Raw genomic sequence first — 230686 nt, forward strand, 5'->3', positions numbered from 1 at the left:
ACCTTGTGCTGCCAGCGATATTCGCCGCCCAGACCCTCGATCAACGCACGCATCTGCTCGACCATGTGGACGAGACGGAAGGTGCCGATGTGCGGATGGGCTTCAGTCAAGATCTCCTCGGGCGCGCCGGCCGCGACGAACTCCTCCAGCACCTTGCGGCCCAGGAAGCGCGGGTCCTTGATCTGGCTGTAGAGCTTGCCGTCCGAGAAGGTCCCAGCCCCGCCCTCGCCGAACTGGACGTTGGACTCCGGATTGAGCTCGCTCTTGCGCCACAGGCCCCAGGTGTCCTTGGTCCGCTCGCGCACGACCTTGCCGCGGTCGACGATGATCGGCTTGAGGCCCATCTGGGCCAGAATCAGGCCGGCGAACAGGCCGCAGGGGCCGGCGCCGATGACCACCGGACGCGGACCGTCGAAGCCCTCCGGCGCCTTGGCCACGAACTTGTAGTCGGTGTCGGGCGTGATGCGGACATGGTGGTCGCCCTGGAAGCGCGCCAGCACGGCGGCCTCGTCGCGCAGGACCACGTCGACCGAATAGATCATCAGGATCGCCGCCTTGCGCCGGGCGTCGTGGGCGCGGCGCGCGACCGCGAAGCTCACCAGATCATCGGCCGGGATCCCCAGGCGCTCGACGATGGCGGGCTTCATCGCTTCCGGCGCGTGGCCGAGCGGCAGCTTCAGTTCCGAAATACGCAGCATGGCGGGCGTCTTAGCCAAAAGCGCGCCCGCGCGCCATCGCGATGCGCATCGTCAGCGCGCCGAGAAAAATCGTCCGCTCAAGGACATTGAGCCCTAACCGTCGCAAACACTTCACATAATTACCTGTCCCCGAAGAGCCCCCTCGCCGCCTCTCCCCGCCTGACGACCGACGGGGAAGCCTCTCCGTCCCGTCATCGCTCAAGCGGAAACCGCAAGGGATCGGGGCCATGCAAACCAAGTTCAAACTTCTGACCACGACGGCTCTGACCGTCGCAGCGCTTCTAGGCGCCGCCCAGGCGCACGCCGCCGAAACGCCGGCCGCCGATGCGGCCGCGCCCGCGGCTTCTGGCGACGCTTCGGAAGTCGACGCCATCGTCGTCACCGGCTTCCGCGACAGCCTGATGCACGCCCGCGACCTGAAGCGTAAGGCCGTCGGCGCCGTCGACGTCATCGTCTCGGAAGATATCGCCGCGTTCCCCGACCTGAACCTGGCGGAATCGCTGCAGCGCATCCCGGGCGTCACCATCGGCCGTGACAGCGGCGAAGGCCGTCAGATCACCCTGCGTGGCCTGGGTCCGGACTTCACCCGCACCCAGCTGAACGGCATGGAAGTGCTGGGCAACACCGCCTCGGGCATGGACAACCGTGGTGGCGTCAGCCGCTCGCGCGCCTTCGACTTCAGCCTGTTCGCCTCGGAACTGTTCAACCGCGTGACCGTGCAGAAGTCGTACGCGGCCGAGCAGGACGAAGGCGGCATCGGCGGCACCGTGCAGCTGCAGACCGCCAAGCCGTTCGACTATGCCGGCTTCAAGGCCGTGCTGTCGGCCAAGGCCCAGCGCAACAGCAACGCCGACGACAAGGTCACCCCGCGCGTGGTCGGCCTGATCTCGAACCGCTGGGGCAATTTCGGCGCCCTGGCCTCGATCGCCTACGGTGAGAACGACTCCAACGAGTTCGGCTATCGCAGCTTCAACTGGGGCGCCATCCGCGCCAATCCGGCCAACATCGGTTCGGGCGTCAGCGCCGCCGACGCCGCCAAACTGACGGCCGCCACCCCGACCATCTTCGCCCCGCAGGCGAACACCTATTCGACCTGGTTCGACCACCGTAAGCGCCTGGGCGCGACGGTCTCCCTGCAGTACAAGGGCGACAAGCTCGATCTGGACTTCGACGGCCTCTACAGCCAGCTGGAAAACAGCCGCCAGAACTTCTCGCTGGCCACCTCGGGCATCAACAGCCTGACGGGCAACATCACCGGCACCCAGGTGATGCAGAGCGCCGTGATCCAGGGCAACACCTTGATCGCCTCCAGCTACACCGGCGTCGACATCCGCAGCGAGTTCAACCGCGAGGAAGACAAGACCAAGTTCACGCAAGTGGGCCTGAGCGGTACGTATCGCGCGACCGACAAGCTGACGCTGAGCGGCCTGGTCGGCTACTCGAAGTCGGACTACCACCTGCCGGTGTTCGACAAGGTGTTCCTGGAATCCAAGAACCACGCCTTCAGCTACGACGACCGTCCGGACATGCCCGTCAACACCTATGACGCCGGTCTGACCGACCCAGCCAAGTGGGACCTGATGCGGATGGACACCCAGGAGAACCGCATCTCCTCGAAGTACACCAACGCCAAGTTCGACGGCGAGTACGCCCTGAACGAGACCTCCAGCTTCAAGGGCGGCGTCTCGTACAAGAAGTTCGAGAACTTCGGCGCGCAGTGGGGCGACAAGCAGTTCAAGAACGTCCCGGCCAACACCGTCATCGCCAACGACCTGAAGATGACCGTGCCGTACAAGACGCTCGGCCAGTACATCGTCGGCGACGTCGACCGCGTCTACGCCCTGATCGGCCAACAGCGTAACCTGGAAGCCCAGGGCGCCAAGTTCGCCACTCCGGGCACCAACTACACGGTGACCGAGGAAACCAAGGCCGCCTACCTGCAGTACAACCTGAACACCGAGATCCTGGGCAAGGGCGTCCGCGCCAATGCCGGCGTGCGCTACTACTCGACCGAACTGACCTCGGACGGCACGCTGAACACCGGCACCAGCCTCCAGCCGGTGTCGATCCAGCACAAGTACAACGGCTGGCTGCCGGCCTTCAACGTGGCCGTCGACGTCAACGAAGGCCTGGTCGCCCGCTTCAGCGCCAACCGCGACATCAGCCGCCCGGCCCTGGGCGACCTGGCCGCCGCCGGCTCGCTGACGACCGCCCCCTTCGGCGGCACGATCAGCACGGGTAACCCGAACCTGACGCCGTTCACCTCGGACTCGATCGAAGGCTCGCTGGAGTTCTACGACGGCAAGGTCGGCTCGTTCACGATCGGCCTGTTCTACAAGAACCTGAAGTCGTTCATCACGTCGCAGACCAGCATCATGCCCTACTCGCAAACGGGCTTCCCGCTGTCGTTCCTGCTGCCGGGCCAGGACGGTACGATCATGTACAACGTCAGCCGTCCGGTGAACGGCCCGGGCGCCGACATCCAGGGCGTCGAGATCGCGTTCCAGCGTGACTTCACGTTCCTGCCGGCCCCATTCGACCACCTGGGCGTCGTGGCCAACGGCACCTATGCCGACGGCTCGACCCCGGTGATCATCAGCGGCCAGTCGATCACCCTGCCGCTGTCGCAGCTGTCGAAGTACTCGGCCAACGCCACGATCTACTACGAGACCGACACCTGGGGCATGCGCCTGTCGACCGCCTATCGGGACAAGTTCCTGGATGGCGCCGGCGGCAACGGCAACATCGGCAGCGGCTACAAGGCGACGAACAACATCGACTTCGCCGCCCACTACAACGTGCTGCCGGGCCTGAAGCTGACCCTGGAAGGCATCAACCTCTCCAACCAGCACAGCGTCCAGTTCACTGACATCGCCGCCCAGCGGACCACGGTGAACGTCAGCAGCGGCCGCACCTTCCTGGTCGGCGCGACCTACGAGTTCTAAGAGCCCCTTGAACTTGGGCCGCCGTCCTCTCCCGGACGGCGGCCACCTTTTCCGAGTTTTCCGCGATGCGCCTCGACCGCCGATCCTTGCTGGCCGCCGGGGCCGCCGCCATTGCATTCCCCTTTGGCGCCCTGCCCGCTTCCGCCAAGCCTCGCGTCCCGCGCCTCGGCCTGATCGCCGACTGCCAGTACGCCGACGAGGACGACAACGGCCAGCGGATGTACCGCCTCTCGCCCGGCAAGCTGAAAGCGGCCGTGGACGACTTCAACGCCCGCAATGTCGACGCCATCGTCCAGCTGGGCGACTTCATCGACAAGGACTGGAAGAGCTTCGAGCGTCTCCAGCCGATGATCGACGCCGCCCACGCGCCCTGGCGCTTCGTGCTGGGCAATCACGACTTCTCCGTCGACGACGCGCTGAAGGCCAAGGTGGCCCCGCGCCTGAAGATGCCCGCCCGCTACTACGCCTTCGACCTGGGCGATTGGACGTTCCTGGTCCTCGACGGCAACGACCTCTCCGAATACGGCTGGCCGGAAGGCAGCCCTGAGCTGGCCCAGGCTCGCAAGGCGCACCGCGAGCTCTATGCCGGCAAACCCGACTGGGACGGCGGCGTCGGCCCCGCCCAGATGGCCTGGATCGACCAGCACCTGACCGCCGCCGACCGCGCGGGTCGTAAAGTCACGCTCTTCTGCCACTTCTCGGTCTGGCCGGTGAACCCGCACAACCTGTGGAACGCGCCCGAGATGATCGCTCTCTTGGAGCGCCATCCTTGCGTGAAGGCCTGGATCAACGGCCACAACCACGACGGCGACCAGGGCTTCAAGGCCGGGATCCACTATCTGAACCTCAAGGCCATGCTGGATACGCCGCAGACCTCGTACGCGGTCGCCGACTTCCATCCCGACCGCATCGAGATCCAGGGCGTCGGCAAGCAGGCCAGCCAGACGTTGCGCCTGGGCCACGCTCCGGCAACGGAATAAATCCGTCCACAGCGCCTTCAAATTACTGACATGCGCCGTTTGTAGGGGTTCGCCCAGGCGCCGGAAGCTTTGCCGGTCGCCGCTGTGAGGACCCTGATGGCGGTACGGCGCGCCTGGCTGTCGCGATCTGGCTCCATGCTGAGCCTGGTCGCCGGCCTCTCGGCGACAGCAGCCATCGCTCCGGCGCGGGCCGAGGCGCCGCGACGCTTCGAGATCCAGGGCGGCGACCTCTCCCAAGTCCTCAACATCTTCTCGCACCAGGCCGACGTGCCGGTCATGACCCTGGCCGACATCCGCCATCGCACCAGCCGGGGCGTGCGCGGCCTGCTGACGCCGCACGAGGCGCTGAACCGGCTGATCGATGGCCAGAACCTGCGGGTGGTGGCGGCCGGCGGCGGCTATGTCCTGCGCGAGGCCGCGGCCGCCCCGCCCCCGCCGCCCGTGGCGACGCCCCATGTCGCGCCTCCGCCCGACGTCCCGACCGAGGTTGATCAGGTCGTGGTCACCGGCTTTCGCGAGACCATGCTGCACGCCCGCGACCTGAAGCGTCACGTCGCCGGGAGCCAGGAGGTCATCCTGGCCGAGGACATCGCCGCCTTCCCCGATCTCAATCTGGCCGAGTCCCTGCAGCGGGTGCCCGGCATGACCATCTCACGCGACACCGGCGAAGGCCGGCAGATCGCCCTGCGGGGCCTCGGTCCCGACTTCACCCGCGCCCAGCTTAACGGCATGGAGGTCTCGGCCTCGACCGCCTCGGGCATGGACAATCGCGGCTCGGTCAGCCGCACCCGGGCCTTCGACTATTCGATCTTCGCCAGCGAGCTCTTCAACAAGGTCACGGTCTGGAAGTCCTACGCCGTCGACCAGGACGAGGGCGGCATCGGCGGCACGGTCGAGCTGCGCACGGCCAAGCCGTTCGACTATGGCGACGACAAGCTGGCCTTCTCGGCCAAGGCCCTGACCAACAGCGCCACGGGCGCGGTCAGCCCGCGCTTCGCCGCCCTGGCCTCGCATCGCAAGGGCGACTTCGGGGCCCTGGTCTCGGTGGCCTATAGCGAGAACGACGCCAACGAGTACGGCTATCGCAACTGGGGCTGGACGCCGGTCAATTTCGGCGTCGCCAATGTTGGGCCGGGCGTCGATCCCAAGCTGGCCGACCGGCTGATCAACGCCACGGGCGCCAACCGCGTCGTCGCACCGATCGCCGAGAGCTATTCGACCTGGTTCGATCACCGCACGCGGCTGGGCGTCACCCTGGCCCTGCAATACGAGCCCGGAACCCGCCTGAAGCTAGGCGCCGACCTGCTCTATGGTCGCCTGTCCAACGATCGCGACGAGTTCTCGCTGGCGTCGGCCGGCGACAACCCGCTGACCGGCGACGTCAAGGGAACCCAGCGACTGCGGGCCGCCGAGGTGCGGGGCAGCACCCTCGTCTATGCCGACTATTCCGGCGGGGTCGACCTGCGCAGCGAGCACAAGCGTTCGGAAGACACCACGGTCTTCCTGCAGGGCGCGGTCAATGCCGAGTGGCAGGCCTCCGACCGCCTGCGCCTGCGGGCCATGACCGGCTATTCGAAATCCGACTTCGAGGGGCCTGTCTTCGACAAGATCTTCCTGCAGGCCAGCAACAAGGCCTTCAGCTACGACCTGCGGGACGGCGACGCGGCGGCCGGCAACACCTACGGATTCGATCCAGCCGATCCTACCCAATGGAACCTGATGCGGGCAGACACCCGCGAGGATCAGGTCGTCAACGAGTTCACCACCGGCCGGCTCGACTTCGACTACCAGGCCGCCCCGGCGCTGATCATAGAGGGCGGCGCCCAGTACAAGGCGTTCCGCAACAACGGCTATTCGCGGCGCGGCCGCACCGATTATCCGACCGGCGGCTCCAACCCGGTGGCGGTCAAGCAGCTGATCTTCGAGACCTCGCTGCGGCCTTATGTGGTCGGCGACATCGACGCCACCTTCGCCCGCCTGGGTGTGCCGCGCGACCTCAGCGCCGCCGACGACCAGCCCGGCACCGACTACTCGATCACCGAGAAGACCTGGGCCGCCTATCTGATGGCGCGGGCCAACGGGCTGGTCGGCGAGCGGACCTGGCGCGGGGACCTGGGCCTGCGCTGGTACGCCACCGACCTGACCTCGGCGGGCATGGTCAATACCGGGACCAAGCTGGAGCCGGCCACGATCCACAGCACCTATGACGGCGTGCTGCCCGCCGCGAACCTGGCGGTCGACCTGTCGCCCAAGGTGGTGGCGCGCGTCTCGGCCAACCGCAACATCAGCCGGCCCAGCCTTTCGGATCTGCGCGCGGCCGGCAACGTCAACTCCGCGCCGTTCGGCGGCACCATCTCGGCCGGCAATCCGAACCTGCGCCCGTTCCTGGCCGACGCCGTCGAGGGCGCGCTGGAGGTCTATCAGGGCCGCACCGGCTATTTCGCGCTCAGCCTGTTCTACAAGCGGATGGACTCGTTCATCACCACGGCGACCAATTCGGTGACCTACGGCTCGACGGGCTATCCGCTGGAGTTCCTGTCGCCGGGCAACGGCCCCAATACGATCTACAGCTTCGTGCGGCCAGTGAACGGAAACGGCGCCTCGATCCGCGGGGTCGAGCTGGCCATGCAGCGGGACTTCGACTTCCTGCCCGCCCCGTTCGACAAGCTGGGCTTCGTCGGCAACGTCACCCGCGCCTCGGGCCGCTCCAACGTACTGATCGACGACACTTCGGTCATGCTGGACCTCTTCCAACTGTCGAAATGGACCTCGAACGCCACGCTCTATTACGAGACCTCCCGCTGGGGCGCGCGGGTCTCGTCGGCCTATCGCGCCGGCTATCTAGACGGTCCCGGCGGCCAGGGCTCCGTCGGCTCGGGCTACAAGCCCAGCAACAACATCGACTTCGCCGCCCACTACAACACGGCCTGGGGTCTTCGGGTCGTCGTGGAAGGCGTCAACCTGACCAACGCCGCGATCACCCAGTACAACGACATCACCGAGAAGCGCCTGACCGCCCGCACCGTCAGCGGGCGCACCTTCACCCTCGGCGTCACCTACGAGTTCTGACGCACGATGGCCAAAAACATAGATTTCCTGTCCCCGTTCGCGCGGTTCGCGCCTCTACCCACCATGGACGCGTGCACGACCATGCCGACTGGAAGCGCCATGAAGGACGTCCTCGCGGAGCTGCGGCCCCACGAGCGCAAGCTCGCGGCCTATATCGTGCGCCGATCCAAGGACCCCGCGCGGGCCGAGGACATCCTGCAGGAGACCTTGCTGACGGTGCTGCGCCAGGCGCGGAAACAGGAGATCACCCAGCCGCTGGCCTATGCCTACCGGGTGGCGGACTCGCTGATCTTCGCCCAGGCCCGCCGCGACCGGCGCGAGGAGCCGATCGGCGACGAGGACTTCGGCTGCGACATGCCCTTGCCCGACGCGGTCCTGGAGCACAAACAACGGGCCGCGGTGTTCGAGAAGGCGCTGAAGCGTCTCTCGCCCCTGCGCCGCGACATCTTCATCCGCCGTCATATCGACGGCCAGTCCAGACAAGCCATCGCCGACGATCTTCGGATCAATGTGGAGGCCGTCAAGAAACACCTCGTGCGGGCCATGACCGAATTGGCCGGCGCGATGCAGGACGCGGCGGTCAACGCCGCGCGAGAAGGAAATGGCCGCCATGCGCGCTAACGACAACTGGCGCCTGCCGTCCGACGAGGACCTGGAGATCGCCGCCGACTGGGCCGATCGCGTTGCCGAGCTGACCGCCGACGAGCGTGCGGACCTGGAAGCCTGGCTGGCCGGCGCCCCCGGTCGCGCCGCCGCCTTCGCCCTGATGCGCGACACCCAGCGCGACGTCGCCTTGCTGGAAGCCGCCGAGCACGTCCGCGCCATCCCGGCCGGCAAGCGCCAGCTGCGCGTGGGCCTGATCGCCGCTGGCGTCGCCATGGTCGCGGGCTTGTCCGCCGCCGTGTTGGTGCGTCCGTACCTGGCCGAGAAGCCGTTCGACCTGGCGACGCCCGTGGGCGCGCGCGCCGAGCACCAGCTCAGCGACAAGTCCGTCATCACCCTGGCCGCCGACACCGGCGTCTCGGTGCGCTACAGCCGCGGCGCCCGCGACGTGGCCCTGAACAAGGGCGATGCGATGTTCGAGGTGGCCAAGGACAAGGCCCGCCCCTTCCGCGTGCAAGCCGGCGACACCCAGGTCACCGCCGTCGGCACCACCTTCGAGGTCGAGCGGGTCAGCGACGCCGTCCAGGTCCGCGTCTTCGACGGCGTGGTCCGCGTCAACCGCGACGGGGCCGAGCGCCGCCTGGGCAAGGGCGAGTGGCTGATGCTGGTCGCCGACCGCGCGCCGGTCCAGGGCCGCCTGGGCGCCGACAGCTACCAGGCCTGGCGCTCGGACTGGCTGGACGCCGACGCCCTACCGCTGAAATACGTGATCGCCCGCCTGAACCGCTACACGGCCCAGAGCGTGGCCCTGCACGATCCGTCGCTGGGCGAGCTGAAGGTTAGCGGCCGCTTCAAGCTGGACCGCCCCGCCGAATCCCTGGCCATGATCGCCGCCTTGCTGGACATGCGGACCGATCCGGACGGCCGGAAGGTCTATCTCTCGCCCCGCCAGCAGGCGCGCCGACCCGCGGCCTAAGATAAAGCGCATCCGATGCAATTGACGTGCACGGCCTGACGGCTATATGACTCGGTACCGATTTAATCGATACCGATTACAAAGCGAGCCACGCCATGAACCTCATCGACAAGATCTTCGCCACGCCCGTCAACACGACGCCAGGTCCGCTGCGCTTCCACGCCATGACCCTGGTCGTGGCCATCGTCGCCGGCGTCTCGACCTTCGGCACCCTCGCGGTGATGCTGCCGGCCTCGGCCATGTTCCTGGGGTGGGTCGGCTACAGCCTGGGCTCGGGGACGCCGCGCGAGGGCCTGGCCAACATCACGGCCTTCGTGCTGGGCGTGGTGTTCGGCATCGGCACGGCCCTGGCCATCAACGCCCTGACGCCACTGGTCGGCGCTGCCGCCACCCCGCTGGCGGTGTCGGGCGTGGTGATCCTCGTCCTCAGCCTGCGGACCCTGGCGCCGGTCAACAACGCCCTGGCCTACTTCCTGGGCATCACCAGCTTCTTCTATTCGGGTCTGATGCCGACGGCCGGGACCTTCGCGATCCTGGCGACGGCCGGCGTCATCGGCGCCATCTCGGCGGCTATCGCCGGGACGCTTCAGGCGGCCGTCCAAGGCCAGAGCGCCTAGGAACACCTCGCACCGGACGGCGGAATGGCTATGCTTCCGCCGTCGTTCTCTTGAACCCCGGAAGGATCATGGACCGCATCGACGCCATGAAGGTGTTCGTGACGGCGCTGGACGAGGGCAGCCTCGTCGGCGCGGCCCGAAAGCTTGGGCGCTCGCCGGCGGCGGTCAGCCGCGCCATCGTCTTGCTGGAGAACCATGTCGGCGCGCCGCTGCTGCACCGCACGACCCGGGTCATCAAGCTGTCCGAGGCTGGCGAGCGCTACGCCGCCGCCTGCCGCCGGGCCCTGGTCGACCTGGAGGAAGCCGACCTGATCGTCGCCGACGAGAAGTCGGCCCCGCGTGGTGTGCTGTCGGTCACCGCCCCGGTGTTCGGCGGCGAAGTCTATCTGCGGCCAGTCATCGAGGCGTTCATGGACGCCTATCCGGAGGTCAGCGTCCGCCTCTACCTGTTCGACCGGCCGGTGAACCTGATCGAGGAAGGCCACGACGTCGCCCTGCGCTTCGCCCACGTTCAGGATGCGACCCTGACGGCGGAGAAGGTCGGCGAGGTCCACCGCGTCGTGGTCGCCGCGCCCGCCTATCTGGATCGCAGCCCGGCCATCGCCGAGCCTGCCGACCTGACCGGCCACAGCATCGTCGCCATGACCCGCTTCGGCATCGACTCCTGGAGCTTCCCCGGGACCCCACTGCCTCGCACGGTGGCGATCCAGCCACGCCTGGTGGTCAACAGCGCCCAAGCCGCCGTGGCCTCGGCGCTCGAAGGACGCGGGATCACGCGGCTGTCCTCGCACCATGTCGCGGCGCAGCTGAAGGCCGGGACCTTGCGGCGCATCCTGGAAAAGGACCAGCCGCCACCCCTGCCCGTCAACCTGGTGACTCCGCACGGCCGCCAGGCGGTCCCGAAGGTTCGCGCGTTCGTGGAATTCGCCGCGCCACGCCTGCGAGCCGTGTTCGAGGACCTGAACTAGGCCAGTAGCACGGCGGCCTGGGCAGCGATCCTCCGGACCAGATCGCCCGCCGGCGGCAGGTCATGGATCAGCCCCACGGACTCGCCCGCGCCGATATTGGCGATGTCGAAGTCGGCCTCGGCGACGGCGCCCTTGTAGACGGGCTGTAGCGCGGCCTTCTCCGCCTTCAGCCCCAATGGATCACCCTCCCAGCGATCGAGGAAGTCGTTGCGCAGGAACCGCGCCCGGTAGCCTGCAGGCCAATCGCGCTCGCGCAGGACGTCGTAGACGCTGGTGCGGGCGGTCTCGTCGCCACCCGCCGCGATCAGCCGCACCTTGGCGGCGGGATGGGTCAGGGCCTCCTGGCTGGCGGAGAACCGCGTGCCCATCATCGCTCCGTCCGCGCCCAGCATCAGGGCGGCCACCAGGCCCCGGCCGTCGGCTATCCCGCCAGCCGCCAGCAACAGGGCGTCGTAGCTGCCGCGCGAGATCAGGTCGGCGACCTGAGGCGTGAAGGCCATCGTTCCCTGCCCCGCGCCGCTGTGGCCACCAGCTTCGGTCCCCTGCGCCACCACGATGTCGACGCCGAGGTCGAGCACATGCCTCGCCTGGTCCAGCGTGTTGACCTGGGCGACCAGCATCGCGCCCGCCGCATGAATCTGGTCCACGAACGGGGCCGGGTCGCCGAATGACAGCATCACCGCCTTGGGCTTGTGGGCCAAAGCGAGGTCCAGCAGCTCCGGCTGCTTCGCCAGGCTCCAGGTGATGAAGCCGACGCCGATCGGTGCGTTACCCGCCTTGGGGAATTCCGCCTCCAGCCATTCGCGGTCGCCATAACCGCCACCGAGCACGCCGAAGCCGCCGGCCTCGCTGACCACCCTGGCCAAGGCTCCGCCGCCGATCTGGTCGAGCGGAGCCAGCACGATCGGATGCTCGATCCCGAGACGCCGGGTCAGTCTGTTCGCGAGGACCATGTGCGGCTCCTTATCCATAGCCCGGACAAATAGATCCGGCCTCGAGATCGCCTAGGGACGCGGCGCGGCGGACACTGTTGCGCAAGACGTGGGAATGCCGGGCAAATGGACCTGGCGACTATTGCGCCGGACGCAATCCGCTCTGCCGGCGGACGGGCGTTCGGTCGGGACGCGATCGGCGCTATGACTGGCGCGGTCAGCTAACAGGACAGTGCGCTATGAGTACCATCGTGCAGCGGATCGGCGTGCAACTTCCGGTTATCCAGGCCCCCATGGCGGGTACGTCCACGCCCGCTCTGGCGGCGGCCGTCACCAATGCGGGGGCGCTGGGCTCGATCAGTGTCGGCGCGGTCGACGCGGCCAAGGCCGGCGAGATGATCGCCGCGCTGAAGGCGCTGACCGACGGCCCGTTCAACGTCAACGTCTTCACCCACCAGCCGGCCCAAGCCGATCCGGCGCGCGAGCGCGGCTGGACAGAGGCTTTGCGCCCGGTATTCGCCACCTATGACGCCAAACCGCCGGCGGCGCTGAGCGAGATCTACACCAGCTTCAATGTCGATGAAGCGATGCTGGAGACCTTGTTGGCGGCCAAGCCCGCCGTGGTCAGCTTCCACTTCGGCCTGCCGCCCGAACGGTTCATCCAGCGGCTGAAGGCCGAGGGGATCATCCTGCTGGCCAGCGCCACCAATCTGGGCGAAGGCCGTGCGGTCGAAGCCGCCGGCATCGACGCCGTCGTCGCCCAGGGCTGGGAAGCCGGGGGCCATCGCGGCGTGTTCGATCCGGCCGCGCCCGATCCGCAGCTGGGCACGATGGCCCTGACGCGGCTGCTGGTCCGCGAGCTCTCGATACCGGTCATCGCCGCTGGCGGGATCATGGACGGCGCCGGCATCGCGGCCGCGCTCGATCTCGGCGCTCAAGCCGCCCAGATGGGCACGGCCTTCATCGCCTCGCCAGAGTCCAGCGCCGATGCCTGGCACCGCGCCGCCCTGCTGGGCCCCGGCGCGGCGGCTACCGAGATGACGGCGCTACTCTCCGGCCGGTTGGCCCGGTCGCTGCCCAACCGCTTCACGGCCTTGAAGGACGCGGAACTGAAGGGCGTCGCCCTGCCCGACTACCCGATCGCCTACGACGCCGGCAAAGCCCTGGCGGCCGCCGCCCGGGCCAAGGGCGAAGGCGGCTTCGGCGCCCAGTGGGCCGGGCAAGGCGCGCCGCTGGCCCGCGCCCTGCCCGTCGGCGAACTGATCGCCACCTTGGCGGCCGAGCTCGAAGCGGCGCATAGAGGTCGCTGACACTTCGCCAAGGAACGCGCTTGGATCGCCTCGACGCCATGAAGGTCTTCGTGGTCGCGCTGGACGAGGGCAGCCTCGCCGGCGCGAGCCGCGTCCTGGGTCGCTCCCCGGCCGCCGTCAGCCGCGCGATCGCCTTCCTGGAGGAGCACGTCGGCGGCCAGTTGCTGTACCGCACCACGCGCGGCATGAAGCTCAGCCCCGCCGGCGAACGCTACGCCGCCGCCTGCCGCCGCATCCTGTCCGACCTGGAGGAAGCCGAGTTGCACGCGGCCGGCGAACGCGCCACGCCGCGCGGCGTCCTCACCCTTTCGGGCCCGCCGATCGCCGGCGAGATAGTGCTGCGGCCGATCGTCGACGCCTTCCTGAAGGCCCACCCGACCGTGTCGGTGCGGCTGCAGTTGGTCGACCGCCATGTCAGCCTGATCGACGAGGGCGTCGACATCGCCCTGCGGGTCGCCGACCTGCCGGACTCCTCGCTGATCGCCGTGAAGGTCGGGGCCGACGTGCGGCGCATCGTGGTCGCCTCGCCGCGCTATCTGGCCGAGAACCCGACCATCCGCGAGCCTGGCGACCTCTCTCGGCACCAGATCGTGGCCATGGGCAATTTCGGACTCGACAGCTGGACCTTCCCGCCGGCCCGCGTCGTGAGTTTTACACCGAGGATCGTGGTCAACACCGTCCGCGCCGCGGCCGCCTCGGCGGTCGAGGGCCTGGGCGTCACCCGGCTCTATTCGTACCACGTGGCCGAGGAGGTCCGGGATGGCCGGTTGCAGGTGGTGCTGGCCGACCACGAGCCGCGTCCACAGCCGGTGCACATGGTGGTCCAGCCCTTCCGCATCACCGTGCCGAAGGTCCGCGCCTTCCTCGACTTCGCCGCCCCGCGCCTGAAGACGGCCTTCAACGAGCTGGCCTGCGAGGCGCGGGACATGACAAAGGGCGAGCCGTAGAACGGCCCGCCCTGGTTTTCCTAGAACCCTCCACCTTCAAGGGTCTTGCGGTATTCGAGGGCCGGCAGGCCGCCCCAGCCCCAGTTGTCCGTCTCGACCTCATGGATCGCGACGAAGGTGGCGCTCTTGGGCTTGCCCAGCGTGTCGAGCAGCAGGTCGCTGACACCCGCGATCAGCTTGGCTTTTTCCTCAGCCGTGGCCGCCGTGCGGCCCTCGCCCGTGCCTTCGCGGGTGATGTAGATGTGCACCATCGGCATGGCGGGTCTCCTTACCAGTGGCCGGCGGCCTGGCCGCCGTCGACGTACAGGGTCGAGCCGGTCACGAACGGGGCCTTTTCCAGGTAGAGGACGGCGTCGACGACATCCTGGATCTCGCCCATCCGGCCGACCGGATGCAGGGCGGCCAGGAACTCGTGGGTCTCAGGGCCGTGCATCGGCGTCTTGATCACGCCCGGCGCCACGGCGTTCACGCGGATGCCGCGACCGGCATATTCGATCGCCAGACCCTTGGTGGCCGCCTTCAGCCCGCCCTTGGTGATCGAGGCCAGGACGGCCGGCACGCCGTTGATCGGCTGGTCGACCAGGCTGGTGGTGATCTGCACCACGTGACCCGAACCCTGCGCCTCCATGTGGCGGATGGCGTGCTGAGTGACGAAGAAGAAGCCGGCCAGGTTGGTGTTGATATTGGCCGTCCAGTCCTCGACCGAGAACTCGGTGAAGGGCTTGGCGGTGAAGATGCCGGCGTTGTTGATCAGGGTGTCGACGCGGCCGAACACCTTGATCGTTTCCGCCACGATCCGCTCGGCCACGGCCGGGTCGGAGACGTCGCCGGCGATGTTCAGGACGTCCGGGTCCGTGCTGGCCTTGATCGACCGCGAATTGGCGACGACGCGGTAGTCGGCGTCGCGATAGGCCTTGACCAGGGCGGCGCCGATGCCTTGCGAGGCGCCGGTGATGATGACGACTTTCTTGTGCGTGCTCATGGGACCTTCTCTCCAGTTGGCGGCGACCTCGCCGTCGATGGAGAGAAGGTGGCCCAGGCCGCCGCGCGATCGAATACCCGCCATCCGGCGGGCAGCCTTGCGCGCGGTGGCACAATCGAGCCCTAGAGCTTCACGACGTCCAGGATCGCCTGGGCGAAGGCCTTGGGCGCTTCCTGCGGCAGGTTGTGGCCGATGCCGCCGGTCAGGGTGCGGTGGGCGTACCTGCCGGTGAACTTCTTGGCGTAGTTGGCCGGGTCCGGGTGCGGCGCGCCGTTGGCGTCGCCTTCCATCGTGATGGTCGGAACGGTGATCACCGGCGCGGTGGCCAGCTTGGCCTCCAGCGCGTCGAAGCGCGGCTCGCCCTGCGCCAGACCCAGGCGCCAACGGTAGTTGTGGACCGTGATCGCCACGTGGTCGGGGTTCTGCAGCGACGCCGCTGCGCGGGCGAAGGTCGCGTCGTCGAAGTTCCACTTCGGCGAGGCCAGCTTCCAGATCAGCTTGGCGAAGGCGTCGCGGTTCTGCTCGTAGCCCAGCCGGCCGCGCTCGGTGGAGAAGTAGAACTGATACCACCATTGCAGCTCGGCCTCGGGCGGCAGCGGCTTGGCGCCGGCGGCCTGGCTGCCGATCAGGTAGCCGCTGACGGCGACCAGCGCCCTCACCCGCTCGGGCCAGACCGCCGCGACGATGTCGGCGGTCCGCGCGCCCCAATCGAAGCCGCCCAGGATCGCGGTCTTGATGCTGAGCGCGTCCATCAGATCGACGACGTCGGTGGCCAGGGCCGCCGGCTGGCCGTTGCGGACCGCGTCGGGCTTGAGGAAGCGGGTCTCGCCGTAGCCGCGCAGGTGCGGGGTGATCACGCGATAGCCGGCGGCGGCCAGGATCGGCACGACATCCTCGAAGGCGTGCACATCATAGGGCCAGCCGTGCAGCAGGATCACCACCTCACCCTTTGCCGGGCCGGCCTCGAAATAGGCGACGTCGAGATCGCCGGCGGCGACGTGGCGCGGCTGGCCAAGGCCGCGCGCCTGAGCCTGTGCGGGCGCGCTCAGGGCGGTGGCGCTGGTGACGGCCAGACCGGCGGCCAGCAGGCCCCGGCGGGAGGGGTTCGACAAAGGGGACATGATCGACCTTACGAAATACGGAAACGATTTAATCGGACCCGATATACATAGCGACCAATTCATCAGCAAGCACTTTCCGATTTAATCGGACGCGCTATATATAACCCACGATCAACGCTCCGATGAAGGTCAGCCATGCCGTCCGACACCCCCGACGTCTTGAACCAACCGCGCCTGGCTGACTTCTTGTGCTTTGCCGTCTATTCGGCGAACCTGGCCTATGGCCGCGCCTATCGCCCGATCCTGGACGAGCTGGGCCTGACCTACACCCAGTGGATCATCATCGTGGCCCTGTGGGAGCAGGACAACCAGACCGTCGGCGGCCTGGGAGAGAAATTGTTCCTGGAATCCAACACCCTGACGCCGATCCTCAAAAAGCTGGAGGAGCACGGCTATCTGACCCGCCGCCGCGATCCCAAGGACGAGCGCCAAGTGCTGGTCGGCCTGACCGACGCCGGCCGCGCCCTGCGCGAAAAGGGCGGTCAGAAGAACCTGGTCGCGGCCTCGGGCCTGACGCCGGAGGAGTTCGCGGCGGTGCAGAAGGCCGTCTCGAAGCTGCGCGACAACCTAGTCAGCCACGTCAAGGACGGCCCCGCGGCCTAGGCCTCATCGCCCGCTGAGCGACGGCTCGGCGGGTATTCAACTTTTCCTTGCCCAATTGTGGCGCCTTCTTGGCGATCGCGCGTTGTCTAGTGTCGACGAAAACGTCGCCACAGGGTGGCAATGCGCAGGTTCCGCTTCGAGGTGATAGCGCCCGAGCACTTCCCCGATCCGGAAGGCGTCCTGCTGCGCAATCTCGACGAAGCCAGGCGCGAGGCCGCGCGGCTGGGCTCGGCCCTGATCCGCGACTATCCCGAAGCCTTCGAAAAGCCCGGTCCGTGGCTGATGGTGATCCTCGACGAAGCCGGCGCCGTGCTGGCCGAAATCGAGCTAGGGTCGCAAGCGCGCCCGGGTATTCGCCTCTCGGGCCCGCTTCCCGCTCCGCTCAAGTCGGGGAAGCGCCTGGGGCCTTGGACCTTCAGCGGCGGCCAGCTTTACCTGCGCCAGCGAGCGCGCAAGAAGGACGGACAATAGGTCCATGTCCTGACGCGAGAAGCCGGCGAAGGCGGCCGCGTGGGTCGGCGCCAGGTCAGCGATGATCGCCTCGGCCAGCGCGCGTCCGGCCTCCGTCAGGTCCACCACCACCAGCCGGCGATCCTCGGCCGGGGTGCGGCGCTCGACATGGCCCGCGACCACCAGACCGTCGATCGTACGCGTGAGAGTCGTGCGGTCGGCGCCGATGATCCCCGCCAGGGCGGTCATCGACGACAGGCCCTCCTTGTAGAGGGCGTCCAGCACAAGCCATTGGCCGAAGATGATCCCATGGCGCGCCAGGCGGTCGCTAACGAGCAGTCTTCGGGCCTGTTCGGTCTGGAAAAGCAGTCGGTTGAGATCGTCTATGTCGAGCGGCAAAGGCGAAGTCCGGCGTCCCTAGTGAACCTTCAACGCGGTAACCACAATTTCAGATGACGTCGTTCGATCAGTTTGTCGACCGTGTTGCAGATATGCCCAAGCTGTCAGCGGCCCAGCGCGGCCGTCTTGAACGCTTTCGCGAACCTCTTGCCAGACTCCGCGGCATCGCCGACAAAAGCCCATCGCCTTCGTAGAGTTTCGTGCATGGCTCGACCGCAAACGCCTGTCATCGCGGTCATCGGTGCGGGATTCAGCGGCGTGATGACGGCGCTGAACCTGCTGCGCCAATCCCCCGACGTGAAGGTTATCCTGTTCGAGCGGCGCGTGCCCGTCGGCCTGGGCGCGGCCTATGCGACACACAATCCGCACCATCGGCTGAACGTCCGCGCCGGCAATATGAGCGCCTGGCCCGATCGCCCCGGTCACTTCGTCGATTGGCTGGCCAGCGAGGGGCTAGGCCTGGGCGCCGCCGACTTCGCCACCCGCGCCGACTATGGCCGCTACCTGCAGGGCCAGGTGGCCGAGATCGCCGAGGGCCAGGCCGGGGCCGGCCGCCTGGTCGTCAATCCGGACGCCGTGGTCGGCCTGGAGCCCGGCGGCGACGGCTGGCGACTGCGCTGCGCCATGGGCCGCACCGTCGATGTCCACGCCGTCGCCCTGGCCCTCGGCAATCCGCCGCCGGCTCGGCCGCCGGGCATCGACGAGGCCTTCGCCACCACCGGAGCCTATATCGCCGATCCCTGGCGCTGGAACGCCGCCGAGCTGCCGCCCGGTCCCATGCTGTTGATCGGCACGGGCCTGACCATGGTCGACGTCGCCCTGTCGCTGAACGACGCCCAGCGCGGCCGGCCGATCCTGGCGCTATCTCGGCGCGGCCTGGCGCCGCTGGAGCACGACGGCGCGCCGCCGACCCAGCCCCTGCCCCCGCCGCCCGAGGACCTGTCGCCGCTGGCCGCCTTCGCGTGGCTCAAGGACATGGCCGCCGAGCATGGCTGGCGCACGGCCATCGACGCCGTCCGCGCCTCGACCCAGCCGCTGTGGCGGAACTGGTCGGTCGCCGAGAAGCAGGCCTTCCTGCGCCACGCTCGGCCGTTCTGGGAGATCCACCGCCACCGCCTGGCCCCGCAGGTCGCTCGTCGTATCGCGGCCCTGCGCGCCACCGGCCAGCTGACCATCGCCGCCGGCAAGATCCGTGAGCTGGCCCTGAAGCCCGACGGCCTGGCGCTGTGCAAATGGCGCGCCCGGGGCGAGCGCGGGACCTACGTGGCCCGCGCCGTCGCGGTCATCAACTGCACCGGCCCGACCAGCGACGTCCTGGCCTCGAGCGATCCGCTGATCCAGGACCTGACGCGGCGCGGGCTGGCGCGGCCCGACGCCCTGCGGCTGGGTTTCGATATCGACGAGGCCAACCGCCTGCGCGACGTCTCGGGCGCGCCCTCGCCGACCCTGTTCGCGGTCGGTCCCGCCACGCGCGGCGCCCACTGGGAGATCACCGCCGTGCCCGACATCCGCGGCCAGGCGGCCGCCGTCGCCCGGGCTATCGTCGCGTCGCTGGGCTAGCCCTCGACCGGCTCACCGATATTGAGGAAGCCATGCGCCTCGCTGCGGGTCGCCTCGCCGGTCGTGATCCGCATCAGCGGGTTGGGCCGAGGCTCGGCGACCTTGGCCAGGAAGTTGCGGTCGACGTGGCGAAACGGCGCCGTGCGGCCGCGCACCTGCAGCATGGTCGTGGAGGTGTAGGACCAACCGCCGTCGGCCTCGAACCGGACATCCAGTTCATAGGAGTCGGTGCGGAACGCCCACTCCAGGAAGTCGGTCGAGCAGATGCCGTAGCTGGAGCTGCCGCGCTCGGCGCGGACCACCAGGCCCAAGCCGTCCTCGGTCGCCTTGCCCGCCGCCAGGGCTGTCTGGCCGCGCGGGATGGCCAAGGTCTGCAGGATCAAGCCCGTAGCGGGCTCATACAGCCAGTAGCCGACTTGGTCGTGGAAGGTGGTCTCCTCGTCCGAGGCGACAATGTGGACGTGGTAGCGCAGGCCGTAGAACAGCTGCGGGCCGTTGGCCTGCGGATCGATCGGCTGCATCTCGATGCGCTCGAGGAAGTCGCGCCGCTCGGGGCCCTCGGCCTTGGGGTTCAGGTCGACACCCTTGAGACCTTCCCACACGCCGGCCAGTCGGCGCAGCGGACCCAGATTGGCCAGGGTGTCGGGATCGACGTCGGAGGGCTCGGTGAAGATGTCGTCGGGAAAATTGATCATGCCGGCCTCCGGTCGCGCTTGACCCCGGCTCTAGCGGGCCGAGCGCGCCGGTCAAGCTCGACCTTGGCTCTAGAGGGTTCGCCGCCGGGCCAGCAAGGCGGTGCAGACCAGCGAGATCAGGCAGGTGACGGCCAGATAGATCGCGATCGCCAAGCTGCCATGGAACTTGGCGAACAGCGCGGTGGCGATGATCGGCGCGAAACCGCCGCCGAACACCGTGCCGATCTGATAGCCCAGCGAGGCGCCGGAATAGCGGATCTCGACCGGGAACAGTTCGGCGAACAGCGCCGCCTGCGGGCCGTACATCAGGCTGATCAGGACCAGGGCCACGCCGATCGCCAGGATGATCGGCAGGACCGCGCCGGTGTCGATCAGCGGGAACATCGCGAAACCCCAGACCCCGCACAGCACCGCGCCCAGCATGAACAGGCCGCGCCGGCCCAGGCGGTCCGAGGCCGCGCCGCAGGCGATCAGGGCCGGGATCATGGCCAGGCTGGCGATCGTCACCGCCTCCAGCATGGTCTCCTTGCCGGTCCCAGTCGCGCCATAGGCCACCGCATAGGTGATGGCGATGTAGAAGCAGGTGTTGTTGGCGATGAACGCGCCGCCGGCCAGCAGGACGTCGGCCTTGTGCTCACGCAGGATGCGGCTCAGCGGCGAGGTCTTGGTCTGCTGTTCGCTCTTGGCGGCCTCGAACACCTCTGGCTCCTCCAGCGCCCAGTGGACGTAGACGCCGATCAGCACCAGCACCACGCTGAGCAGGAACGGGATCCGCCAGCCCCAGTCCTGGAACAGCTCCGGCGAGACGACCCGGCCCACCACCAGGAACACCAGGTTGGCCAGCACCACGCCCAGCGGCACGCCGATCTGCACGAAGCTGCCGTAGAAGCCTTGCTTGCCCGCCGGCGCGCTCTCGATGGCCAGCAGGGCCGCCCCGCCCCACTGCCCGCCGACGGCCAGGCCTTGGATGAAGCGCAGCGCCACCAGCAGCAGCGGCGCGAACACCCCGATCTCGCCATAGGTCGGCAGCAAGCCTACACAGGTCGTCGCCGCGCCCATGACCAGCAGCGCCACGGCCAACACCTTCTTGCGTCCGTAGAGATCGCCGAAGTGTCCGAACAGCAGGCCGCCGATCGGCCGGGCGATGAAGCCCACCGCAAAGGTGCTGAAGGCGGCGATCTGGGCGACCAGCGGCGGCAGGTCGGCGGGGAAGAACAGCTTGGGAAAAACCAGCGCCGCCGCCGTGCCGTAGATGAAGAAGTCGTACCACTCGATCGCCGCCCCGGCCGAGGCGGTGACGGCGGTCTTGATGATGGACGCGCCTGAAGACCGCGCACGGGCCATGGTTCCCCCTTTGCGCTCTCGCGCCGTGGACTTGAAATCGGTGGTGGTGAAGCCGGACTAGAAGGTGGCGTCGATCGCCGTCCGGAACGCCTTGGCGACCGGCTGGACCAGATCGCCCGACACGCAGCGCATGTCGTCGCCGGGCGTGTGGAAGTAGCGGTGGCCGCCATAAAGCCCGATGGCCGAGGCGTAACCGGCCTCGATCACATTGACCAACTCGCCGCCGGCGTTGGCCTTGTTGGCTTCATAGGTGGCCTCCAGACCGCTGATGCCGTGGAAGGCCTTGCGGGTCCGCTCCAGCAAGTCCGGCGTCGCCGTCAGCACCCGCTGGGCGTCGGCGCTGGGCAGTGGCCGCAGGGTGGCCAGCTCGTGCCAGTCCCGCGCGGCGGCGCTGGCGCCGATGTGGATCCAGGCGTGGGTGTCGGCGGGCTTGGGCGCGTGGTGCTCGAGATACTGCTCGCCGCCCAGATAGATGTACTCGTGGCCGCTGGTGGCGATGAATTCCAGGTTGGCCGGATGCTTGGCCGCCGCCAGGCCGTGGGCCAGCGAGAGCCAGACGGCCACGCCCGCCCCGCGCTCGGCCGCGCAGGCGAACCAGCCCGAGCGGGGCGTGGTGACGATCAGGGTCTTGGCCGCGCCGCGATCCAGGCGGCCGATCAGGTTGTAGGCCGGCCGGCGGCCGACTTCGGCGTCGACGGTCAGGGTCACGGTCGCGCCCGCCTTGGCGGCGGCGACGAACGGCGCGGCGTCCTTGGGGGCCAGCAGGACGACCGGCTTCTGGAAACCGGGCTCCGACGGGCTGACGTTCAGGCCGATGACCTCGCCCGTCGGTCCGGTGGTCACGACCACGGCCGCCGCCGCGCCGCGATCGAAGGCGTCCTTCAAGGCCACGCCGATCGCCGGCTGGGCAATGCTGACCCAGCGGCCGAACGGCAGCACCACCAGCGCGATGGCCCCGTCGAGACCGCCCGACATGGCGGTCGGTTTCAGCGGTGCGGTCAGACCGCCCGCCCCGGTCGTCTTGACGATCGCCTGCGGGAAGACGGTTGCGCGTTGGTCGCCAGCGACCAGGGTCGCTTGGCGGACGGCGGCGTACGGGACGTCGAAGGCCTGCCGCTCGCAGCGATAGCCGAGCGCGGTCAGGTCCTTCTCCAGCCATTCGCCGCTGGCCGTGTCGCCCGCGCCGCCCGAGGCCTTGACCCCGAAGCCGGCGAAGCGCTCCAGCACGGCCTGCAGCCAGGCGGCGTCGGGTTCACCGACCGCCGCTTGAGCACCAGGCGCCGCGGCCAGGGCTCCGACGCCGAGGGCGCCCACCAGAAGATCCCGACGCGACGCGCCCATGCCGTCCTCCGTTCCTACCAGCGGTAGATGATGTTGGCCCCGATCGTCCGGGGCTGGTTGTAGCGATTGGCCAGGGGCGCATTGTTGCTGGTGAACTGCAGCAGCGCGATCTCCTTGTTCATCAGGTTCTGGACGAACACGGCGAACTGGATCCGCTTCACGTCGATGCCGGCCCGCAGGCTCATCTGGTCGACGGGCTTCAGATAGATCGCCGGCGTGGCCAAGGTCACCGTGTCCTGCACGCCGCCGTCCTGGCCTTGATAGGAGATGTTGCCAAAGCCGCTGACGTTCTCGGTGATCCGGTGACGGTAGTCGAGCGTGGCCGAGGCCGTCCATTTCGGGATCTGCGCGACCGACGAGCCGACGACCGGCAGGCCGGCATAGTTGGCCGGTGTCTCGACATAGCGGGCGCGCTGGCGGGCGCCGTTGACGCTGACCGACAGCAGGCCGCCGCCGACCTGGAAGCGACCGTCCAGCGCCGCCGACACGCCGCGTGCGTGGACCGTGCCGCCGTTGATGTTGAAGATCGTCCCGGCCTTCAGGCAAGCGTTCAGCACGGTGCAGCCGTCGGTGATCGAGGTGATCGCGTCGTCGGTCTTGGACCGATAGGCGCTGAGCCGCAGATAGATGTTGCGCGCCAGATTGCCCTTGAAGCCGGCCTCGTAGCTGGTGGTGTCCTCGTTGTCGTAGGTGGAGCGGAACGGGTTCGGCGCGGCCGGCGACGAGGTGCGGGCGTTGACGCCGCCGGCGCGATAGCCGGTGCCGATCTTGGCGTAGACCAGCGACTGCATCGGGCCGGGGATCTTGTAACTGGCCGTGACCGTGTAGTTCAGCCGGTCGGCGCCGAACACATAGGCCGCGCGTGGCGAGGCTGGGGTGCTGGTGTAGAGCAGCACCGTCTCCTGGGCGGCCTTCTTCTTGTCGTCCGAGTAGCGCAGCTCGCCGGCCAGGGTGAAGCCGCCGGTGTGGTAGCGGACCAGGCCGTAGACCGACTTCGACTCGTTGCGCAGCGGCGCGCGGGCCGAGGTGCCGAACGCGGCCGGGAATGTCGCCGGACAGGCCGTCGAGGTCGGCAGCGGCAGGTAGCACAGCGGCGCGCTGGGCGTGCCGGCGCAGATGCCCGCGCCCAGGCGGAAGGTGCACGGCGTGGTCGCCGAGTCCGTGCCGTTCAGGTCGTGCTGGATCAGGTAGTCGGCGCCGGCCAGCCAGTCGAGATCGCCGTTCAGCGCCGCCCCGGCCAGGTGAAAGTCCTGATAGAAGGTGCGGTCCTTGGCCACCGTCGAGGTCTGGCCGAACGGATAGAGGCCCAGCTGGCCCTGCTTCTGCAACGCCGCCTCGGTGGCGAAGTCGACGCCGGCCGCGTAGTCCTGGCGCGAGATCCAGTGGCTGGCCATGGTCGTCGAGGTCAACTTGCCCCAGCCTAGGTCGTAGTCGGCCAGGATCATGGCCCGCTGGGCCTGCTGGTGGACGCCGTCCTTGCCGTCGTGCGGGACGACGAAGCGGTCCTGGGTGAAGCCCAGCGGCAGCGCCGCATTGGCGCCCGGCGGGGCGACATAGGTGTTGAGGAAGGTCGGCAGATTCAGGTCCTGCGCGTCGACCAGGAAATCGACGTCCAGCGGGCCCTTGCTGTAGCGGAGCTGGGCGCGGCCGATCCAGCCGTCGGTGTGGTCGTAGTACTTGTTGCTGTTCGGGTTGAAGTAGAAGCCCTTGCCCTGCCCGATCGCCTGGACGCCCAGGCGCATGGCCACCGTGTCGCTGAGCGCCTGGTTCACCACGGCCGAGACCTTGGTCTGGGACAGCTTGTCGGTATAGGTCGCGTTGACGTAGCCGCTGTCGTTGAACTTCGGCTTGGCCGAGACGATGTTGACGACGCCGTATTCGGAGTTGCGCCCGTACAGCGCGCCTTGCGGCCCTTCCAGCACCTCGACCCGCTCCAGGTCGAAGAAGTCCATGTGGCGGAAGTTGCGGCCGCCCAGGGTGCTGGAGCCGACATAGGCGCCGTTGACGAACAGGCCCACGCCCGAGTCCGCGCCGGTGGCGCGCTGGGTGCCCGAGCCGCGGATCGAGATTTCGCTGAGGTTGTTGCTCTGCAGATCATTGAACCGCACGCCGGGCATGGTGCGCAGCAGGTCGCCGACGCCCGCCACCGGACCCATGGCCTCCAGCTGGGCGGCTGTGACCGCCGAGATCGTCGCCGGCACGTCGCGGAGGGTCTCCTCCTTGCGCTGCGCGGTGACGACCACTTCCTCGATGGCCTGGACGCCGTCGGTCTTGGCTTGTGACTGAGCCAGCGCCGGCGTGGCGGACACGGCAAGTGCGACCGCCGCAGCGGACATGAACAGGTGTCGCATGATCCCTCCCTCGGCGCTGTCTGTGCGCGCCGTTGACGATGAGGACACACGCGCCGTTCGACCGTGTCAATCGGATTGTTCAACAATTCATTCTTGATTATCGGGCAAGATAGGTTTCATCTCGCCACAATCGAACGCGGTTTCCGCTTCCTCGATGTCGATTCCAACGCCAAGATGGCCATGCAGGACACACAACCTCTGAGGCTCACCCTCGTCATGCCGGATATCATCGCGTCGCCGTCGAGCACGGACCCGCTCGTGCAGGCGCTGCGCCGCCAGATCCAGGACGGCCTGCTGTCGCCCGGCGAATGGCTGCGCGAGGCGCGGCTGTGCAACGAGTTCGGCGTCGGCCGCACGATCGCCCGCAAGGCGCTGCGCACCCTGGCCGACGACGGCCTGGTGGTGATCGAGGAGAACCGCGGGGCCTATGTCGCCGCCACCACGGTGCAGGAGGTGTTCGACCTCTACGAGACGCGCGCCGCGCTCTATGGCCTGGCCGCCCGCTTCGCCTGCATCCGCGCCACGCCCAAGCACATGGCCGAGACGCTGAAGCTGATCGACGCCCTGCTGGCCGCCGCCGACAGCGGCGCGGCGGCCGAGGACCTGATCCACCAGTCCGAGACGATCTTCAGCCGCCTCTCCAGCACGGCCAGCGCCGACGCCCAGAAGATGATCGAGTCCGTGCGCCGCAAGACGCGCTGGCATTATTCGTATGTCAGCCTGACCGAGAGCCCCGGCGGTCCGTTCGACCACTGGCGCGTGGTCCGCGAAGGCCTGGCCGCGCGCAACGCCGCCGTGGCGTCCGAGGGCGCGCGTAACATCCTCTACTACATGCAGAACGAAGCCATGCGCCTGATGATCTCGCGCGGCTACGGGCTGGTGCCGACCGATGAGGTCAAGCCCGCGCGCTCGCGCAAGGCTTCGGCCTGACGACCCAATAAGGCTCTGAAGAGCCGCATAATCAGAGGGAGGCGGCGGATGCCGTTCGAGATTTCACGCCGGACCGTGTTGGCCGGCGCAGGGTTCCTTGCGGCCTCGCCGGCCCTCGCGACCACGTCCAAGGATCTGCAACCGGTCCTCGACTACGTCGGCAACCAGAACACCACCGGCTTCCTCGTGGTCCAGGACGGCAAGACCCTGGTCGAGAAGAACTGGCCGCTGCCGGCCGACGCCGCCCAGTTCCAGGCCAGCTTCACCTACGGCACGACGGCGGACGGCGCCCTGCTGGAAGACGTCGCCTCGCAGCAGAAGAGCTTCGTCTCGATGCTGATCGCGATCGCCATCGACAAGGGCCTGATCGATGTCGACAAGCCCGTGGCCGACTATATCGGCGCGGGCTGGTCCAAGGCCTCGCCTGAACAGGAAGCCGCGATCCGCGTCATCCACCTGCTGAATATGGCCTCGGGCCTGGACGAGCGGTTCGCCTTCGTCGCCCCGGCGGGGACGCAGTTCTTCTACAACACGCCGGTCTATGCGGTGACCAAGCGGATCGTGGCCACCGCCGCCAAGCTGCCCCTGGAGACCATCACCCACGACTGGCTGACCACGCCGGCCGGCATGAGCAACACCGCCTGGCGCCAGCGCCCGGCCGCCTTCGCCAGCGTCGGCAACGCCACGGGCCTGGTCACCTGCCCGCGCGACGTCGCCAGGTTCGGCCAGATCGTGCTGGACGGCGGCAAGGCGGCCGATGGCAAGCGGATCGTCTCGGAAGCCAGTTTGCACGCCATGTTCGCCCGCTCGGCGACCAATCCCGCCTATGGCCGGCTGTGGTGGCTGAACGGCGGCTCTGAGACCATCCGCGCGGCCGGCCGCGCCACGCCGGGTCCGCTGATCCCCGCCGCGCCAGACGATACGGTCGCTGCGCTCGGCGCGATGGATCGCCGGCTCTATGTCGAGCCAAGCCGCAAGCTGGTCGTGGTCCGCATGGGCCAGGCCGTGGCCGACAAGGACTTCGACCAGCAGCTGTGGCTGCGCCTGTCGAAGGCGCTGGCCTAGGCCGCCTTGGCCTCCTGCGCCGCCTTCGCGGCCAGGAACGCCGGCCTCGCTTCGAGCCGGTCCCAATAGGCCGCGACCTCCGGGCTAAACTTGTGGTCCAGGCCCAGGGTGCGGGCCAGCAGCAGGGCGTAGCCGACGCTGATGTCCGCCGTCGTGAACCGCCCGGCGCAAAGCCATTCGCGGTCGGCCAGGGCGCGGGTCACATGGCGCAGGCGCGACAGGAACCACTGGGCGTAGTCGTCGGCCGCCTGCTTCACCCGGCGCTCCTCGGGTTCCAGCTGGGTGTAGCGCAGCACGATCGTCTGCGGGAACGTCAGGGTCGCCTCGCCCCGGTGCATCCAGTCCAGCCACAGGCCGTAGTCGGGCTCCTCGACACCGACCGCCAAGGGCGTCGGGCCATGGCGCGTGGCCAGGTACTGCGGGATCGCCGCCGACTCAGTCATCCGCGTCTCGCCATCGACCAGCAGCGGGATGGTGCCCAGCGGGTTCTCCGCCAGGTACTCGGGCGCCAGGAAGCGCGGCGGGAACGGCAGCAGGTGGAGCCGATAGGCCAGCCCCATCTCCTCCAGCGTCCACAGGGCCCGGAACGATCGTGCGTCGTGGCAGTGATAGAGTTCGATCATCCCGGTCCCCTCGCCTTTTCGCCCAGATCAGCCGTCCGAAGCGGTGTGAGCAATCTAGTTCTGAAAATTGTACAACAATAATTGAAATCTTGGACGACAAATGTCTTGTGAGCCATCCCAGCCGCCCATAGGATCATGAACAAGAGCCGCCCGGCGAGGCTGGCCCAGGACCAGGGAGGGGCGACAGTGAGATCACCCGAAAAGCACGGCTTCGACAGCGCGCGGCTGAACCGCATCGATGCGTTCGTCAAGGAACAGTACCTCGACACCGGCAAGCTGCCCCACGCCCAGCTCCTGATCAGCCGGGACGGCGAGATCGTCCACTTCAGCAGCCAGGGCGCGGCCCGCGCCGGCTCGGACACGCCGATCGACGAAGGCTCCCTCTTCCGCATCGCCAGCATGACCAAGCCGGTCACCTCGGTGGCCTTCATGATGCTGGTCGAGCAAGGCAAGGTCGCGGTCGACACGCCCGTCAGCCACGTCCTGCCGGAGTTCAAGGACCTCGGCGTCCATGCCGGCGGCGGCGGCGACGCGCCGTTCATGACCAAGCCGACCGCCGAGCCGATGCGCATGCTGGACCTGCTGCGTCACACCTCGGGCCTGACTTACGGCTTCCAGAACCGCACCAATGTCGATGCCGCCTATCGCAAGGGCAAGATCGAGGACTGGCACGACAATCTCGACCTGGACGGCTTCGTCGCCGCCCTAGGCAAGCTGCCGCTGGAGTTCTCGCCGGGCGAGGCCTGGAACTATTCGGTGTCGACCGACGTGCTGGGCGCGGTGATCCAGCGGGTCTCGGGCATGCCCCTGGACCGCTTCTTCGCCGAGAACATCTTCGGCCCACTGAAGATGCACGACACCGGCTTCGTCGTGCCGGCCGACAAGGCCGACCGCCTGACCGACTGCTTCGCCTGGGGCGGTCCGGGCAAGCCGCGCACCATCCTGGACGGAGCCGAGAGCAGCGCCTGGCTGAAGCAACCCAAGCTGCTGTCGGGCGGCGGCGGGCTGGTCTCGACCGCGCTGGACTATCACCGCTTCTGCCAGATGTGCGCCAACGGCGGCGAACTGGACGGCGTGCGCCTGCTGGGTCGCAAGACCCTTGAGCAGATGACCTTGAACCACCTGCCCGGCAAGACGGATCTTTCGTCGATCTCGCGCTCGCTGTTCAGCGAGACCCAGAACGGCGGGGCGGGTTTCGGTCTAGGCTTCGCGGTCACCCAGGACGTTACCCGGGCGATGATCCCCGGCTCGGTCGGCGAATATTATTGGGGCGGGATGTTCTCGACCTCGTTCTTCATCGACCCGGTCGAGCGGCTGCACGTGGTGTTCATGACCCAGCTCAGCCCGTCATGGATCTACCCGATCCGTCGCGAGCTGAAGACCCAGGTCTACGCCGCCCTCACCTGACCCTTTCGGGTTTTCTCGAACACCACAACGGCGGCGCGGCGTGAGCCGGTCACCGCCCGAGGGCGCGCGCCCTCGCCTCTCCAGACTGGATCCCCGCCGATGATCGATGGCGTCATGCAAGACTTCCCGCTGACCCTGGACCGCATCCTCGACCACGCCGCCAAGTGGGCCCGCGACGTCGAGGTCGTCACCGCGCGTGAGCACGGGCCTTCGCAGCGGATCGGCTATGGCGCCCTGCGCGAACGGTCGGTGAAGGTGTCGAGCGTGCTGGCCAGCTCGGGCGTCACGCTCGGTGAGCGCGTGGCGACCCTGGCCTGGAACAGCCAGGCCCATGTCGAGGCCTGGTACGCGATCATGGGCATGGGCGCGGTCTGCCACACGCTCAATCCGCGCCTGACCGCGACCCAGCTGGCCTGGATGATCGGCCAGTCCGGCGCGCGGATCCTCATCGTCAGCGCCGACCTGATGCCGCTGGCGACGCAGATGGCCGCTGAAGCGCCAGGCCTGGAGCGCGTGCTGGTCATCGACGGCGCGGTCGAGGCCAGCGCTCGGATCGAAGCCCTCGATCCTCTGATCGACCAGGCCGACGCGACGGCCCGCTGGGGCGACTTCCCCGAGACCGCGCCGAGCGGCCTGTGCTTCACCTCCGGCTCGACCGGCGCGCCTAAGGGCGTGACCTACACCCATCGCTCCAGCTTCCTGCACACCCTGCGCCTGCTGCAGGCCGATGCCTTGGCGCTGAGCGGCTCAGATGTCGTGCTGCCGGTGGTGCCGATGTTCCACGCCAGCGCCTGGGGCCTGCCGTTCGCCGCTCCCGCCACCGGCGCCAAGCTGGTCCTGCCCGGCCGCCACACCGACGGCGCCAGCCTGGCGCGGCTGATCGAAGCCGAGGGTGTCACGGTCGCGGTCGGCGTGCCGACGCTGTGGCTGGGTCTGTGTGATCACCTGGAAGCCACCGGCCAGACACTGCCGTCGCTGAAGCGGATCACCGTCGGCGGCGCGGCCATGCCGCCGGCCCTGATGGAGCGCCTTGAGCAGCGCCTGGGCGTCGTCGTCCAGACCAGCTGGGGCATGACCGAACTCTCGCCCGTCGGCACCACCGGAGTGCTGAGCGATCCGGTGCGCAACGCCGGCCTCTCCGGCCGCCCGCAGTTGGGTGTCGACCTGATGGTCGCCGACGAGGACGGCAGGCCCTTGCCCGAGCAGCGCGAGACCGAAGGCCGCCTGCACGTGCGCGGCGCGGCGGTGATCGAGCGCTATTTCGGCCAGGAGACCTCGGCCAACGACGCCGACGGCTGGTTCGACACCGGCGACCTCGCTCTGATCGATCGTCAGGGCAATCTGAAGATCACCGCCCGGGCCAAGGACCTGATCAAGTCCGGCGGCGAGTGGATCAATCCCGCCGAGATCGAGGCCCTCGTCTGCGCCCTGCCGCAGGTCGCCCTGGCGGCGGTGATCGGGCGGGTCGATCCCAAATGGGGCGAGCGGCCGCTGCTGATCGTTCAGCTCTGCGAGGAGATCGCCGACGAGACGCTGCTGGGCTGCTTACGTGGCCAAGTGGCCTCATGGTGGATTCCCGACGCCGTGGTCCGCGCCCCGGCCATCCCGCTGGCCGCGACCGGCAAGATCGACAAGATCCGACTGCGCGCGACCTATAGCGGCGCCTAGAGGCCGGGCTTCTTGCGCGGATAGCTGCGGGTCGACAGCGCCGGGACCTTGTAGTCGACCTGGAAGTGGCAGGCCTCGCCATAGGTCTTCACCGCCTCGGCGCAGCCGGCGGCCAGGGTCGCGGGACTGGGCTTGGTCCCCTGCTCGATCCAGGCCGTCATGGCGCGCAGGAGGGCCGCGTATTCGGGCGTGGCGAGCTTGGAGTGCTCGTGCTCGTCGGTGAACGACTGGACCAGCAGATCGCTCTTGCCGGCCTTGGCGACGGTGTCGTGCAGCACCTGCTCCAGCTCGACGAAGGCCGTCGGGTCGTCGATGGCGTGCATGGTCAGGGTCGGGACCAGGAGCTGGCCGGTCAGGTCGCTGTCGTCGGCCAGCTTGCGCACGCCCTCCGGATCGGCGGCGAACCGAACCACTTCCTTGTTCAGCGCCTTGTCGTCGTCCGAGCCCGTATAGACCACGCCGACGTTGGTGAAGGGGTTCTTCCCGTCCAGCCGCTTGTTGACCATGTCGGCGAAGGTGAAGGTCGCCCAGCCCAGGTGGCTGCCCAGGGTGCGCTCGGGAATCCTGGTCACCGCCAGGATGTTGGCCAGGTTGCGCTTCTGCTGGGCGGTGCGCTGGCCTGCCGGCAGGTCGACGCCGGTGCAGGCGTTGACGCGCTCATCGAGTTCCTTGTTGGTCAGCTTCGAGCCGACCGGCTGGCCCTGCCACAGCGGATACTGAGTCTCGCCCGCCGCCGGGTGGTTGCCGCAATAGTACTGGTAGACGGCCCGCAGGTCGGCGCGGAAGTCGTAGGCGCGCGTGCCGCCCGAGACCACGCCGCTGGTCAGGATGACGCCGTCATAGATCGGCTTGCCGTCGGCGTCCTTGCCGTAGAGCTCGGCGGTCTTGGCCGCGACATTGCCGCCATAGGACTGGCCGTGGAGGATGGTGCGCTTGGGACGACCGAATTGATCCCAGAAGAGCTTGCGCAGATTGTCGCTGTCCTCGGCGGCGCTGCGCGTGCCGTAGCCTTCGCGACGATAGTTCGAACCGGCCCAGGCATAGCCCTCGGCGACGGTGACGGCGAAGCGCTGCAGGTCCTCGATCGCGTCGTCGGGCTTGGGCTTCTTCAGCCGCGGCCCGCCGTGGGTGTGCAGGACGAGGGTCCCGTTCCAAGCCTTTGGAATGGCGATCCAATAGTAGGCGCCGTTCGAGTCTTGGCCGGCCAGGCACTTGGTCTCGGCCGGCAGGCCCTCGGGACAGGTCTTCGCGGCGGGCGCCTCCGCATGAGCGGCCGTGGCGGCCAGGGTCAGGCCGAAAGCCATAACGGCGGAGGACAGCTTCATCACCGGCGGAAACCTCGTCACGCGAACAGAAAAGGAAGCCGGCCGCTCCAAGGCAAGCCTGGAGCGGCCGGGGAGTTCAGCCTTAGAACGACTTGCTGACGCTCATGTACCAGTAGCGAGCATAGGGGTTGTAGAGCGAACCGATGAAGCCGGCCGACGACAGCGGCGGATCCTTGTCGAACAGGTTCCGGGCGCCGACGCGGATGCGGGTGTCATTGGCCCAGCCCTTCTGCGCGAAGCGATACTGACCATAGAGGTTGACCGTGGTCAGCGGCTCGACACGCCAGGGCTCGCCCGTGGTCGACAGCAGGTCGGTGTCCAGCACCGCGCCGGTGTAGATCACCGAGGCGCCGATCTGGACCGGGCCGCCGCGCCACGTGGCCGTGCTGCTCCACTTCCACTTCGGCTTGCCGTTGCGCTTCAGCAGGTCGCCCGGATCGGTCAGCGGCGTGGCCGGGTTGATCGTGCCCTTGGCGCGGGCGGCGAACAGGTCGGCGATCGGCGGGGCCAGTTCCTGCGAGAACTTGTCCATGTAGGTGCCGTCGATATTGGCGCTGAAGCGACCGAGGTTGTCGGTGCGCAGGGTCCAATTCAGGCCGAAGTCGATGCCGCTGACGGTCTGGGGCTGCAAGTTCTTGAACTGGTCGCGGATCTCCGTGATCTGGCCGACCGGCGTCAGGCCAGTGCCGTTGAAGAAGGCGATGTCGTCCACCGTCGGAGCGGCGCGGATGACGTTGGCGTTGGTCGTGCCCGTCAGACGGAACAGGTAGTCCTGAATGGCCGCGTTGGTCGAACCCAGGGTGCCGACGATGCCTTGCTGCTTGATCTGCCAGCGATCGACCGTGACCGTGAAGCGGCCGAATTGCTCGGGGATGAAGGTCGGTTGCAGAACGACGCCCACCGAGTAGCTCTCGCTCGTCTCGGCCTTCAGGTCCGGGTTGCCGGCGGTCGTGAAGCGGATGCCCACGCCGCGCGTACAGGCCGAGAAGGTCGAGATGCGGCCGGCGCGGAGGTCGGCCTCACAGCGGTAGTAGTCAGTGACGGTGTTGGTCCGCGAATAGGCGAACGGGTTGGTCGTCTCCAGGTTCGGGGCGCGGAAGCCCTTCTGCCAGGAGCCGCGGAAGCGGACGCCGTCGACCACGTCCCAGGCAAAGGCGATCTTCGGCTTCGCGACCGAGCCGAAGTCGCTGTAGTGCTCGTAGCGGCCGGCCAGTTGCAGATCGATGCGGCGCACCAGCGGGATGTTCATCTCCGGCGAGATCAGCGGCACGGCCAGTTCGGCGAAGGCCGAGCCGACGTTGCGCGAGCCCTTGGTGCTGGGCGTGTCATTGACGCCCGTGACGTTGCTGTTCGACGTCGCGCCGGTCACCGGGTCGGTGAAGGGCGTGCGGCCGTCCAGTTGCGGGTCGCGGCGGTCCTGCTGGGTCTCGTGGCGGAACTCGACGCCAGCGGCGACGCCGACATCGCCCGACCAGATGGTCAGCAGGTCCGGCTTGGAGACCTTGAAGTCGGCCAGGGTCAGGGTGGTGGTCGAGTGGCGCTTCAGGCGGAAGCGGATCGAGTCCAGCGCGGCCTTGGAGCTGGGCGTGCAGTCACGACCGCCCGTGCCGTCAAGGCAGCCGCCGTTGAACGGGTTGTAGGCGTCGGGGGTCGACAGGGCCAGCGAGGCGGCCAGCTTCTTGCTGTCGATGCCGTCGCTTTCGTCCTTGGCGTCAGCCTTGGAGTACAGCAGCGCGGAGTCGAAGTTCCAGCCCCACTTCTCGCCCTTCACGCCGCCCAGGAAGCGGGTCTGGTAGTTCTCGACCTCGACCTTGCTCGGGCCCAGATCGTTGAAGCGGTAGTTGGTGAAGGTCACCGGCAGGCCGGCGGCCGGCACGTTGGTCAGGCCAGGCAGACGGTTCGGGTTGGCCTGGCCGTTGGCGAAGGTCACCGGACCGAAGGGGTTCCAGTAGTTGCTGGCCGGCACGCCGATCGCTACCAGGCTGGTGCCCTGGGTGGTCAGGCCTTCCGACGTGGCGTGGTAGAAGCCCAGTTCGCCATAGGCCGTCAGATTGTCGCTGATGTCGTAGTGGCCGTTCAGGAAGATGTTCTGGCGCTCGATCTCCGGCTGGACCGTCGTCGCGTCGTTCTGCACGGCGTTGTAGCGATAGGCGTTGGCGGTGCTGCCGGTCGCGAGGTTGCCGGTGCCCAGGCACAGGCCGTTGCCGATCTGGGTGGCGCAGCCGGTGATGGTGTTGGGCTGCACGTGGGTCGCGCCGGCCGCCGTGGTCAGGGCCGTCGTGCCCTGGCGGATGATCCCCGGGCCGCCGAACACCGTGAAGTTGGCGAACGAGTTCTGGTTGCCGCGGTTATCCGGCGTGGCGCTGGCGGCGTACTCCGGATAGCCGGCGAACAGCGAGCGCAGGTCCTGGGTCGCGGTATAGGGCCGGTCGCTGGGACGCTGGGCCGTGCGCCAGGTGAAGTTGCCGTTCAGCGAGATGTTGCCCCGGCCTTCGGCGAAGTTGCGGCCGGCGAAGATGTTGCTGGTGTATTCCTTGCGGTGCGTGCCCTCGGCCCAGCCGTACTGGGCGTCGACGGTCAGGCCGTCGAAGTCGCTCTGCAGCACGGTGTTGACCACGCCGGCCACCGCGTCCGCGCCGTAGATGGCGGCGGCGCCGTCGCGCAGCACTTCCAGGCGCTCCAGGTTCGAGGTCGGGATGGCGTTGGCGTTGTAGCCCAGGAGCGGCACGGTGCCCGACGACTGGCTGGTCGGGTGCGACACCAGGCGGCGGCCGTTCAGCAGCACCAGGGTGTTGCCGACGCCCAGGCTGCGCAGGTTGATCGAGTTGACGTCGCCGCGCGTCGAGTTGCTGGTCTGGGCCGCGTTGCTGGGGTTGATGAAGACATCGCCCATGGCCGGGATCGAGCGGAACAGGTCATCGCCCGAGACCGCGCCGGTGGCGGCGATCTGGTTGTTGTCCAGCACGGTGACCGGCAGGGCGGCCGTGGTCTTGGCGCCCTTGATCTGGCTGCCGACCACGACGATCTCTTCGACCTTGGTGTCGGCGGCCGCTTCCTGGGCGGCGGCGCCGGTGGCGATCAGCAGGCTGGCCAGGGCTGCGCCTTGGACGAGGCGGCGGCGATAGCCGCGGAGGGTTTGGTGCGTCACGTTTAGCTCCCCAAGTTTCTTGTTCTAGGCAGGCTTTGGTTAAGTCCGGCGCCCCTTACGGACGCGCGGGGTCCGGGATGGGACGGCCAGCGGCCGGCGGGTGTTTCTTCGGATTGAGCGCCGACTTGAAGGCGGCGACGTCCAGGCCCTTCTCCCAGCGCGAGACGACGATCGCCGCCACCGCGTTGCCGGTGAAGTTGGTCAGGGCCCGGCACTCGGACATGAAGCGGTCGACGCCCAGGATCAGGGCCATGCCGGCCACCGGGACCGAGGGCACGACTGACAGGGTGGCGGCCAGGGTGATGAAGCCCGCGCCGGTCACGCCCGCCGCGCCCTTGGAGCTCAGCATGGCCACGCCCAGCAGCAGCGCCTGCTGCTCCCACGACAGGTGCACGCCGGTGGCCTGGGCGATGAACAGCGCCGCCAGGGTCATGTAGATGTTGGTGCCGTCCAGATTGAACGAGTAGCCCAGCGGGACCACCAGGCCGACGACCGACTTCGGGCAACCGGCCTTTTCCAGCTTCTCGATCAGGCTGGGCAGGGCCGCCTCAGACGAACTGGTGCCGAGGACGAGCAGCAACTCGGCCTTCAGGTAGCGGATCAGGCTGAAGATCGAGAAGCCGTTGGCGATGCCGACCGCGCCCAGCACCACGATCACGAACAGCGCCGAGGTCAGGTAGAACGTGCCGACCAGCAGGGCCAGGTTCGCCACCGAGTGGATGCCGTACTTGCCGATCGTGAAGGCGAAGGCCCCGAAGGCGCCGATCGGGGCGGCCTTCATCACGATGTGCACGAACTTGAAGAAGGCCTGGGCAACCAGTTCCAGGAAATCGACCACCGGCTTGGCCGGCTCGCCGACCAAGGTCAGCGACAGGCCAAACAGGATCGAGATCAGCAGCACCTGCAGGATCTCGCCGTCAGCGAAAGCGCCGACCACGGTGTCCGGGATGATGTGCATCAGGAAGCCGATGATGCTCTGGTCGTGCGCCTTGGCGGCGTATTCGGCGACCTTGTCGGTCTTCAGGGTGGCGGGATCGATGTTCATGCCCGCGCCCGGCTGGACGACGTTGGCGACGATCAGGCCGACGATCAGGGCCAGGGTCGAGAAGACCAGGAAGTAGAGCAGCGCTTTGATCGCCACGCGGCCGACCTTCTCCAGGTCGCGCATGCCGGCGATGCCGGTCACCACGGTCAGGAAGATCACCGGGGCGATGACCATCTTCACAAGCTTGATGAAGGCGTCGCCCAGCGGCTTCAGCGACTGGCCGATCTCCGGATAGTAGTGGCCGATGGCTCCGCCCAGCGCGATGGCGAGCAGAACCTGGAAATAGAGGTGCTGGAAAAACGGCTTAGGGCGTTCAGCAGGCTGCGCGGGCGCGGCCGATGGGATCGTCTTCACTGTCGCCTCTCGGACTGGCCTGTCGGCCACGTTTCCACCCCGCGCCCCTTTGCCAGGACGCCTGGATAGACGATCCTTTCAGGGGGAAGTTCGCGCAAGCAACCTGAAGAAAAGCCACAACACCTTGGTTCGATTGAATTTTTCATTTTCGCGAGCGGTACCACCCGCCACGCTGCTTGCGAAAATCCCCACACCAAATCCGGCATTTGTGCGAAAATCCGCACAAACTCTGGAAATCCGCCCATGACGACCCTGCGGCCGCCGAATCTCGCCGACCCGATCGTCCGCCGCTGGGCGGCCTATATCGTGGTGAGCGCGATCATCCTGGCTGCGGTCGTGGGCTTCGCCGGCGCGGTGGCCGAACGTCGCGCCGAAGCCGACCTGTCGCGCCAGGCTCAGACCTCGGCTGCGCTGCACGCGGCGGTGTTGCGCAGCGAACTGGCCAAGCACCGCTCCCTGCCCTTCGTGCTGGCCCAGGACCCGGACGTGGCCGAGACCCTGCGCTCGGCCAATCCGGCCGGCATCGACGCCCTGAACCGCAAGCTGGAGACCCTGAGCGGCGGCACCCGCGCGGCGGTGATCTATGTGCTGAACGCCAAGGGCATGACCATCGCCGCCAGCAATTGGCGCGAGCCGACCAGCTTCGTGGGCTCCGACTACAGCTTCCGGCCGTATTTCAAGGAGGCCAGCGCCAACGGCGTCGCCGAACTCTTCGCGCTGGGCACGGTCAGCCGCCGCCCCGGCCTCTTCATGTCCCGCCGCGTCGAAGGGCGCGAGGGCATGCTGGGCGTGGTGGTGGTGAAGGTCGAGTTCGAGTCGCTGGAGGCCGAGTGGTCCGAGGCCGAACCCGCCTTCGTCGCCGATCCGCGCGGCGTTATCCTGGTGACATCGATCCCGGCCTGGCGGTTCTCGACCCTGGGCCGCCTGCCCCGCGCCGAGCAGGACCAGCTGCGCACCGAGCACCGCTTCGGCGACGCGCCGTTCTCGGTGCTGAAAGCCAATCCCACCCCGGTCCATGGCCGCCCGCCGATCCTGACCAGCGCCACGACGCCGGACGGCCCCGCGCGTTTCATGGCCGCCAGCGCCGACCTGGGCGTGGCCGGCTGGACGATCTTCACCTTCACGCCCGTGGGCGAAACCCTGCGGGCCGCCGTCGCCGGGGCCCGCGCCATCGCCCTGCTGGTCGGTCTGATCGTCTGCGGTATCACCTTCACCCTGCTGCGCTGGCGCGGCCAAGCCAGCATCCGCGCCGCCCGCCAGGAGGCTGCAAGGCTAGAACTGGAGACCCGCGTCGCCGAGCGCACGACCGAGCTGCGCGAGACCAACCAGCGCCTGGTCGTCGAGATCGAGGAGCGCCGCCGCGCCGAGGCCCACGTCCACCTGATGCAGGACGAGCTGGTGCAGTCGAACAAGCTGGCCACCCTGGGCCAGATCGCCGCCGGCGTGGCCCACGAGATCAACCAGCCCGTGGCCGCCATCCGCGCCTATGCCGACAACGCCGCCGCCTTCCTGGACCGCGCCGACGAGAAGACCGCCAAGGCCAATCTGGGCCTGATCGCCGGCCTGACCGAGCGCATCGGCCTGATCACCGACGAGCTGCGCGCCTTCGCCCGCAAGTCCAGCGCCCCGGCCGCCCCCGTGGTCGTGCGCGAGGCCATCGACGGCGCCCTGCTGCTGGTCGGCCCGCGCGTGCGCCAGCAGCATGTCCGCATCGTCCGCGGCGAGGCCGACGAGGAGGCCGCCAAGGTGATGGCCGAGCGCTTCCGGCTGGAGCAGGTGCTGGTCAACCTGTTGCAGAACGCCCTGGAAGCCCTTGAAGACACGGCCGATCCGGAAATCCGCGTCCAGGTCGTCGTCAAGCGCTCGCAGGTGCGGATCGTGGTCGCCGACAACGGTCCCGGCGTCGCGCCCGAGGCGGCCAAGAGCCTGTTCACGCCGTTCGCCACCACCAAGCCGCGCGGCCTGGGCCTAGGCCTGGTGATCAGCCGCGACATCGTCGCCGAGTTCCGCGGCGAGCTTTCCCTGGAGCCCGCCCCTGGCGGCGCCCGCTTTGTCATGTCCCTCCCCAAGGCGCGTACCTGATGCTTGCTTCCGTCAACCAAGTGGCCTTCATCGACGACGACGACGTGCTGCGCGACGCCAACGTCCAGACCCTGCAACTGGCCGGGTTCGAGGTCATGGCTTTCGCCGCAGCCGAGGAGGCGCTGGCCGCCCTGCCCGCCGGCTTCCCGGGCGTGGTGGTCAGCGACATCCGCATGCCAGGCTTGGACGGCCGCCAGCTGTTCCGCCGCCTCAAGGCCCAGGACGAGGACCTGCCCGTCATCCTGATCACCGGCCACGCCGACGTCACCGAGGCGGTCGAGGCCATGCACGACGGCGTCTACGACTTCGTGGCCAAGCCCTACGCCCCCGACCGCCTGGTCAGCAGCGTCCGCCGGGCGATGGAGAAGCGCCGGCTAGTGCTGGAGAACCGGTCCTTGCGCACCCTGGCCGTCGAGGCCCAGAGCGACTGGCCGCTGATCGGCCAGACGGCGGTGATGGAGCGCCTGCGCGCCACCTTGCGCCAACTGGCTTCGGCTGATGTCGACGTTTTGCTGGAGGGCGAGACCGGGGTCGGCAAGGAGCTGGCCGCGCGAGCCCTGCACGCCTGGGGCCGCCGCCGCGACCGCGAGTTCGTCGCCGTCGACTGCGCCGCCCTGCCCGCCGGCGCCCTGGACAGCGAGCTGTTCGGTCACGAACTGGGCGCGTTCAGCGGCGCGGTGCGCCAGCGCGCCGGCCGCATCCAGCAGGCCGATCGCGGCACGCTGTTCCTCGACGAGATCGAGACCCTGGCCCCCGAGGCGCAAGGCAAGTTCCTGCGGGTGCTGGAGGAGCGCGAGGTCACACCGATGGGCTCCAACCGCCCACAGACCCTGGACCTGCGCGTGGTGGCCGCCGCCAAGTCGGACCTGTCGGACGCCGTCGCCGCCGGGACCTTCCGCGAGGACCTGTTCCATCGCCTGGACGTCGTGCGCATCCGCATCCCGCCGCTGCGCGAACGCCGCGAGGACGTGCCGCTGTTATTCGCCCACTTCCTGGCCCGCGCCTGCGAGCGGCTGGAGGGCGAGCCGCCCAAGATCGACGACAAGATCCGCTGGCGGCTCTACAACCACAACTGGCCCGGCAATGTCCGCGAGCTGAGCCACTACGCCCAGCGGGTGGCGCTAGGCCTGACCGACCAGCGCGCCGACGTCCAAGTCGAACTCCCGCCGCTGCCCGCGCGGGTGGCGACGTACGAGGCTCACCTGATCGAGGAGGCCCTTACCGCCGGCGAAGGCGACGTCCGCCGGGCGCTGGAGGTCCTGCGCATCCCGCGCAAGACCTTCTACGACAAGATCGAGCGCCACGGCATCGACCTCGCGCGGCACCGCCAGAGGTCGCGCTAGCAGCCTTTGCCGTACACCAGCGGCCGGCAGATGCCGTCGATGTCGGTCGGCGGCTTGATGCCCGTGACGGCGGCGATGGTCGGCGCGATATCGACCGTGTCGAGCGGCAACACCCGCTCGTGCGGCGTCGCGCCCTTCCACCAGAACAGGATCGGCACGCGGCGGTCGTAGTCCCACGGGCTGCCGTGGGTCGAGACATAGGTCGGCCCCGGCGTCGAAGGCACGCGGTGGGGCTTGAACGCCACGAGGATGTCGCCGACCCGGCCCGGATAGGCGCTGCGCCGCACGCGCTCGGCCACCGACAGCTCCTCGATGGCGGCGTCGGCCGGCGCCGGGGCCATGGTCAGGATGGCGTTGGAGTCGAAGGCCTCGGCCACTGCCGGGTCACGGTTGATCAGCACCAATGCCGCGGCGGTGATGCGGGCGCGATCCGTGATCGAAGGCGTCTTGCGCTCGGCGTTGACGACGTAGATCTGGTCGATGCCGCCGTCGGCGACCAGCGGATCCCAATCGAGGTTCAGGTCCTTGCGCAGCTGGGCGTTCAGGCCGGCGATCCACGGCCTGCCGATCACACGCTCGCTGTCATAGCCCTCGTCATGCAGGCGCTCGGCGAAGTCGGCCCCGCCATGGTCGGCGGCCAGCACCACAAGGACGCCGCCCTTGACCTTGTCCAGGCTCTTGAGGAACGCGCCCAGGCGGTCGTCGAGACGGGCGATCTGGTCGCACATCTCCGGACCGCGCGTGCCCCAGCGGTGGCCGATGAAGTCGGTGGCCGACAGGCTGACGGTCAGCACGTCGACCTGCGGGCCATCGCCCAGCGCATAGGTCTCACGCAGGGTCTGGGCCAGTTCCAGGGTCACCTGGTCGGTATAGGGGCTGGCATAGAGGTCGCGCTGCTTGTCCGCCTCGCTGGTCGCCGCCGCGATCGGCAGGGCAGCGCGCCACTTGCGGCCGCCGGTCTCGTAGTCAGCCTCCAGGGCGCGGCAGCGCTTCTCCGAGCCGCCGATCAGCGACTTGTCGTAGTCCCAGACGTAGGGGTGCTTCTTCAGGTCGGCCGCCATCTTGGCGTTGAAGGCCGCGACGGGCTTCAGCCGCTCTTCCGCTGTCTGGCCCTGGCCGACCCAGGTCGTGAAGCCAAAGCCCGGCTGGTACCAGAACTGGCCGTCGGCCTGGTGGCCTGACATGGTGATCGCCCCGCGATCCTTGCCCGAGACGCCGAACACCCGGCTCTTGGGCGAGACGGCCTTCAGCCAGTCGCCATAGGTGGTGGCGATCAGGTTAGCCGGCGACACGGCCCGCCCCTTGGGATCGTCGGCCGGCGTCGCGCTGGGATCGGCCAGGCAATAGACCGTCTTGCCGGTCGAGAGGTCGTACCAGTCGTTGGCGCTGATGCCGGTCTTGTTGGGATGCTTGCCCGTCAGCAGGGTCGAGTGGCCCGGGCACGTCTCGGTGAAAGCGTGCGACTGGTAGCCGTTCGGATAGACGATGCCGCTGCTCAGCGTCTTCAGCCCGCCGGTGAACTCCGATCGGTGCTGAGCGTAGAGATTGGCGCTGAACTGGTCGATCGAGATGACCACGACCAGCTTCGGATCCGGCTTGGCGGAGATCGTGGAGGCCTGGGTGGCAAAGCCCATCGACACGGCGGCGGTCGCGAGAGCGCAGGCAAGCATCTTGTTCATGGGCAGCGATCTCGCGCGAACGCGCCGCGCGCGCAAGGAAGGAAAACGCGTCGGCAGCCCACTTTTTTACACTTTGTCCGCTGGCGGATCATTCCCCGCTAGAGATTGGGTTTGACCTCTGAAACCGTTCATGGTTCCGGTGCGCCGAAACTCGCTCCGCTTACGGACAATGCGGGTATTTCTTCGCGCAAGGACGAGAACACGATGCTGGGCCTGTTCAAGGCGGTCATGCCCAAGGAAGACGCCTTCTTTGAGCTCTTCTCGGCCCATGCGCGCACCCTGACGGCCGGCGCCGAGGCGCTGCACGACCTGACCCAGGGCGGCGACGCGATCGAGGACGCCAGCGCCCGCGTCAACCGCTACGAGGAAGAGGCCGACGAGATCACCCGCCAGGTGATGGTGGCCGTGCGCCGCAGCTTCATCACGCCGTTCGACCGCAGCGACATCCAGAGCCTGACGGCCTCGCTGGACGACGCCATCGACCAGATGCGCAAGACCGCCAAGGTGGTCAGCCTGTTCGAGGTCAAGACCTTCGAGCCGCAGATGCGCGAGATGACCCAGGTCATCGTCCAGGCCGCCAAGCTGACCGAGGAAGCGGTGGCCCTGCTGCCGAAGATGCGCCTCAACGCCCACAAGCTGAGCGAGATCGCGGTCAAGATCACCGAGATCGAGGAGCAGTCCGACCAGATGTACGACCAGGGCCGCAAGGACCTGTTCCTGGCTCACAGGACGGGTGATCCGATGGCCTTCATCGTCGGCATCGACATCTACAGCCACCTCGAGAAGGTCATGGACCGCTTCGAGGACGTGGCCAATCGCATCAGCGGCATCGTCGTCGAGCAGGTCTGAGCCCCGTGGATCCCACGCTCCTGATCCTGGTCTTCCTGGTCGCCGTCGCCCTGGCGTTCGACTTCCTGAACGGCCTGCACGACGCCGCCAACTCGATCGCCACGATTGTCTCCACCCGCGTGCTGTCGGCCCGCTGGGCGGTGATCTGGGCGGCGTTCTTCAACTTCATCGCCTTCCTGTTCTTCGGCACCAGCGTGGCCAAGATGGTCGGCTCGGGGATCGTCGATCCGCATATCATCAGCGACCGCCTGATCTTCGCGGCCCTGATGGGGGCGATCAGTTGGAACCTGCTGACCTGGTGGGCGGGCATCCCGTCGTCCAGCTCGCACGCCCTGATCGGCGGTCTGGTCGGCGCTTCGATCGCCAAGGTCGGCGGCATCGGCGCCATCCAGTGGGCGGGCCTGGGCAAGACCGCCGCCGGCATCATCGTCTCGCCGACCATGGGCTTCCTGCTGGCCCTGGTTCTGGTGCTGATCGTCTCGTGGACCTTCGTGAAGAGCTCGCCGTTCTTCGCCGACCGGGTGTTCCGCAAGCTGCAGTTCGTCTCGGCCGCGCTCTACAGCCTGGGCCACGGCGGCAACGACGCCCAGAAGACCATGGGCATCATCGCCGCCCTGCTGTTCGCCCACGGGGCCACGCATCAGCCAGGCCACATCCCGTTCTGGGTGGTGCTGGCCTGCCAGACGGCCATGGGCCTGGGCACCCTGTTCGGCGGCTGGCGCATCGTCCACACCATGGGCAGCAAGATCACCCGCCTGACCCCGATGCAGGGCTTCTGCGCCGAAACCGGCGGGGCCATCACCCTGTTCCTGGCCACCCACATCGGCGTACCGGTCTCCACGACCCACACCATCACCGGCGCGATCGTCGGCGTCGGCGCCTCGCGCCGCGTCTCGGCCGTGCGTTGGGGCGTGGCCAAGGACATCGTCACCGCCTGGGTCGTCACCCTGCCGGCCGCGGCCCTGACGGCGGCGTTGTTCTACTTCGTCGGTTTCTGGATGAAGTGAGGTCTCAGCCGGCGGCCCGGCGCGCGACGTCCAGCGTCGAGGCGATCGAGGCCGCCGCCGCGACCTCGCCGACCACGATCAGCAGCGGGCCATCGCCAGCGTCCGCGATGCATTCAGCCAGGGTGGCCAGGGTCGCCGGATAGAGCCGCGCATCGGCGCCGCCCGCCTTCTCGACGGCCACGGCCGGGGTATCGGCCGGGCGTCCGGCGGCGATCATCCGCTGAGCCAGCTCTCCCGCCACCTCACCGCCCATATAGATCGCCAGTGTCGCCTCGGGATCGGCCGCGGCGCTCCAGTCGCCCGACAGCTGCCCGGCCTCCAGCCTCGCGGTGGTGAAGACCACCCGGCGGGCCTCGCCGCGATGGGTCAGCGGGAACCCGAACTGGGCGGCGGCGGCACAGGCGGCGGTGACGCCGGGCACGACCTCGGTCTCGACGCCAAAGCCGTTCAGGAAAGCGGCTTCCTCACCCACGCGACCGAAAATCGAAGGATCACCACCCTTTAGCCGGACAACCTTCAGCCCCTTACGGGCCAGGCGCAGCATCAGGCGGTTGATCTCGTCCTGCTTCATGCTGGGCTTGCCAGCCCGCTTGCCGGTCTGGATGCGCACGCAGCCCGGCGGTGCGAGAGCGATGGCCTCTTCGGAGCACAGGGCGTCGTAGAGCAGCGCCTGGGCGCCCTCGACAGCGCGGACCGCGCGGACGGTCATCAGGTCCACGGGACCCGGGCCCGCGCCGACCAGCAGAACCTTGCCGAACTTAAGCGACATGAGCGGGCTCCTTAGGAATTATGGCCAAGCTTTTGATCATTCGAACGATCTCGGGACGGCATGAACCACAGTTGGTTCCCGCGCCGGTCACCCCGCCGACCGCGTCAGGCGTACGAGCGCCAGCGACGATGGCGGCCTCGACGGCCTTGGCCCCGACCTTCAGGCAGGCGCAAACCATCGGCCCCTTGTCGCCCTGAGCCCCCGGCGGGCGCCCGAACAACAGCGCCGTGCGGGCCTCGACGGTCAGGGGACCGGCGAACTGCTCGGCTAGCCAGTCGCGCGGCGGCAGGCGACCTTCGACGGTGGTGAACAGCACGGCGACTAGCCGCCCGTCCTTGATCCAGGCCTGCCGTCGCGCGCCGGTCGCGGCGTCCTCGTAGCTGACGAGCTCGCCGACAAGACCCTTGGTCAGGGCCTTGCGGAGCGCCTCACGCTCGGCGTCGTCGCCCCGACCGGCGAACTCGTGCTGCTGGCAGGCATCCTGGGGGATGCGTCGCCAGATGAGATCCAGGCCGGCGGGCGCGGCCAGACCGCACCGGGCGAGGAAAAAGCCTTTCCACGTCTCGCGATACGCGCGGATTCTCGCGGGCGTGTGCTTGAACTCCGGCTGGCCGGAGGTGGGGTCCAGGTTCGGCGCGACCAGGGCGTTGGCGCGGCCCGACGGCGCGAAGGCGTCCGTCCAGTGCATGGGCATGAACAGCCCGCCGCGCCGCTGGCGATCGGTGAGCTTGGCCACCGCCACCGCTTCGCCGCGCACGGTGATCACCCGCGCCAGGGCGCCCTCCCTCAGCCCATAGGCCTGGGCATCGGCCGGATGGATCTCGACGAAGGGCTCGGGTGCGTGGCGGCAGAGGTCCGGGGCCAGGCCCGTGCGGGTCATGGTGTGCCATTGATCGCGGATGCGGCCGGTGTTCAGCGACATCGGGAAGGCCGCATCGACGGCGTCGACCGGGCCGCGCGGCTTGACCGGGACCATGCGGGCGCGACCATCCGGGGTCTGGAAGCAGCCGTCGACGAACAGGCGCGGCGTGCCCTGCCCGCCCGCCTTCACCGGCCATTGAATCGGCAGAAGTTCGCCGTAAGCTTCTGGCGTTAAAGCCAAAAGGCCGGACAGATTCAGAAGACGGCTTTCATTCTCATAGGCCGTCAGGCGCGCCCACTCGCGGAAGACGCCGGCATTGCTGGCCCAACCGAAGCCGTCGAAGCCCATGGCCGTGGCGACGTCGGCCATGATCTTCCAGTCGGCGCGAGCATTGCCGGGCGCCGGGAACAGCGCCCGCTGACGCGAGATGCGGCGCTCGGAATTGGTGACCGTGCCGTCCTTCTCGCCCCAGCCCAGGGCCGGCAGCTTGACGTTGGCGAAGGCCGTGGTGTCGGTCTCGACACAGTCGGAGACCACCACGAACGGGCACCTGGCCAGGGCCTCGCGCACCGCGCCGCTGTCGGGCAGGCTGACGGCCGGGTTGGTGGCCATCACCCAGATCGCCTTGACCCGCCCGTCGCGGACCGCCTCGAACATGTCGACAGCCTTCAGGCCCGGCGCGCGGGCGGTGTCGGGCGCCCCCCAGAAGCGGGCGACGCGGTCGCGATCCTCGGGCGCGAAGTCCATGTGGCCGGCCAAGGTGTTAGCCATGCCGCCGGTCTCGCGGCCACCCATGGCGTTGGGCTGGCCGGTGATCGAGAACGGGCAAGCGCCCGGCTTGCCGATCCGGCCGGTGGCGAGGTGGGCGTTGATGATCGACAGGCCCTTGGCCACGCCCTGAGCCGACTGGTTGGCGCCCATCGAGAACAGGCTGACCGTCCGCTCATGGGCGGCGAACAGATCGTAGAAGGTCTGGAGGTCCTCGATCGTCACGCCACAGTCGGCGGCGACGGCGCTCAAGGATTGGTCCATTTCCAGAAGTGCGGCAATGGCTTGCTCGAAGCCGTTCACGTGCTCGGCGATGTAGTCGCGATCGATCGCGCCGCGCCGGATCAGGTCAGCCAGCAGGCCATTCCACAGCCGCACGTCGCTCTGCGGGGCGATGGCCAGATGCAGGTCAGCGCCCTCGGCGGTGTCGGTGCGGCGCGGGTCGATGACCACGTGCTTCTGGCCGCGCGCCTTGGCCGCCTCCATGCGGCGAAACAACACCGGGTGCGTCCAGGCGGCGTTGTGGCCGCTGAACACCACCAGGTCGGCGACATCGAGGTCCTCGTAGCAGCCCGGTACCAGATCGGCGCCGAACGCCTGCTTATGGGCGGCCACGGCCGAGGCCATGCAGAGCCGGCTGTTGGTGTCGATATTGCCCGAGCCGATGAAGCCCTTCATCAGCTTGTTGGCGACGTAGTAGTCCTCGGTCAGCAACTGGCCTGAGACGTAGAAGGCGACGCTGTCACGGCCATGGCGGGCGACGGTGTCCTTGAAGCGCTTGGCGACCAGGGCGGTCGCCTCGGTCCAGGACGCGACCTTACCGTTGATCGTCGGCTCCAGCAGACGGCCTTCCAGTCCGACCGTCGCGCCCAGCGCCGAGCCCTTCGAGCACAGGCGGCCGAAGTTGGCGGGATGGACCGTGTCGCCGACGACCGAGACCGAGCGCCCTTCGCCCACCATGCCCGCGACGCCGCAACCGACGCCGCAATAGGCACAGGTGGTCTTGATCGTCGGGAGCGTGGCGGAGCCGTCAGCCATCAGTCCGCCATCGCCGGCTGGGCCAGCAGAACGCGGCCATCCTTGACCAGCACCGGCACGACGGGCGTACAGCCCTTGCCGGCGTCGGCGCCCGTGGGCTGGCCGGTCGCCAGGTCGATGACCCAGCTGTGCAGCGGACAGGTCACGCCGTGGCCGTGGACGATGCCCTGGCTCAAGGGACCGTGCTTGTGCGGGCAGCGGTCGACCAGGGCGAAGACCTGGCCGTCGCCGGTGCGGAACACGGCGACATCGCCCTGGGCCGTGGCCACCCGCCGCGCGCCACGCTCGGGGATGTCGGTCACGGCGCCGACGTCGCGCCAGTCGGGGTCGATATGGGCTTGAAGGGTCATTCGGCCGCCATCTCCAGAGGAAGGGTCGCCATGGGCTTGAACTCGCCGGCCGCCACGCGGCCCGAGGCGCGCTCGGCCCACGGGTCGATCTGGGCGGTCTCCTGCGAGACCACGAAGCGGGCGAACAGCGCCGCGCGGTTGTCGAGATCGTCCACGGTCGCGGCGCGGATTGTGTCGAGGCCGATGCGGGCCATCCATTTGTAGATCCGCTCCAGGTACCAGCCGCCCTCGCGGTACATCTGCATGACCGCCGAGATCAGCTGGATCGCCTCGTCCTCGCTGGCGACCTTGGTCAGCAGCTGCGTGCCCTGGATGTGCAGGCCGGCGGCGCCGCCGACATGGATCTCGTAGCCGCTGTCGACGCAGATCACGCCGATGTCCTTGCAGGTCGATTCCGCGCAGTTGCGGGGGCAACCCGACACGGCCAGCTTGACCTTGGCCGGGGCCCACGAGCCCCACATGAACTTCTCGAGCTTGATGCCCAGGCCCGTGGAGTCCTGGGTGCCGAACCGGCACCAGTCGCTGCCGACGCAGGTCTTCACCGTGCGCAAGCCCTTGGCGTAGGCGTGGCCGCTGACCATGCCGGCCGCGTTGAGGTCGGCCCACACCGCCGGCAGGTCATCCTTCTGGACGCCCAGCAGGTCGATGCGTTGGCCGCCCGTCACCTTGACCGCCGGGATGTCGTACTTGTCGGCGACGTCGGCGATGGCCCGCAGTTCGTCGGGCGTCGTCATGCCGCCCCACATGCGCGGCACGACCGAATAGGTGCCGTCCTTCTGGATGTTGGCGTGGACGCGCTCGTTGATGTAGCGCGACTGGCTGTCGTCCGCGTACTCGCCCGGCCAGACGCACAGCAGGTAGTAGTTCAGGGCCGGACGGCACGAGGCGCAGCCGTCGGGCGTGGTCCACTCCATGGTCTGGAAGACGGCGTGCATGGACTTCAGCTCCAGCTCGACGATCGCCTTGCGGACATCGCCGTGCGGGTGGTGCGTGCACTTGCACATCGGCTTGGGGCCGGTCTGGGCCTTGAAGCCGTCGCCGAGGGTCAGGCGGATCACCTGCTCCACCAGCGGCGTGCACGAGCCGCACGAGGCCGAGGCCTTGGTCACCGCGCGGACGTCGTCCAGCGTGGTCAGGCCCTGGGCCGTGATCGCGCCGGTGATCGCACCCTTGCAGACGCCGTTGCAGCCGCAGATCTCCTGCGTGTCGGGCATGGCCGCAACGGCCGCGCTAGGGTCCAGGCCCGAAAGGCCCTCCGTGATCGCTTGCCCGAAGATCAGGGTCTCGCGGATATCGGCGACATCGGTCCCCGCCCGCATCAGGTCGAAGTACCAGCCGCCGTCGGCCGCGTCGCCGAACAGCACCGCGCCGGCGACCTTGCCGTCTTCGATGACCACGCGCTTGTAGACACCGCGCGCGGCGTCTCGGAACACGATGTCCTCGCAGCCGTCGCCGCCGGCGAACTTGCCGGCCGAGAACACGTCGACGCCCGAGACCTTTAGGCGGGTCGACAGGACCGAGCCCTGGTAGCCGCCCTCGCCGTCCGTCAGCTCGTCAGCGAGCGCCCGGCACATGTCCCAGATGGGCGCGACTAGACCGTAGCAATTGCCACGGTGCTCGACGCACTCACCGACAGCGAACACCGCCGGGTCTGAAGTGCGCATGACGTCATCGACGACGATGCCGCGATTGACCTGCAGGCCGGAGGCCTTGGCCAAGGTCGCGTTCGGGCGGATGCCGACCGCCATGACCAGCAGGTCGCAAGGCAGGACGCGGCCATCCTTCAGCTTCAGGCCAGCGACCTTGCCGTCCGCACCGACGATCTCCTCGGAGTGCGCGCCCAGCACCGTCTCGACACCGCGTTCGGCCAGAGCCTCGCGCAGCAGGTAGCCAGCGCTTTCGTCCAGTTGGCGCTCCATCAGGACGTCCATCAGGTGGACGACCGTGGCGCCCATACCGCGACGCGCCAGGCCATAGGCGGCTTCCAGGCCCAGCAGGCCGCCGCCGATGACCACGGCGCGGGCCCCGGGCTTGCCGGAGGCCTCGACCATGGCCTCGACGTCGTCCAGGTCGCGGAAGGTGACCACGCCCTTCAGGTCCGAGCCCGGCAGCGGCAGGCGGAACGGGTCCGAGCCGGTGGCCAGGATCAGCTTGTCGTAGGCGACTTCCAGCCCGCCCTCGGCGACCACCTTACGGCCCTCCAGGTCCACCGCCGTGACGGCGCGGCCGGCGTGCAGGGTGATGGCGTTGTCGCGGTACCAGGCCTCGTCGTTGATGACGATGTCGGCGAAGGTCTTCTCGCCCGCCAGCACCGGCGACAGCATGATGCGGTTGTAGTTCACCCGCGGCTCGGCGCCGAAGATGGTGACGTCGTAGCGGGCGGGGTCGCGCTTGAGCACTTCCTCGACCGCCCGGCAGCCGGCCATGCCGTTGCCGATGACGACCAGACGTTCTCTAGTCATGGCTATCTCGTTCTTCGAGGAAAGAAATCAGACGCGGACGGCGGCGTCGCCGTGCAGGGTCGGCCAGATCGCGCGCCAGCGGGCCTTGAGGCTGAACAGCGCCACCAGGGCGAACAGCGCCAGGAGCGCGAAACCCAGGAAGCCGGACTGGTAGGAACCGGTCATCTTCTTGGCCAGGCCCAGGGTCGAGGCCAGGTAGAAGCCGCCCAGGCCGCCCGTCATGCCGATCAGGCCGGTCATGACGCCGATTTCCTTGCGGAACCGCTGCGGCGCCAGCTGGAACACCGCGCCGTTGCCCGCGCCCAGGGCCAGCATCGAGAACATCAGCACCGCCAGGGCCGTCCAGGCGCTGGGCAGCTGGAAGCTGGCCGTGGCCAGCCCCGCCGCCGCCAGGGCGTAGACGAAGCTCAAGGTCCGCACCCCGCCGAACTTGTCGGCCAGCGCTCCTCCCACCGGACGGATGAACGAGCCGGCGAACACGCAAGCGGCGGTGAAGAAGCCGGCGACGACCGGGTCCAGGCCGTACTCGCTGTTGAAGTACATGGTCAGCGACGAGGCCAGACCGACGAAGCCGCCGAAGGTCACACCGTACAGCAGCATCAGCCACCAGGCGTCCGGCACCTTCAGGACGTCCAGATATTCGGAGAGCTTCTTCGGGGCGGGCTGCTCGGGCGCGTCCTTGGCTAGCAGCATGTAGACGACGAACGCGACGGCCAGCGGGATGGCGGCCAGGCCGATCACCGTCTGCCAGCCGAACGCCTTGGCCAAGGCCGGGGCGAACAGGGCCGCCAGGGCCGTGCCCGAGTTGCCGGCGCCGGCGATGCCCAGGGCCAGGCCCTGATACTCCTGCGGATACCAGCGCGACGCCAGCGGCAAGGCCACGGCGAACGAGGCGCCGGCCACGCCCAGGATCACGCCCAGGGCCAGCACCTGATGGTAGTTGTGGATGCCGATGGCCCAGGCCAGGACCAGGCCCGTCAGCACGATCATCTGGCCGACCATGCCGGTCTTCTTCGGGCCGATCCGGTCGACCAGCACGCCGTTGACCAGGCGCAGCACCGCGCCGGCCAGGACCGGGATGGCGACCATCAAGCCCTTCTGGGCGGGATCGAGGTGGAAATCCTTGGCGATGGCCACACCCAGCGGGCCCAGGATCACCCAGACCATGAAGCTGAGATCGAAATACAGGAACGCTGCGAACAGGGTCGGCGCATGGCCGGCTTTCAGGAAGTCGCGGGAGAGCATGACGGCCTCGGATGTTTGCGTGTCTGCGAGAGCGGGACGTCATCGCCCCGGACGGTTGACCGCATCCGAGCGGTCCTCTGGCAGCCGCGAACGTCGTTGTCCGGTGGCCTTGAGACTATGGGAGACGCAGCTTCACGCGGCTGTCACGTCGATGCCGCGCCGCGATGGCCAGGTTTGTTGCAGCGCACGCTTGCTGAGCGGCTGGGCATCGTCGGCGCCCAGGAAGCGTACAGATCAGGCCGGATAGAGGTCGGGCCGGTAGACTCCGGCCACCAGGGCGTCGAGATCGGCGTTGGCGTCGAGCTGTCCGCAGCGGACCATCTGGGCGGCGATCCACAGGCCATCCTCGCGACGCGGAAGACTCGTACCGTCGCGATGGAAGACAATCTCGCTCACCAGGGCGCGGGCGATGGCGGCCGGCGCGGCGTCGACGCGGTCAGGATGCGCCAGGATGGCGATCAGATCGTCCCGGTTCTCAGGATCGTCGGCCCACGCCGCGCCACGGATCACCGCCCGCAAGCAAGCGCGCAGGTCGTCCGGCCGTTGCTCGGCCAACGTCACTGGGACGCCCAGCACCTTGTCCGGTCCGCCGGGCAGCAGTTGCGAGGCCGTGACCAGGATGCGGCCCAGCCCCTCGGCCTCGGCCACAGCGTTCCAGGGCGCGCCGACGCAGAAGCCGTCGATCTCACCGGCCCGCATCCGCTCGACCATGCGCGGCGGCGGGATCACCACGATGCGGACGTCTTGGTCAGGATCGACGCCCTGCCCCGCAAGCCAGCCGCGCAGCAGATAGTTGTGCATCGACTCCGGGAAGACCACGGCGAAGGTCAGCGCCCCCTGCCCGTTGGCCTTCCGCGCCGCGACAACCTCGGCGAGGTTTGCACCAACCAGCGCCGTCGAGACAGTGATGGCGCTGCCGTTCCGGTTCAGGGCCATCGGCACGACTATCGCCCCGTTCGCCGCCAACGCCATCGGGGCCAGCATGTGCGCGCCGTCGAGGGCGCCGACCGCCACCTTGTCGCGGATCGTCGCCCACGAGGCCTCGCGGACCAGCTCGACGGCCAGCCCCTCGTCCTCGAAGAAGCCGAGATCGTGGGCCGCCACCAGCGGCGCGCAGTCGGTCAGCGGAATGAACCCCAGCCGCAGTTCGGACAGCCCGCTCACGAGGCGTCGCCCCGTAGCACGCCCGCGAAGGCCAGCAGATCGGCCGCCACGACACCGATCGGCTTGCCTCGATCCATGGCCAGCTTGCGCAGCAGGCGATAGGCGCCGTCCTCGTCCAGGCCGCGCTCCTTCATCAACAGGCCCTTGGCCCGATCGACGACCTTGCGAGACTCCAAATCCGCCTTGGCCTTGGCCAGATCGCCGCGCAGTTGCTGGGTCAAAGCGAAGCGGCTCATGGCCACGTCGAGGATCGAACGCACCCGGCCAGGGGCCAGGCCGTCGACGACATAGGCCGCCACACCCGCCCTCACGGCTTGCTCGGCCAGGCCCGGCTCGGAGCGGTCGACGAACATCACCACCGGACGCGGCGCGCCCTCGGTCGCCTCGCGCAGGCTCTCCAACGTGTCGCGATCAGGGCTCTCGGCCGCGATCACCACCACATCCGGCGCGAAGGCCAGGACCTCGGCCTCGTCATAGGAGGTCGCGTGGCGCACCTCCGACGGATCGACGCCCTGGAGCCCGGCGGCCACGAGAGCCGCCCGGGCATGATCGGGGTCGATGACGAGAACGCGCATGCAGACGGCCTAGGCGCATACCGAAGGCTTGAGGAGCCTTGTCGACGCGTCTGACCGTCTTGCGAGCAAACTGCCTAAATCGCAGGCGCCCTCCCCACGCGCCGCCGGGCGAGCCAGACATAGAAGCTGGGCAGCACCAGCAGGGTCAGCACGGTCGAGGTCAGCAGGCCGCCGACCACCACCGTGGCCAGGGGCTTCTGGACCTCGGCCCCGGGACCGATGGCCAGCGCCATCGGGATGAATCCCAGGATCGCCACCAGCGCGGTGGTCAGCACCGCCCGCAAGCGACCGACCGTGCCGTCGATGACGGCGGCGGCGATGTCGCTCGCTCCCTCCATCCGCTGCTTGATGCTCTGCATCAGCACCAGGCCGTTCAGGGTCGCGACGCCCGAGACGGCGATGAAGCCGACCGCCGCCGAGATCGAGAACGGCATTCCCCGCAGCAGCAGCGCCAGCGCTCCGCCGACCAAGGCCAGGGGCACGCAGGCGAAGACCAGCGCAACCTCGCTCGCCGAGCCCAAGGCGAAGAACAGCAGCACGGCGATGACCAGGAACACCACCGGCACGATGATCGCCAGCCGCGCGCTGGCCCGCTCCAGGTTCTGGAACTGCCCGCCCCAGTCGAGCCAGGAGCCCGGCGGCGGCTTGACGTCCCGCGCCACGGCGGCCTGGGCGTCGGCGACGAAGCCGCCAAGGTCGCGGCCCCGGACATTGGCCTGGACCACGATCCGCCGCTTGCCGTTCTCGCGGCTGACCTGGTTGGGACCCTCGGCGGTGTCGAAGCGGGCGATGCTGGACAGCGGGATGGCGCTGCCGCCCTCGCCGCTCTCCGAGACCACGGGCAGTTGCCCCATGGCCGCCGGGTCGGCGCGCGAGGCGTCGTCCAGGCGCACGACCACGTCGAAGCGGCGATCGCCTTCCAGGATGTGGCCGGCCTCGCGTCCGCCCAGGCCGATCTCCAGCGCGTCGGCCGCGTCGCTGGCGTGGACGCCCAGGGCGGCGGCGGCCGTGCGATCGACGCTGGCGGTGATGGTCGGCTGGCCGGAGATCTGCTCGACCTTGACGTCCGCCGCGCCTGGGACCTTGCGCAAGGTCGCAGCGACCTGATCGGCTGTCCTGCTCATGGCGGCGAAGTCGTCGCCATAGACCTTCACCGCCACATCCGAACGCACCCCGGCAATCAGCTCGTTGAAGCGCATCTGGATCGGCTGGGTGAACTCGTAGGCGTTGCCGATTAGCTTGGAGAGGTCGCCTTCCATCCGCTCGACCAGCTCGGCTTTCGAGAGGGTGGGGTTAGGCCAGTCCTTGCGAGGCTTCAGGATCACGAAGGTGTCCGAGGCGCTGGGCGGCATCGGGTCCGAAGCGATTTCGGCGGTGCCGGTGCGGGTGAAGACCAGAGCGACCTCGGGCTGGGCCGAGAGCACCTTCTCGACCTCGAACTGCATGGCCTGGCTCTCCTCCAGCGAGATCGAGGGCACACGGCTGGCCTGGACCAGCAGGTCGCCCTCGTCCAGCGTCGGGGCGAACTCGCGGCCCAGGGCGAAGAAGGCGACGACGCCGAGCGCCAAGGCCAAGACCGCGCCGCCGGCCACCGCCTTCGGACGGGCGACGGCGGCGCGCAGCACCGGCTCGAAGCGCGTGCGGACGGCCCTCATGCCCTTGGTCTCGCCGTGGCCCTTGGGCTCGCGCACCGCCAGGGCGGTCAGGGCCGGGACCAGGGTCAGGGACAGGACGAACGCCCCGGCCAGGGCGAACATCACCGTGGCGGCCATGGGCGTGAACATCTTGCCTTCGACGCCCTCGAAGGTCAGCAGCGGAGCATAGACCAAGAGGATGATCGCCTGGCCGAAGGCGGCGGGGCGGGCCATCTCCTTGGCCGCGTCGATGGCGATCGACAGCCGTTCGCCGGCGGTCAGGGGCCGCCCCTCGGCGTCCCGGCGCTGGGCCAAGCGTCCAAGCGTGTTCTCGATCACCACCACGGCGCCATCGACGATCAGGCCGAAGTCCAGCGCCCCCAGACTCATCAGATTGCCGCTGATCCCGAACCGCCGCATGGCGATGGCGGCGATCAGGAACGACAGCGGGATGACCAGCGCCGTGATCAGGGCGGCGCGGAAGTTGCCCAGCGCGAAGAACAGCACCGCGATGACCAGCAGCGCCCCGACCGTCAGGTTGTGTTCGACCGTGCGGATGTTGGCGTCGACTAGCCGGGTGCGGTCCAGCACCGGCTTGACCACCACGTCGGGCGGCAGGCTGGCGGCGATAGCCTTCAGGCGCTCATCGACCCGAGCCGCGACGGTGCGGCTGTTCTCGCCGACCAGCATCAGGGCCGTGCCGATCACCACCTCGCGACCGTTCTCGCTGGCCGAGCCCAGGCGTGGGGCATGGCCGATGGCGACCGTGGCGACGTCCGAAACCTTGACGACGGCGCCGTTTCGCCGGCCGATCGGGGTGTCGGCTAGTTCGGCCAGGCTTTTGACCCGCGCATCCGTCCGGACGATATACGCCTCGCCGCCGCGCTGGACGTAGCCGGCCCCGGCGATGCGGTTGGAGTGCTCCAGCGCCTCGACCAACTGCGACAGGCTGATGCCGCGCGCCGCCAGCTTGGCCGGGTCGGGATGGACGGCATACTCCTTGACGTAGCCGCCCAACACGTCGACACCGGCCACGCCGTTCAGCGTCTTCAGCTGCGGCGCGACGATCCAGTCCTGGACCGTGCGTAGATAGGTGGCCTTCTCGATGTCGGTCCGCAGGGTCTCGCCCTCGGGCGTGACATAGGGGACACCCGCGCGGGCCGCAGCGCCCTTGAACTCGACGATCCAGATATAGACCTCGCCCAGGCCCGTGACCGGCGGACCCATGCTGGGCTCCAGACCGTCGGGTAAGTTCGCGCGCGCCGCTTGCAGACGCTCGTTGATCAGGGTGCGAGCGAAATAGAGGTCGGTTTTGTCGGTGAAGACGGCGGTGATCTGCGAGAAGCCGTGTCGCGACAGCGAGCGGGTCTCCACCAACCCCGGCGTCCCGGCCAGGGCCGTTTCCAGCGGGAAGGTCACCTGCCGCTCGACCTCCTCAGGGCCCAGGGCGGGCGCGATCGTGTTGATCTGCACCTGGCGGTTGGTGATGTCGGGCACGGCGTCGATCGGCAGGCGCGACAGCTGCTGCAGGCCGAACGCCAGCAGCGCCACGGCCAGCAACACGACGATCCACCGGAAGCGGACCGAAAGGTCGATGAGGCGATTGAGCATGATCAGTCCTCGTGCCCCGCTTCGCTCTTGCCCAGTTCCGCCTTCAGGCGGAAGGCGCCCTTGCCGGCGAGGGTCTCGCTGCCCGTCAGACCCTTGAGGATCTCGACAGAGCCGGCGGCGGTGCGGCCGGTAACGACCGGCGTGGCGCGGAAGCCCTTGGGCTCGGCGACGAACACCACCGAGCGGCCTTCCAGGGTCTGGACGGCCTCGGCCGGGACGGTCAGCCCGCCCTGCCCCTTGGCCAGGATCACCCTGGCCGAGACGATGGAGCCGATCTGCGGCGCGGGCGCGGTCGGCTTGGCGCGCACGACCGCCGCGCCGGCCCCGAGCGCGCTGGGCGCGACGGCGACGATACGAGCGCCGGCTTCGCCGCCATCCGGCCGCTGGACCATGACAATGTCGCCAACGTGGATGGCGTCAGCAGAAGCCGGCGGGGCGTCGAAGACGTATTCCACCTGATCCTGGTCGGCGATCTCGGCGACGAGACCGCCCTGCGTGAGAAAGCCGCCGACCCGCGCGTCAATGCGGGTGACGACCCCGGCGATCGGGGCGCGCAAGGTCGCAAGGCCGCCGGCGCTCGGAGCGCCTTGAGCGGCGACCTGGGCGCGGGCGGCGCGCAGTTCGGCCTGGGCCTTGTCGGCGACGGCCTGGCTGGCTTCCCAGTCGTGACGCGCGACGACGCCCGCGTCGAACAGGCGGCGATCCCGCGCGGCGGCGGCCTGGGCGGCGCGCGCGCCGGCAGCTGCGGCGTCGACGGAGGCCCGGGCGCCCGCGCCCTCGGCGCTGCGCAGAGTGGCGATGGCCGCGCCGGCGGCCACGCGGTCGCCAGCAGCGACGTGGACGCGCTCGACCGTTCCCGACACCGGCGCGCCCAGGGCCGCCGAGGCGTTGACGGCCAGGGCGACACGGCCGGGCAGGACCAGCTCTGAGCCGCCACCGCGTCCGACCGAGGTGGTCAGCACCCCGGCCTTGACGGCGTCGGCGGCGGACAGCGCTACAAAGCCCTCTTCGTGCGGGGCTTCCGCCTCGGCGTGCTCTTCAGCGGCGGCCGGCGCCTTGTCGCTCAGACGGCCGAGGCCAAAGCCCAGACCGGCGGTGACGACCAGCGCGCTCGCGGCGCCGGCGAGGATCCATTTGCGCTCGGTCATCGGGCGTCTCCGAAAGCGATCTGTCCGTTGGCCTGGGCGAGATCGGCCAGGGCCTTGGCGCGCGCCAGGCGCGCCTCGATGTTGCGTTGGCGGGCGGCGACGAGGTCGCGGCGCGCCGAGAGCAGCTCGATCAGCGGCAGCTTGCCGGCCTCGTAGCCCAGGCGGGCCAAGCGGTAGGCTTCGCGCGCGGCGGCCTCGCCTTCTCGGGCGGCGGCGGTGGAGCGTTCGGCCGCCCTCGCCTCGCCCTCGGCGCTGCGGCGGTCGGCGACCGCGTCGGCCTGGGCGATCAGCAGGCGAGCGAGGGCCGCATCCGCCTCGGCCTGCGCCGACTTCACCGCGCCGCGGTTGCGATCGAACAGCGGCAGGGGCAGCGAGAAGCCAGCCACGGCGGCGGTGGCGTCATCGCCGGCCAAACGGCGGACACCGAAATTGACGGTGAGATCGGGCGTGGCGCGACGACGCTCCAGGTCGAGCTTGCGGGTCGCGACCCGCTGCTCGGCCTCGGCGACGGCGACCGCCGGCGCTTGCGTGGAAGACGTCACCGACCAGGCGCGGTCCAGCGCCCCAGGCGTGACAGCCGTGAAGGTCCGCTCGCCGCCAGCCAAGGCCGACAGCCGCGCCAGGGCCGCGCCGGACTCAGCCTCGGCGCGCGAGACCTCGGCCTGGGCCGCCGAGACCGCCGCGCGGGCTTGCAGGGCGCGCAACTCGGCTTCCTTGCCGTTGTCGACCAGCAGCCGCGCCGCGCGGGCGTCGGCCTCGGCCAGCTCGTTGGCGTCCCGGGCGACGCTCAGTCGCTCACCCGCGGCCTCTGCGGACGCGTAGGCGACGACGAGATCGCGGGCATAGGCGACACGGCTGAGACCAGCGCGCGATCGAGCGGTGTCCAGCTCGGCCTGGGCCGTGGCGATGCGTGCGCCGCGTTTGCCGCCCAGCTCCAGGGCCTGGCCGATCGACAAGGTCGTCTCGGCGCTCTGGAAGTCGCGATAAGGCCCATTACCGCCAGTGTTTTCGACCTGAAGCTCCACCATTGGATTAGGTCGAGCCCTGGCCTGCAGGGCGCGACCTTCGGCGGCGCGGGTCTCGGCTTCGCCGACGGCCAAGCGCGGCGCGGCGGCTTCCTTCAGAAGGGTTTCAAGGGGCGGCGCCGTCTGGGCCGCGGCGACTCCGTAGAGCGCGCCGCACAGGGTTGACGCCAAGGCCGCGCGCAGCGGCCATCGGTTCGATGACATGAGGATTCCTCGCTAAGACATGACGACAGCGCGCAAAAGGCGCGCGGATCGTCAGGCGCGAGGGGGGCGATCGAGAGCGGAGGCCGTCAGCGACGGCAGCACATGGCCGAGCGCGATCGCGTGCCGAGCCGCTACCGGGGACAGCGTGACGCCGGTCGAGATCAGCGCGCCCAGCGCGGGGCCGGCGTGATGGCAGTGACCGCCCAGGCAGCAGGCGGCCTTGCACGGCGCGCTGTCCTGCTGGTGGTCGGCCTGGATCGCCTGGCTGGCGGCCGGCGGGTCGTCGACGCAGAGGCAGGCGGCCGAGCTGACCGCCGGCGCCGCGACGAGCAGGGTCAGGACGCAGGCGACCAGAAGGCCTCCCAGGTTCCGCCACCATGTCGTCTTGCGTCGCATGCCGTTCTCATAGCGCCGAGGCGCGAACTTGAGAACGCGTTACATAATCACACGGCTTTGGCGTGCCGCTCGGTCGTCTTGGGCAAGCGGGCGTCGAAGGCGGCGGCGACCACGCGCATCAGGCGCCGCGCCGTCTCGGGGATCGAGATCACCGCGCCGTCCCGATGGCACAGGCCCGCTAGCGCCAGGGCGTCGATGGTCTCGAAACTCCCGGCCAGCAGGTCGCTGGACATCCCTTGCCCTTGGCACACCGCCTCGACATCGACGGCCATGTCGCACATCAGCCGCTCGATCACGAGGGCGCGCAGGCGGTCCTCGTCGCCGATCGCCAACGCCCGGTTCAGCGGCAGCTCGCCCTGGGCAATCCGCGCCGCCCATTGATCGGACGGCACGTGGTTCTGGACGAAGCCTTCTCGGAACTGGCCGATCGACGAGGGCCCGATCGGCACCAGCACAGCAGCCGCGTCATCGGTATAGCCCTGGAAGTTGCGCCGCAGCCGACCCTCCGCCGCCGCATGGCTCAAGGCGTCGTCGGGCAAGGCGTAGTGGTCGAGGCCGATCCGCACATAGCCGGCCTCGACCAGGGCGGCGTCGGCCGCCTCGGCCTGCAGCCAGCGCCCGTCGAGATCGGCGAGGTCGGCCTCGCGGATCATCGTCTGGTGCTTCTTCATCCACGGTACGTGGGCGTAACCGAACACCGCGATGCGGTCGGGCCGCAGGGCGACGGCCGCCCGCGCCGAAGCGTGGACGTTGTCGGGCGTCTGGCCCGGCAGGCCGTACATCAGGTCGAAGTTCAGCCGGCCGACGCCGGCGCCGCGCAGGCCCTCAACCGCCCGCGCCACCTGGTCGTAGGGCTGGACGCGATTGACCAGGGATTGGACTGTTGGATCAAAGGTTTGGACGCCCAAGCTGACGCGGGTCACGCCGGCTTCGCCGGCCGCCTCGATGAAGGCCGACGACAGCATTCCCGGATCCAGTTCAGCGGCGATCTCCGCGCCCGGTAGCAGGTTGAAGGCGTGCACCAGCTGGCGGGTCAGGCCGATGAAGTCGGCGGGCCGCAAGGCGTTTGGGCTGCCGCCACCGAAATGCAGGTGCGCCAGGCCGTTGTGCTCGCCCAGGCGTGCGGCGACGAGGTCGATCTCGCGCCGGAGCACGTCGAGATAGCTCCCGACCCGGTCGTAGGTCGGCGCGATCGAGGTGTGGCAACCGCAGTACCAGCACAGCCGCCGGCAGAACGGCACGTGGACATAGGCCGACAGCGTGTCGTCAGGCCGGGTCGCGCCATACCAGGCCTGCGCCTCGTCGGCGTGGGCGGTGTCGAAGGCCAGGGCCGTCGGATAGCTGGTGTAGCGCGGCAGGTTGCGCTCGGCGTGGACGCGCTGGGCGGGGATCATGGGCGGACGTCCTCGAAGGCTTGGAGGCGGCGACGCTCGCGGTCGGCCTGGCCGGGATGGGTGGCGTCGAAGGCGGCGTGGTTGTCGATGGCGGCGTCGGGGCCAGCTAGCTGCATCAGGGCGCTCGGCCGCTTCAAGGTGACGGTCGGGCCGTCGACCTCGACGCCCAGCGGCGCCAGGCTGGCGAAGCCGCGCGACAGGTTCTCGGGCGTCATGCCCAGCAGCGAGGCCAGCACCCGCTTGCGACTGGGCAAGCGCAGGCTGGTCGCGCCGTCCTGGCGGCGGTGGTGGGTCAGCAGGTAGTTGGCGAGGCGCTCCAGCGTCCCGCGCAGCCGCTGGTTCTTCAGGGCCCGCACCACACCGCTGTAGCAGCCGGACAGCTCCTCGGAAACGGCGAAGGCCAAGGCGGGATCGGTGCGGGCGGCCTGGCGCAGCGCCTCGCCCGGGATCAGCAGAACTTCGCTACGCGGCACGGCCCAGGCGGTGACCAGAGCCGGGACGTCCAGCACGACCGAAGCCAGCATCACCGTGGCTGGCGCCTCCAGCAGGGCCAGGGTCGCGCCCTGCCCGCTCTCCAACGCGACCGCGCCTTCCGTCAGGATCGGAAGATGGGCGCTGACCTCGCCCTCGACCGTCAGGGCGGTCCGGCGCGAAACGCGTTGCAGCACGGCGTCGCGGGTCAGTTGGGTGAAGCTCTCGGTCGAGGCGGACACCAGCAGGGGCAGCTTGCGGAGATCGGCGGGATCGAACGGCATGGCTCACACATGCCGCGTTCGGCGAACTCGAACCTTGATCGGCGTCAATCCTGGGTCGGAGGCTTCTCGTCGAGATGGTCGTAGAGAATGCGCTCGGCGTCGCCCTTGAGGTCCTCGTACTGGCCCGAGCGCATGGTCCAGAAGAAGGCCAACAGGCCCAGCGCGCCGAGACCGATGGAGGCCGGTGCCAGGAACAGGACGATGTTCATCTGCCTCTCCACAGGCGCGGCCGCGCGGCGTTCAGCAGCACCACGATAGACGAGCCAGACATGGCCAGGGCCGCGATGAACGGATTGACCAGCCCCGCCATCGCCGCCGGCATGGCCACGAAGTTGTAGAGCGCCGAGAAGCCGAAGTTCTCCAGCGCCCGGCGGCGAGCCGAGCGCGCGGTGTCGATCGCCTCGGCCACCGCGCCGAGCTCCTCGCCCGTGAAGACCAGGTCGGCTGCGTTCTGGGCGGCGTCGACCGCCGCGCCGGGGGCCATCGAAGCGTGGGCCTTGGCCAGGGCGGCGGCGTCGTTGAGGCCGTCGCCAACCATCAGCACCTTGCGGCCTTGCGCCTTGAGGTCATCGACGATGGCGGCCTTGTCGAACGGCGTCAGGCCGGCTCGCCAGTGATCGATGCCGACTGCGCGGGCGATGTCGCCCACCGGGCCGGCGAGGTCACCCGACAGCACCTCGACCGACAGGCCCATCCGGCACAGGCGCGCGATCGCCTCGGCGGCGTCGGCGCGGGGCCGGTCCTCGAACACGAAGCGGATCTTCACGTCGTTCTCGAAGCCGAACCACAGCTCGGTCTCGCGGTCGTCACTGTCCCTGATCCCGACGAAAGCGGCGCGGCCCAGACGCGCGCGCCGCCCGTCGATCAGGCCCTCGACGCCCTGCCCGGCCGTCTCGACCGCTTCGGCGGCGACGGGACCTGCGCCAGCCTGAGCAGCCAGGGCCTTGGCCAGCGGGTGGCGCGAGGCGCGGGCCAGCGGCGCGGCCAGGGCGACCAGATGGTCCGGAGCGTCGACCAGGCGCGGGCGGCCTTCGGTCAGCACGCCGGTCTTGTCGAAAACCACGTGATCGACCTCGGCCAATCGCTCCAGGGCCGCGCCCGACTTGACCAGCACGCCCTTGCGGAACAGCCGGCTGCTGGCGGCGATCTGCACGGCGGGCGCGGCCAGGCCCAGGGCGCAGGGACAGGTGACGATCAGCACCGCCGCCGCCCGCAGCAGCGCCTCGCGCGGACCCAGGCCCAGCGCCCAGCCGCCGACGAAGGTCGCGGCCGCGACGGTGTGGACGACGGGCACGTAGAGCGCGGCGGCCTTGTCGGCGAGGCGGACATAGGCTGAGCGGGTCTGGGCGCCGGCCTCCATCAGCCGGGCGATGGCAGCCAGGGTGGAGTCCTCGCTGCGCGCCGTGGCGGTCATGACCAGCCGGCCGGACAGGTTCAGGGCGCCGGCGTGCAGACGCGCGCCGACGGTGACCGGGCTCAGGGCCGTCTCACCGGTGATCAGCGCGTTGTCGATCTCCGAGCGGCCGGTCTCAACCAAGCCGTCGACGGGCACGCGGTCGCCAGGCGCCACGACCAGCCGATCGCCGACGACGATCTCGGCGACGGGAACGCCCTGCTCTGCCTCGCCTAAAAGCCGCACGGCCACGGGTGTCTGCAAGGCCAGCAGATCGCGCGCCGCTGAGCGAGCGTTGGCGCGCAGGCGATGATCCAGATAGCGGCCGATCAGCAGCAGAAACAGCAGGGTGACGGCGGCGTCGAAATAGGCGTGCTGGCCGCGCAGCATCGTCTCGGAGAAACTGACGATCAGGGTCAGGATCACGCCGATCGAGATCGGCACGTCCATATTGGCCTTGCCGCGCTTCAGCGACGCCCAGGCCGAGCGGAAGAACGGCCGGCCGGCGAACAGCGCGCAAGGCGTCGCGACAATCGCGGCCATCCAGTACATCAGGGTCAAGGTCGTCGGCGTCAGCTCCTGGCCAAACAGCCCCGCCCAGGCCGGGACCGTGAACATCATGACATTGCCGGCCCCGAAGCCGGCCACGCCCAGCGCCACGGCCAGTTCGCGACCTTCCCGATCGATCGCGGACACCGCCTCGGCCGGGTCGAACAGGCAGGCGCTGTAGCCCAAACTCTCGACGGTCTCGACGACGCGTTCGGGATGGGCTTCGTTTCCGGCGAGCTCGACGGCCAGCTTGCCGGTCGTCAGGTTCAGCCGCGCGCCGGCGACACCCGGCAGACCGGCGACGGCGGTCTCGATCTTGCGGATGCAGGCGGCGCAGCGGGCGCCGGTGACCAGCAGTTCCAACCGCCCTCGCCCGGCCTCATCGCGACGGACGAAGGCTTCCAGGTCGCGGTCGAAGGTAAGGCTGGCGGTCATCGGGCCGGCTCCACCAGGCGGGTCTCCAGCTCGAATTCGTCACGGCCATTGCGGGCGGTGGCGCGCAGGTCCCAGGCCCCGTCCAGGCGGGCGCGAGCCCGGTAGCGACCGTCTCCCAGGGGCTTGAAGTCGAGGACCTGACGGCCGGTCTCGGTGGCCGGACGCTCCAGCACGCCGGTCAGGGACAGCCGGTCCAGCGGCGCGCCAGCCTTGTCGACGAGGCGCACCACGACGGTGTCGTCATCGACGCTCAGGACCGACGCCGTCCAGCCCAGGGCCGCTTCGCGTCTGCGCTGGGCCAGGGTCTGGTTGAAGGCCAAGCCTGCTTCATAAGGATTGGAGGCCACTTGGCCCGAAAAGGTGCCGTAGGCCTTGATCATGAAAAACGTGTCGACGCCGATCACCACGGCGAAGAACAGCACCACGCCGATCAGGACGTGCCAGCCGGTGATGGGTTTCTGCGCGGCGACGGTCATTGCGGGTTCGCGGCTCCGGAGAGGAAGACGGTCTTGGCGGCGGTCTCGACATCGTCGTCGCGGGCGATGAAGCGAACCGGCGTGCTAGCGGCGAGGTCCGTCCCGGCGGGCGCGGTGACGAAGACCCGCACCGAGGCGACCTGGTCGGCCGGCACGGTGATGCTGACGGGTCCCGTGGCGCCCGGCTGGCTGAGGCGCGCGCCGGGCACGCCATCGAAGGCCACCGCGAAGCGTCGCGCGGCGAACGTGCGGTTGGTGATCTTCAGCGTGTAGCCGTCACGCACCGCGCCATCGTGCATCCGCACGAAGATCGGGTTGCGGTCGCGGATGACGTGGAGATCGGCCTTGGGCCGGCTGACCAGCGACCACAGGGTCAGGCCGCCGACCACCGCCAGGGCCAGGGCGTAGTAGACGGTCCGCGAACGCACCGGCTTGTAGGTCGCCTTCTGACCACAAGCCCGTCGGGCAACGGCGGCGTCGGTGTCATAGGCGATCAGGCCGGTGGGGCGAGCCAGCTTGGCCATGATCTCGTCGCAGGCGTCGACGCAGAGGCCGCAGTTGATGCACTCCATCTGGCTGCCGTCGCGGATGTCGATGCCCATCGGGCAGACCACCACGCACTGGCGGCAGTCGATGCAGTCGCCGCGCCCGGTCCAGTCCTGGCCCTTCTTGTGAGCCCCGCGCGGCTCGCCGCGATCGTGCAGATAGGTCACCTGCAACGAGTGCTGGTCCAGCATGGCGCCCTGGATGCGCGGCCACGGGCACATGTAGGTGCAGACCTGCTCGCGCATCCAGCCAGCGAAGACATAGGTGGTCGCCGTCAGCAGGGCGCAGGAGACATAGGCCGTCACCGGCGCCTGGCCGGTCCAGAAGCTGCGGATCAGGGTCGGGGCGTCGTGGAAGTAGAAGATCCACGCCCCGCCGGTGCCGAAGGCGATGGCCAGCCAAGTCAGGTGCTTGCCGGTCTTGCGCCACAGCTTGTCGAAGGACAGCGGCGCGGCGTCCAGGCGCATACGGGCGTTGCGGTCGCCCTCGAACAGGCGCTCGACGACGATGTAGAGGTCGGTCCACACCGTCTGCGGACACGCGTAGCCGCACCACAGCCGGCCAAACAGCGCCGTGACCAGGAACAGCGCCAGGGCCCCGGCGATCATCAGGCCGGTGATGATGTGGACGTCCTTCGGCCACAGCTGGATGTCGAAGAAGTAGAAGCGTCCGCCGGTGAAATCGACCAGCGCCGCCTGTTGCGGGAAGCCGTCGGGACGCTTCCAGCGGATCCAGGGCGTCACGTAGTAGACCGCCAGGGTGGCGATCAGCAGCGCCCACTTCACCCGCCGCCAGGTCCCGTGGACCAGCTTGGGGTAGATCGGCTCGCGCGGCTTGTAGAGCCCGCTGCCCTTGGGCGCGCCCTTGCCCTTGGCGCGGGCGGCGGCCGAGACCGCCCCCCGCGCGTCAGGTTTGGGCTTCGTGTTGTCGATCACCGTGGGCATGGCCCGCTATTGCCCACCCGCATTGGCGTGGACGTAGACGGCGATGGCCTTGATGGTCTCCGGGCTGAGACGGCCGCCCCAGGTCGGCATCACCCCGCCGTTGCCGGCGAAGATCTGGCCGCGGATGGCGGCGCGGTCAGCGCCATACAGCCACTCGCCGTCGGTCAGGTTCGGCGCGCCGACGGACTGGTCACCCTTGCCTTCCACGCCGTGGCAAGCCGCGCACTGGGTGTCGAAGATCGGCTTGGCGCGAGCGATGGCCCCGGCCTCGGCCGGACGGTTCGACAGGTAGACGACGTACTCCGCCAGATCGTCGATCTGCTCGGGCTTGAGCAGTTCGTCGCGGCCGAAGGCCGGCATCTGGGACATCCGCGCGCCGGGTGCGCCCGTCCGCACGCCGTGGGTGATGGTGTACTGGATGTCCTCCAGCTTGCCGCCCCACAGCCAGACGTCGTCACGAAGGTTCGGATAGCCCTTGCTCCCCGTGCCGCCGATGCCGTGGCAGGTGGCGCAGTTGTCGCCGAACACCGACTGGCCGACCTGCTGGGCGTAGGCCTGGAGCTTCGGGTCCTTCTCGATCTGCTCCAGGCTGGCGGTGCGCAGCTGGGCCGCGCCCGCCCCGCGCTGGACGTCCAGCGCGGTCAGCTGCTTGCCGATCTCGACGCGGTCGGACTGGTGCAGCAGGCCCTTGGTGTAGCCGTGGATCCCCGGCCAGGCGGGCATCATCACCCAATAGCCGATGGCGAAGGCGATCGAGCCGTACCAGACCCATAGCCACCAGCGCGGCAGCGGGTTGTCCAGTTCGCGGATGCCATCCCACTCATGGCCGGTGGTCTCGACGCCGGTGACGTCGTCGGTCTTGCGTTCGGAAGCCATCAGGAGAGCTCCTCGTCATCCAGCGGCATGCGCGCGGCGTGTTGGAATTCGGCCTTCTTGGAAGGCCGCAGGGCGTAGAGGACGCCAGCCAGGAAGATCAGGCCGAAGTAGATCAGCCCGCCCTGCTGGGCGAAGCGCGCCACGGTCTCGTAGGACAGGTCGCTCATCGCTGGTTCTCCGGCGACTGGGCCTTGTAGGATTTGAAGTCGACCTGGGTCCCCAGCATCTGGAGATAGGCCACTAGGGCGTCCATCTCGGTGATCCGGTTCGGGTCGCCGTCGAAGTCGCGGTTGACGACCTTGGCCCCGTAGCGGCCGCGCAGGGCGACGGCGTCCGTGGAGTACGGGTCGGCCTGGGCCTCGAGATCCTTCTTGGCGTTGGTCAGCTGGTCGGCCGTGTAGGGCACGCCCTCGGTGCGCAGCACCTTCATGCGGTCGACGATGTCGCCATAGTCCAGCTCGTGCTCGGCCAGGAACCTGTAGGGCGGCATCACCGACTCCGGCACCACCGAGCGCGGGTCGATCAGGTGGTCGCGGTGCCAGGCGTCGGAGTACTTGCCGCCCACGCGGGCCAGGTCGGGCCCGGTGCGCTTGGACCCCCACTGGAATGGGTGGTCGTACATGCTCTCGGCGGCTAGGCTGTAGTGGCCGTAGCGTTCGACCTCGTCGCGCAGCGGGCGGATCATCTGCGAGTGGCAGAGATAACAGCCCTCGCGGACATAGATGTCGCGGCCGGTCAGCTCCAGCGGGGTATAGGGCCGCACGCCCTGCACCTTCTCGATGGTGCCCTGCAGCCAGAACAAGGGGGCGATCTCAACGAGGCCGCCGATCGAGACGACGACGAGGATGCCGATGATGAGCAGCAGCGAATGCCGCTCGAACTTGGCGTGATGCTTCCAGACGGACATGGGCGGCCTCAGGCGATCGCGGTGGCGGGAGCGGCCGTTTCATCGGCCGGTTCAGCGGAGGGCGAGGCGATCGTCTTCCAGACGTTGACGATCATGATCAGCGCGCCGGCCAGGTACATCAGGCCCCCGACGGTGCGGATGACGTTCTCGATGTGCTTGGCAGAGACGGTCTCGATGAAGCTGTAGGCGAGGAAGCCCTGCGGCGTGTATTCGCGCCACATCAGGCCTTCCATGATGCCCGAGACCCACATCGCGGCGATGTAGAGCAGGATGCCGGTGGTCGCGATCCAGAAGTGCCACTCGATCAGCTTGGTCGAGTACATGTCCTTCTTCTTCCACAGCCACGGCACCAGGCAGTAGACCGCGCCGAAGCTGATGAAGCCGACCCAGCCCAGGGCGCCCGAGTGCACGTGGCCGATGGTCCAGTCGGTGTAATGGCTGAGCGCGTTGACCGCGCGGATCGACATCACCGGACCTTCGAAGGTGCTCATGCCGTAAAAGGCGATCGAGACGACCATCATCCGGACCACGGGGTCGGTGCGCAGCTTGTCCCACGCGCCCGACAGGGTCATCAGGCCGTTGATCATGCCGCCCCAGGACGGCATCCACAGCATGATCGAGAAGGTCATGCCCAGGGTCTGGGCCCACTGCGGCAGGGCCGTGTAGTGCAGGTGGTGGGGGCCGGCCCAGATGTAGATGAAGATCAGCGCCCAGAAGTGCACGATCGACAAACGGTAGCTGTAGACCGGCCGCTCCACGCGCTTGGGCACGAAATAGTACATCATGGCCAGGAAGCCGGCGGTCAGGAAGAAGCCGACCGCGTTGTGGCCGTACCACCACTGCACCAGGGCGTCCTGCACGCCCGAGAAGACGCCGTATGAGCGGTGGTTCAGCAGGCCGACCGGGATGGCGGCGTTGTTGACCAGGTGCAGCAGGGCGATGGTGACGATGAAGGCCAGATAGAACCAGTTGGCCACATAGATGTGGGGTTCCTTGCGCTTCCAGATCGTGCCCAGGAAAACCAGCAGATAGGCGACCCAGACGATGGTCAGCCACAGGTCGGTGTACCACTCGGGCTCGGCGTATTCCTTGCCCTGGGTCGCGCCCATCAGGTAGCCGGTCGCCGCCAGCACGATGAACAGCTGATAGCCCCAGAACACGAACCACGGCGCGATGCCCCCGGCCAGCTTGGCCTTGCAGGTGCGCTGCACGACCCAGAAGGACGTGGCGATCAGGGCGTTGCCCCCGAAGGCGAAGATCACCGCCGAGGTGTGCAGCGGCCGCAGCCGGCCGAAGTTCAGCCAGCCGGCGTCCGGGAAGTAGAAGATGGTCGGCCACGACAGCTGAGCGGCGATGACCACGCCGGCCAGCAGACCCGCGGCGGCCCAGAACATCGTGGCGATGACGCCGGCCTTGATGACGTTATCGCTATAGCGGTCGGGATGATCGACCAGCGTGCCGCCGGACAGGCCTCCGTTCAGCACGAAGGCGGCGATCACGGCGGCCAGGGCGATCGTCTCGGCCTGCAGCCGGAAGATCGGATCCTGGGTCAGGCCCGCGCCGAGGATCGCCAGGAATGCCCCGACGACCGAGATGATGAGGAGCGCTCCCGATCCCGCTGGGGGACTGGCGCTGGTGTGGGACGGGGCGGACATGCAGACTCCCTGCGGCGAACCTGCCCCGTGGTGTCATGCGTCCATCCGGCCGGCTTTGATGCGCGTCAAAGCCAGGAACTCGATCCGGGACGACTGTCTCTCCATGCTTCCGGAGAGCTTCATGTCGGCCAAGTTTCGCCTTATCGCCCCGCTCATGGGCGCGACCGCCTTGGTCGCCTGGACGATCGCCCTGGGCCAGGCTCTGCCGCGCCTGCTGGCGGGTCCGCTGTGCAGCAGCCGGCAGGACGCCTGGTCGCTGGCGGGTCACTGCCCGGCTTGCTTCGTCGCCGCCGCCCTGACGATCGCCTTCGCGGCCAGCCTGATCCTGGCGCGGAACGAAGCGACGAGACTTCAGGCCATCCGGAACGCGTTCGGGCTCAGCCCGTGGGCGCGACCGAAGGCGCGATAGAAGGTCGCCAGGCTGTCGAAGCCGCAGGCCAGTGCCACCTGGGTCACCGACAGGGCGCGCGCCCGCCGCAACATCGCGCCGGCCGCCTCGACGCGCATCTGGGTGAGCGTGCGCGAGAACGACTGCTCCAAATTCTCGAACAGCACGTGCAGTTGGCGCACCGACACACCCAGCTCCTGGGCGACGGTGGCTGGTCCGAGATCGGCCTTGCGCAGGTCGCGACGCATGATCTCCAAGGCGGCGTAGCGAAGACCAACGTGCAGGGCCGCCCGCGTCTCGGGCCGCTTCAGCGACAGGCGACCTCGCGCCACCAGCGCCAGGCGCGCGACGTGGGCCACATCCGCCTCGGGATCGGCTTGCTCGCCATCCAGATCGGTCAGAGCGCCGAACACCGCCCGCAACGCGCGGGTGACCACCACGTCTTCGGCCGGCTGAGCCGAGAACAGGTTGTCGATCGGCCGATCCAACATGATCGCCGCGTCGTATGGGATCTTCAGCACCCGGCAGAGGAAACCGCCATCGCTGGCGGGCGTGGCCAGATAGGGCAAATCCGAATAGCTGACGGACATGCCGCCCTCGCCCACCGACGCGACGTCACCGCCGGCCTCGAGCGCGCCGCCGCCGCGCACTTGCATCCCCACATAGAGGCTATCGCTGGTCTGGCGCGCGATATCGCCGGGCGTGCGGCCCACCACGTAGGACGAGGCGCTCATCTCCGACACCACGGCCGCGCCGATCCTGCGGGCACGAAACGCGCCGTGAAAAGCTGACCGCTTTTCACGCGGCAGTTCGATCGTCACGCCGAACAGGCTCCGGCCACGCTCCTCGCGCCAATGGTCGAAGCGGTCCTCGACCGGCAGGCTGTCGGTCGAGAAGCTGATCACGGGCCGTTCCTCGGCCGCACGGGTGGAATTGGAGATCATCAGCGCGCCCCACACAACGAGGTCCGGGTCGCGCGAGGAACGAGACTTCAGCCGTCGCCCCTCGCGTTTCACCCACCTTCTTTTTTGACGGTCGCTTCCCCCGATGCTTCCGCCACGGTCTAGTTGCCGTGGGAAGCGGAGCAGAGCAATGTCGGGCCTGTCGCAAGATGTGATGACGCCCGTTTGGCGCGAGGTCTGCGATGGCTTGCGCCGCAAGCCTTTGAGCGGGAATGAGGAATATCGGGATGAGCATCGAGTCCGCGTCGGAGACGCCGCTCAAGGTCGTCCTGGTCGAGGATGACGCCGCGTTCCAGGAAGCCTTCCGGACCGCCCTGGCCGCCGCGCCGGACCTGACGATCGCCGGTGTCGCGGCCACGGCGGCCGAAGCCCGCGCCCGACTGACCGGTTCGGCCGCCGACGTGCTGGTCGTGGACCTGGGCCTTCCCGACGGCTCGGGTGTCGACGTCATCCGCGAAGCCCACGCCCACTGGCCCGGCTGCGCGATCATGGTCGCCACCACCTTCGCCGACGAGCGCCACGTCATCGCCTCGATCGAGGCCGGGGCCAGCGGCTACCTGCTCAAGGACAGCCCGCTGCCGACCATCGCCGAGGACATCCGTGTCCTGCACGGCGGCGGCAGCCCGATCAGCCCGCGCATCGCCCGCCAGGTGCTGATGCGCTTCCGGCCCGACGAGCGCGTGGCCGACGAGGCCGAGACAGCCGAGAAGAGCGGCGTCCCCAATCTATCCGACCGCGAGAAGGAAACGCTGCAGCTGATCACCCGCGGTTTCTCGTTCGACGAGATCGCCGAGCTGATGGGCGTGTCGCGCAACACCGTGCTGACCTTCGTGCGGCGCATCTACGCCAAGCTGGAGGTCCGTTCCAAGACGGAGGCCGTGTTCGAGGCCCGCGCCCATGGTCTCCTCTAGGCCGGGCCTGATCCACCGTCCCTGGTTCCCATGGGCGGCCTGGGCCGTCATCGCCCTCGCCATCGCGGCCCTCGTGCTTTTCGTCCAGGCGCGCGCTGGCGGCGACCGGATCACCGCCGCGCGGCTGAGTATCGTGGAAACCGTCGGCTATCAGCGCCCGCCGGCGACCAGCCCGCGCGGGCTCGACGGCAAGCCAGTCACCCTGCCCCACGCGCCCAAGCCTGACTTCGCGCCGACCGCCGACGCCTCGCCGCAACGCATCGCCACCCGCGTCAGCTGGTATGCCCTGAGCGTCCCGCCGCTGCCCGACGACGGTCGCCAGCTCTATCTCTACATCCCTCGCTGGAAGTCGGACGGCTCGCTGGCGATCTATGCCGACGGCCGCCTGGTCCACCAGTCGCACGCCAACCTGCAATGGAACGGCTCCAACCAGCCGATCTGGATCGCCTTGCCGCGTTCGGACGCCACGCATCCGCCCAAGACGCTGGACATCCGGCTGCAGCATGTCCGCGGCATCGGCGGCGCGTTCTCCTCGGTCTGGATCGGCAATTTCCGGCAACTGGCGCCGCGCTACTATGTCCGCGAGTTCTTCCAGGTCTCGCTGCCGGCCTTCTCGGTGACCGCCTTCCTGGCGACGGGCGTCTTCTCGCTGCTCGTCTGGTTCAGACGGCGAAACGAGCCGATCTACATCCTGTTCTTCCTGACCTCGCTGGTCTGCTACCTGCGGATGCTGCACACCTTCGTCGGCGAGCGCCCCCTGCTCGTCTCCGACGCCTGGTTCGGCTGGATCACGATCAATTCGGTCTTCTGGATCTGCGCGACGATGCATCTGTTCGCGATCCAGCTGCACCACGGACGCCAGCCGATCATGACCCGGGTGGTCCTGGTCAATACCGCGTTCTGGTCGATCGCCACCCTGCCGGGCCTGCTGGACCCCACCCTGCTGGCGGCGCCGATCTACATCAACATGCTGATCCTGGGCGGAGTCATCGGCTTCAACGTCATGCGCCTGTCGATCAAGGCCAGGTCGCGCTTCGCCATGTGGCTGTCGGTCTGGAGCCTGGTCGGCCTCGCCTTCGCCGTCTACGACGTGGCGCTGCAACAGAACCTGGTGAACATCGAGAGCGTCTTCCTGACCAACTTCACCGGCGTCGGGCTCACCTTGCTGTGCTGGTACATCATGTTCAGCCGCTACATCGAGGCGCTGGAAACGGCCACCCAGGCCAAGGCGGACCTTTCCCGCCGTCTGGCCCAGCGCGAGAACGAGCTGATCGCCAGCCACCAGCGGCTGCGCGAGATCGAAAACCGCGACCTGCTGCACCAGGAACGCCAGCGGCTGATGCAGGACATGCACGACGGCCTGGGCTCGACCCTGGTCTCCGCCCTGCGGGCCTTCGAGGGCGACCACGCCGCCGATCTAGACGCCGTCGCCATCCTGCGGGGCTGCATCGACGACCTGAAGCTGACGATCGACTCGATGGAGCCGGTCGAGACCGACCTGCTGCTGTTGCTGGCGACCTTACGCTTCCGCCTGCAGCCGCGCCTGCAGGCCGCCGGGGTCAAGCTGACCTGGGACGCCGGCGAGGTCCCCCCCGTGGAATGGCTGGACCAGCGCCACGCCCTGCACATCCTGCGCATCCTGCAGGAGGCCTTCGCCAACATCCTCAAGCACGCCGCCGCCCGCGAGGTCGCGGTGTCCGTACGGGCCGAGGACGACCGGGTGCTGGTGCGGGTGCAGGACGACGGCTGCGGCTTCGATCCCACCCTGCCCGCCGCGGGCCGCGGCCTGGCCAACCAGCAGCGCCGGGCCGAAGCGATCGGCGGACAGGTCATCTGGGAGCCCTCGCCTGTCGGAGCCTGCCTGGTCCTGGTGCTGCCGGTGACCAAGCAGGGCTGATCCCTCATCCACCAAAGAGAAGGGCGACGCCATTGCTGGCGCCGCCCTGAGCTTTCGTCCGGCCTTGCCGCCCTAGAAGGGCGACTGGACCGTCAGCCTCAGGCCCTGGCTGTTGCTGTCCTTCGACAGGCTGTTGTCGAAGTCCAGGCCCAGGGTCAGGCCCGAGTGGATCCGCAGGTCCGCGCCCAGCTCCAGGCGGATCTGGTTGCGGTCGGTCGGGTCCACGGCCAGGCGGTAGACCGGACCGTTGATCCAGTCGGCGTAGCTGATCCGCGCGTCCTCGCCGCCTTCGAAGTCGTGCGAGTACTCGACCCGGAACCTCGGCGACAGCAGACCCGCCGAGACCTTGCGGCTGAACTCACCCCGCAGGCCCAGCGTGCCGGTCAGGCTACGCACGGTCTGGTCGTGGTAGGTCAGGCCGTAAGCCCCGCCGCCCACTTCGGTGAAGGCGTTCAGGTTCGAGCGGCTGAACGCGATCCGGCCGTAGGGCGAGAGCATGCTGGTCGCCCGGCGTTTCTCCATCCCGAAGGTCAGGGCCGCGAACATCTGGTCGCCGTCACGGTCGCCGGTGACGAACTTGCCGGTGACCGTCTCGTGGCGGCGGGTGTCGAAGTCCAGCGTGCCGGCCCCGATCAGGCCGTCGATGAACGTCGCCTCGCCGGGCTGGAAGCTGGCGTAGAGGCCGCCCGAGTAGCCTTGGGCGCGGCTCTTGGTGCCCAGCTTGCCGATGCGGCTGGAGTCGCGGCCGTAGCCGAGACCGAAGCCGACCGCCAGGTTCGGACCGACGCGGTAGTCTGCGCCGGCGGTCAGGCCGTCGGTCGTGAAGCGGAACCCGCTCTGCGAACCGATCGCGTCGCGCATCCCGAAGTCGGCCGAACCGGAGGCCCAGGCGTTCCAACGCTTGGGACGACCGCCCGAACCGCCGCCTTCGACCGCACCGCGATAGGTCGAGCCCAGCGGCGCGATCTGACGGGCGGGATCGGTGGCGTCGTTCAGGCCGAGGCTGGCCAGGTGACGCTGACGCTCGCGGGCCTCGATGCCGTCCGTGCGGATGGGATCACCACCCTGGACGGACACCCCAAAGCCGCGCCCCGCCCCACCGCCGTTGTGGAGTTGCTCCAGGCGACGGTTGAAGTTGCTGAGCTGGGCGTCGGCGAACCGGACCGCCGTGGCGCTCTGGGCGGCGATCAGGCCCTTCACTTCAGGGTCCTTCGTCGGGTCGGGACGGCCGGTGACGATCACGTTGATCGTACCGGGCGCCGAGGTCGCGAAGGCGTTGCTCAGGGTGTAGGTGACCACCGCCTTGCCCGCGAAGGCGTTGTCCGACTTGAAGGTCAGGACGTAGCGCCCCGAAGCCGGGCTGGCGATGGTCGCCTTGCCGGACTCGGTCGGGGTGATCGTCGCCACCGCCGCGGCCGTGAACGGCCCGCCGCTGGCGTTGGCGGTCAGGTCCACCACCGCGTCCTGGCCGGCCAGCACCTCGACGGTGATCGGCGGGGCCGTGAGCGGGGCCGGATTGACCGTCACCGTGACCGGGATCGGCGCCGAGACGCCGAACGGGTTGTTGATCACATAGGTGAAGGTGTCCGAGCCGGTGTAGCTGGTGTTCGGGACATAGCTGATCTCCAGCCCCGACACGGTCGCCGTGCCGTAGGTCGGCTTGGTCGCCACGGCCACCGTCGTGAATGGCGAACCCGTGGCCCCCTGCGTCGCCGCCAGGACAGCCGTGCGGCCGGCCGCGAGGGACAGGAACTGTGGCGTCTGGGTCGGCGCGGCCAGCGGCAGGACGGTGACCTTGACGGTCGTCGGGCCGCTGACGCCGCCGGAACCGGTGGCGGTGTAGGTGAAGCTGTCCGGGCCGAAGTAGTTCGGCGCCGGGGTGTAGGTCACCTTCAGGCCGTTGACGACCGCCGCGCCATGGCCGGGCGCGGTCGCGATGGCGATCGTGCTCACGGGGCCGTCATTGGCCGTCACCGCGATCTCCACCGGGCTGTTGGCCGGCGTCGAGGCGGTGTCTTCGGTCGCCGCCGGCGGCGAAGCGGTCACCGACAGGCTGATCGGGGCCGGGTTCGAGGTCCCGCCCGGGCCGGTCGCCGCGTAGGTGAAGCTGTCGGGACCGATATAGCCCGGGTTGGGGGTGTAGACGATGGTCGTCGCACTCGGGGCCGAAGCCGAGCGAGCCGACCGCGACGCAGGCGCGGGCATCGATGCGCCCGACTGGACGACCGCCGTGCCGTGCTTGGGCGGATCGACGATGACCACCTTGTCGTAGAAGCCGTTGATCAGGCTGCTCAGGTCGATGACCGTCGGTCCCGCCACCGGCTCCGGCGTGGTGATCGGCGTGACCACCGGCTTCTCGGCGGCCTTGGTCGTCAGGCTGGCCGAGATCGTCACCGAGACCCCCGTAACGTCGGTCGCCGTCACGGTGAACGGGAAGGTCCCCGCCTGGGTCGGCACGCCCGAGAGCACGCCGGTCGCGGTGTCGAAGCTCACCCCGGTCGGCAAGGCGCCGGTCAGGACGTAGCGGTAGGGCGCGACGCCGCCGGTCGCCGCGAAGCTGCGGTTGATGGCGACGCCATAGGCGGCTTCAGGCTCCGCCGGCGGCGTGATCGTCACCGTCGGCGGGGCCGAGGACACCGTGAGGCTGTAGGCCTGGGTCCCATGGGTCGGCCCAGTGCCCGTCGACGAGTCGAGGGCCTGGACCGTGAAGTTGAAGGTCCCGGTCGCCGTGGGCGAGCCCGAGAGCACGCCACCGGCCGACAGGGTCATGCCGCCCGGCAGCGCGCCGCCGGTGACGGTGTAGGCATAGGGCGCAACGCCGCCGCTGGCGGTGAGCGCTTGGTTGTACGCGGCGCCGACGATCGCCCCCGACAGGCCCGAGGGCGACAGGGTCACGGCCGAACTGGCGATGACCAGGCTGTAGGTGTTGGTCGCGGAGAACGGAGCCCCGGTCCCGGTGGTGGAGTCGGTGGCCTTGATGGAGACGTTGAACGTCCCCGAAGCCGTCGGCGTGCCCGAGATCACCCCGGCGCCGGACAGGGTGAGGCCCGCCGGCAGCACCGTGCCTCCATCCAGCGCATAGGCATAGGGCGCCGTACCGCCGCTGGCGGTGAGCGTCTGGCTGTAGGCGCCGCCCGCCGCGCTCGCCGACAGCGAGCTCGGGTTCAGCGCCACGGTCGGCGCCGCCACGGTCACGTTATAGACTTCGCTCACCGAGAACGGCGCGCCAGTCCCGGTGGACGAGTCGGTGGCCAGGATCGTGAAGTTGAACGCCCCCGCGGCGGTCGGCGTGCCGGAGAGCACCCCGGCGTTCGACAGGGACAACCCCGTCGGCAGCGCACCGGCTTGCACGGCATAGCCGATAGGTCCCGTACCGCCGCTGGCCGTGAGGGCCACGCTGTAGGACGCCCCCACCGCCATGCCGCTCAGGCTGGACGGCGACAGCGAAAGCGTCGGGGCGGCGATGGTGACTGTGTAGTTGTGGCTGCCCATGAACGGCGCGCCGATCCCCGTGGCCGAGTCGGTCGCGGTGACGGTGAAGCTGAACGAGCCCGCCGCCGTCGGCGTCCCCGAGATAACGCCGAGGTTCGACAGCGTCAGCCCCCCGGGCAGGCTGCCCATCGCGGTGTAGCTGTAGGGACCCACGCCGTCGGCGGCGGTGATCGTCTGGCTATAGGCCACGCCGATCTGGCCGTTGGCGATGTTGGTCGGGCTGACCGTCACGGTCGCCGAGCCGATGGTCCAGGTATAGGCCTGCAAGCCCGTATAGGGACCGGCGCCGGTGCTGGAGTCTGTGGCGGTGATCGTGAAGTTGAAGCTTCCCGCCGCCGTCGATGCGCCGGACAGCACGCCGCCCGCAGACAGGCTCACGCCTGCCGGCAGGGCGCCGGCGGTCACCGCATAGGTGTAGCCGGATGTGCCTCCGCTGGCGGTGATCGTCTGGTTGACCGTGGCCCCCACGGCCACCGCCGTGAAGACGCTCGGCGACAGCGTGATGGTCGGCGCGGCCACGACCAACGTGTAGCTGCGCGTGGCGGTGAACGGCGCGTTGGTTCCCGTCGAGCTGTCGGTGGCGGTGACGTCGAAGGTGAAGCTCCCGCCCGCCGTCGGCGCGCCCGAGAGGACGCCGGCGGTCGACAGGGTCAGGCCCGTCGGCAGACTGCCGCTGGTCAAGGCGTAGGTATAGCCCGCCGTACCGCCGCTGGCGGTGATCGTCTGGCTGTAGGCCGAGCCCGCTGCGGCGTTCGGCAGCGACGTCGGCGACAGGCCGATGGTCGGCGCGGCCACCGTGATGCTCAGAGCGGTCGCGCCCGTATAGCGGCCCGCGTCAGGACCACCGCCCGTGCTGGAGTCCGATGCGGTGATGGTGAAGTTGTACGTCCCTGCCCCCGTCGGCGTCCCGGTGATGGCCCCGTTGGCCGCCAGGCTCAGGCCAGGCGGGAGCGAACCTGAGGTGACCGCGAAGGTATGCGCGCCCGTACCGCCCGAAGCGGTCACGGTCTGGTTATACGTCGCCGCGATCGCGCCGTTCGGCAGCGAGCTCTGACCGATCGTGATCGTCGGCGCGGCTATGTTCAGGGAGAACGACTGCGTGGCCGAATAGGGACCGGCGCCGCTGGTGGAATCGGTGGCCTTGATCGTGAACGAGAACGAACCGCCCGCGGTCGGCGTGCCCGAAAGACCGCCGTTCGTCGCCAGCGTCAGGCCGCCGGGCAAGGAACCGCTGTCCAGGGTGAAGCTGTAGGGCGAGACGCCACCGCTAGCGGTGAACGTATGGCCGCCATAGGCCGCGGCCACGGTTCCGTTCGACGGCGAGGTCGCCGGAAGGATGATCGTCGGCGCAGCTACCGTGATGCTGTAGGCCGATGAGCCGGTATAGCTGTGGCCGCTGTTGTCCGTGGCGGTGACCGTGAAGTTGTAGGTCCCGGTTCCCGTCGGCGTTCCCGAGATCACGCCACCGCTCGACAGCGTCATGCCGGGCGGTAGGGCGCCTGCCGTGACCCCGAAGGAGAACGGTGTAAGGCTACCGGTCGCCTCGATGGCCTGGCCGCCATAGTCCGTTCCCGCCTGACCGCCTGGAAGAGCGCCGGCCGCCGGCGACAGCGTGATCGTCGGCGCGGCGATGTTCAGGGTCGCCGAGGCGGTGCTCGTGTACGAACCGTTGCCGCCCGAGCTGTCCGTCACCGTGACGACGATCGTGGAGGCGCCGGCCTGGGTCGGCGTGCCCGAGATCACCCCGGAACTGTCCATCGTCAGGCCGGCCGGCAGGCCGGTGGCCGAGAAGTTGTTGTACGGCGCCCAGCCGCCGCTCATCGTCACAGTCGAGGCGCCGCTGTTGTACACGGCGCCGACCGTGCCCGTGGACGCCGGCAGCGTCACCGAGAACACGGGATCGTTCACCGTCAGGAAGACCTGGCCCACGTTCGAGGTGCCACCGGCGTTGGTGGAAACGTAGTTGAACACGTCGGTGCCCCGGAAACCGACGGGCGGCGTGTAAGACATCAATCCCGAGCTATCGACACTGACGACACCCCCATAGGACGACGCGCCGACCTGGAAGCCGGTCGGGCTCTCGGTGCTGTGGGGCGCGGCGCTGAACGTCGTCGCCGTGGCCGAGCCGGAATTGTACGTCAGGCCATTGATCGCGAAGGACGACACGACCGGCGCCGGCGGCAGCGACACGATGAGGGTCGCCTGGGCGTTCGTCGTGTAAGGACCCGCGCCCAACGAGCTGTCGGTGACGTTGACGGTGACCGTGTACGTGCCGTTCTGCGTCGGCGTGCCGCTGATCACGCCGCCGCTCTCGGTCAGGCCGGACGGCAGACCGCTGATGCTGTTGATCGTATAGGACGCCCTGCCGCCCGAAAACGTCACGGCGTTCCCGAGGTTGTTGTAGACACGCTCGACCGTGGCCGTGCTGGCGGGAAGGCTGACCGTGATCGTCGGATTGCCGACCGTCACGGTGACGGTGGCGGGGCTGGACGTCCCACCGGCATTGCTCGCGGTATAGGTGAAGCTGTCGTTGGCGTTGCGGAAGCCGACCGGCGGCGTGTAGGTCGCGATGCCGGAGCTGTTTACACTGACCGAACCGCCCTGGGCCGTCGTCGCCGATCCCACGGCGTAGCCGGTTGCGAAACTGCCCCCGGTGATGAAGAGGGACAGATCGATGTTCGTCGTCGCGTTGCCGCCCGTGTTGTAGGGGACGATCGACCCGTAGGTCTGCGAACTTGAGACCGGCGGCGCGACATAGGTGTACTGGTCGCTGGCGCTGGTGGCGCTGGTCCCGTCGGGATTGGTGACGGTGACGTCATAGGTGCCGAACGAACTCGCCGGCGAGGTCGCCGTGATCTGGTTGTCGCTGTTGATGGTGTAGGTCGCGTTCGTCGCGCCGAACTTCACCGCCCCCGTGGGGTTCGCCGTCATGAAGCCTGTACCGTTGATGGTCACCGTTGCGCCGCCGGCCGTCGGCCCCGAGTTCGGCGAGACCCCGGTGACCGTCGGCGCCGCGGCCAGCGCGAGCGCGGGCGTCAGAATGACCATGACCGCGACGAACGTGATCAAGGTCGCCAGCCCGCAGCGCCGTCCGCGCGTCGCCTTGGTTCGCGTGACATCCGCCGAACCCCGCACCAAGCGGCTCATCCATCCCAGCAACATCGCGTTTCCCCCGCACGTATCCAGCGATCGAGCAGACGCGAGCGCGCGCAGGCGCGGCCCGAGGTCGGCTAGAACGTCGGTTTTTAGGGGAGCCGGCCAAGCTCGGCTTCTCACTCAGCGCAGAGCTGCATTTTCAAGGCATGGAACTCGTCGCAAGATGTGATGACGCCGCGACGCGCTTGAGGGTCTGGGCTGGAGGGAGTAGTGCGATCCTCAGATGCCCAAGATCCTCACGATCGAAGACGACCCCGGCACCGGCCAGGAAATCGTCGCCGAGCTGGAACAGCACGGCTTCGAGGTCGAGCTGGTCGCCGACGGGCGTGAGGGCCTGATCCGCGCGGTTAGCGGCGACTTCGACGCCATCACCCTGGACCGCATGCTGCCCAGCCTGGACGGTCTGGCGATCATCACCGTCATGCGCGGCGCGGGGGTCGAGACGCCGGTGCTGATGATCAGCGCCCTCAGCGACGTCGACGAACGGGTGAAGGGCCTGCGGGCCGGCGGCGACGACTACATGACCAAGCCCTTCGCCTCGGAGGAGCTGGCCGCGCGGCTGGAGGTGCTGCTGCGCCGCCGGGCCAGCGCCCCGCGCCAGACCACCCTGACCGTCGCCGACCTGGAGATCGACCTCCTGGCCCGCACCGTCCATCGCGGCGGGACCGAGATCCGGCTGATGCCCACCGAGTACAAGCTGCTGGAGTTCATGGCCCGCAACTCCGGCCAGATCGTCACCCGGACCATGATCTTCGAGGCGGTCTGGGGCTATCACTTCGACCCCGGCACCAACCTGATCGACGTGCACATGGGCCGCCTGCGCAAGAAGGTCGACCGGCCGGGCCTGCCGGCGCTGCTGCACACGGTCCGTGGCGCGGGGTACGCTCTCCATGCGCCTGCGTGAGCTCTGGCGGGCCAGCCCGTTTCGCCTGACCCTGCTGAACGGCGCGGTGTTCGCCGTGGCCGTGGTCTTCCTGCTGGGCATGATCTACTGGCGCACGGCCGGCTACATCACCCGCCAGCTGGACGCGATCATCGTCAGCGAGGGCACGGTCCTGGCTAACGGACCAGCCGACACCCTGCCCCAGCGCGTGCGGGCCGCCGTCGCCGCCGATGGCCGGGCCATCGCCTATTACGGCCTGTTCTCCGAGGACGGCGTCTACATCACCGGCAATGTCCGCACCCTGCCCGCCGACGCCCAGGCCGATGGTGAACCGCGTACGCTGAACGAGCCCGGCCTACAGCCCGGCGCGCGCGGTCTGGTCCGCCGCCTGCCGTGGGGCGAGCAGTTGTTCGTGGTCCACGACGCCAAGGTGCTGACCGGCCTGCGCGACATCCTGATCAACGCCCTGGCGGTCAGCGGCGCGGTGGCCCTGCTGCTGGGCCTGGGCGTCGCGGCCCTGCTCAGCGTCGCGCCGCTGTTGCGGATCGAGCAGCTCCAGGCCGCCAGCCGCGCGGCGCGGGCCGGCGAGCTGGGCGTACGCCTGCCCGTCTCGCATCGCCGCGACGAGATCGACATGCTGGCGGCGCTCGCCAACGCCATGATGGACGAGACCGAGCGTCTGCTGTGGGAGGTCAAAAGCGTCGGCGACAACGTCGCCCACGACCTGCGCACGCCGCTGAACCGCCTGCGCGCGGCCCTCTATCGCGCCACCCAGGAGAACTGCCAGCAGGATCGCGGCGAGATGGTCGAACGCGCCCTGGCCGACACCGACGAGCTGCTGGTCCGCTTCCGCGCCCTGACCCGCATCGGCGAGATCGAACGCCGCGACCGCCAAGCCAATTTCGAGACCGTCCGCCTGCAGGACGTACTGGAGCATGTGCTGGAGCTGCACGACCCGGTCGCCGAGGACCTGGGCGTCACGCTCGTGTCCAGCTTCGATGTCGACGCCTCGACCGTGTTCGCCGATCCGGCCCTGCTGTTCGAGGCGGTCAGCAACCTCGTCGACAACGCCCTGAAGTTCACCCCGCGCGACGGCGCCGTGCAGGTGCGGCTGCTGACCCGCGACGAGGGCCCGCGCATCGAGGTGGTCGACAACGGCCCCGGCGTGGCGGAGGACGAGCGCGAGGCCGTGCTGAACCGTTTCTATCGCTCGCAGCGCACGCGCGACCTGCCGGGATCGGGCCTGGGCCTCAGCATCGTCGTGGCCGTCGCCCGCCTGCACCACTTCACCCTGTCGCTGGACGACGCCCAACCGGGCCTGCGCGTGTCGCTGGACTGCTGGCCGCGCGGGCTGGAGGCGTAGGGTGCGGCTGCTGCACGCCAGCCACCGGCCGCGCGACCTCTACCTGGCCAAGGCCCTGATCCAGGCCGGCCATGTGGTCGAGACCTTGGCCAGCCCGGGCGACGCGGCCGTCGCCAGCGCCGGCGACGACTACGACGCGGTGCTGCTGGAGGTCGCCGACCTGGCCGACGCGCCGCTGGCGGCCCTGTCGCGTTGCGCCGACCGCGCCATCGTCGTGCTGATCGCCGACCGCGCCGAGCCCGCCACCCGCGCCGCCGCCCTGCGCGCCGGGGCCGACGCCTGCCTGATCCGGCCCGTTCATGTCGTCGAGCTGGAGGCGCGCCTGGCCGCCCTCGCCCGCTTCGCGCCCGCCGCTGCGCCCATCACCGCCAACGGCACGCCGCTGAGCCTGAACCCCGCCGCCCGCACCGCCAGCCTGGACGGTCAGGTCCTGTCCCTGCCAGCCCGCGACTACGCCCTGCTGGCCTATATGGTCGAACACGCTGGCGAAGTGCTGAGCGCCGAGCGCATCCTCAAGCACGTCTGGGGCGAGAGTGACGACCCCCGTCCCGAGCGCGTCCGCATGGCCATCGCCCGCCTGCGCCAGAAGCTGGAAGCGGCCTTCGGACGGCCCCTGCTCGAAACCGTGCGCGGCCATGGCTACCGGTTCGGCGGCAACATGAAAGAAGTTTCATCCGGTTGAGACGGCGGGTTTAGGCGCGGGGGCGCATCTCCCCCTGGCGCAGCTTATGTACGCGCTGATCCCGCGAGTCCTTTCCCCCCACCCGAACGGGGCTCGCGGGATCCCCCACCTGCAAGTCCGGAGCAGGCCGCTTGAACGCCATCGTCCGTATCGCCCTGCAACGCCCGCTGACCTTCATCGTCATGGCGATGTTGATCCTGATCTTCGGCGTCCTGGCGGCCCTCGGCACACCCACCGACATCTTCCCCGAGATCCGTGTCCCGGTGATCGGCGTGGCCTGGAACTATGCCGGCCTGTCGCCGCAGGAGATGGCCGGCCGCATCGTCACGCCGTACGAGCGCGTGTTGTCGACCACGGTCAACGACATCGACCATATCGAGAGCCAGTCTCTGCCCGGCATCGGCATCGTCAAAATCTACTTCCAGCCCGGCGTCGACATCCGCACCGCCACCGCCCAGGTGACCTCGATCTCGCAGTCGGCAGTGCGCCAGATGCCGGCCGGCACGACCCCGCCGCTGATCATCAACTACAGCGCCGCCACGGTGCCGATCCTGCAGTTGGCCCAGGCCGGCAAGTCGCAATCCGAGCAGAAGCTGTTCGACCTCTCGCAGACCATTGTCCGCCCCGCCCTGATCAGCGTGCCCGGCGCGGCCATCCCCTATCCGTACGGCGGCAAGGTCCGGCAGATCCAGATCGACCTCGACCCCGTCGCCCTGCAGTCCAAGGGTCTGTCGGCGCAAGACGTCTCCAACGCCCTGGCCGCCCAAAACCAGATCCTGCCCGCCGGCACGATCAAGATCGGCACCTTCCAGTACAATGTCCGCCTGAACGACGCGGCCGAGACGATCGAGGAGCTGAACGCCCTGCCGATCAAGACCGTGGACGGCGCGACCATCTACATCCGCGACGTCGGCCAGGTGCGCGACGGTTCGGCCCAGCAGACCAACGTCGTGCACGTGGACGGCGCCCGGGCGGTGCTGTCGACCATCCTGAAGAACGGCTCGGCCTCGACCCTGGCCATCGTCGACGGCGTCAAGGCGCGCCTGCCGATCCTGAAGGAGACCCTGCCGGACGACTTCAAGATCACCCCGCTGAACGACCAGTCGCTGTTCGTGAAGGGCGCGATCGGCGGCGTCATCAAGGAAGGCGTCATCGCCGCGGCCCTGACCAGCGTCATGATCCTGCTGTTCCTGGGCAGCTGGCGCTCGACCGTGATCATCGCCGTGTCGATCCCGCTGGCCATCCTGGCCGCCATCGCCGCCCTGTCGGCGATCGGCCAGACGATGAACATCATGACCTTGGGCGGCCTGGCCCTGGCCGTCGGCATCCTGGTCGACGACGCCACGGTGACCATCGAGAACATCAACTGGCACCTGGAGCACGGCAAGGACGTCAAGACGGCGATCCTGGACGGCGCGGCCCAGATCGTGACCCCGGCCTTCGTCTCCCTGCTCTGCATCTGCATCGTGTTCGTGCCGATGTTCATGCTGAAGGGCGTGGCCGGCTTCCTGTTCGTGCCGATGGCCGAGGCTGTGGTCTTCGCGATGATCGCCTCGTTCATCCTGTCGCGGACCCTGGTCCCGACCCTGGCGATGTATCTGCTCAAGCCGCATGACACCGAGCGCCTGGACTACGAGCACGCCTCGGAGCACGGCCACGCCGGCGCGCCGTCGCGCAACCCGCTGGTCCGTTTCCAGCGCGGCTTCGAGACCCGCTTCGGCAAGGTGCGCGAGGGATATCGCGACCTGCTGGTCATGGCCATGAACTCGGGCCGCGTGTTCGTCATTGGCTTCATGGTGGTGGTCGTCGCCTCGTTCGGCCTGGCGCCGTTCCTGGGCAGCAACTTCTTCCCCAGCGTCGACGCCGGCCAAATCACCCTGCACGTCCGCGCACCCGTGGGCACCCGCCTGGACGACGCCTCGCTGCTGTTCGGCCAGGTCGAGAACGCCATCCGCAAGGTCGTGCCGGCCGACGAGATCACCTCGGTCGTCGACAACATCGGCATCCCGAACAGCTCGATCAACATGGTCTACAGCAACTCGGGCCTGATCGGGCCGCAGGACGGCGACATCTTCGTGGCCTTGAAGGCCGAGCACCATCCGACCGCCGACTACGTGAAAAAGCTGCGCGAGGAACTGCCCCGCCAGTTCCCAGGCGCGACCTTCTCGTTCCTGCCGGCCGACATCATCAGCCAGATCCTGAACTTCGGCGCGCCGTCCCCGATCGACCTGCAGGTCGCCGGCCCCAACGCCGCCGCCAACCGCGCCTACGCCAACAAGATCCTGGCCCGCCTGAAGACCATCCGCGGCCTGGTGGACGTGCGCATGCAGCAGCCCGAGGGCGCGCCGCAGCTGCGCGTCGACGTGGACCGTTCGCGGATGTCGCAACTGGGCCTGACCGAGCGCGACGTAACCAACAGCGTCGTGGCCTCGCTGGCCGGCAGCTCGCAGGTCTCGCCCACCTTCTGGCTGAACCCCAAGAACGGCGTGTCGTACCCGATCGTCGCCCAGGTGCCGGACTACCGCGTCAAGTCGATGTCCGACCTGGCCGGCCTGCCGATCACCGGCGCCAGCGGGACGCGCGAAGCCCAGATCCTGGGGGGCCTCGGCACCATCAAGCGCGACAGCGCCCCGGCCGTGGTCAGCCACTACGACATCCAGCCGGTGCTCGACATCTACGCCACCACGCAAGGTCGCGACCTGGGCGCGGTGACCGCCGACATCAACAAGGTGCTGAAGGACCTGGCCCACGAGCGTCCGAAAGGCGCGACGGTCACCCTGCGCGGCCAGATGGTGACGATGAACGCCGCCTTCTCGGGCCTGGGTTTTGGCCTGATCGCGGCGATCGTGCTGATCTACCTGCTGATCGTCGTGAACTTCCAGTCGTGGCTGGACCCGTTCGTGATCATCACCGCCCTGCCCGCCGCCCTGGCCGGCATCGTCTGGATCCTGTTCGCCACCGGCACCACCCTGTCGGTGCCGGCCCTGACCGGGGCGATCATGTGCATGGGCGTGGCCACGGCCAACTCGATCCTGGTCGTCAGCTTCGCCCGCGAACGCCTGGACGCCACCGGCGACGCGATCACAGCCTCGATCGAGGCCGGCTTCACCCGCTTCCGTCCGGTGCTGATGACCGCCCTGGCCATGATCATCGGCATGGCGCCGATGGCGCTGGGCCTGGGCGAAGGCGGCGAGCAGAACGCGCCCCTGGGCCGCGCCGTCATCGGCGGCCTGATCTTCGCCACCACGGCCACCCTCTTGTTCGTCCCCGTCGTCTTCAGCCTCGTCCACGGCCGCAAGAAGACCCACCAAGACACCGCCCCGATCGCCGGAGCCACCCATGCCTGATCAACACATCGCCTCGCAGGGCGCGATCTCGACGCGCCGCCTGAAGCTGGTCGGGACCGCCGCCCTCATCGTGGCCGCCGTCGTGGTGGCCGGCGGCATCGCCGCCCGCGTCCACGCCGACCAATCGCTGAAGACCTGGACCCACGAGCAGTCCATCCCGACCATCAGCCTGGCCCAGGTGAAGGGCGGCGGCCATGCCGACCTCGTCCTGCCCGGCGACGTCCAGGCCTTCTACACCGCGCCGATCCACGCCCGGACCAGCGGCTATCTCAAGCGCTGGTACGCCGACATCGGCCAGCGGGTGAAGGCCGGCGAGGTGCTGGCCGAGATCGACACGCCGGACCTCGACCAGCAGGTCCTTCAGGTCCGCGCCAACCTGGCTACCGCCCAGGCCAACCAGCGCCTGTCGGCGATCACGGCCAAGCGCTGGGAAGGCCTGGTCGCCCAGGACGCCGTCTCGCGCCAGGAAGCCGACGAGAAGACCGGCGACCTCGCCGCCCGCAACTCGGCGGTCAACGCCGCCCAGGCTGACCTCAACCGCCTGCTGGCCCAGCAGGCCTTCAAGCGCATCACCGCCCCGTTCGACGGCGTGGTCACCGCCCGTAACACCGACATCGGCCAGTTGATTTCGGTCGGCGGCTCGGCCGACAACGCCCTGTTCACGGTCGCCGACCAGCACCGCATGCGGATCTATGTCAGCGTGCCGCAGAACTACTCGTCGCTGGTCCATCGCGGCCTGACCGCCCAGGTCGAGGTGCCCGAGTATCCGGGCCAGACCTTCACCGCCTCGGTGGTCAACGACGCCCAATCGGTTGGGCGCGGCGGGGCCATGCTGGTCGAGCTGCAGATCGACAATCCTGACGGACGTCTGAAGCCCGGCGCCTACGCCCAGGTTTCGTTCAAGCTGGCCTCGGCCGCGACGACGACCAAGGTCGCCTCGACGGCCCTGCTCTTCAAGCACGACGGCCCGACCGTGGCCGTGGTCGGCGCCGACGGCCACGTGAAGATCCGTCCGGTGACCATCGTCCGCGACCTGGGCACCGAGGTCGAGATCGGCGCGGGCCTGCAATCGGGCGAGCGCGTGATCGACAACCCGCCCGAGGCCCTGGCCAATGGCGACCTCGTGCGCGTGGCCGGCACTTCCGCTGGAGCGGCCCATGCCAAAGGCTAAGACCCTGCTGCTGGTCGCCGCGGCGGCCTCGGTCCTGGCCGCCTGCGCCAGCGCCCCGCCCTATGTCCCGCCGGCGGTGACCACGCCGGTCGCCTTCAAGGAGACCGGCCCCTGGACGCCGGCTGCCCCCGCCGACACGCAAGCGCGCGGTGACTGGTGGACGGTCTATGGCGACACGACGCTGAACGACCTGGAGGCCCGCGCGGCCAAGGCCAATCCGAACCTCGCCGCCGCCGTCGCCGCCCACGACCAGGCCTCGGCCCTGGCCGCCCAGGCTCGCGCCGGTCTCTTCCCGTCGCTCGACGGCTCCGCCGTGGCCAGCCGCCAGCGCCGCTCGGACAACGCACCGCTACGCAACGGTGGCGTCGACGAGTATTCGACTCGTCAGGTCGTCGCGACAGCGTCCTACGAGGTAGACCTGTGGGGCCGCGTCCGCAACCAGGTCGCCGCCGGGACCGCCCAGGCCCAGGCCAGCGCCGCCGACCTGGAGTCCGTGCGTCTCAGCCTGCAAGCCGAGCTGGCCGACAGCTATCTCGCTTTGCGCGGCCTCGACGCCCAGACCAAGCTGCTGGTCGACACCGTCGCCGCCTATCAGCGCGCTCTGGACCTGACCCAGATCCGCCACAGCGGCGGCGCGGCCACCGGCCTCGATGTCGGCCGGGCCCAGACCCAACTGTCGACCGCCAAGGCCCAGCTCAGCGACGTCGCCGCCCAGCGCGCGCTCTACGAGCACGCCATCGCCGCCCTGGTCGGCGAGACGGCTTCGACCTTCAACCTGCCGGCGGCCGAGATCGCCTTCGCCCAACCCAAGGTCCCGGTCGGCGTACCGTCGGCGATCCTGCAACGGCGTCCCGACATCGCCGCCGCCGAGCGCCGCGCCGCCGCTGCCAACGCCCAGATCGGCGTGGCCCAGGCCGCACGCTTCCCGGCCCTGACCATCGCTGGCCAGGCCGGCTGGCAGTCGGCCGGCGGCGTCGACCTGTTCGAGGCGCCCAACGCCCTGTGGCTGCTGGCCCCGCAGATCGCCGGCTCGATCTTCGACGGCGGCCGCCGCAAGGCCGGGGTCGAGGCCGCCAAGGCCGCCCACGCCCAGGCGGCGGAAAATTACCGCGGCGTGGTGCTGGCGGCGTTCCGCAATGTCGAGGACCAGCTGGCGCTCGCCAACCGCTTGGCCGACCAGGCTAAGGACCAGGACGACGCGGTGGCCTCGGCCAAGCACACCGAGGACCTGGCCATGACCCGCTATCGCCAGGGCGCGGCCACCTATCTGGACGTGGTCACCGCCCAGACGGCGGCGCTGACGGCCGAGCGCGCGTCGCTGGTGTTGCAGACCCGGCGCCTGCAAGCCTCCGTCGACCTCGTCCGCGCCCTGGGCGGCGGACCGGCTTAAGCCGCCGGCGACTTGGCGGGCTGACCGTTGATCCTGACGTTATCGAAGGTCAGGCCGTCCACGTAGCGGACGATATTCTGGCCCGAGACGTCGTTGAACTCGCAGTCGATCAGCCGCACGTCGCGGATCGGCGCGTTGGCGAAGCCTTGCAGGTCCAGCGCGCGCGGGCTGTGACCGCTGACCAGCCGCTCGATCACCAGGTTACGGAACACCGGGAGGTAAGGGCCGTTGGCGCCTTCCTGGTAGTTGTAGTCGACGGTGATCACCGCCTTGGCCACCTGGCCGACGGCGATGTCGCGCACATGGATGTTCTCCAGCGTCCCGCCGCGCATGGCGTTGTTCTTGAAGCGGATGGCGATATCCAGGCGCGGGCTGTCCATCTTGCAGCGCTCGACGAAGACGTTGCGCACCCCGCCGGTGATCTCGCTGCCCAGGGTGACACCGCCGTGGCCATCCATCATCTGGCAGTCGCGGATGATGACGTTCTCGGTCGGCTTGTTCAGCCGCCGTCCGTCGGCGTTGCGGCCGGACTTGATGGCGATGCAGTCGTCGCCGGTGTCGAACACGCAGCCCTCGATCAGCACGTCGCGGCAGGATTCCGGGTCGCAGCCGTCGTTGTTGGGACCGTGGCTGTGGATGTTCAGCTTACGGACGATGACGTTCTCGCACTCGACCAGATGCACCTCCCACATCGGCGAGCCGATGATGGTCAGGCCCTCGATCAGGACGTTCCGGCAGCGATAGGGCTGGATGAACATCGGCCGGATGGTCGTTCCGGCCCCGAACACGCGCTGGGCGACAGGTACGCCGGCCTCGGCCATCTCGGTCAGGCGCTTGCGGTCGTCGATCACGCCCGGGGGCTTGCGCCGGATCCAGTTCCACCAGTGCTCGGCGTCGGCCTGGCCGTCCAGTGTCCCCTCGCCGGTCAGGGCGATGTCATGCTGCTCCAGGGCGTATATGAAGGGAGAATAGTTGATCAGCTCCACGCCTTCGTGGCGGGTCAGCACGGCCGGCAGATAAGCGGCGGGGTCCTGCAGGAACTTCAGCGTCGCGCCCTTGGCGACATGCAGCTCGGTCCGGCTCTTCAGGTGGACCGCGCCGGTCAGCCAGACGCCCGCCGGCACGACCACGCGACCGCCGCCGGCCTTAGCGGCCGCTTCCAGCGCGGCGGCGATCGCCTTCGTGCAGTCGGCGTCAGGCTTGGCCCCGAACTTGATGATCGGGAAGTCGCGGCGCGGGATAGCAGGCGGCTTGATCCGGGCCAGGATGACGTCGGCCTCCTTCCAGGCGTCGTCGCGGCCGGGCGCAGCGAGGGCCGGCGTGCCGACCAGCGCGGCCGTCGAGGCGATCAGGGCGCGGCGAGTGGTGTTCATCGGGTCGGTCCTCACGGCAGCGGCAGGGGATCGCGGCCGCCGCGCCAAGTCCAGCGCACTTGGTCGGGCTGGCCCAGCTTGCGGTCGGCGGCGCGGACGGAGGCCAGCTCCTTGTCGAACTCGGCCTCCTTCAGCGGCACGCCGACGGCGTCGGTCGGATTGATGAAGGTCACCGGGCGCGGGAACGCCGCCAGGGCCAAGTCCGCCAGCTCGTAGCGGCGCAGCACGCCCGGCGGCAGCACCTCGGGCAGCTCGCGCTGGATCGGCTGGTCGACCGCCATGTGGTAGGCGGTCAGGCTGTTGTCGGCGTAGATCGCCGCCACGCGGTCGTCGACCGCCCCAAGGTGCAGCGCGACCGGTCCGAGCGGCCCCAGCCCGTGGACGCGGATCGCCTTGGCATCGACGTTGGCGCGGGCCGCCAGCCAGTCCATCGCCCGCACGGCGTCGTCCAGCCGCAGGCCCAGTGGCGTCTTGTCCACCAGCAGGGCGCGAGTGGCCAGCAGGTTCCAGTCGCCCAGCACCGTGGCCTTGATCTCCTCGGTCCCGCCAGACCCGCGCGCCACCAGAGTCAGGACCAAGTTTCCGGCCTTGGCCAGGCGCGCCGCCTCGGCCTTCACGGCCTGGGGCTGGCTGGTCAGCAGCAGCACAGCGGGATGACGTCCCTCGCCCTCTGGGAGGGTGAGCACAGCGTCGGCGAACTGGCCGTCGGCGACCTTCAGGCGCAGGGCGCCGTTGGCACCTTCAACCGCCTCGGGCGGCGTGGCGCCAGGCTGGATCGTCGCGAAGGTCACAGCCCGGATGTCGCTCTTTAGCCGAGCGCGCAGGGTCGCGACGTCTGCGGTCGAGACTACGACCGGACGCTTGGCCGACACCTGCTTGGCGCGTGCCGCATTCAGGGTCTGGATGGTCTCGCCGCCGATCGAGGTCGAGATTTGCCCCGTCGGCGTGACCAGCAACCGGTCCGGCGACAGCCGTGGCGGCGCGACGAACGGGCGCTTGTCGGGCGCATCCTTCAGCCACCGCGTGAAGAAGGCGACAATGTCGGACGAGATCGGCGCCAGGGCTCCGTGACCGCCGGGGCCGTAGATCCAGCTCAGCCGGTCCTGCGCGCCATAGAGCTTGTAGACACCCTTGATCTCCTCGACCGCCTTCGTGGCGCCCGCGAACGGGAACATGTCCTCGGTCGTGGAGACCACGGCATAGGCGCGCGGCGCGGCCATCTCGACGAAGTCGGCGATATCCAGGCCGGCGGCCAGGAAGCCCGGGATCGACTGCTCGCCGTCCTGCGGCCCGACGGTGGACAGCAGGTGGTCGAAGTCTGTGACGTAGCAGGCCGTGGCGGTCGCCTTCACCCGCTCGTCCAAGGCCGACAGGAACGCGGTGATCGTGCCGCCGCCCGAACAGCCGAACGCGCCCAGCCGCTGAGCGTCGACGTCCGGCCGCGCGGCCAGATAGTCCAGCCCCCGCACCGCGTCCCAGATGAAGTAGCGCGAGACGTGGTCGCCCACCGGCGCGGTCTGCCACGCGGCCAGGCTGTGCTCGCCGGTCGGGCGGCCGACCTTGGAGGCGCCCAGTTCCGGATCGTAGTGCTGCAGCCGCTCGCCTTCCGAGACGATATCGTAGGCCAGCACGATCATGCCGGCGCGGGCCAGGTTCACCGCGAAGCCGCGATTGCCGATCTTGCCGTCCAGCCCGTGGCCCGGCGCGACGATGATCGCCGGGAACGGCCCCTTCCCCGTCGGCACGTAGACATTGGCCGTGACGTGATAGCCCGGCAGGCTGTCATAGGTGATCTTCTCGACCCGGAAGCCGTCCTCCTGGATCAAGCCGAAGGTCTTGGCCGCCAGCGGCGTGCGTGTCCGCGGCAGGCCGCCGATCAGCTCCAGCACCTTGGCCTTGTTGCGGGCACGGCGAACTTCGGCCTCGGCCTGGGTCTTCAGGCCGGCGACCTCGCCTTGCCGCACCTTCAGATGATCGCGGGCCAGGCCGTCGATATAGGCGGTGAGTTCGGCGCGGCCGGTCGTGGCGTTCTGGGCTTGAGCCGAGCCGGCGAAGGCCAGCAGGATCGTGGCGGCGGCCACGGCGGCGCTTCGGGTGTTCCTGGCCATCTACTCCCCCAACTGACACCGGTGTCACGCCCTACTCAGCGCGCCCGACGTTCCTGGTCCCTGATCTCGCGTATGGGATTTCGGAGGGATGCTTGGACCAGCCCGGCGGGCTGTCAATCCACTCTTGCGCCCGCCCCCTGCCAGGGAGCGGGCGCGATGGCGTGTCTAACGTTTAGCGACCTGGCAGCTGAAGCTGGCCGCGTCGTCCGTGGAGCCCTTGCCGTCCCATTGGGCGACCTTGGGATAGGCGCACAGCGGACGGGTCCGGACGGTCTTGGCGGGCATGCCCAGCAGGCCGGCATAGTCGTTGTCGGTCTTGGCGGCGATCACGCTCTGCGGGGCCGGACCGCCCTCGACCCAGGCGTCCAGCGTGGCCAGCATGTCGAAGCTGTTGGTGCCCGGACCGCCGAAGCAGTGTGACATGCCCGGCACCATGAACAGCCGCGAAAAGGCGTCGGCCGACGTCTCGCCCATCTTGGCCCGCACGTCGTCGTAGTACTGGATCGTCGCCAGCGGCGTGATCGCCGCGTCGGACCAGCCGTGAAACAGGATCAGCTTGCCGCCCCGCGCCTTGAAGGCCGAAAGGTCGGGATTGTCCGACGCGACGGTCGGGGCGATCGCCTTGGCGGCCTTCAGATCCTTGTCCAGGTTCAGCTGCGCCAGCTGCCAGCCGGTGTTCGAATAGACGAAATTGGCGAAGAACGAGCGGGCGAACGACGGATGCTGGGCCTTCTCGCCGCTGATCCACAGCGGCCAGGCGCCGGGCGTGGCCTCGCCGCCGGCCGGATAGCCGGGGAACAGCGCCTTACCCTTGGCGTCGCGGGGGCCTTCGTACAGCCTGCGCAGGCCCGCGACCTGGGCCGGGGTCAGGCAGTCCTTGGTCTGGCCATCCTTGCACTGGACCACCACGGGGTCGAAGCGGCAACGGCGCGGATCCTCGACCACGCCGTCGGCGACGCCATCCAGCTTGTCGCATTGAGCCAGCGCCGCCTTCTGGATGATGGCCAGGCTGGCGTCGGGGATGCGGCTCTCGGGGACCTCGTGCACCGCCTTCCACGACCAGGCGAAGCTGCCCATCAGCTTGGTCCAGTTATTGGCCGGCGCCCCCGCGACGATCCCGTCGAAGTCGTTCGGATAGCGTTGGGCCTCCATCAGCGCCTCGCGCCCGCCGTCCGAGCAGCCGGTGAAGTAGGCGCGGCGCGGACCCTTGCCGTAGTGGGCGGCCATCAGCGCCTTCGCGAAGACGGCGGTCTCGTGGTTGGCGCGATGGCCCCAGTCGACGATCTTCTCGGGCTGGTTCAGCGCCCAGTCGGCCGAGCCGCCGGCGCCGTCCTCGGTGTGGCCCATGTCGGTTCCGGCCACGGCGTAGCCGGCCTTGACCGCCGGACGCATGGCCAGGCGCGGTCCGCCCAGCGTGCCGCCATAGCCACCGTTGCCGGTGGCCATGAACTTGCCGTTCCAGGTCGCCTCGGGCGGCAGCCAGACCTCGACGCGGATCGACGACGAGAGCGTCGGCGACAGGGTGGCGTTGACCCGGCAATAGGCGGCCGAGGCCGGCAGCGGCGGGATGCCGAACACCTCGATCTCCTGCGGCGCGCCGAGGGCCATCGCCTTGACGGCGGTGATGGTCGCGCCGGCGATCTTGACCTTGGTCAGGTCGTCGCAAGGCGTAGCGGCGTGGGCCTGACCGGCCAGGGCCAGCGTTCCCAGAACGGCCAGGGGAGCGGCCAGGTAAGCGGCGCGGGTCATTGGATCACCGTCTCTTGCAGCGAAAGCTTGGTGGGGGCGACCGGCGCGTCGGCCGAGCGGGCGGCGATCTCGGCCACCATCTTCTCGTGCGACGCGCGGGTGATGGGATAGAGGGCGATCAGGCCGGCTGAGGCCAGGCCCCCGACCAGCGGGATCCAGAACATCATCGCCTTGATGCCGGCCAGGGTCTCCGGACTCTGGGCCGCGTTGGGGACGTAGCCGACGTGGGTCAGGGCGATGCCGAGGAATCCCGCGCCCAGGCCCAAAGCCGCCTTCTGGCCCAGCACGACCAGGCCGAAGACCATGGATTCGGTGCGCACGCCGGTGCGCCACTCGCCGTACTCGACGGTGTCGGGCAGCATGCCCCAGAAGCAGACGACGTAGGACGCCAGGCCCATGGCCTGCAGCACCACGGCGGCGAACAGCGGCACGACGCCGTGGCCGTCGGCCAGATGCCAGACGACCAGACCCGCCAGGCCCGGGACCGCGCCGATCAGCCAGGCCGCGCGCTTGCCGGCCAGGCGCACCACCACCGCGAAGGCGGGCACGCAGATCGCCGCCGTCAGGGCGCCGATGGCCAGGGCCGCGCTGCCCAGCTTGGCGTCGCCGATCACGTACTTGAAATAGTAGAGCAGGTTCTTCGAGAACATCGTGCCCGAGAAGGCGCTCAGCACGACCGCGCCCAGCACCAGCATCAGGGCCTTGTTGGCGGCCAGGCTACGCAGGACGTCGCTGATCGGACGCGGCGGCTCAGCGGCCTCGTCGGCCGCGTCCAGACCGCGCGCGGCCCAGGCCACGGCCAGCAGGCACAGGGCGGCGATGACGCCATAGGCCGCCGCCAGGATCATCCAGCCTCGGCGGGGCGCCTCGGGCGTCGATAGCGCCTGGGCTAGCGGCAGGGTCAGGGCCGCGACCGCGATGGCCGCCAGGGTGCCGAACACCATCCGCACGCCAGCCATGTCGCCGCGCTGGGTGCTGTCGCGGGTGATGCGAGCGAACAGCGCCGCATACGGGATCGAGACCACCGCGTAGAGCGTGCGGAACAGCAGGTGGGTCACCGCGGCGAAGACGATCGCGCCCGCGCCGGGCCAGACCGGCCCCGCGAACACCGCCACGAAGCCGAGCGCCAGCGGCGCTCCGCCTAAAAGCAGATAAGGCCGGTAGCGGCCCATGCGGGTGCGGGTGCGGTCGACCAGTACGCCCAAGATCGGATCCAGGGCCGCGTCCCAGATCAGGGCCGCCATGTAGATGAAGCCGGCCGTCGCCGCCGGCAGGTCCAGCACGTCCGTATAGAAGAACAGCAGGTAGAGCCCGGCCGTCTGCCAATACAGGTTGAAGCCGAAATCCCCGACGCCGATCGCCGCCTTCCGGACAGCCGTCAGCCGAGGCTCATCACCCCTCGTCACGCTTGGCATTCCCTTACCCGCCTCCCCGTTCGGGGCTGGACCAACCGGCGCGCCCCGTTTATTCACCACTTGTATAACGAAATCACAATGCCCCCGGGGGAGCGGAATGTCAAAGCCGTCGATCGATGTTCGTGGAAGCCTTTTCGTGGACGCCCACGGGCGTCACGCGATCCTGCGTGGGGTCAATCTGGGAGGCGACTGCAAGGTCCCCTGGCCCGATGGCGGCACCGACCGGCCCAGCGATTTTTCCGACCACCGCACGGTCAGTTTCGTCGGTCGTCCCTTCCCGCTGGAGGAAGCCGACGAGCATCTGGCCCGCATCGCCCGTTGGGGCTTCAACACCCTGCGGCTGCTGACTACTTGGGAGGCCGTCGAGCACGCGGGCCCGGACCAGTATGACGAAGCCTATCTCGACTATTTCGCCGCCGTCGTGGGGCGCGCCCAGGCCCACGGTCTGTTCGTCTTCGTCGACTTCCACCAGGACGTCTGGAGCCGGATGAGCGGCGGCGACGGCGCGCCCGGCTGGGTGTTCGAGGCCCTGGGCCTGGACTTCATTAGGTTCGACGCCGCCGACGCCGCCCACGTCATGCAGCACCGCTATGACTACACGAGCGAGGAACGGCGGCAGGAGGACCGCTATCCGATGATGAGCTGGGCCAGCAACTACCGCCTGGCCGCCAACGGTATCGCCTGGACCGCCTTCTTCGCCGGCGAGATGCTGACACCGGACTGGACGGTCGAGGACCGCAACGTCCAGCGCTTCCTGCAGGACCACTATCTGGGAGCCATGGCCGCCGTGGCGCGCCGCGTGGCGCACCTGGACAACGTCATCGGCTTCGACACCTTCAACGAGCCGGGCCTGGGCTGGGTCGGCCTGCCGATGAGCGCCCCGCGCCTGCGGGCGACACCGGAAGACCCCCTGCCCGTCTGGCCCGGCCAGGCCTGGACGCCGCTGGACGGCCTGCGCGCCGCCCGTGGCCGCACGGTCGAGGTGGCAGAACTGGGCTGGAGCGACGAGCGCGGCGTGCTGCGCGTGCTGGGTCGCCGGACGGCCAACGAAGCCGGCGTCTCGATCTGGCGGGACGACGGTCCCGACCCGTTCGAGCGGGCTGGCGCCTGGCGCTTCGACAATGACGGCGACCTGGTGCTGGACGAGGACTTCTTCCGCCTGCGCGACGGCCAGCCCATCGACCACGAGGCCCAGTGCATGGCCCCGTTCTTCGCCCGCGTGGCGGAGACCATCCGCGCCGTGCGGCCCGACTGGTTGGTGTTCGCCGAGCTGTGCCCGTACCTGATCGGCACCGGTCGGACCTTCCCGGAAGCGATGCCCGCGCGCAGCGTCAACGCCAGCCACTGGTACGACATCGACATCCTGCGCAAGAAGCGCTTCGGTCCCGACCACGACACCGACGCGCTGCGAGCCAAGTACTTCAACCAGATGGCCTATATCTCGTGGCTGGGGACCAAGGTCGGGGCCGAGGGCGCGCCGACCCTGATCGGCGAATTCGGCATTCCCTACGACCTGAACCACGGCGACGCCTTCGAGGCCTGGGCGCGGGGCGAGCGCGGCGAAGGCGTCTGGACCGCCCACGCTCAGGCGCTGTCGCTGATGTACGACGCCCTGGACGCCCTGCAGCTGTCCTCGACCCAGTGGAACTACACGGCCAGCAACCGCAACGACCTGCGGATCGGCGACGGCTGGAACCAGGAGGACTTGTCGATCTTCTCGCCCGACCAGATTGATGGACCTTCGCCGAACGATCCCAACGCGGGCGCCCGCGCCCTGCTCGGCTTCTGTCGTCCCTACGCCCAGATGGCCCAGGGCGAGATCACGGCCATGCGCTATGCCGATGGCCGCTTCGAGCTGATGCTGGAGGCCGATCCGGACGTCGCCGCGCCGACCGAGATCTACGTTCCCAACGTCCGGTTCCCGCGCGGCGTCACGGTGCGCGTGTCGCAGGCCCTGGCCCGCTGGCGGCACGATCCCGCCGCCCAGCGGCTGCTGGTTTGGGCCGACCTCGCCGGGCCGCTGTCGATCGTCGTCGACCCCGCCTGACCACCATGAAAAAGGCCGGAGGGCAAAACCCTCCGGCCGATAGTCGCGCCTAGTCGATGAACCTCAGTAGCGAAGGTTCAGGGTCACGCCGTAGCGGCGGAACGCGTCGCCCGTCAGGACCTGGCTGTAGTCGCCCTTGCCGCCGAACGGCGTGGTGAAGAGCGCGCTGGGGAAGCGCTGGTCGGTCAGGTTCTTGCCCCACACGGCGATCCGCCAGTGGTCGTCCTCGGCCCCGACGCCCAGCTGCGCGCCCAGGACGCCATAGCTCTCGACCCGCGTGCTGGGATCGCCGGTGGCCGAGGCGTTGTAGCCGTCGCGCCAGCCGTAGTCGGCCGAGGCGTTCAGCTGCAGGCCATGGCCGATCGACCGCTCGTAGACCGCCGCCAGGCTGGTCTTCCACTTCGACGTGCCGCTGAGCGCCTTGCCCGAGGCGTCGAAGCCGTAGAGGCCCGGCGAGATCAGCACGCAGCCCGTTGGCGTGGTCAGCGGATCGCACGAGATCGGCGCGAATTTGCCGTACTGGGCGTCGATATAGGCCGCCGAGGCGGTGATCAGCAGGCCCGGCGCCAGGACCGCCGTCAGGTCGCCCTCGAGGCCCTTGGTCTTCAGCACGCCGGCGTTGATCGTGCGGAAGGCCGGCGGGGTCAGGGTGAAGTCGACGGTCTGGGCCTGATAGTCGTCGAACTTGGTCGAGAAGGCCGCCACGTTTAGCACCGCGAGGCCACCCAGCAGGGTCGCCTTGACGCCGACCTCGTAACTGGTCGGGATCTCGGGACCGACCTCCTGTTTCACCGTGGCGCTGGAGACGCCGGTCTGGTTGAAGCCCGGCCCCTTGTAGCCGCGCGACACCGTCGCATAGCCCATGGTCTTCGGGGCCAGCTGGTACTGGGCGCCGACCCGCCACGAGACGTTGGTCTTGGTGACGCTGTCGTTGAAGGTCACCGTGGGATTGATCCCGAAGAATCCCGGGCGGGTGAACTGGCGGAAGTCCAGCCCGACCTTGTCGTGCGTCAGGCGCGCGCCGCCGATCAGGGCCAGCTTCTCGTTCAGCTGATAGCTGGCCTGGCCGAAGGCGGCGTAGCTCTCGGTGTCGACCAGGCTGTTGATCGTCGAGTTGATGATCGGCACCGGCGAGACGCCGAAGGTGCCGGTCTGGTCGGTGACCTGGTTGGTCTTCTGGCGGTAGTAGTAGAGGCCCGCGACATACTCCAGCGCGCCGCCAGTCGGCGAGGCCAGGCGCAATTCCTGGCTGACCTGGCGCAGGTCCTGGTTGGAGATGTTGTCGTTGAGGATATTGACCGGCAGGCTGTCGGAGTCGCCGTTGCTGTAATCGAAATCACGCCGGCCGGCGGTGATCGAGGTCAGGGTCAGGCCGCCGGGCAGGCTCCAGTTGACCTGGGCCGAGAAGCCGTAGTTCTCGCGGTCCTTGTACTGCGCGCCGTCGATGCAGAGGTCGGTGTTGTCGGGCGAGGCCTTCACCCCACAAGCGCCCAAGGCCAGGCCCATGGCCCCGGTCGGGTTCAGCTTGTACGGCGACCAGGTGAGCGACTGGTCCTGCTTGGCGTAGTCGGCGGCGAGCAGCACCTCGACCGAGTCCGTGGGACGCCACAGCAGCTTGGCGCGGCCGCCCCACTCGTCGTTGCCGTTGAAGCGCCGGCCGTCCTTCAGGTTATGCAGGACGCCGTCCTGCTCGTTGACGAAGCCGCCGATGCGCAAGGCCGCCTTGTCGCCCAGCGGCAGGTTCACCGTGACGTCGGACTTGTTGTAGCCGTCCTGGCCGACATTGAGATTGGCGATGGCCTCCAGTCGGCCGATCTTCGGCGCGTTGGTGGTGATGCTGACCAGGCCCGCCGAGGCGTTCTTGCCGAACAGCATGCCTTGCGGGCCGCGCAGGATTTCCACCCGCGCCACGTCGTAGAAGCTGCCCAGCGCCATCTCGGGCCGGCCCAGCACCACGCCATCCAGCACGGTCGACACCGTCGGCTCGATTGAGGTCGAGAAGGTCGAGGTGCCGACGCCGCGCACCGACACGCCGAACGAGGTGGCCTCGAAGCTGGGCACCACCAGCTTCAGCTGGTCGATATTGCCGATGTTGCGGCGCTGCAGGTCGGCCTCGCCGACGACGCTGACCGCGATCGGCACGTCCTGCAGCTTCTGCTCGCGCTTCTGGGCGGTGACGACCACTTCGGTGATCATCATCGTCTCGTCGGGCTTGGCCGTCTGGGCTATCGCATTGCCAGCCGCCAGGGCGCTGATCGAGGTCCCCAGCACCAGGGCCATCTTCAAGGTCTTCATTTTTATCCCTCCCCTTTTTTGTTTGATGTCTCAGCGCGCCTGGGCGTCTCGAAGAGCCCCCAGGGCGCGGATGCGTTCGGGCGCCGCGGCCAGGGCCGCGCCGTCGTTGGTGACGGTCATCCGCTGGTCGCTCGCCGGATCGTAGCGGGGCCAACCGGGATCGCCGGTCTTGGCGAAGGCGACCCAGGTGTCAGCCCAGCGCTTGGCGACGGCCTGGTCGGCAGCCGACGGCGGGTCTTTCAGCTTGCCCAGCGTGTCGAAGACGAAGCCGAGGTCGCCGGAGTGCGACGCGCCGCGCCAGTCCTTGCGCTTGGCCTCGACGACGTAGCCGAAGCTGTAGCTCCACACCGGCTGGCCGCCCTTGGCCGCTAGGCCGGCCAGCGCGTGGGCCGGCTCGACGAAGGTGGCGTCGCCGGGCAGGTCGTTGTTCAGCGCCGACTTGTTGCCGTAGATCGCCAGCAGCTTGTCTTCGGGCAGGCCCAACTGGCTGATGGTCTTGCCGGCGAACATGCCCTTCAGGAAGCCGGGGATGATGCCCAGCTCATCGCTGTTGGCCCCGATCAGCAGCGGGACCTTGGCCTGCTTTCCGGCCGCGAAGCCCTCGACCGCCGAGCCCGTCACCAGACGGCCATCGACCACCGGCCCGGAGAAGGTCGCCTCCTCCATGTTCAGCAAGTCGAGCTTGCCCAGCAGCTTGGCGGCCGGCAGCGCGCGCAGGGCGGCCGCGTCGGCGGTCTTCAGGCCGGCCTTGTCGGCGAAGGCGACGCCGATGGCCTCGGCCGAGACCTTGCCTGGCCGGTCGGCGGCCAGCAGCGGCCAGACATCGCGGCCGCCGCCCGACTGGGCGATGGCCTGCTGGAAGAGATCGCGCGCGGCGGGGATCAGCATCATCTGGCCGACCGAGCCGCCGCCGGCCGACTGGCCGAAGATCGTCACCCGCTTGGGATCGCCGCCCAGGGCCGCGATATTGGCCTTCACCCAGGCCAGGGCCGCGATCTGGTCCATGAAGCCGTAGTTGCCTTTGGCCTCATCGGCGTGCTCGGCGTCGAGGACCGGATGGGCGAAGAAGCCGAAGCGGCCCAGGCGGTAGTTGAAGGTCACCACGACCACGCCGCGCCTGGCCAGAGCCGCCCCGTCGAACACCGGCTGGCTGCCCGAGCCCATGACGAAGCCGCCGCCGTGGATCCAGACCATGACCGGGGCCGCCTTGGCCTGAGCCGGCGTCCAGACATTCAGGGTCAGGCAGTCCTCGCTGACCGGCAGCTTGGTCTGGGTGTCGTCCCAGCCCACGCGGTTCTGCATGCAGTCGGGGCCGAAGGCTTGAGCCTCGCGGACTCCAGTCCAGGCCTTGGCCGCTTGCGGTGGGCGCCAGCGCAGGTCGCCGACCGGCGGCTGGGCATAGGGCACGCCCTTGAAGATGCGCACGCCATCCTCGACATGGCCGCGCAATGCTCCCTCCCGCACAGTGGCCTCGACCGGCGTCAGCGGCGCGGCGGGCGCGGGTGTCTGACCCTGCGCGCCACAGGCGGCGAGGCAGGTCGTGACGGCCAAAATTGGCGCGAAAGGCTTGGCGTTGCGGCTCAAGGCGAGCATGGCGTTTCCTCCGGACTCTGTCGGCCCGTCCCAGATGTTACGTTATGCAGTTGCATAATGAGATGTCGAGACTGATTCACCGATTGGTGAACCAATTTCCATTCCTGTGTGACTGTTGCTAGTGTCCCACCTCTTGGGACCCGCCCGGCTCCAACCATCTCGACGAAGGACGACCTCTTGAATCTGCGCGCGCGTCAGAAGGCCGCCACCCAGGCCAGCATCCTCCAGGCGGCGCTGGAGATCTTCTCCGAGCAGGGATTCGAAGGGGCCTCGACGCGCGAAATCGCCGCCAAGGCCGGCGTCCACCACGCGCTGATCAAGTACCACTTCGACAACAAGGACGCCCTGTGGCGCTCGGCGGTGACGTTCCTGTTCCAGCGCCAGGCCGAAGAGCTGAAGCTGCCCGCCCCGGACGATCCGGCCTACACATCGTACCGCGACTTCGCCAAGGCGGTGGTGCGCTCGGTGGTGCTCTATTCGGCCCGTCATCCCGAACACGCGCGCCTGATGGTCCAGGAAAGCGTGCGCGACAGCGAGCGCTTCCGCTGGGCCGCCGGCGAATTCATCGTCGAGACCCGCGCGGCCGCCGAACGCTTCATCCTGCTGTGCCAGCGGGAAGGCATCCTGCCCAAGGTCTCGGTCGCGGCCAGCGTCTACATCTTCGTCGGCGCGGCCCAGCTCTTCTACACTCTGGCGCCGGAGGTCCGGCAGGTCTGGGGCATCGACCCTTCCGACCCGGCGGTGATCGAGGAGCACGCCGAGGCGCTTTCGGCGATCCTGGTGCGCTGATCCCTCTCGACTTTCGTTATGCATCTGCATAACGTGAACGACGATAACCCACGCGACTGAGACGGCAGTGGGAACGGGGAGAGTAGAGATGAAGCGTATGATCACGCGCGCGCTGATCGCGGCGGCCCTTTGCGCGACGCCGCTGAGCCTGGCCCAGGCCCGGCAAACCGCCGCCCCGGCCGCCCAGCCCTACTACACACTGGACACCAAGATCGCCGACATCTTCGCCGATCCCAAGGCTCGCGACGTCTTCGGCGAGTTCTTCCGCAAGCGTGGCGAGGCGGCCGGCCAGCCCGAGGCCTCGCCTGAGGAGCAGGCCAATATCGCTCAGGTGATCAAGGACTTCACGCCGCGCCAACTGGCGACCTTCCCGCAGGCCAATCTGGACGAGGAAGGCCTCAAGACCCTGGCGGCGGCCCTAGCCAAGGTGCCGGCCCCCGCTTCGTCGCCCGCGCCCGCCGCGAACTGATCCCGCCATGACCGGTCCCACCCGGCGCGACGCTCTTTCGGGAACGGCGGCTCTGGCGGCGTGCCTGACGGCAAGCTCCTCACGCGCGGCGACAGCCCTCGCCGCGCCCGGAGCCCTGACCAGCGAGCACGCCGCCGGGCCAATCGGTCTGGATGCGCCGCAACCACGACTGGCCTGGCGGCCGCCCGTGGCGCGCCAGAGCGCCTGGCGCGTGCAGGTCGCCGCCTCCGAGGCCGACCTGCTGGCCGGACGCTTGACCTGGGACAGCGGCAAGGTCTCCGATGCCTTCGCGATCGAGGCTGTCTACGACGGTCCTGCCCTACCCGCCTGCGCCCGCCGCGTCTGGCGCGTACGGCTGTGGGACGCCGACGGCCGCCCTGGCGCCTGGAGCGCCCCCGCCCACTTTGAGATGGGTCTGCTGGTGCCCGAGGATTGGGGAGACGCCGCTTGGATCGGCCGTCGCCTGGAGCCGCCGCGCGGCTGGACCGACCAGACCCTGACGATCGACTTCACGCTAAAGGGCCGGTTCTTCGACGTGTTGTTCCGGGCGCGGCCCGAGGGCAAGACCTATGGCGAGGCCTATGCCTTGCGGGTCGGCCTGGTGGACGACGTCCCGTCGCTGATGCTGCAGGTTCGGCAGTATCCCGGCGGCGCGACTTCGCAGGTCAAGCTGAAGCGTCTGCAGGTCTGGCCCCTGCCGGCCGCGCTCGCCGAGCTGAAAGGCCAACGTCGACGCCTGACCGTCGAGGCGCACGGGCCGAGCCTCCGCTTCAGCCTGGACGGCGTCACGGTCGGCGCGATCGAGGACGCCACGCAGGCCGAGGGCACTTTCGGCTTCCTCGCCCCCGAGGCCGAGGCCGCTGTCATCCATGCCGTCGACCTGAAGGCCACCGATCGTCCAGGCTTCGCGAGCCGCTTCGAGGGCGGCGACAACCCCTTCACCGGCGGCGATGTCACCGGCGAGGGCCTGGTCCTCGCGTCCGGCGTTCCGGGCAAGGACCTCGTCGTCCCCCTGGCGTACCCTGCCCCGCTGCTGCGCCGCGCCTTCGCCATCCAGGGCCAGATCACCAGCGCCCGGCTCTATGTCGCGGCCGGCGGCTGGGCGGCGATGACCGTCAACGGCGCCGCGCTCGGCCAGAGCGCGCTGGCGACCGGCTGGACCGCCTATGACAAGCGCGTCCTCTACCAGACCCATGACGTCACCAACTTGCTGAAGACCGGCGACAACGTCCTGGCCGCCGAGTTGGGACGCGGCTGGTACGGCGTGGCCGAGCCGAACGAGTGGTACTTCCACAAGGCTCCGTGGACCGCCGAGCCGGCGCTGAAGGCCCGACTGGAGATCACGCTGGCCGATGGCTCCACCCAGGTGCTGACCACCGATGAGACCTGGCGGACCACTGACGGGCCGTGCCTGTGGGACTCGATCTACGCTGGCGAGCGGCGCGACGCCCGGCGCGAGCCGTCGGGCTGGCGCGACCCGGGCTTCGACGACCAGGCCTGGGACGCCGCCCTGCCGAGGCCAGGTCCGGCCGGCCGACTGGTGGCCGCCATCCACGAGCCGATCGCACCGGTCGCCCGCCACACCGCCGTCGCGGTCAAGGCGATCCAGCCGGGGGTCTGGCTGTTCGACTTCGGCCGCATCCGCACCGGAATCCCCGAGCTGTCGATCAGCGGCCCCGCCGGCCAGACCGTGTCGATGGTCCTGGCCGAGAAGCTGCGCAAGGACGGCGCGATCCAGGTCGCCAGCGGCCTGATCGACGCCCAGCTGATGACCTATCGCTACACGCTGGCGGGCCAAGGTCGCGAGACCTGGCGGCCCGCCTTCGGCTATGGCGGTTTCCGCTATGTCCAGGTCTCGGGCCTGGATGCCGAGCCCTCGCTCGACGCGGTCACGGCGGTCGAGATCCATTCGGCGGTCGCCTCGATCGGTGAGTTCCGGTGCAGCGACGCCCTGGTCAACGACATCCACGACGCTGCCCGTCAAGGCCTGCTCAACAACATGCACGCGGCCCAGACCGACACCCCCAGCCTGGAGAAGAATGGCTGGACCGGCGACGCCCAGGCCTCGTCGGCCGCCGCCGCGATCAATTTCGACGTCGCCCGCACCTGGGAGAAGTGGTTAGGCGACTTCGTCGACGCCCAGGCTCCCACCGGCGAGCTGCCCGAGATCGTGCCCTCGACGCCCTTCTATGGTTTCGAGAACACGCCGGGCTGGAACTACATCTGGGGCCCGACCCCGGCCTGGGACGTGGCGGCCTTCATCCTGCCCGAGGAACTGACGCTGCGCTTCGGCCAACCGCCGTCGGCGCCGGTCCGCGCGCTCCAGAAACGTCTGACCGACTACACGATGCGGTTCCTGAAGGCCTCCGACTACCGCTACGACCACGGCCTGGGCGAGTACGCGGCCGCCGGCCCGACCGGTCCGGTCGACGCCACCTCGACGGCCTATGTCTTCCACATGCTGAAGGCCACGGGCCAGGCGGAGCTCGCGGCCAAGGTCCGCGCCGCCTACAACGCCCGCTATTGGGACGCGACGGCCGGGCGCTACGTGGCTCCGCCAGAAAACGGCAAACCCGCGCCCTACAGCCAGACCATGAATGTCCTGCCGGTGGCGCTGGGTCTCGTTCCCGACGGTCAGGCCCAGGCCGTGATGGACGGCCTGGCCGCCGACATCGCGGCCAAGGGCTACAAGCTCGATGTCGGCGTCTACGCCCTGCGCTACCTGCCCCTGCTGCTCAGCGACCACGGCCATGGCGACACGGTGTGGAAGATCGTCACCCGCACCGACGAACCCAGCTGGGGCTTCTGGCTGAAGAACGACATCCGCAGCATGCCCGAAGGCTGGAGCCTGAACGCGCGGTCGTGGAACCATCACTACTTCGCCTCGATCAGCAGTTGGTTCTACGAAGGTTTGGCCGGCATCCGACCGACGGCGCCCGGCTATTCGCGCCTGATCGTACGCCCGACGATCCCCACGGGCCTGTCCGAAGCCAGCGCGACGCAGCAGACGCCGCGCGGCGATGTCGTCTCCCGCTGGCGTCGCGAAGCCGATGGTCTGGTGACGCTGGAGGTCGCCATCCCTGGCGCCTGCGCGGCTGAGGTCTGGCTGCCGAACGGCGGTGCGAAGCTGACCCGCGCCCCGGCCGGCGCGCGCTGGATCGGTCGACGAGGCGACCACGCCGTCTACGCGATCACGCCCGGCAACTGGACGTTCCGCTTCAATTAGCCGGCGCGCGGAGCCCGCGCGTCCGCATTGGCGCTGTTGAGCAGGAAGATCGCCAGGACGGTCGCGCACTGGGCCAGGTCGTCCGGCGACAGACGCTCCAAGGTGTCCAGGTTCGTGTGGTGCGCCCGGCTGTCGTAGTCGAGCGGGTCCTGCAGGAACGAGATCCCCGGCAGGCCGATCTCGGTGAAGGTCGACTGGTCGGCCGGCCAGTGCGGCCCGTCATAGACGGCCAGCACGCCCAAGTCCTTCAATGGCGCGATCCAGCCGCGATAGAGCTCGGCCAAAGCCGGGTTGCCGCCGGTGAAGACGCCTCGGATACGGCCTGAGCCGCCATCCAGGTTGAAGGCGACGCTGAAGTTCTCGCACTCTGGCCCCTTCTCCAGCGGACCGACCTTGGCCCGGCGGCCCTCGACCGGCAGCGCCAGCTGCTCCGGCGCGGTCGAGCGCGGGACATGGCCCAGGCGCTGGCGGGAATAGGCCTCGGAGCCGTACAGCCCCTGCTCCTCGCCGCCGTACAGCACGACGCGGATCGTGCGGCGAGGCTTCAGGTTCAGGGCGCGCAGGATGCGGATGACCTCCAGCGTGGCGGCCACGCCCGCGCCGTTGTCGGCCGCGCCGGTCCCCGTCGCCCAGCTGTCGAGATGCGCGCCCATCAGCACGACCTGGGCCTTCAGCGCCGGGTCCGAGCCGGGCAGCTCGGCGACGACGTTGTAGCCGGGCTCGGCGGGGTCGCCTTCCTCGGTGACGATCTCCATTTGCAGGCGCACCGAGGTCCCGCCGCGCGCCAAGCGCCAGCAGCGGCCATAGGCTTCACCGGTCAGGTGCAGCACCGGAAAAGCCGGACGCTCGGCAGTCAGCCACGGCCGTCCGCCCAGCTCGGAGCCATCGACGGTCATGACGCCGGGCTCAGCGCCGCTGGACAGGATCACCGCCTTCACGCCCTCGGCCGCGAGGAAGGTGTTGCGGCGCGCCTTGAACAGGCCTTCGCGGCCTTGCCGCGCTCGCCGTTCGGTGACGGTGCGGTAGTAGGCGCGCACGGCCTCGGCGGCGTCGCCGCGGACCACTTGCTCGTCGGTGTAACGGACGATCGGCGCGTCCGTCCCCGGCGCGGTCGCGGGCGGCGGGTTCAGCAGGACGATCCGGCCGCGCAGCTTTCCGGCCTCGCGCTGGAGGTCCTCGTCGGTAGCCAGTTGCACGGCGACGACGTCCGCTTCGATCACCCCGTTCGTCGCCACCGACCAAGAGCCAGCCTGGGCGACGAACGGGGCGCCGTCTGGCGCGGTCATCTTGGCCCACGCTCGGACCTGTCGCCAGGACAGTCCGAACGGGCCGATCGGCTCGAGCCTGGGATCGCTCAACCCCAGTTCGCGCAACCGCGCCAACGACCAGTCATAGGCCCGCCGCATGTTGGGCGAGCCCATCAGCCGCGCGCCCACGCCATCGACCAGGCCGGCGGCGTAGGTCATCGCCTGTCCGCGCTTCAGCCCCTCGTCGCGGATCGCCTGGTAGAGGGCCAGGTCGGGCGTCGGGCGCGCCAAGGCCGGCCGGGCGAAGGCCAACGCGCCGAGGCCTACCAGCGCCTGACGCCGCGCCAGCCTCATTTCGCGGCCACGCGGATCACCCCGACGTCGCCTTCGATCTCGATGCGGGTGCCGAACTGGGTCGAGGCGGCCTGGATGCGCTTGAGGATGCGCTGGGCCTCTTCGTGCGAGGGCGACCTCGGCGTGCCCAGCAGGCGGTCGTCCTCCAGGTTCTGAACGAACGGATGGATGCGGATCACCGACACGCGACCCTTGTCGTACTCGCTGACCGCCACGGCGCCGTCGTACCAAGCCTCCGGCAGGGTGAAGCCCCGGAACTGGCGATGCTTGTCGCCGACCTGGAACATCAGGCTGCCCATGCCGTAGAAGATCGGCCGGCCGTGATAGATCTCGACGCCCAGCAAGGCATGCGGCCCGTGGCGCACCACGGCGTCGGCGCCGGCGTCGATCAGCTCGTGGAACAGTCCGGTCATGTAGTCGGCCGGACGGACGTCCTCCGGGTCCGACGAGGCCGTCTCGTGAGCGTGGATCGAGAATACTACCAGATCGGCCTTGCCACGCGCCTCCTTGACGCTGGCCAGGGCGGCGGCGCGGTCGTCGGTGTTGAGGTCGTAGCTCAGGCCCGCGCGGTCCTCGACGCGGAAGGTCGTGCGGCCGATGGTCAGTTCCTCGCCGGTCTTGGCGGCGGTGAAGACCTCGGGGTTCTTGGCGGCATCGGGCGTTTCCGAGCGCGCGGCGATGGCGCGCAGCGTGCTCATCTGCGCGGGCGTCACCAGCTGCAGCTCGCGTGAGCGCAGGGGCGCCAAGCCCGGCCGGGCGCGGAAGCCTCGGGCCGGATTGGCGTCGGCGGCGATCGACAGGTCTGTATAGGTGCCCGCGAACGACACCAGGGCGACCGTGCCCTTGGGCGTCTTGGCGTAGGCCGGCTGGCGGGCCGCCGTCAGGCTGTCGCCCGTGCCGGCATGGACGAGCCCGGCCGCGTCCAGCGACCGGTGGGTCTGGATCATGCCCTCGGCCCCGAAGTCGGTGGCGTGGTTGTTGGCCATCGACATGATCTTGAAGCCCATGGCCTTCAGGTCGAACGCCACCGCCGCGTCGTTGATCGGCGTGCCGCCGCCGTTCTGGGCGGCCGGATAGCCGGGGAACTTGTCGAGGTCGAAGACCGCCCCTTCCTGGTTGCCGAACGCGGCGTCCGCGCCCGACAGCAGCTTTTGGATCCGGAGCGTGCCGGGGTCGCCATAGCCGGTGATCGGCTTCTCGGGCCCGATCAGGTCGCCGGTCACGGCCAGCGAGAAGCCGTCCTTGACGCTGGCGGGAGCCTGGGCCGAGGCCGAACCGGCAAGCGCGGTGGCGACCAGGGCGAGGGTCAGTAGACGCATTTCACGCTCTCCGTCCCCGGCTTGCGCATCCACTGATACACGTCCACCGCCTCGCCGCGCGGCAGGTAGGTCAGCGGGAAGGTCTTGCCGTCGCGGGTGACCTTCAGGGTGAGGGTCGCGGCCGGATCGCCCTGCACGCCGTCCAGGGCGACGGCATAGGTGACAATGTCGCCGTCCTTCAACCCGACCTTGGCGGCTTCAGAGCCTGGGATCAGGCCTCGGATGGTCTTGGTGGTCCCGACCAACGACTTGGGCTCGAAGCCCAGCTCGAAGCGGCGGACCTTGGCGGTCGTGCGGGTGAAGCAGGGACCGAAGTCGCCCGGCTCGGGCAGTATCAGGCCACCGGCCAGCATGCTCTCGTGCAGCTTGCGACCGTCCTCGCCCAGGTCCTGGACGATTAGATCGACCCAGACCGCGTCGTCGGCCTTCTGGCCGGCGGCGAAGCGATGGTTCATCTCCCGCACCAGGTCGTCGACCGAGCGCTTGCCGCCGCTGGCCCGCCGCAGACGGCCGTCCAGCACGGCGAAATAGAGCCCGCCCCGGTCGTAGGGCAGCACGCGGATGCGGCTGTCCTCCCAGAAGCGCGGCGCGATCTCGCCGTCTGGCGTGTCGTTCAGTGGATTGGCGTAGTAGCGCCGGGCGGTGTCGTTGAGGTCTTCCAGGAATTCCTCGGGCGACAGCAGGCCGGCGCGGAACGGCAGCAGGCCCTGGTAGTGGACGGCGATCCCCTCGCCATACCACTGGCCGGCGTCGGAGTCGGTCCAGGTGTGGACCATCTCGTGCGACAGCGTGCCCTTCAGGCTGTCGCCCTTGGTGTCGGCGCCGTAGGTGGTCAGGAACGAGCGCGTCAGGGCCGTGCCGCCGCCAGCGTTGATCGGATTGTAGCGCAGGAACACCCGGTACGGTGGGACGGTCTTGTCCTGGAAGAAGCCGCTCATCCAGCCGTGCAGGCGGTTGGTCCAGGCCATCAGCGGGGCGGGATCGAACGGCGGCTGGCCCAGCCAGGCCGACGAGAAGCCGGTCTGCGATACCACACGAGGCTCGCGCTTCATCGGCCCGGCCATGAACACGGTCGAGGCCAGCTGGTCGGCGGGGCCATCCGGCAAGGCGACGTCGCCCTCGCCGAAGCTGGAGGTGGCGGTCGAGTCCTTGGGTAGCGCCGACAGGTCCCAGCTCAGGCTGATCTTGCGGGCCGTTTTTTCCTCGGGCAGCAGGATGAAGGTGTTGCCGACGCCCGAGACGCCGCCGCCTTCGGTGCGCAAGGCATAGGGCGGGCCCGAGCCGCGCTTGGGCGGGGTGTTGTCGACGGGCGCCAGGTAGCGCACCACAACCGGCCCACGCGTGGCGCGGCCGGCCAGCCAGTGGCGCGACCAGACCAGGCCCTTGGCGGGATCGTCCTGCACCGTCAGCGGGATGTCGCCATCGGCGTCTGTCACCTTCAGCCCGGTCAGGGTCTCGGCCACCGTGGCGGTGTTGGCGATCACCATCGGCAGGGTCAGCAGCGGCGCGCCGGCCTGGGCCGGCAGTTCCGAGAAGCGCAGCTCGACCTCGAGCGTCCCCTGCCCGGTCGCCTCATCCATGCGGCTGGGCTTGAGCTTCACCGCCAGCGACGGACCGGCCAGGGCCGCGCCCGAGGCGCTCAGCAGGAGGACGGCGGCCAGGCCGCCCAGTCGATGCGCCAGGGTCATCATCACGCTCGCTCGTAGAGATAGGCCGCGGCCGCCAGGTCCTGCACCGCGTGGCCGATCGACTTATAGACGGTGATCTCGGAATCCGACTGGCGGCCCGGCGCGGTTCCGGCCAGCACCGCGCCGATCTCGGCCTGGATGCAGTCCTCGGACACCAGGCCCGAGGCGATGGCGCGCAGGAACTCGCCGGCCCCTGTGCGCGCCGACTCCCGGCTCTCGACGAAATAGCGCCCGACCGAGACCACGGCGGCCTCGGCCTCGGCGGCGGAGGCGACGCTGGCGCCGACCAGGTTGACGTGGGTTCCCGGCGTCAGCCAGTCGGCGAACAGGACCGGCTCGACCGCGCCGGTGACGGTGCAGACGATCTGGGCGTCCGTCACGGCCTCGCGCGCGTCGGCGATCGGAACCACCGACAGACCGGTCTTCCGCGCCATCGCCGCGCAGAACTCCGAAGCGCGCTCCATCGAGCGCCCCCAGACCCGGACTTCGCGCAAGGGCCGCACGCGGGCCAGGGCCTCGATGTGGGCGCTAGCCTGGTGGCCGTAGCCCATCACCGTCAGCCGCTCGGCATCGGGAACAGCCAGGGCGTCGGTGGCCACGGCGGTGCCGGCGGCGGTGCGGATCAGGGTGATCGCCCCGGCGTCGGCGACGCAGACCGCCTGGCCGCTGCCGGTGTCGAACAACACCACCACACCCAGGTGCGCGCTGCGGCCCGGCGCGAGTGGATCGGCGAAGACGCTGATCAGCTTGGCCCCGAAATAGCCCTTGGTCAGCAAGGCCCCCGGCATCTGGCCGAACAGCCGCCCCGCGCCGATCGGGATGATCGAGCGAGGCAGCTGACGGGTCTCGCCGGCGGACAAGGCGATCATCGCCTCGCGCACCGCCGTCCGGCAGCCCCCGATGTCGAGGCCTTGCAGAACAGCGGCTTCGTCGAGAAACTTCATGCTCAGAAGCTGCGCGTGACGCTGACGCCCACGGTGCGCGGCTGCAGGAAGATCGCCTGCGGCGAGCTGGTGCCGCCACGGGTGGTCGCCTCGATCACGCCGCGCTTGTCGCCGATGTTCTTGAGGTAGGCCGAAATCCGCCAGTCGTCGTTATAGACGCCGGCCCGCAGGTCGACGGTCGTATAGGACGGCAGTTTCACGCGCGCGCCGAAGGCTTCGTTGGCGGTCGTGGTCGGCAGGATGTTGGCGAACTCGGCATAGCGGGCGCCGACATAGGCCAGGCTGGCGCCGGCGAAGGCCGAGAAGCCGCCACCGATCGACCAGTCGTACTCGCTGGACAGGCTGGCCGAGAACTTGGCCGAACCCGGCAGGCGGTCGCCGCTGGCGCCGTAGATCGGTGAAGCCCCGGCCGGCGAGCGCAGGCCGTCGGTCAGCTTGGCGTCCAGATAGGTCGCCGCCCCGTCGATCGAGAAGCCACGCACCGGCGACCAGCGCCCCGACAGCTCCACGCCGCGGCTGCGGGCGGTCGAGCCGTTGGTGTAGTAGGTGAACTGCGAGACGACGTCCGTGGTCAGCAGCTGGATGTCGTCCCAGTCGATCTGGAACACGGCCGCCTCGTACGAGATCCGCGCCGCCGGGATCGCGCCCTTCAGACCGGCCTCGTAGCTGGTCACGGTGTCGGACTTGAACGACAGCGGGATGCCCGCCACGCCCGTGCTGTTGGGGCCGCCCGGGCGGTAGCCGGTGGCGATCCGCAGATAGGCCATCATGTCCGGCGAGATCTTGTAGCTGGGCGTCAGCAGCCAGGTGAAGGCGTTGTCCGACGACTTGGCCTGCGGCACCGACGAGCTGGGGCCGAAGAAGCGCTGGGCCGGGGTGGCGATGGTGGTGGTCGAGGCGCTGTCCTGGTCGTTGGACGAGTAGCGCGCGCCCACCTGCACGTCGAACTTCGGCGAGACGTGATAGGTCACGTCGGCGAACGCGGCCTTCTCCTCGAACTTGGCCGGGGCCACAGAGGTATAGGCCGTGGTGTCGCCCTGACCGTGGACGACCAGCACTTGGTCCACGGCGATCTTCTCGTGGGTGTAGAAGCCGCCGACCAGCCATTCCAGCGGACCATCCGACTTCGAGGCCAGGCGGATTTCCTGGCTGAATTTCTCGGTCTGGTCGGCGTTGATCAGCGAGACGCTGCCGCCCGCGGCCGAGAAGGCCCCGAGCAGGAAGCCGAAGGTGTTGGTCTGGTCGAGGTCCGACTTCGACTTCACGCGGTCGAACGCGCTGATCGAGGTCAGGTCGGCGAAGCCCAGGTCCAGGGTGGCGCGGCCCTGATAGAGCGTGAAATCGACGTCGCGCTTGGTCGGGGCGATGTTCAGCGTCAGGTCGCCAAAGAACGGCGTGAAGGTCGGCGTCCCCTGGAACGCGCCCGTGCCGCACGAGGGGCAGATGCGGACCTGCGGCGTTCCGTAGAAGTGAGCGCGCTGGCGCATGGCCGACAGGTCGATCGAGAAGGTGTCGGTCGGCTTGAACAGCAGGGCCGCGCGACCGCCCTTGACGGTGTTCTTGTTGATGTCGTCGGCGCCGCCCTTGGCGTTGATGTTGTCCAGATAGGCCGGGTCGCGGCGCGTGAAGGCGCTGGCGCGCAGGGCCAGCTTGTCCTGGACGATCGGCACGTTGACCGCGCCGCGCAGCGAATAGCCCTGACCGCCGCCGGCGATGTTGTTGCCGCCGGCCTCGACGCGGCCGCTGAAGCGCTGGGTATCGGGAGCGATGGTCACGTACTTGACCAGGCCGCCCAGGCTGGAGGCGCCGTACAGCGTGCCTTGCGGGCCGCGCAGGATCTCGACGCGCTGCAGGTCTGACGGATCGACGTCGATCAGCGGCGACTGGGCCGAGGCCGCGCCCGAGGTCAGCGGCACGTCGTCCAGGGCGAAGGCCACGGTCGAGGCGGTGCCGCCGCCGGTGGTGACGCCACGGATGGCCACGCCGTTGGCGCGCTGCTCGGTGCCGCCGCCGCTCAGCGACACGCCGGGCACGCGGTTATAGAAGTCGCGGATCTGGACCAGGTTCTGCTGCACCAGGTTGTCGCCGCTGACCGTCGCCACAGACACCGGCACATCCAGCAAACGCTCGGACTTCTTCTGAGCCGTGACGACGATCTCGCTCATCGTGTCGCCCGCGTCCTGAGCCCAGGCCGCAGAGCCGGCCAGCAGGCACGCGCCGCCCGAACCCGCCAGCAGGATAGCCTTCATACCGTTGCGCATCTCAATCCCCCAAGGAGCGGAGATGGCGCATACGCCGCCCCCGAGACCAATGTTCGGGGAGGAGCATTGCAACAGATCAAAGACGACTTCAACATTTTGTTGATACGATCGACAGTACGTTGAGGTGCGTGGATTTCCGCATAGATTCCAGGCGTTTCGTGATCGAATTTAAGGCTTAGGCGCGCGGATCGACGGCGGAGCGGCTTCGTGTTACGCCGGACCAGCCCTGGAATATCAACGTGCTGTTGAAGGCCATGCCGCTAGATGAGTCGCTCCAACCCCGGCCCGGATCGCCCATGACCAGCCCTCCCTCCGTGCAAGACGAGCGAACCCTGCTGGGCGTCCTCCAGGGCGTGGCCAAGGCGCTGGAGTGCGCCGTCAGCCAGCATACCGAGGTCGTGGTCCACAACCTGCGCCAGCCGGAATCCTCGATCGTCGAGATCGTCAACGGCCATGTCAGCGGTCGCCACGTCGGCTCGGCGATCATCGCCGGCCCGGCCGAGGACAAGGCCTTCGACACCCTGGTGGCCAGCAAGGCCAACGCCGCGCCCAACGAGGTGCGGGTCGTGGCCAACTACACCTCGCGCGCCAGCGATGGCCGCACGCTGCGCTCGTCGTCGGTGGTGATGTTCGACGCCGAGGGCGTGCCCGCCGCCGCCCTGTGCGTGAACGTCGACATCAGCGCGCTGGACAGGATCCAGCGCGACATCCAGAGCGCCCTGATCCCCTCGGTCCTGCCGCCCCTGCCCGCCCCGCGCTCGGAGGCCAGCATCGAGGACCTGATCGAGGAGATCATCGCCCAGGCCCTGGGGAGCGCCGACGCGCCGCCCGATCGCATGTCCAAGGCCGAGAAGAAGACCGCCGTCTCGATCATGCACGAGCGCGGCCTGTTCGTGATCCGCGGCTCGGTCGAACGCGTCGCCGCCCGCCTGGCCGTCACCAAGTTCACGATCTACAACTATCTCGACGAGATCGGCGCCAAGCGGTCATAGATCGCGGCATGCGGTCACCCATCCATCTAAACGCCTTGCGGGCCTTCGAGGCCAGCGCGCGGCACGGCAGCTTCTCCCTGGCCGCGGCCGAGTTGAATGTGACGCCGGCCGCTGTCGGCCAGCTCGTGCGGACGCTGGAGGACTGGCTGGGCTCGCCGCTCTTCCACCGAGGCAGCACGGGCCGCGCCAGGCTGGTCCTGACCGAGGCGGCCGAGCGCGCCCTGCCTGACATCCGCGCCGGGTTCGATAGCCTCAGCCTGGGCCTCGCCCGTCTGCGGGAGGCCAGCTCAAACGGCGTGCTGACCGTCACGGTCAGCCCGGCCTTCGCCGCCAAGTGGCTGCTGCCGCGTCTCGACCGGTTTCAGGCCGCTTGGCCGGACATCGATGTGCGGCTGGACACCAGCCTCAAGCTCCTCGACTTCGCCGCCCAGGGCGTCGACATCGGCGTGCGCTACGGGCGCGGCGTGTGGCCAGGCCTCGTCGCCGAGACGCTGATGGAGGAAGAGGTCTATCCCGTCTGCTCGCCCGTTCTGGCCTCGGCCTTCCGGTCCGTGGCGGACCTCGCCGGGCACACCCTGATCCACGACCTGTCGGTGGACGCCGCCGCCGGCTTCGCGACCTGGGACACTTGGCTGCGCGATGCCGGCGCGCCCGAGGTCCCGACCGCCCGGGGCTTGCGGATCAACAACTCTGCCGCCGTGCTGCAGGCGGCCATCGACGGCCACGGCGTGGCGCTGGCTCGCAGCATCATGGCCCATGACGACCTGGCGGCTGGACGGCTGGTGCGGCTCTTCCCCGAGATCACCGCGCCCTCGGCCCTGGCCTACTACGTGGTCTATCGCCTCGAGTGCGCCAGCCTGCCCAAGCTGACCGCCTTCCGCGACTGGCTCGTCGCCGAAGCCTGGCCCCCGCGCTAAGGTTTTCCTTTAGCGGACCGCAAGATCTTCCCGTTTGTCGGCGTCCACGCGCCGGCCGATGATCCGTTCGACATCAACACAGGCCTGACGGTCCAGCCGGGAGCGCGACGCGCTTTCCGATGCGCGGCCGCACGCCTCGAACGGAAAGAAAAACCATGCGCTTTGCAGGCAAGGTCGCCGCGATCACCGGTGGCGGCTCAGGGATCGGCAAGGAAACCGCCGCGCGGTTCGTGGCCGAAGGCGGCAGCGTCGCCCTCAACGGTCGCGACCGGGCCAAGCTTCAGGCCGCCGCGCGCGAGATCGACCCGACGGGCCAGCGCGTCGCCATCTCGGCCGGCGACATCGCCGATCCGGCCACCGGCGCGGCGCTGGTCGAGGCCGCCGTCGCGCGGTTCGGCCGGCTGGACGTGCTGGTCAACAACGCGGGCGTCTTCAATCCCAAGCCGTTCCTGGAGCTGACCGAGGCCGACTACGACTGGTACCTGGACACCATCCTGAAGGGGAAGTTCTTCACCGCCCAGGCCGCCGCCAAGGCCATGACGGACGGCGGCGCGATCGTCCAGACCGGCTCGATGTGGGCCATCCAGGCGATCGGCGCGACGCCTTCCGCGGCTTATTCGGCGGCCAACGCCGGCGTCCATGCCATGGTCCGCAACCTGGCCATCGAACTGGCCCCGCTGAAGATCCGCATCAACGCCGTGGCCCCAGCCGTGGTCGAGACGCCGGTCTACAACACCTTCCTGTCTGACGAGCAGGTCAAGGAAGTCCTGCCGACCTTCGACGCCTTCCACCCGCTGGGCCGCAACGGCCAGCCCGGCGACGTCGCCGAGGCCATCCTGTTCCTGGCCTCGGACCAGGCGTCCTGGATCACGGGCGCGGTGCTGCCGGTCGATGGCGGCGTCACCGCCGGCCGCCCGTAGCCTGGGCAGGAAGGAATAACCTTCAAGTTTTTGCTAGATGAGGTCTCAGGACGGGCCCACGACCCGCAGGAGGCGCCAACCGCATGCTCGGCCAAGCCCGCGAATGGCGCCCCACCCTGCTCTACGGGCTCGCCCACTTCGGCAAGAGCCTGTTCTGGTACTCCAGCGAGATCCTGTTCGCCTATTTCCTGACCGAGCTGGTCGGGCTGGCGTCGAGCCAGATGGGCAGCGTCCTGGCGGTCGGGTTCCTGGTCAGCGCGGCGATCGACGTCGCCATGGGCCTTGGCCTGCGGCGCCGGTTGGCCGCGCCCGGCGCCGCAGGCCGTCTCCAGCTCGTCGGCGCGATCCTCAGCTCGGTCGCCCTGGCCAGCGTGTTCGCCGGCGCCCTGGCGCCGCCGAACCTGCGCTATGTCCATGCGATCGTCGCCGGGATCGGTTTCCGGATCACCTTCGCCCTCTATGACATCCCGCAGAACGCGCTGATGTCGCTGGCCACGTTCGACGAGGCCAGTCGCCTGCGTCTGGCCTCGACACGGATTTTCTTCAGCGGCCTGGCGACGCTGACGGTGGCGGCGGCCGTGGGCCCGATGGTGGCCAGCAGCGAACGCGGCGGCGGACCCGCGGTGCTGCTGGCCACCACGGCTGTCTTCGCGACGATCGCCATCATCAGCGCCGCGCTCCTGGCGCGCCTCATGCCGATCACGGCGCCCTCGACGGCGTCGAGCGAGCCTCGTCGCCCCTGGCGACCGCCCGCCGTCTTCTGGCTGCTGATGGGCCTGGCGTTGATCACTACCGTCTTCACGCCCGCCTTCAGCAAGCTCGAGCCCTATTTCGCCACCTATGTCCTCGGGTCCGCCGGTTGGGGCGCGGCCATCCTCAGCCTGATGGCGATCGGCATCCTGATCGGCCAGCCAGTGTGGCTTCACCTCTGCGAGCGAGCCCGGCCTCCACAGGTGATGATCGGGACGGCGCTGCTGCAGATCGTGTCCCTGGCCGCCTTCTGGCTGGTCGGGGCGCGATGGCCGGCGGCCGCGGCCCTGGCGGCGCTGGGCTTCGGCCTCGGCAACGGCGGCGTCGGGATGATCCAGTGGGCGGCCTTCAGCGAGTCGGTGGCGCGTCACGCGCCCGACCGGACCGGGCTCGCCTTCGGGCTGTTCGTCGCCAGCAACAAGATCGGCCTGGCCATCGGCGGCGCGCTGATCGCCACCGCGCTGGCCGCCACGGACTTCCGCGCGGCCGACAGCCCCGCCCTCGTGACGTTGATGACGCTCATTCCCGGCGTCGGCGCGGCGCTGCTGATCCTGAACGGCCTAGTGTGGTTGCGCAGCGATCGCTTGCTCAGGCGTTAGCGCGCTTACGGCGAACGGCCTTGGCTAGCGCGGCGAAGACCTCGGCGATGTGCTCGGCCAGCCAGCTCACCGGGTTCTCGCCGGGACGCCGACGGCTGACGATGAAGGTGGCGATGCAGGCGGCCGCGAACAGCGCCGCCGGCAGGCCGATGGTCACCAGCGCCGTCAGCCGGACGGCCGTGGCCTGACCCAGGATCATCGAGGTCTCGAAAGCGAACAGCAGCAGGCCTCCCGTCACCACCGCCGAGCCCGAGCCCGCCCGCTTGGCGCTGAGCCCGAACGGCACGGCCAGCAGCGGCAGCAGCGGCAGGATCATCGCCCTGGACAGGCGGGAATAGAGCTCGGCCAGCAGGGCTTGCCGAGGCAGGACCGGCGACGGGCGGCCAAACCCCTGCTGCGCCAGTTCGATCAGTGTCAGCTCGCTGACCTCGTCGCCGCGCAGGCGCAGGAGCTTGGCGGCCTGGGCCAGCGGCAGGTCGAACATGAAGCGCGAGAAACCGGCGACATAGACCTGTCCCTGCGGGGTCGTGCTGATCTGCCGGCCGTCGTTCAGCTCCAGCGAGACGCTGCGGTCGCCCGGCTCCTTGTGCACCACCGCCGAGACAGACGTCAGGATATCCTCGCGCCCGTCGGGCTGGATCAGGCGAATGAAGACGCGCTCCAGATGACGTCCGCTGGCGTCGGCGCGATCGGCGGTCAGGAAGACGCCGGCGCCGCTGGAGAACAGGGCCTTGGGCCGCACGTCGCCGTTCCAGCCGGCGTTCTCGGCCGCGTGCAGCACCGCGTGATAGGCATAGCGGCTATAGGGCTGGATGAAGCCGAACAGCAGCACGCTCAGGAACATCAGCAGCACGCCGAGTCCCACGAAAGGCGTGGCGAAGCGGCCCAGCGACATGCCGCTGGCCAGGATCGCGTCGATCTCGGAGCTGCGGTTCAGGCCGTTGACGACGACGAACAGGCCGATGAAGAAGCCGCCGGGCAAGGTCAGCCCCACATAGTGCGGCACCAGGTTCACCAGCAATTCGGTAAGGAACTTGAAGCCCTGGGTCGTCTGCGACAGCAGGTGGAAGGACCGCATCAGGCGCTCCATTAGGAACGCCACCATCGTGCTCACCAGGACAGCCGTCATCGGCGTCAGGGTCCGCCGCAGCAGATATCGGTCGAGGATGGACAGGATCATCTAGGAGACGGCCGGCTGGGGCTCGACCATCCCGGCGTTTCTCCGGATTCGGATACGCGGCTCCTGCGCGACGGGTTCGAGGCGCCCGGTCGCCAGCGGCCGCCGTTCCAGAGCCTCGGCGTAGATCTCCACGACCTCGTCGAGGATTTCCGTCCAGCGATAGGCGGCGCTGCGCTCCAGCGCCTCGGCGGCCAAGCGTAGCCGTTCCTCGCGATCGACGAGCAGGCCCGACAAAGCGTCGGCATAGGCTGACGGTCGATCCGCGCACAGCAGGCCATTGCGACCATGGCGCAGCAACGCGCGAGTATTGGGCGCATCGGCGCAGACCATGGCCAGGCCCGAGGCCATGGCCTCGAGATTGACGTTGCCGAAGGTCTCGGTGGTGCTGGGATTGAGGAAGATGTCGCCGCTGGCCATCGCCGTGGCCAGCGTTTCGCCGGACAGGAAGCCGGCGAACACCGCCTTCGGCAGTCGCTCCTCGAACCATGCGCGGGCGGGACCGTCGCCGATCACCAGCACCTGGGGCGAACGGCCCGCGGCTTCGAGCTGTCCGATCGTCTCGGCGAACGCCCCCAGCCCCTTCTCCATGACCAGCCGGCCCAGGAACACGATCACCGGCCGGTCCGGCGCGAAGCCCTGGCTCGCGCGCCACGCCTCGCAGCGTCGCCCGGGGTTGAAGAGTTCAGGGTCCACGCCCCGCGCCCAGGTCCGGACGCGGGTGGAGAGGTTCTGCCCCCGAAGCTCGTCGCCGATAGCCTCGGTCGGAGCCATGACGTAGTCGCACGCGCCGTAGAACTTCCAGAGCTGGTTGCGGACCAGCGGGCGCAGCCGGCCGAGGCCATAGTAATCGAGATAGGTGTCGAACAGGGTGTGCAGGCTGGCCACCACAGGGACGTTCAGCTTGCGTCCGAGCTTCATCGCCGCCGCGCCCAGCAGGTCCGGCGCGGACAGGTGGACGAGGTCCGGCGCGAACGCCTCCACGTCCCGCCGCACGTCGCCGGGCAGACCCAGCGCCAAGCGATAGTCGCCGCGGAACGGGACCTTCACCGACGGAACCGAGACGAGTTCGCCCATCGGCGCGAACGCGGGATTCGGTCCTGTGGGCGAATAGACCCGCACTTGGGCGCCCATCGTGCTCTGCAGATGGCCCACCAGCCGATTCAGCGACTTGTTGGCGCCGTCCAAAGTGTAGTTGTAATTGCCCGAAAACAGGGCGATCCGCAGTGGCCGCGCGCCATCAGCAGAGGTCAAGGCCTTGAAATCCATGACAGTCCTTCCCCGTGCGGTCCCCGGTCCCCCGACCGGGGCATCGCGCTTCCCCCGAAGCGACATGCATTGGGACTTACAGCAGGCCACGCCGTCGTTTTTATGAAGGCGGGCGCCGCATCACCGTCATGGTACTGATTTAGCGGTGACGACGGGGTCTTTTGGGGGAAACCGCCGGATGCGGATTGTCGATGTCGCCGAGTTCTATTCGCCTACCGGTGGGGGCGTACGGACCTATATCGACCGCAAATTCGAGGCTGCGGCCCAGCTGGGCCACGAGTTTTTCGTCATCGCGCCGGGGCCGGAGGATCGATTCGAGCCGCGCAGCGCGGGCGGCGTGATCTGGGTCCGCTCCCCTCGCCTGCCGTTCGACGCCAACTACTACATGTTCTGGGACGCCGCCCCGGTGCACCGGCATCTTGATCCGCTGTCGCCGGACCTGGTCGAGGCCTCCTCCCCCTGGCGCGGCGCCTGGATCGTCGCTAGTTGGCCGACAACAACCCCGCGCGCCATGTTCATGCATGCCGACCCGGTGGCGATCTATCCGCAACGATGGCTGGCCCCCATCGCCAGCCCCGAGCGGATCGACCAGCTGTTCGAGTGGTTCTGGAACTATCTCCGTAAGCTGACGGGACGGTTCGGGTCCGTCGTCGCCGGCGGACAATGGCTGGCCAAACGCTTCGAGCAGCACGGTGTGGCGTCGGTGGCGGGCATACCGCTGGGCGTCGATCGCGCCGCGTTTTCTCCGCGCCTGCGGGACGAGCGCTTGCGATCGGACCTGCTCAAGGCCTGCGGCTGTCCCGACGACGCCAAGCTGGCCCTGGCCGTCGGGCGTTTCCACCCCGAAAAGCGCTGGCCGATGGTGATCGAGGCCACGTCCAGGGCCAGCGCCGATATCCCGATCGGCCTAGTGGTGGTCGGCGACGGCATCGACCGCGCCCGGGTGCTGCGCGCGGCGGCCGGGAAACCGAACGTCCACGTGATCCCGCCGATCCGCGACCGGCCCCTGCTGGCCGCTCATCTGGCCAGCGCCGACGTCCTCGTGCACGGCTGCGATTCGGAGACCTTCGGCCTGCTCCCGGCCGAAGCGATGGCCAGCGGCCTTCCCCTGGTGGGTCCGGATCGCGGCGGTTTCGCCGACCTGGCCCAGCCGGCGAGCTCGGAGATCTATCGCTCGGGCGACACCGACGCGGCCGCCGCCGCCATCCGCCGACTGTTCGCGCGCGACCCCAGCATGCTGAAGGCCGCCGCGCTGGAGGCGGCGTTCAAGGTCCGGCACGACACCGACCATTTCGCCGAACTGTTCGACCACTATCAAGCGGTCGCCGGCGTCGCGAGGTCTCGCGCGGCGTGACGCAGCCCATCGATCCCCTCGCCGACGAAGCGCCGCCCGTGAAGGCGAAGAACGCCTTGTGGTGGAACCTGCTGGGCGTCGCGGTGTCGATCGGCCTGGTCGCCGCGATCCTGGTCCAGTTGGGCGGCGCGACCTCGGACGCCTTGAAGATGATCGTCCAGCTGCCGCTTGGCGTCTGGCCAGTCCTGATCGCGCTATATCTGACCCAGCCGATCTGCGACTTCGCGGTCTACCACCGGCTCTGGAACCTGCCCTCGCGCGCCTTCGAGACCCTGCTGCGCAAGAACGTGATCAACGAGGTCGTCCTCAACTACAGCGGCCAAGCCTATCTCTATGTGTGGGCGCGGCGCGCGGCCGGCGCGGTGGCCACGCCGTTCGGCGCCATCAAGGACGCCAGCATCATCTCGGCGCTGCTGGGCAACCTGCTGACCCTGGTCCTGGCCGCGGTCAGCGCGACGCAGCTCCGGGACCTTGGTCTCGTCAGACAACTTGGGCCGGCGCTGTGGCTAGGGCTGATCCCGATCGCGATCTCGGTCGGCCTGCTGGTCTTCGGACGCCAGGTCTTTTCGCTGAAGCCCGGTCAGCTCGCCTTCGTCAGCGCCGCTCACGGCCTGCGCCTGGTCGTCTTCACGGCCCTGACCGTGCTGGTCTGGCAGATGGCCCTGCCGGATGTCGCTCCCGGCGTGTGGCTGGTGCTGATGGCGGTCCGCTACCTGGTTTCCCGCATCCCCTTGCTGCCGAACAAGGACCTGATCGTCGGCAATCTGATGCTGCTGCTGATGGGCGCGCACGCTCCCGTCGCCGTGCTGATGGCGGCGCTCGCGCTGACGACGCTGTTCATGCACCTGAGCGTCATCGTCGGGCTCGGAGCCATCGACCTCGTGCGCGGCCTCGGACGGCCGGCGCGCAAAGCTCTAAGCGACCACCACCTCGGCATGTGAGAAGGCCTCTTCGAACGCGGGGCTCAGCGCCGCGTCGGTGATCAGGACGTCGACGTCCTTGAGCGAGGCGGTGTGGACCAGGCCCACGCGGTCGAACTTGCCTTGGTCCACGGCCAACAGCACGCGTGTGGCCGTCGAATAGGCGATGCGGCTCATGATCGCTTCACTGGGCGAATGGTCCATCAGGCCGTGCTCCAGGTTCACCGCGCCGACGGTCAGGACCGACAGGCTGGGCCGGAAGCCGGCCAGGAAGTCCTGGGCGTGGCGGTCGGAGAAGGACTGGTAGGCCTCGTTCAGCTCGCCGCCGGCCAGGAACAGCGTGTGACCCCGGTCCTTGCGGATCGCCTGGGCCACGGCCAGCGAGTTGGTGATGATCTTCAGCTGGCGATGCTCGCCCAGGGCCTTGGCCACGAAGCACGAGGTCGAGCCGCTGTCGAGGAACACGGTGTCGCCGTCAGCGATGAACCGGACCACCGCCTCGGCGATGCGGGTCTTGCCGGCGACGTTCTTCTGCATGCGCAGGTCGAACGGGCCTTCGATCTCCTGGGGCGGCAGGCGGACCGCGCCGTGCAGGCGCACGATCGTCCCGGCCTCCTCCATCACGCGCAGCTCGCGCCGGATCGTCTCCTCCGAGACCGACAGCGCCTTGGCGATGTCGGCGATGGCGCGCGTCTGGCTGGGCTCGAGCAGGTTCAGGATATCGCGCTGACGATCGTAGCGTTTGAGCATTCTCTGTCCGTCTCTGGCGGGCCTTACGACACTATGACGTGAGTCCCGAGGTATGAAGGCGTCCCCGACCGGCAGGGGAACAGCGCCGGCCGGGGACGGGCGCGTCCTAGAAGGCGACGCGCAGCTGGATCCGCGCATAGCGCGGGGTCTGGTACTCGACCGGCTGGCCGAAGTGGGTGTCGCGCACGCCGCTGCCGCCGACATCGCCGAACTCGTGGTAGGCGGTCACCGCGTGGGCGTTGAACAGATTGAACACGTCCAGGCGCAGGGTGGCGTCCAGGCGGTCGCCCGGGGTCGGCAGGGTGACCACGGCGCTGGCGTTGAACTGGGTGACCCAGTCGCCGTCGAAGGCCGAGCCGCGATCGACGACCTTGCCCTGGCAGTAGAAGCCATAGCCCTGGTAGCCGTAGGCGGTCTCGTCGACCGACTTGGGCACGATGCCGATGCAGCTGTACTTCCGCGGTGACTGCACCAGGCCGTTGCCGCCCAGGGTCAGCCAGTTGTTCACCTGGTAGCTGCCATAGGCCTTGAAGGTGTGGCGACGGTGGTTGGGCAGGTAGCCGTCGGCGCCGTTCAGGAAGCCCGGCGAGTCGAAGTCGGCGGTGGTGTTGATCGCCGTCTGGCCGTTCTCCGAGCGCACGCCGCCCTCGTAGTTACCCTTCAGGCTGGCCCAGGTGTAGGAGCCCGACAGCGACCACTTGCCGTCGAACGCCCGGTCGAAGGTGGCGGTCAGGGCGTTGTAGTCGCGCTTGGGCTTGGGATAGGTCAGGTCCTTGGCCGACAGGGTGACGATCGGCTTGGAGCCGTCCGGCAGGCTGTTGAGGCGGATGGTGACATCCTCGCCCGGATTGACGATCACCCACTGGCGGCCGCCGCCGAAGCTGGACTGGCACTGGGCGGCGCTGAAGCCGGCCCGCACGCAATAGGCGCGCGCGCCGGTGTCGATGGCGACGTCCTCGACGATGCTGTTCAGCTCGCGGTGCGTGAAGTACGCGCCGACCTTGATCAGGTCGCCGAAGCGGCGCTCATAGCCCAGCACATACTCGTCGGCCGACTGCGGCTTCAGGTTATGGGCTATGGATTCGGCGGTATCGGCCACCAGGCCCGAGGCCGAGACCAGGCAGTTGGAGATCTTGGTGTCCGGGCAGGTGGTGACCCCGTTGGCCCCAGTGATCGCCGCGCCGATGGCCGGGTCGCCGTTGGCGCCGACGCCGTCCAGGCGGTTGTAGCGGGTGTAGGTCACCAGCGAGCCGGCGAACTTCAGCGAAAGATCGCTGGGCAGCGGCAGATAGTAGCGGCCGAAGAAGCCGTAGAGCTTGGACTTGCCGTCGCCGAAGGGGTCGCCGGAGATCGACAGGCGCGGCGCCCACTGATTGCCCGGATCGTAGAAGGTCTTGTTCTCGGCGTTGCGGTTGTCGAAGCGGTCGTTGCGGATGCCGGCCTCGAACTGCAGGCGGTCATTGAACAGCGACCACTGATCCTGGGCGTAGAACGCCTGGTTGACGGTGCCGAAGCTGCCGCTGTTGCGATAGACGCGGGTCGTCACGTACTCGACGCCGGCCGGCAGGTTGCTCTGGTCCGAGCCGGTCGAGCGGTAAAGCTTGAACGCGCCGCGGCCGATCGTCTCGAAGAACTGGGTGGCGGTGTTCTCTTCGTGGTCGTAGCCGACCCGCAGGTGGTGGGCGCCGAACAGGTCGAAGTTGAAGTCGGCGTCGGCGCGATAGAAGGTGCGCTTGTCGTCGTTGAACGACTGGGCGTCGGTGACCTTGTTCAGGCCGATGTTCACGCCGGCGGTGTCGGTCCGGTAGTCGACGACCTGCTCGTGGGTGATGTCCAGCGGCAGCTGGCCATCGCGGAACTTGTTGACGCCATAGGCCGCCGACAGGGTGAACCAGGGCGTGAAGGCGCCGGTGTAGCGCGCGATGTAGTTCTCACCGCCGGCGCGCTGGTTGGTGCCGCCCGTCTCGGCCCCGACCGTCTTGGTGGTCGGGTTGTAGTTCAGGCTGCGATTGCGGACGTCCTTGGTGGTGTCGAAATAGGTGAACTCCAGGTGCTGCTTGCTGGTCAGGTAGCCGTCCAGCTTGCCGCCCCAAAACGGCGCGTCGTCGCTCATCCGCGTGGCGTTGCCGCCCGTGGCCTGGGGCGTGAAGGTCTTCAGCTTGCGCTGGTTGTAGAGGCCGTAGAAGAACAGGCGATCCTTGATGATCGGCCCGCCCAGTTCGGCCACCCACTCCTCGCGCTCGGCCGTGGCGTCCTGGTAGTTGTTGCGGAAGGTGTTGGGCGCGCTGTCGCGCAGGTCGCCCGGCTCCCAGGTCGCGGTCACGCCGCCGTGGAAGACGTTGGTGCCCGACTTGGTGATGGCGTTGACGAAGCCACCGGTCGAGCGGCCGAACTCGGCCGGATAGCCGCCGGTCTTCACTTCCACCGACTTGTAGAAGTCGAACGGCACTTCCACGGGCAGCAGGCCCATGCGGAAGTTGGTGATGTTCAGGCCGTTCACGAAGAAGGCGTTCTCGATGAAGCTGGCGCCCGAGATCGAGATCTGGTTGGCGAAGTTGCCGTTGGCCGAGGACGAGCCCTGGACCACGCCCGGCGACATCAAAGCGATGTCGCGCAGCGAGCGGCCGACCGGCACGCGCTCGGCCAATTCGCCGATCTCGATGGCCGCGCCGGTGGTGGTGATCTCGAAGTCCGGCGTACGCATGCGGCCAGCCTTGACCACGATGGCCTCGACCGAGCCGACCGGCGCCAGGGTGAACTGGTTCGACGCGCCCGAACGGCTGATCAGCACGCCAGCTTCGGTATAGGCGTCAAAGCCGTCGGCGCTGACCGAGACGGCGTAGGCGCCCGGCGTCAGTTGCGGGACGACATAGGCGCCGCTGCCGTTGGTGGTCGCCGAGCGCTTCACGCCCAGGGCTTCCGAGGTCAGCAGCACGGTGGCGCCGGCGATCGGCTTGCCGTCGGCCGACTGCACGCGGCCCGAGGCCTGGACGTTGGTGTAGTCCTCGGCGAAGGCCGGCGCCGTCATCAGCGCGACCGCCGTAATGCTGGTGCTGACCAGGGCCAGCGCCCGCAGCGCCATGACGCCGTTCAGGCGCCGCCTGGCTCGAGTTTGATGACTCACGACCGACTCTCCCAAGAGAAATTTGTGCCCGACGAGTGTTGCGACCCGTCCTGCCGGTCACTGCCCCCTCGCCACGGTCTCCTCTAGGCGTAGTTTGTGGATGTGATGTGACATTTGTTGATTTTATGTTGATGTCACGGGAGATTGGCTTGCACTTCGTGAGCATTTTGACCACAAAACCCGCGAAACCCACACAGAAGCCCTCCGCCGGCGGTTAAATCGCCACCCGCGCGCACGGCTTCATCGGGGTGTGTCAGACGTCCGTCAAAGAGGGGCGTCTTCAGCGAAGAGGCCCATGGTGACCAAGACTTCCCTGCCGATCGCCCTGCTGTGCGCGACGATCCTCGGCGGCTGCGCCAGCGCCGCCCTGGCCGCCGCACCGGATCCAACCGCGCCCTATTTCGCCGACATCGACGTGCGCCGCGACGCGCGGACGGACGAGAAAACCATCGCCGGCGTGGTGTTCGACGATACGAACCACAACGGCCGCCTGGACGCGGGCGAGCGCGGCGTGGCGGGCGTGAAGGTCTCCAACAGCCGCGAGGTCGTGCTGACCGACAAGGCTGGCCGCTACGCCTTGCCCGTCCGTCCGGACATGGCGGTGTTCGTGATCCAGCCCAGCGGCTGGCGCGTGCCCACCGATACGCGCTGGGTCCCGCGCTTCGCCTACCAGCACAAGCCGGCCGGCACGCCCAAGGCGCTGCGCTATGGCGGCCTGCCGCCGACTGGTCCTTTGCCGTCGGCGATCAACTTTCCGATCATTCCCACAAAACCCGGTCAAAACTTCGACTGCGCGGTCCTGGGCGACGTGCAGCCGGCGTCGAACATCGAGGTCGGCTATGTCCGTGACTCGCTGGTCCGAGAGCTGGTCAACGCGCCGAGCAAGCCCGCCTGCCTGCTGGCTCTTGGTGACATCGTCAGCGACGACCTGCACCTGATCCCGCGCACCGCCGAGGTCATGGGCTCCATCGGCGTCCCGCAGTGGTGGGTGCAGGGCAATCACGACTACGACCACGACGCCGACCACGACATCGACAGCTCCGACACCTGGCGGCGGCTGTATGGCCCCAACAACTACGCGTTCGAGATGGGCCAGGCGGTGTTCATCGTGCTGGACAACGTCTCGTTCCCCTGCGGCGAGGACCCGCGCGAGGCCCGCGAGCGGCCGTTCTGCAAGCAGTACTGGAAGACCTATGCCGGTCGCCTGCTGCCCGACCAGATGGCCTTCATCGAGAACGTCCTGAAGACGACCGATCCGAAGAAGCTGGTGGTGTTCGCCGCCCACATCCCGTTCGTCGGCTTCGACAATTCCGAGTCCCAGCCGCACCAGACGGCCAATCTCGACGAGCTCTACGCCCTGGTGAAGGGCCGCCCGGCCCTCTCCCTGACCGGTCACAGCCACACGCTGGAGAACATGGCTCCCGGCGACTCGATGGCCGGCTGGAAGGAGAACGTCGGCGTCTCGACCATCCCCTTCCGCCACCTGGTGGCCGGCGCCGTGGCCGGCGACTGGTGGGGCGGCGACTACGACATCGACGGCACGCCGATGAGCATCCAGGGCGACGGCTCGCCGCGCGGCTACGTCGACTTCGACGTGAAGGGCGTGAACTACACGCTCGACTACCGCGCCAGCGGCCTGCCGCGCGACCGGGCCATGTGGCTGTCGGTCAGCACCCCGGCCTTCCGCGACTGGGCCGACAAGATCTTCGCCTGGCGCGACGCGCCGGAGGACAAGCGCGATCCCGTGCCGCCGCTCAGCGTCCAGGACCTGCCAGACGTGAAGATGCTGACCCCGTCCGACCTGGCCGGCCAGAGCTGGCTGACCGCCGACGTCTGGATGGGCGACTCGACGACCAAGGTCATGGTCGCCGTCGATGGCGCCGCGCCGGTCCCGATGATCCGAACCCAGGAGATGAAGGGTGAAGCGGTCCACAGCGGCTCGACCTGGTCGGATCCGTTCGCCCTGCAGCGCCAGCTGACCATGGCCCGCGCCGCGATCCAGAGCCGCTCGGGCGATCCGGAGACCCAAGGCTATGTCCAGGGCCGCCAGAAGCGCCTGCCGCCGATGCCGCCGCAGCCGCGTGGCTCGCGCGCCGACCATTCGCCGCACATCTGGCGCTACGACCTGCCCAAGACCCTGGCCGAGGGCATGCACACGGCGGTGGTCACAATCACCCGCGACCAGGGCGAGGCGTCGCGCGACACCCTGGTGTTCGAGGTGCGCCCCACGCGCCCGAAGCCGACCTTCGACTTCGAGCACTGGGACAAGTTCAAGAACCAGTAGGCGCGGCCAACATATATCGCGCCAGCCGGGCCTGGATCCGCTCCCAGGTCTTGAGCTTGACCGGCTCGCCCTTGCGCAGCTTGGTCCAGGTCGTCTCGCTGATGCCGTAGACGTCGGTCAGGTGCTCGCGCGTGATCGCCGGCAAGGCGGCCTTGAGCGCTTCGAAACGCTCAAGGCTGACAGTGATGGTCTGGACCACGCGGAACTCCAATACGCTTAGAAAGGGTGCGGCCGACGCACAGGGGGGATGGCGCCGGCCGCTGACGATCGCCGGGGAAGGACGCGATCGTTATTCCTTGCCCGAGGCGGGCTTGCGGTAGTCCAGCGCCGGCGGACGGTCGCCCAGCATGGCCTTGTAGGCGAAGTTGGGACCGCGACGCTCGTTGAGTTCGGCCTTGGCCTTCTTGACGACGTCCGGGTTGGAGAACAGGTCCGCGCCCGTCAGGGCCAGGGTCTTGGCCGCGTTGACCGCGCCCTTGACGCCGATCGACGAGCCGGCGGCGGCCACGTTCTGCCAGCTGTGTCCGGCCGAGCCCGGCACGAAGGTGGCGGTGCCCAGGCCGACGGTCGGGGTGACCCAGCTGATGTCCGACACGTCGGTCGAACCGCCGCCACCTTCCAGCTCGACCTTGTAGGGCTCGATGGTCTTGACGCTGTCGATCGACGGCGCGCTGGGGAAGCTGGTCTGGATCTTCTTGGCGAAGGCGATCTCTTCCGGCGTCCAGGTGATGCCGCCGACCTTGCGCAGGTTGGCGTCCATGACGCGGCCCAGGGTGTCGTTGGGCAGCAGGGCGTAGACGCCGCCGGTGATCTCGGTGTCGACCGTCGTGCCGGTGGCCAGGGCTGCGCCCTTGGCGGCGTTCTCGACCCGCGACCAGACGTCCTTGACCACGGCTGGGTCGGGATGGCGGACGTAGTAATAGACCTCGGCGAAGTCGGGCACGACGTTCGGGGCGGTGCCGCCGGCGGTGATCACGTAGTGGATGCGGGTCTTGTCAGGGGTGTGCTCGCGCAGGAAGTTGGTGGCGACGTCCATGACCTCGACGCCGTCCAGGGCCGAGCGGCCCTTCTCCGGCGCGCCGGCGGCGTGGGCCGAGATGCCGTGGAAGCGGAACTTGCCGCTGATATTGGCCATCGACACGCCCTGGACGGCCGAGTTTTCGTTGGCCGGGTGCCAGTGCAGCGTGGCGTCGACGTCGTTGAACAGGCCGTCGCGGACCAGATAGACCTTGCCCGAGCCGCCTTCCTCGGCGGGGGTGCCGAACACGCGCAGCTCGCCCTTGATGTTGTTCTTGACCATCCAGTCCTTGATGGCGACGGCCGCGCCGACCGAGGCGGCGCCGAACAGGTTGTGGCCGCAGCCGTGGCCGGCGACCTGGCCGGGGATGCCGGTCTTCGTCGGCTCGGCCGTCTGGGCCAGGCCCGGCAGGGCGTCGAACTCGGCCAGGATGGCGATGACCGGACCCGCGCCGTTCTTGAAGCTGCCGACGAAGGCGGTCGGCTCACCGGCGACGCCGGCCTTCACGTCGAAGCCGGCGGCCTTCAGCTGGCCTTGCAGCAGGGCCGAACTCTTGACCTCCTGGTAGCCTACCTCGGCGAAGCCCCAGATCTTCAGGGCCGCGTCCTGGATCTGCGGGGCGTCGGCGTCGACGGCCTTGAGGATCTGGGTGCGGGCGGCGTCGGTCAGCGGCGCGGCGTGGGCCTGGGTCGCGAGCACGCCCGTCGCCATGCTGGCGGACAGGAGGGCGAGCTTCAGAGCGGACAGCTTCATTGGAACGGTTTCCCCGGTGGCGAAGGTCGGCGCCAACGGGCGCCCACCTAGTACGACGTAGGGCGATCGCCGCCCCTCACCTGGGGTGCAGAAATTTTATTCGGCCGCGCCGCGTATCGAGCGCGGGCGCACCAACTCGACCTGCTTGTCGTCGGCGCGGCCGACATCGGCCAAGCCATAGGTCTTGAGTGCGGCCACGAAGGCATCGATCTGGCCGGTCTTGAAGACGCCACTGACCGGCGTGGCCCCGAGCGCCGGATCGGACAGTGACAGCTTGCGCTCGGAGAAGCGGTTCATCTCGGCGATGACGGCCGACAGCGGTTCGCCGTCGAACACCAGCCGGCCCTTCAGCCAGGCGGATTCCTTGGCGGTGTCGACGGTCGAGATCGCCCAGTCGGCGGGCTCGGCGGCCACGAAGCGCGAGCCGGCCGACATCTCGACGCGGCGTTCGCCCTTCGGTTCATCGGCGGCGATGCGCACGCGCCCCTCGACCAGGGTCACCGACAGCTTGCCCGGCTCCATGCGCACGTCGAAGGCCGTACCGACGGCGGTCACGCGCTTGTCGCCGGCCGCGACCACGAACGGGCGCGAAGGGTCCTTGGCGACCTGGAAGAAGGCCTGGCCGCGCAGCAGTGTCAGGCGGCGCTCCTTGGCCCAGTGGTTCACCCGCACGGCGGAGTCGGTGCTGAGCGTCACGACCGAGCTGTCGGCGAGGCGGAAGGTCGAGCTTTCGCCGACGGCGGTGCTGAACACCGGCTCCTCGGGAGGCGAGGCTGGCGCGGCGTCACCGCCCAGCCAGCGCTTGCCGACCACGGCCCCGCCGAAGGCGGCGACCAGTCCGGCGGCCGCCAGGCCCAGGGTTCGGCGGTTCAGGCGCGGGCGCGTATCGCCGGCGTTCAGGGCATAGGCGCGCAGGGCGGCGAAGCCCGGATCGCTTTCGATGTCGGAAAAGCTGTTCCAGGTGCCGTTGAGGTCGTCCCAGGCCATGGCATTGCGCGCGTCGGCCTTCAGCCAGCGCTCGAACTCCCGCCGCATGCGCGGGGACACGTCATCACCTTGCAGTCGCGCGAACCAAAGGGAGGCGGCGCTATCCGGGTCGTCGTGTATCTCTTTGCCCGACGTGGTCGACGTCATCCTGGTCTCGCAGACGCGCGTGCAGATGACGCAGCGCCTTCATCACATGTTTCTCGACAGCGCTGACGGAGACCCCCAGGCGCTGGGCGACGCGCTTGTAGCTCATCTCCTCGAAGCGCACGAGGATGAAAACCTGACGCGTGCGTTCTGGTAGCTCGTTGAGAGCCGCCATGGCGCGCGCCATTTTCTCACGTCCCTGTAAGACGCGCTCGGGCGACATATCATCAACGGGGTGATGAATTTCTTGCAGTTCGCAGTGATCGGACCGTCGGCGGGTGCGGTCGCGACGTCCGCGATCGATCAGGACATTGGCCGCGACCTCGAAGAGATAGCCCTCGACATTGGTCACGACAGCGCCAGGCTGACGCTTCTGGATGCGGAGGAGAACCTCCTGCACCAGGTCCTCGACGTCGTTGGCGTTGGCCCGACGGGAAAAGAACGCCCGCAGCGCCGGCGTGAAGCGCGCGCCGCAGTCCGACAGGTCGGCGACCTGCTCGGGAAGCTTGGAAGGCTTAGCGCCCCATATCACTGTGTCGGCCCCAACATGACACTCAGGTGAAATTGCGTTCCCCCCTGTGTCAAGGGACGCAATCGGGGTGAAGGAACCGCGACGCAACCCGTGGCCTGTTGCCTATTGCCTATGCAACACGCGATCTTAGGGCGTCAGGGCGCGCTGCGAAGCATGGCCGCCCGGCGAAATGCGGCATGGTGCGCGCCTTCGACGGCGTGATGTCCAGGCCGTTGGGGAGGTCGGGATTCGTTGTTGCCCAGGTCCAGAGGCTCGGAAGCGTCCGTGAGGCGCGGCGCCGTCATGGCCCTGCTCTGCGCCACGGCCGTGACTGCGTCGCCGGTGGCGGCGGCCGAGAGCGCTCGACGTCCGGACTCGACCTACCGCTTCGACATCGCCGCCCAGCCCCTTAGCCAGGCGCTGAACCAGCTGGCCTTGCGCAGCGATCGCGAGATCCTGTTCTCCACCGCCTTGACCCAGGGCAAGCGCAGTTCCGGCCTGAACGGCGTGTTCACGGCCGAGGCGGCGCTGCAGCGCCTGCTGTCAGGATCGGGGCTGGCCGTCCGCCTGGAAGGCCGCAGCTTCCTGATCGTACCCGCCGCGAAGCCCGTCGAGGCCGACACGCCGGACGCGCCCCCTGCTCCGCCCTCGCCGCCCGTTGCGATCGACTCGGTGGTCGTCACGGCGCTGAAGCGTTCCAGCCTGATCCAGCAGACGCCGATCAGCATGACCGTGGTCTCCGGCGAGCAGGTGTCGCGCCTGGGCGTCCTCGACCTGGAAAAGGCCGCGCCGCTGCTGCCGGGCCTGAAACTGGTCTCCACCGCCTTTGGCCGACGCCTGGTGCTGCGCGGCGTCTACGGCGCCGGCGAAGCGACGACCGGGCTATATTATGACGAGACGCCGATGACCGGGCCGGTCGGCACCACCGCCGATCCCGGGGTGATGGCGCCGGAACTGGCCCTGGTCGACGTCGACCGCATCGAGCTTCTGCGGGGACCGCAGGGCACGCTCTACGGCTCCGGCGCGATGGGCGGAGCGCTGCGCATCCTGTTCAAGCGTCCGGACCTTTCGGACGACGGGGCCTCGATCGGCGCTTCGCTGTCCTCCGCCGCCCATGGCGGGCAAGGCGGCGGAGCGAACGCCGCGCTGAACGCCGTCATCATCCCCGAGACCCTGGCCGTGCGCCTGACGGCCTACGACCAGCGACAGCCCGGCGTGATCGACAATGTCCGTCTGGGCCTGAACGACATCGACGCCTCGCGCGTGCGAGGCGTGCGGCTGGCGACGCTATGGTCGCCGGGACCACGGTTCTCGGCCCTGGTGTCGGCCACGCACCAGGCCAGCCATCGCGACGACATCTCGGCCTGGAACGACACCGCCGGCCCGTGGCGCACCGTCCACGCCGCCCGCGCGCCCTTCGACGGCGATATCGATCTGGCGGCGGCGACCCTGAAATGGCGCGGCGACGCCGTGGACGTCACGGCGGTGTCGTCCTGGTACCGCTGGCGGCTGACCCGCCGCTCCGACTACAGCGGCGTGCTGATCGGCGAGCGGACCAACGCGGCCGGCTGTCTGCGGATGTTCGCCATGACCTGCGACGCCACGCAGATGGCCAGCTACTCGGCCTATGTCGACAGCGTCTATCCGGCGATCCTCAACCAGCCGGCCGAGTTGACCGCGCAGATCCACGAGATCCGGGCCTCGTCCGTCGGCGATGGCCCGCTGACCTGGACGCTAGGCGCCTATCGCGAGGTGCGGGGCGACTCCATCGATAGCCAGGTCCGGCACGTCGATCCCCTGACCGGCGCCCTGACCGAACCGCCGGCGCTGATCGGCCGCCGCGACATCGAGAACCACCTCTCCCAGAGCGCGGTCTTCGGCGAGGTCTCCTACGCCATCGCGCCCGAGACCGAGCTGACCTTCGGCGCGCGACGCTTCGACTACGTCAAGCGTGACCGGGGCGCGGTGCAGATCGCCAATGTCATTTCCGGAACCTGGGCCGACTACGCGATCGACGCGCGGACGCAGGAGCGGGGCTGGAGCCTGAAGGCCCTGGCCAGCCACCAGTTCTCTCCGGGCCTGTTCGGTTACGCCCAGGTCTCGCAGGGCTTCCGCCCCGGCGGCGTCAATGTCGTGCCTGGCCTGCCGCAAGGCCTGGCGGTCTATCGCTCGGATCGCCTGAACAACTACGAGCTTGGCCTCAAAGCCCAGAGCGCCGACCGGCGCTTCACGGCCAATGTGGCGCTCTATCACATCGCCTGGCGGGACATGCAGTACGCCGCCCAGACCCAGAACCGCGCCTTCAACTACGTCACCAATGTCGGGGCCGCACGCATCCATGGGCTGGAGCTCGAGGCCGCTGCCCAACGCGTGCTGGGCTGGGACCTGACGGGCGCCCTGACCTTGACCGACGCGCGGCTGACCGCCAACCAGCTGACCAACACCGCGATCGGCCTGGGCCTGGAAGGCGACCGCCTGCCCACCGTGCCCCGCAAGACCGCCTCTGCCTCGATGCAACGCCGCTGGATCCTGTCCAGCGATCTGACGGGCCGGCTTCGGCTCGAAGGCTCCTATGCGGGCACGGCGCGGTCGGCGTTCAACGCGGGCAACAGCGACTATCTGAAGATGGGCGGCTATGCCGTCTTTGGCGCCAGTTTCAGCTTGGAGCATCCCGACTGGACCCTCGATCTGTCGGTCGACAACCTGCTGGACCGGGCCGGCCGCGCCAACGCCGCACGCAATACCTCGGGGCCGGTCGAGTACTTCGGCGCGGCGCCGCGCACCCTCCGGTTGGGCATTGAACGACGCTTTTAACGCAGCGTCGCCTTTTTCGCATACGCCAGGTGAGGAAGCCCTTCGACCTTGCGTCTGATCCTACAGGCCGCCGTCGAGCGCGCCGTCAAATGGGGATCAACAATGATGCAGTTTCGCGGCCTTCGCGCCCTGGCCCTGAGCGCCAGCGCGCTGACCAGCCTGGTGGCGGGCCAGGCTTTCGCCCAGCAGGCGTCCGACACCGCCCAGATCGAGGAAGTGGTCGTCACGGCGCTGAAGCGCTCCACCACCGTCCAGACCACCCCGATCAGCGTCAGCGCGGTCACCGAGAAGTCGCTGCAGGCGCTGGGCGCACAAGGCATCCAGGACTATTTCCGTACGGTCCCGAACCTGCAGGTCGACGGCAACTCGCCGACCAGCCGTCGCCTGACCCTACGCGGCGTGCGCAGCGCCGGTGAAGCCACCGTCGGCCTCTACTACGACGAAACCCCGCTGACCGGCCCCGCCGGCACCACCGCCGACGCCAGCTCGACCAGCGCCGACGTCAACCTGTTCGACGCCGAGCGCGTCGAGGTCCTGCGCGGTCCGCAAGGCACGCTGTACGGCTCGGGCTCGATGGGCGGCACCCTGCGCGTGATCCTCAACAAGCCCGACGCCAGCCGCTACGCCGGCGCCGTCGAGGCCCAGGGCACCTCCACCAAGGGCGGCAGCAACGGCTATTCGGTGAAGGGCATGGTCAACGTGCCCCTGATCGAGGACAAGCTGGCCGCGCGCCTGGTGCTCTACAAGACCGAAGGCGGCGGCTATGTCGACGACGTCCTGCTGAACAAGAAGGACATCAACGACCAGCACTCCAGCGGCGGTCGCCTGATGCTGGGCTTCACGCCCACCGACACCCTGACGATCAACGCTTCGGGCCTGTACCAGAAGACCACCCTGGACGGTCAAAACAGCTGGTATCCGGCGCTGGGCAAGGACACCTATTCGACCAACGCCCGCGTCATCGCCCCGACCAGCGACAATCTGCGGATGTACAACGTCACGGGCAAATGGGACCTGAGCTTCGCCACCGTCACGGCGACCTCGTCCTATTACAAGTGGACGCTGCTGCGGAACTCCGACTACAGCCCCACCCTGTCCGGCAGCCGCGCCAACGCCACCTCGTGCCGCAACTGGGTCGCCGGCGGCCCGGCCGCCACCGGCGCGACGAACCCGGCCTGTACGGCCACGCAGCTGACGGCCTACACCGCCTATGCCGACAGCCGCACCCCGGGCGCGCTCTACCAGCCGATGGGCCTGACCTCGTGGAACCACGAGCTGCGCATGACCGGCTCGCTGTTCGACGACAAGGTCGACTGGACGGCCGGCGTCTATCTCGAAAAGCGTGAAGACTACATCGAGAGCAAGGTGGCCAAGGGCGATGCGACCACGGGCGTCATCAACCCCAACGACCTGACCGCCTGGCGCCACGTCGGCACCGACACCAAGCAGACCGCCTTCTTCGGTGAAGTCTCGTGGAAGCCGGTCGACAAGCTGACCCTGACCGGCGGCCTGCGCCGCTTCAAGTACGACAAGACGGTCTCGGGCCAGGTCCTGATCAGCAACTTCATCACCCAGTCCTACGTCGGTCCGCCCGCCCAGGTCGACGCCGGCGCCGACGGCTGGGTCAGCAAGCTGAACGCCTCCTACCAGGTCACCTCCGACGTCATGCTCTACGCGGTGGCGGCCAAGGGCTTCCGCCCGGGCGGCGCCAACAACGTGCCGGGTCTGGCCAGCGCGCTGCTGGGCTACGCGCCCGACAGCCTCTGGAACTACGAAGGGGGCATCAAGAGCCAGTGGTTCGACCGTCGCCTGACCCTGAACGCGGCCATCTACCAGATCGACTGGTCGAACATGCAGATCTCGGCGACCAGCGCCAACGGCGCCTTCAGCTATCTGACCAACGCCGGCAAGGCCAAGATCAAGGGCTTCGAGATCGAGGCCACGGCGCGTCCGATCACCGGCCTGACGATCAGCGGCACCGCCGCCATCGTCGACGCCAAGCTGACGGAAGACCAAGCCAACTCGACCATCCTGATCACCGGCTCGACCGGCCTGCGCGGCGACGAGTTCCCGAACGTGGCTAAGTACAGCGGCTCGGCCGCGGTCGAATACACCTGGCCGCTGAAGGGCGACCTGAACGGCCTGCTGCGCGCCGACTACGCCTATGTCGGCCAGTCCGCCTCGCAGTTCCGTCCGACCTATGTCTACTACGAGAAGCAGGGCGACTACGGCTACGCCAACCTCCGCGCCGGCGTCGAAGGCGCCGACTGGGGCGCTTATCTCTTCGTCAACAACGTCACCGACGAAGTTGGCCTGATGAGCGTGACCTCGGCGGTCAACAACGCCAAGCAGGTCGTCAGCATCAACCCGCGCACGGCTGGCTTCCAGGTCCGCAAGCGCTTCTAACCCTGAGCGACGGGCGGGCCTCCTCGGCTCGCCCGTCGTTTCCACCTTGGCGGCCTTCAGCCCCACTGACGAACCGGTTTCCCTGTTCGTAGAACCGCAGGACCCGCTCGGGATCCTGGTGCGCCGAGAGGCCGATCCTGACGCTCTCGCCGATCGGGCCAGGTTCGCGGTCGGCGTGACCGATCCAAAGAGGTCCTGGCTCACAGAGGTCGAGACCGTCGGCCCAGCCTTCGATCCGCAACGCTTCGGCCAGACGCCCAGGGCCTCGCGTCAGCTTCTGCGGGATCCTGGTCCCGCGGTTCTGCTGCATGATCTCGATGCCGTCGAGCGGCTCCAGGGCCCGGATTAGGACGCCCGCCCCAATCCCTTCGGGCTCACTGGAGACGTTCAGCATCCACGACACGCCATAGGCCAGATAGACATAGGCATGGCCGGGCTCGCGGAAGAGCGAGCGGGTGCGTGGCGTCGCGCCGCGAAACGCGTGGCCGGCCGCGTCGCCCACGACATAGGCCTCGGTCTCGACGATGCGGCCGCTGGTGAAGGCCTTCGACGTCTCGCGCACGACCACCTTGCCGATCAGGAAGCGGGCCAGCGCGACGGTGTCGACCGGCAGTTCGTCGCGGGTCAGCCTGCGATAGGTCACGCGCCCTCCTCCCGCCAACCGCCGCCCAGCGCGCGGACCAGCGCCAGATCGAGGATGAACCGGCGCGCCTGCAACGTCGCGACGGCGCGTTGCGTGGCCAGCATCCGATCCTCGGCGACCAGCACCGCCGTGAAGTCGGTCGCGCCGGCCGTATAGCGGCGCTTGGCCAAGGTCCAGGCGCGGGTCGCCGCGTCCTGGGCCTGGAGGGTTTCGGCCAGCCGGCGATCCAGCGCGCGTTGCGAGGTGACGGCGTCGGCGACCTCCTCCAGCGCCAGGTTCAGCGTGGCGTCATAGGCGGCGACGGCGGCGTCGTAGTCGGCGCGCGCCACCTTGAAACCGACCTTACGGCGACCGCCGTCGAAGATCGGCAGGCCCAGCACGACGCCGGCCGAGCCGAGATCGGAGCCCGCATCGGCGAGACGGCTGACGCCCAGCGACTGCACGCCGATCAGGCCCACGAGATTGACGTTCGGATAGAAGGCCGCGTGCGCGACGTCGATCCGCTCAGACGCGGCCTCGGCGCGCCAGCGGGCCGCCACCAGGTCCGGACGGCGCGCGATCAGCGCCGACGGCAGGTCGCTCGGTAAGCCCAGTCCGTGCAGCTGTGAGACTTCGGGGCGTTCGATCGTCGCGGCGCGATCGGGCGCCTGCCCCGTCAGCGCCGCTAGCCGCAGGCGGGTCAGGGCGATCTGCTCGTCGGTCGCCTCCAGCTCGGCGCGCGCCAGCGGCGGCCCGACCTCCGCCTGCCGCAGCTCGGCGTCGGAGTCGTAGCCCCGGGCCGTCCGGCGGCGGACGAGGTCGAGGGTCTGTTCGCGCACCGACAAGGTGGCGGCCAGGGCGTCACGGTCGGCGAACAGCCGCGCCAGATCGGCATAGGCCGCCGCGATCGACGTCGAGACGATCAGCCGAGCGGCGGCCGTGTCGGCGCTGGCAGCAGCCGCTTCCGACGTCGCCGCCGCCACGGCCGCACGGTTCTTGCCCCACAGATCGAGTTCGTAGCTGAAGTCGAGGCCCGCCCGGGCGCTGTCGTTCCAGCCGTGCAGCGCGGGCGGCGTGGGCACCCCTGTATTGTAGCTGGGCTTGGCCTCGCTCAGCCCGCCTGCGGTCGAGACCGTTGGCAGCTGCGCCGCCCTCGCCTGCCCGGCCAAGGCAGAGGCGCGTCGTAGTCGAGCCTCCGCGAGCGCGATCGTCGGTGCGTCCCGTAGCCCTGTTTCGATCAGTGCGGCCAGCTGGGGGTCGCCATATCGGGTCCACCAGGTTTCAGTCGGCCACTCGGCGAACGGGCCGGCGAACACCCTCTGTTCAGTCACGACCTTAACCACCGGCTTAGGGCCGAGATCGGGCGCAGCGCAGGCCGAGGCCAGCAGCGCGCCGACCAGTGAGAGGGCGATGGCGCTACGCATGGTCGCCTCCCGCGCAGCGGAAGCCGCCGAACAGAGCCGACAAGCCCGAGGCACGGCCGGCATGTGAGCCAATGGCGATCCGGGGCTCGACCGACATGCCCGATCCCAAGCGATCAAGGCCCGGCTGGCCGGCGTCGAACAGGATCCGCACCGGGAAGCGCCGGACGATCTTGGTGAAGTTGCCCGTCGCATTATCGGGCGGGATCACCGAGAACTCCGAGCCGGACGCGGCCGACAGGCTCTCGACCGTGCCGCAGAAGGTCTGGTCGCTGGCCGCGTCGACGCGGATCTGCACGCGGTCGCCGGCGCGGATGCGCGACAACTGGGTCTCGCGCAGATTGGCCTCGATCCACAACGCCTTAGTCGGGGCGACCGCCATCAGGCGCGTCCCGACGCCGACATATTCGCCGAGCCGGATGTTGCGGGCGGCCACCAGGCCCTCGCGCGGCGCGGTGATCACCGTGCTGGACAGGTCATTGCGCGCCTTGAAGAGCTTGGCCTGCGCGCTCAGCTGGGCCGCCAGGTTCGCCTGGCGCTGCGCGTCCAGGACCTGCAGTTGACGCCGGGCATAGGCGCCCTGGGCCAGGGATTGGGCCAGGGTCGACTGGCCGCGAACATCCTCGGCCACGGCCTGGTCGTAGACCGAGCGACTGACCGCGCCGTCGCCGACGAGGTCCTTGGCGCGGGCGAAGTCGGCCCCAGCGCGGCGGGCCTGGGCCTTGGCGGCGGCCACCGCCGCGTCCGCGACCAGGATCTGGGCCTGTTGTAGCTGGACCTGGGCCTCGATCTGCGCGGCGCCGGCCTTCTGTTGCGCCAGCCCGGCCTCGGCGTCGGCGACCGCCGCCTGGTAGTCGCGCGGATCGATGCGCGCCAGGACCTGGCCCGGCGCGACCCGGCGATTGTTCTCGGTGGCGACCTCGACGACATAGCCTGGGACCTTGGCGGCCACGAAGGTCAGGTCGCCGCGCACATAGGCGTTGTCGGTCGCCTCGAACGGGGTCACTCGATGCCACAGGCCATAGCCGGCGGCGATGGCCAGTCCCAGGGCCGCCACCGAAGCGGTGGCGATGGCCACACGTCGGCTGGCGTTCCTCGGGGCTGATGGTTCGGGCGGTGGAGTTTGAGCGGCGGCGCTCATGGCGAAAGTCCTTCCTAAGCGCGGGCGGGAATGGCGGGCAGGCGCGGCAGCGCCCAGACGAGGATGGCGGCCAGCAGCAGGCACGCGGCGATGACGGCGAAGGTGTCGGAGAACCCTTGGGCAAAGGCCTGGCCGGCGGTGGCGCGAGCCAAGCCGGCTATCCCGGCTCCCTGCGCGGCGCCTGGATCGGAGGTCCAGTGAGCGAACGCCCCCGCCTGCGCGCCGAGGCGCTGGGCGACGGCCGGATCGAGGACATCCAGGCCTTCGACCAGGCGCGCGGAATGGAACTTCTCGCGCTCGACCAGTGTGTGGCTGGCCGCCGCCACGCCGGCGGCAAGGCCGATGACGCGAGCGTAGTTGAACAGGATGCCGACCGTCGGCCCCTCCGTCGGCGGATGCACCCCGAAGGTAGCGAACCGCAGCATCGCCACGCCGACGAAGGCCTGACCGGCGCCGATCACGACCAGCGGCCAGAACAGCTCCGGCGCGGCCCAATCGGGCGACAGGAAGGCGCCGTATCCGGCGGCGGTAGCGAAGCTGGCCAGACCCAGCGACAGGCTCCAGCGCGGGTCGAACCGGCAGGCCGCCCACCAGGCCAACGGTCCGACGGCGACGGTGACCAGCGCCAGGGGCAGCAGCACCGGGGCCAGTTGCTCAATGCGATAGCCCTGCAGCCGGACGAGATACTGCGGCGTGACCACGATGCCAAACATCAGGCCGAAGCGGAAAACCAGCTGGAAGACTAGGGCCCAACTGAGCGTGGGCCTGGCGAAGAGCTCCAGCCGCAGCAGCGGCGTGGCAGCAAGCGGGATCAGCCGAATGGCGAAGACCAGGGCCAGCGTTCCGCACGCCAAGGCGGCGGTCACCCACCAGCTCTGGAACCAGAAATGCCGCTCGCCCTCGCTGACGCCGATCAGCAGCAAGCCCAGCGCCAACGACAGCAGGCCATAGCCGCCCCAGTCGGCCAGACGCAGTCGCCTCGGATCGCCGCGCTCGCCTGGCAGGACCAGGAAGGCCAAGGCCGCATAGAGCAGGCCGATCAGGGCCTGTCCCCAGAACAGGCCGCGCCAGCCGCCCAGGTCGAGGAGCCAGACCGCGACAGGCGCCGCGAAGCCCAGACCCGCCGACGCGGCGATGGAGAAGACCGCCAGGCCGGCGACCCGCGCGCGGCCCGGCAGCGGGCTGGTCATGACCAGCAGCATCATGAAGGTCGGCAAGGCTCCGCCGAACACGCCTTGCACGAGACGCGCGCCGAGCGCCCAATTCAGGTCCGGGGCCAGGGCGATCGCCAGGCTGCTGAAGGTGAAGCCCACGCCGAGCGTCCGCATCGCCACGCCGCGCCCGAAGGCGCCGGCCGTGATCATCAGCAGCGGCTGACCCAGCAGCTGGCCGACATTGTAGACCGTGACCATCCAGGCGGTGTCGTCGGCGCTGGCAGACAGGCCGCCGCCGATGTCGCCCAGCGAGAAGATCACGCTGATCGGAAAAAGCCCGCCCATCAGCGCGCCAAGGGCCGCGAGGGCCAGAGCGTCGATCGGGGCGCGGGGTGAGGACATGGGATTTCGAGACCTGAAGCGGACGCCTCAGGTATTCGGTCCAGCCCTCGCCGATTAGCCGGCGTCGACGTACTTCACTGTTACAGGAACAGCGCCAATCACGCGGGCGTCAGATGGACGGCCCGAGGATCTGGCTTTCGTCGCCCAGGCGTTGGCGCAGGAAATCGATCAGCACGCGCACCCGCGCCGGCCGCGCCTTGGCCGGCGGGGTCAGGGCGTGGATCGGGATGGGGGCCACCGTCCAGCCGGGCAAGACGGTCTCCAGGGCGCCGCTGGCCAGTTCCCGCCGCACGAACAGCTCGGGCTCGGCGGCCATGGCCAGGCCGGCGGTGAGAATTGGAATGGCCGCCGCGGCGTTGTTGAAACGATAGGCCGCCTCGACGCGCACCAACCGCTCGCCTTCCGTCTCGTGGCTCAGACGCCAATCCAGGGGCAACGGCAACTGGGTGAACGCGATCGCGGGCAGCCCCACCAGGTCCTCCGGATGCTCGGGACGACCATGACGATCGAAGAACCCCGGCGCGCTCATGATCGACCGCTTCAGCGACACCAGACGCGTGACCTTCAAGGTCGAATCCACGACCTCGCCAGGGCGGATGGCGATGTCGAAGCCCGCCGTGATCAGGTCGATCGGACTGTCGATGACCTGGAAGTCGAGGTCGATCTCGGGATAGAGCGCGAAGAAGTCGGGCAGCAGCGGGGCCAGCGCCCGCACGCCGAAGGCGGCCGAGCAGGCCAGCCGGATCTGCCCCCGAGGGATCGCCGCCTCGTCCAGCAGCTCGGCCTCGATCGCCGCTCCGTCCTCCAGGATGCGCGCGGCGCGCACCAGGGCGGCGCGGCCGCTGTCGGTCAGGGACAACTTGCGGGTCGTGCGCGTCAGCAGCGTATCGCGCAGGCGAGCTTCCAGACGCGTCACCGCGCGCGAGACGCTGGCCTTGGTCAGGCCCAGCTCACGGGCGGCGTCCGAGAACGAGCCGCACTCGGCGACCTTGGCGAAGATCGCCCAGGCCTCGAAATCGGGTAGCTGCTGCATCGCCCATTCCCCCGCGCCGCCACAAACTCCTTACGCCGATAGAGTGCTTGCGCGCGCCGGGCAACGCTCTGGCGACAGGGCGTTTCCGGCTGGAAGCCAACTTTATCGCCTCAAGGGTTGAACCATTTCGGCCTCAAGTCTCCTTTATCCGCGCGCCGAGTCGGTATCCGCCCGAGGTTTTGTATTGTCCCTGCTTGATCGCCGCGCCGCCCTGACGCTCCTGGCTGGAGGCGCGGTCGCCTCCACCTTGCCGTCCGATCCGGCCGACGCTCGTCCCGCGAGCTTCTCCTTCGACACCGTCCAGGCCCGCGCCCGCGCCCTGGCCAGCCGCGCCTATGTCGCGCCGCCGCCTCCGCCGCCGCAGGTCCAGGCCATGGACTATGACGCCGCCCAGGCGGTCGGGTTCTACCGGACCAAGGTGCCGCTGTGGGGCGGCGACTGGGGCATCGAGCTGTTCCCGCTCAGCCGGGGCGTCTCCAAGACCGTGACGATCCACCTGGTCGAGAACGGCCGCGCCCGGCCGCTGGCCTACGACCCGACCATGTTCTCCTCGAAGGCCGACAGCCCGGTCCGCGCCCTGCCCGCCAAGGCCGGCTTCTCCGGCTTCCGGGCCATCAGTCGCGACGATCGCGGCGAGTGGCTGGTCTTCCACGGCGCGTCCTATTTCCGCTCGCCGGCCCCGTTCGGCCAATACGGCCTGTCGGCCCGCGCCATCGCCGCCGACACCTACGCCGTCCAGCCCGAGGAGTTCCCCGACTGGCGCGAGGTCTGGCTGGAGCGCGACGACGCGGGCCGTCTGGTCATCCACGCCCTGATGGAGAGCCCCGGCATCGTCGGGGCCTACAAGTTCATCAACGAGCGCGACGGCCTAGCGCTGACCCAGACCGTCCAGGCCAGCGTCTACTTCCGGCGGGCCTTCGACCAGATGGGCTTCGCGCCGCTGACCAGCATGTTCTGGTATGGCGAGGACCGCGCCAATCCGGCGGTCGACTGGCGGCCCGAGATCCACGATTCCGACGGCCTGGCGATCTGGACCGGCGCGGGCGAGCGCCTCTGGCGGCCGCTCTCCAGCCCCAAGCGCGTGGTCACCAGCGTGTTCAGCGACGAGAACCCCAAGGGCTTTGGCCTGATCCAGCGCGACCGCGACTTCGAACACTATCACGACGACCAGGCCGCCTCCGAGCGCCGGCCCAGCGTCTGGGTCGAGCCGATCGGCGACTGGGGCAAGGGCTCGGTCCGCCTGGTCGAGATCCCCACAGACAGCGAGACCAACGACAACATCGTCGCCTTCTGGACGCCGGACGCGCCGGTCAAGGCGGGAAGCCATGTCGAACTGGCCTACCGCCTACGGTGGACGGGCGAGGCGCCGGACACCGACCTGGCCAAGGTCGTGGCCACCCGCTCGGGCCGGCCGGGCGAGCCGGGCCGCGAGGGCGTGGCCCAGGGCCGCAAGATCGCCGTCGAGTTCCGGGGCGCCAACCTGCTGGCCCTGCGCACGGCCATCGACATCGAGGCCGACGTCACCGCCCGCAACGGCCAGATCCGCCTGCTGTCGCACTATCCGGGCGCGCGCCACGAGGACGAGACCGACGCCCTGTGGCGGGTGACCTTCGACGTGGTCTGCGATGGCGCGGAACCCGCCGATGTCCGCGTAGTATTACGGCAACATGGGCGCCCGATAAGCGAAACCTGGACGGCGCTGATTTTTCCGCCCGCGCCGTGAAACCAACCTGGCCGTCGCGAACTTGGCCTTCCTGGACCAACCGCGACCCGCCGCCCCGAACCAAGAGTACAGTGGCTTTGTTGTCTTCCGAGCGGCGCAGAAGCGCCCGTCCCCTCCCAGCGCTGAAGCTGCCCACGGCGCCGGCCAAGCCCGCGCCCGCCTCGTTCGCCGAGTTCATCCCGGCCGAGAAGCCCGTGGCCATGCCCGCCCAAAGCCTGCGCAAGGGCAAGCTGACTCCCGTGGCCAGTGCGGACATCTCCGGGCGTCGCTGGGTGCTGCTGGTCGGATCGGGAATGCTCACCGCCATGACAGCCGTGGTCACGGCGATGCTGTTCGCGCCCGGCGGCCTGACCCTGGTCGACGGCATCGCCTTCAGCCTGTTCGTGCTGCTGTTCGCCTGGGTGGCCTTCGCCTTCATGAGCGCCGTCGGCGGCTTCTGGACTTGCTGGCGCAACGCCGAGGGTCGCGAGCAGCCGCAGCCGGTGATCATGACCCGCACGGCGCTACTAGCCCCGACCTACAACGAGGATCCCGGCCGCATCCTGGCCGCCATCCAGGCGATGTACGAGGAGCTGGATCAGCGCGAGGTGGCCGAGCTCTACGACTTCTTCGTGCTCAGCGACACGCGGGTCGAGAGCGTGGCGCGCGAGGAGGCCGTCGGCGTGCTGCGGCTACGCGCCCGGCTGGGCTCCAAGGCGCGGATCTTCTATCGCCGCCGGGTCAAGAATACCGACCGCAAGGCCGGTAACATCGCCGAATGGGTCGAGCGCTTTGGCGGGACTTACGAGCAGTTCCTGATCCTGGACGCCGACAGCCTGATGACCGGCGACACCATCATCCGCCTGACCCACCGGATGGAGCGCGACCCGAAGCTCGGCCTCCTGCAAACCTCGCCCTCGATCATCAACGGCGAAACGCCGTTCGCCCGCCTGCAGCAGTTCGCCTCGCGCGCCTACGGGTCGATGCTGGCGGCCGGCCAGGACTGGTGGTCGGGTGCGGAAGGCAACTATTGGGGCCACAACGCCATCATCCGCACGCGCGCCTTCGCCGAACAGGCGGGCCTGCCGCACCTGCCCGGTCCCCGTCCGTTCGGCGGTCACATCATGAGCCACGACTTCGTCGAGGCGGCCCTGATGCGCCGGGGCGGCTGGAAGATCGGCCTGGCGACCGACCTCATCGGCTCCTACGAGGAGACCCCGCCCACCATCCTCGACATGGCCATCCGCGACCGCCGCTGGTGCCAGGGCAACCTGCAGCACCTGGGCGTAATCGGCGCCAAGGGCCTGCACTGGATCAGCCGCCTGCACCTGCTGCGGGGCGTGCTGTCCTACGCCACCTCGCCGCTGTGGCTGTTCTTGCTGATCGCCGGGGCCGGCGTGTGGATGGAGCAAGGCGGCGCTTCGGCGCTGATCCGCGCCGACGCCGCGGCCTGGCTGTGGGGCCTGACCATGGCCCTGCTGATCGCGCCGAAGCTGATGGCGGCGGCGCTGATCCTGCGCAGCCGGGCCCAGCGCCAGGCGTTCGGCGGCGGCTATCGCTTCATCGTCAGCATGCTGATGGAGATCGTGCTGTCGGCCCTGGTCGCCCCCGTGCTGATGCTGATGCAGAGCGTGTCGGTGCTGCAGGTGCTGATCGGTCGCGACGCCGGCTGGGCGACGCAACAGCGCGACCCCGGCCGCCTGACCAAGCGCGAAGCCTGGCGCGTCCACCGCGCTCATATGGGCATCGGCGGCGTCGCCGCGGCCCTGGTGTTCGCCCTGGACCCGGTGATGTTCTGGTGGTCCAGTCCGGTCTATCTGGGGCTGATCCTGTCGGCCCCGCTGGCGCTTTTCCTGTCGCAGCCGCACATCGGCGACTTCCTGGGCCTGTTCCAGACGCCCGAGGAGCGCCGCCCGCCGCGCGTGGCTCAGCGCGCCGCCGAGCTGCGCGCCGCCTACGATCGCGAGGCCCCGGTCCGCCGGGCGATCGAGAAGCTGCTGCGCCAGCCGGCCATGGTCTACGGCTCCGACGCCATCCAGACGCGGGCCCGGGCCAATGTCGTCACGCGGCGACGGGACCACTCGTCGACCTAGTCCTAAAGCCAAGCTCGTTCAGGCGCGCTTCATGTTGGAAAGGGAATGCTGGGGTCCACGCCTGACGGCGACGAGGACCTGCGATGGCGGACGGCCATTTCCAAGACGTCGAGACCCTGCGGCGCGAGCTCGCCATCCTGGTCCTGGAGTGGGCCGGGAAATCCGTGAAGGACGACCCGGACGGGCCGATGTCGACCGCCCTGACCCGTGCGGTCAGCGAGGCCGCGCGTAGCGCCGTCGCCGAGCAACACCAAAGCCTGAGCGCCGAGGCCGCCGACCGGATCGCCGAAGCCCTGGATCGCCGCGCCAAGGCCGAGGGCCTGCTGGTCTGGCGTCTGCGCCCATGGGTGCTGGGCGTGATCGCGCTGGTGGCCGCGGCGCTGCTGGCCGCCGCTTTCGTGTTGGGCCTGCAGGCGGGGCGGACCGAGCCTGCCCTGCCGCCGGAAACCACGACGACGACCGCGCCCGTGGTCCCCCTGGCGCCGACGGTCGATACGCCGCCCCCCTCCCCGTCGACGCAGCGCGAACCGGCGCCGCAGCCGACCGCTCGCGCCCAGAAGCCGCCCGCGCGCGTCGCCGTGCCAGCCGTCAAGCCTGCGCCGCGTGAGCTGGGCCGCCCCGCGCCAGCCGGCGACGAGGCCGCCGCCCGCTCGACCCAGCCCGTGGGCTCCGCCGCCACGGCGCCGCCGGCTAGCCCGACGACGGTCCCCAAGCCATGACCGCCTCGGTCGCCACCGCCGTCATCGGTCCCAAGGCCCAGGGCCGTAATTACGGCCTGCGCCGCTATGCCGGCCCGCGCCTAACGTCCGAGCAGCAGGCGCGCCTGGCCGACTTCGCCCTGTCCCTGGCCGGCTGGGCGATGCTGCGCCGCCGCCGATTCGTGGCCATGCTGCCGCTGGCCGCCGACGGCTCGAGCTTCGCCGTCGTCCGGGCCAGTCATCTCGGCGAAGGCGAGCTCGGCCCGGTGGCCGTCGCTCACCTGCTGATCGCCGACTCCGCCCTACTGGACGCGATTGACTGGGCCTCCCCGCGCCTGCTCAGGCTGCTGCCCGAGCCGGAGGACGCAGCCTTCGGCCTCGAACCGCTCATGGTCTCACCGGAGAGCCTGGCGGCGCCCGCCCCCCGCGCTATGCCTCGCGTCGGCTGGAGCGACGTCGCGATCGACGTCGGCGACGAGGACCCCGAGGCCGTGCTCGCCGCCCTGGTCGAGAGCATCGAGCCGCCCAGCCAACGCGCCCGCCTGACCGGCTGGGCCAGCACCAGCCTGATCGCGCCGGCCGGCGATCTCGACCCCGCGCGCATCTTCCGACTGGTGACCCACGCCTCGGCCGAGAGCCCGGCCGCGTTCGCGGTCACGCACGAACTCTCGTCGCTGAAGACCACGGCCGAGCCGCCCCTGGCCTGGAAGGCCTGGCTGAAACTGGCCGCCATCGCCGAGCGGGAGCCGGCCGCCGCCGCCCTGCGCTCGGCCCAGTGGTCGCAGGACAAGGCCCGCCTGCCCGCCGACGACGTGATGTTCGAGGAGATCGCCAGCGCCTGCGCCGCCTTGACGCCCGACGCCATGGTCGCGCTGCTGCGCGCTGTGATGCGTCATGCCGGCGGGGCCGACGCCGCAAGCTCGGCCTTGCGCGAAGGTGTGTCCGAAACCTTCGACGCCCTGGTGGCCGTCGCCGACGCCCAAGGAACGGCCTTCTATGTGCGCGGGCTCACTAACGGGGCCGACGCCGCAACCTTGAGCGCTCTGCGCGGCCTGGACGCGGTGATGGCCAAGCCTGACGTCGCGGTCTGGCTGGGCGATGTCGCCCGCCAGCTCGACCTCGCCCCGGTCATGCGCCTGTGGGTCGCGAAGCTGGCGGCGGATCCGGACTTCGCGGACGACCTGGCCATCGCCGGCCCGACCTTCCTCGACGCCGTCCAGGACACCGCCCTGACGCGTCTCGACGACGAGGAGACCCGCTGGCTGGCCGGGGCGCTGCTGCGCCAGCACTGCCTGCGTCTGCCTCGCGACGGCGCACGGCTTCGCGCCGTGCTTTCGGCTCTGCTGGCCAGGCCGCCGTCCAGCGCCGACGCCGCTCTCGCCGACCCGGCGGTGCTGGCGGCCGCCCGGACCTTCGCGCCTGAGCTGTCGGCCACCCTCGCCACGCGGGCCATCCCCGCCGGTCTGCGCCACGCCCCGCGCCCGGCGGACTTCACCCGCGCCGCCTGGGCCCTGGTCGCGGCGGCCAGCGAAGGGAGGACGGCGCGATGATCTACTGCGAGATCTGCACCAACACCTTCGCGAGCGAGGACTACGCCGACTGCCCGCACTGCGCCCTGGCCGAGGGCCGCGTGGCGACACTGGCGGCCCAAACGCCTCAGGCCCACGCGCTCGACACCCCCGCCGCCGGGGTGACCATGGGCGAGGTGATCGACACCCTGCGCCGCATGACGCCGCCCGAGGCGCCGCTGCCTGAAACGCCCACCACAACCCCGCAAGCGCCCGAGGGCCTCAGCGAGAGCCTGCGGGCCCTCGTCGAACAGAAGGTCGACCAGGCTGCCGCCGCCTCGGCCGAGCCGCCGACTTTCGCGCCTGACATAGACCCCGCCGACACCGCGCCAATCGTCGGCCAAACCACCCGCGAACTCGACGTCGAGACCCTGCGCCGCATCCGCGAGTCCGGCGTCTTCACCGTGGTGCTGCTGGGCTTCCCGACCGCCGGAAAGACCTGGTTCCTCAATCGCCTGAAGTACGAGCTGCAGGAGGGCGACGCCTATGCCTGCTACCCACGTCGCGCCCCGCCGGGCGACGTCGAGAACACCACGCTGTTCACCGCCCACCGCTTCCGCAAGGGCGCCAACGACTTCTACGTCATCGACATCCCGGGCGAGCGCTTCCTGCGCGCCGTGGAGGGCTCGTTCCTCGGCGAGGCCAACACCCTGATGCGGCACCTGATCTATACGGGCCACGCGTTCCTGACCCTGTTGCCGGCCGACGAGACCCTGCTGTCGGAGCTGGCCCACGACGTCCTGTGGCGCCGCGCCGCCGCCGGCCAAGCGCCGTCCGTCGATCTCTCCACCCTGCCGCCGGCCCAAGCGTTGATCGACAAGGTCGACGCCCTGAAGCGCCAGATTTCCCAGGCCCGTAAGGCGACCGACGCGGGCGACGGTAAGGCCCAGGCCAAGCTCAAGGCCCTGGTCCGTGAGCGCAAGCGGCTGCTGGAAGGCGGCGTCGAGCAGGCCTTGCAGCGCCTGGCTTCCAAGCACGAGGAGCTGGGCGACTATATCAGCGGCGTCGGCCTGATGGCCCAGCTGATGGTGGTGATGGAGGAGCGCGGCGGACCCGATCTCGACCCGTCGATCGACGCCTACGCCGTGTTCGACCGCAGCCGCGAGGCCGAGCGCAAGAAGCCGACCAAGCCGATGTTCATCGTCCTCTCCAAGAGCGACGACCTGACCCACAGGTCCGACGCCGTGCAGCTGCCGATCCGTCGTCTGCTGCAGGGCCATCCGCAGGCGGCCCACCTGCTGCGGACGTTGCGGCGTGAACCGCGCAAGGCCGACGCCTTCGCCATGCTCAACACCCTGCGCCCAGGGGTCGCCCGCCAGATCGACGAGTGGTTCGCCCTGGCCAGCTTCCAGTTCGCCACCGCCTTCGAGGGCGTGGCGCGCGGCTCGACGACCATCAACTACCGGCTCAGCCACGTCGGGGTCACCGAGCTGATCCGCGCCCTGCTGCGCCTGAAGGAGCACACCGAGAAGCGCCGCGCCTGGGACGGCGTGGCCAGCCTGTTCCGCCGACGCCCACCGACTGATGCGCCGGTGGCGGAGTCCGCGCCATGAGCCGCCACAACGGCATAGGCTCGCTGGTCGCCAGCGGGGTCGTGGTGGTGCTGGCCGTGATCGGGCTGGTCTGGGCATTCGGCCTCGCGCCGAACTTCGGGACGGCGACGGTCGGCGCGGCGCCCACGCGGGGCGGCGGGCCCTGGATCGAACAGCTGGGCCTGTCGCAATTAGAACCCTGGTCCTCGCCGACGCCCGCCTTTGCTGAGCGCTTGGCGGCGTTGGGCGACACGCAAGGCGCGGTTCTGAAGCGCGACCTCTGCGCGGGCGTTGGCATGGACCGCGATCCGGCCTTCCGCGAAGCGCGGCAGGCGTTGGCGCGCAACGACGCCAGTCTGTGCGTCGCGCCCGCCGAGCACATTGCGGCGATGTCGCCGGTGATCGTCGCCCTCGGACCGCAGTTTGGCTGGCCCGCCCTGATCGCCGCGGCGGTCGCCGCGCTGGGCCTAGCGCTCTGGCGCCTGCTTGCCCTGAAGCGCGCCCATGACCATTGGCGGCTGCTGGGCCGGTCCACCTTCGGGGCGGCGCGGAGGGCCGGCAGCGGATGAGTGGCGTCCTGCTGGGTCTGACCTGCCTGGCGCTGGGGTTAGCGTTCTGGCGTGTGGCGGCGGACGGCGCCTCGACACGGCGCAAGCCTTCGGCGCAGCGCGTCGCGGCCCTTGTCGTCGGCGTCGTTGCGCCGGCCATTCTGGTCGCAGGCTGCTTGCTGACGGCGGCCGCTCAGGGGCGTACCGGCGATCTTCGTCTGTCGCTGCTGCGACTGACGGCCGAGGTGCGCCAGTTCCCCTTGAGCCTCGGCGGCGACGCCAGCCGCGATGATCTGGTCATCTCGCGCCTGCCCGCTGGCTTCGCCACGGTGCAGCCCGACTTGTCGACCGGCGGCGACGCCCCGCCGCTGGCGCTCGTAGTCGCCGGCTCCGACACCGCGCCATCGCCAGCGGTGATCGCCCTGCGTCAGGGCCGGAAACTGACCTGGCCCGCCGCCTTGCCCTTCGCTGAGGGCGACGCCGTTTGTGTGCAGGCGCCCTGCGAGCATCCGGGCGCGGCCTGGGCCGTCCTGCGCGGACGGACCTTCGTCCCCGCGACATGGCGTGACGGCGCGATCGAGACTGTGGAAGCCGACGCTGGCCCCACCATGCCCGAACGCAAAACCCTGCTGGCGTTCGGCGGCGTCAACGACTGGACTCCGCTCCAGGCGATCCACCCTCTGCGCGACTTCTTTCCCCAGCCTAGGTCCGCGAAGGCCAGCGGCGTGCTAGCCGACTGTGATCGCTGGCTCTGCGTCGGCAAGGGTGCGGCGCGGGCGCCGGCCCGCAGCTTCTTGTTCCAGCAAGGCGGCTTCGGCGGCAGCGCCTGGTCGATCATCCTGGCCGATCCCGGCGCGCGGATCGCTCGAGGCGGCCAGGTGGTCCCCTACGCTCCCCCCACCGCCATCCCCCTGGGCGCGGGAATCCAGGTCGAGATTTTCGAGCCGCGCTTCGTCGACGGCGCCCTCGACGGCCAGGACGCGCGTCGGGGCCGCCTGCAACTGCGCCGCAGCCTGTCCCTGGCAGAGCGCGACGGCCAAGCCGAGATCGCCTTCGCCACCCCGCCGACCGAGGTCGTCGGCCGCTGCGACCGGGCCGCGCCGCCGCGCCGCCTGGGCCTGGAGGCCGCCGTGGTCGGAGGCCTGACCGCCGACGCCCTGCGCGCGTCACCGAACCTGCCGCAGGGACCGGACTGCGACGGCTTCACCCGCGCCCGGCTGGACATCCCCGCGAGCGGTCCGGCGCTGCGCACCGCGCACCTGTCGCTCGACCGGCTGGCGACGCCATGGCCGGCGGTGCTGATCGTCCTGGCCTGGACCGCCAGTGTGCTTCTGGCTTGCCGCGAGCTTTTCCATCGTCGCCCAGCCCTTTGGGTGATCCTGTGCCTGCTACAGCTGCTGCTCGCCCTGCGCCTGCTGATCGGCCTGGCCGCCGCCGAGGCCGACCCGGCGCTGGACTGGCGCGAAATCCTTGGCGACGCCGCCCTAGCCTATGTCGCCGTCCCGGCCGCGCTGCTGGCCTGGGCGCGGGCCGGCGAGCCACGCAAGTCCGGCGACCTGGCGCTCGACCTCGCCCCGCCGGTGGCGGCGATCGCCGTGCTCGCGTGGACCCGCCACCTTAGTGTCCTGAGCCTGCTACTGCTCGCCGCCTGGGGCCTCGCCATCGTCTGGCGCACCCGCTGGGCGGATCAGTTCAAGCGAAGCTTCACCTCCGGATCGCCCTGGGCATCGGGTGTCCTGCTGCTGGTCATCGTCTTGGTCGTCCGTCTAGCCGTCGGGGCTATCGGCTGGAAGGAGCGCATCGATTTCGGCGTGACCGTCCTGGCGATCAGCGTGGTCTACACGCCCCTGATCCTGATCGGGTTCGGTCGCCTGCTGACCGCGTCCGAGGCTCATCCCACAGGCTGGGGCCGGCCGATCGTCTTCTGGGCTCTACTGGCGATGGCGACCTTCGTTATCCCGTTCACAGTGCGCGACAGCGGCTACGCCCTGATGTTTCTGCCCATCGCCGGGGTCGCCGCCATCCTCGCGTGGCGTCGAGGCGTTGCGCGCATCCCCTGGGCGGGGCCGGCCATCGCCGCCGCGGCCCTGTTGATCGCCCTGCCCGTCCTGGGCGCGGTCGGGGCCACGGGCGCAGACCGCATCAGCCAAAACGCCCAGATGCAACGCGGCCTCAGCGACGAGCAGGCCCTGGCGACGCTCGATCGCCAGGCCAAGGCCAGCCAGAATCTGCTGCGGCTCTACCTGATCGCCGCGCCCGAGGCGCTGGGGGCGGACGTCTCCACCGAAGCCGAAGGGCTGAAGATCTGGTCGGCGCAGCTCTCCGACTACACCGGCTCACTGCTGGGGCGCGGCTATCTCTCGCCGGCCAATCTCACCGCGCTGAAGCCCGTCCAGGCCACCGACAACCTGACCGCCGTCCACCTGATGTCGCCGTTCGGACGCCTGGCCACGGGCCTCTTGCTGGCCTTGCTGGCCGCCGCGCCGATCGCGGTCTGGAGCCTGAACCGCGCCGCCTTGGACGCGCGCCGCGCCACCGGCCTGCTGGCCCTGTGGTGCGTGTTCGGCGCGGCGACCTACATGACCCTGGCCAATCTGCAGCTGGTGCCGTTCACCGGCCGCAACGCCTATCTGCTGGCCCCGACCTCCGGCGGCGACCTCCTAGAAGGCGCGATCCTGATCGGCCTGGCCGTCTGGGGCTTGGCCCAGGAGGTCAAGCGATGAGCCGCCGCCAGAAGCCGAAATGGGGCCGCATCCTGGCCGTGGCCGCGCCGCTGGTCGCCGTCGTGGCCCTGGTCGCCGGAGCCCCGGCGGTGCTGGCCGCGCTCGGCCGCTCGACGGGCGGCGGTCCCGCCAGCGGCTATGACCGCCTGGTCGACGCCATCGCCCAGCGCCAGTGGCTGTCTGTGCGCTACGACGCCGAGGGCGAGCCGCGCATCGCCCTGCGTGACGGCCCGGTCGGCCGCGATCCGCGCCTGCGGGCCTTCGTCAACGCCTCCTATCTGCGCAGCGACTTGCAGGACCCGGCGGTCTGGCGGCTCAGCGACGACGGCCAGTGGGTCGAGGGCATCGACCCGTTCGCCCACCATATCGACCGGCCGTTCTCGGGCGGCGGCGCCTGGGCCGGGCCGATCCAGTTCCGAGGCGGCGCGGCGCCGGGCCTGCGCCTGCAACCGCTGGGGACGCCGCCGCCCGCGCCAATCCGCCTGGAGCCGCAAGGCGCCCCGGCCGCCGCGTGCGACATTCTGATGCCGACGCGCCGGGCCGCCGCGGCCGAGCCGCGTCGCGCGCTGTCCATCTGCCTGAAGGACGGCGACCAGCCGCCCCATTCGGTCGGGTCCGTGATGCTGGTCGGCGACCAAGCCGTGGTGCGGGTGCAGATCCCGTCCATCCTGGAGATCCGCGTCGGCGCCCGCGACGTGCGCCCGCGCGCCGACGGCGACGTGACCCTGACGCCCCTGCCACCGGGCGAGACCCTGACCCTGCGCACTGGCCAGTCGGTGCTGCGCCTGCGCCTCGACGGCGGCGCGGCCGACATCGCCCACGCCACGCCCTCGGGCGCCCGCGCCTATTTCCCGGCCCTGAAGCCGCTAGCCCAGCCGGTCGAGCGAGCCATGACCGGTCGGCCGCCGACGCCCTTGCGCTTGTCGCTGGACGCCCGCCTGCAACAGGCGGCGCAGGACGCCCTGGCCGCCGGCGCCGCGACCGTGCGCGCCACCGAACCCGAGGCCGGCGACGCCTTCAAGGCCGCCGTGACGGTGATGGACACCACCACCGGCCAGATCCTGGCCGTCGGTTCCTGGCCGCTGAGCGAGACCGAGCTCGCCCCCGCCCAGCGCCGCACGCGCCGAGGCCAGAACCTGATCGACCAGAACCACAATTTCGAGCGCCTGCCGGTCGGCTCGATGGTCAAGGGTCCGTTCTCGCTGGCCATCCTCGACGCCGATCCGGGCCTGGCCAGTCTGAAGATCCAGGGCGGCGGCACTGGCCGTATCCGCACCGTGCTGGGCATGGACCTGGGCAAGGGCGGGTTCGACAACCACGGCCTGGGCATGACCGATTTCCCGACCTTCCTGGAGCATTCCAACAACCGCTACGCCCTGGCGCTGATGATGCTGGCCTATCGCGACCCGGCCGCGCCCCCGGCCTCGCCCCGCGCCCAGCCGGGACCGGTCGAGGCTTGGTCGCTGAAGGGCAAAAGCCGCACCGACGTCCCGCCCCTGCCCGTATTCGGCGAGGCGACCGCGCCAGGGCCGTTCGGCTGGGTTCTGCAACCTCCGCCCGGACGCGGCCCGGCCTGGCCTGATCGCCTGGCGCGACTGTTCGATCTGGACGCCGGCCAGGGCGGCGGCTGTCGCTATGACGTCGCCATCTGGCGCGGTCTGACCGGCGCCTCGCCGCCCTGCGCCTCGCCCCTGGCGGGGGCCTCGCCGGAGCGCGAGCGGCTGGGCTTCGACGCCGTCGCCTCGTTTCGCAACGACTATCTGATGGCCGTGCTGGGCGGCAGCCGCTCGACCTGGAGCGCCATCAAGATGGCCGAGGTCTATTCGCGGATCGTCACCGGCCGCCAGGTGCGGGCCCGTCTGACACCGGCCGCCGCCGGTCCGCCCGAGGCCGAACTGCCGATGCGCAGCCCGCAAATCCGCGCCACGGTGCTCGACGGCCTCTCACGCGTGGTCAAGACCGGCACCGCCGCCTGGCTCGGTCGCGAGTTCACGACCATGGGCTACGGCCCGGACGTGGCGCTCTATGGCAAGACCGGCACCATGAAGGTGGCCGGCGAGGTCCCCAGCGCTCCCGGCGCGGCCCTGCTGCGGCAGCTGGCGCGCGGCGACTGCGGCCTGCGCTGGGACGCCTCGGCGGGCGTGCTGAAGTTCGGCTACGTCGCGCCGAAATCGAAGGTTGAGGCGACGCGCCAGATTCTGGACCTCAAGGAAACCCGCTGCCGGGTCCGCGTCGCCGGCCGACGAGACCTAGCCGAGCAGGCGGCGGCGGAGATGCAGCGCTATGCCTGCGGCTATCGCAATTGCCGGCCGGGCGATTTCGAGCCCGAGCCGGACGGCCGGGTCGTCGACCTGCCGCTGCGCGCGGCCGAGCCGCCGCTGCTGGACGGCCACGCCATCGCCGTCGTCGCCGTGCGCCAGGCCGGCGGCCAGCCGGTGCGGGGGCTGACCATCGTGGTCAACCTGCAGGACAAGCGGCAGGCCGAGACCCCAGCCCTGGCGGTCGCCGCCGCCATCCTGCGTTCGCAAGCCGCCCACGCCTGGATCGCCGGAGACGGATCATGAAGCGCTCCGTCTCGTCCTTGGCGATCGCCCTGCCCATCGCCCTGTGGCTAACCGCCGCCGGGCTCGGCACCTGGATGGCCCGCCCCTCGCCAGCGCCGACGGCCGAGGCGAAGGCCCCGCGCTGGCTGGCCGTCAAGGTCGCGGCCGGCAGCCCCGCCGCCCGCGACTGGCCGCACTTCTTCGCCTGTTCGGGCCTGGCGGCCGACCCGGCCCTGATGCGCGCCACGCTCGGACTCAACGGAAGCGGGGCCGAAAGCGTTTGGCGTCGAGATGGTTCGGACACGACGATCCGTGTCGCCCTCGCCCCGATCGATGCGCCGGCTCCGCCGGAGGCCGATCGGATCATCGAGGCCGCGTCGCGGACCGTCACCGACTGTGGAGACACGCCATGACCTTCCTCCAGGCCGAGGCGCCGCTTCGTCTGAAGGTCGACGGTTTCCGCAAGCCCCTGCGCCTGCGGTCGCTGGGTCGCGTCGGGTCGCTGGAGACGTTCGCCGTCGAGGGCGAGACGGTGCGGGCGGTGCGCTGCGTCCCGATCCCGGAGGCGGCCGGTCCGTACGCCGAGGCGCTGGACGCCTTCGAGGCGCTGGGCCGGAAGCTGCAAACCGAAGCGCCCCGCGCGGCCCTGCCGGTCGAGGCCGTGGTCCGGGCGGCCAGCGGCGTCTTCTGGCTGCAGCCGCCGTCTGGCCTGACGCTGGAGGCCTGGCTGGCCGAGCATCCCGGTCCAGTGGCCGAACCGATCGTCACCGCCTTCGCGCGTCGGCTGGCCCAGGCGCTGGGCGAGCTGCACTCGGCCGGGATCGTCCACGGCGACCTGTCGCCCCGCGCGGTGCTGATCGATGGCGAGACGGTGCGGCTGACCGGCTTCATGGTCGATCGCCGCCCGTTCTTCCGGGTTCTGCGCAGCCAGGACGGCCTGATCGAGCCGGGCTATGCGCCGCCCGAGGCTCATGACGGCGCGCTTCGCCATCCGATCGGACCGGCCGCCGACCTCTATGCCGCCAGCGCCTTGCTCCAGCGCCTGCTGACCGGCCGCGCGCCGCCGGCCGCCAATCTCGCCGCCCGGGTAGCCGGCGACAACGCGTGGCCGAGCGACGTCGTCGTCCCCGCCGCCCTGCGCAGCGGGATCGAGGCTGGCCTTGCACCGGCGGCCGAGGCGCGGCCCGCCGACGCCTCGGCCTGGCTTTCCGGACTAGGCCTCGGACCCGAGACCGGCGCTTGGTTCGACGGCTTGGCGCAGGCGTCGCCAGAGCCGGAAGCCAACGCGTTCGACTTGCCGCCTCTGCCGATGGCCGTCGAGACGCCCGAAGAACCCGCCGACGCGCCGCTCACCCTAGCCCGCGAGACACCGGTGCGCCGCCGGCTCGGCTGGTGGGCAGCCGGCGTGGCCCTTGCGGCCGTGGCTATCGCAGCAGCCGCCCTGGTTGGACCCAACCTAATCCAAGGTCCGAAGAAACCCGCCCTCGCCAGCGCGCCCAAGGCCGTCGCTCCGGCCGCGCCTGCGGGTTGCCAGTGGCTCGCCGTCGCGGGCAGCTGGCGGCTGCGCTGCACGGATGCGCCCGCTCAAGGCTTGCGCCTGCCCGAACGGTTCGACACCGGGACGACGGCGCGGGCGGCGGCCGGCGAGCCTGCCGCCATGGAACGGCTCGGGGCCTTCTACCGCCTGCGGGCCGGCGAGACCGCCAATCCCGATCGCGGGACCTATGCCTACCAAGCGCTGGACTGGCTGCAACGCGCCGCCAGCGCCCCGGACGACAACCGCCCCGACACGGCGCGGGCGCGGGACGACGCGGCCCTGGCGCTGGGTCAGATGCTGGCCCACGGCGAAGGCGGTCGCGCGCCCGATCCGGCCGCCGCCGAGGCGCGCCTGCGCCAGGCCGCCGGCGGCAGCCGCGCCGACGCGGTGCTGGCTCTCGGCCAGTTCCTGGAAGCTCAGGCTGGCGACGATGCCGATCGCCTGAGTGAAGCACGCGGCCTCTATGCGCGGGTGGCCCAGCTAGGCGATGGCTCGGCCTTGCAGCGCGAGGGCGAGAAGGGTCTGGCCCGTATCGACGCGGCCACGCGACCGGCGCCGATTGAAGTCGAACTGCCTCCAGCGCCGCCCCCCGAAAAGCCCGCCGAGAAGAAGGCGATCAAAAAGCCCGCGCCTGAACCCAAGCCGGTGGCCAAACCCAAACCAGCGCCCGCCAAGCCATCCCCGCCGGTCGTCCGGGCGCCGCCAAGGCCCGCGCCGACGCCGCCTCCCCGCCAGGTCGCGGCGCCGCCCGCACCACGCCCCGTCCTGCGGACCTGGACCGCCTCGACCTTCATCAAGGTCGATCCGACCACGAACTTCTCGCCGTCACTGGAACTGGCCGGCCGGGCCGCCTGCGACAGCGAAGGCGGCGAGGCGCTTTCGGTCCGCGCCGGCGACACGATCTGCCCCAACGGCGTCAACTACTGCCAGGTGCGCGCCGTCGCCACCTGCCAAGGAGCCCGACCATGACACGATCCCTGGCGGCGGTGACCGCCGCCCTGCTGCTGGCGGGGGCGACCACGGAGGCCCAGGCCCAGAGCGCCTTCCGAGGCGACTGCGAGCAGGCCCGGACATTCGCCACGTCCCTGGCGTTCAAGGCCTCGTACCGAGGCGTGCAGCGCATGACGCCCCAGGCCGCCGATCCATGCGCGCGGGACGTGGTCGCGGTCTACGATCTCAAGCGCCGCAACGAGGCCAACGCCAATTACGACCTGATCGGCCGCTACTACTATCTGTGGCCGGACAATGCGTCCTGTCGCGAAGAGGTGCACGACCGCCTGAGCGGCGTCGCGCGTATCACCCAGGAGGTCAAGCAGAGCGGCCTGCTCTGCGAGGTGCAGCTGCGTCTGGAGTTCGACGTGGCCAATGACGAGAAGTATGGCCCCAACCGCTTCTCCAAGCAGATCACGCTGGTCGGCGCCGATACCTCGCGCTTCGCCGCCACCGTGGCGGGCGAGACCGGCGGGACGGTCTTCTACGAAGCCCCGGCCCGCGCCGCCGACCGTGCGGCGGGACCCGCCGACCAGAACAGCGAGATCGTCACCGACCGCGCCGACGATCCGCCGCCGCCGCCGGCCGCGACCAAGCCCTATGCGCCGATCAACCGACGCCAGTTCTTCGATCGCTACGTCGGCCGCTTTTACTATTACGACCCCGCCCGCGACGGCTATTTCTGGGAGAACGGCGAGCCTCGCGACTAGACTGAGGACAGGCCCGCCCGACCAGGCTCAACGGCGAAGCGCGCGATCGTCGACAGCGAGCCGCCGGGGGTGGTGACCCGGTCGACCACCTTGACGTCGGTCCGCCAGACGTCGCGGCCGATGTCGAACAGCTGATAACCGCGCCGCGCGTCGAAGAGCTTGCAGTGCGGATTGTCAGCCGGCACGCCCTTCCATTCGTCCGAGATCGCCACGCCGTCGCCACCGGAGCTGATCGAGGTCGAGACGAACTCGGTCGCCACGGCGGGGCTGTCCCACGCGCCTTCGCGCGCCGGCAGAACGCCGGCGTGATGCTGGTGCACGTCGCCGGTGGAGATGACGACATTGGTCAGCTTGCGGGCCTGGATGGCGGCGACCAGGCGCTCGCGGCTGGCCGCGTAGCCGCTCCAGCTGTCGAGATTGGTGCGGCCGGCGCCGCGCGTGCCGGGATAGAGGAACGGCATCACCATCACCTGCTGAGCCAGCAGGTTCCAGCGCTGGCCGCCGCTCAGGCCCTGCTCCAACCACGCCGCCTGGGCCTCACCCAGGATGGTCGGGCGCGGGGTCCCGTCCACCGGCAGGCAGCGGTCCAGCGGCTTGGCTCCGCAGATCTGGCCGCTGCGGAACTGGCGCGTGTCCAGCACCTGGACGCGCAGCAGGTCGCCCCAGTCGATCCGGCGATGCATCCGCAGCGCGCCGGCGACCGGGAACGACGAGCGCCGCACCGGCATGTTCTCGTACCAGGCCTGCATGGCCGCGGCCCGGCGCAAGCGGAAGACCTCGCGCGGCGTGGCGTCCTGGTCGTCGTCGCCGGCCCAATTGTTATCGACCTCGTGGTCGTCATACGAGGACAGGAAGGCGGCGGCCGCGTGGGCGGCCTGCAGGTCCGGGTCGGTCTTGTACTGGGCGTAGCGGCGGCGGTAGTCGTCCAGCGAATAGATCTCGCCGCCGGCATGCTCGCGGAAGCAGACCCGCCCCTTATCGGCGGCCTCCTTGCTGACCGGACAGCCCTTCCCGCCCGCGCCCTCGTAGATGTAGTCGCCATAGTGGAAGATGGCGTCGAGGTCGGGCTCCTGGCTCAGGTGCTTGTAGGCCGTGAACAGCCCCGCCTCGTAGTGTTGGCAGCCCGCCACGCCGAGCCGCAGGCGGTCGGCGCGGGCCCCGGCGGCGGGCGTGGTGCGCACCGTGCCGACCCGGCTGGTCTCGCCAGCGGCGGAGAAGCGGTACCAGTAGCGGGCGCCGGGTCTCAGGCCCTCGACCTCGACATGGACCGAGTGACCCAGCTCCGGCCGCGCCGGCGCCTTGCCGGTGGCGACGATGCGGGTGAAGCCCTCATCGTCGGCCACTTCCCAGCCCACCGGCACGATGCGCGAGGGCATGCCGCCGCCCAGCTCCAGCGGCTTGGTCGCCAGCCGCGTCCAGATCACGAAGCCGTCGGGCGCGGGATCGCCCGAGGCCACGCCCAGCGTGAACGGATAGGCGCCCAGGCTCTGCGACCAGACAGGACCGGAGGTCGCGCCGGCCAGCAGCGCGAGGCCGCCGGCCTGGATCAGGCGTCTGCGGGGGATGCTCATGGCCGGGCTCACGGACGGTAGATCACGTTGAGGAAGAAGGACTGGCCCTTCTTCATCTCGGCCCGGCGCTCTTTCAGGTTGGCGTCGTAGCCCAGGTAGAGGTCTTCATTGAGGATGTTCTTGGCCTGCAGCTTGACGATCCAGTCGCCGGCGATGCGATAGCGCACGGTGGCGTCCATCTGCCCGCGCGCCTCGGGACCGCGGTTCAGCCACGGATTGGCGCCGATGCCGTCGTAATAGGCGTCGCCCCAATTGTAGCCGACCCGCGCCTCGCCATCGTGCGGCAGCTTGTAGAAGATCGCCGCGTTGGCCATCCAGTTGCGCTGGTACAGCAGGCGGTCGATGTGCAGCACCTTGCCGTCGACGATGTAGTCCATGTCGCCCCAGGTTCTGGTGGCGTTCAGGGCGACGCCGACCTTGTCCTTCAGCGGCCCGGGCAGGCCCGGCAGGGCGTTGTTGATGTACTGGACCTCGATGCCGCGCAGCGTGGACTTGTTGGCGTTCATCGGCGTGCTGATCGTGTAGCGGAAGCCGTCGATCAGCTCTTCTTCCTTCAGCGCGTAGATGTCGTCCTTCACCGACTTGGCGAAGGCGCCGATGCTGGCCAGGCCCTTGGAGCCGTTGAAATAGGCCTCCAGCGTCAGGTCGAAATTGTCGGCCCGACGCGGCTTCAGGTCGGGATTGCCGCGCGAGATCGTGAAGCTGACGTCGTTGCGCGTCTCGGCCTGGGCGATGTCCTCGGGCGCGGGACGGCCCAGGGTGCGGCTGTAACTGGCCTTCAGGCGAAGGTTGTCGCTGAAGTCGTGGACCGCGTTCAGCGACGGCAGAAAGTGCGTGTAGTCGCCCTTGTAGCGGGTGGTACCCGGCTTGAAGATGCCGCCCACCGACACCGGCACATCGGCCGAATAGTCGGCCGCGTCCAGGCGCAGGCCGCCGATGAAGCGGGTGTGCGACAGGGCGTACAGCGCCGAGACATAGCCGTACGAGATCGTCTCGTCATAGCGGTAGTCCGAGGCCAGCGAGGCGCTGGCCGACGAGGCGGCGTTGGTCGCCAGGGTCGGCAGGATGTCCTGGCGGAACTTTGCGTAGTTGACCCACACCACCGGATAGTTCCACAGCCACGGCCGGTAGCCGGTCGGCGAGTAGTCGTAGCCGGCCAGGGTCGACTTGCCCGGCGTGTAGACGGTCTGATCCAGGTTGCGGCTGACCTCGAACCGGCGCGACCCGACGCCGGCCTTGTAGCCGAAGCCCAGGGTGTCGGAGTCGAAGTTGCGCGAGAAGTCGAGCTTGAACTCGGTGGCCGTGCCCTTGGCCTTGGTCAGGGTGTCGCCGGCGGTGAGCAGCGAATACTTGGCCGGATCGGTCAGGCCCTCCGTGCCGTCCAGGGTGAACTTCACCGACGGCTCGGACATGTCGTAGTTGATCGACAGGTTGGTCGGCTTGGACTGATAGGCGTTGGCCCACTCCAGGTCATAGAAGGTGCTGGTGTTGTAGCCGGCCCGCAGCTCGATATTGGTCCGCTCGTCGATGTCGTAGCGAGTCTTGAACAGCGCGCCCTTGGCCTCGTTCTCGAAGCGGTCGTAGTTGAAGGCCGTGCGCACGTCCGGGACCTTCAGCGTGCCGGTGTGCTGGGTCTGGTTGGACAGGTTGGCGAAGGCCCGCAGGGTGAAGACGTTGTTCGTCTGATCCTCGGTCTGCTTGTAGTCGTACAGCATCAGCGAGCTGTACCAGCGGTCCGACGGCTTGAACTCGAACGTCGCCGAGCCGCCGTAGGTCTTGATGAAGCTGGTGAACTCATAGTCGACCATCGCCTGGGGCGCGGGGTCGAAGCCATTCCAGTTGGGCTGGTCCGGCGTCGTGGCCGCCCCGCTCGCCGTGTAGTAGGTGCGGGCGTTGGGGTTGCGTTTGACGTCGTCGTACGAGCGCTGCTGATAGGTGCCGCTGAGCACCAAGCCGAACTTGTCATCCGGGCCCAGGCGGTGGCTCCACAGCGCCTTGATCCCGCCGCTCCACGGCGAGTCCTTGTAGCCACCCAGGCTATTGCCGCCGGGCACGTCGTTGTTGGTGACGTAGTTGACGAAGGTGTCGATGTAGAACTTGTCCTTGCCCCGGCCATAGGCGCTGTAGGGCACGATGTTGATCACGCCACCGATCGCGCCGGCGTCCTGGTCGGCGGTGAAGGTCTTGAAGATCTCGGTCGTGCGGGCCGCCTGGCTGGGGATCAGGGCCAGGTCCACCCGGCGCTGACCCGCGCCCTGGTTGGCGACCGAGATCATGCCGATGCCGTCGACCGAGACGTAGTTCAGGTCTGGCGTGATGCCGCGCACGGCGACGTACTGGCTCTCCTGCTCGCCATACAGCACCTGCATGGTGCTGACGGCGGGAACGCGGCTGAGCGCCTCGGCCAGCGACTGGTCGGCCAGGTCGCCGGTGTCGTCCTGGGTCAGGGCGTCGACGACGGTCAGAGAATTACGGCGGGTGGCGATGGCTTCCTGGTTCTGGAGCGCCGTGCCGGTGACGACGAGGGCGTCGACGGCGTTGGCGTCTTCGCCTTGGCCGGCGGGAAATCGCGCGCCGCCGGCGTCCAGGGTGAACACCGCGCCGTCCTGCGAGGCGATGCGCAGGCCCGTGCCGGCCAACAGCTTCTCAAGCGCCGCGCGCGGCTCGAAGGCGCCCGAGACGGCTTGCGTCTGCACGCCCCGGGTCAGCGGCGCAGGGGCCAGAATTTGCAAGCCGGCCTGACGTGCGAACTGCGGCAGGCTGCTGGAAGCAGGCTGAGCGGGAATGTCGAAACGCCGAGTTTCGGCGTGCGCGCTCAGTGGAATAGTGATCGCGGTAGACGCAACCAAGGATAGAATGAAATTCTTGCCGCGATGACCAAGCACTGTCGCACCCCTTTTTGTCGACTTGTGCAGGGAAGATGCTTGGGGAGCGCGATTTCCTTCTCCGAAGGCCTAGCTTTTATTGTGAATTTTCGATGACGATGCGCTGGCCATCCTCCCGCATCTCGCCGCCGGTCATGCGCGAGGCGGCCAGCGCAAACTTCTCCGGCTGGTCGATCAGGAAGTAACCGACGATGGTCCGCTGCCCGATCTCCGGATCGGCCAGCTCGATCTTGCGCTCATTGTAGCGGTTGAACTCGGCCACGGCCGACGCGACCGTATCGCCGTCGAAGACGATCTCGCCGCGCCGCCAAGCCAGGACGTCGTCAGTGCGCGCGGTCTTGGCGCGGACCACCTGGGCGACGCTATCGGCGACAAAGGCCGACTGGCCGGCCGAGATGGCCACGGGCGCCCCGCCCTGCCCGTCCCGCCAGGCGACCACCCGTCCCTCGGTGACCACGACCTCCGCTCCGCCCGCCAGGCGACGGACCGAGAAGGCCGTGCCGGTGGCGCGCACGTGCACCGGGCCGGCGTCGACGATGAACGGATGCACGTGGTCCTTGGCGACCTGGAACCAGGCCTCGCCCTGCCGCACGGTGATGCGGCGCTCGGGCCCACCCAACCGGACGCGCAGGCGGCTGTCGGTGTTGATCATCGCCACCGAGCCGTCCTGCAGAGCCACGCGCCGCTGCTCGCCGACCTGGGTCTTGAAGTCGCTGGCCGGCGCGCCCCACAGGACCGCCGCGGCCGCCAGGCCCGCCGCCGTCGACAGTCCCACGCCCCAGGCCCAGCGCGAGCGGACCCGCGCGGCCTTGCCGACATCGCGCCGGGGCGGCGGCAGCATCTTGCTGACCACCTGTCCGTGATCCATCAGCCGCAGGCCCGCCTGGGCGCGCAGCAAGGCCCCACGATGCCGGCGGTCCTCGGCCACCCAGGCGTCGAGCTCGGCGCGCCGGCCGGCGTCCAGTTCGCCCGCGTCGAGGGCTACGGCCCAGGCGGCCGCCTTGGCGTCGATCTCAGACATGGGCGCTCTCCCGCGCCCGACGCGACGAGGCCTCGATCGTCGAAGCCTCGCCGGCGTCCTCGGCCAGGGCCTTCAAGATCGTGCGCAGTCCCCGGATGGTGTTGTTCTCCACGACGGACTCGGTGACGCCCAGCCGTCGCGCCGTCTCCTTCTGCGAGAAGCCGTGGATGCGCCGCAGCTCGATCACCTGCCGGCAGATCGGCGGCAGGGTCGCGATCAGGCCCAGCACCCGCTCCAGCTCGCGCCGCGCGCCGGTTACCTGTTCGGGAGACGGCTCGTCGTCCGTCAGGCGCAGGGCGTCAACGTCGGTCATGGTCTCGATCCGCACCACACGCTCACGGCGCAGGCGCTGCAGCATGATCGACCTCGCCGTCGCCAGGAAATAGGCCTTGCCGCTGCGGATGTGGCTGACCGTGTCCAGTTCGGCGATCTGGCAATAGGCTTCCTGGACGATGTCGTCGACCTCGCTGGAGCGGCGCGTGACGCGCGTCAGCCAGGCGCGGACGAAGCCTTCATGCGGAAGAATATGAAGAGCGACCCAGTCGACGGTCGCGTCAGGACTGAGTTGCACGACGCCCCCGTCTGGCGGTAAGCGGCCTGGAAAACCACGATTACGCGACGGATTTATTACGGCCGGCGACTCAAGACGTCGGCTCGAAACGGACGCGAGCTCATCTCCAGGATGATGGACACTCGACGACCGGACGCCCCAACTCGCTTCCAATGAATGTAGGTAAGTACCTACCTCGTGACGTAATCGCCACAGATAATTCCCGATGCTTATCAATCTGTTGAAGATTGACAGCGCTTTCCATTTTCAACTTGCGACCGCTATCAAACTTCGCCTCTCCTCCCCCAAACCGAGCATAAAAAACGGGGGAAACGAGATGGATGGTCAGAAGGTGAAGAAGGTGGTCGTCGCCGGCGGCGGGTCCGCGGGCTGGATGGCCGCCGCGGCGCTGTCGCGGCAACTGGGGTCGCTACTGGACATCACCCTGGTCGAGTCCGACGAGATCGGCACGGTCGGAGTCGGCGAGTCCACCGTCCCGACGGCCCGCACCTTCAACGCTCTGCTGCAACTGGACGAGCGCGAGTTCATGGCCGCCACCCAGGCGACCTTCAAGCTGGGCATCTCGTTCGAGAACTGGGGCCAGATCGGCGACCGCTACATCCACTCGTTCGGCAAGATCGGCAAAGGCACCTGGCTAGGTCACTTCCACCACTTCTGGCTGGAGGCCCGCCGCCAAGGCTTCGGCGGCGACCTGGGCGACTACTGCCTGGAGCTGAAGGCGGCCGAGCAGGACCGGTTCTACACCGACGACGAGTCGCTGGTGAACTTCGCCTACCACATCGATGCGGCGCTCTATGGCCGCTACCTGCGCCAGAAGTGCGAGGACAAGGGCGTCCGCCGCGTCGAGGGCAAGATCACCAGCGTCCGCCAACGCGCGGACGATGGCTTCGTCGAGGCGCTGGTGCTGGAAAGCGGCGAGGTGATCGAGGGCGATCTCTTCATCGACTGCACGGGCTTCCGGGGCCTGCTGATCAACGGCGCGCTGGGCGTCGGCTTCGAGGACTACGGCCAGTGGCTGCCCAACGACCGCGCCTGGGCGGTGCAGACCAGCAGCGACGTTCCGCCCGGCCCCTACACCCGCGCCATCGCCCACAAGGCCGGCTGGCTATGGGGCATCCCCCTGCAAGGGCGGGTCGGCAACGGCCTGGTTTATTCCAGCCAGTTCATGAGCGACGACGAGGGGCTGAAGCTGCTCCACGACATGGTCGAGGGCGAGATGCTGATCGAGCCCAAGCTGATCAAGTTCCGCGCCGGTCGCCGCCACAAGGCCTGGGACAAGAACGTCGTCTCGCTGGGCCTGGCCGCCGGCTTCATCGAGCCGCTGGAATCGACCTCGATCCACATGATCATGATCGCCATTCACCGGCTGCTGCAGTTGTTCCCGTTCCAGGGCTGCAACGCCTCGATCAGCGACCGCTTCAACCACCTCGCCAATGACGAGATCGAGAAGATCCGCGACTTCATCGTGCTGCACTACAAGGTCACCGAACGCACCGACAGCCCGTTCTGGGACCACTGCCGGACCCAGGCGATCCCCGACACCCTGGCCCATCGCCTGGCTCTGTTCCGCGAGAACGGCCAGGTGTTCCAGGCGCCGGGCGAGCTGTTCCAGGTCGACTCGTGGCTGCAGGTGATGTTGGGCCAGCGGCTGGAGCCCGAGGCTCACCACCACATGGGCCGGCTGATGCCGCCCGAGCAGCTGAAGCAGGCGCTGGACGATCTCAGCCGCAGTATCGCCGGCGCGGTCGAACGCCTGCCGCAGCACCAGGCGTTCATCGAGCGCTACTGCCCGTCGCCGCACGTGTATGGCGCGGCCCTATAGGCCTAGGACGCCTACTTGGCGTCCTAGGCCTATGTCCTTGTCGTCGCTTGGCTGGACTCCAGACATGCGAACACACGCCATCGACGGCGCCCCTTCCGGGACGTCGCTGATGACGCGCGGGTACGGATAAACGCCGTGAAGGGCGCCTACTTCGCCGGCAAAGCCTTCAGGTCGGCGTCGACCTTGGCGATGGCCTCGTCGGTGAGCTTGCCATCGGCATAGGGCTGCAACTGGCGCAGGCTCATCGCCTTGAACTGGTCGAAGGCCGGGTGCGAAGAGATGGTCGGCAGGTCCTTATCCAGCACCGCCTTGGCGGCGGGGTTGGCGACCACCGCCTCCAGCGGCGTGTCGGCCGAGAAGGCCGCGGCCGGCGCGGCGGTGGGAGCCGGGGCCGGGGTCGTCGTCTGGGCCAGGGCCGGCGTGGCCGCCATCAGGGTCATGGCCAGGGCCGTCACTATACGCATTCAGATCTCCCGCGAATTGGGTCCACTCGGACCTTTTGGTTGCCGAAACGATAGGGGCGATGACCAACATGCAGTCAAGTTCGCCTGTAAGTTTGCCAGAGCCCTCGTGTGCCCTCCTCGCCGCGCTCCCAGCTGCGGCACAGCCGTCCCTGACGCCGCAACCGAAGTCGGCGGTGTGGTCGGACGGGGCGTTGAAGCTTGAGGGCGCATTCCGGATAGCTGGCGTGATTGCCATGACGCCCGTATGACGCCGGCCGCTATCCGCTTCCAGCATGACGCGGCGGCACTCACCGGCATGGTGGACGACCGTCGAAGGGCTACTTCGATGCGAAGAGCTCCAGGTCGATCGCCTGGCCCATGGCGCGATAGCCGGCGGGTGACGGGTGCAGATGGTCGCCGGAGTCGTAGGCCGACAGCAGGCGGTCAGGGCTGGCTGGATCGCGGGTCGCGGCGTCGAAATCGATCACGCCGTCGAAGTATCCCGGCGCCCGGATCCAGGCGTTGACGGCCTGGCGGTCGGCCTCGTTGGCGGCGTCCGGATGGTAGCTGACCGCACCGCCGAACGGCAGGATCGTAGCGCCATAGACGCGCAGGCCGTGCTGGTGGGCGCGGGCGATGATCTGGGCGTAGGCGGCGGTCAGGCGGCGCACCAGATCGGCATGGGCTTCCGGCGTGGCCGGCTGGGCCTTGGTCAGGGTCCCCAGGTCGTTGACGCCTTCCAGCACGACGAGGTAGCGCGCCCCGGCCTGGGCCAGGACATCGCGGTCGAAGCGGGCCATGGCGCTAGGGCCTCGGCCATCCAGCAGCACGCGATTGCCGCCGATGCCGAGGTTCAGCACGCCGAGGCCAGCGGTGCGCGGGTCGGCTTGCAGGCGGGCCGCCAGCACGTCCGGCCAGCGGTCGTTGCCGTCGGTGGTCGACCAACTGCCGTCGGTGATCGAGTCGCCCAGCGCCACGATGGCGCCGCCCGAGGTCCGGGAGACCTCGACGCCCGAGATCTGCAGCCAGTGGGTGAAGGCCTTGGCGCCCGGCAGGTCCGCCGCGGCGACATGGTCCCCCAGCAGGGTCCAGGAGGTGGCGTGCGAGGCCGTGTGCTGGGTCTGTTGAGCCGGCGGCGCGTCGAAGCGGATGGAGACGGCCAGGTCGGCGCGCGGCGCGACTGGCAGATCGATCGGGTCGGACAGGTAGTCAGCCCCGGCCGGAATGGTCACGTCCCCGCGCCCGGCGAAGGTCACAACCTTGTCGGTGGACGCGTCGATGCGTGGCGAGCCCGGCGCGACGGCGCCGGCCACGTGGACGGCCGACAGCGTCAGCGGCGCGGTCCCGAAAGCGTTGGAGAGGCGCAGGCGCACGCGGTCGCCGCCGACGCTGATCCGCACCACCTGGCGCAGGGTCGCGCCCGAGAGATCGACGTCTGGCGCGGTGCCGACCGGCTCGATCGGCTGCTGGGCCGAGGCCCAGGTCCCGATCCAGACAGACTTTGGCGCGGCCATGGCCGGCGAGGCGCAGAGCAGCGCCAGAAGGGCCAGGAGCGCGCGGCGGTTCACGCCGCCCTCGCCTTCTCCAGCTTGCCCATGGCGTAGAAGATCAGCACGCTGGTCAGCACCAGCACGGCCGATAGGGCCGCCATCGGCGCCAGGTCGCTGCCGGTGGCGTCGCGCACCATCGGCACCAGGTTCTGGGCGAAGAAGCCGCCCAGATTGCCGATGGCGTTGATCGCGGCGATGCCGGCCGCCGCGCGCGGTCCGCTGAGGAAGCTGGGCGGCAGGCTCCAGAACACCGGCTGGGCCGAGAACACCGCCGGCGCGGCGATGCACAGCATGGCGAACTTCAGGACTGGGCCAGGCACGAGCACGCTGAGTATCAGAGCCGCCGCGGCGATCAGGGTCGGACCGGCCACGTGCCAGGCGCTGGCGCCGTGTTTGGCCGCGTGCTTGGGCACCTGCCACAGGGCGATGGCGACCAGCGTCCACGGGATAACATTGATCAGGCCGTTGACGGTGTTGGAGACCCCGAACGACTTGACGATGGTCGGCAGCCAGTAGCTCAGGCCGTACGCCCCCAGCGGCATGCCGATATAGAGACCGGCCAGCAGCAGCACGCGCGGGTCGAAGATCGCCTTCCACGCGCCGCGATGGTCGTCGACCTCCCCGCCCCGCTCGGCGTCCAGCACTTGCGCCAGCGCCGCCCGCTCCTCTTCCGGCAACCACCTGGCCTTGGCCGGACCGTCGGGCAGCTTCCAGAGCACGTACGGGGCCATCAGCACGGCCGGGACGCCGGTGACCAGGAACACCCACTGCCAGCCGGCGATCCCGGCGAAGCCGTCGAGGTCCAGCAAGGCGCCGCCGACCACCGCGCCGACGGCGTTGGCGATGGCGCTGGCCACCATGAAGAGGCCGACCATCCGCGCCCTGAAGGCCTGCGGATACCAGAGGGTCAGGACGTAGAGCACGCCGGGAAAGAACCCGGCCTCGGTGACGCCCAGCAGGAAGCGCAGGACGTAGAACATCGTGGCGTTCTGGGTGAAGCCGAGCGCCAGCGTGACCAGGCCCCAGGTGAACATGATCCGCGCGAACCAGACCCGCGCCCCTACCCTGGCCAGGATCAAATTCGAGGGGGCCTCGAACAAGAAGTAGCCGATGAAAAACAGTGATGCGCCAAGGCCATAAGCCGCTTCGCTAAGACCGAGAGCCTGGACCATGTCCAGCTTGGCGTACGAGACGTTCTGCCGATCGATATAGGCGATCAGATACATCAGGCAGAACAGCGGCATCAGCCGGCGGGTGATCCGGCGGACGGCGTCCTGCGCGCGTGGCGCGATGGCTTCAGACAAGCGAACCATCCGTCTTGAGCTTGACCGCCGACGAGCTTCGGCGCGGCGGCGCGGTGGAGTCGCGCTCGATCAGGGCGTGGGGCAGGACGTGGTCCGACGGTGCGGCCTCGGCGGCCCGCAGCGCGCGGTTCAGGCGGTCCAGGGCCACGGCCGCCATTTGCCGGACCGGCTGACGCACGGTGGTCAGCGGCGGCCAGAGGGTCGTGGCCACGGTCGTGTCGTCGAACCCGACCACGGTCAGGTCGCGCGGCACATCCAGATGGCGGCGATGGGCCACCGAGATGGTGGCGGCGGCCATGTCGTCATTGCTGGCGAAGACGGCGGTCGGCGGCGTGTCGGAGTCCAGCAGCCACTCGGCCGCCCGCAGGCCCGAGCCGTAGCTGAACGTGCCCTGGGCCAGGATCAGCTCAGCCCCCTCCACCGCCGCGACGGCGGCGCGGGCCCCCTCCAAGCGCTCGCCGCTGGCGCTCTGGTCGGGATTGCCGACGATGAAGCCGATCCGCCGGTGTCCGAGGTCCAGCAGGTGTTGGGCCATGGCCTGGGCGGCCTGGCGGTCGTCGATCCGCACATTGATGGCGTCCACCGGCGGACGGCCGGCGGCGACCACGGCCACGGGCAGGCCCGCCTGGCGCAGCAGGTCGCGGACCATGGCGGACTCGCCCAACGGCGGGGCCAGGACCACGCCCTGCACGCCGCTGTTCAGCATCTGCTGGATGTCGGCGAGCGCCGGCGCGGCGCCATTCTCGCCCTTGGTCAGGAACAGGCGGACCCCGGCCGAGGTCGCCTCCTCGAACACACCGATTAGGAAGTCGCTCATGAAGGCGGCGCTGGGATTGGAATAGAGCACCCCAATGCGCAGCTCGCCGGCCGTGGCCAGATTGCGGGCCGTCAGGTTCGGGGCGTAGCCCAGCTCGCGGATCGCCGCATCGACGGCCTGACGCGTGCTGTCACGGACGCCGGGGTCGCCGTTGATCACCCGCGACACTGTCATGCGCGAAACGCCGGCCCGCTCGCCGACATCGATGATGGTCGGCCCCTTGCCGCGTCGGTCCCTGGTCAATGAGCGCCCTTCCCCGTGGCGATTCTGGTTTCCGGCACGGGACCATACGCTTTCGCCGCGCCGAAGAACGCAAGCTCCAGACGATCCAGGGCGAAACCAGGATCCAGGGCGCGGACGCTCACCACGTGGGCGCCGGGCTTCAGTTTCAGGCTCTGCACCGTCTCGATCGCGGCATTGGTCTGGACGCGTTCCAGCCAGCGGCCGCTGAACTCCGGCGCGGTGAAGTCCAGCACCTGGACCGGGCCGTCGTCGACCTGCACGGCCACGCGCATGCGGTTCTCCGAGGTGACCGGCAGGATCGGCAGAGCGATGACCTTCAAGGTCGCGGGATCGTCGGTGGTGACGGTCGAGAAGCGCCAGCTGGCCTTTGGCGCGGCGGCCACGGCGGCGGCGTCCTGGGCGTCGACCGACTTCATGTGGATGTCGGAACGCAGCACCGCGCCGGTATGGCCCAGACCCTCCAGCACGCTCCAGCCCTGGCCGACTTCATCGGCGTGGGCGGCGTACATCGACACGATGCGGTCGGCCTCGATGAACGAAGCGCCGGCGGCCGTCGGAGCCGTCAGGGTCACATTGACCGGGATCGGGAACGGCGCGTCACCACAGCGGATATTGACCACGCCCTTGGCGGCGTCCTTGGGCGCTGAGGCCCAGTCGACGCTGATCGTCAGGCGGCGCTCCAGGCCGGCCGAGGCCGACAGCGTGCCCGAGGCGTCGCTGACCTTGATCCAGGACTGGTCGGCGCTGGCGGTCCAGTTGGCCGTCGTCGATCCGCTCTTCACGAAGAGGTCGACATAGCGGCTTCCGCCCAGTTCGGGATGGAAGGCCGGCAGCTCGGGCGCGGCGTAGCGCAGCAGGTGGGGCAGCTTGCGCATGAACTCGGACTCGCCGGGGATCGCGCCCTGCACGTCGTAGAACGAGCCTCCCTCGGACTGCACGGCGCAGCCCGTCTCCTCGCCGCCGGTCCAGGCCGGCGCGTTCGGGGCCTTGTAGAAAGGCAGGCTGTGCGGGGCCATGCCCATCATGCCCTTCCACTTGCCGCCGGCGATGGTGTCGTTGAAGGCCTTGCCGCCGTCCTCGATCTTCTTCTGCGCGGCCAGCACGCTCTGGCCATAGGCGTCGGCGCTGGCGCGGTGCTGGAAGGCGTAGGTGATCGACTTGTCGAGATCGAGCGCGCGCTGATTGACCGCAGCGGCCATGTCGACCGGGAACTTCACGAGCTCGTAGAAGGCGTCCTGGCGGTCGGCCGGCAGGGCCTGGGCCAGCGCCGCGCTGCGGCTCTCCAGATCGCCATAGGCCGCGCGACGGCGGCCGTTCTCGTCGCCGAAGCTGGCGATGTTGAACTCCGTCTGGCGCACCGCCGTCACCGGCTTGGTGGTGGTCCAGCCCATGAATTCGGGATTGCGGGTGAAGGCCAGATCGTACTGCTTCCACAGGATATCGGCGATCTCGCCGCCCTTGTCGGCGCCGAAGTTCTCGCTGGCCCAGCGGGTCAGGTGCGCCTTGACGCTGGCGACGTCGGGATAGGCCTCGTTGTCGAAGGCCATGTCCAGGAACAGCTGCGCCAGATACTCGCCCGGCTTGATGTCGCCGACATTGACGATCCACAGCCGCTTGGCGTCGTACTGGTAGGCCTTATTCATCTCCTCCCACATCAGGGCGGGATGGTTGTTGGCCAGCCACAGGTACGACATGGGGTAACCCCAGTACGAGATGTGGTAATAGATGCCCGAACCGCCCGACCGCGCCCGCTCCTTGGCGTTGCTCAAGCGGCGGATGTAGCCGTAATTGTCGTCCGGCCAGTTCAGGGTGACGTCGTCGGGCACCTTCAGGCCGGAGTCGTAGGCGGGCAGCACCTCCTTGTAGGGCGTGAACACCTGCGGGACCTGGTCGACGGGCTTCTTCAGCGTCTCGCCGATCATGGTGCGCTGCTCGGCGAACACCTTCTCCAGCGCGCGGGCCTGATCCTGGGGCGTGTTGGCGCCCTGCATCGGGCGATCCTCGATGCCGCGCATGCCCACGGTGTACATGTTCTCGTTCTTGCCCCACCGGCGCAGGGCTTCGCGCCAGTAGTTCAGAACGCCCTTGCGGTTCTCGAAGATGTTGTAGGGGCCCATGGTCTCGATATCCCACTCGCGGATGTTCGTGCGGGCGATCATCTCGGCGTGCGAGCTGGCGCGGACCAAGCCGTAGGCCGCGGCTTCCTCGTTGTTGCCGGGTACCTGGTTGAACGACTTCTCGATGCCGCGCATGGCCGGCCAGAAGGTGTTGGCCTTCAGGCGCCACATCAGCTCGTAGACGCGGGCGTAGGTCTTGGGACCGACGTCGCCCAGCTGGGGATCGTGGGTCTTGGAGGCCCACGGGTAGAGGCCGAATTCCTCGTCGTTGAGGAAGATGCCGCGATACTTGACCGACGGGGTCTTGGAGAAGCGAAGGTCGCCGTCGACGGCCAGGTGATCGGCCTTGCGGATCTTGACGTCGGCCCACCACTCCCAAGGCGAGACGCCCAGTTCGCGCGACAGGTCCGTCACGCCCCAGATGGTGCCGCGTTCATCCGAGCCGAAGATCAGCAGGGCGTCACGGCCGTCGGCCAGCTTCACCTGGGCGCGGCCATAGGTCTCCCACTGGCCGGTCAGCGGCTTGGCGTCGATGTGGTTGGCTTTCAGCAGGGCGGCGATGGCCGGAGACTTGGCCAGGCCGAAGATCACGACCGGCCCCTGCCCCTTCGTCGCCTTCTTGGAGATGGCTAGAGCCTGGCCGGTCAGGGCCGTCAGGTCATGCGCCAGAAGCTGGGCGGCCTTGCCCAGCGGCGCGGCCTTGGTGTCGTCATAAACGATGGCTGGCGCGGCGCGGCCGTCGAACAAGGTCAGCTCCCCCGCCTGGCTGGCCGAAGCGAGCAGCGAAGCGGCCGTCATAGCGACGACGGCGAGGATCTGACGATGCATGGGCGGTCTCCCGACGACCGGATCTCCGCCGGCTTTCTTCTTACGCAACAGGTCGAAGCGGGGCGCGCGTGAACGCGCCCCGCCCGCCCCTTAGAACTTGGCCCGGACGCCGACCAGGAACTGGCGGCCCGGATAGTAGACGGTGAACGGCGCGCTCTCGTAGCTGGAGTAGGTGGTGAGCGGCTTGTTGGTGATGTTCACGGCGTTGAAGGTGAACTGGTAGGCCTTGTCCATCCACGGCGGCGTGTAGCTGGCCGACATGTCGAGCTGACCGCGATCGCCCTGGATGTTGGCGACATTGACGTTGTTCTGCGGCGCGATGGCGATCACCGCGGCCTCGGTCCAGGTGTAGTTCACGCGAACCGAGACGCCGTGGTCTTCGTAGTAGGCGCCCAGGGTGTAGAGGTTGGGCGCGATGCCGACCGCCATGGCCGCCGAGCCGGCCGAGTCCTGCTCGATGTGGGTGTAGTTGGCCGTGACGCCGAAGCCCGTCAGGCCGCCCGGCAGGCGGCTGGTGATGAAGTCCAGCGGCTGCTGGTAGATGAACTCCTCGCCGCGGATCGACAGGTTCTGATCGACATTGGCCGTGGTGTTGATCGTGATGATCGTGTTGGGGCCGATGCCGGTCGCCTGCTGCGTGCTGCTCAGGGCCGACACCGGGATGCCCAGGGTCGAGAACGGCGCCTGAATCTGACGGGTCTGGGTGAAGCCCTGGATGTCCTTCGAGAACGCGTTGACGCTGATGTAGCCCGAGCCGCCCAGATAGTATTCCAGGCCGAAGTCGGCGTTGTTCGAATAGTAGGGCTTCAGGTCGGGATTGCCTTGCGAGGCGACCTGGGCCGAGACGTCGGCGAAGGCGGTGCCCGGCAGCATCAGGTTCGGGTTGGCGCGGGTGATGGTGCGCGAGCCGGCCAGACGCAGGATCAGCTTGTCGGTCAGGCCGACCGAGGCGTTGAACGAGGGCAGGAAGCCGTCATACGAGCGCTTGGTGGTCTGGAAGGTGATCACGCCGTTGATGCTGATCGGGCCCGAGATGCGCTGGTCGGTGTGGAAGTAGCGGACGCCGGCGTTGAAATTGACCGGGTGGTCCATGAACTCGGTGCGGCCGTTGGCCTCGACATAGGCGCCTTGCGTGCGCTCGTCGATGAAGCCCGACGGGATGCTGGACGTGCCGGTCAGCGAGAACGGCGCGCTGTCGGTCAGCTGCTGGGTGTGGATCGCCGCTTCCAGCTTCTCGTAGTTCGGCTGCACGAACGAAGCCATGCCTGGCGCGATATTGGCGAGGCTGAGCAGGCGCGAGGGGCCCGGCATCAGATATTGCGAGATGGCGCTGTTGGGGATGGCGGCCACGCCCGCGGTCTGGGCGGCGTTGCTGTTGTCGAAGGCCAGGATCTCACGGGCGGTGTCGTCATAGGCGTAGCCGACGCGGATATTGGCGTCGTCATTGCCGAACTTGGCGTCGAAGTGGGCGCCCTGGTTCCGCGTGACGCGCTTGGCGCGCTGGATGCGGTAGGAGTCGGTGACCCAGGCCTGGTTCGGATCGTTGAGATCGCGGCTGGGCGTCAGGATCGGGAACGCCCCGCCCTTGGTGTTGTCGAACGCCACCGACAGGCCCGAATTCGGGGCGGTGTCGAAGATGTAGGACGGCATGTCGCGCAGGAAGAAGCTGCGGTTGAAGTTCAGCTGGCCGGTCAGCTCGAACCAGTCGTTCGGCTGCCACTTCATGCTGGGATTGAAGCTGTAGAAATCGACCTTGTCGTTGACCGGCCGCGCCTCGATGAACATCTGGGCGTTGGCGAAGGTGCCCTTGGTCAGCACGCCGTTGCTGTCACGCTGCCAGCCGATCGGCACAAGCGAGGTGGCGTTGCGGACCAGCAGGTTCATGTCCAGGCGATTGAAGTCGCGCTTGGAGTGGCTGTACAGCGTGTCGAGCGCGAAGCTCAGGGTGTCGCTCGGGCGATACTCGGCCGAGGCCATCAGCGAGAAGCGGTCGCGCGTGCCGTCGATATAGGCGTAGCGCGGCAGGCGCGGCACCAGGGTGTTGGACAGGTCCTGGAAGCTCAGGCCGCTGGTCTGCGAGACGTCCAGCGGCGCGCCGGGCGTCAGGCCAAAGCCGGTGTTGGCCGGTACGGTGGTGGCGAACTTGAAGCCGCCGCCGCCGGCGCCGTTGTTCAGACCGCGACGATCGCAGGTGGCCACGGTGCAGTTGCCGACGACCGGGTTGGTCAGGTTCGGCGTGGTGAAGCCGATCGTCTCATAGCCGTCGGTGCGGTACTTCTGCGAGGCGCCGGCGAAGCCGACCAGGATGCCGAACTTGTCCCAGGTCTTCGACGCGATGACCGCGCCGCGCGGGCTGGCCTTCTGCGAGGCGTCCGAGTAACCGGCTTCGAGCGACATGTTCAGGTGCTGGCCGGGGCGGTCGAACGGACGCGCGCTGGCCAGGTTGACGGTGCCGGCGATGCCGCCTTCCAGCAGACTGGCCGTCGGGGTCTTGTTGACCGTCAGCTTGGTGAAGAGCTCGGTCGGGAAGAGATCCAGGTCGATCTCGCGGTTGGAGCTGCCCGAGTCCAGCGCGCCGTCCGAGGCGACGGCGATCTGCGCGCCGGCCAGGGTGATCTTGGTGAAGGACGGGCCCAGGCCCCGCACCGAGATCTGCACGCCCTCGCCCGTCACGTCGCGGCCCAGCTGGACGCCCGGGATGCGCTGCAGCGACTCGGCGATGTTGAGGTCAGGGAACTTGCCGATGTCCTCGGCGACGATCGAGTCGGTGAAGTTGGTGGCGTTGCGCTTGAGGTTGGCGGCGCTGGCCAGGCTGGCCCGATAGCCGGTGACGACGATCTCTTCGACGGCGGATGGCTCCTGCGCGTCGGCGGCGGGCGGCGTGGCGGCCTGCGCCAAGGCGCTCCCCGCGAAGCCGAGCCCGGCCAGGATGGTTGCACCCAGCAGCCAAGACCGCGACGCGCCGGTTGAACGAATAGCCATCGGTTTCTTCCCCTTTGTCGCGGCGTTGCCCGCCGCTTCACTCGAGCGCCATGCTGACAATGGGAGCGCTCACATCACGACGCTAGGTATGACCAATTGGCCTGTCAATCCACTATTATAGGTCAGACCTCATAGATTGCGCCGCGCGAGAAAGCTCGCTCACCACGCCGGGCGTGATCAGAGGCTTTAGGCCTCTCGGCGCTGACCCCGGCAAAGCAATCCCAAATGGGCAAAGAAAAACGCCTGCGCCGGGGAAGCGGCGCAGGCGCTAGGGAGGAGTGTTCGGAGTGCATGCCGTTCGCACTAAGTGAACGTTCCCATGACTGCCCCTCAACGGGTTGCCAGTCAAGAGGTCAGACCAATGAAACGGCGAGGCCCAGCCCCCTACCCGCCCGGATGCAGGCCCGGCGCTTCCTGGCCCGTGCGGGCGACATATTCCGTGTAGCCGCCGCCGTACTGGTGGACGCCCTCGGGCGTCAGCTCCAGCACGCGGTTGCTCAAAGCGCCCAGGAAGTGGCGATCGTGCGAGACGAAGAGCATGGTGCCCTCGAAGTCCGCCAGCGCCGCGACCAGCATCTCCTTGGTCGCCATGTCCAAGTGGTTGGTCGGCTCGTCGAGCACCAGCAGGTTCGGCGGATCGAACAGCATCTTGGCCATGACCAGACGCGCCTTCTCGCCTCCGGACAGGACACGGCAGGGCTTTTCGACATCGTCGCCGGAGAAGCCGAAGCAGCCCGCCAGGGTGCGCAGCGCGCCCTGCCCGGCCTGCGGGAACGAGCGCTCCAGGGACTCGAAGATCGTCTCTTCGCCTTCCAGCAGGTCCATGGAGTGCTGGGCGAAATAGCCCATCTTCACGCTGGCGCCGATGTGGACCGCGCCCTGGTCGGGCTTGGTGTCGCCGGCCACCAGTTTCAGCAACGTCGACTTGCCCGCGCCGTTGGCGCCCAGCACGCACCAGCGTTCCTTGCGGCGCACCAGGAAGTCCAGGCCGTCATAGATCGGCTTGTCGCCATAGCCCTTGTGGACATTGCGCAGGCTGATCACGTCCTCGCCCGACCGCGCCGGGGTCTGGAACTCGAACTGCACCGCCTGGCGGCGGCGCGGGGCCTCGACGCGGTCGATCTTGTCGAGCTTCTTGACGCGGCTCTGCACCTGGGCGGCGTGCGAGGCGCGCGCCTTGAACTTCTCGATGAACTTGATTTCCTTGGCCAGCATGGCCTGCTGGCGCTCGTACTGCGCCTGACGTTGGGCCTCGCCCAGCGCGCGCTGCTGGTCGTAGAAGTCCAGATCGCCCGAATAGGTGATCAGCTGGCCGCCGTCGATCTCGACCACCTTGCCGATGATGCGGTTCATGAAGGCGCGGTCGTGCGACGTCATCAACAGGGCGCCGTCGTAGTTCTTGAGGAACGCCTCCAGCCAGATCAGGCTTTCCAGATCCAAGTGGTTGGAGGGTTCGTCCAGCAGCATGCCGTCGGGCCGCATCAGCAGGATGCGGGCCAGGGCCACGCGCATCTTCCAGCCGCCGGACAGCATGCCGACATCGCCGTCCATGCGTTCCTGGCTGAAGCTCAAGCCCGCCAGCACCTCGCGCGCCCGCGCTTCCAGCGCGTAGCCGTCCAGTTCCTGGAAGCGCTCCAGCACCTCGCCATAGCGCTCCATGATGGTGTCGAGCTGGTCGGCCTGGTCCGGATCGACCATGGCCGCTTCCAGCGTGGCCATCTCGGCGGCCAGGGCGCTGACGGGACCGACGCCGTCCATCACCGCGGCGACCGCGCTCTGGCCCGACATCTCGCCGACGTCCTGGCTGAAATAGCCGATCTTCATGCCAGGATCGATCACGACCAGCCCGTCGTCGGGCTGCTCCTGGCCGGTGATCATGCGGAACAGCGTCGTCTTGCCGGCGCCGTTGGGGCCGACAAGCCCGGCCTTCTCCCCCTTCTGGACGCCCATCGAAGCTTCGATGAACAGGAGCTGGTGGCCGTTTTGCTTGGAGATATTGTCGAGGCGGATCATGGGGCGGTCTGCTAACGCGCGCGGCGGCGGAACGCCAGCCTTAGAGCACGAGAAGATGACGCCGAGACTGACACGGCGGGCTGTATGCGCCTGTAGAAAATCTGCCTCGACCAAATTCCTAGTCAATAGATAGGATTTTATCAGTGGCGCCTCCTCCCTTTCAGCGCCGCCAAACTCTCGCGCGGATGGGAAGTCCTGCGCGACGTCTCCGGCGCGGCCTGCCCGTCGCGCCGGAGACGCCTTCCTCTAGGCATGGTGGATCGCATGGCGGCCGCGCCGTTTTCGCTTTTCCGGTCGCTGCGCAGCCTCGAATGGCCGACCATACTGGTCTGGTTGGCGATCCACGTCGGCTGGCTGGGCCTGACCTATTTCCACGCGCGGCTCCCGACAGCAGTGTTCGCGCTTAGTGGCGGCTGGATCATCGCTTGGCACGGCAGCTATCAGCACGAGGCCATCCACGGCCACCCGACGCGCTCGGCTCGCGTGAACGCGGCGCTGGCCTCGATCCCGCTCTCCCTGTGGCTGCCCTTCGAGGCCTATCGCCGCTCGCACCTGACCCACCACGCGACCCACGACCTGACAGCGCCGGAGAGCGACCCTGAAGCGCGGTATCTGTCCGACACGGCGGGACCGCTGCACCGCGTCCTAGCGCGAGCTGTCGCGCCGCTCGCCGGACGTCTCCTGCTTGGCCCGTTCGTCGAGATCGGCGTTTTCCTGGCCAACGAAGCCCGCCTGGTCTGGACTGGACAGCAGGGGCGGCGCGCTATCTGGGTCCTGCACAGCGCGCTGGTCGCTAGTCTCGTGGCCTGGCTGGTGGCGATCTGCGGCATGAGCCTTGGCCGCTACCTTCTGTGCTTCGTCTATCCGGGTGTGGCGCTGGGCCTCATCCGATCCTTCGCCGAGCACAGGGCCCATGACGACCCGGCGCGTCGCATCGCCATCGTCGAGAACGCGCCGGTGCTGGGACTGCTGTTCCTCAACAACAACCTGCACGTTGCCCATCACGAGCGGCCCGGCCTGGCGTGGCACCGCCTGCCCGCCTATCACGCCCAGCAGCGCGCCCGCCTGCTCGCGAGCAACGGCGGCCTCGTCTATGACGGCTATGCCGAGGTCTTCCGTCGTTACCTATGGCGGCCGCACGACGAACTGGAACACGCCCAGGCGCTGGAGCGCGCGCGATGAGCTATGTCGCCTCTCTCCCGATGTACGACCTGCCTGAGCTGCAGGCGGCCAACGACGCCCTGTGGAACGGTCTGCGCGTTCGCTTGGCCGCCAGCGGAACGCCCGCGCCCCTCACCCTGGATCGCGAACTGCCGCTCGATGACCTCTGGCGCCATCCGCGCCTGCTGCTGGCCCAGACCTGCGGCTATCCCCTGGGCAAGAGCCTGCACGGCCTGGTCAGGCTCATCGCCACGCCCCGCTACGCCGCCCAGGGCTGCGATGGCCCGTTCCATCGCAGCGTCGTCGTCGTCCGCGCTGGCGACAAGGCTCAAAGCCTGCTCGACACCCGTGGCCAGCGGTGCGCAATCAATTCGCGAGACTCCAACACCGGCATGAACCTGCTGCGCGCGGAGATCGCGCCCCTGGCCAAGGGCCGGCCGTTCTTCAGCTCGATCCTGATCACGGGCGCGCACGTGGGCAGCGCCCAGGCCCTGGCCGAAGGCGCGGCGGATGTCGCGGCGATCGATTGCGTGACCTGGGCCCATCTGCGCCGCCACCGGCCCGACCTGACCAAGGGCCTGCGCGTCCTGGCCTGGACCAGCCGGACGCCCGGCCTGCCCCTGATCGCCGCGGAGAACCTTCCGCGCGCCGTCTACAGGGCGCTGGGCTCGGCGCTGGAGGACGTCATGGCTGACCCTGCCCTACGCGATGTCCGCCGTGTCCTGCTGCTGGACGGCGTCAACGTTCTGCCGCTGACGCACTATCGCGCCGCCGGATATCTCGAGGACCTCGCCATTCGACAAGGCTATCCGGCGCTCGCCTAGAGCGACCCCGCAAGCGCGGCCTCGCCAGGAACGCGCCGACGCTCCGCGGACGCAGGCGTCAGGCGACGACGCCAGAATGTGTTGTCGAGCCAGCGACGCTCCATGCCGTACCAGGCGTCCAGATGGTGGCGATAGGCCTGCCGCACGCGCCCAAGCTCTTCGGCATACTCCTCGGTCGCCGCGTCGTCGCCCGACAGAAGACGGTCGGCGGTCTCGGCCCCGGCAAGACCCGTATAGAGCGCGTTGAAGAGACCCTGCGAGGAGAGCGGATCGAAGGCGAGCGCCGCATCGCCGACCGCGATCCAGTCCTGACCGACGGGTGGCGAGAGGCTCGCCCCGTGCGCCGCGCAATATCCCGCCGTCGCGCTCTCCCACGCGGATGCGGTCAACAGCGACCCCAGCATAGGCAGCGCTCGTCCCGCGGCGAGCAGAGCCATGGGGTCGCGGCCCCGCCGTGCGGCCGGCAGGTCGGCGTCCGTGTGGAAGGCCAGCAGCGCCTCGCCCTTGGGCAGCGGCGTGGCGTACCACCAGCCGTCGGCGGCGGCCTCGATCTGGGTGACGCCTTCCGGCAGGTCGGTTTGGGCGCGCAGCCACGCACAGACCAGGCGGTCGTCGACCACGCGCCGAGCGCCATGGCCGCTCATCAGCCGGGAGCCCCGACCGCTGGCGTCGATCACCAGCGAAGCCGTGACCTCGTGGACCGCGCCTTCCACTTGAAGGCGCAGGCGCCAGCCACCGTCCTCGCGCGTCAATCCCGCCGGGATGGCGGGTGCCATCAGGGTCGCGCCCCGGGCGACGGCCGTAGCGCGCAGCCGTCGCTCGAACCGGACGCGATCCAGGCGCCAGCCGTGACCGTCGGGATCGGCCAGCGTATGGCGCTCGACGGCCTCGTCATCGCCCCACGCGCCTCGATGCAGGTGACGTGGCGCGTGGTCGTCGGCCAGGAAGCCTTCCCACAGGCCCATGTCCGACAACAACCGACGGGCCGCCCCGGGCAAGGACTCCCCGATCCGCGGCTGTGGCGTGGCCCACCGATCGACCAGCAACACCCGCCGGAAAGGGGCCAGGTTGAGCGCCGCCGTGGCCCCGGCCGGCCCTGCCCCGATGACGACGACGTCGAAGGTCTCCACCTATTTGAACTGGACCGGCAGACCCAGCGGGAAGCGGCGGAACTTGTCGATGCCCGAGATGTCGACCTGGCGGTTGGTGCCTGGCGAGCCGGCATGGGTCGCGCCCTGGTGGGCGGGCGACTTCAGGCTGCGCGGACCCTTGCCGCTCTTGGGGATGACGTCGTGGATGGTCTTGCGCCGATCCTCGACCTCGATCACCGCCGGGAAGGCGTCGGTGTCCTTTGGACCTTCGCGAACCTCGACCACGCCCAGATGATCGAAGTGCTCGATCATGTTGTTGATCTGGTCGGTGTAGCTGGTCGTGCCCAGCGGATCGATCCAGGCGGCGCGATTGGCGAAGGCGGCCCGTCGCTCGGACAGCGGCCGCTTCTTGTCCATGACGATCTCGTAGTTCTCCTCGGTCAGCACCTGGTCGGGCACGCGGGCGGGCCAGAAGGCGGGCACATAGGGGTCGTAGGCGGTGTCGTAGCCCGACCGGCAGCTGGCGCTGTCGGTCTGCCACGGCACGGCCATCCAGCGCGTGATGCCGCCGGGAATCTGGCCGTACAGCGGGCCGTTGGGGATGGTCATGCCGTCGCTGGTCAGCACCTCACCCAGGTTCGGTGCCACCCAGTCTGGCAGGACGTGGGCGAAGCGGAACGGCGCCATGTACATGGTCGAGGTCCGCACCGGCCAGGTCATCTCGCAGCCGGGATGGAAGGCGTCGGCCAGGCAGAAGTCGAGCGCCGCCCGGGTCAGCACGTCGCCCTGTTCGGCCAGGGGAACCTGGTCGATCGAGGTCGGCGGAATGCGCTCGGGATCGTAGTCGGCATCGAAATCCCCCCTCGCCCACTGGTCCAGCATGGAGAGCTGGCAGTCGCTGAGCGCCGCGTTCTGGCGCGGCGTGGGGGCGGCCGGGATGGCCATGGCGTCGCCGTACAGCCACGGCCAGGGCGTCGGGGCCCAGGAGTCGATCGCGAACCGCCTGAACGAGTTCGACAGGACCCGGCGGATCTCCTGATTGGCCGGGCCTGCGTCAGCCAACTTGGCGATGCCTTCCGGCGTCGAGAAGTCGAACGCGCCCTTCCAGCCGAAGCCGGCCGCGAAGCCCGCATTGACCCACTGCAGCCCAGCCATCCGCTCGAAGATCGGCAGGATGTCGTGGGTGAAGGACGGGCGCTTGGGCGCGGCCAGGGTGCCGGCCTTGATGGCTACGTCGCGCATCAGGTCCCACATGGTCCGCACCGACTTGCGCTGCGGGCCGTAGTTGGGCGGGGCGACCACGACCCAGGCCGGGACCACTTCCAGCGGCGTGCCGTTCAGCGTGACCTTGGCCGCGACCGGGCCGTCGGAGATATCGTCGTACCAGCCTTCGTTGTTGGCGAAGGTGATGGCCCAGCTGCCGTCGCACGAGGCCGACTTGCCGTGGCCGCCCAGCACGATCAGGCGCTGCTCGGCGTCGGTCGAGACCTCGCCCAGATAGACCTTGTCGCCCATGAACTCGCCGTCGTCGAAGGCCTTGGACTTGGCGTCGCGCCCGGCGACGTGGCGCGCCTTCGGGGTGATGGCCAGGCCGGCGCGGTCGGCGATGGCGGCGTTGCGCAGCACGGTCGGCGGAGCCGAGGCGGCCTCGGGGATGTCCAGGGCCAGTTGGAAGCCGTACCAGGCCGACTTGGTATTGGCGAGCTGGACCGACCAGTCGATCTGGACGTCATCGTGCTTGCCCGTCAGCTCACGGACGATGTCGCCCTTGGCGTTGACGCCATAGACGCGGAAGCGGGCGGCCTGACGCTTCAAGCGGCCGTGCTTATCGCGATAGGCGCCCTTCGGCAGCGGTTCGGGATCGGGGGTTTCCGGGCCGAGATACCATTCGTCCGGGCTGTTGCCGACGCGGGCGATGCCGATCGGCGGATAGATGGCGGCCTTGACCACGCAGGTGTCGGGCGGGGTGTCCGGCGCCAGGTGCGGCGTTCGGGGCTCCGCTGGATCGCGCAGCGGCTGGCCGTTGGCCTCGTGGCGGGTATTGGCGCTGGCGGCGTAGACGGCCTTGCGCACGGCGGCGATCGAGGACTCTGGAACCGGGGCCTGCTCGGGCGGCACGCGGAAGATGTTGAAGGCCAGCGACTGGCCGTAGGCGGACTGGCCCCGATCGTCGACGTCCTGGCGCGGGATGACCAGGGTCGCGACGTGGATGAACGGGCTCTCGGCCTCGGGCCATTCGACCGTCGCCTCGTCCAGCGGCATGGTCGCCGGATTGGTGCGGCGCTGGACCATGAACTTGAAGCGGTATTCGCGCTTCAGCAGGCGGCCGGCCATGTCGGTGGCCAGGTAGTCCGGCGCGTCGTTGGCGACGTTCTCGGGCGGAGTCTCGGGGTCCAGCCGGTACTTGACCGCCTGCTTCTGGCCCGCGCCGAACGGCAGGATTCCCCAGTAGGTGGTGGTCAGGACGCTGCCCTCGACCTTGGCCATCTCGTTGAGGATGTGGTTGGTCTTCGGGTGGTGCGCCAAGTAGGTCGGGTAGTCGCCCTGGACGACCCCGGCATAGGTGAATTCGCACATCTCCGTCGCGTTATCGACGAAGAACACCGGGTAGTTCTGCATGATGAAATCGGCAGTGTCGCCGACCCCGCCATAGGCCTTCTCGCCCGGCACGCCGAACACCTTCAGCCCGATGCCGACCGTCGACTGCAGGTCGGGCGAGGTCGGCGAGGTGTCGCTGGAAAAGCGCATCCAGGCGGTCAGGCTGTCGTGGGCGAAGACCCCGACCTTGAGGTCGGCCGGGATGTCCTTGACCATCTCCAGCCGGCCATGGGCCGCGCCGTGCAACTTGCGGAACACCGGGCGTTCGGCCGGGGTCTGGCCCAGGCGAATCCGCTTCTTCTGGGCGATGTCGACGAACATCTCGATCAGGCGATTGATCGGGTCGTCGCCACAATCGAAGCACGGCGGAATTGGTGGATTCTTGTCGCTCATCGCGCCCTCCCCGAGGTCAATGCGTCCTGGGAGAAATCCATACTCTCTATAATTGTGTCAATTCAATTTTCCCGCCATTGATGCATTGCGCCTGAGCGCCAATGCGTGGCCGATAGCGAAGCGCTTGGGGATGATCGCCATGCTCCGCGTCAGAGCGAAATTTGGGCGTTGCCGGCGTGATCCGGGACGTCTTCCCATGGCGATCGAACCACTGGTTGCGTGACCATGGCGCCTTGGTCGATGCTGCCTTGGAACGGTCAGACCGGTTCAGAAAAAAGTGAGGGGAAATCGTGCGAGTATCGTCAATGGTCCTGGCGGCGTTGTTGCTGCCCACGGCCGCTTTAGCCCAAACCAACCCCGACCCGGCCCGGCTCAAGGCTGACGTCACCAAGCTGGTCAGTTTCGGGACGCGGCACACGCTGTCCGACCCCGACCATCCAACGCGCGGGATCGGCGCGGCGCGGCGCTGGTATGCGGACGAGATGAAGCGGATCGGCGAGCGCTGCGGCGGATGCCTGCAGGTCTCCACCATCGAGCGCGTGTTCACCAACGACCGCGCGCCCAAGGGCGTGAACGTGGTGGACGTCCTGGCCATCCAGCCAGGCCGCGATCCGAACCGCGTGGTGATCGTGCAGGGCCATATCGACAGCCGCGTGACCGACGTCATGAACTTCACCAGCGACGCGCCGGGCGCCAACGACGACGCCTCGGGCGTGGCGCTGGTGCTGGAAGCCGCGCGACTGCTGTCGGGCAAGAAGTTCGACGCCACGATCATCTACGCGGCGCTGTCGGGCGAGGAACAAGGCCTGATGGGCGGCACCCTCCTGGCCGACACGGCCAAGGAACGCGGCTGGAAGGTCACCGCCGTGCTGAACAACGACATCGTCGGCAACACGGTCGGCCAGAACGGGACGCGCGTCGCCGACCGAGTGCGGGTGTTCTCCGAGGGGATCCGGGCGGTCGAAGACGTTCCCGAACAACTCGTGCGCCGGGGCAACGGCGGCGAGGACGACGGTCCCAGCCGCGCGCTGGCCAAGGCCATCGACCATGTCGGCGAGGGCATCAAAGGCGGCCTGGACGTGTTCGTAGACAGGCGCCCGGACCGCTTCGGCCGCGGCGGCGACCATGAGCCATTCCTCAAGCTGGGCTATCCCGCCGTTCGTTTCTCGGTCGGGATCGAGAACTACAACCAGCAGCACCAGGACCTGCGCACCGACAAGGGCGTCGAGTATGGCGACACGGTCGATAAGATGGACTTCCCGTACCTGGCCAAGGTGACGGCGATCAATGTGGCGACCCTCGCCCGCCTGGCGGCCGCGCCGGCGGCGCCCGATCAGGTGCTGCTGCGCGGCGCCCTGGGCAGCGACACGACCGTGTCCTGGACCGCCGTGCCCGGCGCGACGGGCTACAGGGTCGTCTGGCGTCGCAATGACAAGCAGGACTGGACCGACCATCGGGACGTTCCGGCCGATGCGACCGAGACCGTGCTCAAGGGCATGAACGTCGACGACACCTTCTTCGGCGTGTCGGCCCTGTCGTCCAGCGGCGCCGACAGCATCGTCACCTTCGGCGGACGCGCCCCGCGCCGCTAGGCGCTCGCCGGAAAAGTCGAACCCGCGCAGGCCAGGCCTGCGCGGGTTCTTTTTGGCCTTGATGGCTGTCCGGTGCCTTAAAACTTGAAGCGCATCCCGCCGCGGAAGGTGCGGCCCAGCAGGTCGTAGGGCGCGCTCGTGCCGAAGGACGTGCCGCTGCTGGGGATCGGTTCGGGATCGCGGTCGAACAGGTTCTCCACCGCCGCGAACAGGGTGATCCGACGGCCAGCGACGGTCACGTCGTAGTTCTCGGCGAGCTCGACGTACCAGACCGGGTCCACGTGGTTATAGGCTTCGGGGATGCCGGTGCGGCTGGTCTCGGGCTGGTTGGTGATCCGGCCCTTGCCCAGGTAGCGCGTGGTCACGGTCGTGCGGCTGGCGCCGACGACATAGGTCGCCGTCAGCATGCCGCGCCACTTCAGGCTGGCGAAGGTGCCCAAGGTCGGCGGCGCGACGTCGCCCGGCAGGATGGTCTCGTCCTTGAGCCGCTGGGAGACCAGCAGGCGCAGGTTGACGGCGCCGGGCAGCTTGTCGCTGAACCGATCGAGGTTGGCGCGATAGCCCACCTCGTAGTCGATCCCTTCGACGGCCACGGTCTGGGCGTTGATACCGCTGGTGTAGATGGTGGCGTTGACCAGGTTGGTCGCGCCCGCCGCCTTGACGATCGAGTCGCAGGCCGCCGGGTTCTGCGGCCGGTTGAAGCCGTAGCACATGTCGATGATCTGCTGCGCGCCGACGGCCGTGATCGCGTCGGCGATATCGATCTTGTACCAGTCCACCGACAGGCTGAGGCCGGGCGCCCAGTGGGGCTGGTAGACGCCGCCGGCGGTCCAGGTGTCGGCGATTTCCGGCTTCAGGTTCGGATTGCCGCCGCTCAGGGTGATGTTGGGCACCTGCGGGCTGCCGGCCTGGGTGCGGTCCAGATAGGCGTTCACGAACTGGCTGCTGGGCGCGAACAGATCGTTCAGGTTGGGTGCGCGAATGTCCCGCGAACGGGTGCCGCGCAGCCGCAGGTCGTCATTGATGTCCCAGGTCAGACCCGCCTTCCAGGTGGTCACCTTGCCGCTGGTCGAATAGTCGGTCCGCCGGATCGCGCCATTGAACTCGACGCTCTTGGCCAGGACGGTGTCCTTCAGCAGCGGGACCAGGATTTCGCCGAAGGCTTCCTTGACGTTGTAGCCGTTGCTGCCGTTCTTGTAGTTGCCGACGTTCCAGAGCGACTGCAGGGAATAGGCGTCGGCCGTCGAGGAGAAGTCCTCCTTGCGGTACTCGAAGCCCGCGGCGACCGAGACCGGCCCGGCCCAGGTCGAGAACGGGCTGTACTGGCCGTCGATCGACCAGACATCCTGGTTGAAGTCGAGGTCCTGACGCGTCCGCAGCCCCTCGGCCGCGCCCGTGACCCAGGCGATGGACGCCGCGCCCAGCGAACCCTCGCCGAACACATTCATCGGCACGCAGCCGTTCGTGGGATTGGCCACGGTCGACCGGCAGACCGGAGCGCCCACCGCGACACCGGCCACGCCGCCGGCCGCCGGATTGGCGATGACGTCGATCGCCCGGTTGAAGCGGTCCAGGATGATGTTGTTGTCGCGGGTGTACCAGACCTTGCTGTGGCCGTGCTGATAGTAGGCCCGCCACCGGCCGCTATCGGCGAAACGGCCTTCCAGCGCCGCCAGGACCCGGTCCTGACGACGGTAGTAGCCCGCCTCGCCGATGTGGGTCCCCGGCTTGTTGATCATGTCGTAGAACAGCCGCGCCATCTGGAACGAGCTGACGCCGGCCTGGTCCATGGCCTGTTGCGTCACCAACGGGATGAACGGGTTGTTCCTGTTGATCGTCAGCGCCGTGGCGCCCTGGCGGTTATAGACCGCCGACCAGTTGACCGTATCGTTACCGGCGTAGCTGGCCTCGAAGATGGCGGTGATCTTGTCGGTCAGCTCGTAGCTGCCCCGGCCGTAGATGCTCCAGTGCTCGTCGTCGGGCAGCAGGGCGCCGCGAATGGGCATGGATTCGATGCTGCCGCCGGCCTGCACCTGGCCTTGCTGGATGGGGCCCAGGACGAAGGTCCCGACCGTCCCGCCGGGACCGAAGGCCATGCCCGCCAGGGGACCGGACGCGATCACGCCGCCGGGGGTGCTGTTGTAGCCCGCATCCGTGCGGACGATCTGACCGGGCTGGCCGTTCGTGGCCGTCCAGTTCGGGTTGTTCAGCAGTCGCAGCCCCGGCTGGAACCAGTCGCGCGGATCGTCATAGAAATCGATCCGATCGCCCTTGTAGTAGTTCCCGCTCAGCAGAAGGTGGCCCTTGCCGCCCGCGAACTTGCTGCCATAGGCCAGATCGCCCGAGACGATCTTGCCGTCGCCATGGCCGGTCTTGCTGAAGTTGACGCCACCCTTGAGGCCGGTGAAGCCGGTGTCGAGGATGAAGTTGACGACGCCTGCGACGGCGTCCGAGCCGTAGGCGGCCGAGGCGCCGCCCGTCACGACATCGACCCGCTGCACCAGGTTCTGCGGCAGCAGGTTGACGTCCACGGCCGGCGACATGCCCGAGCCCACCACGCGGCGGCCGTCCAGCAGCACCAGCGTCCGGGTGACGCCCAGGTCGCGGGCGCTCAGCTGGTTCGCGCCGCCCGTGGCGTTGGCGAACAGTGTCGTCGTGCGTGGCGTGTTGCCCGTGCCCATCGAGGGCAGCTGGGTGATGTAGTCGGCGATGTTGGTCGGGTTGCGCTCCTGGATGTCCGCCGACGACAGGACGGTGGTCGGGGTGGGCGCCTCGTTGCCGTTGCGCACGATGCGCGAGCCAGTGACGACCACCTCTTCGACCTGGCTCGCTTCCGGCGACGGCGTCCCGGTTTGACCCGCCGCAGCGGCCGGATTGGCCACGACACTCAAGGCCGAACCCGCCGCGATGGCGGCGCCGGCAAACAGGCGCCACCGAAGACTCTTCAACACACTCACTCGAGACATGAAGCCACCCCATTTGTATAAGATATAAATGTGACGACCATAACGGCGTTATGCGAAGACTCCACCTCCGATTGCCGCAAAGTTGCCGCATTTCGCTCAGGGATTGGACATTCTGGAAGCCGCGCGCGCCGATTGCGTGCAGGGCAGCGCGCCTATCGATTGTGGCGCTCCACGCCGTGCAACTCAGCCGGTGGTCGTTGCATCCAGCATTGCGATCAGGTCGGCCTGCGTCGCGAAGCGTTCAAGCTGGACCATAAGGTCTTCCGCCCGTCGCGAGCCCACGCGCGGCCCGGTCAGGTTCAGGAACTTCGACCGCAGCTTCTGGCGCAAGACACCCAGATCGCCTGACGGCTCGGAGACGTCGTGGCGCGCCACCAGGACACGGCCGTCGCGTGTCTCGACGGTCACCTCGGTAATGTCCTCGGGCCAACCGGCCGGCGCCAGCTCGACGGTCGTGATCGCCCGGATCGCCTCCAGTTCTGCGCGATGAACGACCGCGTCGGCATAGGCGGCCACGTCCGAGGTGTCGGCCCCGCAGACGGCCAGGGCGGCGTTGAAGCGCAGGCTGAACTTGGCCTCCAGCCCGGTCCGTGGCGCGGCGATGTTGCACATCGCGTCGGCGCCGGCGTCGACCTTCAGGCGGATGCCGCGCACGGCCTCGGGCCGCAGCCCTTGGCGACGAAGAGCGCCCAGCGCCTCCAGCGTCCCATGCGTGCCGAAGCAGGAGGCGTGGTGCTTGAAGAGGTTCTTGTCCAAGGCATAGCCGTCCCAGACCAGCGGCCCGGGTGGCAGACCGTCGCTCTGGGTGGCGGCGAAGCCTCGGGGATGTTCGAGGACGTCTGTTCTGGCGCTGACGCCGGCCCGCGCCCAGAGGGCCGACATCACGCCCGCCTCGGCCGCGCGGCCCGCGTGCAGCGGCTTGGTCATGGTGCCGAACTGCGCCTTCAGCCCCGCCGCCTGCGAGCCCGCCAGGCCGTAGGCGCGGGCCATAGCCTCCTCGTCCAGGCCCAGCAGATAGGCGCAGGCCGCCGCCGCGCCGAACGCGCCGATCGTCCCGGTGGCGTGGAAGCCGCGCGCATAGTGGCTGCCGCTGATCAAGGTCCCGATCATGCCGGCGGCCTCGTAGCCGACGACGAAGGCCTCGATCACGGCGCGGCCCGACAGTCTCTCGGCCTCGGCCAGGGCCAGCAGGCCAGGCAGGATCACCGTTGTCGGATGGACGTGCATGGCCAGGTTGACGTCGTCGTAGTCCAGCGCGTGACCGGCCACGCCGTTGATCAGGGCCGCCTGTCGGGCGCTAAACCCCCTGCCCGCGCCAACCGCCGACGCGACCAGGGTCGCCCCCTCGGCGAGCGCCACCTCGCGGACCAGCCGCGTCGCCGGCTCATCGGCCCCGCCGATCGCCAGCCCGAACCAGTCGAGCATGCAGAGCCCGGCCATATCGAGCGTCGCGGCGGGGATATCCTTAGCCGCCGCACGGCTATGACGAATGATCGCCGCCGTCAGCCCGGTCACCGGGGGAAGACCGCCGGGCCAGGCCAGTCCGTCGTCGCGACCAGGGCGTCGAACTCGGCCGGCCACGCGGCGCGCCAGGCGGCCTTCTGGTCGTCATCGGCCCAGGAGCCGTCCACGCCGTTCAGCATCATGGCGCGCAGGTCGGGCATGTCGTAGCCGAGGTGGCTGTGCATCAACTCCCACGCGCCGCCGGGCGTGACGTTGTGCAGGGTCGGGTCGTCGGTGTTGGGGTGCAGCTTCAGGCCCAGCTCGGACATCCTGCGGATCGGGTGATCGACCGCCCAACGCTCCGGCTCCAGCGTGCGCAGGTAGTAGGAGTTGGTCGGCACGATGGTGAACAACAGCCCGCGCTCTGCATAGCGCCGGGCCAGGTCCGGATTGTCGACGATGGTGTAGCCGTGGTCGACACGGTCGACCTTCAGCAGATCGACGGCCGTCTGCACATTGGTCCAGGGCATGCCGAACTCGCCGGCGTGGGCGGTGGCCTTGAGGCCATTGCGGCGCGCCAGGGCGTAGGCCTCGTGGAAAAGCTCCGGCGGGCGATCATTCTCGCGATAGTCGATGCCGATCCCCGGCACGGCTGGATCGCGGCAGCCCAGCATCAGCTCGACCATCTCCAGCGCGCTGGAGGCCTCCGCCTCGCGGTCGATGCTGGGGATCAGCAGACCGCTGACACCCGCGTCGGCTCGCGCCTCGCGGATGCCCGCCAGGATTCCGGCCTGGACCTCGCGATAGGCCAGCCCCGTGTCGCGGATGGTCGCGGTCGGGTTCCAGAAGAATTCGGCGTGGCGCACGCCTTCGCTCGCCGCGTCCTGCAGGTACTCGTAGGTGATCCGGCGGAAATCGTCCGGCTCGACCAGCAGGTGGCGTTCCAGCGCCCGCAGCACGCGCAGCACGCCCACCGGCTTCTCGCCCCGCTCGTAGAAGGCGGCGATCTCGGCCTGCGTGATCGGCGCGCCACGGCGACGGACCATGTCGGTGAAGGTCTCGCGCCGCACCGACCCCAGCAGGTGGCAGTGCAGCTCGACCTTGGGGATGGCGCGGAACACCGCGCGCTGGGCGTCGGTCGTCTGGCGTCCCAGCGTGGTCGCGGGGACGGCTCCGATGGATCTGGTGGTGTCGGTCATCAGTGCGTGGCGGCCGTGTAGAAGTAGTAGCCCAGCGGAAGGGCCAGGATGAACAGGCCGATCGGGATCTCCCGCGCCTTGCCGGCCAGCACCTGGACGATGACGTGGACCAGCAGGCCACCGGCGATGCCGGTGCCGAAGCTGTTGGAGATCAGGGTCAGCAGCACCATGGCCATGGCCGGGAAGAGGTCAGTGACCGCCTCGCTGCGCAGATGGCGGATGGTGCCCAGCATGGAGACGCCGATCAGGATCAGGGCCGGCGCGGTGGCCTGCTTCGGGATGGCCATAGCCAGCGGCAGCAGGCACAGCGCGCCCAGGAACAGCAGCGCCGCGGTGACCGGCGTCAGGCCCGTGCGACCGCCCGCCTCGGCGCCGGCGGCGGACTCGACCAGGGCGGTGCCGGCCGGGATGCCGATCAGCGGCCCGACGGCGGCGGCGAAGGAGTCGACCAGGAACGGCCGCTCGATGCCCGGCAGGTTGCCCTCGGCGTCGGTCAGGCCGGCCTTGGCGCCGATGGCCAGGGTGGTGCCCAGGGTCGAGAAGAACTCCCCGGCGAAGAAGGCGAAGACGTAAGGCAGCGCCGCCAGGCTGAACGCGCCGACGAAGTCGACGTGCAGCGCGACCGGCGCGAGGCTGTGGGGCAGCGAGAACAGGCTCGGCGGCAGCTTGGTCAGGCCCAACGGGATGCCCGCCACGGCGGCGGCGGCGATGCCGGCCAGCACCGCGCCGGGGATCTTCCGCGCCTGCAGCGCCAGGGCGACCGCCAGGCCGATCAGGGCCACCACCGGTCCGGGCTGCGAGAAGTCGCCCAGCTTCAGCGCCATGGTCTTGGCGTTGACCGCCACCATGCCGGCGTCGCGGCAGCCCAGCATGGCGATGAACAGGCCGATCGACGCGCCCAGCCCCAGCTTGATCTGCGGCGGGATCATCTTGACGACCAGCTCGCGCGCGCCGGTCAGGGTCAGGACCATGAACAGCAGGCCCGAGGTCATGGCGATGGCCAGCCCCGTGGCGAACGGCACGTGCTCGGTATGGGCCAGGGTCACGCCCAGGATCACAGAGCCGCCGATGCCCGGCCCGACGATGAACGGCAGGTTGGCGTAGACGCCCATGGCGATGCTGCCGATCGCCATGACCAGGATCGCCGCCGTCGTGGCTGCGCCCCGGTCCATGCCGCCGGTCGACAGCAACGACGGAATGACGACGATCAGATAGGCGGCCGCCAGGAAGCTGGTCAGGCCCGCCATCATCTCGCGGCCGATCGTCGTCTCGCGCGCGTCCAGGGCGAAGCGGCGGTCGAGGAAGCTGTGCAGCCGGCTCATTTGGAAGCCTGCGCGACGAAGGTCTCGAGGAAGCGCGGCACGTCGATGGCCCGGACGATGTGGACCTCGCGCTCGCCGGCATTGGGGGCCATGTCCGACTTCCAGACGACCGGCTGGCCGTAGGACGGACCGGCGAAGGTGTCGACGTCCATCCGCGCCACCAGTTCCTCGGTGACCAGCGAGCGGTCGATGGCGACGGCCACGGTGATCTCGTCCCACAGGGGCTGGCCGATGCGGGCGTAGGTCTTGAAATAGGTCGCCACCGGCGCACCCGACGCGCCGATGCGGTCGACCACCTCCTGCGTGGCCTTGGCGGCGGCGGTGACGTTGCCCATGACGGTGATCTTCTTCCACGGCGCGGTCAGCACGATGTGCGCGGCCTCGGGGTCGAAGATGAAGTTGAAGTCGGTGGCGTAGTCGGTGTTGCCGGTCACCCGCGCCACGGCGGTGTCCAGCTTGCCCGGCTCGATGACGATCTCCTTGGCCAGGGTCGCGATGTCGGGCGCGATACGCAGGGCCAGGGCGATGTTGGTCAACGGGCCAGCGCTGACGATCGTCACCTCGCCAGGATGGGCGCGGACGTTGCGGATCAGGGCGTGGACGGCGTCCTCGTCGGAGGCCTTGAGCTTCGGCTCGCCCTCCGGCATCGGCGGGATCAGGTCGGGATCCTGCGGATGATAGGTGCGACCCGGACGCGGCGTGCTCCAGGCGCCCTTGAACGGCACCTTGCCGTAGCGCGCCTCCCAGTTGGCCATCTCGGCCTGGGTGCGGATCAGCGGCATCTGCGCGCCCAGGTGGACGATGGCGTCGGGACGCTTGGCGATCTCCAAGAAGCGCAGCGCGTGGGCGGCCTCTTCCTTCAACCAGGCGTCACCGGTGACGACGCCGATGCCCAAGAGCTTGACCCGGTCGTCACGCAACAGCGGGATCAGCGACTGGATGTTGCTCTGCCCCGGGCCCAGGAAGTCGTTGTCGAAGAAGATCTGGACCTTCTCCTTGGAGGCCGGCGGTGCGGTCTGGGCGGATGCGCCGCCCGCGAGCGACTGGCTCGCGAGCAGCGCCGCCAGGCCAAGGGCTGCGTGACGCAAATAAGGGGGAAAGCGACAGGGCAGCATGGGAGAGTTCCTTGGCCTGGACGCGGGAGGAAAAACGCCCCTCCCTCGTTTCGATCAGAAGCGGGCGGTGGCGCCGACGAAGATGTAGCGACCCAGCGAGTCGTACATCCCCGCGAAGAAGGCGCCGTTCGAGGTCTGGCCGCCCGTGCTGGCGGTCACCGGCGGGTCCTTGTCGAAGGCGTTGTTGACGCCCAGGCGCAGAGTGACCTTCTCGGTGACATTGGCCGAGGCCGCGAAGTCGACATAGCTGACGCTGGGCATCTTCAGGTCGTAGGGCTGATAGGCGCCGGTCAGATAAATCGAGGTGCTGGACTTGTCGTTCTTCGTGCCGCCGATGTAGCGCCAGGTGGTCGACAGATTGATGCCGCTACGCGAGGTCCAGTCGGCCACCAGGCGGTGACGCCATTCGGGGATCGGCTGGCCGCAGGTGACGCCGAAATAGCCGTCGCAACGGTACGGAGCCAGGCCCGGCAGGATCTGGACCTCGTACTTGTCGGTCTTGGTGCCGGCGAAGTTCAGGCCCAGGCGGCCCATGTCGTGGCCGAACAGTTCGGGCAGGTTGTGGGCATAGCTGGCCGCGAAATCCAGGCCCTTGGTCTTCAGGTAGCCGGCGTTGACGCTGGTGGTGACGACATAGCCGCTGGTCACCAGCGAGCCGGTGGCGGCGTTGCGCTTGATCAGGTCGCAGGCGATGCCGGCGTTGATGCACTGGCTCAGCTCGATGCTGGCCGGCACCGTGGTGATCAGCTTCTTCACGTCGATGTCGAAATAGTCGATCGAGACGCTCAGGCCCTGCAGGAAGCGCGGGGTGAACTGGACGCCGAACGACTTGGTGTTCGACGTCTCGGGATCCAGGTTCGGATTGCCGCCGACCATGGCGCCCGACTGCTGGCCGGCCGCCGGAGCGATCGCGCCGTACTGCAGAGCGGTCACGCCCGACAGCGCGCATTGGGCGGCCGTGGCCTTCGGCGTCGCGCCTTCGCAGGGATCGGTGATCGCCGCGGTCACGACGCGCTGGGGACCGAACAGCTCGACCAGGTTGGGGGCGCGGACGGCGCGCTGGTAGCTGGCGCGCAGGCGCACGTCGCTGATCGGCGCCCACTCGCCGCCCCCCTTGTAGGCCCAGGTGTCGCCGGCGGTGCTGTAGTCGGAGTAGCGGACGCCGCCCTCGACCGACAGGCTCTTGAAGAACGGCTTGTTCTCGACCAGCGGGACGCGGATTTCGCCGTAGACTTCCTTGACGTCGAACGAGCCAGCGATCGGGAATTCACCGCCCGAGTTCCCGGCCACGTCGCGGCTGCTGTAGAAGCTGTCGGGCTGGAAGCTGATCTTCTCCTTGCGGTACTCGGCGCCGATGGCCACGCCGATCGGATACGAGGCCAGCGGGCTCGTGATGCCCAGGTCGCCGGTCAGAGCGCCGCTGAGGATGCTCTCTTCGGTGTAGCCGTCACGATAGACGACGTTCTGCACGTAGTTCAGCGCCGCCGGGGTGATGGCGTCGACCTGGAACAGGTTGATCGGCACGCACGACGGATCGGTCCCGTTGGCCGCCGACTCGCAGACGACCTTGCCGCTGCTGTCGGTCACCGCGCGCAGGGCCTTGGCGAACTTGGCCAGCGAATAGTCGCCGGTCAGGCGCGAGCTGTAGTCGGTGCGGCCGTACTGGGCGTAGACGTCATAGCGCCAGTGCGAATTCAGGTCGCCGCGCAGACCCGCCACGCCGCGATACGAGGTGTGGTCGGTATAGTCGTGGCGCGAGCCGCCCAGGGCGTTGCGCTGCGAGACGATGACATTGGCGCTCTGCGCGTCGGTCAGGCCGACCGAGGTGCAGATCAGGTTCTTTTCCTGGGCCGACATCAGCGGGTTGTTGCAGTTGATGCGCTCGGAGACGGTGAACACGGCGGTGGGCGACAGTTTGATGTCGGCCTCATCGCGCATGTACATCAACTCGCCATAGGCCTCGACCTTGTCCGAGAACTGATAGCGGGCGAACAGGTCGGCGTTGTAGCGCTTATCGGGCGACTGCAGGTCGTAGGTGTTGCCGTTGTTGAAGCCGTCCGTGGTGCGATAGGTCCGCAGCGTGTTGCCTTCCAGGGCGTAGCTGCCACGGGTCGCGCCAGTGGTCGGGCTGGTCAACTGGAACTGCACCGGATAGGTGGCGCTGGACAGCGAGCAGGCATAGCCGGTGGCCGTGGCCGACAGGTTGCAGGTCGAGAAGTCGCGATCCTTGGTGCCGACGCCGGCGATGTGCTTGTAGCTGAAGAAGCCGGTGACGTTGCCGCGCCCCTCGGCGAAATTCTTGCCGGCCGTGATCGAATAGCTCTGCTGCTCGCCGTCGAAGCTGCGGCCGAAAGCCGGCGTCTGGCCTGCGGCCCGGCCCACGGAGGCGATCGCGTTGCCGTTCGAGTGCGAATAGAGGCCGCCCTGGGCGTCCAGCTGCACACCGTCGAAGTCGCGCTTGAGCATGAAATTGACGACGCCGGCCAGGGCGTCCGAGCCATAGACGGCCGAGGCGCCGCCCGTGACCACGTCGATGCGCTGGATCAGGGCCGCCGGGATGTTGTTGATGTCGGCCGCCTGGGCCGCCGAACGGGCCGGATCGCCCTGCATCAGGCGACGCCCGTCGATCAGGACCAGCGTCCGCTGGTTGCCGAGGTTGCGCAGGTTGATGGTGGCCGTGCCGCTGGCGCCGACGGTGCCGCCGCGGTTGCCGCTGCCCTGGTCGGCGAAGGCTTGCGGCAGGGTGTTGATCAGGTCCTCGACCCGCACGACGCCGCGCCGGGCGATTTCCTTGTCGCCGATCGTGCTGACCGGGCTGACACTGGTGGCGTCGGGGCTCTTGATGCGCGAACCGGTGACGACGATGGCTTCGACCTGATCAGACGGCGCTTCCTGAGCGGCGGCAGTCGAGCCGCAGGCCACGGCGGCGAGCACGGCGGTGGAGGCTAGGCCGAGCCACGACGCGCGCTTGCGGCGGACGTGGATCGCGTCGAACGCGAGACCGGGAAAGGACGACATCGAAGAACCCCCTTGGTTGTTGGCGCGCCTCGCCGACAGCCCTCCCCAGCCTTTTCTATTTATTGTTGTTCACCCCGATAAGTAGAGATGATCAAAATCCGCACTCCCCTGAGCACGACTTCGACCTTCCCTGCCCTATATTTGTACTGCTGGGTGGAAGCGCGATGAAGGCACGCTAGCGAGCCTCCTTAGAATGGGAAATTCTTTGTAATTATCTCGTCATAGATCGTGCTTATAGCCCCGCCGAAAGGTGCGATCCGGTCTTGCTGGAAACCCATCGTGCCCCCTTCGTCGACCGCCACGCTCCCTCGCCCCGCCGCGCGCACCCAGGCCATTTCGCTCCGCCAGCTGAGGTTCTTCACGGCCCTGGCCGAGTCGGCGAACTTCAGCCGCGCCGCCGAGCGCATGAGCGTTTCACAGCCCGCTCTCAGCGCCGCGATCCGTCAGGTCGAGGATCATATGGGGCTGCGCCTGTTCGATCGCAGCACCCACCACGTCGCCCTGACCGAAGCCGGCGCGGCCTTCCTGCCCCATGCCCGCCGCCTGCTGACCACCGCCGAGAACGCCTTCGTCGACATGAGCGACGCGGCGACGCGTGGACGGGCCGTCGTGCGCATCGGCGTCATCCCCTCGGTGGTCCCGGCCGCGGCCGAGGCGATCGCGCGCCTTGGCCAGGAGCATCGTGACGTCTGCTTCCACCTGCGCGACGGCAAGAACGATACGCTGATGGCCGACCTGCGGTCCGGCGCCCTGGACCTCGTCGTCGGCGTGTTGGGGCGCGTCGAGGACGATGTCGAGGCCAGCCTGATCACCGAGGACGAGATGATGCTGGCCGCGCCGGCCGCTCACCCCTTGGCCTCGCGCGCCGACCTGCCCTGGAGCGCCTTGGAGGGCGACGAGATCGTCCACTTCACCGGCGGCAGCATCGGTGAGCTGAGTTCGGCGGCCATGCGCCAGAACAACCTCTCGCCGTCCCAGCGCTTCCGGGTGGATCAGGTCGGTTCGCTGTTCGGGCTGGTCGGCGCGGGCATGGCCCTGGGCGTCATCCCCCGGCTCTATGCTCGGGGCTACGAGACCAACAAGATCCGGCTGATCCCGCTGACGGAGCCCAGCATCCGGCGCAAGCTGATGCTGTTCCAGCGCGCCAAGCTGAAGGAAGAGCATCCGAGCGCCAGCGCTCTGGGCTCGGCTCTCGCGTCCGCGCTCGGCGCCATCCTGCTGCCGAACGACTAGGCGGGCCCTGACGGCGCGCAACCGGAGACCGCCGACCGGGCCCTGAACCGCGAACTGCGCAGCCGCTACTTCAATCCCGACTGGATCAAGGCCATGCAGGCGGGCGGCTACAATGGCGCGCGTTACATGTCCGAATTCACCGAGAACATGCGGCTGTGGGAGATCACCGATCCCAATCTCGTCAAGGATCGCGACTGGAACGAGGTCGCCGACGTCTACGTCCGAGATCGCTACCAGTTGGGCCTGAAGGCCTATTTCGCCCGGCAGAACCCGCAGGCCTACAAGAACCTGGTCCGCACCCTGGTCGAGACGGCCGAGCAAGGCCGGTGGAAGGCCGATCCCGCCACCCTGGCCGCCTTGAAGCGCGAGCTGGCGGGCGGCGCGCCTGGCCGGCAGGGTTCAAGCCGTCCGGTGTCCGCGCCTGGCGCGAACCCCGCCACGGCCGTCAAGCCCGTCCTGACGGGGCTCGAAATTGCGACGGTGGCGGTTCAAGCTCTAGCCCCGGCATCGTCGGCGCCGCCCATCAGAGCGCCCCTGTCGCTGCTGGCGTGCCTTCTGGCCGGGCTGGTCATGGCCGGCGCGTTCGTCGCCCCCGGCGGATGGTCCACGAAATAAAGCCGCGGCGCTCTGGGGGAAGCGCCGCGGCCGGTGGGACTTTCGAGGGGCGTGGTTAGGCTGGGTCTTAGGCGGCCTTTCCGTGACGCAGGTGGCGGGCCTTCTTGTGCGCCGACGTCTTGTGGATCGCCGACTTCGACACGGCCTTCTTGGTGACAGCCTTGGCCGGCGCGGCTTTGGCGGGGGTCGCCTTGGCGGCGGGGGCCGAAGCCGGCGCGACCGTGGCGGCGTTGGCCGAGACGGCGGCGAGGCCGGCGGTCGACAGGACGGCGGCGGCGAGAATAGCGCGGATGGTCACGATGCTGTCTCCTTCGGGGTTCGGCGGTAGCGCCGATGAAGATGACCTTGAGACCCCGCCCTGACGCGGCCCGCTCAGCAGCCTTACAAGAGCGTGAGGAAGACGCCCCGAACCTTACAAATCTGCGAGGTTCACGACGGCTCGCCGCAAGAACCACATGACTTTATGGTTGCGCGCGGGCCGCCGCGCGGTCTCCATGGGAGTCGAGATGTCCACGATCCGCACGCTTGGCCTGGCGACCGTGCTGGCCGCCGTCAGCCTGACGGCGCAGGCCGCGCCGCGCCACGCCCCGCCCGTTCCCGCGCAAGTGGCCAAGCACACTGCCTGCGAAAAGGTCTGGCGCGCCCAGAAGATCCGGCACGGCTCGCACGAAGCCTTCATCACCGCCTGCGTCACCAAGGGCTGACCGCATATGAGCCGACGGATCCTAGTGGTCGAGGACGACGCCGACACCGCCGAGTACATCCTGAAGGGCCTGCGCGAAGCAGGCTTCACGGCCGAGCACGTGGCCGACGGCCGCGACGGGCTCTACATGGCCAGCGGCTCGGAATTCGACGCCATCGTCATGGATCGGATGATCCCGGGCATGGACGGTCTGTCGGTGACCAAGGCCGTGCGCGCCGCCGGAGTGCAGACCCCTATCCTGATCCTCTCCGCCCTCGCCCACCTGGACGAGCGGGTGACGGGCCTGCGCGCGGGGGCCGACGACTACCTGACCAAGCCGTTCGGCTTCTCGGAGCTGGCCGCGCGGCTGGAAAACCTGATGCGGCGCGGCGGGACCAAGGCGGTCGAGACCAGCCTGACCTGCGGCGACCTCTCGCTGGACCTGCTGTCGCGACGCGTGACCCGGGCCGGCAAGAGCCTGGAGCTGCTGCCGCGCGAGCTGAAGCTGCTGGAATACTTCCTGCGCCACCGCGACCGGGTGGTGACCCGCACCATGCTGCTGGAAGAGGTCTGGGACTATCGCTTCGACCCGCACACCAGCCTGATCGACACCCACATCAGCCGGCTGCGCAAGAAGATCGACGAGGGCTTCGACAAGCCGCTGCTGCACACGGTGCGCGGCTCGGGCTACCGGCTCTCGGTCGAGCCATGAGGGGCGCGCGGCCTTCGGTCCTGGCCCTGGTGGTCGCCGGCGCGGTCGCCGTGGCCCTGGCCCTGGGCCTGGCCGGCGTCTACCTGACCGCCGACCGGCTGATCGAACAGCGCCAGCGCCTGGTCGCCGAGACGGCCCGCGACTATTTCGTCGCCTTCGCCCACGAAGAAGGCCTGACCTCGATGGCCCGGGCCCTGGACCACCGCGACCACAATGAGCACGGAGCCTTCGACTACGCGGTGTTCGACAATGACGGCCAGCGGATCGGAGGGGCTCCCCTTTTGGCCGCCGCCGACCTGCCCGAGCCCGGCTATTCCATTCGCACGGTGGCTGGAACCGACTACGAGATCCTGGTCCAGCCGATGTCGGTGGGCGGATTGCTGATCATCTACGAGAACCTGGCCGACCGGCGGGCCTTCCACCGGGCGATCCTGTCCTCGGTCGGCGCGACCCTGGTGGCCAGCCTGGCGATCGTCGCCCTGGCCGCACTATGGCTGGGTCGACTGCTGGTCCGTCGCGCCGAGGGCGTGGCCCTGGCCGCCGACCGCATCGCCGCTGGCGACCTCTCGGCCCGCGCCCCGATCGCCGGGGCCAAGGACGTGTTCGATGACCTAGCGGGGTCCGTGAACGTCATGCTGGCGCGCATCGAGGAGCTGATGACCGGCATGCGCACGGTCACCGACAGCCTGTCGCACGACCTGCGCTCGCCCCTCACCCGTCTGCGCGGGTCGCTGAATCGCGCCCTGGACGAGGACCTGTCCGACGACGCCCGCCAAGCCCTGATCGCCGAAGCCCAAGCCCAGTGCGAGCAGGTCCTGGCCACCTTCAGCGCTTTGCTGGACATCGCCCGCGCCGAGACCGGCCTCTCACGCGACATGATGGCGCCGCTGGACCTGGCGGAGATGGTCCGCGACCTGGGCGAGCTGTTCGAACCGGTGATCGAGGACGCCGGCCAGGTCCTGACGGTCCAGGCGCCGGACACGCCGGTTACGCTGGTCGGCCACGAGCTGATCCTGCGCCAGGCGCTAGGCAACCTGCTGCACAACGCCGCCCGCTATGCCGGCGACGGCGCTGGCGTGGTTCTGTCGCTGGAGCCGGACGAGACTGAGATCCGCCTGGTCGTGGCCGACACCGGTCCCGGCGTGCCCGCCGACCAGCGCGGCCGGGTGGTCGAGCGCTTCGTGCGGCTGGACGAGACCCGATCCAAGGCGGGCTCGGGCCTGGGCCTGGCCATCGCCGTGGCCTGCGCCAAGCTGCACGGCGGACGCCTGGACCTGGAGGACAACCATCCGGGCCTGCGCGTCGTGCTGCGCCTGCCCGTCAGCGCCTAATCTCACAAAAAATCCAGGTTGCCGCCAAGCGCGCGTCAGGCGGCGGCGCGATCACTCCCCCGCTCACCGAACGCGGAGGACCAAGGCCATGCGCGACGCCATCCTGAAACTGGACGCCGAAGCCCGGCGACTGCTGGGCCACGGCTTTCGCGAGCTGGAAAGCGAAGAGCGTCGGGTGATCCTGCAGATCGTCCGCCGCGCCACGATCGCCCGCAACGTCGCCGACGAGGCCGACGAGGCCGCCTCGTTCGGCCAACGCCTGGCCGACCGGGTCGCCGAGATCGGCGGCTCCTGGGGCTTCATCATCAGCTTCGTACTGTTCCTGGCCGTCTGGGCCATCGCCAACCTGGCGATCCTGCCGCGCTTCGGGATCCGGCCGTTCGACGCCTATCCCTTCATCTTCCTGAACCTGATCCTGTCGATGGTCGCCGCCATCCAGGCCCCGATCATCATGATGAGCCAGAACCGCCAAGCCACGAAGGACCGGGCGGCGGCCGAGCACGACTACGAGGTCAATCTCAAGTCCGAGCTGGAGATCATGGCCCTGCATGAAAAGCTGGACGCCCTGCGGACCCGCGAGCTGGCCGACATGACAGCCCACCTGATCGTCCTGGCCCAGGACCTGGCCGACGAGCGCCGCGCCCGCCCGGTCAGCGAGACCGTCGATGTCTGACGTGGCCCAGACCGGCTTTACGCCGGGCCAGAACTCCGCTCCCTTGGGCGACATGGGACAGGGCGGCTTCGGGATCCTCAAGACCGTGCTGGCGCGCTTGGCGCCGGTCGTGCTGCTGGCGGCGGCGGCTTACGTCCTGTGGCGCGAGCTGCACGGCCTGTCGCTGGCTGCGGTGGCGGGTGAAATCCGAGGCTGGGGCGTCGGCCGCCTCGCCCTGGCCGCCCTGATGGTCGCCACCAGCTACGGCCTGCTGGCCGCCAACGAGCAACTGGCCCTGCGCTGGGCCGGCGTGAAGATCCCGCTGCGCTCGGGCCTGACCGTCTCGTTCATCGCCTACGCCTTCGCCAACAGCATCGGCCTGACGCCGATCGTGGCCGGGGCCGTGCGGGCCCGGCTTTACGGCCGCCATGGCGCCGATGTCGGCAAGGCCGCGCGCACCACCCTGTTCTGCGCCGTCGCCTTCGCCCTGGGCCTGGCCACCTTGACCGGCGCCAGCCTGCTGACCGCCCCACCGGCCATGTTCCAGACCCTGCACATCGCGCCAGCCCTGGCGCGCGGCGCCGGCGCGGCGCTGCTGGTCTTTCCGCTGGCCTATCTCGCCGCCTGCGCCCTGGCGCGCGGAACCCTGCGCGTGTTCGGCCGGACCTTCACCCTGCCGCCCCTGCCCTGGGCCCTGGCGCAATGGGCGATGGGCGTGGCCGACAATCTGGTCACCTCGGCCCTGGTCTGGATGCTGGTCGGCAACGCCGCGCCATCCTTCCCGGCCTTCGCCAGCGCCTACGCGGTCAGCACCGCAGCCGGCCTTTTCTCCGGTCTCCCTGGCGGCGTCGGCGTGTTCGAGGGCGCGATGCTGGCCCTGCTGCCGAACCTGGATCGCGCCGCCCTGGCCGCCGCCTTCGTCGGCTATCGCCTGTTCTACTACGTCATCCCGCTGGTCCTGGCGGCGGTGCTGCTGCTGGCCCAGGAGTCCGGCGCGCGGCGCGTGGGGCTGATGGCCCGCCGCGCCTGGCGCGAGGCCGGTCCCGCCGTCACGGGCCTGGCCGCCTTCGTGCTGGGCGGAGCTCTGGTGCTGATCGCCGTCGGCCGCATCCCCACCGATCGCCTCGGCTTCCTGCGCTCGGTCGTGCCGCTGATCGTGGTCGAGACCAGCCACCTGATCTCGCTGGCCGCCGGTCTGGCCTTGATGGTGCTGTCGCTGGGCCTGTTCAGGCGCCTGGCCAGCGCCCGTCTTGTCGCCATCCCCGTCGCCCTGGTCGCCGCCTCGACCGCCCTGCTGCGCGGACTGGATTTCGCGCCGGCCTGCGTCGCCCTGGTCCTGGCCGGGGTACTGCTGACGTCCAGGCGGCTCTTCACTCGCAGCGGCGCGGTCGATCGCGACGAGCTGGCGCCGTGGCTGATCAGCGGCGTGCTAGCGGTGTTCATCGGCTCCATCGCCCTCGGCGCCTGGATCTACGAGCGCGCGCCGTTCGAGACCCGCCTGCTCACCCACTTCGGCTACCACGCCGACCATGCCCGCTTCATGCGCTCGATCGCCCTGCTGGGCGGGCTGATCCTGGTCGGCGGCGTCTGGCGGCTGGCGCGTCTGCCCCACGCCTCGGCGCCGATCGCGCCCCTGGCCGAGCTGGAAACGATCCGGCCGCTGGTCGAGGCCTCCCCCGACACCACCGCGCGCCTGGCCCTGACCGGCGACAAGGCGATCCTGGCCACGCCGGACGCCTTCCTGATGTACGGAGCCGAGGGCTCCAGCCTGATCATGTTGGGCGACCCGGTCGGCGATCGCGCGGCGGGCAAGGACCTGCTCTGGCGCTTCCGCGAGCTGGCCGACCGCCAGGACGCGCGGCCGGTGATCTATCACGCCAGCGGCGAGCGGATCACCGACTACCTGGACCTGGGCCTCTCGGCGCTGAAGCTGGGCGAGGAAGCCCGCGTGCCCCTGGCCGAGTTCGACCTGGCCGGTGGCGCGCGGCGCAACCTGCGCCAGAGCCACACTCGAGGCCAGCGAGACGGCCTGCGCCTGGAGGTGATCCAAGCTCCCATCGCCGACGACCTAATGGCGCACCTGAAGACGGTGTCCGACGCCTGGCTGCTGGACCATGGTGGTCGGGAGAAGGGCTTCTCGCTGGGCCGCTTCAATCCTGACGTCCTGCGCCACGACCCGATCGCCCTGGTCTGGCAGGGCGAGGACCTGGTCGCCTTCGCCAACATCTGGACCGGCGGCGGGGTCGAGGCCTCGGTCGATCTGATGCGCCACACCGACGACGCCCCGCGCGGGACGATGGACTTCCTGTTCGTCGAGCTGCTGCTGTGGGCCAAGGCGCAGGGCTTTGCCTGGTTCAATCTCGGCATGGCCCCGTTGTCGGGTCTGGCTGACCACCATCTGGCCCCCTTCTGGCACAAGCTCGGCCGCCAGATCGCCCGACGCGGCGGCGCCTACTATGGCTTCGAGGGCCTACGCGCCTTCAAGAACAAGTTCGATCCGGTGTGGACACCGCGCTACCTGGCCGCGCCGCCGTCGGGCCTGGCCGCCGCCCTGATCGACGCCACGCGCCTGATCGGCCGGGAACCTCCGCACCTCACAAATTCGTAAGCTGGACGGCAGGCTGGCGAGAGGCCGGTTTGAGAGAACACCCTCGACGCCAAGTCGAGAGAGCCTCCCATGTCCGTCCGCAAGATCCTTCTGACCACCACCACCGCCCTGGTCCTGTTGACCGGGGGCCTGATGGTCACGCGCGGCGGCCTGGGCTCTGCGGCCAATGCGGCGCCTGTCCCCACGCCAGCGGTGACTTCCATGACCAACGCCCCCATGACCGAGACGCCGTTCCACTACGGCTCCGTCGGCGCGACGACGATCTATCGTCGCGGGACCGAGCCCGGCCGGTTCGTGATCCTGATCTCCGACAAGACGGGCTGGACCCCGGTCATGACCGACCTGGCCCGCCAGCTGACCGCGTCGGACGCCACCGTCGTCGGGGTCGACCTGCCCCGCTTCCTGGCCGCCGCCCAGCGCGAGGCCGGCAATCATGGGCTCTATCCGGCCGGCGACTTCTCGGAACTGGCTCAGGCGGCCCAGAAGGCCCTGAAGTTCGGCGGCTATCACAAGCCGATCCTGGTCGGTCGCGGGGCCGGCGCGGCCTTGGCCTACGGCACGCTGGCCCAGTCTCCGGCGGGCATCTTCCAGGGCGGCGTCGCGCTGGACTTCACCCCCGCCTTGACGACGGCCCATCCGCTGCTGACGGGCGATGGCGGTTTGACCCACGTGGCCGCGCCAAGCGGCTTCACCTATCAGCCGGCGGCGAAGCTCAGCGTTCCATTCGTCAGCCTGCAGGCCGTCGATGGCGCTCGGGACTTCTTCGACAAGATTCCCAGCGCCCGCGTCCAGCCCCTGGCCGCCGGCTCCGCCCTCGCCCCGCAAGTCGCCCAAGCGCTTGCGGCCGTCGCCCCCGTGGCGGCTCCGCCCCGCGTCTCGACCGCCCAGCTGGCCGGCCTGCCGCTGATCGAGGTCCCCGCCGCGCCCGGCGGCGACACCCTGGCGGTGTTCTATTCCGGCGACGGCGGCTGGGCCGGCATCGACCGGGGCCTGGCCCAAGGCTTCGTCAAGGCGGGCGTGCCGGTCGTCGGCTACGACTCCCTGCGCTACTTCTGGACCAAGCGGACCCCGCAGCAGGCCGCTGACGACCTGACGGCCGTGATCCGCCACTACCAGGCCGCCTGGGGCAAGAAGCGGGTCATCCTGGCCGGCTACTCCTTCGGCGCCGACGCCCTGCCGATCATCGTCCAGCACCTGCCGGCCGATATTCGTAGCGACGTCCGGGTCGTGGCGCTGCTGGGCACGGACTCCACCGGCGAGCTGGAGTTCCACCCCGGCGACTGGCTCAACGCCAGCGCCAAGGACAGCTACACCATCGCCCCTGTCCTGACCGCCCTGAAGGACGTGCCGATCGTCTGCATCTACGGCCAGCAGGAGCACGACGACGCCTGTCCGGTGTTCCCTGCCCAGGTGCGCAAGGTCGCCTTGCCCGGCGACCACCACTTCAACGGCGACTACGACGCCGTCGGACGGGCCCTGAAGGACGCCGCCGGCCTCTAGCAGGCGACGCCGCCCGATCCATCGACCTTCTCCCGATCCAGAACGGCCGCGCCTTGTTCGCTGGCGCGACCGTCTCTCTCACAGCGAACCCGAGGAAATGACCATGAAGACCGGAACCGAAGCCCGAACGCCCAACCTCGTCGACCAGCATGTGGGCGGTCGCGTGCGCGTGCGCCGCAAGATGCTGTCGCTCAGCCAAGCCGACCTGGCCTCGGCCCTGGGCCTGACTTTCCAACAGGTGCAGAAGTACGAGCGTGGCGCCAACCGGATCAGCGCTTCGAAGCTCTACCAGATCGCCCAGACCCTGCAGGTCCCGATGTCGTTCTTCTTCGACGGCCTTCCCGACCCGACCGGCGACAACGACGTCACCGCCTCGCGCGCCGAACAAAGCCTCCAGACCTTCCTGATGACGTCCGATGGACTGGCCCTCGCCGAAGCGTTTCCGCGCATTCCTCGGGGTCGTGTCCGCCGGCAGGTTCTGGACCTAGTGCGGATGATGGCCGACGGCGCGACATGACGTCGGGCCCGCGCCGCCTGCCTTATCCGAGATATATGGGATCGTTGCGCTAGCGGGGCGGGGATTTAGCCCGGATAGCGCCTGGTGACTTACGCCTCGCCCGTACTCTTGGATATCTGCTACAGCGCTATCGAATACAGTGAACTGAAAGGACGACGGCATGGCTTTGCTCGACGCACTCAAGGCTGACCAACTGGCGGCGCGCAAGCTGAACGACCGTCTGAAGGCTGACGTGCTCACCACATTGATCGGTGAAGCGACGCAGATCACGACCGAGGAATTCAAGCGCGGCGTGACGGAAGTCACTGACGAAAAGGTCGTCGCGACGGTCGCGAAGTTCGTGAAGAACACGAAGCTGACGCTGGAAAACCTCGCGACCGAACGCGCGCGCCTGATCGAAACCGGCGGCGATGCGTCGAAGGTGGACGAGCGGGCCAAGGCGGCTGAAACCGAACTGACGATCCTGTCCTCGTATGGCCCAAAGCAGATGACGGAATCGGAACTGCGCGAGGCCATCAACGACTTCCGGGCCAAGAACCCCGACGCCAATGTCGGGACCATCATGGCCTATCTGAAGACGAGCTTCGGCGGTCAGTATGACGGCAAGGCCGCCAGCGCGTTGGCCAAGGCCTAAAGGCGCAGTCTCACGGAAGGCCGTTGACGGTGTCGTCCAACTGTCATGGGTGATCGATAAGCAGGCCCGAGCTTTCCTTGGGCCATCACGCCGGGCATGTCCGCCTGTTTCCGCATCTGTGTGATCGGGGTCGCCCTGCTCCTGCCGGCCCACGCGGCGATCGCCGGCGCGCCAGCCAGCCTCGGCGACAACCTCGTGAAACTGGCGGCGGAACGAGACATCGTGATCCTCTACGCGCCAGAGCTGGTCGCGGGCCGGACCGGTCGGGTTGTGCCGCCAGGCCTGTCGGCCCGGGCGGCGATCGAGGCGCTGCTGGTCGAGACAGGGGCCAGCGTTCGCGAAGTGCGACGGGGCGTCTTCGTGCTCGAGAAACGCGGTGACGCCGCGCCTCCGCGACCGATGCCCGCGCTCGAAGATGCGCGCCCCAGCGAGGTCGAGGTGGTGACCGTCACGGCCGCCTACGCCGCCAGCCTCGACCGGTCCCTGGCCCTCAAGCGCGCCTCGGCCTATGCGCTGGACGCGGTCAGCGCCGAGGACATCGCCCGCCTGCCGGCCGCCAACGCCGCCGAGGCGCTGCAGTTGGCGCCGGGTGTCAGCCTGGAGCGGCACCGGGGCGTGGGCCTCTATGTCAGCGTCCGGGGCCTGGGCCCCCAGTTCCAGAACGTGCTGCTGAACGGCCGCCCGCTGGCCATGAACGACCTCGTCGAGAACGGCGGCTTCCGGGGGCGGCAGTTCCGCTTCGAGGTCCTGCCCGCCGACGTCATCGACCAGATCGAGGTCGCCAAGTCGACCACCGCCGACATGGACGAGGGCGCGCTGGGCGGCAATATCGATGTGCGAACGTTCAAGCCGCTGGATCGCGGGCGGCGCTCGGTCGTCTCGGTGCGCATGTCCGAGGGTCGGGCCGACCAGCACGATCCGTCCGTCTCCGGCGTGTGGAGCTGGGTCGACGACAGCGGACGCTTCGGCCTACTGGCGGGCGGCGTGGTCGAGCGGCGGCGCATCCGCAACGACCGCCTCTACCAGACCGGCTGGAACCTGAACCGCTTCACCAGCGTGCTCGGCCCCGGCCTCTACACCCCGACCCGCACGCGGCCGACCATCGAGCTCGAGGACCGCCGCATGGCCTCGGGCGACTTCACCCTGCAGTGGCGACTCTCGCCGCACTGGCGGCTGGACATCGACCTGCTGGCGACGCGGCTGGACGCCCACTACGACGAGTACGGCCTGGACATCTATCCCGACGACGCCTCGATCTCGAGCCCGCGCTTCACGCCCGGCAGCCAGGTCATCAAGGGCGACACGGTGCAGGCCGGGATCATCCAGGACGCCCGCTGGATGGCATCGCAGGAGACCAGCCTCAACCGTCACGACCTGTTCGCCTTGGGCATGCACGAGCAGTGGACGGGCGGCGCCTGGACGGTCGACGCCGACTACGCCTTCTCGCGCGCCCGCAGCTATCATCCGGACGGCCGGGGCACGGTCCGCGCCCGCGTCGCCTTCTACGCGCCGCTGGAATACGATTTCAGCCACGGCCTGGCCGGCGGCCCGACCCTGCGCACGACCCGCGACTACGCCGATCCCGCCAGCTTCACCGGCCAGACCTTCGACTACACTTGGAAGGACTCGCGCGACACCGACCAGCTCTACCGGCTGGACGCGCGCCGAGACCTCGGCGACGACAAGCTGTCGTTCGGCTGGGAATCGCACATCCGCAAGCGCGACTACCGGCGACGCGACTGGAACTTGAACACCCTGGTCGGCACGCCCCTGACCAGCCTGGGGCCCCAGTACTACGGCCGCACACCGTTCGACGATTTCCTGTCCGGGACGCCGGCCGACCTGCCGCGCCGCTGGGTCGCGCCGAACGCCCGCGCCTTCTACGATCTGCTCTACACCCCCGCCGTCGCCGCCCAGGCGCCGTCCCTGTCAGATCTGCGCAACTCGTTCGTGGTGCGCGAGGCGATCACCTCGGCCTATGCCCGCTACGACTTCGCGGCCGCCGTGTTGGGCCGGCCGGTCAGCGGCGATGTCGGCCTGCGCTATGCCCGCACCCGCCAGACCTCGGTCGGGGTGGTCTCCAGCGGCGACGATCCCCTGCCCGCCCAATGGCTCAAGGACTATGGCGACTGGCTGCCCAGCGCCAACCTGCGGGTCGACCTGACCTCGACCCTCCTGCTGCGCCTGGCCGCCTCGCGGGTGGTCAACCGGCCCAACGTCATCGACAGCGCCCCGCGCATCACCCTGGCGCGCGACACGCCGACCGCCAACGGCGGCAATCCCGAGCTGGCTCCGTTCCTGGCCACCCAGGCGGACGTCTCGCTGGAATGGTACTTCCCGGGCGGCGGCGCGGTCAGCCTGGCGGCGTTCGACCGGCGGCTGGACAACTACATCACCGCCCAGAACACCTTTATCGATGTGCCGGGGCGCGGCCAGATCCTGCTGTCGACCAACGTCAACGGCGGCGACGCGCGGCTGCAGGGCCTGGAGGCCACCTTCAGCCGGGTATTCCGCGAGCTGCCGGCGCCATTCGACGGACTGGGCGTGCAGGGCGCGGCGACGCTGGTGCGCAGCCAGGCCAACTACTTCGCCGGCGACCGGGTGATCCGCAACGCCCTGCTGGGCCTGTCGCGCTCGACCTGGAGCGCGCTGGTGTTCTACGAGAAGGGCCGAGGCTCGGTGCGACTCGGCTACAACTGGCGCGGTTCGTACCTGACCTCGATCGGCAGCTCGGTCACGGCGCCGGCCACCACGGCGGCGTTCGGATCGCTGGACGGGGCGGCCTCGTGGCGGCTGAACCGCCAAGCCACCCTTTCCCTGGAGGGCGTCAACCTGGCCGACGCCCGCCGTTACGTCTATGGCGAGACCCGCGACCAGCCGATGGAGATCCATCACTGGGGCCGGTACCTGTCCGCGAGGATGAGATGGGCGTTCTGACCTTCCGTGGCGCGGGCACGCGCGCCGATCCGCCCGACGGGCCCAGCGAGTCCGCGCCGGCCAATCCGCCGCTGGAGGCGCCGCGCTTCGAGGCGCTGGTGTCGCGCTATCGTCGTCCGTTGCTGCGTTTCTTCCAGCGCCGGTCGGTCGGGGTCGAGGACGCCGAGGACCTGACGCAGGAGGTCTTCATGCGGCTGTCGCAGCGGTTCTCGCGCCTGCATTGGGGCAATCCGGACGGGCTGGTGTTCACGGTCGCCTCGAACGCCCTGGTCGACCACGAGCGTCACCAACGCTCGCGCCAGCGCGGACGCCATGTCGAGGTCGATCCCGCCCTGCCCGCCGACGAGCCGAGCGCCGAGACCACCCTGGCCGGACGCGAGCGGCTGGCCAAGCTGGTGGCGGCCCTGGACGACCTGCATCCGAACGCGCGCGCGGTCTTCGTGCTCTGCCGCTTCGAGAACCTGACCCAAGCCGAGGCGGCGCAGCGGCTGAACCTGTCGCTCAGCGCCGTCGAGAAGCACATGATGAACGCCCTGGCGCGCCTGCGCGACGCCATCGAGACCGCGCATGACGCCTGACGAGACCTTCGATCCCCGCCGCCTGATGGCGGCCAGCCTGACCCGTCCGCTGAGCGCCGACGAACAGGCCGCCCTGGACGCCTGGTCGGCCTCTTCGGCCGAGGCGCGCGAGGAGATCGCCCGCACCCGCGAGGTGTGGCTGGCCATGGGCCTGGCCGCCGACGATCCGACCGTCCGCGCCCTGCGCCGCGACGTCCGCCGCGAGGCGCGCCTGGACCGCCCAGCCGCGCCGGACCGCCGCCCGCTGATCGTGGGCCTCTCGTTGCTCGCCGCCGCCCTGGTCGTAGGCGTGGTCGTGAAGGTCCAGCCTCAGGTCGACACCTATGCCGCGCCCGCCCACGCCTCGGCACGCCTGACCCTGGCCGACGGCAGCCATGTCGTGCTCAGCCCCGGCGGCCGCCTGACCACCCGCTTCAAGGCCCACGCCCGCGACGTCTCGCTGGACGCCGGCGACGCCTTCTTCGAGGTCGCCCACGACAAGACGCGGCCGTTCGAGGTGGCGACCTCGGGCCGGACCCTGACCGTACTGGGCACTCGCTTCAACGTGGCCGGCGGCGGTCGCCTGACCGTGTCGCTGGTCGAAGGCTCGCTGCGTGTCAGCCAGCCCGGCGCGGCCAGCGTGCTGCTGCGTCCCGGTCAGCGCTATGTCGGCTCGGCCGGGGTCGGCGGCGACGCCCGGACGGGCGACGTGAAGGCCGACGCGGCCTGGACCGACGGTCGCGTGGTGCTGGCCGATGTCAGCCTGTCCGAGGCGGCCGAGCGGCTGTCGCGCGCTTCGGGTCGCAAGGTCGCCTTGACCAATCCCGCCCTCGCCCATCTGCGCCTGTCGGGCTCGATGGACATCGGCCGGATGGACGATGTCGGCGCGGCGCTGGAAGCCCTGCTGCCGGTGCGCGCGCGGCTCACCCCCGGCGGAGACCTGAATCTGTCTCCGGACGAGAGATCGTCTCGGCACGGATAAAATCCAGACTTTTCAACAGGATCGTCGCAAATATTTCACCGACCTCGGACTGTGGGTCGGCGTCGGCCCTTCCGTTCTTCTGCCCTGACCCGCGCCTCCCCGCGGGCCCAGCAAAAGATCGGGGGATATCATGTCCAGTTCGAAGTTCCTGTCCGCGCCCTGCGCGGGCGCCGTCGCCGTCCTCGCCTTCGCTGCCCTTGGAGCGGGCCAGGCCCAAGCCGCCGACACTGCGGCCGCGCCCGCCGCCGAACCGGCCGACGCCGTCGACGCCGTGGTCATCACCTCGTACGGCAAGAGCCTTCAGGCCGCCGCCGCCCTGAAGCGCTCGGCCGAGTACGGCCTGGACGCCGTCAACGCCGAGGACATCGGCAAATTCCCGACCCGCAACGCCGCAGACGCCCTGCAATTGGTCACCGGCGTGACCATCGACCGCCAGCGCGGCGCGGGCCTCTATGTCAGCGTCCGGGGCCTGGGCCCGCAGTTCCAGTATACCGAGCTGAACGGCCGCTCGATCGCCGTCAACGACCTGATCGAGAACGGCGGCGCCAAGGGCCGTCAGTTCCGCTTCGAGGTGCTGCCCACTGAGCTGATCTCGCAGATCGAGGTGGTGAAGACCCCGACCGCCGACATGGATGAAGGCGCCCTGGGCGGCAACATCAACATCAAGACCTTCAAGCCGTTCGACCTGGGCAAGAAGGCCGCCTTCTCGGTGCGCGAGACCTATGGCGACGTGCGCAAGAAGGCCGATCCGTCGGTTTCGGGCCTGGGCAGCTGGACCAATGCCGACAAGACCATCGGTGTGCTGGCCTCGGGCCTCTATGACGAGCGCCACGTCCGCAACGACCGTCTGTACCAGACCGGCTGGAACCTCAACAAGTTCACCTCGGTGCTGGGTTCGGGCCTCTATACGCCCACCCGCACGCGTCCGACCGTCGAGACCGAGCACCGCAAGCTCTATTCGGGCGCGATCTCGGGTCAGTGGAAGCCCAACAGCGACTTCCAGACCGATGTCGACCTGCTGGTGACCCGCCTGGACGTCGACTATGACGAGTTCGGCCTGGACATCTATCCGGACGACACCACCTTCGCGACGCCGCAGTTCGTGGCCGGCAGCCAGAAGGTCGTCGGCGACACCGTCGTGGCCGGCACGATCAACAACGTGCGCTGGATGGCCTCGCGCGAGACCAGCCTGAACCGCCACGACCTGACGGTCTTCGGCATCAAGCAGGCCTGGACGCCGGGCGCCTGGAGCTTCAACGCCGAGTACGGCTATTCGCGCGCTCGCAGCTACCACCCGGACGGCAAGGCCACGACGCGTGACCGGATCGCGTTCTTCGCGCCGCTGACCTTCGACTTCTCGCGCGGCTACACGGCCATCCCTCAGCTGACCACGACCGTCGACTACACCAACCCGGCCAACTTCGTCGGCCAGGCGTTCGACTACACCTGGAAGGACTCGCGCGACAGCGACGAGACCTTCCGCCTGGACGGCTCGCGGGTGTTCGACAGCTGGTTCAGCAAGGTCGCGTTCGGCGTCGAACAGCACAACATGAACCGCACGTACCTGCGTCGCGACTGGGTGCTGAACGACATCCTGAACACGCCGCTGACGACCCTGGGCTCCAACTTCTACGAGCCCATGCCCTACAAGGGCTTCCTGAGCGACTTCGCCGGCAACACGCCGCGCACCTGGGTCACCCCGACCCGCAACGCCTACTACGACAAACTGTACACCGCGGCCGTGGCGGCCCAGCCGTGGTCGGCGGCCGACCTGCGCAACTCGTTCATCGTCGACCAGAAGATCCACAGCGCCTATGTGCGCGGCGACTTCAAGTTCGGCCTGGGCGGCGTGCCGGTCAGCGGTAACCTGGGCGTGCGCTACGCCGAGACCAAGCAGTTGGCCAGCGGCACGCTGACCAGCGGCACGACGCCGGTGCCGGTCGGCTATCTGAAGGAATACAAGAACTGGCTGCCCAGCCTGAACCTCAAGTTCGACCTTAGCGAAGACCTGGTCGGCCGCCTGTCGGCCTCGCGCGTCGTCAACCGCCCCAACGTCACCGATAGCGCCCCGCGCATCAGCGTCAGCCGTGACTCGCCGACGGCCTCGGGCGGCAATCCGGACCTGGATCCGTTCCTGGCCGACCAGTACGACGCTTCGCTGGAGTGGTACCCGGCCCCGACCACGGCCGTGACCGGCGCGGTGTTCATCAAGACGATGGACAACTACATCACCGCCCAGAACACCACGATCCAGGTGCCGGGCCGCGGCGACGTGCTGCTGTCGGCCAGCGTCAACGGCGGCGACGCCGAGGTGCGCGGCTTCGAGGCGGCTTATAACCAGTCGCTGTCGTTCCTGCCGGGCCTTCTGGACGGCCTGGGCGTCCAGGCGTCGGTCACCCTGGTGGACAGCAAGGCGAACTATTTCGCCGGCAACCGCCAGATCAAGGACGACCTCGTGGGCCTGTCCAAGACCAGCTACAATCTGGTCGGCTACTACGAGAAGGGCCCGATCAGCGCCCGCCTCGGCTGGTTCTGGCGCTCGCGCTATCTGCAGTCGATCGGCAGCACCACCGCTGCCCAGTCCTACATCGCCGCCTATGGCTCGCTGGACGGCTCGCTCTCCTACCAGATCACGCCGCAGTACGCGGTGACCCTGGAGGGTTCGAACCTGACCGACGAGGTCCGCTTCACCTACGGCAAGACCGCCGACCAGCCGATGGAGATCTATCACTGGGGCCGTACGGTCTCGCTGACGCTCCGCGGCAAGTTCTAAGCCATCCCCTGAACGCCCTCTCCTCTTAGAGGTCGTCACCTTACGCGGACCGGTCGCATCCCGGCCGGTCCGCGCTTTTCTCATTCTCACGAGGTCACCATGCGCTCGCTGTTCCTCGCCGCCGCCCTGTCGGTCGTCGCCTTCGCAACCCAGGCGGCCGAGGCGCCGAAGATCAACGGCCTGCACTGGCTGGGCTCGCACAACAGCTACCGCCCCGAGCTCGATCCCGCCGCCCTCGCGCACCAGCGCCAGGTGATGGGCGAGCGTTCGCGCGGCGTCGAGTATGGGCATCCGCCGATCAAGGCGCAGCTGGACCTGGGCGTCCGGCAGCTGGAATTCGATCCCTACGCCGACACGGCCGGCGGCCTCTACGCCGCGCCCTACGCCAAAGACTCGGCCAAGCTGGCGATCATGAAGAAGCCCGGCGCCAAGGTGCTGCATGCCCCCGTGATCGACAATCGCACCCTGTGCCTGCGTCTGTCGGACTGCTTCGCCGAGGTGGCGGCCTGGTCCAAGGCCCATCCCGGTCACCAGCCGATCGTGATCTTCGTCAACACCAAGGAAGAGCCGTTCAACAACCCGGCCATCCCGAACCCGCCGCTCTGGACCGAGACTGACTTCGCCGGTCTGGACGCCGATGCGATCAAGGCGTTCGGCCGCGATCGGATCGTCACGCCGGACGACGTCCGAGGCTCGCGCGCCACCCTGCGCGAAGGCGTCACCGGCGGCGGCTGGCCCACGGCCGCCAGCGCGCGCGGCAAGGTGCTGCTGGTGCTGGACGCCAATCCCCGCATCGAAGAGGCCTATCGCACCGGCCATCCGTCGCTGAAGGGGCGCATCCTGTTCGGCCTCTATGCCGAGGATCAACCCGAGGCGGCGGTGTTCAACATCCAGGACCCGCGCCCGGAAGAGGCCCGCATCAAGACCCTGGTCGCCCAGGGTTTCCTGGTCCGCACACGCAGCGACGCCGACACCACCGAGGCCCGCAACCACGACCTCGCCCGCCTGAAGTCGGCGGAGCAGTCGGGCGCGCAGATCATCAGCAGCGACTACTATCCGGGCGCGCCCGATCCGCTGGACCTGAAATTCGTGGTGCGCCCGTCGTGGTTCACGCCAGCAGAAGGCCCTACCCCGTCCGCTCGATGACGATCACCGAAGGCCGGGGCGGACGCCCCTCGACGAAGTCCGGCCAGCGGGTCGCAGCCCGTTCGAGCGACGCCGAGCGTTCGGCGGGGTGCTGCACCGACAGGAACATGGCCTTGCCGTCGCGCGTGAAGGCCGGGCTGCAGCATTCCGAGCCTGGCGGCGGCGAGTAGAACAGCCGAGGCCACGCCGCCTGGGGTCCCGAGACCTCCATCATCCACAGGCCGTCGTGATCGCGCGCACCGGGACCGTCCGTGCAGACCCACATCCGCCCCTCGGGGTCGAAGGCGATATTGTCGGGCGCCTCGAACCAGTCTTCCGGCCCGGCGTGCGGATGGAAGCGAGCGCCCGACCCGGCGACGGCGGGGTTTCCGCAGAGGGCGAAGACGCTCCAGGCGAACCGGTCGGCGGCGTGATCCGGGCCCTTGCCATGATCTGGCGGCGTGAGCTCAAGGATATGACCGCCGGTGTTGTTGGCGCGGGGGTTGGCCGGGTTGGGCGCCGCCGTGCGATCGTCCACGCCGGTCAAGGCGATGTAGACGCGGCCGGTCTTTGGATTGGGCTCATAGCCCTCGGGCGAGTCCATCGGCGTGGCGCCCACCAGGTCGGCGGCGCGGCGGGTCTCGATCAGCACGTCGCCCTGGCTGTGGAAGCCGTTGGCCGGCGTCAGCGGGCCGGTCCCGAACACCAGCGGCGCCCAGTCCATCGTTCCGTCGACATGGAAGCGCGCCACGCTCAGCACGCCGTCGTCGAGCAGGTCGCGGTTGGCGGCGCGATCCTTGGGATTGAAGACCCCGTTGCTGACGAACCGGTAGCAATACTCGTACTCCCAGTCGTCGCCGAGATAGACCACCACCCGGCCGTCCGGCGCGACGACGCTGTGGGCGCCCTCGTGGGCGAAACGACCCAGGGCGGTGCGCTTGACCGGCGGCGCGGTGGGATCGAGCGGGTCGATCTCGACCACCCACTCGAAGCGGTTGGACTCGTTGGGCTCGACGCCGAGATCGAAGCGCTTGTCGACCCTGGCCCAGCCATAGCGACCGTCAGGCTCCAGATCGGTGTAGTAGCCGCGCTTCATCCGCTCGGGTTCGGGGTGATGGCGCCAGTCGCCGCCGAAGAAGTCGGCCGAGCCCTCTTCGCCCGACAGCACCGTGCCCCAGGGCGTGACGCCGCCGTTGCAGTTATCGTGCGTACCCAGGACCAGCCGCCCGGTCGGGTCGGCCTTGGTCCGCAGCTTGGGATGCCCCGCGGCCGGGCCGGAGATGCGAATGGGCGTCGTGGCCGTGACCCGGCGATTGAACGGGCTGTCAGGAACGAGCCGCCAGATCCCGTTCTCCCGCCGGACCTCGGCGACGCTCATGCCTACGACGGCCATGCAGACCCTGAGTTGCTCGTCGGTCAGCGTCGAGGCGCCGGCCTCGCGCACCACGCCCGGGAACATCAGGAACGGCACGGGGTATTCGTGATTGACCACCAGCAGGCCGCCGTCGGGGTCGTTCGACGGCAGGGGCAGGAAAGCGGTGAAATCGTTGTTGTAGCCGAACTGCCGCTCGGCGGCCGAGGCCGTCAGGGCGGACGGATCGAACGACGGAGCGTCCGACCACAGGGGATCGCCCCAACGCAGCACGACGGTGCGCTTGAAGCCCTCGGGCAAGGCCTCGACCGGGCCGATCGAGGGCGACAGCGGCTTGAAGCCGGTCGCCCCCAGAGATGGTTGGGCCTGGACGCCGAGCGGCGCGGCGATCCCCGCGGCGAGGCCCGCCATCAGCAGGCCTCGCCGGTCGATCAGCGCACCAATCGGCTCGCCCCCGCGCGGCCGGCCGCAGGCGGCGCGGCCCTTGTCATCATGGACGCGCGAGGGCCAGGTCCAGGTCATCGCCAGCCTCAGAAGCTCAGATTGACGCCGAAGGTGACGGTGCGACCGCTGTAGGTCGCCCCCTCCAGGTAGCGCGCGCCGGAGCCGTAGCGCTCGTCGACGATCGGCTTGTCGCCATCGTTGAGGATGTCCACGGCGTTGACGAACACCTTGGCCCGCTTGTTGATCGCATAGCGCAGCTGGCCATCGAGCGAGCCATAGGCTTCCTCGGTGATCCGCGTACCGTAGCTGGAGAAACGCACGGCCTGACGCGAGCGCCAGCCATAGGCCAGGGTCCCTTCGAGCCCGTACTTCTGGTAGGTCGCCGCGAAGGTGTAGATCTGCTTCGGCGCGTTGAAGAACACGCCCTTGGCGATGTCGTCGACGCCGGGATCGGCCTTGCTGTGCTGCAAGGTGGCGTTGGCGTAGACGCCCAGGCCGCCCCACGGGCCCGGCAGGTCGGTGAACTGGCGAACCAGGTTCAGCTCCAGGCCGTAGACCGTCGCGCGCTTGCCGTTGGTATAGGTGGTGACGTCGTCGATCTCCTTGCCGACCAGGCGCGGATCGTTCTCGAAGCGCGCCCGGTCGCCCTCGGTCTCACCGGCCACGCCGCTGAAGATGAAGCGGTCGATGCGCTTGTAGTAGACGCCGGCCGACACCGTGCCGATCGAGCCGAGATAGTGCTCGAAGCCCAGGTCGAAATTGTAGGAATAGGCCGGCTTCAGGCCCGGATTGCCGACGGTGACGTCGACCTCGCCATCCTCTTCCTCGATCGTGGTCGCGCCGGAGATGAACAATGGCTCTGGCCGGGCGATCGAGGTGAAGAACGCGCCGCGCACCACGGTGTCGTCGCTGGGCCGGTAGTTGACCTGCAGGCGAGGCAGCCAGCTGGTGTAGCTGGCCCTGCCGGTGACCGGGGTGAAGGTCGGCGCCTGGCCTTCCAGCGCCACGGCCTCCCAATTGTCCGAGGCCACGCGGGTGTGGTCGACGCGCAGGCCGCCGATCGCCTCCCACGCCCCCCAGACGCCCTTGGCCATCAGATAGCCGGCATAGATGTTCTCGCGGCTCTTGTAGCTGTCCTCGTCGCGCGGGATCACGCCGTCCTCGACATAGGCGTTCTCGAAGTCCGGATTGGTGTCGACCAGCTTCTGCGAATAGGTCCGCCAGGCCTTCACCTGGGCGATGTCCAGCGAGAGGAATGGGGCGTAGGGCGCGCCGGTCTTGGAGACGTCGACCAACGGCCCGACGCCGAAGGCCTTCATGGTCAGCGGGCCTTCCAGCTCCATGACGTTGCCCTCGACCAGCTCGCGCTTGGAGCGCTCGGCCTTGGCCCCGAACTTCACCGAGCGCAGCCAGCTGGAATTGGGCTCGTAGGTGACGTCGATGTGGGCGGCGGCGCGGGTGTTCTTCTGATCGTCGATGTCGATGTCGTTGTAGCCGAGCTCGTACTGCGAGGGATCGGCGATGCGCGCCCTATCGGCCGCCGTCAGATTGGGCCGCGGGAACTTGCCCGAGAAATCGTAGCCGAACAGGTTGCTGTCCAGATCGACCTTGAAGGCGACTTCGTTGTCGAACGGCTCGTTGCGGACGCCGGCCGAATAGCCCAGGCCGTAGTTGAAGGTGAAGGCGCCCTTCCGCGTCCTGCCCGTCAGCACGTAGGACTGCTGGGTCAGTTCGGTCTCTTCGTACTGGTTGAAGATCTCGGCCGAGCCGGGCTCGGTCAGGATCAGCTTGCCGTTGTCGTCGTATTCGTCGGTGCCGCCCTCGAAATAGATCTCGCGGCTAAGCTCCTGATCGTACAGGCGATTGTAGCTGCCCTTGAAGGTCAGCTCGGTGTCCTCCGACACCGCCCAGTTCAGGGCGACATTGGCCGAGATGTTCTCGCGCTTATCCTCGTACTGGGCGACGTGGTACTGCAGGGGCGTCACGCCGCTGGTGGGATCGTCCTCGACGAAGCTCAGATAGTCCTCGTCCTGGTAGAAGACGAAGCCCTTGGTCTTGCGCTTGGAATAGCCGCCCGAGACCAGCACGCCGAACTGGTCGTGATCACCGAAGCGACGGGCGGCGGTGCCCTGGAACATCGGGCTGGTCTTGCCGGCCAAGTCGTGGTGGAAGCCGCTGAACGTCAGGTCCAGCACGGGCTTGGCGAAGTCGAAAGCCGTGGCTGTCTCCAACACCACCGCGCCGCCGATGCCGTCGGCGTCCTGGTCGGGCAGCAGGGTCTTGTGCACGGTGATCGACGACAACGCGCTGGTCTGGATCATGTCCAGCGGCACCCGGCGGTTTTCCTTCTCCGGCTGGGCGGCGTTCATGCCGTTGATCTGGGTGTTGTTCAGGCCGCTGTCCAAGCCGCGGATCGAGACGTAGCGGCCTTCGCCGGCGACTACTTCGCGCTGCACCGAGACGCCGGGCATGCGGCGCAGGGCCTCGGCGGCGTTCAGGTCGGGAAAGCGGCCGGCCTGGTCGGCGGCGACGACGTTGCTGAGGTTGTCGGCGTTGCGCTGGCGGCTGAGGGCGCGGGCCTGGCCGGCGCGCTGGCCCGTGACGATCAGCTCCGAGACCTGGGAGCCGCCCAGGACGGTGGTGCGTGGCGCGTTCTCGCCGGACGCGACCTGGACGTCCTCGTTCAGGTCGGGAAAGCCGAGATATTGAAACGTCAGGCTATGGGCGCCGGACGTCAGGTTGCCGAAGCGGTAGCGGCCCTCGGAGTCGGTGACGGCGGTCTGGCCGTCGCCATCGACGCGCACCAGGACGCCGGAAAGCGGGGTCTGACCTTCGGCCTGGCGGACCAGGCCCGAGAACTGTCCCTGCCCCGCCTTCCTGGCGGACACCAGGCCGATCGTGCGGCCGTTGTCGCTGTCGACGACCAGCGGCGAGCCGGCCAGCAGCAGGGTCAGGGCGGCGCGGGCGGTGTAGCGGCCCTTCAGCGCCTTGCTCGCGCGGCCATCGGTCGCGTCATAGGGAAACAGGATCTGCACCCCGGCCTGACGCGAGAATTCGTTGAGCGCGGAGGCTAGGCCCTGAGCGGGAATGTCGAACGTGATCTCGGCCGTCTGGGCCCAGGCGGCGGGCGCCGAAACGGCGCAGGTGGTCGCCATCAGCGCGGCCAGAAGGCGCGCGCTCGAAGAACGCTTCAAGGTCATAGGGTCGCTCCGATCAGCCGCTCACCCCCGAATGGGCAGGCTGCGTCATAGAGACGCTCGGGCGTGGCCCCGGCTCTATGCCGACCGCGATTTTTATTCGGAACGGGTCAGCATGATGGTGTCGCCGCCCGCGTCCACCGCGTCGATATCGAAGCTGGAACGCAGCGTGGCCAGGAAATCGGTCGGGTCGGAATTGGTGAACCGACCGCCCAGCCGCAGCTTGCTCAACTCGGGATCGGCGATGACCATCTTCTTGGTCAGGTAGCGATTGTACTCCTCGACGACCGCGCCGAGCGGGGCCCCCTGGAAGACGATCTCGCCGCGCCGCCAGGCCGAAACGTCGTCCACCGACTCCGCGGACGCGGCCTGGACGAGGGTGCGCGAGGCGGTGGCCAGGACGCTCTGGCCCTGGCTGAAGCGGGTCGCCGGGGCGCCTTGCCCTCCCGAGGCGTGCAAGGCCCCGGCGCCGCGCAGCACCAGCAGATTCAGCGAGCCGCCGCGCAGGCGGGCGTTGAACTCTCCCGTCCCCAGGTCGGCGGTGACGGCGCCGGCGTTGAGCGTGCACGGACGCGTGACGGATGGCGGCACGATCAAGGCCGCCTCGCCGCGCTCCAGCCAGACCTCGGTCGCGCGCGCCCCGCGCCGCCACGAGATCTTGCTGTCGGTGTTGAGCTCCACGGCCACGCCGTCGCCCAGCGACACGCGACGGCGCTCCCCCGGCAAGGTGCTGGCGGTCGAGCGAGCGAAGGACTTGGTGGCGAACGCGCCCGCTCCGACCACCGCCGCCGCGCCGACCACGCCGGCGGCGCGCAGGAAGGCCCGGCGCGAAGATTGCGCCGGCGCGGGCTCCGCGCGCTGGAGATCGGTCAGCGCCCCGGCGTCGCCGAGTTTCGACCAGAGACGGCTTATCTTGGCGAAGGCGGCGGCATGGGCCGGGTGGGCGTCGCGCCAGCGTTCGAAGGCCTCGAGATCAGCGGAGCCGGAGTCGAGGCGCGACAACCAGAGGCTGGCCTGGTCCCTTATCGCCTTGTGGTCGACTTGGTCCTGCGGCTCCATCCGGTCTCACGTTCTCCTTGGACGGGTTCCTCCGCCATTTCCGCCGCGTCCAGCATCTGCGCCAGCAGGCTGAGGCCCTTGGCGAGATGCTTCTCCATAGTAGAGACGCTTATGCCGAGCCGCGCCGCTACGTCCTTGGGCGACATCTCGTCGAACCGTCGCATTATCACGACCCGCCGCGCCTGTGGCGGAAGCTTTTGGACCGCGGCGATCAACCGCCGCAATTCGTCGCGATCGGACAGCTGGCCCAAGGCGTCGACGCCCAGGTCCGCCTGCTGCAGGTCCTCCACGGCCGCGACGCTCTCGAACGAGACGATACGGGCGCGGCGGATCTTCTGGATGCCGAGATTGCGGATGATCTGCAGCACATAGGCCCGCGGATTGGCCGCCTGCCGCGCGCCCTCGTGGGCGAACATCCGGGCATAGGCGTCGTGCACGAGGTCGGCGGCTTCATCGAAATCGCCGGTGAGCTTCCTCGCCAGCTTCAGATACTGCCGCTCATACGGCAGCACCTGATCGATGAACCAATGATCGAACTCCCTGAGCCATATCATTGGGTCGCACCCGACGTTTCCAAAGCTTCGTCGCCGCCGTGCTTAAGGTCGAGCTGAGACAGTATCGCGACAGAGCCAGTCCAGGGTGGATGAGGCCGATCACGGCAAGTCGAGAAACGGCTGGGCTTACACCTCGGCGAAATACCGCAAAGACCTTGGTCGCGGACGCGGACACGGCCATCTGACGCCTAAGGACGGCGTCGCGCCAAAGTGACGACAAAGGCGAGAGTCCGTAACGAGTCGCTGGTCGACTTCAGCTCGAGCAAGATCGCTCGCCTATCGTCAGATGACGGCGGGACCATCCGCCCGCTCCAGGATCGCGCCGATCCTGCGGGCGAGGTTATCGATGGCGAAGGGTTTGGTGATGATCTCCATGCCTTCGGCCAGAAAAGCGGTCTGGTCGGCGGCCTGTTCGGCGTAGCCGGTCATGAACAGGATCGGCAGGTTCGGCCGGCTTTCCCGAGCGATCTCGGCGAGTTGGCGGCCGTTCATGCCCGGCAGCCCGACGTCGCTGATCATCAGGTCGATCGGACGCCGCGACTGCAGGATCGGCGTGGCGTCGCGGCCGCCCTCGGTCTCGATGGCGCGGTAGCCGAGCTCCTCAAGCACCTGGATGACCAGCATCCGCACCGAAGGGTCGTCCTCGACGACCAGCACGGTCTCGCCGGCGCCGATGTGGGTGGCGTCTTCAAGATCGGCCTCCACCTCGGCGATGTCGCCATGGTGGCGTGGCAGGTAAAGGCGGATGGTCGTACCGACGCCTTCCCGGCTCTCGATCTCGACATGGCCGCGCGACTGCTGGACGAAGCCGTAGATCATCGACAGGCCCAGTCCGGTGCCCTGCCCCAACGGCTTGGTCGTGAAGAACGGGTCGAAGACCTTGTTCAGGATGTCGGGCGACATGCCCATGCCGGTGTCGGAGACGCTGAGCTCGACATAGTCGCCCGGCTCGGCGCGGTCGCTCTTGGCCAGCCGCTCGGCCGATAGCACGACATTGCGCGACGCGATCGTCAGCCGCCCGCCCTGGGGCATGGCGTCGCGCGCGTTGATCGCCAGGTTGAGGATGGCGCTTTCCAGCTGATTGTCGTCGGCGACGACCGTCCAGACATCCTTGGCGACGGCGGTTTCGAGGCGGACCTGTTCGCCCAGCGTCCGCCTGAGCATGTCCTCCATCGATCCGACCAGCGTCTCGACATCCAGTGGACGGCTGTCCAGGGACTGGCGACGGGAGAAGGCCAGCAGGCGATGGGTCAGCGCCGCCGCGCGCAGCCCCGACTGCATCGCCGCCTCCAGGAAGCGGTCGGCGTCGGCGACGCGGCCTTCGCCGATCCGGCGACGGACCATGTCGATACCGCCCAGGATGCCGGTCAGCATGTTGTTGAAGTCGTGCGCCAGGCCGCCGGTCAGCTGGCCGACAGCCTCCATCTTCTGGCTCTGGCGCAACTGGTCTTCCAGCAGCTTGCGCTGAGTGATGTCGCGGCCGACCGCATAGACGACATCGCCCTCGGGCACTGCCGTCCAGTTGATCCAACGATAGGCGCCGTCCTTGGCCAGCACACGACAATCGAAGTCGGCGACCGCGTCACCAGCTAGCAGTCCTGCTGCGCGTTCACGCGCATGGGCCTTGTCGTCGGGATGGACCAGGCCGCCCATCGGCACGCCGACCAGATCGGCGGCGTCGTAGCCCAACAGGTCCTTCCAGGCCGGGTTGACCGCGCGATAGACGCCGGTTCGGTCGCCGATGCTGAGCAGGTCGCGCGACAGATTCCAGATTCGGTCGCGCTCCTGCTGGCTGACCTCGACCCGCTCCTCGAGCGCCGCCGCCAAGGTCCGCAGACGCGCCTCCGAGCGTTTCGTGGCGGTGATGTCGTACAGAACGCCGATGAAGCTGACGCCGCCGGTCGGCGCCTGCTGGTATTCGCCTCGACAGACGAGCCAGCGCTCTTCGCCGGTATCCGCGCGGCGGATGCGGAATTCGTGGAAGGCCGCGCCGATGTCCGTCTCGCGCTCGCGCCCGCTGATCAGCGGCGGGTCGTCGGGATGCATGACCGAATTGATCGTGCGGATCGGCAGGCTGCGCGCGGGCTGCAGGCCGAGCAATCGGCAGAACTCGTCGGAGACGTCGGCCGTGCCGAAGCCGCTCAGATATTCGAAACTGCCGATGCCGCCAGCGGTCTGGGCGATCCGCAGCCGCTCCTCGACGCGCTTCTGGTCGGTGATGTCGGCCAGGACGCCCGAGAACCGCACCGGGTTCTCCTGCTCATCCAGGAAGGTGCGGCCGCGCGCCGAAACCCAACGCACCTCGCCGTCGATCACGACGCGGTAGTCGCGCGCGAAGACCTCGGCCCCATTGAGAGCGCCGGCCACGGCGATCTTCAGGCGCATGCGATCTGGCGCGAAGACAGTGTCGAAGAATACCGAAGTCGGCAGGCCCTGTGAGGCCGCGACGGGATCCAGGCCATAAAGGGTGGCGAAGCGCGCGTCGGCGACTAGGCGGCCGCTGGCGATGTCCCACTCCCAGGCGCCGGCCGCGCCGGCCACGGCCTGGGCGACCCGCAGCCGCTCCTTGGCCTCGATCAGACGCTGACGCGTGAGATTGAGTTCGCGGCCGAGGTCTTCGTTACGGTACTCGCCGCTCACATCAGCCTGGGTGGCGATGCGGAACGCCGGGCGCCCCGCCGCGTCGGCGACGGTGGTGATGTTGAGACGGTTCCAGAACTTGGAGCCATCGCGACGGGCGTTCAGCAGGTCGGCGTTGGCCGCGCCGGACGCGGCCAGAGCGACGGCGATCCGCGCCACCGTGTCGGCGTCGGTCTCGGCGGTCTGCAGGAAACGGCAATTGCGGCCGACGACCTCGGTGGCGTCGTAGCCCGTCAGGACTTCGAAGGCGGCGTTGACGAAGACGATCGGGTCGTCCTTGCGGCGCGGGTCACTGACGGCGACCGCCATGCCCGAACCGACCAGCGCGTCGAAAAGCGGACCGGCCAGGGCGCGCAAGGCGTCCAGGTCCGCGGCCGCCCCCCGGTTCACTCGGCGGATCGCTGGATCGACGATGTCATTCATGACCTCGCTACAACGCCAAGCTGGGCAATAGGTTCAGGCACGCGCGTCAAGCGACGTCGCCCGCGACGCGCTCGATGAAATCGTTGATCAGCGCTCGCAGGGCCTGCAGCGATGGCAAGTCCATCAGCATGGCGATGTACCCGCGGATGTCGCGATCGTTGATCGCGAAGTTGATGTAGAGGAACAGCACCACCCCGCCATCGGCGTGCTTGGCCGACAGGCTGAACAGCGCCGCGCCGTCGCCCCGAAACACCTCGGGCAAGGACATCTGCAGAGGCCTCTGCAGCATGTTGGCCATGGTCGCCAGGCAGCTGTTGAGCACCACATTGCCGGTCTCGGCCAGCGCCTCGTCTTCCATCTCCAGCGCTTCGCCCGCGGACAGCGCGCCCCCGGTGACCGCGTGGACCAGGGCCAGGCTGTTGGCCTGAGGAAAGATCAGCAGGGCGCGACCGGAGAACACGCCTTCGAAGTCCTGACGCACGGCGACCAGCTCGCCCGCCTCGCGCTCGCGGATCAGCGTGGCGGCGCTGTCGCGGGTCATGACCTCGACCGAGGGCACGGACAGCAACACCTGCTGGCCGACCATCTTACGCAGGCTGCTGGCGGCGCGGCTGACACCGATATTGACCAGTTCGGTCAGCGCGTCGCGCTCCAGCTCCTCCAGGAAGATGGTCTGAACACTCATTGGCCGCTTGACCGCAGCCGCAGGGCCGCGCCCGAGATGAAACCCCGCATGCCGTCCTCGGTGACGGGCTTGGCGATGAAGGTGGCGTTGGCCGCGCGGGCTCGCGCGATGATTTCGTCCTGAACGTTCGCCGTGGCGACCGCGATGGGCATGTCCGCGAAGCGTCCACGCAGGTCCTCGGCCAGCTCCAGGCCGTCGCGGCCGGGCATGTTGAAGTCCAGGACCACCAGATCGATCTTTTCGTTTTCGAACAGAGACAGCGCCTCGTCGGCGTTGCCAGCCTCCAGCCGACGCCACTCTGGCTGCAGGGCCGCAATCGCCTTGCCGACCACGATGCGGGCCAGCTTGCTGTCGTCGACGATCAGAACCGTCGTACCCATGAAACCCCTCCAACCTTGCCGCCTTCACAAGGCGACGAACACAATAGTCTCGACCTAGTCGGCCTTCCGGACGAGCGCCGGAAGAAGACGGCCCCGCAAGAACGACTCGGCTGGCTCGCCGACGACGGACGCATCGAATGCCAGCAATACCTGTACGACGGCGGCATGGAGGCTGTCACACCCCGATATGTCGACAATCACGCCTTCGGAAGGCTGTAGCAGAGCTGTGAGCGCCTCTGCGTCTTCCACCCGACAGTGGCCGCTCAAATGGATGACGTCGCGGTCGCGGGAGGCCTTCATGCCAGAAGCTCCGCCAGGTTCAGGATCAGCAGCACGTCACCGTCGGACGTCAGGGTCGATCCGACCACGCCGGCCGCGCCGGACAGCAGGCCGCTCATCGGCCTGACCACCGCATCGATGCGATCCAGGACCGCGTCGACGGCGAAGCCGACGAGTTCGCCATCAACCCGGGCCACCACGACGCGATCGACGGCGCTAAGGTTTCCGCCGGCGCCGCCTACCGTTTGTTCCAGCCAGACCAGCGGCACCACCTCGTCGCGCAGGACGAAGGCATGGCCGGCGCGGACAGGAACGACCTGGCTCGCCGACACCCGCGTGACCTCGACGATGTCTTCCAGCATCAGGCCGAAATGCTCGTGCCCGGCCACCACCACGAGCAGGCGCGCCAGCACCATGCGGATCGGCAGGACCAGCCGGATCGTCGAGCCGCGCCCGAGCTGGCTGGCGACCTCGACCCGGCCGCCCAGCTTCGCCGTGGCCGACCGCACCGCGTCCATGCCGACCCCACGTCCGGAGACGTTGCTGACGGTATCCGCGGTCGAGAAGCCGGGCAGGAAGATCAAGTCGATCAGATCCGTATCGTCCAACGCGCTCGCCGCCACCTCGTCGATAAGGCCGCGCGACAGGGCTCGGGCGCGGATGCGCGCGGGATCGACGCCGCCGCCATCGTCCGTCACCTCGACCACCACCTGATCGCCGACCGCCCGAGCCAAAAGCTTGATGACGGCCTGGGCGGACTTGCCGGCCGCCTGGCGGATCGCCTCGGCCTCGACGCCATGGTCGACGGCGTTGCGCACCACATGCAGCAAGGGCTCGAACAGGCCGTCGACCACGGCCTTGTCGACCTCGACCTCGCCGCCCTCGACCTCCAGCGACACCGCCTTGCCCAGGCCGGCGGCGATCTCGCGGACCAGGCGCGGGAAGCGCCCGAACAACGGCGTCAGCGGCGTCAACCGCGCGCGGCCGACCGTGGCGTGCAGGCTGGCGACCAGCCGGTCCAGCTCGGCCTGGCGCGCCCGCAAGGCCGAACCCAGCCCCTGCCCGCCTTCCAGCCGGTCGGCCTGGGCGGCAAGGTCGCCAAAGCCGCTCTTGGCGACCACCAGTTGGTCGGTGATGTCGGCCAGCTGATCGATCCGGGCGGCGTCGATGCGCAGCGTGCGCCGGCTCGTGTCGGCCTCGATCGGCGTCACCGGTTCGACGGGCGTCGGCGCCTGCCGGGTCAGTTCGACCTGATCGCGCACCAGCCGCAGGGACGCCTCGACCAGGCTCCAGTCCGCCGTGGACAGGGCCTGGATCACCAGGTTGCAGGTGAAAGGATCATAGAGCGCGCGGTCGCCAACCGGCTCGCGCAGGTCCATGCGCAGCTCGGCCAGGCCCGGCACGGCCGAGATGATGGCGATCGGATCGTCGCCCGTGAAATAGCAATCGGCGCGCGGCGTATAGCGGATGGCGGTCCCCGCCTTGCCCGCGAAAGGCGCGGCGCTGTCTCTGGCGGCGACAGGGGCCGCCGCGCCGTCTTCGGCCGATCCCAGCGCGGCCAGCAAGCGGTCGGCGACCGCGTCCGCATCGGCCGGTAGCGCGCCGGTCGCCTCCAGCGCGTCCAGCCAGCGCTCAACCTGGTCCACGACCGCGACGAGCCTGTTGAAGTCCGACGCGACCGCCGCGCCACCGCGCAGGGCGCCCAGCCTGTCCTCGGCCACGTGCAGCACACGCCCGAGCGGTTTCAGCCCCAGCAGGTCGGCGGAGCCCTTGAGGGTGTGGACGGCGCGGAAGCAGCTGTCGAGCCGCGCGACGTCCTGTGGCGCGTGCTGCAGGGCCGCCAGATCGGCGCTGGCCTGCAGCGCCTGCTCGCGGCCTTCGATCAGGAACTGGGCCAGGAGTTCGTCGATCACCGCGCGTCCTCCGGGCGCTGGAACACCACCGCGTCCTCGAACCGACGGACGAGGAAGCGCTCGTCGATCCGGCTCATGGACTCGGTGTGGCCCAGACACAGATAACCGCCCGGCGTCAGTCGGTCATAGAGGTTTTGGGCGGCCGTCAGGCGCGAGGCCTCGTCGAAATAGATCAGCACGTTGCGGCAGAAGATCACGTCGAACGCGCCCTGCTCCTTTAGGCGCACGCCGTCGATCAGGTTGGCGTGGGTGAAGGTCACGGACTCGCGCAGGTCGTCGATGATCTTGCGGCGATGGCGCTTGGCTGGTTCGAAATAGCCCTCTCGCACGGCCTCCGGCAGCCGAGACAGGGCGCGCTCGCCATAGAGCCCCGCGCGGGCGCCGTCGAGCGCATGGGTGTCGATGTCGGATCCGACGATCTCGATGTTGTAGGCGTCGACCAGGCGCCAGTTCTCCAGCAGCCACAGGGCGATGGAATAGGTCTCCTCACCGGTCGAACACGGCAACGACCAGATCCGCACCTTGTCGCCGGGCCGTCGGCGCGAAACGATATCGGGCAGCAGCTCGCGGCCCAGGCAGGCCAGCTGGTGCTCCTCGCGGTAGAAATAGGTCTCGTTGACCGTGAAGGCGTTGATCAGGGCCTGGCGCTCTTCGCTGTCGATACGCAGCAGCGACATGTAGCTGGCGAAGTCCCCGCCGGCGTGCGCGAGCCGATCGGTCAAGCGGCGCTCGATATAGTAGCGCTTGGCCTCGCCGAACCACATGCCGGTC

162 protein-coding genes and 2 pseudogenes (2 of these 164 running past the window's edge) are annotated in these 230686 nt (G+C 69.0%); 72 read left to right on the plus strand and 92 right to left on the minus strand.

Features of this window, described 5'->3' with window-relative positions; all coding sequences use genetic code 11:
* Positions 1-698: the beginning of an NAD(P)/FAD-dependent oxidoreductase gene (locus AC07NI_RS06930; RefSeq protein WP_494617125.1), read on the minus strand. Its footprint begins 946 nt before the window's first position; the window shows 698 of its 1644 coding nt (coding positions 1-698); it begins with the start codon at positions 696-698; its stop codon lies off the left edge, out of view.
* 227 nt (positions 699-925) lie between these two features.
* Here AC07NI_RS06930 and AC07NI_RS06935 point away from each other — a divergent pair, with 227 nt between their 5' ends.
* The 7 genes from AC07NI_RS06935 to AC07NI_RS06965 all read left to right on the plus strand — a co-directional run bounded on the left by AC07NI_RS06935 (position 926) and on the right by AC07NI_RS06965 (position 10856).
* A complete protein-coding gene (locus AC07NI_RS06935) occupies positions 926-3643 on the plus strand; it encodes a TonB-dependent receptor (protein WP_494617127.1) in 2718 nt (905 codons plus the stop codon).
* 65 nt (positions 3644-3708) lie between these two features.
* On the plus strand, positions 3709-4623 hold the full coding sequence (locus AC07NI_RS06940) for a metallophosphoesterase (protein WP_494617131.1): 915 nt from the start codon (positions 3709-3711) through the stop codon (positions 4621-4623).
* 96 nt (positions 4624-4719) lie between these two features.
* Positions 4720-7692: a TonB-dependent receptor gene (locus AC07NI_RS06945; protein ID WP_494617134.1), complete on the plus strand. Its 2973-nt coding sequence runs from the start codon at positions 4720-4722 to the stop codon at positions 7690-7692.
* Positions 7693-7791: 99 nt separating this feature from the next.
* Positions 7792-8313 carry an RNA polymerase sigma factor gene (locus AC07NI_RS06950; protein WP_494617138.1) on the plus strand — a complete coding sequence of 174 codons (522 nt, stop codon included), beginning with the start codon at positions 7792-7794 and terminating at the stop codon, positions 8311-8313.
* Positions 8294-9271, plus strand: coding sequence for a FecR family protein (locus AC07NI_RS06955; protein WP_494617143.1), 978 nt, complete (start codon positions 8294-8296; stop codon positions 9269-9271). The genes AC07NI_RS06950 and AC07NI_RS06955 overlap by 20 nt, the downstream gene beginning before the upstream one ends.
* 95 nt (positions 9272-9366) lie before the next feature.
* Positions 9367-9888 carry a DUF1097 domain-containing protein gene (locus AC07NI_RS06960; RefSeq protein ID WP_494617147.1) on the plus strand — a complete coding sequence of 174 codons (522 nt, stop codon included), beginning with the start codon at positions 9367-9369 and terminating at the stop codon, positions 9886-9888.
* A 68-nt stretch (positions 9889-9956) separates the two neighbouring features.
* Positions 9957-10856, plus strand: coding sequence for a LysR family transcriptional regulator (locus AC07NI_RS06965; protein WP_494617150.1), 900 nt, complete (start codon positions 9957-9959; stop codon positions 10854-10856).
* On the opposite strand, the gene AC07NI_RS06970 is transcribed toward AC07NI_RS06965, so the two are convergent.
* Positions 10853-11809, minus strand: coding sequence for an NAD(P)H-dependent flavin oxidoreductase (locus tag AC07NI_RS06970; RefSeq protein ID WP_494617152.1), 957 nt, complete (start codon positions 11807-11809; stop codon positions 10853-10855). The genes AC07NI_RS06965 and AC07NI_RS06970 overlap by 4 nt on opposite strands.
* A 218-nt stretch (positions 11810-12027) precedes the next feature.
* On the opposite strand from AC07NI_RS06970, the gene AC07NI_RS06975 reads away from it, so the two are divergent.
* Complete coding sequence (locus tag AC07NI_RS06975; RefSeq protein WP_494617154.1) at positions 12028-13098, plus strand: NAD(P)H-dependent flavin oxidoreductase; 1071 nt, start codon at positions 12028-12030, stop codon at positions 13096-13098.
* A gap of 20 nt (positions 13099-13118) precedes the next feature.
* Positions 13119-14045 carry a LysR family transcriptional regulator gene (locus AC07NI_RS06980; RefSeq protein WP_494617159.1) on the plus strand — a complete coding sequence of 309 codons (927 nt, stop codon included), beginning with the start codon at positions 13119-13121 and terminating at the stop codon, positions 14043-14045.
* Positions 14046-14065: 20 nt separating this feature from the next.
* Here AC07NI_RS06980 and AC07NI_RS06985 read toward each other — a convergent pair whose 3' ends face one another.
* From AC07NI_RS06985 to AC07NI_RS06995, 3 genes are all read right to left on the minus strand, one after another.
* A complete protein-coding gene (locus AC07NI_RS06985) occupies positions 14066-14302 on the minus strand; it encodes a tautomerase family protein (protein WP_494617161.1) in 237 nt (78 codons plus the stop codon).
* 11 nt (positions 14303-14313) lie between these two features.
* A complete protein-coding gene (locus tag AC07NI_RS06990) occupies positions 14314-15027 on the minus strand; it encodes an SDR family NAD(P)-dependent oxidoreductase (protein ID WP_494617163.1) in 714 nt (237 codons plus the stop codon).
* Between the two features lie 122 nt (positions 15028-15149).
* The gene (locus tag AC07NI_RS06995) at positions 15150-16148 is read right to left on the minus strand and encodes an alpha/beta fold hydrolase (protein WP_494617165.1); all 999 of its coding nucleotides are present in this window, start codon (positions 16146-16148) and stop codon (positions 15150-15152) included.
* Positions 16149-16283: 135 nt separating this feature from the next.
* Here AC07NI_RS06995 and AC07NI_RS07000 point away from each other — a divergent pair, with 135 nt between their 5' ends.
* Positions 16284-16751 carry a MarR family winged helix-turn-helix transcriptional regulator gene (locus AC07NI_RS07000; RefSeq protein WP_494617167.1) on the plus strand — a complete coding sequence of 156 codons (468 nt, stop codon included), beginning with the start codon at positions 16284-16286 and terminating at the stop codon, positions 16749-16751.
* Positions 16752-16871: 120 nt separating this feature from the next.
* The gene (locus AC07NI_RS07005; protein ID WP_494617169.1) at positions 16872-17222 is read left to right on the plus strand and encodes a DUF6894 family protein; all 351 of its coding nucleotides are present in this window, start codon (positions 16872-16874) and stop codon (positions 17220-17222) included.
* Between the two features lie 123 nt (positions 17223-17345).
* Here the strand turns inward: AC07NI_RS07005 and AC07NI_RS07010 are convergent.
* A pseudogene (locus AC07NI_RS07010) lies at positions 17346-17486 on the minus strand (MarR family transcriptional regulator); the annotation flags it as partial.
* 318 nt (positions 17487-17804) lie between these two features.
* Here AC07NI_RS07010 and AC07NI_RS07015 point away from each other — a divergent pair.
* Positions 17805-19160 carry an FAD/NAD(P)-binding protein gene (locus tag AC07NI_RS07015; protein ID WP_494617173.1) on the plus strand — a complete coding sequence of 452 codons (1356 nt, stop codon included), beginning with the start codon at positions 17805-17807 and terminating at the stop codon, positions 19158-19160.
* On the opposite strand, the gene AC07NI_RS07020 is transcribed toward AC07NI_RS07015, so the two are convergent.
* From AC07NI_RS07020 to AC07NI_RS07035, 4 genes are all read right to left on the minus strand, one after another.
* On the minus strand, positions 19157-19855 hold the full coding sequence (locus tag AC07NI_RS07020; protein WP_494617177.1) for an FABP family protein: 699 nt from the start codon (positions 19853-19855) through the stop codon (positions 19157-19159). The genes AC07NI_RS07015 and AC07NI_RS07020 overlap by 4 nt on opposite strands.
* Positions 19856-19924: 69 nt before the next feature.
* Complete coding sequence (locus tag AC07NI_RS07025; protein ID WP_494617182.1) at positions 19925-21199, minus strand: MFS transporter; 1275 nt, start codon at positions 21197-21199, stop codon at positions 19925-19927.
* Between the two features lie 57 nt (positions 21200-21256).
* Positions 21257-22540, minus strand: a complete 1284-nt coding sequence (locus AC07NI_RS07030) for a M28 family peptidase (protein WP_494617185.1) — start codon at positions 22538-22540, stop codon at positions 21257-21259.
* A 14-nt stretch (positions 22541-22554) separates the two neighbouring features.
* Positions 22555-24891 (minus strand): TonB-dependent receptor, encoded by a 2337-nt coding sequence (locus AC07NI_RS07035; protein ID WP_494617187.1) that lies wholly within the window; start codon positions 24889-24891, stop codon positions 22555-22557.
* Positions 24892-25107: 216 nt separating this feature from the next.
* On the opposite strand from AC07NI_RS07035, the gene AC07NI_RS07040 reads away from it, so the two are divergent.
* Entirely contained in the window at positions 25108-25821 is a 714-nt protein-coding gene (locus AC07NI_RS07040; protein WP_494617189.1) for a GntR family transcriptional regulator, read from the plus strand.
* A gap of 48 nt (positions 25822-25869) precedes the next feature.
* The gene (locus AC07NI_RS07045) at positions 25870-26886 is read left to right on the plus strand and encodes a serine hydrolase domain-containing protein (RefSeq protein ID WP_494617191.1); all 1017 of its coding nucleotides are present in this window, start codon (positions 25870-25872) and stop codon (positions 26884-26886) included.
* Here AC07NI_RS07045 and AC07NI_RS07050 read toward each other — a convergent pair.
* Positions 26883-27509 carry a glutathione S-transferase family protein gene (locus tag AC07NI_RS07050; RefSeq protein WP_494617193.1) on the minus strand — a complete coding sequence of 209 codons (627 nt, stop codon included), beginning with the start codon at positions 27507-27509 and terminating at the stop codon, positions 26883-26885. The genes AC07NI_RS07045 and AC07NI_RS07050 overlap by 4 nt on opposite strands.
* Positions 27510-27695: 186 nt before the next feature.
* Between AC07NI_RS07050 and AC07NI_RS07055 the strand changes: the two genes are divergently transcribed.
* Together AC07NI_RS07055 and AC07NI_RS07060 are read left to right on the plus strand one after the other, a co-directional pair.
* Positions 27696-28916: a serine hydrolase domain-containing protein gene (locus AC07NI_RS07055; RefSeq protein ID WP_494617194.1), complete on the plus strand. Its 1221-nt coding sequence runs from the start codon at positions 27696-27698 to the stop codon at positions 28914-28916.
* Between the two features lie 99 nt (positions 28917-29015).
* Positions 29016-30584 carry an AMP-binding protein gene (locus AC07NI_RS07060; protein ID WP_494617196.1) on the plus strand — a complete coding sequence of 523 codons (1569 nt, stop codon included), beginning with the start codon at positions 29016-29018 and terminating at the stop codon, positions 30582-30584.
* Here the strand turns inward: AC07NI_RS07060 and AC07NI_RS07065 are convergent.
* The 3 genes from AC07NI_RS07065 to AC07NI_RS07075 form a co-directional block, all read right to left on the minus strand.
* Complete coding sequence (locus AC07NI_RS07065) at positions 30581-31909, minus strand: alpha/beta hydrolase (protein ID WP_494617198.1); 1329 nt, start codon at positions 31907-31909, stop codon at positions 30581-30583. The genes AC07NI_RS07060 and AC07NI_RS07065 overlap by 4 nt on opposite strands.
* An 82-nt stretch (positions 31910-31991) precedes the next feature.
* Entirely contained in the window at positions 31992-35057 is a 3066-nt protein-coding gene (locus AC07NI_RS07070; protein WP_494617200.1) for a TonB-dependent receptor domain-containing protein, read from the minus strand.
* Between the two features lie 55 nt (positions 35058-35112).
* Entirely contained in the window at positions 35113-36456 is a 1344-nt protein-coding gene (locus AC07NI_RS07075) for a dicarboxylate/amino acid:cation symporter (protein ID WP_494617203.1), read from the minus strand.
* 243 nt (positions 36457-36699) lie between these two features.
* Here AC07NI_RS07075 and AC07NI_RS07080 point away from each other — a divergent pair, with 243 nt between their 5' ends.
* Together AC07NI_RS07080 and AC07NI_RS07085 are read left to right on the plus strand one after the other, a co-directional pair.
* On the plus strand, positions 36700-38538 hold the full coding sequence (locus tag AC07NI_RS07080) for a sensor histidine kinase (protein WP_494617205.1): 1839 nt from the start codon (positions 36700-36702) through the stop codon (positions 38536-38538).
* Entirely contained in the window at positions 38538-39881 is a 1344-nt protein-coding gene (locus tag AC07NI_RS07085) for a sigma-54-dependent transcriptional regulator (protein ID WP_494617209.1), read from the plus strand. Before AC07NI_RS07080 ends, AC07NI_RS07085 begins: the two co-directional genes overlap by 1 nt.
* On the opposite strand, the gene phoY is transcribed toward AC07NI_RS07085, so the two are convergent.
* Complete coding sequence (gene phoY / locus AC07NI_RS07090; RefSeq protein ID WP_494618307.1) at positions 39878-41551, minus strand: alkaline phosphatase PhoY; 1674 nt, start codon at positions 41549-41551, stop codon at positions 39878-39880. The genes AC07NI_RS07085 and phoY overlap by 4 nt on opposite strands.
* 213 nt (positions 41552-41764) lie before the next feature.
* On the opposite strand from phoY, the gene AC07NI_RS07095 reads away from it, so the two are divergent.
* Both AC07NI_RS07095 and AC07NI_RS07100 read left to right on the plus strand, forming a co-directional pair.
* On the plus strand, positions 41765-42409 hold the full coding sequence (locus AC07NI_RS07095) for a DUF47 domain-containing protein (protein ID WP_494617212.1): 645 nt from the start codon (positions 41765-41767) through the stop codon (positions 42407-42409).
* A 5-nt stretch (positions 42410-42414) separates the two neighbouring features.
* Positions 42415-43416 (plus strand): inorganic phosphate transporter, encoded by a 1002-nt coding sequence (locus AC07NI_RS07100; RefSeq protein ID WP_494617216.1) that lies wholly within the window; start codon positions 42415-42417, stop codon positions 43414-43416.
* Positions 43417-43420: 4 nt separating this feature from the next.
* Here AC07NI_RS07100 and cobA read toward each other — a convergent pair whose 3' ends face one another.
* The 21 genes from cobA to ccoN all read right to left on the minus strand — a co-directional run bounded on the left by cobA (position 43421) and on the right by ccoN (position 68597).
* A complete protein-coding gene (gene cobA / locus AC07NI_RS07105; RefSeq protein WP_494617221.1) occupies positions 43421-44185 on the minus strand; it encodes a uroporphyrinogen-III C-methyltransferase in 765 nt (254 codons plus the stop codon).
* Positions 44175-46853, minus strand: coding sequence for a nitrate reductase (locus tag AC07NI_RS07110; RefSeq protein WP_494617224.1), 2679 nt, complete (start codon positions 46851-46853; stop codon positions 44175-44177). The genes cobA and AC07NI_RS07110 overlap by 11 nt, the downstream gene beginning before the upstream one ends.
* Positions 46853-47203: a nitrite reductase small subunit NirD gene (nirD, locus tag AC07NI_RS07115; protein WP_494617227.1), complete on the minus strand. Its 351-nt coding sequence runs from the start codon at positions 47201-47203 to the stop codon at positions 46853-46855. Before nirD ends, AC07NI_RS07110 begins: the two co-directional genes overlap by 1 nt.
* Positions 47200-49665 carry a nitrite reductase large subunit NirB gene (nirB, locus tag AC07NI_RS07120; RefSeq protein WP_494617230.1) on the minus strand — a complete coding sequence of 822 codons (2466 nt, stop codon included), beginning with the start codon at positions 49663-49665 and terminating at the stop codon, positions 47200-47202. The genes nirD and nirB overlap by 4 nt, the downstream gene beginning before the upstream one ends.
* 27 nt (positions 49666-49692) lie before the next feature.
* The gene (locus AC07NI_RS07125) at positions 49693-50910 is read right to left on the minus strand and encodes a nitrate/nitrite transporter (protein WP_494617235.1); all 1218 of its coding nucleotides are present in this window, start codon (positions 50908-50910) and stop codon (positions 49693-49695) included.
* 234 nt (positions 50911-51144) lie between these two features.
* Entirely contained in the window at positions 51145-52074 is a 930-nt protein-coding gene (locus AC07NI_RS07130; protein ID WP_494617239.1) for a CmpA/NrtA family ABC transporter substrate-binding protein, read from the minus strand.
* Entirely contained in the window at positions 52071-52649 is a 579-nt protein-coding gene (locus tag AC07NI_RS07135) for an ANTAR domain-containing response regulator (RefSeq protein ID WP_494617241.1), read from the minus strand. Before AC07NI_RS07135 ends, AC07NI_RS07130 begins: the two co-directional genes overlap by 4 nt.
* A gap of 74 nt (positions 52650-52723) precedes the next feature.
* On the minus strand, positions 52724-55894 hold the full coding sequence (locus AC07NI_RS07140; protein WP_494617243.1) for an efflux RND transporter permease subunit: 3171 nt from the start codon (positions 55892-55894) through the stop codon (positions 52724-52726).
* A 2-nt stretch (positions 55895-55896) separates the two neighbouring features.
* Positions 55897-57042: an efflux RND transporter periplasmic adaptor subunit gene (locus AC07NI_RS07145; RefSeq protein ID WP_494617245.1), complete on the minus strand. Its 1146-nt coding sequence runs from the start codon at positions 57040-57042 to the stop codon at positions 55897-55899.
* Entirely contained in the window at positions 57039-58271 is a 1233-nt protein-coding gene (locus AC07NI_RS07150) for a TolC family protein (RefSeq protein ID WP_494617248.1), read from the minus strand. The genes AC07NI_RS07145 and AC07NI_RS07150 overlap by 4 nt, the downstream gene beginning before the upstream one ends.
* Before the next feature lie 51 nt (positions 58272-58322).
* Positions 58323-58667, minus strand: coding sequence for a hypothetical protein (locus AC07NI_RS07155; protein ID WP_494617250.1), 345 nt, complete (start codon positions 58665-58667; stop codon positions 58323-58325).
* A gap of 47 nt (positions 58668-58714) precedes the next feature.
* Positions 58715-60061 (minus strand): oxygen-independent coproporphyrinogen III oxidase, encoded by a 1347-nt coding sequence (gene hemN, locus AC07NI_RS07160; RefSeq protein WP_494617252.1) that lies wholly within the window; start codon positions 60059-60061, stop codon positions 58715-58717.
* On the minus strand, positions 60058-60816 hold the full coding sequence (ftrB, locus tag AC07NI_RS07165) for a transcriptional activator FtrB (protein WP_494617254.1): 759 nt from the start codon (positions 60814-60816) through the stop codon (positions 60058-60060). The genes hemN and ftrB overlap by 4 nt, the downstream gene beginning before the upstream one ends.
* A 44-nt stretch (positions 60817-60860) precedes the next feature.
* Entirely contained in the window at positions 60861-61025 is a 165-nt protein-coding gene (gene ccoS / locus AC07NI_RS07170; protein WP_494617260.1) for a cbb3-type cytochrome oxidase assembly protein CcoS, read from the minus strand.
* Positions 61022-63193 (minus strand): heavy metal translocating P-type ATPase, encoded by a 2172-nt coding sequence (locus AC07NI_RS07175; protein ID WP_494617262.1) that lies wholly within the window; start codon positions 63191-63193, stop codon positions 61022-61024. Before AC07NI_RS07175 ends, ccoS begins: the two co-directional genes overlap by 4 nt.
* Positions 63190-63669: a FixH family protein gene (locus AC07NI_RS07180; RefSeq protein WP_494617264.1), complete on the minus strand. Its 480-nt coding sequence runs from the start codon at positions 63667-63669 to the stop codon at positions 63190-63192. The genes AC07NI_RS07175 and AC07NI_RS07180 overlap by 4 nt, the downstream gene beginning before the upstream one ends.
* Positions 63666-65159: a cytochrome c oxidase accessory protein CcoG gene (gene ccoG / locus AC07NI_RS07185; RefSeq protein WP_494617266.1), complete on the minus strand. Its 1494-nt coding sequence runs from the start codon at positions 65157-65159 to the stop codon at positions 63666-63668. The genes AC07NI_RS07180 and ccoG overlap by 4 nt, the downstream gene beginning before the upstream one ends.
* Positions 65160-65165: 6 nt before the next feature.
* Complete coding sequence (gene ccoP, locus AC07NI_RS07190; RefSeq protein ID WP_494617268.1) at positions 65166-66035, minus strand: cytochrome-c oxidase, cbb3-type subunit III; 870 nt, start codon at positions 66033-66035, stop codon at positions 65166-65168.
* Positions 66035-66202: a cbb3-type cytochrome c oxidase subunit 3 gene (locus AC07NI_RS07195; protein WP_494617272.1), complete on the minus strand. Its 168-nt coding sequence runs from the start codon at positions 66200-66202 to the stop codon at positions 66035-66037. Before AC07NI_RS07195 ends, ccoP begins: the two co-directional genes overlap by 1 nt.
* The gene (gene ccoO, locus AC07NI_RS07200) at positions 66199-66942 is read right to left on the minus strand and encodes a cytochrome-c oxidase, cbb3-type subunit II (protein WP_494617276.1); all 744 of its coding nucleotides are present in this window, start codon (positions 66940-66942) and stop codon (positions 66199-66201) included. Before ccoO ends, AC07NI_RS07195 begins: the two co-directional genes overlap by 4 nt.
* 8 nt (positions 66943-66950) lie before the next feature.
* Positions 66951-68597 carry a cytochrome-c oxidase, cbb3-type subunit I gene (gene ccoN, locus AC07NI_RS07205; protein WP_494617280.1) on the minus strand — a complete coding sequence of 549 codons (1647 nt, stop codon included), beginning with the start codon at positions 68595-68597 and terminating at the stop codon, positions 66951-66953.
* A gap of 121 nt (positions 68598-68718) precedes the next feature.
* Here ccoN and AC07NI_RS07210 point away from each other — a divergent pair, with 121 nt between their 5' ends.
* On the plus strand, positions 68719-69006 hold the full coding sequence (locus AC07NI_RS07210; protein WP_494617284.1) for a hypothetical protein: 288 nt from the start codon (positions 68719-68721) through the stop codon (positions 69004-69006).
* Here the strand turns inward: AC07NI_RS07210 and AC07NI_RS07215 are convergent.
* The gene (locus tag AC07NI_RS07215; RefSeq protein WP_494617287.1) at positions 68949-69929 is read right to left on the minus strand and encodes an AraC family transcriptional regulator; all 981 of its coding nucleotides are present in this window, start codon (positions 69927-69929) and stop codon (positions 68949-68951) included. The two genes, AC07NI_RS07210 and AC07NI_RS07215, sit on opposite strands and share 58 nt — an antisense overlap.
* A gap of 245 nt (positions 69930-70174) precedes the next feature.
* Here AC07NI_RS07215 and AC07NI_RS07220 point away from each other — a divergent pair, with 245 nt between their 5' ends.
* Entirely contained in the window at positions 70175-70858 is a 684-nt protein-coding gene (locus AC07NI_RS07220) for a response regulator (RefSeq protein ID WP_494617289.1), read from the plus strand.
* Entirely contained in the window at positions 70845-72755 is a 1911-nt protein-coding gene (locus tag AC07NI_RS07225; protein ID WP_494617294.1) for a sensor histidine kinase, read from the plus strand. The genes AC07NI_RS07220 and AC07NI_RS07225 overlap by 14 nt, the downstream gene beginning before the upstream one ends.
* 72 nt (positions 72756-72827) lie before the next feature.
* Here the strand turns inward: AC07NI_RS07225 and AC07NI_RS07230 are convergent, their stop codons facing one another.
* Positions 72828-79316: a putative Ig domain-containing protein gene (locus tag AC07NI_RS07230; RefSeq protein ID WP_494617296.1), complete on the minus strand. Its 6489-nt coding sequence runs from the start codon at positions 79314-79316 to the stop codon at positions 72828-72830.
* A gap of 310 nt (positions 79317-79626) precedes the next feature.
* Here AC07NI_RS07230 and AC07NI_RS07235 point away from each other — a divergent pair, with 310 nt between their 5' ends.
* From AC07NI_RS07235 to AC07NI_RS07260, 6 genes are all read left to right on the plus strand, one after another.
* Complete coding sequence (locus AC07NI_RS07235) at positions 79627-80307, plus strand: response regulator transcription factor (RefSeq protein ID WP_494617300.1); 681 nt, start codon at positions 79627-79629, stop codon at positions 80305-80307.
* Positions 80294-81649 (plus strand): sensor histidine kinase, encoded by a 1356-nt coding sequence (locus AC07NI_RS07240; protein ID WP_494617304.1) that lies wholly within the window; start codon positions 80294-80296, stop codon positions 81647-81649. The genes AC07NI_RS07235 and AC07NI_RS07240 overlap by 14 nt, the downstream gene beginning before the upstream one ends.
* Position 81650: 1 nt before the next feature.
* Positions 81651-82331 (plus strand): winged helix-turn-helix domain-containing protein, encoded by a 681-nt coding sequence (locus tag AC07NI_RS07245; RefSeq protein ID WP_494617307.1) that lies wholly within the window; start codon positions 81651-81653, stop codon positions 82329-82331.
* 131 nt (positions 82332-82462) lie between these two features.
* Positions 82463-85678: an efflux RND transporter permease subunit gene (locus AC07NI_RS07250; protein WP_494617311.1), complete on the plus strand. Its 3216-nt coding sequence runs from the start codon at positions 82463-82465 to the stop codon at positions 85676-85678.
* Positions 85671-86849: an efflux RND transporter periplasmic adaptor subunit gene (locus tag AC07NI_RS07255; protein WP_494617315.1), complete on the plus strand. Its 1179-nt coding sequence runs from the start codon at positions 85671-85673 to the stop codon at positions 86847-86849. The genes AC07NI_RS07250 and AC07NI_RS07255 overlap by 8 nt, the downstream gene beginning before the upstream one ends.
* Positions 86836-88239: an efflux transporter outer membrane subunit gene (locus AC07NI_RS07260; protein ID WP_494617319.1), complete on the plus strand. Its 1404-nt coding sequence runs from the start codon at positions 86836-86838 to the stop codon at positions 88237-88239. The genes AC07NI_RS07255 and AC07NI_RS07260 overlap by 14 nt, the downstream gene beginning before the upstream one ends.
* On the opposite strand, the gene AC07NI_RS07265 is transcribed toward AC07NI_RS07260, so the two are convergent.
* The 4 genes from AC07NI_RS07265 to AC07NI_RS07280 form a co-directional block, all read right to left on the minus strand.
* A complete protein-coding gene (locus tag AC07NI_RS07265) occupies positions 88236-89612 on the minus strand; it encodes a glycoside hydrolase family 28 protein (protein ID WP_494617325.1) in 1377 nt (458 codons plus the stop codon). The two genes, AC07NI_RS07260 and AC07NI_RS07265, sit on opposite strands and share 4 nt — an antisense overlap.
* Before the next feature lie 11 nt (positions 89613-89623).
* Positions 89624-91720 carry an alpha/beta hydrolase family protein gene (locus tag AC07NI_RS07270; RefSeq protein ID WP_494617328.1) on the minus strand — a complete coding sequence of 699 codons (2097 nt, stop codon included), beginning with the start codon at positions 91718-91720 and terminating at the stop codon, positions 89624-89626.
* 165 nt (positions 91721-91885) lie between these two features.
* Positions 91886-93469, minus strand: coding sequence for a tannase/feruloyl esterase family alpha/beta hydrolase (locus AC07NI_RS07275; protein WP_494617331.1), 1584 nt, complete (start codon positions 93467-93469; stop codon positions 91886-91888).
* Positions 93466-94875: an MFS transporter gene (locus tag AC07NI_RS07280; protein ID WP_494617332.1), complete on the minus strand. Its 1410-nt coding sequence runs from the start codon at positions 94873-94875 to the stop codon at positions 93466-93468. The genes AC07NI_RS07275 and AC07NI_RS07280 overlap by 4 nt, the downstream gene beginning before the upstream one ends.
* Before the next feature lie 145 nt (positions 94876-95020).
* Here AC07NI_RS07280 and AC07NI_RS07285 point away from each other — a divergent pair, with 145 nt between their 5' ends.
* On the plus strand, positions 95021-96931 hold the full coding sequence (locus AC07NI_RS07285; RefSeq protein WP_494617336.1) for a cellulase family glycosylhydrolase: 1911 nt from the start codon (positions 95021-95023) through the stop codon (positions 96929-96931).
* Between the two features lie 63 nt (positions 96932-96994).
* Here the strand turns inward: AC07NI_RS07285 and AC07NI_RS07290 are convergent, their stop codons facing one another.
* Both AC07NI_RS07290 and AC07NI_RS07295 read right to left on the minus strand, forming a co-directional pair.
* On the minus strand, positions 96995-99226 hold the full coding sequence (locus tag AC07NI_RS07290) for a TonB-dependent receptor (protein WP_494617341.1): 2232 nt from the start codon (positions 99224-99226) through the stop codon (positions 96995-96997).
* 30 nt (positions 99227-99256) lie between these two features.
* Positions 99257-100819 carry a carboxylesterase/lipase family protein gene (locus tag AC07NI_RS07295; RefSeq protein ID WP_494617344.1) on the minus strand — a complete coding sequence of 521 codons (1563 nt, stop codon included), beginning with the start codon at positions 100817-100819 and terminating at the stop codon, positions 99257-99259.
* A gap of 177 nt (positions 100820-100996) precedes the next feature.
* Between AC07NI_RS07295 and AC07NI_RS07300 the strand changes: the two genes are divergently transcribed.
* The 3 genes from AC07NI_RS07300 (at position 100997) to AC07NI_RS07310 (ending at position 105303) form a co-directional block, all read left to right on the plus strand.
* Positions 100997-101608, plus strand: coding sequence for a TetR/AcrR family transcriptional regulator (locus AC07NI_RS07300; RefSeq protein ID WP_494617346.1), 612 nt, complete (start codon positions 100997-100999; stop codon positions 101606-101608).
* 88 nt (positions 101609-101696) lie between these two features.
* On the plus strand, positions 101697-102077 hold the full coding sequence (locus AC07NI_RS07305; protein WP_494617348.1) for a hypothetical protein: 381 nt from the start codon (positions 101697-101699) through the stop codon (positions 102075-102077).
* Positions 102078-102084: 7 nt separating this feature from the next.
* Positions 102085-105303 (plus strand): family 78 glycoside hydrolase catalytic domain, encoded by a 3219-nt coding sequence (locus AC07NI_RS07310; RefSeq protein ID WP_494617349.1) that lies wholly within the window; start codon positions 102085-102087, stop codon positions 105301-105303.
* Here AC07NI_RS07310 and AC07NI_RS07315 read toward each other — a convergent pair.
* From AC07NI_RS07315 to AC07NI_RS07335, 5 genes are read right to left on the minus strand one after another with little or no spacing between them, the layout of a single operon-like run.
* Positions 105300-106904, minus strand: a complete 1605-nt coding sequence (locus AC07NI_RS07315) for a M20/M25/M40 family metallo-hydrolase (protein WP_494617351.1) — start codon at positions 106902-106904, stop codon at positions 105300-105302. The two genes, AC07NI_RS07310 and AC07NI_RS07315, sit on opposite strands and share 4 nt — an antisense overlap.
* Positions 106901-108223, minus strand: coding sequence for a CapA family protein (locus tag AC07NI_RS07320; protein ID WP_494617353.1), 1323 nt, complete (start codon positions 108221-108223; stop codon positions 106901-106903). Before AC07NI_RS07320 ends, AC07NI_RS07315 begins: the two co-directional genes overlap by 4 nt.
* The gene (locus AC07NI_RS07325; RefSeq protein WP_494617355.1) at positions 108211-109914 is read right to left on the minus strand and encodes a M61 metallopeptidase family protein; all 1704 of its coding nucleotides are present in this window, start codon (positions 109912-109914) and stop codon (positions 108211-108213) included. The genes AC07NI_RS07320 and AC07NI_RS07325 overlap by 13 nt, the downstream gene beginning before the upstream one ends.
* A complete protein-coding gene (locus AC07NI_RS07330) occupies positions 109914-110855 on the minus strand; it encodes an ornithine cyclodeaminase family protein (RefSeq protein WP_494617356.1) in 942 nt (313 codons plus the stop codon). Before AC07NI_RS07330 ends, AC07NI_RS07325 begins: the two co-directional genes overlap by 1 nt.
* Before the next feature lie 2 nt (positions 110856-110857).
* Complete coding sequence (locus AC07NI_RS07335; RefSeq protein ID WP_494617358.1) at positions 110858-113116, minus strand: TonB-dependent receptor; 2259 nt, start codon at positions 113114-113116, stop codon at positions 110858-110860.
* A gap of 296 nt (positions 113117-113412) precedes the next feature.
* Between AC07NI_RS07335 and AC07NI_RS07340 the strand changes: the two genes are divergently transcribed.
* The 4 genes from AC07NI_RS07340 to AC07NI_RS07355 all read left to right on the plus strand — a co-directional run bounded on the left by AC07NI_RS07340 (position 113413) and on the right by AC07NI_RS07355 (position 117294).
* A complete protein-coding gene (locus AC07NI_RS07340) occupies positions 113413-114108 on the plus strand; it encodes a helix-turn-helix transcriptional regulator (protein WP_494617360.1) in 696 nt (231 codons plus the stop codon).
* A gap of 8 nt (positions 114109-114116) precedes the next feature.
* Complete coding sequence (gene gcvA, locus AC07NI_RS07345) at positions 114117-115025, plus strand: transcriptional regulator GcvA (protein WP_494617362.1); 909 nt, start codon at positions 114117-114119, stop codon at positions 115023-115025.
* A gap of 155 nt (positions 115026-115180) precedes the next feature.
* Positions 115181-115945: an SDR family NAD(P)-dependent oxidoreductase gene (locus AC07NI_RS07350; protein ID WP_494617364.1), complete on the plus strand. Its 765-nt coding sequence runs from the start codon at positions 115181-115183 to the stop codon at positions 115943-115945.
* A gap of 83 nt (positions 115946-116028) precedes the next feature.
* Complete coding sequence (locus AC07NI_RS07355; protein ID WP_494617366.1) at positions 116029-117294, plus strand: MFS transporter; 1266 nt, start codon at positions 116029-116031, stop codon at positions 117292-117294.
* Here the strand turns inward: AC07NI_RS07355 and AC07NI_RS07360 are convergent.
* On the minus strand, positions 117284-118474 hold the full coding sequence (locus AC07NI_RS07360; protein WP_494617368.1) for an LptF/LptG family permease: 1191 nt from the start codon (positions 118472-118474) through the stop codon (positions 117284-117286). The two genes, AC07NI_RS07355 and AC07NI_RS07360, sit on opposite strands and share 11 nt — an antisense overlap.
* Positions 118475-119725 carry a glycosyltransferase family 4 protein gene (locus tag AC07NI_RS07365; protein ID WP_494617370.1) on the minus strand — a complete coding sequence of 417 codons (1251 nt, stop codon included), beginning with the start codon at positions 119723-119725 and terminating at the stop codon, positions 118475-118477.
* A 193-nt stretch (positions 119726-119918) separates the two neighbouring features.
* Here AC07NI_RS07365 and AC07NI_RS07370 point away from each other — a divergent pair, with 193 nt between their 5' ends.
* A complete protein-coding gene (locus AC07NI_RS07370) occupies positions 119919-121094 on the plus strand; it encodes a glycosyltransferase family 4 protein (protein WP_494617373.1) in 1176 nt (391 codons plus the stop codon).
* On the plus strand, positions 121091-122035 hold the full coding sequence (locus AC07NI_RS07375; RefSeq protein ID WP_494617375.1) for a hypothetical protein: 945 nt from the start codon (positions 121091-121093) through the stop codon (positions 122033-122035). Before AC07NI_RS07370 ends, AC07NI_RS07375 begins: the two co-directional genes overlap by 4 nt.
* On the opposite strand, the gene AC07NI_RS07380 is transcribed toward AC07NI_RS07375, so the two are convergent.
* Complete coding sequence (locus AC07NI_RS07380; protein WP_494617377.1) at positions 122009-122764, minus strand: DeoR/GlpR family DNA-binding transcription regulator; 756 nt, start codon at positions 122762-122764, stop codon at positions 122009-122011. The genes AC07NI_RS07375 and AC07NI_RS07380 overlap by 27 nt on opposite strands.
* A 106-nt stretch (positions 122765-122870) precedes the next feature.
* Positions 122871-125888 carry a TonB-dependent receptor gene (locus AC07NI_RS07385; RefSeq protein ID WP_494617379.1) on the minus strand — a complete coding sequence of 1006 codons (3018 nt, stop codon included), beginning with the start codon at positions 125886-125888 and terminating at the stop codon, positions 122871-122873.
* 295 nt (positions 125889-126183) lie between these two features.
* Between AC07NI_RS07385 and AC07NI_RS07390 the strand changes: the two genes are divergently transcribed.
* A complete protein-coding gene (locus tag AC07NI_RS07390) occupies positions 126184-128172 on the plus strand; it encodes a calcineurin-like phosphoesterase C-terminal domain-containing protein (protein ID WP_494617381.1) in 1989 nt (662 codons plus the stop codon).
* On the opposite strand, the gene AC07NI_RS07395 is transcribed toward AC07NI_RS07390, so the two are convergent.
* The 4 genes from AC07NI_RS07395 to AC07NI_RS07410 all read right to left on the minus strand — a co-directional run bounded on the left by AC07NI_RS07395 (position 128159) and on the right by AC07NI_RS07410 (position 131606).
* On the minus strand, positions 128159-128371 hold the full coding sequence (locus AC07NI_RS07395; protein ID WP_494617384.1) for a hypothetical protein: 213 nt from the start codon (positions 128369-128371) through the stop codon (positions 128159-128161). The two genes, AC07NI_RS07390 and AC07NI_RS07395, sit on opposite strands and share 14 nt — an antisense overlap.
* Positions 128372-128461: 90 nt before the next feature.
* Positions 128462-129943 carry an amidohydrolase gene (locus AC07NI_RS07400; protein WP_494617386.1) on the minus strand — a complete coding sequence of 494 codons (1482 nt, stop codon included), beginning with the start codon at positions 129941-129943 and terminating at the stop codon, positions 128462-128464.
* A 96-nt stretch (positions 129944-130039) separates the two neighbouring features.
* A complete protein-coding gene (locus AC07NI_RS07405) occupies positions 130040-131077 on the minus strand; it encodes a FecR family protein (protein WP_494617393.1) in 1038 nt (345 codons plus the stop codon).
* On the minus strand, positions 131031-131606 hold the full coding sequence (locus tag AC07NI_RS07410) for an RNA polymerase sigma factor (protein WP_494617399.1): 576 nt from the start codon (positions 131604-131606) through the stop codon (positions 131031-131033). Before AC07NI_RS07410 ends, AC07NI_RS07405 begins: the two co-directional genes overlap by 47 nt.
* Before the next feature lie 264 nt (positions 131607-131870).
* Between AC07NI_RS07410 and AC07NI_RS07415 the strand changes: the two genes are divergently transcribed.
* Positions 131871-134399 (plus strand): TonB-dependent receptor, encoded by a 2529-nt coding sequence (locus AC07NI_RS07415; protein ID WP_494617402.1) that lies wholly within the window; start codon positions 131871-131873, stop codon positions 134397-134399.
* A gap of 102 nt (positions 134400-134501) precedes the next feature.
* On the plus strand, positions 134502-136805 hold the full coding sequence (locus AC07NI_RS07420; protein ID WP_494617406.1) for a TonB-dependent receptor: 2304 nt from the start codon (positions 134502-134504) through the stop codon (positions 136803-136805).
* Here the strand turns inward: AC07NI_RS07420 and AC07NI_RS07425 are convergent.
* From AC07NI_RS07425 to AC07NI_RS07445, 5 genes are all read right to left on the minus strand, one after another.
* Positions 136762-137448 (minus strand): DNA-3-methyladenine glycosylase, encoded by a 687-nt coding sequence (locus tag AC07NI_RS07425; protein WP_494617410.1) that lies wholly within the window; start codon positions 137446-137448, stop codon positions 136762-136764. The two genes, AC07NI_RS07420 and AC07NI_RS07425, sit on opposite strands and share 44 nt — an antisense overlap.
* The gene (locus AC07NI_RS07430; RefSeq protein WP_494617413.1) at positions 137445-138851 is read right to left on the minus strand and encodes an efflux transporter outer membrane subunit; all 1407 of its coding nucleotides are present in this window, start codon (positions 138849-138851) and stop codon (positions 137445-137447) included. Before AC07NI_RS07430 ends, AC07NI_RS07425 begins: the two co-directional genes overlap by 4 nt.
* A complete protein-coding gene (locus AC07NI_RS07435; RefSeq protein ID WP_494617415.1) occupies positions 138844-139926 on the minus strand; it encodes an HlyD family secretion protein in 1083 nt (360 codons plus the stop codon). Before AC07NI_RS07435 ends, AC07NI_RS07430 begins: the two co-directional genes overlap by 8 nt.
* Before the next feature lie 77 nt (positions 139927-140003).
* Complete coding sequence (locus AC07NI_RS07440) at positions 140004-141545, minus strand: MFS transporter (RefSeq protein ID WP_494617418.1); 1542 nt, start codon at positions 141543-141545, stop codon at positions 140004-140006.
* Positions 141546-141654: 109 nt separating this feature from the next.
* Positions 141655-142578 carry a LysR family transcriptional regulator gene (locus AC07NI_RS07445; protein ID WP_494617422.1) on the minus strand — a complete coding sequence of 308 codons (924 nt, stop codon included), beginning with the start codon at positions 142576-142578 and terminating at the stop codon, positions 141655-141657.
* Positions 142579-142762: 184 nt separating this feature from the next.
* On the opposite strand from AC07NI_RS07445, the gene AC07NI_RS07450 reads away from it, so the two are divergent.
* The 11 genes from AC07NI_RS07450 to AC07NI_RS07500 all read left to right on the plus strand — a co-directional run bounded on the left by AC07NI_RS07450 (position 142763) and on the right by AC07NI_RS07500 (position 159222).
* The gene (locus tag AC07NI_RS07450) at positions 142763-144301 is read left to right on the plus strand and encodes an OpgD/OpgG family glucan biosynthesis protein (RefSeq protein WP_494617426.1); all 1539 of its coding nucleotides are present in this window, start codon (positions 142763-142765) and stop codon (positions 144299-144301) included.
* Between the two features lie 71 nt (positions 144302-144372).
* A complete protein-coding gene (mdoH, locus tag AC07NI_RS07455; protein ID WP_494617428.1) occupies positions 144373-146373 on the plus strand; it encodes a glucans biosynthesis glucosyltransferase MdoH in 2001 nt (666 codons plus the stop codon).
* An 83-nt stretch (positions 146374-146456) separates the two neighbouring features.
* Entirely contained in the window at positions 146457-147092 is a 636-nt protein-coding gene (locus AC07NI_RS07460) for a hypothetical protein (protein ID WP_494617432.1), read from the plus strand.
* Positions 147089-148621, plus strand: a complete 1533-nt coding sequence (locus tag AC07NI_RS07465; protein WP_494617434.1) for a hypothetical protein — start codon at positions 147089-147091, stop codon at positions 148619-148621. The genes AC07NI_RS07460 and AC07NI_RS07465 overlap by 4 nt, the downstream gene beginning before the upstream one ends.
* Positions 148618-150192 carry a hypothetical protein gene (locus tag AC07NI_RS07470; RefSeq protein ID WP_494617439.1) on the plus strand — a complete coding sequence of 525 codons (1575 nt, stop codon included), beginning with the start codon at positions 148618-148620 and terminating at the stop codon, positions 150190-150192. Before AC07NI_RS07465 ends, AC07NI_RS07470 begins: the two co-directional genes overlap by 4 nt.
* Positions 150189-150740, plus strand: coding sequence for a hypothetical protein (locus tag AC07NI_RS07475; RefSeq protein WP_494617443.1), 552 nt, complete (start codon positions 150189-150191; stop codon positions 150738-150740). The genes AC07NI_RS07470 and AC07NI_RS07475 overlap by 4 nt, the downstream gene beginning before the upstream one ends.
* Positions 150737-153442, plus strand: coding sequence for a hypothetical protein (locus AC07NI_RS07480; RefSeq protein WP_494617445.1), 2706 nt, complete (start codon positions 150737-150739; stop codon positions 153440-153442). Before AC07NI_RS07475 ends, AC07NI_RS07480 begins: the two co-directional genes overlap by 4 nt.
* Entirely contained in the window at positions 153439-156006 is a 2568-nt protein-coding gene (locus AC07NI_RS07485) for a hypothetical protein (RefSeq protein ID WP_494617449.1), read from the plus strand. Before AC07NI_RS07480 ends, AC07NI_RS07485 begins: the two co-directional genes overlap by 4 nt.
* Complete coding sequence (locus AC07NI_RS07490) at positions 156003-156398, plus strand: hypothetical protein (protein ID WP_494617454.1); 396 nt, start codon at positions 156003-156005, stop codon at positions 156396-156398. The genes AC07NI_RS07485 and AC07NI_RS07490 overlap by 4 nt, the downstream gene beginning before the upstream one ends.
* On the plus strand, positions 156395-158491 hold the full coding sequence (locus tag AC07NI_RS07495; protein WP_494617459.1) for a protein kinase family protein: 2097 nt from the start codon (positions 156395-156397) through the stop codon (positions 158489-158491). The genes AC07NI_RS07490 and AC07NI_RS07495 overlap by 4 nt, the downstream gene beginning before the upstream one ends.
* Complete coding sequence (locus AC07NI_RS07500; protein ID WP_494617464.1) at positions 158488-159222, plus strand: hypothetical protein; 735 nt, start codon at positions 158488-158490, stop codon at positions 159220-159222. The genes AC07NI_RS07495 and AC07NI_RS07500 overlap by 4 nt, the downstream gene beginning before the upstream one ends.
* On the opposite strand, the gene AC07NI_RS07505 is transcribed toward AC07NI_RS07500, so the two are convergent.
* The 4 genes from AC07NI_RS07505 to AC07NI_RS07520 all read right to left on the minus strand — a co-directional run bounded on the left by AC07NI_RS07505 (position 159219) and on the right by AC07NI_RS07520 (position 165270).
* Entirely contained in the window at positions 159219-160793 is a 1575-nt protein-coding gene (locus AC07NI_RS07505; protein ID WP_494617468.1) for an alkaline phosphatase D family protein, read from the minus strand. The genes AC07NI_RS07500 and AC07NI_RS07505 overlap by 4 nt on opposite strands.
* Before the next feature lie 8 nt (positions 160794-160801).
* Positions 160802-163489, minus strand: coding sequence for a TonB-dependent receptor (locus AC07NI_RS07510; protein WP_494617473.1), 2688 nt, complete (start codon positions 163487-163489; stop codon positions 160802-160804).
* A 265-nt stretch (positions 163490-163754) separates the two neighbouring features.
* Positions 163755-164699, minus strand: coding sequence for a FecR family protein (locus AC07NI_RS07515; protein ID WP_494617479.1), 945 nt, complete (start codon positions 164697-164699; stop codon positions 163755-163757).
* Positions 164692-165270: an RNA polymerase sigma factor gene (locus tag AC07NI_RS07520; protein WP_494617482.1), complete on the minus strand. Its 579-nt coding sequence runs from the start codon at positions 165268-165270 to the stop codon at positions 164692-164694. The genes AC07NI_RS07515 and AC07NI_RS07520 overlap by 8 nt, the downstream gene beginning before the upstream one ends.
* A 316-nt stretch (positions 165271-165586) precedes the next feature.
* Between AC07NI_RS07520 and AC07NI_RS07525 the strand changes: the two genes are divergently transcribed.
* Positions 165587-167092: a tryptophan halogenase family protein gene (locus AC07NI_RS07525; RefSeq protein WP_494617487.1), complete on the plus strand. Its 1506-nt coding sequence runs from the start codon at positions 165587-165589 to the stop codon at positions 167090-167092.
* Between the two features lie 146 nt (positions 167093-167238).
* Here the strand turns inward: AC07NI_RS07525 and AC07NI_RS07530 are convergent, their stop codons facing one another.
* The 7 genes from AC07NI_RS07530 to AC07NI_RS07560 form a co-directional block, all read right to left on the minus strand.
* Positions 167239-167556, minus strand: a complete 318-nt coding sequence (locus AC07NI_RS07530; protein WP_494617490.1) for a hypothetical protein — start codon at positions 167554-167556, stop codon at positions 167239-167241.
* A 317-nt stretch (positions 167557-167873) separates the two neighbouring features.
* Complete coding sequence (locus AC07NI_RS07535) at positions 167874-169103, minus strand: SGNH/GDSL hydrolase family protein (RefSeq protein ID WP_494617492.1); 1230 nt, start codon at positions 169101-169103, stop codon at positions 167874-167876.
* Complete coding sequence (locus tag AC07NI_RS07540) at positions 169100-170329, minus strand: MFS transporter (RefSeq protein ID WP_494618309.1); 1230 nt, start codon at positions 170327-170329, stop codon at positions 169100-169102. Before AC07NI_RS07540 ends, AC07NI_RS07535 begins: the two co-directional genes overlap by 4 nt.
* A gap of 52 nt (positions 170330-170381) precedes the next feature.
* A complete protein-coding gene (locus AC07NI_RS07545; protein WP_494617495.1) occupies positions 170382-171449 on the minus strand; it encodes a LacI family DNA-binding transcriptional regulator in 1068 nt (355 codons plus the stop codon).
* Positions 171446-174394, minus strand: coding sequence for a glycosyl hydrolase 115 family protein (locus AC07NI_RS07550; RefSeq protein WP_494617499.1), 2949 nt, complete (start codon positions 174392-174394; stop codon positions 171446-171448). Before AC07NI_RS07550 ends, AC07NI_RS07545 begins: the two co-directional genes overlap by 4 nt.
* 90 nt (positions 174395-174484) lie before the next feature.
* Entirely contained in the window at positions 174485-177376 is a 2892-nt protein-coding gene (locus AC07NI_RS07555; RefSeq protein WP_494617502.1) for a TonB-dependent receptor, read from the minus strand.
* A gap of 384 nt (positions 177377-177760) precedes the next feature.
* A complete protein-coding gene (locus AC07NI_RS07560) occupies positions 177761-179389 on the minus strand; it encodes an ABC-F family ATP-binding cassette domain-containing protein (protein WP_494617506.1) in 1629 nt (542 codons plus the stop codon).
* A 252-nt stretch (positions 179390-179641) separates the two neighbouring features.
* On the opposite strand from AC07NI_RS07560, the gene AC07NI_RS07565 reads away from it, so the two are divergent.
* On the plus strand, positions 179642-180571 hold the full coding sequence (locus AC07NI_RS07565) for a fatty acid desaturase (RefSeq protein WP_494617508.1): 930 nt from the start codon (positions 179642-179644) through the stop codon (positions 180569-180571).
* Complete coding sequence (locus tag AC07NI_RS07570) at positions 180568-181374, plus strand: phosphate/phosphite/phosphonate ABC transporter substrate-binding protein (RefSeq protein WP_494617511.1); 807 nt, start codon at positions 180568-180570, stop codon at positions 181372-181374. Before AC07NI_RS07565 ends, AC07NI_RS07570 begins: the two co-directional genes overlap by 4 nt.
* Here AC07NI_RS07570 and AC07NI_RS07575 read toward each other — a convergent pair.
* Together AC07NI_RS07575 and AC07NI_RS07580 are read right to left on the minus strand one after the other, a co-directional pair.
* Positions 181371-182504: a tryptophan 7-halogenase gene (locus AC07NI_RS07575; protein WP_494617514.1), complete on the minus strand. Its 1134-nt coding sequence runs from the start codon at positions 182502-182504 to the stop codon at positions 181371-181373. The two genes, AC07NI_RS07570 and AC07NI_RS07575, sit on opposite strands and share 4 nt — an antisense overlap.
* Positions 182505-185456 carry a LodA/GoxA family CTQ-dependent oxidase gene (locus AC07NI_RS07580; RefSeq protein WP_494617516.1) on the minus strand — a complete coding sequence of 984 codons (2952 nt, stop codon included), beginning with the start codon at positions 185454-185456 and terminating at the stop codon, positions 182505-182507.
* A 290-nt stretch (positions 185457-185746) separates the two neighbouring features.
* Between AC07NI_RS07580 and AC07NI_RS07585 the strand changes: the two genes are divergently transcribed.
* A complete protein-coding gene (locus AC07NI_RS07585; protein WP_494617520.1) occupies positions 185747-187048 on the plus strand; it encodes a M28 family metallopeptidase in 1302 nt (433 codons plus the stop codon).
* Between the two features lie 77 nt (positions 187049-187125).
* Here the strand turns inward: AC07NI_RS07585 and AC07NI_RS07590 are convergent, their stop codons facing one another.
* The 6 genes from AC07NI_RS07590 to AC07NI_RS07615 form a co-directional block, all read right to left on the minus strand.
* Positions 187126-189996, minus strand: coding sequence for a TonB-dependent receptor plug domain-containing protein (locus tag AC07NI_RS07590; RefSeq protein WP_494617523.1), 2871 nt, complete (start codon positions 189994-189996; stop codon positions 187126-187128).
* A 201-nt stretch (positions 189997-190197) separates the two neighbouring features.
* Positions 190198-191595, minus strand: coding sequence for an MmgE/PrpD family protein (locus AC07NI_RS07595; protein ID WP_494617528.1), 1398 nt, complete (start codon positions 191593-191595; stop codon positions 190198-190200).
* Positions 191526-192656, minus strand: coding sequence for an adenosine deaminase (gene add, locus AC07NI_RS07600; protein ID WP_494617530.1), 1131 nt, complete (start codon positions 192654-192656; stop codon positions 191526-191528). The genes AC07NI_RS07595 and add overlap by 70 nt, the downstream gene beginning before the upstream one ends.
* Positions 192656-193978, minus strand: a complete 1323-nt coding sequence (locus tag AC07NI_RS07605) for an NCS2 family permease (protein ID WP_494617534.1) — start codon at positions 193976-193978, stop codon at positions 192656-192658. Before AC07NI_RS07605 ends, add begins: the two co-directional genes overlap by 1 nt.
* A complete protein-coding gene (locus tag AC07NI_RS07610; protein ID WP_494617536.1) occupies positions 193975-195093 on the minus strand; it encodes a nucleoside hydrolase in 1119 nt (372 codons plus the stop codon). The genes AC07NI_RS07605 and AC07NI_RS07610 overlap by 4 nt, the downstream gene beginning before the upstream one ends.
* A 54-nt stretch (positions 195094-195147) precedes the next feature.
* A complete protein-coding gene (locus AC07NI_RS07615) occupies positions 195148-198111 on the minus strand; it encodes a TonB-dependent receptor (RefSeq protein ID WP_494617538.1) in 2964 nt (987 codons plus the stop codon).
* A gap of 279 nt (positions 198112-198390) precedes the next feature.
* On the opposite strand from AC07NI_RS07615, the gene AC07NI_RS07620 reads away from it, so the two are divergent.
* The gene (locus AC07NI_RS07620) at positions 198391-199344 is read left to right on the plus strand and encodes a LysR family transcriptional regulator (protein ID WP_494617540.1); all 954 of its coding nucleotides are present in this window, start codon (positions 198391-198393) and stop codon (positions 199342-199344) included.
* Between the two features lie 18 nt (positions 199345-199362).
* Positions 199363-199959, plus strand: a pseudogene (locus tag AC07NI_RS07625) (cobaltochelatase subunit CobN); the annotation flags it as partial.
* A 67-nt stretch (positions 199960-200026) separates the two neighbouring features.
* On the opposite strand, the gene AC07NI_RS07630 reads toward AC07NI_RS07625, so the two are convergent.
* On the minus strand, positions 200027-200257 hold the full coding sequence (locus AC07NI_RS07630; protein WP_494617542.1) for a hypothetical protein: 231 nt from the start codon (positions 200255-200257) through the stop codon (positions 200027-200029).
* Positions 200258-200465: 208 nt separating this feature from the next.
* On the opposite strand from AC07NI_RS07630, the gene AC07NI_RS07635 reads away from it, so the two are divergent.
* From AC07NI_RS07635 to AC07NI_RS07695, 13 genes are all read left to right on the plus strand, one after another.
* Positions 200466-200663, plus strand: coding sequence for a hypothetical protein (locus AC07NI_RS07635; RefSeq protein ID WP_494617544.1), 198 nt, complete (start codon positions 200466-200468; stop codon positions 200661-200663).
* 6 nt (positions 200664-200669) lie between these two features.
* Positions 200670-201353, plus strand: coding sequence for a response regulator transcription factor (locus AC07NI_RS07640; RefSeq protein WP_494617546.1), 684 nt, complete (start codon positions 200670-200672; stop codon positions 201351-201353).
* Positions 201350-202684: a sensor histidine kinase gene (locus AC07NI_RS07645; protein WP_494617548.1), complete on the plus strand. Its 1335-nt coding sequence runs from the start codon at positions 201350-201352 to the stop codon at positions 202682-202684. Before AC07NI_RS07640 ends, AC07NI_RS07645 begins: the two co-directional genes overlap by 4 nt.
* 88 nt (positions 202685-202772) lie before the next feature.
* Entirely contained in the window at positions 202773-203357 is a 585-nt protein-coding gene (locus tag AC07NI_RS07650) for a DUF1003 domain-containing protein (RefSeq protein ID WP_494617552.1), read from the plus strand.
* A complete protein-coding gene (gene mprF, locus AC07NI_RS07655) occupies positions 203350-205944 on the plus strand; it encodes a bifunctional lysylphosphatidylglycerol flippase/synthetase MprF (RefSeq protein WP_494617554.1) in 2595 nt (864 codons plus the stop codon). Before AC07NI_RS07650 ends, mprF begins: the two co-directional genes overlap by 8 nt.
* A gap of 69 nt (positions 205945-206013) precedes the next feature.
* Positions 206014-207444 (plus strand): AcvB/VirJ family lysyl-phosphatidylglycerol hydrolase, encoded by a 1431-nt coding sequence (locus AC07NI_RS07660; RefSeq protein ID WP_494617558.1) that lies wholly within the window; start codon positions 206014-206016, stop codon positions 207442-207444.
* Between the two features lie 103 nt (positions 207445-207547).
* A complete protein-coding gene (locus AC07NI_RS07665; protein ID WP_494617561.1) occupies positions 207548-207961 on the plus strand; it encodes a helix-turn-helix domain-containing protein in 414 nt (137 codons plus the stop codon).
* A 160-nt stretch (positions 207962-208121) separates the two neighbouring features.
* Positions 208122-208595: a GatB/YqeY domain-containing protein gene (locus AC07NI_RS07670; protein WP_494617563.1), complete on the plus strand. Its 474-nt coding sequence runs from the start codon at positions 208122-208124 to the stop codon at positions 208593-208595.
* Positions 208596-208691: 96 nt separating this feature from the next.
* Complete coding sequence (locus AC07NI_RS07675; RefSeq protein ID WP_494617565.1) at positions 208692-211532, plus strand: TonB-dependent receptor; 2841 nt, start codon at positions 208692-208694, stop codon at positions 211530-211532.
* Positions 211520-212110, plus strand: coding sequence for an RNA polymerase sigma factor (locus AC07NI_RS07680; RefSeq protein WP_494617567.1), 591 nt, complete (start codon positions 211520-211522; stop codon positions 212108-212110). Before AC07NI_RS07675 ends, AC07NI_RS07680 begins: the two co-directional genes overlap by 13 nt.
* A complete protein-coding gene (locus AC07NI_RS07685; RefSeq protein WP_494617569.1) occupies positions 212100-213071 on the plus strand; it encodes a FecR family protein in 972 nt (323 codons plus the stop codon). Before AC07NI_RS07680 ends, AC07NI_RS07685 begins: the two co-directional genes overlap by 11 nt.
* A gap of 130 nt (positions 213072-213201) precedes the next feature.
* A complete protein-coding gene (locus tag AC07NI_RS07690) occupies positions 213202-215844 on the plus strand; it encodes a TonB-dependent receptor (protein WP_494617571.1) in 2643 nt (880 codons plus the stop codon).
* Between the two features lie 99 nt (positions 215845-215943).
* Positions 215944-216990 (plus strand): phosphatidylinositol-specific phospholipase C domain-containing protein, encoded by a 1047-nt coding sequence (locus AC07NI_RS07695; RefSeq protein ID WP_494617573.1) that lies wholly within the window; start codon positions 215944-215946, stop codon positions 216988-216990.
* On the opposite strand, the gene AC07NI_RS07700 is transcribed toward AC07NI_RS07695, so the two are convergent.
* The 10 genes from AC07NI_RS07700 to AC07NI_RS07745 form a co-directional block, all read right to left on the minus strand.
* Positions 216971-218863, minus strand: a complete 1893-nt coding sequence (locus tag AC07NI_RS07700; RefSeq protein ID WP_494617575.1) for a PhoX family protein — start codon at positions 218861-218863, stop codon at positions 216971-216973. The genes AC07NI_RS07695 and AC07NI_RS07700 overlap by 20 nt on opposite strands.
* Before the next feature lie 8 nt (positions 218864-218871).
* Entirely contained in the window at positions 218872-221985 is a 3114-nt protein-coding gene (locus tag AC07NI_RS07705) for a TonB-dependent receptor (protein WP_494617578.1), read from the minus strand.
* A 93-nt stretch (positions 221986-222078) separates the two neighbouring features.
* On the minus strand, positions 222079-223041 hold the full coding sequence (locus tag AC07NI_RS07710; RefSeq protein WP_494617581.1) for a FecR family protein: 963 nt from the start codon (positions 223039-223041) through the stop codon (positions 222079-222081).
* Positions 223005-223595, minus strand: coding sequence for an RNA polymerase sigma factor (locus AC07NI_RS07715; RefSeq protein ID WP_494617583.1), 591 nt, complete (start codon positions 223593-223595; stop codon positions 223005-223007). Before AC07NI_RS07715 ends, AC07NI_RS07710 begins: the two co-directional genes overlap by 37 nt.
* A gap of 282 nt (positions 223596-223877) precedes the next feature.
* Positions 223878-226658, minus strand: a complete 2781-nt coding sequence (locus AC07NI_RS07720) for a PAS domain S-box protein (protein ID WP_494617586.1) — start codon at positions 226656-226658, stop codon at positions 223878-223880.
* Between the two features lie 46 nt (positions 226659-226704).
* Complete coding sequence (locus tag AC07NI_RS07725; protein WP_494617589.1) at positions 226705-227343, minus strand: chemotaxis protein CheC; 639 nt, start codon at positions 227341-227343, stop codon at positions 226705-226707.
* Positions 227340-227723 carry a response regulator transcription factor gene (locus AC07NI_RS07730; protein WP_494617591.1) on the minus strand — a complete coding sequence of 128 codons (384 nt, stop codon included), beginning with the start codon at positions 227721-227723 and terminating at the stop codon, positions 227340-227342. The genes AC07NI_RS07725 and AC07NI_RS07730 overlap by 4 nt, the downstream gene beginning before the upstream one ends.
* Positions 227724-227777: 54 nt before the next feature.
* Positions 227778-228023, minus strand: coding sequence for a hypothetical protein (locus AC07NI_RS07735; RefSeq protein ID WP_494617593.1), 246 nt, complete (start codon positions 228021-228023; stop codon positions 227778-227780).
* Positions 228020-229915, minus strand: a complete 1896-nt coding sequence (locus tag AC07NI_RS07740) for a chemotaxis protein CheA (protein ID WP_494617594.1) — start codon at positions 229913-229915, stop codon at positions 228020-228022. Before AC07NI_RS07740 ends, AC07NI_RS07735 begins: the two co-directional genes overlap by 4 nt.
* Positions 229912-230686, minus strand: the 3' portion of a protein-coding gene (locus AC07NI_RS07745) for a CheR family methyltransferase (protein ID WP_494617596.1). Its footprint extends 59 nt past the window's final position; 775 of the gene's 834 nt are visible here — the last part of the coding sequence; its start codon lies beyond the right edge, outside the window — the gene reads right to left on this strand; its stop codon occupies positions 229912-229914. The genes AC07NI_RS07740 and AC07NI_RS07745 overlap by 4 nt, the downstream gene beginning before the upstream one ends.

Source organism: Caulobacter sp. GW821-FHT10E02, from assembly GCF_059415225.1.

Excerpts from the sequence above, each read along its gene's own strand:
- AC07NI_RS07480 (WP_494617445.1), top strand. The coding sequence starts at position 150,737 with ATGAGTGGCGTCCTGCTGGGTCTGACCTGCCTGGCGCTGGGGTTAGCG.
- AC07NI_RS07700 (WP_494617575.1), bottom strand. The coding sequence starts at position 218,863 with ATGACCTGGACCTGGCCCTCGCGCGTCCATGATGACAAGGGCCGCGCC.
- AC07NI_RS07315 (WP_494617351.1), bottom strand. The coding sequence starts at position 106,904 with ATGAGGCTGGCGCGGCGTCAGGCGCTGGTAGGCCTCGGCGCGTTGGCC.
- AC07NI_RS07305 (WP_494617348.1), top strand. The coding sequence starts at position 101,697 with ATGAAGCGTATGATCACGCGCGCGCTGATCGCGGCGGCCCTTTGCGCG.
- AC07NI_RS07680 (WP_494617567.1), top strand. The coding sequence starts at position 211,520 with ATGGGCGTTCTGACCTTCCGTGGCGCGGGCACGCGCGCCGATCCGCCC.
- AC07NI_RS07710 (WP_494617581.1), bottom strand. The coding sequence starts at position 223,041 with ATGGAGCCGCAGGACCAAGTCGACCACAAGGCGATAAGGGACCAGGCC.
- AC07NI_RS07005 (WP_494617169.1), top strand. The coding sequence starts at position 16,872 with ATGCGCAGGTTCCGCTTCGAGGTGATAGCGCCCGAGCACTTCCCCGAT.
- AC07NI_RS07360 (WP_494617368.1), bottom strand. The coding sequence starts at position 118,474 with ATGATCCTGTCCATCCTCGACCGATATCTGCTGCGGCGGACCCTGACG.
- AC07NI_RS07540 (WP_494618309.1), bottom strand. The coding sequence starts at position 170,329 with ATGCCGCTGTTCTGCCTGATGTATCTGATCGCCTATATCGATCGGCAG.
- ccoO (WP_494617276.1), bottom strand. The coding sequence starts at position 66,942 with ATGTCCGTCTGGAAGCATCACGCCAAGTTCGAGCGGCATTCGCTGCTG.
- AC07NI_RS07045 (WP_494617191.1), top strand. The coding sequence starts at position 25,870 with ATGCCGTTCGAGATTTCACGCCGGACCGTGTTGGCCGGCGCAGGGTTC.
- AC07NI_RS07560 (WP_494617506.1), bottom strand. The coding sequence starts at position 179,389 with ATGATCCGCCTCGACAATATCTCCAAGCAAAACGGCCACCAGCTCCTG.
- AC07NI_RS07685 (WP_494617569.1), top strand. The coding sequence starts at position 212,100 with ATGACGCCTGACGAGACCTTCGATCCCCGCCGCCTGATGGCGGCCAGC.
- AC07NI_RS07030 (WP_494617185.1), bottom strand. The coding sequence starts at position 22,540 with ATGGGCGCGTCGCGTCGGGATCTTCTGGTGGGCGCCCTCGGCGTCGGA.
- add (WP_494617530.1), bottom strand. The coding sequence starts at position 192,656 with ATGACCGACACCACCAGATCCATCGGAGCCGTCCCCGCGACCACGCTG.
- AC07NI_RS07235 (WP_494617300.1), top strand. The coding sequence starts at position 79,627 with ATGCCCAAGATCCTCACGATCGAAGACGACCCCGGCACCGGCCAGGAA.
- AC07NI_RS07335 (WP_494617358.1), bottom strand. The coding sequence starts at position 113,116 with ATGCGCAACGGTATGAAGGCTATCCTGCTGGCGGGTTCGGGCGGCGCG.
- AC07NI_RS07675 (WP_494617565.1), top strand. The coding sequence starts at position 208,692 with ATGTCCGCCTGTTTCCGCATCTGTGTGATCGGGGTCGCCCTGCTCCTG.
- AC07NI_RS07505 (WP_494617468.1), bottom strand. The coding sequence starts at position 160,793 with ATGAGCATCCCCCGCAGACGCCTGATCCAGGCCGGCGGCCTCGCGCTG.
- AC07NI_RS07065 (WP_494617198.1), bottom strand. The coding sequence starts at position 31,909 with ATGAAGCTGTCCTCCGCCGTTATGGCTTTCGGCCTGACCCTGGCCGCC.
- AC07NI_RS07015 (WP_494617173.1), top strand. The coding sequence starts at position 17,805 with ATGGCTCGACCGCAAACGCCTGTCATCGCGGTCATCGGTGCGGGATTC.
- AC07NI_RS07180 (WP_494617264.1), bottom strand. The coding sequence starts at position 63,669 with ATGACCGTCGCCGCGCAGAAACCCATCACCGGCTGGCACGTCCTGATC.
- AC07NI_RS06985 (WP_494617161.1), bottom strand. The coding sequence starts at position 14,302 with ATGCCGATGGTGCACATCTACATCACCCGCGAAGGCACGGGCGAGGGC.
- AC07NI_RS07645 (WP_494617548.1), top strand. The coding sequence starts at position 201,350 with ATGAGGGGCGCGCGGCCTTCGGTCCTGGCCCTGGTGGTCGCCGGCGCG.
- AC07NI_RS06935 (WP_494617127.1), top strand. The coding sequence starts at position 926 with ATGCAAACCAAGTTCAAACTTCTGACCACGACGGCTCTGACCGTCGCA.
- AC07NI_RS07530 (WP_494617490.1), bottom strand. The coding sequence starts at position 167,556 with ATGCGTATAGTGACGGCCCTGGCCATGACCCTGATGGCGGCCACGCCG.
- AC07NI_RS07570 (WP_494617511.1), top strand. The coding sequence starts at position 180,568 with ATGAGCTATGTCGCCTCTCTCCCGATGTACGACCTGCCTGAGCTGCAG.
- AC07NI_RS06975 (WP_494617154.1), top strand. The coding sequence starts at position 12,028 with ATGAGTACCATCGTGCAGCGGATCGGCGTGCAACTTCCGGTTATCCAG.
- AC07NI_RS07040 (WP_494617189.1), top strand. The coding sequence starts at position 25,108 with ATGCCGGATATCATCGCGTCGCCGTCGAGCACGGACCCGCTCGTGCAG.
- AC07NI_RS07145 (WP_494617245.1), bottom strand. The coding sequence starts at position 57,042 with ATGACCGAGCGCAAATGGATCCTCGCCGGCGCCGCGAGCGCGCTGGTC.
- AC07NI_RS07325 (WP_494617355.1), bottom strand. The coding sequence starts at position 109,914 with ATGATGACCCTGGCGCATCGACTGGGCGGCCTGGCCGCCGTCCTCCTG.
- AC07NI_RS07050 (WP_494617193.1), bottom strand. The coding sequence starts at position 27,509 with ATGATCGAACTCTATCACTGCCACGACGCACGATCGTTCCGGGCCCTG.
- AC07NI_RS07350 (WP_494617364.1), top strand. The coding sequence starts at position 115,181 with ATGCGCTTTGCAGGCAAGGTCGCCGCGATCACCGGTGGCGGCTCAGGG.
- AC07NI_RS07175 (WP_494617262.1), bottom strand. The coding sequence starts at position 63,193 with ATGACCGCCAGCCTTACCTTCGACCGCGACCTGGAAGCCTTCGTCCGT.
- AC07NI_RS06955 (WP_494617143.1), top strand. The coding sequence starts at position 8,294 with ATGGCCGCCATGCGCGCTAACGACAACTGGCGCCTGCCGTCCGACGAG.
- gcvA (WP_494617362.1), top strand. The coding sequence starts at position 114,117 with ATGCGGTCACCCATCCATCTAAACGCCTTGCGGGCCTTCGAGGCCAGC.
- mprF (WP_494617554.1), top strand. The coding sequence starts at position 203,350 with ATGTCTGACGTGGCCCAGACCGGCTTTACGCCGGGCCAGAACTCCGCT.
- AC07NI_RS07430 (WP_494617413.1), bottom strand. The coding sequence starts at position 138,851 with ATGCGTAGCGCCATCGCCCTCTCACTGGTCGGCGCGCTGCTGGCCTCG.
- AC07NI_RS07720 (WP_494617586.1), bottom strand. The coding sequence starts at position 226,658 with ATGAATGACATCGTCGATCCAGCGATCCGCCGAGTGAACCGGGGGGCG.
- AC07NI_RS07690 (WP_494617571.1), top strand. The coding sequence starts at position 213,202 with ATGTCCAGTTCGAAGTTCCTGTCCGCGCCCTGCGCGGGCGCCGTCGCC.
- AC07NI_RS07725 (WP_494617589.1), bottom strand. The coding sequence starts at position 227,343 with ATGAGTGTTCAGACCATCTTCCTGGAGGAGCTGGAGCGCGACGCGCTG.
- ftrB (WP_494617254.1), bottom strand. The coding sequence starts at position 60,816 with ATGCCGTTCGATCCCGCCGATCTCCGCAAGCTGCCCCTGCTGGTGTCC.
- ccoS (WP_494617260.1), bottom strand. The coding sequence starts at position 61,025 with ATGAACATCGTCCTGTTCCTGGCACCGGCCTCCATCGGTCTCGGCGCG.
- AC07NI_RS07095 (WP_494617212.1), top strand. The coding sequence starts at position 41,765 with ATGCTGGGCCTGTTCAAGGCGGTCATGCCCAAGGAAGACGCCTTCTTT.
- AC07NI_RS07215 (WP_494617287.1), bottom strand. The coding sequence starts at position 69,929 with ATGATCTCCAATTCCACCCGTGCGGCCGAGGAACGGCCCGTGATCAGC.
- AC07NI_RS07390 (WP_494617381.1), top strand. The coding sequence starts at position 126,184 with ATGGTGACCAAGACTTCCCTGCCGATCGCCCTGCTGTGCGCGACGATC.
- AC07NI_RS07135 (WP_494617241.1), bottom strand. The coding sequence starts at position 52,649 with ATGCGCGTTCTCGTCATCGACCCCGATCATGCCCGGGCGGCTCTCGTG.
- ccoG (WP_494617266.1), bottom strand. The coding sequence starts at position 65,159 with ATGCCCACGGTGATCGACAACACGAAGCCCAAACCTGACGCGCGGGGG.
- AC07NI_RS07295 (WP_494617344.1), bottom strand. The coding sequence starts at position 100,819 with ATGCTCGCCTTGAGCCGCAACGCCAAGCCTTTCGCGCCAATTTTGGCC.
- AC07NI_RS07340 (WP_494617360.1), top strand. The coding sequence starts at position 113,413 with ATGACCAGCCCTCCCTCCGTGCAAGACGAGCGAACCCTGCTGGGCGTC.
- ccoP (WP_494617268.1), bottom strand. The coding sequence starts at position 66,035 with ATGGCTTCCGAACGCAAGACCGACGACGTCACCGGCGTCGAGACCACC.
- AC07NI_RS06940 (WP_494617131.1), top strand. The coding sequence starts at position 3,709 with ATGCGCCTCGACCGCCGATCCTTGCTGGCCGCCGGGGCCGCCGCCATT.
- AC07NI_RS07320 (WP_494617353.1), bottom strand. The coding sequence starts at position 108,223 with ATGCGTCTACTGACCCTCGCCCTGGTCGCCACCGCGCTTGCCGGTTCG.
- AC07NI_RS07060 (WP_494617196.1), top strand. The coding sequence starts at position 29,016 with ATGATCGATGGCGTCATGCAAGACTTCCCGCTGACCCTGGACCGCATC.
- AC07NI_RS07465 (WP_494617434.1), top strand. The coding sequence starts at position 147,089 with ATGACCGCCTCGGTCGCCACCGCCGTCATCGGTCCCAAGGCCCAGGGC.
- AC07NI_RS07020 (WP_494617177.1), bottom strand. The coding sequence starts at position 19,855 with ATGATCAATTTTCCCGACGACATCTTCACCGAGCCCTCCGACGTCGAT.
- AC07NI_RS07495 (WP_494617459.1), top strand. The coding sequence starts at position 156,395 with ATGACCTTCCTCCAGGCCGAGGCGCCGCTTCGTCTGAAGGTCGACGGT.
- AC07NI_RS07330 (WP_494617356.1), bottom strand. The coding sequence starts at position 110,855 with ATGAAGTTTCTCGACGAAGCCGCTGTTCTGCAAGGCCTCGACATCGGG.
- hemN (WP_494617252.1), bottom strand. The coding sequence starts at position 60,061 with ATGATCCCCGCCCAGCGCGTCCACGCCGAGCGCAACCTGCCGCGCTAC.
- AC07NI_RS07460 (WP_494617432.1), top strand. The coding sequence starts at position 146,457 with ATGGCGGACGGCCATTTCCAAGACGTCGAGACCCTGCGGCGCGAGCTC.
- AC07NI_RS07210 (WP_494617284.1), top strand. The coding sequence starts at position 68,719 with ATGTCGGCCAAGTTTCGCCTTATCGCCCCGCTCATGGGCGCGACCGCC.
- AC07NI_RS07275 (WP_494617331.1), bottom strand. The coding sequence starts at position 93,469 with ATGACCCGCGCCGCTTACCTGGCCGCTCCCCTGGCCGTTCTGGGAACG.
- AC07NI_RS07735 (WP_494617593.1), bottom strand. The coding sequence starts at position 228,023 with ATGAAGGCCTCCCGCGACCGCGACGTCATCCATTTGAGCGGCCACTGT.
- AC07NI_RS07270 (WP_494617328.1), bottom strand. The coding sequence starts at position 91,720 with ATGGCCAGGAACACCCGAAGCGCCGCCGTGGCCGCCGCCACGATCCTG.
- AC07NI_RS07255 (WP_494617315.1), top strand. The coding sequence starts at position 85,671 with ATGCCTGATCAACACATCGCCTCGCAGGGCGCGATCTCGACGCGCCGC.
- AC07NI_RS07370 (WP_494617373.1), top strand. The coding sequence starts at position 119,919 with ATGCGGATTGTCGATGTCGCCGAGTTCTATTCGCCTACCGGTGGGGGC.
- AC07NI_RS07660 (WP_494617558.1), top strand. The coding sequence starts at position 206,014 with ATGTCCGTCCGCAAGATCCTTCTGACCACCACCACCGCCCTGGTCCTG.
- AC07NI_RS07125 (WP_494617235.1), bottom strand. The coding sequence starts at position 50,910 with ATGCTCTCCCGCGACTTCCTGAAAGCCGGCCATGCGCCGACCCTGTTC.
- AC07NI_RS07035 (WP_494617187.1), bottom strand. The coding sequence starts at position 24,891 with ATGCGACACCTGTTCATGTCCGCTGCGGCGGTCGCACTTGCCGTGTCC.
- AC07NI_RS07470 (WP_494617439.1), top strand. The coding sequence starts at position 148,618 with ATGATCTACTGCGAGATCTGCACCAACACCTTCGCGAGCGAGGACTAC.
- AC07NI_RS07550 (WP_494617499.1), bottom strand. The coding sequence starts at position 174,394 with ATGCATCGTCAGATCCTCGCCGTCGTCGCTATGACGGCCGCTTCGCTG.
- AC07NI_RS06950 (WP_494617138.1), top strand. The coding sequence starts at position 7,792 with ATGAAGGACGTCCTCGCGGAGCTGCGGCCCCACGAGCGCAAGCTCGCG.
- AC07NI_RS07730 (WP_494617591.1), bottom strand. The coding sequence starts at position 227,723 with ATGGGTACGACGGTTCTGATCGTCGACGACAGCAAGCTGGCCCGCATC.
- AC07NI_RS07150 (WP_494617248.1), bottom strand. The coding sequence starts at position 58,271 with ATGTCATCGAACCGATGGCCGCTGCGCGCGGCCTTGGCGTCAACCCTG.
- AC07NI_RS07025 (WP_494617182.1), bottom strand. The coding sequence starts at position 21,199 with ATGGCCCGTGCGCGGTCTTCAGGCGCGTCCATCATCAAGACCGCCGTC.
- AC07NI_RS06995 (WP_494617165.1), bottom strand. The coding sequence starts at position 16,148 with ATGTCCCCTTTGTCGAACCCCTCCCGCCGGGGCCTGCTGGCCGCCGGT.
- AC07NI_RS07260 (WP_494617319.1), top strand. The coding sequence starts at position 86,836 with ATGCCAAAGGCTAAGACCCTGCTGCTGGTCGCCGCGGCGGCCTCGGTC.
- nirB (WP_494617230.1), bottom strand. The coding sequence starts at position 49,665 with ATGACTAGAGAACGTCTGGTCGTCATCGGCAACGGCATGGCCGGCTGC.
- AC07NI_RS07515 (WP_494617479.1), bottom strand. The coding sequence starts at position 164,699 with ATGTCTGAGATCGACGCCAAGGCGGCCGCCTGGGCCGTAGCCCTCGAC.
- AC07NI_RS07110 (WP_494617224.1), bottom strand. The coding sequence starts at position 46,853 with ATGGCTGACGGCTCCGCCACGCTCCCGACGATCAAGACCACCTGTGCC.
- AC07NI_RS07500 (WP_494617464.1), top strand. The coding sequence starts at position 158,488 with ATGACACGATCCCTGGCGGCGGTGACCGCCGCCCTGCTGCTGGCGGGG.
- AC07NI_RS07490 (WP_494617454.1), top strand. The coding sequence starts at position 156,003 with ATGAAGCGCTCCGTCTCGTCCTTGGCGATCGCCCTGCCCATCGCCCTG.
- AC07NI_RS07000 (WP_494617167.1), top strand. The coding sequence starts at position 16,284 with ATGCCGTCCGACACCCCCGACGTCTTGAACCAACCGCGCCTGGCTGAC.
- AC07NI_RS07380 (WP_494617377.1), bottom strand. The coding sequence starts at position 122,764 with ATGCTCAAACGCTACGATCGTCAGCGCGATATCCTGAACCTGCTCGAG.
- AC07NI_RS07615 (WP_494617538.1), bottom strand. The coding sequence starts at position 198,111 with ATGTCGTCCTTTCCCGGTCTCGCGTTCGACGCGATCCACGTCCGCCGC.
- AC07NI_RS07405 (WP_494617393.1), bottom strand. The coding sequence starts at position 131,077 with ATGACGTCGACCACGTCGGGCAAAGAGATACACGACGACCCGGATAGC.
- AC07NI_RS06970 (WP_494617152.1), bottom strand. The coding sequence starts at position 11,809 with ATGGTCCTCGCGAACAGACTGACCCGGCGTCTCGGGATCGAGCATCCG.
- AC07NI_RS07665 (WP_494617561.1), top strand. The coding sequence starts at position 207,548 with ATGAAGACCGGAACCGAAGCCCGAACGCCCAACCTCGTCGACCAGCAT.
- AC07NI_RS06965 (WP_494617150.1), top strand. The coding sequence starts at position 9,957 with ATGGACCGCATCGACGCCATGAAGGTGTTCGTGACGGCGCTGGACGAG.
- AC07NI_RS07485 (WP_494617449.1), top strand. The coding sequence starts at position 153,439 with ATGAGCCGCCGCCAGAAGCCGAAATGGGGCCGCATCCTGGCCGTGGCC.
- AC07NI_RS07420 (WP_494617406.1), top strand. The coding sequence starts at position 134,502 with ATGATGCAGTTTCGCGGCCTTCGCGCCCTGGCCCTGAGCGCCAGCGCG.
- AC07NI_RS07650 (WP_494617552.1), top strand. The coding sequence starts at position 202,773 with ATGCGCGACGCCATCCTGAAACTGGACGCCGAAGCCCGGCGACTGCTG.
- AC07NI_RS07715 (WP_494617583.1), bottom strand. The coding sequence starts at position 223,595 with ATGATATGGCTCAGGGAGTTCGATCATTGGTTCATCGATCAGGTGCTG.
- AC07NI_RS07400 (WP_494617386.1), bottom strand. The coding sequence starts at position 129,943 with ATGAAGCTGTCCGCTCTGAAGCTCGCCCTCCTGTCCGCCAGCATGGCG.
- AC07NI_RS07695 (WP_494617573.1), top strand. The coding sequence starts at position 215,944 with ATGCGCTCGCTGTTCCTCGCCGCCGCCCTGTCGGTCGTCGCCTTCGCA.
- AC07NI_RS07555 (WP_494617502.1), bottom strand. The coding sequence starts at position 177,376 with ATGGCTATTCGTTCAACCGGCGCGTCGCGGTCTTGGCTGCTGGGTGCA.
- AC07NI_RS07240 (WP_494617304.1), top strand. The coding sequence starts at position 80,294 with ATGCGCCTGCGTGAGCTCTGGCGGGCCAGCCCGTTTCGCCTGACCCTG.
- AC07NI_RS06960 (WP_494617147.1), top strand. The coding sequence starts at position 9,367 with ATGAACCTCATCGACAAGATCTTCGCCACGCCCGTCAACACGACGCCA.
- AC07NI_RS07355 (WP_494617366.1), top strand. The coding sequence starts at position 116,029 with ATGCTCGGCCAAGCCCGCGAATGGCGCCCCACCCTGCTCTACGGGCTC.
- AC07NI_RS07265 (WP_494617325.1), bottom strand. The coding sequence starts at position 89,612 with ATGAACACCACTCGCCGCGCCCTGATCGCCTCGACGGCCGCGCTGGTC.
- AC07NI_RS07640 (WP_494617546.1), top strand. The coding sequence starts at position 200,670 with ATGAGCCGACGGATCCTAGTGGTCGAGGACGACGCCGACACCGCCGAG.
- AC07NI_RS07580 (WP_494617516.1), bottom strand. The coding sequence starts at position 185,456 with ATGAGCGACAAGAATCCACCAATTCCGCCGTGCTTCGATTGTGGCGAC.
- phoY (WP_494618307.1), bottom strand. The coding sequence starts at position 41,551 with ATGCTTGCCTGCGCTCTCGCGACCGCCGCCGTGTCGATGGGCTTTGCC.
- AC07NI_RS07605 (WP_494617534.1), bottom strand. The coding sequence starts at position 193,978 with ATGAGCCGGCTGCACAGCTTCCTCGACCGCCGCTTCGCCCTGGACGCG.
- AC07NI_RS07635 (WP_494617544.1), top strand. The coding sequence starts at position 200,466 with ATGTCCACGATCCGCACGCTTGGCCTGGCGACCGTGCTGGCCGCCGTC.
- AC07NI_RS07225 (WP_494617294.1), top strand. The coding sequence starts at position 70,845 with ATGGTCTCCTCTAGGCCGGGCCTGATCCACCGTCCCTGGTTCCCATGG.
- nirD (WP_494617227.1), bottom strand. The coding sequence starts at position 47,203 with ATGACCCTTCAAGCCCATATCGACCCCGACTGGCGCGACGTCGGCGCC.
- AC07NI_RS07195 (WP_494617272.1), bottom strand. The coding sequence starts at position 66,202 with ATGAGCGACCTGTCCTACGAGACCGTGGCGCGCTTCGCCCAGCAGGGC.
- AC07NI_RS06945 (WP_494617134.1), top strand. The coding sequence starts at position 4,720 with ATGGCGGTACGGCGCGCCTGGCTGTCGCGATCTGGCTCCATGCTGAGC.
- AC07NI_RS07610 (WP_494617536.1), bottom strand. The coding sequence starts at position 195,093 with ATGCTGCCCTGTCGCTTTCCCCCTTATTTGCGTCACGCAGCCCTTGGC.
- AC07NI_RS07310 (WP_494617349.1), top strand. The coding sequence starts at position 102,085 with ATGACCGGTCCCACCCGGCGCGACGCTCTTTCGGGAACGGCGGCTCTG.
- AC07NI_RS07445 (WP_494617422.1), bottom strand. The coding sequence starts at position 142,578 with ATGCAGCAGCTACCCGATTTCGAGGCCTGGGCGATCTTCGCCAAGGTC.
- AC07NI_RS07220 (WP_494617289.1), top strand. The coding sequence starts at position 70,175 with ATGAGCATCGAGTCCGCGTCGGAGACGCCGCTCAAGGTCGTCCTGGTC.
- ccoN (WP_494617280.1), bottom strand. The coding sequence starts at position 68,597 with ATGTCCGCCCCGTCCCACACCAGCGCCAGTCCCCCAGCGGGATCGGGA.
- AC07NI_RS07705 (WP_494617578.1), bottom strand. The coding sequence starts at position 221,985 with ATGACCTTGAAGCGTTCTTCGAGCGCGCGCCTTCTGGCCGCGCTGATG.
- AC07NI_RS07155 (WP_494617250.1), bottom strand. The coding sequence starts at position 58,667 with ATGCGACGCAAGACGACATGGTGGCGGAACCTGGGAGGCCTTCTGGTC.
- AC07NI_RS07440 (WP_494617418.1), bottom strand. The coding sequence starts at position 141,545 with ATGTCCTCACCCCGCGCCCCGATCGACGCTCTGGCCCTCGCGGCCCTT.
- AC07NI_RS07080 (WP_494617205.1), top strand. The coding sequence starts at position 36,700 with ATGACGACCCTGCGGCCGCCGAATCTCGCCGACCCGATCGTCCGCCGC.
- AC07NI_RS07475 (WP_494617443.1), top strand. The coding sequence starts at position 150,189 with ATGAGCCGCCACAACGGCATAGGCTCGCTGGTCGCCAGCGGGGTCGTG.
- AC07NI_RS07525 (WP_494617487.1), top strand. The coding sequence starts at position 165,587 with ATGGATGGTCAGAAGGTGAAGAAGGTGGTCGTCGCCGGCGGCGGGTCC.
- AC07NI_RS06990 (WP_494617163.1), bottom strand. The coding sequence starts at position 15,027 with ATGAGCACGCACAAGAAAGTCGTCATCATCACCGGCGCCTCGCAAGGC.
- AC07NI_RS07085 (WP_494617209.1), top strand. The coding sequence starts at position 38,538 with ATGCTTGCTTCCGTCAACCAAGTGGCCTTCATCGACGACGACGACGTG.
- cobA (WP_494617221.1), bottom strand. The coding sequence starts at position 44,185 with ATGTCGCTTAAGTTCGGCAAGGTTCTGCTGGTCGGCGCGGGCCCGGGT.
- AC07NI_RS07670 (WP_494617563.1), top strand. The coding sequence starts at position 208,122 with ATGGCTTTGCTCGACGCACTCAAGGCTGACCAACTGGCGGCGCGCAAG.
- AC07NI_RS07290 (WP_494617341.1), bottom strand. The coding sequence starts at position 99,226 with ATGAAGACCTTGAAGATGGCCCTGGTGCTGGGGACCTCGATCAGCGCC.
- AC07NI_RS07565 (WP_494617508.1), top strand. The coding sequence starts at position 179,642 with ATGGTGGATCGCATGGCGGCCGCGCCGTTTTCGCTTTTCCGGTCGCTG.
- AC07NI_RS07140 (WP_494617243.1), bottom strand. The coding sequence starts at position 55,894 with ATGCTCAATCGCCTCATCGACCTTTCGGTCCGCTTCCGGTGGATCGTC.